The sequence below is a fragment of the Mesorhizobium sp. M1D.F.Ca.ET.043.01.1.1 genome (genome assembly GCF_003952385.1).
In the GTDB taxonomy this organism is placed as follows: Bacteria; Pseudomonadota; Alphaproteobacteria; order Rhizobiales; family Rhizobiaceae; genus Mesorhizobium.
On the sequence record NZ_CP034444.1, the window covers coordinates 6,745,870 to 6,969,464 of the forward strand.

At 63.2% G+C, this 223,595-nt stretch carries 214 protein-coding genes, 2 tRNA genes and 6 pseudogenes (2 of these 222 only partly in view); 106 read left to right on the forward strand and 116 right to left on the reverse strand.

Annotated elements, in window-relative coordinates:
* Positions 1–1,166 carry the 5' portion of a D-alanyl-D-alanine carboxypeptidase gene (locus tag EJ067_RS32540; RefSeq protein WP_126089165.1) on the reverse strand. 265 nt of this gene lie to the left of the window's left edge, so 1,166 of the gene's 1,431 nt are visible here — the first part of the coding sequence; the start codon lies at positions 1,164–1,166; its stop codon lies off the left edge, out of view.
* Between the two features lie 286 nt (positions 1,167–1,452).
* Between EJ067_RS32540 and EJ067_RS32545 the strand changes: the two genes are divergently transcribed.
* The 4 genes from EJ067_RS32545 (at position 1,453) to EJ067_RS32560 (ending at position 5,578) form a co-directional block, all read left to right on the forward strand.
* A complete protein-coding gene (locus EJ067_RS32545; protein ID WP_059185707.1) occupies positions 1,453–1,782 on the forward strand; it encodes a phasin family protein in 330 nt (109 codons plus the stop codon).
* 276 nt (positions 1,783–2,058) lie between these two features.
* Positions 2,059–2,385, forward strand: a complete 327-nt coding sequence (gene clpS / locus EJ067_RS32550) for an ATP-dependent Clp protease adapter ClpS (RefSeq protein ID WP_168247384.1) — start codon at positions 2,059–2,061, stop codon at positions 2,383–2,385.
* 6 nt (positions 2,386–2,391) lie between these two features.
* Entirely contained in the window at positions 2,392–4,857 is a 2,466-nt protein-coding gene (gene clpA / locus EJ067_RS32555; protein WP_126089166.1) for an ATP-dependent Clp protease ATP-binding subunit ClpA, read from the forward strand.
* Positions 4,858–4,954: 97 nt separating this feature from the next.
* The gene (locus EJ067_RS32560) at positions 4,955–5,578 is read left to right on the forward strand and encodes a chloramphenicol phosphotransferase (protein WP_126089167.1); all 624 of its coding nucleotides are present in this window, start codon (positions 4,955–4,957) and stop codon (positions 5,576–5,578) included.
* Between the two features lie 17 nt (positions 5,579–5,595).
* Here EJ067_RS32560 and EJ067_RS32565 read toward each other — a convergent pair whose 3' ends face one another.
* The 5 genes from EJ067_RS32565 to EJ067_RS32585 all read right to left on the reverse strand — a co-directional run bounded on the left by EJ067_RS32565 (position 5,596) and on the right by EJ067_RS32585 (position 10,141).
* Positions 5,596–6,690 carry a phosphatase PAP2 family protein gene (locus EJ067_RS32565; RefSeq protein ID WP_245468099.1) on the reverse strand — a complete coding sequence of 365 codons (1,095 nt, stop codon included), beginning with the start codon at positions 6,688–6,690 and terminating at the stop codon, positions 5,596–5,598.
* 318 nt (positions 6,691–7,008) lie between these two features.
* On the reverse strand, positions 7,009–7,434 hold the full coding sequence (locus EJ067_RS32570; protein ID WP_126089168.1) for an HIT family protein: 426 nt from the start codon (positions 7,432–7,434) through the stop codon (positions 7,009–7,011).
* A gap of 120 nt (positions 7,435–7,554) precedes the next feature.
* Positions 7,555–8,769: a GNAT family N-acetyltransferase gene (locus EJ067_RS32575; protein WP_126089169.1), complete on the reverse strand. Its 1,215-nt coding sequence runs from the start codon at positions 8,767–8,769 to the stop codon at positions 7,555–7,557.
* A 169-nt stretch (positions 8,770–8,938) separates the two neighbouring features.
* Positions 8,939–9,667 (reverse strand): glycerophosphodiester phosphodiesterase, encoded by a 729-nt coding sequence (locus tag EJ067_RS32580; protein ID WP_126089170.1) that lies wholly within the window; start codon positions 9,665–9,667, stop codon positions 8,939–8,941.
* A 12-nt stretch (positions 9,668–9,679) separates the two neighbouring features.
* Positions 9,680–10,141, reverse strand: a complete 462-nt coding sequence (locus EJ067_RS32585) for a RidA family protein (protein WP_126089171.1) — start codon at positions 10,139–10,141, stop codon at positions 9,680–9,682.
* A 138-nt stretch (positions 10,142–10,279) separates the two neighbouring features.
* On the opposite strand from EJ067_RS32585, the gene EJ067_RS32590 reads away from it, so the two are divergent.
* The 6 genes from EJ067_RS32590 (at position 10,280) to tsf (ending at position 15,449) form a co-directional block, all read left to right on the forward strand.
* On the forward strand, positions 10,280–11,110 hold the full coding sequence (locus EJ067_RS32590) for a cell envelope integrity EipB family protein (protein WP_126089172.1): 831 nt from the start codon (positions 10,280–10,282) through the stop codon (positions 11,108–11,110).
* 97 nt (positions 11,111–11,207) lie between these two features.
* Positions 11,208–12,503 carry a hypothetical protein gene (locus EJ067_RS32595; RefSeq protein WP_126089173.1) on the forward strand — a complete coding sequence of 432 codons (1,296 nt, stop codon included), beginning with the start codon at positions 11,208–11,210 and terminating at the stop codon, positions 12,501–12,503.
* A gap of 63 nt (positions 12,504–12,566) precedes the next feature.
* Positions 12,567–12,845 (forward strand): DUF4031 domain-containing protein, encoded by a 279-nt coding sequence (locus tag EJ067_RS32600; RefSeq protein WP_126089174.1) that lies wholly within the window; start codon positions 12,567–12,569, stop codon positions 12,843–12,845.
* On the forward strand, positions 12,842–13,453 hold the full coding sequence (locus EJ067_RS32605; protein ID WP_126089175.1) for a LysE family translocator: 612 nt from the start codon (positions 12,842–12,844) through the stop codon (positions 13,451–13,453). The genes EJ067_RS32600 and EJ067_RS32605 overlap by 4 nt, the downstream gene beginning before the upstream one ends.
* 176 nt (positions 13,454–13,629) lie before the next feature.
* The gene (rpsB, locus tag EJ067_RS32610; protein WP_126089176.1) at positions 13,630–14,409 is read left to right on the forward strand and encodes a 30S ribosomal protein S2; all 780 of its coding nucleotides are present in this window, start codon (positions 13,630–13,632) and stop codon (positions 14,407–14,409) included.
* Positions 14,410–14,528: 119 nt separating this feature from the next.
* Positions 14,529–15,449 (forward strand): translation elongation factor Ts, encoded by a 921-nt coding sequence (tsf, locus tag EJ067_RS32615; RefSeq protein WP_126089177.1) that lies wholly within the window; start codon positions 14,529–14,531, stop codon positions 15,447–15,449.
* A gap of 27 nt (positions 15,450–15,476) precedes the next feature.
* On the opposite strand, the gene EJ067_RS32620 is transcribed toward tsf, so the two are convergent.
* Entirely contained in the window at positions 15,477–16,403 is a 927-nt protein-coding gene (locus EJ067_RS32620; protein WP_126089178.1) for a LysR family transcriptional regulator, read from the reverse strand.
* A gap of 114 nt (positions 16,404–16,517) precedes the next feature.
* Between EJ067_RS32620 and EJ067_RS32625 the strand changes: the two genes are divergently transcribed.
* The 13 genes from EJ067_RS32625 (at position 16,518) to lpxB (ending at position 29,609) form a co-directional block, all read left to right on the forward strand.
* Positions 16,518–17,045 (forward strand): nuclear transport factor 2 family protein, encoded by a 528-nt coding sequence (locus tag EJ067_RS32625; protein WP_126089179.1) that lies wholly within the window; start codon positions 16,518–16,520, stop codon positions 17,043–17,045.
* Positions 17,046–17,067: 22 nt separating this feature from the next.
* Positions 17,068–18,177: an aldo/keto reductase gene (locus tag EJ067_RS32630; RefSeq protein WP_126089180.1), complete on the forward strand. Its 1,110-nt coding sequence runs from the start codon at positions 17,068–17,070 to the stop codon at positions 18,175–18,177.
* Between the two features lie 150 nt (positions 18,178–18,327).
* Entirely contained in the window at positions 18,328–19,050 is a 723-nt protein-coding gene (gene pyrH, locus EJ067_RS32635) for a UMP kinase (protein WP_059188649.1), read from the forward strand.
* Between the two features lie 89 nt (positions 19,051–19,139).
* A complete protein-coding gene (gene frr, locus EJ067_RS32640; protein WP_126089181.1) occupies positions 19,140–19,694 on the forward strand; it encodes a ribosome recycling factor in 555 nt (184 codons plus the stop codon).
* Positions 19,695–19,726: 32 nt separating this feature from the next.
* Positions 19,727–20,446 carry an isoprenyl transferase gene (locus tag EJ067_RS32645; protein ID WP_126089182.1) on the forward strand — a complete coding sequence of 240 codons (720 nt, stop codon included), beginning with the start codon at positions 19,727–19,729 and terminating at the stop codon, positions 20,444–20,446.
* Between the two features lie 9 nt (positions 20,447–20,455).
* The gene (locus EJ067_RS32650; protein ID WP_126089183.1) at positions 20,456–21,271 is read left to right on the forward strand and encodes a phosphatidate cytidylyltransferase; all 816 of its coding nucleotides are present in this window, start codon (positions 20,456–20,458) and stop codon (positions 21,269–21,271) included.
* Between the two features lie 104 nt (positions 21,272–21,375).
* Positions 21,376–22,518, forward strand: a complete 1,143-nt coding sequence (gene rseP / locus EJ067_RS32655; protein ID WP_126089184.1) for an RIP metalloprotease RseP — start codon at positions 21,376–21,378, stop codon at positions 22,516–22,518.
* A gap of 218 nt (positions 22,519–22,736) precedes the next feature.
* The gene (gene bamA, locus EJ067_RS32660; RefSeq protein ID WP_126089185.1) at positions 22,737–25,106 is read left to right on the forward strand and encodes an outer membrane protein assembly factor BamA; all 2,370 of its coding nucleotides are present in this window, start codon (positions 22,737–22,739) and stop codon (positions 25,104–25,106) included.
* A gap of 75 nt (positions 25,107–25,181) precedes the next feature.
* Positions 25,182–26,237 carry a UDP-3-O-(3-hydroxymyristoyl)glucosamine N-acyltransferase gene (gene lpxD, locus EJ067_RS32665; RefSeq protein ID WP_126089186.1) on the forward strand — a complete coding sequence of 352 codons (1,056 nt, stop codon included), beginning with the start codon at positions 25,182–25,184 and terminating at the stop codon, positions 26,235–26,237.
* On the forward strand, positions 26,230–26,691 hold the full coding sequence (gene fabZ, locus EJ067_RS32670; RefSeq protein ID WP_126089187.1) for a 3-hydroxyacyl-ACP dehydratase FabZ: 462 nt from the start codon (positions 26,230–26,232) through the stop codon (positions 26,689–26,691). The genes lpxD and fabZ overlap by 8 nt, the downstream gene beginning before the upstream one ends.
* A gap of 15 nt (positions 26,692–26,706) precedes the next feature.
* Positions 26,707–27,543, forward strand: coding sequence for an acyl-ACP--UDP-N-acetylglucosamine O-acyltransferase (lpxA, locus tag EJ067_RS32675; RefSeq protein ID WP_126089188.1), 837 nt, complete (start codon positions 26,707–26,709; stop codon positions 27,541–27,543).
* Positions 27,530–28,432: an LpxI family protein gene (locus EJ067_RS32680; RefSeq protein WP_126089836.1), complete on the forward strand. Its 903-nt coding sequence runs from the start codon at positions 27,530–27,532 to the stop codon at positions 28,430–28,432. The genes lpxA and EJ067_RS32680 overlap by 14 nt, the downstream gene beginning before the upstream one ends.
* Entirely contained in the window at positions 28,422–29,609 is a 1,188-nt protein-coding gene (gene lpxB / locus EJ067_RS32685) for a lipid-A-disaccharide synthase (RefSeq protein WP_126089189.1), read from the forward strand. Before EJ067_RS32680 ends, lpxB begins: the two co-directional genes overlap by 11 nt.
* Before the next feature lie 60 nt (positions 29,610–29,669).
* Here the strand turns inward: lpxB and gltA are convergent, their stop codons facing one another.
* Together gltA and gltX are read right to left on the reverse strand one after the other, a co-directional pair.
* Entirely contained in the window at positions 29,670–30,998 is a 1,329-nt protein-coding gene (gltA, locus tag EJ067_RS32690; RefSeq protein WP_126089190.1) for a citrate synthase, read from the reverse strand.
* Between the two features lie 182 nt (positions 30,999–31,180).
* On the reverse strand, positions 31,181–32,605 hold the full coding sequence (gene gltX, locus EJ067_RS32695; protein WP_126089191.1) for a glutamate--tRNA ligase: 1,425 nt from the start codon (positions 32,603–32,605) through the stop codon (positions 31,181–31,183).
* A 101-nt stretch (positions 32,606–32,706) separates the two neighbouring features.
* On the opposite strand from gltX, the gene EJ067_RS32700 reads away from it, so the two are divergent.
* Positions 32,707–35,172 carry a ComEC/Rec2 family competence protein gene (locus EJ067_RS32700; RefSeq protein WP_126089192.1) on the forward strand — a complete coding sequence of 822 codons (2,466 nt, stop codon included), beginning with the start codon at positions 32,707–32,709 and terminating at the stop codon, positions 35,170–35,172.
* Here the strand turns inward: EJ067_RS32700 and lexA are convergent.
* The 6 genes from lexA to EJ067_RS32730 all read right to left on the reverse strand — a co-directional run bounded on the left by lexA (position 35,156) and on the right by EJ067_RS32730 (position 41,530).
* Positions 35,156–35,890 carry a transcriptional repressor LexA gene (gene lexA / locus EJ067_RS32705; protein WP_126089193.1) on the reverse strand — a complete coding sequence of 245 codons (735 nt, stop codon included), beginning with the start codon at positions 35,888–35,890 and terminating at the stop codon, positions 35,156–35,158. The genes EJ067_RS32700 and lexA overlap by 17 nt on opposite strands.
* A gap of 116 nt (positions 35,891–36,006) precedes the next feature.
* A complete protein-coding gene (gene glp / locus EJ067_RS32710; protein ID WP_126089837.1) occupies positions 36,007–37,212 on the reverse strand; it encodes a gephyrin-like molybdotransferase Glp in 1,206 nt (401 codons plus the stop codon).
* A gap of 1 nt (position 37,213) precedes the next feature.
* Positions 37,214–37,708: a cyclic pyranopterin monophosphate synthase MoaC gene (gene moaC / locus EJ067_RS32715; RefSeq protein ID WP_126089194.1), complete on the reverse strand. Its 495-nt coding sequence runs from the start codon at positions 37,706–37,708 to the stop codon at positions 37,214–37,216.
* Positions 37,709–37,774: 66 nt separating this feature from the next.
* A complete protein-coding gene (gene trpC / locus EJ067_RS32720) occupies positions 37,775–38,626 on the reverse strand; it encodes an indole-3-glycerol phosphate synthase TrpC (protein WP_126089195.1) in 852 nt (283 codons plus the stop codon).
* A gap of 4 nt (positions 38,627–38,630) precedes the next feature.
* Positions 38,631–39,641 carry an anthranilate phosphoribosyltransferase gene (gene trpD / locus EJ067_RS32725; protein WP_126089196.1) on the reverse strand — a complete coding sequence of 337 codons (1,011 nt, stop codon included), beginning with the start codon at positions 39,639–39,641 and terminating at the stop codon, positions 38,631–38,633.
* Positions 39,638–41,530 (reverse strand): SurA N-terminal domain-containing protein, encoded by a 1,893-nt coding sequence (locus EJ067_RS32730; RefSeq protein ID WP_126089197.1) that lies wholly within the window; start codon positions 41,528–41,530, stop codon positions 39,638–39,640. Before EJ067_RS32730 ends, trpD begins: the two co-directional genes overlap by 4 nt.
* A 144-nt stretch (positions 41,531–41,674) precedes the next feature.
* On the opposite strand from EJ067_RS32730, the gene tpiA reads away from it, so the two are divergent.
* The 5 genes and pseudogenes from tpiA to EJ067_RS32755 all read left to right on the forward strand — a co-directional run bounded on the left by tpiA (position 41,675) and on the right by EJ067_RS32755 (position 46,828).
* Positions 41,675–42,442 (forward strand): triose-phosphate isomerase, encoded by a 768-nt coding sequence (gene tpiA / locus EJ067_RS32735; RefSeq protein ID WP_126089198.1) that lies wholly within the window; start codon positions 41,675–41,677, stop codon positions 42,440–42,442.
* A 169-nt stretch (positions 42,443–42,611) separates the two neighbouring features.
* A complete protein-coding gene (gene secG, locus EJ067_RS32740) occupies positions 42,612–43,088 on the forward strand; it encodes a preprotein translocase subunit SecG (protein ID WP_126089199.1) in 477 nt (158 codons plus the stop codon).
* A 212-nt stretch (positions 43,089–43,300) separates the two neighbouring features.
* A complete protein-coding gene (locus EJ067_RS32745) occupies positions 43,301–44,413 on the forward strand; it encodes a L,D-transpeptidase (protein ID WP_126089200.1) in 1,113 nt (370 codons plus the stop codon).
* A 228-nt stretch (positions 44,414–44,641) separates the two neighbouring features.
* Positions 44,642–46,279, forward strand: coding sequence for a CTP synthase (locus tag EJ067_RS32750; protein ID WP_126089201.1), 1,638 nt, complete (start codon positions 44,642–44,644; stop codon positions 46,277–46,279).
* Positions 46,279–46,828: pseudogene (locus EJ067_RS32755) on the forward strand (DUF1697 domain-containing protein). The gene EJ067_RS32750 and the pseudogene EJ067_RS32755 overlap by 1 nt, the downstream one beginning before the upstream one ends.
* 102 nt (positions 46,829–46,930) lie before the next feature.
* Here EJ067_RS32755 and EJ067_RS32760 read toward each other — a convergent pair.
* Complete coding sequence (locus EJ067_RS32760; RefSeq protein WP_126089202.1) at positions 46,931–48,388, reverse strand: NCS1 family nucleobase:cation symporter-1; 1,458 nt, start codon at positions 48,386–48,388, stop codon at positions 46,931–46,933.
* A 307-nt stretch (positions 48,389–48,695) separates the two neighbouring features.
* Between EJ067_RS32760 and EJ067_RS32765 the strand changes: the two genes are divergently transcribed.
* Entirely contained in the window at positions 48,696–48,998 is a 303-nt protein-coding gene (locus EJ067_RS32765; RefSeq protein ID WP_126089203.1) for a DUF982 domain-containing protein, read from the forward strand.
* Between the two features lie 86 nt (positions 48,999–49,084).
* Here the strand turns inward: EJ067_RS32765 and EJ067_RS32770 are convergent, their stop codons facing one another.
* The 3 genes from EJ067_RS32770 to EJ067_RS32780 form a co-directional block, all read right to left on the reverse strand.
* Complete coding sequence (locus tag EJ067_RS32770) at positions 49,085–50,611, reverse strand: HlyD family type I secretion periplasmic adaptor subunit (RefSeq protein ID WP_126089204.1); 1,527 nt, start codon at positions 50,609–50,611, stop codon at positions 49,085–49,087.
* Between the two features lie 3 nt (positions 50,612–50,614).
* The gene (locus EJ067_RS32775) at positions 50,615–52,357 is read right to left on the reverse strand and encodes a type I secretion system permease/ATPase (RefSeq protein WP_245468100.1); all 1,743 of its coding nucleotides are present in this window, start codon (positions 52,355–52,357) and stop codon (positions 50,615–50,617) included.
* Between the two features lie 110 nt (positions 52,358–52,467).
* Complete coding sequence (locus EJ067_RS32780) at positions 52,468–56,133, reverse strand: DUF5801 repeats-in-toxin domain-containing protein (protein ID WP_126089205.1); 3,666 nt, start codon at positions 56,131–56,133, stop codon at positions 52,468–52,470.
* A gap of 559 nt (positions 56,134–56,692) precedes the next feature.
* On the opposite strand from EJ067_RS32780, the gene dusA reads away from it, so the two are divergent.
* A complete protein-coding gene (dusA, locus tag EJ067_RS32785) occupies positions 56,693–57,649 on the forward strand; it encodes a tRNA dihydrouridine(20/20a) synthase DusA (RefSeq protein WP_245468101.1) in 957 nt (318 codons plus the stop codon).
* A gap of 7 nt (positions 57,650–57,656) precedes the next feature.
* Here dusA and EJ067_RS32790 read toward each other — a convergent pair whose 3' ends face one another.
* Positions 57,657–58,361 (reverse strand): TIGR02281 family clan AA aspartic protease, encoded by a 705-nt coding sequence (locus EJ067_RS32790; RefSeq protein WP_126089207.1) that lies wholly within the window; start codon positions 58,359–58,361, stop codon positions 57,657–57,659.
* A gap of 27 nt (positions 58,362–58,388) precedes the next feature.
* Positions 58,389–58,619 (reverse strand): DUF1289 domain-containing protein, encoded by a 231-nt coding sequence (locus EJ067_RS32795; protein WP_126089208.1) that lies wholly within the window; start codon positions 58,617–58,619, stop codon positions 58,389–58,391.
* Between the two features lie 164 nt (positions 58,620–58,783).
* Between EJ067_RS32795 and EJ067_RS32800 the strand changes: the two genes are divergently transcribed.
* Positions 58,784–59,779 (forward strand): nicotinate-nucleotide--dimethylbenzimidazole phosphoribosyltransferase, encoded by a 996-nt coding sequence (locus tag EJ067_RS32800; RefSeq protein WP_126089209.1) that lies wholly within the window; start codon positions 58,784–58,786, stop codon positions 59,777–59,779.
* 115 nt (positions 59,780–59,894) lie between these two features.
* On the opposite strand, the gene EJ067_RS32805 is transcribed toward EJ067_RS32800, so the two are convergent.
* The gene (locus EJ067_RS32805) at positions 59,895–61,415 is read right to left on the reverse strand and encodes a HAMP domain-containing sensor histidine kinase (RefSeq protein WP_126089210.1); all 1,521 of its coding nucleotides are present in this window, start codon (positions 61,413–61,415) and stop codon (positions 59,895–59,897) included.
* 75 nt (positions 61,416–61,490) lie between these two features.
* Here EJ067_RS32805 and EJ067_RS32810 point away from each other — a divergent pair, with 75 nt between their 5' ends.
* The 4 genes and pseudogenes from EJ067_RS32810 (at position 61,491) to EJ067_RS32825 (ending at position 64,194) form a co-directional block, all read left to right on the forward strand.
* Positions 61,491–62,114 carry a thermonuclease family protein gene (locus EJ067_RS32810; protein ID WP_126089211.1) on the forward strand — a complete coding sequence of 208 codons (624 nt, stop codon included), beginning with the start codon at positions 61,491–61,493 and terminating at the stop codon, positions 62,112–62,114.
* 221 nt (positions 62,115–62,335) lie between these two features.
* Positions 62,336–62,947: a glutathione S-transferase gene (locus tag EJ067_RS32815; protein WP_126089212.1), complete on the forward strand. Its 612-nt coding sequence runs from the start codon at positions 62,336–62,338 to the stop codon at positions 62,945–62,947.
* Positions 62,948–62,975: 28 nt separating this feature from the next.
* Positions 62,976–63,593: pseudogene (locus EJ067_RS32820) on the forward strand (uracil-DNA glycosylase family protein); the annotation flags it as partial.
* A 109-nt stretch (positions 63,594–63,702) separates the two neighbouring features.
* A complete protein-coding gene (locus tag EJ067_RS32825) occupies positions 63,703–64,194 on the forward strand; it encodes an Lrp/AsnC family transcriptional regulator (RefSeq protein ID WP_066992738.1) in 492 nt (163 codons plus the stop codon).
* A gap of 45 nt (positions 64,195–64,239) precedes the next feature.
* Here EJ067_RS32825 and EJ067_RS32830 read toward each other — a convergent pair whose 3' ends face one another.
* From EJ067_RS32830 to moaA, 13 genes are all read right to left on the reverse strand, one after another.
* Positions 64,240–64,812 (reverse strand): DUF3299 domain-containing protein, encoded by a 573-nt coding sequence (locus EJ067_RS32830; protein WP_126089214.1) that lies wholly within the window; start codon positions 64,810–64,812, stop codon positions 64,240–64,242.
* A gap of 63 nt (positions 64,813–64,875) precedes the next feature.
* Complete coding sequence (locus tag EJ067_RS32835; protein ID WP_126089215.1) at positions 64,876–65,454, reverse strand: GNAT family N-acetyltransferase; 579 nt, start codon at positions 65,452–65,454, stop codon at positions 64,876–64,878.
* Positions 65,414–66,118: a DNA alkylation repair protein gene (locus EJ067_RS32840; RefSeq protein WP_126089216.1), complete on the reverse strand. Its 705-nt coding sequence runs from the start codon at positions 66,116–66,118 to the stop codon at positions 65,414–65,416. The genes EJ067_RS32835 and EJ067_RS32840 overlap by 41 nt, the downstream gene beginning before the upstream one ends.
* A 6-nt stretch (positions 66,119–66,124) precedes the next feature.
* The gene (locus tag EJ067_RS32845) at positions 66,125–66,994 is read right to left on the reverse strand and encodes an NAD(P)-dependent oxidoreductase (RefSeq protein ID WP_126089217.1); all 870 of its coding nucleotides are present in this window, start codon (positions 66,992–66,994) and stop codon (positions 66,125–66,127) included.
* Between the two features lie 199 nt (positions 66,995–67,193).
* A complete protein-coding gene (locus EJ067_RS32850; RefSeq protein ID WP_126089218.1) occupies positions 67,194–68,018 on the reverse strand; it encodes an ABC transporter permease in 825 nt (274 codons plus the stop codon).
* Positions 68,015–68,731, reverse strand: a complete 717-nt coding sequence (locus tag EJ067_RS32855) for an ABC transporter permease (protein WP_126089219.1) — start codon at positions 68,729–68,731, stop codon at positions 68,015–68,017. The genes EJ067_RS32850 and EJ067_RS32855 overlap by 4 nt, the downstream gene beginning before the upstream one ends.
* A 78-nt stretch (positions 68,732–68,809) precedes the next feature.
* Positions 68,810–69,595 (reverse strand): ABC transporter substrate-binding protein, encoded by a 786-nt coding sequence (locus tag EJ067_RS32860; RefSeq protein WP_126089220.1) that lies wholly within the window; start codon positions 69,593–69,595, stop codon positions 68,810–68,812.
* Positions 69,596–69,746: 151 nt separating this feature from the next.
* Entirely contained in the window at positions 69,747–70,262 is a 516-nt protein-coding gene (gene mobB, locus EJ067_RS32865) for a molybdopterin-guanine dinucleotide biosynthesis protein B (protein WP_126089221.1), read from the reverse strand.
* A complete protein-coding gene (mobA, locus tag EJ067_RS32870) occupies positions 70,259–70,891 on the reverse strand; it encodes a molybdenum cofactor guanylyltransferase MobA (RefSeq protein ID WP_126089222.1) in 633 nt (210 codons plus the stop codon). The genes mobB and mobA overlap by 4 nt, the downstream gene beginning before the upstream one ends.
* Positions 70,892–70,896: 5 nt before the next feature.
* Positions 70,897–71,817 (reverse strand): DMT family transporter, encoded by a 921-nt coding sequence (locus EJ067_RS32875; RefSeq protein WP_126089223.1) that lies wholly within the window; start codon positions 71,815–71,817, stop codon positions 70,897–70,899.
* Between the two features lie 114 nt (positions 71,818–71,931).
* Positions 71,932–72,291 carry a hypothetical protein gene (locus tag EJ067_RS32880; RefSeq protein ID WP_126089224.1) on the reverse strand — a complete coding sequence of 120 codons (360 nt, stop codon included), beginning with the start codon at positions 72,289–72,291 and terminating at the stop codon, positions 71,932–71,934.
* 114 nt (positions 72,292–72,405) lie between these two features.
* Positions 72,406–72,900: a hypothetical protein gene (locus tag EJ067_RS32885; RefSeq protein ID WP_126089225.1), complete on the reverse strand. Its 495-nt coding sequence runs from the start codon at positions 72,898–72,900 to the stop codon at positions 72,406–72,408.
* Between the two features lie 55 nt (positions 72,901–72,955).
* Positions 72,956–73,951 carry a GTP 3',8-cyclase MoaA gene (gene moaA, locus EJ067_RS32890; protein WP_126089226.1) on the reverse strand — a complete coding sequence of 332 codons (996 nt, stop codon included), beginning with the start codon at positions 73,949–73,951 and terminating at the stop codon, positions 72,956–72,958.
* Between the two features lie 195 nt (positions 73,952–74,146).
* On the opposite strand from moaA, the gene EJ067_RS32895 reads away from it, so the two are divergent.
* Both EJ067_RS32895 and EJ067_RS32900 read left to right on the forward strand, forming a co-directional pair.
* Entirely contained in the window at positions 74,147–74,500 is a 354-nt protein-coding gene (locus EJ067_RS32895; protein WP_126089227.1) for a DUF971 domain-containing protein, read from the forward strand.
* Between the two features lie 96 nt (positions 74,501–74,596).
* Positions 74,597–75,208 (forward strand): pyridoxamine 5'-phosphate oxidase family protein, encoded by a 612-nt coding sequence (locus EJ067_RS32900; RefSeq protein WP_126089228.1) that lies wholly within the window; start codon positions 74,597–74,599, stop codon positions 75,206–75,208.
* 54 nt (positions 75,209–75,262) lie between these two features.
* Here EJ067_RS32900 and EJ067_RS32905 read toward each other — a convergent pair whose 3' ends face one another.
* Positions 75,263–75,715 carry a MarR family transcriptional regulator gene (locus tag EJ067_RS32905; protein ID WP_126089229.1) on the reverse strand — a complete coding sequence of 151 codons (453 nt, stop codon included), beginning with the start codon at positions 75,713–75,715 and terminating at the stop codon, positions 75,263–75,265.
* A gap of 47 nt (positions 75,716–75,762) precedes the next feature.
* Between EJ067_RS32905 and EJ067_RS32910 the strand changes: the two genes are divergently transcribed.
* On the forward strand, positions 75,763–76,671 hold the full coding sequence (locus tag EJ067_RS32910) for an alpha/beta hydrolase (protein WP_126089230.1): 909 nt from the start codon (positions 75,763–75,765) through the stop codon (positions 76,669–76,671).
* A 58-nt stretch (positions 76,672–76,729) separates the two neighbouring features.
* Here EJ067_RS32910 and EJ067_RS32915 read toward each other — a convergent pair whose 3' ends face one another.
* Positions 76,730–77,131 (reverse strand): rhodanese-like domain-containing protein, encoded by a 402-nt coding sequence (locus tag EJ067_RS32915; RefSeq protein WP_126089231.1) that lies wholly within the window; start codon positions 77,129–77,131, stop codon positions 76,730–76,732.
* A 302-nt stretch (positions 77,132–77,433) separates the two neighbouring features.
* Between EJ067_RS32915 and EJ067_RS32920 the strand changes: the two genes are divergently transcribed.
* On the forward strand, positions 77,434–79,308 hold the full coding sequence (locus EJ067_RS32920) for a murein L,D-transpeptidase (RefSeq protein WP_126089232.1): 1,875 nt from the start codon (positions 77,434–77,436) through the stop codon (positions 79,306–79,308).
* Between the two features lie 85 nt (positions 79,309–79,393).
* On the opposite strand, the gene EJ067_RS32925 is transcribed toward EJ067_RS32920, so the two are convergent.
* Both EJ067_RS32925 and EJ067_RS32930 read right to left on the reverse strand, forming a co-directional pair.
* Positions 79,394–79,879, reverse strand: coding sequence for a hypothetical protein (locus tag EJ067_RS32925; RefSeq protein WP_126089233.1), 486 nt, complete (start codon positions 79,877–79,879; stop codon positions 79,394–79,396).
* Between the two features lie 90 nt (positions 79,880–79,969).
* Positions 79,970–80,230 (reverse strand): PepSY domain-containing protein, encoded by a 261-nt coding sequence (locus tag EJ067_RS32930; RefSeq protein WP_126089234.1) that lies wholly within the window; start codon positions 80,228–80,230, stop codon positions 79,970–79,972.
* Positions 80,231–80,640: 410 nt separating this feature from the next.
* Between EJ067_RS32930 and EJ067_RS32935 the strand changes: the two genes are divergently transcribed.
* Together EJ067_RS32935 and EJ067_RS32940 are read left to right on the forward strand one after the other, a co-directional pair.
* A complete protein-coding gene (locus EJ067_RS32935; RefSeq protein WP_126089235.1) occupies positions 80,641–82,422 on the forward strand; it encodes an adenylate/guanylate cyclase domain-containing protein in 1,782 nt (593 codons plus the stop codon).
* A gap of 120 nt (positions 82,423–82,542) precedes the next feature.
* The gene (locus EJ067_RS32940) at positions 82,543–86,883 is read left to right on the forward strand and encodes a cytochrome P450 (RefSeq protein ID WP_126089236.1); all 4,341 of its coding nucleotides are present in this window, start codon (positions 82,543–82,545) and stop codon (positions 86,881–86,883) included.
* Positions 86,884–86,899: 16 nt separating this feature from the next.
* Here EJ067_RS32940 and EJ067_RS32945 read toward each other — a convergent pair whose 3' ends face one another.
* Entirely contained in the window at positions 86,900–87,586 is a 687-nt protein-coding gene (locus tag EJ067_RS32945; protein WP_126089237.1) for a Crp/Fnr family transcriptional regulator, read from the reverse strand.
* A 601-nt stretch (positions 87,587–88,187) separates the two neighbouring features.
* Here EJ067_RS32945 and EJ067_RS32950 point away from each other — a divergent pair.
* The 3 genes from EJ067_RS32950 (at position 88,188) to EJ067_RS34840 (ending at position 93,668) form a co-directional block, all read left to right on the forward strand.
* Complete coding sequence (locus EJ067_RS32950; RefSeq protein WP_126089238.1) at positions 88,188–91,847, forward strand: S8 family serine peptidase; 3,660 nt, start codon at positions 88,188–88,190, stop codon at positions 91,845–91,847.
* 58 nt (positions 91,848–91,905) lie between these two features.
* Positions 91,906–93,357: an MBL fold metallo-hydrolase gene (locus tag EJ067_RS32955; RefSeq protein ID WP_126089239.1), complete on the forward strand. Its 1,452-nt coding sequence runs from the start codon at positions 91,906–91,908 to the stop codon at positions 93,355–93,357.
* Positions 93,358–93,497: 140 nt separating this feature from the next.
* Entirely contained in the window at positions 93,498–93,668 is a 171-nt protein-coding gene (locus EJ067_RS34840; RefSeq protein WP_189510228.1) for a hypothetical protein, read from the forward strand.
* Positions 93,669–93,754: 86 nt separating this feature from the next.
* Here the strand turns inward: EJ067_RS34840 and EJ067_RS32960 are convergent.
* Together EJ067_RS32960 and EJ067_RS32965 are read right to left on the reverse strand one after the other, a co-directional pair.
* Positions 93,755–93,829 (reverse strand) — tRNA-Val (locus EJ067_RS32960).
* A gap of 127 nt (positions 93,830–93,956) precedes the next feature.
* Positions 93,957–94,637: a phosphoglycolate phosphatase gene (locus tag EJ067_RS32965; RefSeq protein WP_126089240.1), complete on the reverse strand. Its 681-nt coding sequence runs from the start codon at positions 94,635–94,637 to the stop codon at positions 93,957–93,959.
* A gap of 152 nt (positions 94,638–94,789) precedes the next feature.
* Between EJ067_RS32965 and rpiA the strand changes: the two genes are divergently transcribed.
* The 3 genes from rpiA to gor all read left to right on the forward strand — a co-directional run bounded on the left by rpiA (position 94,790) and on the right by gor (position 97,616).
* Positions 94,790–95,521, forward strand: coding sequence for a ribose-5-phosphate isomerase RpiA (rpiA, locus tag EJ067_RS32970; protein ID WP_126089241.1), 732 nt, complete (start codon positions 94,790–94,792; stop codon positions 95,519–95,521).
* Entirely contained in the window at positions 95,508–96,107 is a 600-nt protein-coding gene (locus EJ067_RS32975; RefSeq protein ID WP_126089242.1) for a DUF2059 domain-containing protein, read from the forward strand. The genes rpiA and EJ067_RS32975 overlap by 14 nt, the downstream gene beginning before the upstream one ends.
* 120 nt (positions 96,108–96,227) lie before the next feature.
* Complete coding sequence (gene gor, locus EJ067_RS32980) at positions 96,228–97,616, forward strand: glutathione-disulfide reductase (protein ID WP_126089243.1); 1,389 nt, start codon at positions 96,228–96,230, stop codon at positions 97,614–97,616.
* Between the two features lie 60 nt (positions 97,617–97,676).
* Here gor and mgtE read toward each other — a convergent pair.
* A pseudogene (gene mgtE / locus EJ067_RS32985) lies at positions 97,677–98,693 on the reverse strand (magnesium transporter); the annotation flags it as partial.
* 356 nt (positions 98,694–99,049) lie between these two features.
* Positions 99,050–100,939 carry an ABC transporter ATP-binding protein/permease gene (locus EJ067_RS32990; protein ID WP_189510230.1) on the reverse strand — a complete coding sequence of 630 codons (1,890 nt, stop codon included), beginning with the start codon at positions 100,937–100,939 and terminating at the stop codon, positions 99,050–99,052.
* A gap of 599 nt (positions 100,940–101,538) precedes the next feature.
* Between EJ067_RS32990 and EJ067_RS32995 the strand changes: the two genes are divergently transcribed.
* Entirely contained in the window at positions 101,539–101,973 is a 435-nt protein-coding gene (locus EJ067_RS32995) for a hypothetical protein (protein ID WP_245468102.1), read from the forward strand.
* A 2-nt stretch (positions 101,974–101,975) separates the two neighbouring features.
* On the opposite strand, the gene EJ067_RS33000 is transcribed toward EJ067_RS32995, so the two are convergent.
* On the reverse strand, positions 101,976–102,656 hold the full coding sequence (locus EJ067_RS33000; protein WP_126089245.1) for a DsbA family protein: 681 nt from the start codon (positions 102,654–102,656) through the stop codon (positions 101,976–101,978).
* Positions 102,657–102,695: 39 nt separating this feature from the next.
* Positions 102,696–104,516, reverse strand: coding sequence for an extracellular solute-binding protein (locus tag EJ067_RS33005; protein WP_126089246.1), 1,821 nt, complete (start codon positions 104,514–104,516; stop codon positions 102,696–102,698).
* Positions 104,517–104,803: 287 nt separating this feature from the next.
* Here EJ067_RS33005 and EJ067_RS33010 point away from each other — a divergent pair, with 287 nt between their 5' ends.
* Positions 104,804–105,433 (forward strand): invasion associated locus B family protein, encoded by a 630-nt coding sequence (locus tag EJ067_RS33010; protein WP_124997412.1) that lies wholly within the window; start codon positions 104,804–104,806, stop codon positions 105,431–105,433.
* 75 nt (positions 105,434–105,508) lie between these two features.
* Here EJ067_RS33010 and hspQ read toward each other — a convergent pair whose 3' ends face one another.
* Together hspQ and EJ067_RS33020 are read right to left on the reverse strand one after the other, a co-directional pair.
* Positions 105,509–105,832 carry a heat shock protein HspQ gene (hspQ, locus tag EJ067_RS33015; RefSeq protein WP_168247349.1) on the reverse strand — a complete coding sequence of 108 codons (324 nt, stop codon included), beginning with the start codon at positions 105,830–105,832 and terminating at the stop codon, positions 105,509–105,511.
* Positions 105,833–106,164: 332 nt separating this feature from the next.
* Positions 106,165–107,376: a UbiH/UbiF family hydroxylase gene (locus tag EJ067_RS33020; RefSeq protein ID WP_245468369.1), complete on the reverse strand. Its 1,212-nt coding sequence runs from the start codon at positions 107,374–107,376 to the stop codon at positions 106,165–106,167.
* A gap of 99 nt (positions 107,377–107,475) precedes the next feature.
* On the opposite strand from EJ067_RS33020, the gene EJ067_RS33025 reads away from it, so the two are divergent.
* From EJ067_RS33025 to EJ067_RS33065, 9 genes are all read left to right on the forward strand, one after another.
* Positions 107,476–108,366, forward strand: coding sequence for a DUF2182 domain-containing protein (locus EJ067_RS33025; RefSeq protein WP_126089248.1), 891 nt, complete (start codon positions 107,476–107,478; stop codon positions 108,364–108,366).
* 12 nt (positions 108,367–108,378) lie between these two features.
* Complete coding sequence (locus EJ067_RS33030) at positions 108,379–108,993, forward strand: DUF1326 domain-containing protein (RefSeq protein ID WP_126089249.1); 615 nt, start codon at positions 108,379–108,381, stop codon at positions 108,991–108,993.
* The gene (pcsA, locus tag EJ067_RS33035; protein WP_126089250.1) at positions 108,990–109,808 is read left to right on the forward strand and encodes a phosphatidylcholine synthase; all 819 of its coding nucleotides are present in this window, start codon (positions 108,990–108,992) and stop codon (positions 109,806–109,808) included. Before EJ067_RS33030 ends, pcsA begins: the two co-directional genes overlap by 4 nt.
* A gap of 102 nt (positions 109,809–109,910) precedes the next feature.
* Positions 109,911–110,888, forward strand: a complete 978-nt coding sequence (locus EJ067_RS33040) for a quinone oxidoreductase (RefSeq protein ID WP_126089251.1) — start codon at positions 109,911–109,913, stop codon at positions 110,886–110,888.
* 316 nt (positions 110,889–111,204) lie between these two features.
* Entirely contained in the window at positions 111,205–112,782 is a 1,578-nt protein-coding gene (locus EJ067_RS33045) for an ABC transporter ATP-binding protein (protein WP_189510234.1), read from the forward strand.
* Entirely contained in the window at positions 112,779–113,891 is a 1,113-nt protein-coding gene (locus EJ067_RS33050) for an ABC transporter permease (RefSeq protein ID WP_126089253.1), read from the forward strand. Before EJ067_RS33045 ends, EJ067_RS33050 begins: the two co-directional genes overlap by 4 nt.
* Positions 113,891–114,811 carry an ABC transporter permease gene (locus tag EJ067_RS33055; protein WP_126089254.1) on the forward strand — a complete coding sequence of 307 codons (921 nt, stop codon included), beginning with the start codon at positions 113,891–113,893 and terminating at the stop codon, positions 114,809–114,811. Before EJ067_RS33050 ends, EJ067_RS33055 begins: the two co-directional genes overlap by 1 nt.
* 51 nt (positions 114,812–114,862) lie before the next feature.
* Positions 114,863–115,930, forward strand: a complete 1,068-nt coding sequence (locus tag EJ067_RS33060; RefSeq protein WP_126089255.1) for a BMP family ABC transporter substrate-binding protein — start codon at positions 114,863–114,865, stop codon at positions 115,928–115,930.
* Between the two features lie 290 nt (positions 115,931–116,220).
* A complete protein-coding gene (locus EJ067_RS33065) occupies positions 116,221–116,658 on the forward strand; it encodes a hypothetical protein (RefSeq protein ID WP_126089256.1) in 438 nt (145 codons plus the stop codon).
* A gap of 186 nt (positions 116,659–116,844) precedes the next feature.
* On the opposite strand, the gene rimO is transcribed toward EJ067_RS33065, so the two are convergent.
* The 6 genes from rimO to EJ067_RS33095 form a co-directional block, all read right to left on the reverse strand.
* Positions 116,845–118,158, reverse strand: a complete 1,314-nt coding sequence (gene rimO / locus EJ067_RS33070) for a 30S ribosomal protein S12 methylthiotransferase RimO (RefSeq protein WP_126089257.1) — start codon at positions 118,156–118,158, stop codon at positions 116,845–116,847.
* A gap of 139 nt (positions 118,159–118,297) precedes the next feature.
* Positions 118,298–118,954: a TerC family protein gene (locus EJ067_RS33075; protein ID WP_126089258.1), complete on the reverse strand. Its 657-nt coding sequence runs from the start codon at positions 118,952–118,954 to the stop codon at positions 118,298–118,300.
* A gap of 191 nt (positions 118,955–119,145) precedes the next feature.
* Positions 119,146–119,553 (reverse strand): DUF930 domain-containing protein, encoded by a 408-nt coding sequence (locus EJ067_RS33080; RefSeq protein ID WP_189510237.1) that lies wholly within the window; start codon positions 119,551–119,553, stop codon positions 119,146–119,148.
* Between the two features lie 150 nt (positions 119,554–119,703).
* Positions 119,704–120,000: a hypothetical protein gene (locus tag EJ067_RS33085; protein WP_126089259.1), complete on the reverse strand. Its 297-nt coding sequence runs from the start codon at positions 119,998–120,000 to the stop codon at positions 119,704–119,706.
* Between the two features lie 413 nt (positions 120,001–120,413).
* A complete protein-coding gene (locus EJ067_RS33090; RefSeq protein ID WP_126089260.1) occupies positions 120,414–120,641 on the reverse strand; it encodes a hypothetical protein in 228 nt (75 codons plus the stop codon).
* 12 nt (positions 120,642–120,653) lie between these two features.
* Positions 120,654–120,863 (reverse strand): hypothetical protein, encoded by a 210-nt coding sequence (locus EJ067_RS33095; protein WP_126089261.1) that lies wholly within the window; start codon positions 120,861–120,863, stop codon positions 120,654–120,656.
* 549 nt (positions 120,864–121,412) lie between these two features.
* Here EJ067_RS33095 and EJ067_RS33100 point away from each other — a divergent pair.
* Positions 121,413–121,781: a hypothetical protein gene (locus tag EJ067_RS33100; RefSeq protein WP_126089262.1), complete on the forward strand. Its 369-nt coding sequence runs from the start codon at positions 121,413–121,415 to the stop codon at positions 121,779–121,781.
* A gap of 22 nt (positions 121,782–121,803) precedes the next feature.
* Here EJ067_RS33100 and EJ067_RS33105 read toward each other — a convergent pair.
* A tRNA-Ser gene (locus tag EJ067_RS33105) sits at positions 121,804–121,893 on the reverse strand.
* 819 nt (positions 121,894–122,712) lie between these two features.
* On the opposite strand from EJ067_RS33105, the gene EJ067_RS33110 reads away from it, so the two are divergent.
* The 8 genes from EJ067_RS33110 to EJ067_RS34845 all read left to right on the forward strand — a co-directional run bounded on the left by EJ067_RS33110 (position 122,713) and on the right by EJ067_RS34845 (position 130,752).
* Positions 122,713–123,978 (forward strand): septal ring lytic transglycosylase RlpA family protein, encoded by a 1,266-nt coding sequence (locus EJ067_RS33110; protein WP_126089263.1) that lies wholly within the window; start codon positions 122,713–122,715, stop codon positions 123,976–123,978.
* An 82-nt stretch (positions 123,979–124,060) separates the two neighbouring features.
* The gene (locus EJ067_RS33115) at positions 124,061–125,239 is read left to right on the forward strand and encodes a D-alanyl-D-alanine carboxypeptidase family protein (RefSeq protein WP_126089264.1); all 1,179 of its coding nucleotides are present in this window, start codon (positions 124,061–124,063) and stop codon (positions 125,237–125,239) included.
* 72 nt (positions 125,240–125,311) lie between these two features.
* Positions 125,312–125,986, forward strand: a complete 675-nt coding sequence (tmk, locus tag EJ067_RS33120; protein ID WP_126089265.1) for a dTMP kinase — start codon at positions 125,312–125,314, stop codon at positions 125,984–125,986.
* Entirely contained in the window at positions 125,983–127,038 is a 1,056-nt protein-coding gene (locus EJ067_RS33125) for a DNA polymerase III subunit delta' (protein WP_126089266.1), read from the forward strand. Before tmk ends, EJ067_RS33125 begins: the two co-directional genes overlap by 4 nt.
* A 130-nt stretch (positions 127,039–127,168) precedes the next feature.
* Positions 127,169–128,719, forward strand: coding sequence for a methionine--tRNA ligase (gene metG / locus EJ067_RS33130; protein WP_126089267.1), 1,551 nt, complete (start codon positions 127,169–127,171; stop codon positions 128,717–128,719).
* Positions 128,719–129,507 carry a TatD family hydrolase gene (locus tag EJ067_RS33135; protein WP_126089268.1) on the forward strand — a complete coding sequence of 263 codons (789 nt, stop codon included), beginning with the start codon at positions 128,719–128,721 and terminating at the stop codon, positions 129,505–129,507. The genes metG and EJ067_RS33135 overlap by 1 nt, the downstream gene beginning before the upstream one ends.
* Before the next feature lie 3 nt (positions 129,508–129,510).
* On the forward strand, positions 129,511–130,329 hold the full coding sequence (locus EJ067_RS33140; RefSeq protein WP_126089269.1) for an MBL fold metallo-hydrolase: 819 nt from the start codon (positions 129,511–129,513) through the stop codon (positions 130,327–130,329).
* 75 nt (positions 130,330–130,404) lie between these two features.
* Positions 130,405–130,752: a VOC family protein gene (locus EJ067_RS34845; protein ID WP_189510239.1), complete on the forward strand. Its 348-nt coding sequence runs from the start codon at positions 130,405–130,407 to the stop codon at positions 130,750–130,752.
* A 179-nt stretch (positions 130,753–130,931) separates the two neighbouring features.
* Here EJ067_RS34845 and EJ067_RS33150 read toward each other — a convergent pair whose 3' ends face one another.
* Complete coding sequence (locus EJ067_RS33150) at positions 130,932–131,132, reverse strand: DUF1127 domain-containing protein (RefSeq protein WP_126089270.1); 201 nt, start codon at positions 131,130–131,132, stop codon at positions 130,932–130,934.
* A 257-nt stretch (positions 131,133–131,389) separates the two neighbouring features.
* Here EJ067_RS33150 and EJ067_RS33155 point away from each other — a divergent pair, with 257 nt between their 5' ends.
* Entirely contained in the window at positions 131,390–132,907 is a 1,518-nt protein-coding gene (locus EJ067_RS33155) for a winged helix-turn-helix domain-containing tetratricopeptide repeat protein (protein ID WP_245468103.1), read from the forward strand.
* Positions 132,908–132,957: 50 nt separating this feature from the next.
* Here the strand turns inward: EJ067_RS33155 and EJ067_RS33160 are convergent, their stop codons facing one another.
* A complete protein-coding gene (locus tag EJ067_RS33160) occupies positions 132,958–133,350 on the reverse strand; it encodes a GFA family protein (protein WP_126089271.1) in 393 nt (130 codons plus the stop codon).
* A 128-nt stretch (positions 133,351–133,478) separates the two neighbouring features.
* On the opposite strand from EJ067_RS33160, the gene EJ067_RS33165 reads away from it, so the two are divergent.
* Positions 133,479–133,922 carry a class I SAM-dependent methyltransferase gene (locus tag EJ067_RS33165; protein WP_126089272.1) on the forward strand — a complete coding sequence of 148 codons (444 nt, stop codon included), beginning with the start codon at positions 133,479–133,481 and terminating at the stop codon, positions 133,920–133,922.
* Here EJ067_RS33165 and EJ067_RS33170 read toward each other — a convergent pair.
* From EJ067_RS33170 to EJ067_RS33190, 5 genes are all read right to left on the reverse strand, one after another.
* Positions 133,919–134,257 (reverse strand): hypothetical protein, encoded by a 339-nt coding sequence (locus tag EJ067_RS33170; protein WP_245468104.1) that lies wholly within the window; start codon positions 134,255–134,257, stop codon positions 133,919–133,921. The genes EJ067_RS33165 and EJ067_RS33170 overlap by 4 nt on opposite strands.
* 75 nt (positions 134,258–134,332) lie before the next feature.
* Positions 134,333–135,214, reverse strand: coding sequence for an aldose 1-epimerase family protein (locus tag EJ067_RS33175; protein WP_126089273.1), 882 nt, complete (start codon positions 135,212–135,214; stop codon positions 134,333–134,335).
* Between the two features lie 204 nt (positions 135,215–135,418).
* A complete protein-coding gene (locus EJ067_RS33180) occupies positions 135,419–136,135 on the reverse strand; it encodes a Bax inhibitor-1/YccA family protein (RefSeq protein WP_126089274.1) in 717 nt (238 codons plus the stop codon).
* Between the two features lie 32 nt (positions 136,136–136,167).
* Positions 136,168–136,941 (reverse strand): anti-sigma factor, encoded by a 774-nt coding sequence (locus tag EJ067_RS33185; RefSeq protein WP_126089275.1) that lies wholly within the window; start codon positions 136,939–136,941, stop codon positions 136,168–136,170.
* Complete coding sequence (locus tag EJ067_RS33190) at positions 136,938–137,459, reverse strand: sigma-70 family RNA polymerase sigma factor (protein WP_126089276.1); 522 nt, start codon at positions 137,457–137,459, stop codon at positions 136,938–136,940. The genes EJ067_RS33185 and EJ067_RS33190 overlap by 4 nt, the downstream gene beginning before the upstream one ends.
* 171 nt (positions 137,460–137,630) lie before the next feature.
* Between EJ067_RS33190 and EJ067_RS33195 the strand changes: the two genes are divergently transcribed.
* Both EJ067_RS33195 and mazG read left to right on the forward strand, forming a co-directional pair.
* Complete coding sequence (locus tag EJ067_RS33195) at positions 137,631–138,815, forward strand: amino acid aminotransferase (RefSeq protein WP_126089277.1); 1,185 nt, start codon at positions 137,631–137,633, stop codon at positions 138,813–138,815.
* Positions 138,816–138,896: 81 nt separating this feature from the next.
* Entirely contained in the window at positions 138,897–139,721 is an 825-nt protein-coding gene (gene mazG, locus EJ067_RS33200) for a nucleoside triphosphate pyrophosphohydrolase (protein WP_126089278.1), read from the forward strand.
* 8 nt (positions 139,722–139,729) lie between these two features.
* On the opposite strand, the gene hflX is transcribed toward mazG, so the two are convergent.
* From hflX to EJ067_RS33230, 6 genes are all read right to left on the reverse strand, one after another.
* Positions 139,730–141,118, reverse strand: a complete 1,389-nt coding sequence (gene hflX / locus EJ067_RS33205) for a GTPase HflX (RefSeq protein ID WP_126089279.1) — start codon at positions 141,116–141,118, stop codon at positions 139,730–139,732.
* Positions 141,119–141,364 (reverse strand): RNA chaperone Hfq, encoded by a 246-nt coding sequence (gene hfq, locus EJ067_RS33210; RefSeq protein WP_066989720.1) that lies wholly within the window; start codon positions 141,362–141,364, stop codon positions 141,119–141,121. It lies immediately after the preceding gene.
* A 143-nt stretch (positions 141,365–141,507) separates the two neighbouring features.
* The gene (locus EJ067_RS33215; protein ID WP_126089280.1) at positions 141,508–142,371 is read right to left on the reverse strand and encodes a D-amino-acid transaminase; all 864 of its coding nucleotides are present in this window, start codon (positions 142,369–142,371) and stop codon (positions 141,508–141,510) included.
* 80 nt (positions 142,372–142,451) lie between these two features.
* On the reverse strand, positions 142,452–143,813 hold the full coding sequence (locus tag EJ067_RS33220; protein WP_126089281.1) for a sigma-54 dependent transcriptional regulator: 1,362 nt from the start codon (positions 143,811–143,813) through the stop codon (positions 142,452–142,454).
* Positions 143,803–146,094, reverse strand: a complete 2,292-nt coding sequence (locus EJ067_RS33225; RefSeq protein ID WP_126089282.1) for a PAS domain-containing sensor histidine kinase — start codon at positions 146,092–146,094, stop codon at positions 143,803–143,805. Before EJ067_RS33225 ends, EJ067_RS33220 begins: the two co-directional genes overlap by 11 nt.
* A gap of 168 nt (positions 146,095–146,262) precedes the next feature.
* On the reverse strand, positions 146,263–147,084 hold the full coding sequence (locus EJ067_RS33230; protein ID WP_126089283.1) for an AraC family transcriptional regulator: 822 nt from the start codon (positions 147,082–147,084) through the stop codon (positions 146,263–146,265).
* A 118-nt stretch (positions 147,085–147,202) separates the two neighbouring features.
* Here EJ067_RS33230 and EJ067_RS33235 point away from each other — a divergent pair, with 118 nt between their 5' ends.
* A complete protein-coding gene (locus tag EJ067_RS33235) occupies positions 147,203–148,093 on the forward strand; it encodes an NAD-dependent epimerase/dehydratase family protein (protein WP_126089843.1) in 891 nt (296 codons plus the stop codon).
* Between the two features lie 201 nt (positions 148,094–148,294).
* Here EJ067_RS33235 and ntrC read toward each other — a convergent pair whose 3' ends face one another.
* From ntrC to dusB, 3 genes are read right to left on the reverse strand one after another with little or no spacing between them, the layout of a single operon-like run.
* A complete protein-coding gene (ntrC, locus tag EJ067_RS33240) occupies positions 148,295–149,755 on the reverse strand; it encodes a nitrogen regulation protein NR(I) (RefSeq protein ID WP_126089284.1) in 1,461 nt (486 codons plus the stop codon).
* Entirely contained in the window at positions 149,752–150,894 is a 1,143-nt protein-coding gene (locus tag EJ067_RS33245) for a nitrogen regulation protein NR(II) (RefSeq protein WP_126089285.1), read from the reverse strand. Before EJ067_RS33245 ends, ntrC begins: the two co-directional genes overlap by 4 nt.
* A complete protein-coding gene (gene dusB, locus EJ067_RS33250; protein ID WP_126089286.1) occupies positions 150,891–151,913 on the reverse strand; it encodes a tRNA dihydrouridine synthase DusB in 1,023 nt (340 codons plus the stop codon). The genes EJ067_RS33245 and dusB overlap by 4 nt, the downstream gene beginning before the upstream one ends.
* A 139-nt stretch (positions 151,914–152,052) precedes the next feature.
* On the opposite strand from dusB, the gene EJ067_RS33255 reads away from it, so the two are divergent.
* Both EJ067_RS33255 and EJ067_RS33260 read left to right on the forward strand, forming a co-directional pair.
* Positions 152,053–153,282, forward strand: a complete 1,230-nt coding sequence (locus tag EJ067_RS33255) for a bifunctional 2-C-methyl-D-erythritol 4-phosphate cytidylyltransferase/2-C-methyl-D-erythritol 2,4-cyclodiphosphate synthase (protein WP_126089287.1) — start codon at positions 152,053–152,055, stop codon at positions 153,280–153,282.
* The gene (locus EJ067_RS33260) at positions 153,279–153,785 is read left to right on the forward strand and encodes a CinA family protein (RefSeq protein WP_126089288.1); all 507 of its coding nucleotides are present in this window, start codon (positions 153,279–153,281) and stop codon (positions 153,783–153,785) included. The genes EJ067_RS33255 and EJ067_RS33260 overlap by 4 nt, the downstream gene beginning before the upstream one ends.
* On the opposite strand, the gene EJ067_RS33265 is transcribed toward EJ067_RS33260, so the two are convergent.
* The 11 genes from EJ067_RS33265 to EJ067_RS33315 all read right to left on the reverse strand — a co-directional run bounded on the left by EJ067_RS33265 (position 153,764) and on the right by EJ067_RS33315 (position 162,891).
* Entirely contained in the window at positions 153,764–154,219 is a 456-nt protein-coding gene (locus EJ067_RS33265; RefSeq protein ID WP_126089289.1) for a type II toxin-antitoxin system RatA family toxin, read from the reverse strand. The genes EJ067_RS33260 and EJ067_RS33265 overlap by 22 nt on opposite strands.
* An 8-nt stretch (positions 154,220–154,227) precedes the next feature.
* Positions 154,228–155,193: a lipoyl synthase gene (gene lipA / locus EJ067_RS33270; RefSeq protein ID WP_126089844.1), complete on the reverse strand. Its 966-nt coding sequence runs from the start codon at positions 155,191–155,193 to the stop codon at positions 154,228–154,230.
* Between the two features lie 130 nt (positions 155,194–155,323).
* Positions 155,324–155,581, reverse strand: a complete 258-nt coding sequence (locus EJ067_RS33275) for a GlsB/YeaQ/YmgE family stress response membrane protein (protein WP_126089290.1) — start codon at positions 155,579–155,581, stop codon at positions 155,324–155,326.
* 102 nt (positions 155,582–155,683) lie between these two features.
* A complete protein-coding gene (gene lpdA, locus EJ067_RS33280) occupies positions 155,684–157,129 on the reverse strand; it encodes a dihydrolipoyl dehydrogenase (protein WP_126089291.1) in 1,446 nt (481 codons plus the stop codon).
* 27 nt (positions 157,130–157,156) lie between these two features.
* Positions 157,157–157,795: an SGNH/GDSL hydrolase family protein gene (locus EJ067_RS33285; RefSeq protein WP_126089292.1), complete on the reverse strand. Its 639-nt coding sequence runs from the start codon at positions 157,793–157,795 to the stop codon at positions 157,157–157,159.
* Positions 157,792–158,217, reverse strand: coding sequence for a hypothetical protein (locus tag EJ067_RS33290; RefSeq protein ID WP_126089293.1), 426 nt, complete (start codon positions 158,215–158,217; stop codon positions 157,792–157,794). Before EJ067_RS33290 ends, EJ067_RS33285 begins: the two co-directional genes overlap by 4 nt.
* 14 nt (positions 158,218–158,231) lie before the next feature.
* The gene (locus EJ067_RS33295; RefSeq protein ID WP_126089294.1) at positions 158,232–159,617 is read right to left on the reverse strand and encodes a pyruvate dehydrogenase complex dihydrolipoamide acetyltransferase; all 1,386 of its coding nucleotides are present in this window, start codon (positions 159,615–159,617) and stop codon (positions 158,232–158,234) included.
* Between the two features lie 3 nt (positions 159,618–159,620).
* On the reverse strand, positions 159,621–159,908 hold the full coding sequence (locus EJ067_RS33300) for a hypothetical protein (protein ID WP_126089295.1): 288 nt from the start codon (positions 159,906–159,908) through the stop codon (positions 159,621–159,623).
* A gap of 12 nt (positions 159,909–159,920) precedes the next feature.
* Entirely contained in the window at positions 159,921–161,330 is a 1,410-nt protein-coding gene (locus EJ067_RS33305; protein WP_126089296.1) for a pyruvate dehydrogenase complex E1 component subunit beta, read from the reverse strand.
* A gap of 15 nt (positions 161,331–161,345) precedes the next feature.
* On the reverse strand, positions 161,346–162,392 hold the full coding sequence (pdhA, locus tag EJ067_RS33310; RefSeq protein WP_126089297.1) for a pyruvate dehydrogenase (acetyl-transferring) E1 component subunit alpha: 1,047 nt from the start codon (positions 162,390–162,392) through the stop codon (positions 161,346–161,348).
* Positions 162,393–162,567: 175 nt separating this feature from the next.
* A complete protein-coding gene (locus EJ067_RS33315; RefSeq protein ID WP_126089298.1) occupies positions 162,568–162,891 on the reverse strand; it encodes a septum formation initiator family protein in 324 nt (107 codons plus the stop codon).
* Positions 162,892–163,106: 215 nt separating this feature from the next.
* Here EJ067_RS33315 and EJ067_RS33320 point away from each other — a divergent pair, with 215 nt between their 5' ends.
* A complete protein-coding gene (locus EJ067_RS33320; protein WP_245468105.1) occupies positions 163,107–163,625 on the forward strand; it encodes a MarR family transcriptional regulator in 519 nt (172 codons plus the stop codon).
* On the forward strand, positions 163,622–164,218 hold the full coding sequence (locus EJ067_RS33325) for a gamma carbonic anhydrase family protein (protein ID WP_126089300.1): 597 nt from the start codon (positions 163,622–163,624) through the stop codon (positions 164,216–164,218). Before EJ067_RS33320 ends, EJ067_RS33325 begins: the two co-directional genes overlap by 4 nt.
* Before the next feature lie 164 nt (positions 164,219–164,382).
* Here EJ067_RS33325 and eno read toward each other — a convergent pair whose 3' ends face one another.
* The 10 genes and pseudogenes from eno to EJ067_RS35595 form a co-directional block, all read right to left on the reverse strand.
* Positions 164,383–165,657 carry a phosphopyruvate hydratase gene (eno, locus tag EJ067_RS33330; protein ID WP_126089301.1) on the reverse strand — a complete coding sequence of 425 codons (1,275 nt, stop codon included), beginning with the start codon at positions 165,655–165,657 and terminating at the stop codon, positions 164,383–164,385.
* Between the two features lie 380 nt (positions 165,658–166,037).
* Positions 166,038–166,403 carry a PRC-barrel domain-containing protein gene (locus EJ067_RS33335; protein ID WP_126089302.1) on the reverse strand — a complete coding sequence of 122 codons (366 nt, stop codon included), beginning with the start codon at positions 166,401–166,403 and terminating at the stop codon, positions 166,038–166,040.
* 72 nt (positions 166,404–166,475) lie between these two features.
* The gene (locus EJ067_RS33340; RefSeq protein ID WP_126089303.1) at positions 166,476–166,682 is read right to left on the reverse strand and encodes a dodecin family protein; all 207 of its coding nucleotides are present in this window, start codon (positions 166,680–166,682) and stop codon (positions 166,476–166,478) included.
* A 100-nt stretch (positions 166,683–166,782) separates the two neighbouring features.
* Positions 166,783–167,628: a 3-deoxy-8-phosphooctulonate synthase gene (gene kdsA / locus EJ067_RS33345; protein ID WP_126089304.1), complete on the reverse strand. Its 846-nt coding sequence runs from the start codon at positions 167,626–167,628 to the stop codon at positions 166,783–166,785.
* Positions 167,625–168,500, reverse strand: coding sequence for a VOC family protein (locus EJ067_RS33350; RefSeq protein WP_126089305.1), 876 nt, complete (start codon positions 168,498–168,500; stop codon positions 167,625–167,627). Before EJ067_RS33350 ends, kdsA begins: the two co-directional genes overlap by 4 nt.
* An 80-nt stretch (positions 168,501–168,580) precedes the next feature.
* Positions 168,581–168,871 carry a Dabb family protein gene (locus EJ067_RS33355; RefSeq protein ID WP_126089306.1) on the reverse strand — a complete coding sequence of 97 codons (291 nt, stop codon included), beginning with the start codon at positions 168,869–168,871 and terminating at the stop codon, positions 168,581–168,583.
* A gap of 101 nt (positions 168,872–168,972) precedes the next feature.
* Positions 168,973–169,107: a hypothetical protein gene (locus EJ067_RS35745; RefSeq protein ID WP_281058947.1), complete on the reverse strand. Its 135-nt coding sequence runs from the start codon at positions 169,105–169,107 to the stop codon at positions 168,973–168,975.
* 172 nt (positions 169,108–169,279) lie between these two features.
* Positions 169,280–171,253, reverse strand: a complete 1,974-nt coding sequence (locus EJ067_RS33360) for a bifunctional 2',3'-cyclic-nucleotide 2'-phosphodiesterase/3'-nucleotidase (protein ID WP_126089307.1) — start codon at positions 171,251–171,253, stop codon at positions 169,280–169,282.
* 130 nt (positions 171,254–171,383) lie between these two features.
* Positions 171,384–172,103 (reverse strand): annotated as a pseudogene (locus tag EJ067_RS33365) (FAD-dependent oxidoreductase); the annotation flags it as partial.
* Positions 172,104–172,278: 175 nt separating this feature from the next.
* The gene (locus tag EJ067_RS35595) at positions 172,279–172,452 is read right to left on the reverse strand and encodes a hypothetical protein (protein WP_245468106.1); all 174 of its coding nucleotides are present in this window, start codon (positions 172,450–172,452) and stop codon (positions 172,279–172,281) included.
* Here EJ067_RS35595 and traD point away from each other — a divergent pair.
* The 7 genes from traD to EJ067_RS33400 all read left to right on the forward strand — a co-directional run bounded on the left by traD (position 172,417) and on the right by EJ067_RS33400 (position 178,554).
* The gene (gene traD / locus EJ067_RS33370; protein WP_245468372.1) at positions 172,417–172,815 is read left to right on the forward strand and encodes a conjugal transfer protein TraD; all 399 of its coding nucleotides are present in this window, start codon (positions 172,417–172,419) and stop codon (positions 172,813–172,815) included. The two genes, EJ067_RS35595 and traD, sit on opposite strands and share 36 nt — an antisense overlap.
* Before the next feature lie 15 nt (positions 172,816–172,830).
* Entirely contained in the window at positions 172,831–174,885 is a 2,055-nt protein-coding gene (locus EJ067_RS33375) for a type IV secretory system conjugative DNA transfer family protein (RefSeq protein ID WP_126089309.1), read from the forward strand.
* A 6-nt stretch (positions 174,886–174,891) separates the two neighbouring features.
* Complete coding sequence (locus EJ067_RS33380) at positions 174,892–175,983, forward strand: AAA family ATPase (RefSeq protein WP_126089310.1); 1,092 nt, start codon at positions 174,892–174,894, stop codon at positions 175,981–175,983.
* Positions 175,980–176,387 (forward strand): hypothetical protein, encoded by a 408-nt coding sequence (locus EJ067_RS34850; protein WP_189510241.1) that lies wholly within the window; start codon positions 175,980–175,982, stop codon positions 176,385–176,387. The genes EJ067_RS33380 and EJ067_RS34850 overlap by 4 nt, the downstream gene beginning before the upstream one ends.
* Entirely contained in the window at positions 176,384–177,178 is a 795-nt protein-coding gene (locus EJ067_RS33390) for a hypothetical protein (protein ID WP_126089311.1), read from the forward strand. Before EJ067_RS34850 ends, EJ067_RS33390 begins: the two co-directional genes overlap by 4 nt.
* Before the next feature lie 5 nt (positions 177,179–177,183).
* Positions 177,184–177,846, forward strand: a complete 663-nt coding sequence (locus EJ067_RS33395; RefSeq protein ID WP_189510243.1) for a helix-turn-helix transcriptional regulator — start codon at positions 177,184–177,186, stop codon at positions 177,844–177,846.
* A 186-nt stretch (positions 177,847–178,032) separates the two neighbouring features.
* The gene (locus tag EJ067_RS33400; protein WP_126089312.1) at positions 178,033–178,554 is read left to right on the forward strand and encodes a helix-turn-helix transcriptional regulator; all 522 of its coding nucleotides are present in this window, start codon (positions 178,033–178,035) and stop codon (positions 178,552–178,554) included.
* Positions 178,555–179,026: 472 nt separating this feature from the next.
* On the opposite strand, the gene EJ067_RS34855 is transcribed toward EJ067_RS33400, so the two are convergent.
* From EJ067_RS34855 to EJ067_RS33415, 3 genes and pseudogenes are all read right to left on the reverse strand, one after another.
* Entirely contained in the window at positions 179,027–179,191 is a 165-nt protein-coding gene (locus EJ067_RS34855) for a hypothetical protein (RefSeq protein WP_189510245.1), read from the reverse strand.
* Positions 179,192–179,510: 319 nt separating this feature from the next.
* Complete coding sequence (locus EJ067_RS33405) at positions 179,511–179,822, reverse strand: DUF736 domain-containing protein (RefSeq protein ID WP_126089313.1); 312 nt, start codon at positions 179,820–179,822, stop codon at positions 179,511–179,513.
* Positions 179,823–180,445: 623 nt separating this feature from the next.
* Positions 180,446–180,757, reverse strand: a pseudogene (locus EJ067_RS33415) (zincin-like metallopeptidase domain-containing protein); the annotation flags it as partial.
* Between the two features lie 146 nt (positions 180,758–180,903).
* On the opposite strand from EJ067_RS33415, the gene EJ067_RS33420 reads away from it, so the two are divergent.
* From EJ067_RS33420 to EJ067_RS33435, 4 genes are read left to right on the forward strand one after another with little or no spacing between them, the layout of a single operon-like run.
* Positions 180,904–182,043 carry a site-specific integrase gene (locus EJ067_RS33420; RefSeq protein WP_126085777.1) on the forward strand — a complete coding sequence of 380 codons (1,140 nt, stop codon included), beginning with the start codon at positions 180,904–180,906 and terminating at the stop codon, positions 182,041–182,043.
* Entirely contained in the window at positions 182,043–183,821 is a 1,779-nt protein-coding gene (locus tag EJ067_RS33425; RefSeq protein WP_245467990.1) for a site-specific integrase, read from the forward strand. Before EJ067_RS33420 ends, EJ067_RS33425 begins: the two co-directional genes overlap by 1 nt.
* Positions 183,818–185,638 (forward strand): hypothetical protein, encoded by a 1,821-nt coding sequence (locus tag EJ067_RS33430; protein ID WP_126085776.1) that lies wholly within the window; start codon positions 183,818–183,820, stop codon positions 185,636–185,638. The genes EJ067_RS33425 and EJ067_RS33430 overlap by 4 nt, the downstream gene beginning before the upstream one ends.
* Positions 185,631–186,074, forward strand: a complete 444-nt coding sequence (locus EJ067_RS33435) for a hypothetical protein (protein WP_126085775.1) — start codon at positions 185,631–185,633, stop codon at positions 186,072–186,074. The genes EJ067_RS33430 and EJ067_RS33435 overlap by 8 nt, the downstream gene beginning before the upstream one ends.
* On the opposite strand, the gene EJ067_RS33440 is transcribed toward EJ067_RS33435, so the two are convergent.
* The 3 genes and pseudogenes from EJ067_RS33440 to EJ067_RS33450 all read right to left on the reverse strand — a co-directional run bounded on the left by EJ067_RS33440 (position 186,058) and on the right by EJ067_RS33450 (position 188,389).
* The gene (locus tag EJ067_RS33440; protein ID WP_126085774.1) at positions 186,058–186,954 is read right to left on the reverse strand and encodes a zincin-like metallopeptidase domain-containing protein; all 897 of its coding nucleotides are present in this window, start codon (positions 186,952–186,954) and stop codon (positions 186,058–186,060) included. The genes EJ067_RS33435 and EJ067_RS33440 overlap by 17 nt on opposite strands.
* Positions 186,955–187,010: 56 nt before the next feature.
* Positions 187,011–187,631: pseudogene (locus EJ067_RS33445) on the reverse strand (ArdC-like ssDNA-binding domain-containing protein); the annotation flags it as partial.
* A 545-nt stretch (positions 187,632–188,176) separates the two neighbouring features.
* The gene (locus tag EJ067_RS33450) at positions 188,177–188,389 is read right to left on the reverse strand and encodes a hypothetical protein (RefSeq protein ID WP_189340765.1); all 213 of its coding nucleotides are present in this window, start codon (positions 188,387–188,389) and stop codon (positions 188,177–188,179) included.
* Positions 188,390–188,613: 224 nt separating this feature from the next.
* Here EJ067_RS33450 and EJ067_RS33455 point away from each other — a divergent pair, with 224 nt between their 5' ends.
* Entirely contained in the window at positions 188,614–188,916 is a 303-nt protein-coding gene (locus EJ067_RS33455; RefSeq protein WP_126089314.1) for a type II toxin-antitoxin system Phd/YefM family antitoxin, read from the forward strand.
* Positions 188,913–189,386 (forward strand): type II toxin-antitoxin system VapC family toxin, encoded by a 474-nt coding sequence (locus tag EJ067_RS33460; RefSeq protein WP_126089315.1) that lies wholly within the window; start codon positions 188,913–188,915, stop codon positions 189,384–189,386. Before EJ067_RS33455 ends, EJ067_RS33460 begins: the two co-directional genes overlap by 4 nt.
* 83 nt (positions 189,387–189,469) lie before the next feature.
* On the opposite strand, the gene EJ067_RS33465 is transcribed toward EJ067_RS33460, so the two are convergent.
* The 5 genes from EJ067_RS33465 to EJ067_RS33485 all read right to left on the reverse strand — a co-directional run bounded on the left by EJ067_RS33465 (position 189,470) and on the right by EJ067_RS33485 (position 193,998).
* On the reverse strand, positions 189,470–190,057 hold the full coding sequence (locus tag EJ067_RS33465; RefSeq protein ID WP_126089316.1) for a hypothetical protein: 588 nt from the start codon (positions 190,055–190,057) through the stop codon (positions 189,470–189,472).
* Positions 190,058–190,535: 478 nt separating this feature from the next.
* A complete protein-coding gene (locus EJ067_RS33470) occupies positions 190,536–190,868 on the reverse strand; it encodes a hypothetical protein (protein WP_126089317.1) in 333 nt (110 codons plus the stop codon).
* On the reverse strand, positions 190,865–191,752 hold the full coding sequence (locus EJ067_RS33475; RefSeq protein ID WP_126089318.1) for a hypothetical protein: 888 nt from the start codon (positions 191,750–191,752) through the stop codon (positions 190,865–190,867). Before EJ067_RS33475 ends, EJ067_RS33470 begins: the two co-directional genes overlap by 4 nt.
* Positions 191,752–192,222, reverse strand: a complete 471-nt coding sequence (locus EJ067_RS33480; RefSeq protein WP_126089319.1) for a hypothetical protein — start codon at positions 192,220–192,222, stop codon at positions 191,752–191,754. Before EJ067_RS33480 ends, EJ067_RS33475 begins: the two co-directional genes overlap by 1 nt.
* A 90-nt stretch (positions 192,223–192,312) precedes the next feature.
* The gene (locus EJ067_RS33485) at positions 192,313–193,998 is read right to left on the reverse strand and encodes a ParB N-terminal domain-containing protein (protein WP_126089320.1); all 1,686 of its coding nucleotides are present in this window, start codon (positions 193,996–193,998) and stop codon (positions 192,313–192,315) included.
* Positions 193,999–194,487: 489 nt separating this feature from the next.
* Between EJ067_RS33485 and EJ067_RS33490 the strand changes: the two genes are divergently transcribed.
* Genes EJ067_RS33490 through arsC form a run of 3 tightly spaced genes read left to right on the forward strand, consistent with a single transcriptional unit; the run spans position 194,488 to position 195,940 of the window.
* On the forward strand, positions 194,488–194,838 hold the full coding sequence (locus EJ067_RS33490) for a metalloregulator ArsR/SmtB family transcription factor (protein ID WP_126089321.1): 351 nt from the start codon (positions 194,488–194,490) through the stop codon (positions 194,836–194,838).
* On the forward strand, positions 194,835–195,533 hold the full coding sequence (locus EJ067_RS33495; RefSeq protein ID WP_126089322.1) for an MIP/aquaporin family protein: 699 nt from the start codon (positions 194,835–194,837) through the stop codon (positions 195,531–195,533). Before EJ067_RS33490 ends, EJ067_RS33495 begins: the two co-directional genes overlap by 4 nt.
* On the forward strand, positions 195,530–195,940 hold the full coding sequence (gene arsC, locus EJ067_RS33500; protein WP_126089323.1) for an arsenate reductase (glutaredoxin): 411 nt from the start codon (positions 195,530–195,532) through the stop codon (positions 195,938–195,940). Before EJ067_RS33495 ends, arsC begins: the two co-directional genes overlap by 4 nt.
* A gap of 135 nt (positions 195,941–196,075) precedes the next feature.
* Here arsC and EJ067_RS33505 read toward each other — a convergent pair whose 3' ends face one another.
* The 6 genes from EJ067_RS33505 to EJ067_RS33530 all read right to left on the reverse strand — a co-directional run bounded on the left by EJ067_RS33505 (position 196,076) and on the right by EJ067_RS33530 (position 205,682).
* Positions 196,076–196,345, reverse strand: coding sequence for a hypothetical protein (locus EJ067_RS33505; RefSeq protein WP_245468107.1), 270 nt, complete (start codon positions 196,343–196,345; stop codon positions 196,076–196,078).
* Positions 196,346–196,426: 81 nt separating this feature from the next.
* Positions 196,427–197,542: a dienelactone hydrolase family protein gene (locus EJ067_RS33510; RefSeq protein ID WP_126089324.1), complete on the reverse strand. Its 1,116-nt coding sequence runs from the start codon at positions 197,540–197,542 to the stop codon at positions 196,427–196,429.
* A gap of 1,026 nt (positions 197,543–198,568) precedes the next feature.
* Complete coding sequence (locus EJ067_RS33515) at positions 198,569–203,665, reverse strand: lactate dehydrogenase (RefSeq protein WP_126089325.1); 5,097 nt, start codon at positions 203,663–203,665, stop codon at positions 198,569–198,571.
* Positions 203,666–203,755: 90 nt separating this feature from the next.
* Positions 203,756–204,154 (reverse strand): DUF3085 domain-containing protein, encoded by a 399-nt coding sequence (locus EJ067_RS33520; protein WP_126089326.1) that lies wholly within the window; start codon positions 204,152–204,154, stop codon positions 203,756–203,758.
* A gap of 10 nt (positions 204,155–204,164) precedes the next feature.
* The gene (locus tag EJ067_RS33525) at positions 204,165–204,767 is read right to left on the reverse strand and encodes a DUF1419 domain-containing protein (protein WP_126089327.1); all 603 of its coding nucleotides are present in this window, start codon (positions 204,765–204,767) and stop codon (positions 204,165–204,167) included.
* 144 nt (positions 204,768–204,911) lie between these two features.
* Complete coding sequence (locus EJ067_RS33530; RefSeq protein ID WP_348639507.1) at positions 204,912–205,682, reverse strand: DUF3991 and toprim domain-containing protein; 771 nt, start codon at positions 205,680–205,682, stop codon at positions 204,912–204,914.
* Between EJ067_RS33530 and EJ067_RS35870 the strand changes: the two genes are divergently transcribed.
* Entirely contained in the window at positions 205,662–206,378 is a 717-nt protein-coding gene (locus EJ067_RS35870; protein WP_348639508.1) for a hypothetical protein, read from the forward strand. The two genes, EJ067_RS33530 and EJ067_RS35870, sit on opposite strands and share 21 nt — an antisense overlap.
* A gap of 504 nt (positions 206,379–206,882) precedes the next feature.
* Here the strand turns inward: EJ067_RS35870 and EJ067_RS33540 are convergent.
* Both EJ067_RS33540 and EJ067_RS33545 read right to left on the reverse strand, forming a co-directional pair.
* Positions 206,883–207,122 carry a DUF982 domain-containing protein gene (locus tag EJ067_RS33540; RefSeq protein WP_245468108.1) on the reverse strand — a complete coding sequence of 80 codons (240 nt, stop codon included), beginning with the start codon at positions 207,120–207,122 and terminating at the stop codon, positions 206,883–206,885.
* Between the two features lie 248 nt (positions 207,123–207,370).
* On the reverse strand, positions 207,371–207,661 hold the full coding sequence (locus EJ067_RS33545; protein WP_126089330.1) for a DUF982 domain-containing protein: 291 nt from the start codon (positions 207,659–207,661) through the stop codon (positions 207,371–207,373).
* A 425-nt stretch (positions 207,662–208,086) separates the two neighbouring features.
* On the opposite strand from EJ067_RS33545, the gene EJ067_RS33550 reads away from it, so the two are divergent.
* The 7 genes from EJ067_RS33550 to EJ067_RS33580 all read left to right on the forward strand — a co-directional run bounded on the left by EJ067_RS33550 (position 208,087) and on the right by EJ067_RS33580 (position 213,723).
* Entirely contained in the window at positions 208,087–208,548 is a 462-nt protein-coding gene (locus tag EJ067_RS33550; protein ID WP_126089331.1) for a MucR family transcriptional regulator, read from the forward strand.
* A gap of 30 nt (positions 208,549–208,578) precedes the next feature.
* Positions 208,579–208,794: a hypothetical protein gene (locus tag EJ067_RS33555; RefSeq protein WP_126089332.1), complete on the forward strand. Its 216-nt coding sequence runs from the start codon at positions 208,579–208,581 to the stop codon at positions 208,792–208,794.
* A 299-nt stretch (positions 208,795–209,093) separates the two neighbouring features.
* Positions 209,094–210,683, forward strand: a complete 1,590-nt coding sequence (locus EJ067_RS33560) for an MFS transporter (RefSeq protein ID WP_245468374.1) — start codon at positions 209,094–209,096, stop codon at positions 210,681–210,683.
* Positions 210,684–211,005: 322 nt separating this feature from the next.
* Positions 211,006–211,416: a hypothetical protein gene (locus EJ067_RS34860; protein ID WP_189510247.1), complete on the forward strand. Its 411-nt coding sequence runs from the start codon at positions 211,006–211,008 to the stop codon at positions 211,414–211,416.
* A 209-nt stretch (positions 211,417–211,625) separates the two neighbouring features.
* A complete protein-coding gene (locus tag EJ067_RS33570; protein WP_126089334.1) occupies positions 211,626–212,594 on the forward strand; it encodes an NAD-dependent epimerase/dehydratase family protein in 969 nt (322 codons plus the stop codon).
* 313 nt (positions 212,595–212,907) lie between these two features.
* Entirely contained in the window at positions 212,908–213,096 is a 189-nt protein-coding gene (locus EJ067_RS34865) for a hypothetical protein (RefSeq protein WP_189510248.1), read from the forward strand.
* 225 nt (positions 213,097–213,321) lie between these two features.
* Positions 213,322–213,723, forward strand: a complete 402-nt coding sequence (locus tag EJ067_RS33580; protein ID WP_126089335.1) for a hypothetical protein — start codon at positions 213,322–213,324, stop codon at positions 213,721–213,723.
* Positions 213,724–214,221: 498 nt separating this feature from the next.
* Here the strand turns inward: EJ067_RS33580 and repC are convergent, their stop codons facing one another.
* The 3 genes from repC to repA all read right to left on the reverse strand — a co-directional run bounded on the left by repC (position 214,222) and on the right by repA (position 217,793).
* Positions 214,222–215,427 (reverse strand): plasmid replication protein RepC, encoded by a 1,206-nt coding sequence (repC, locus tag EJ067_RS33590; RefSeq protein ID WP_126089846.1) that lies wholly within the window; start codon positions 215,425–215,427, stop codon positions 214,222–214,224.
* Positions 215,428–215,583: 156 nt separating this feature from the next.
* Complete coding sequence (gene repB / locus EJ067_RS33595) at positions 215,584–216,582, reverse strand: plasmid partitioning protein RepB (protein ID WP_126089336.1); 999 nt, start codon at positions 216,580–216,582, stop codon at positions 215,584–215,586.
* Positions 216,579–217,793 (reverse strand): plasmid partitioning protein RepA, encoded by a 1,215-nt coding sequence (repA, locus tag EJ067_RS33600; protein WP_126089337.1) that lies wholly within the window; start codon positions 217,791–217,793, stop codon positions 216,579–216,581. Before repA ends, repB begins: the two co-directional genes overlap by 4 nt.
* Before the next feature lie 501 nt (positions 217,794–218,294).
* On the opposite strand from repA, the gene EJ067_RS35750 reads away from it, so the two are divergent.
* Positions 218,295–218,426, forward strand: a complete 132-nt coding sequence (locus tag EJ067_RS35750; protein WP_281033959.1) for a hypothetical protein — start codon at positions 218,295–218,297, stop codon at positions 218,424–218,426.
* A 378-nt stretch (positions 218,427–218,804) separates the two neighbouring features.
* On the opposite strand, the gene EJ067_RS33615 is transcribed toward EJ067_RS35750, so the two are convergent.
* Both EJ067_RS33615 and EJ067_RS33620 read right to left on the reverse strand, forming a co-directional pair.
* Complete coding sequence (locus EJ067_RS33615; protein WP_126089339.1) at positions 218,805–219,014, reverse strand: hypothetical protein; 210 nt, start codon at positions 219,012–219,014, stop codon at positions 218,805–218,807.
* Positions 219,015–219,301: 287 nt separating this feature from the next.
* A complete protein-coding gene (locus EJ067_RS33620) occupies positions 219,302–220,432 on the reverse strand; it encodes a site-specific integrase (RefSeq protein ID WP_126089340.1) in 1,131 nt (376 codons plus the stop codon).
* 224 nt (positions 220,433–220,656) lie between these two features.
* Between EJ067_RS33620 and EJ067_RS33625 the strand changes: the two genes are divergently transcribed.
* The 4 genes from EJ067_RS33625 to EJ067_RS33640 form a co-directional block, all read left to right on the forward strand.
* Entirely contained in the window at positions 220,657–220,935 is a 279-nt protein-coding gene (locus tag EJ067_RS33625) for a DUF1778 domain-containing protein (RefSeq protein WP_125005424.1), read from the forward strand.
* Positions 220,932–221,471 carry a GNAT family N-acetyltransferase gene (locus EJ067_RS33630; RefSeq protein WP_126089341.1) on the forward strand — a complete coding sequence of 180 codons (540 nt, stop codon included), beginning with the start codon at positions 220,932–220,934 and terminating at the stop codon, positions 221,469–221,471. The genes EJ067_RS33625 and EJ067_RS33630 overlap by 4 nt, the downstream gene beginning before the upstream one ends.
* A 396-nt stretch (positions 221,472–221,867) precedes the next feature.
* Positions 221,868–223,253, forward strand: coding sequence for a transposase family protein (locus EJ067_RS33635; protein ID WP_245468109.1), 1,386 nt, complete (start codon positions 221,868–221,870; stop codon positions 223,251–223,253).
* Positions 223,244–223,595: the start of a TniB family NTP-binding protein gene (locus tag EJ067_RS33640; RefSeq protein ID WP_126089342.1), read on the forward strand. The gene runs 572 nt beyond the window's last position; the window shows 352 of its 924 coding nt (coding positions 1–352); the start codon lies at positions 223,244–223,246; its stop codon lies off the right edge, out of view. Before EJ067_RS33635 ends, EJ067_RS33640 begins: the two co-directional genes overlap by 10 nt.

A 223,595-nucleotide genomic window follows, 5' to 3' on the forward strand; every position in this document is an offset into this window, starting at 1 on the left:
ACCGGATCGACGGTCGGCGCGGCCGCAGGCGCCGGCTCGGCATAAGCGGCGACGGTCTGGGAAGTGGTTTCGGCCTGGGACGCGTTTTCCTGGGGCGCCGGAGCCATCGCGGCCACGGCCACCGTCTTCACCTTCCTGACCTGGATGACCGGCTTGGTCTCCTCGGCGACCGGAACGTTGTCGTCGGCTGACGCGACTTCGGTGTCGTCGACGGCCGGCTTTTCGTCCGGGGTCGGCGCGTCGTGCTTCGGCAGAAGGACCTTTGCCAAAGCCTTGATCGGGTTGTCGCCGCCCGCCTTGGCGATCAGATTGCCGCCGCCGCGGGTCGAGGCACGCGGCAGGTAGGCGTTGATCAGCGAAGCCATCTGGTTGTCGCGGCTGCGGCCGGAAGCGCCCCCCATCACCACGGCGACGAGGCGGCGATCGCCATCGGCGACGGAGGAAACCAGGTTGTAGCCGGACGCGCGCGTGTAGCCGGTCTTGATCCCGTCGACGCCCTTGATGCGGCCGAGCAGGCGGTTATGGCCGTTGATGCGCTGGCGGCCGTAGAGGAACGAGCGCTGCGAGAAATAGCCGTAATATTGCGGGAAGTGCTCGCGGAGCGCGATGCCAAGCATCGCCATGTCGTGGGCCGTAGTGAATTGGCCGGGATCCGGCAGGCCGTTGGCGTTGCGGAAGACGGTGCCGTTCATGCCGAGCTGGCGGGCCTTGGCCGTCATCATGCGGGCGAAATTGTCTTCGCTGCCGCCCAACATCTCGCCCAGCGCGGTCGCCGAGTCGTTCGCCGACTTCGTCACCATCGACAGGATCGCGGTCTCGACCGGCACCGAGCCGCCGGCGCGCACGCCGAGCTTGGTCGGCGGCTCGGACGCGGCATGGGCCGAGTACGGCACCGGCGTGTTCCTGCTGATCCTGCCCTTCGCCAGCGCCTCGAAGGTGAGATAGAGCGTCATCATCTTGGTGAGCGAGGCCGGATAGCGCCGGCCGTTGGCGTCGGCTGAATAGAGCACCTTGCCGGTCTTGGCATCGACGACGATGGCCGCCGACTTGGCGGCGAGAGCCGATGCGACATCGGCGGCGACAATCGTCACCGCGAGCGCGGCGACCATGACCGCCTTGAAGGAGACTGAAGATTTGGAGACGAACCCCGACAACGCCTGACGCACCGCTACTTACCCTGAATTTTCGTTGCCCCGGAGGCGGCAGAGGGGTGCCTGCCTCGCTTCCGGCCAAGCTATCGCGGGCAGCGTTACCAATCCGTTTATGGTAACCGCCGCGTTCACCATTTTCTGGCGATTTGAGCCTCTGTTTATTCGAATTTTAGCGGTTGCTGTCACTCGCGGCCCTTGCGGTTCAAGGGAATCTTGACTTTTTGTGCAGCGCACAATATGTTCCAGTGCATTGCACAAGCGCGCCCGGGGCAAATGGGCGTTTCAACAAGGGAAGTATGAAATGACCCAGACCTATGAGGACTTCACGAAATACGGCAAGGAATTTGCCGACACCGGGCTGAAGAGCTTTGCCTCGCTCACCAAGGGCGCGCAGGCGATCGCCACCGAAGCCGGCGAATATACCAAGAAGAGCTTCGAGGCCGGCAGCGCCGCCGTCGAGAAGCTGTTCTCGGCCAAGTCGATCGAGAAGGCCATCGAGATCCAGACCGACTACGCCAAGCAGAGCTACGAGAGCTTCGTGGCCGAGGCCAGCAAGATCGGCAATCTTTATGCCGAGCTCGCCAAGGAAGCCTACAAGCCGTTCGAATCGGTCGTCGCCAAGGCGAAGTAATTTCGTCGGATCATATCCGACACGACCAGCCGGCCTGCATAAAGGACCCGGTCGCGGAAGCGCGGCCGGGTTTTTTCGTGCGCGATTGCAGCGCCCGAGCCTTGCCGCATTCACGATTGAGAAATTCGCTGAAGTTTGCCCACCTAGCCATATTGTCAGCTAAACAGAAGGGCTTAAAATCGGTCATCGAAGACCTACATGTTGAACTCGCATGAGGATTCGAAAAGGCAGGACTACGTGACGATCGGTTTGACTGCCACGGCAGGCGTGGTGCGAATGCAAGGTGACGACGACCGAAACGATCACGGCCGCGGCACTGCGGTCATCACGCGCACCAAAACCAAGACCAAGAAGCCCAGCCTCTACAGGGTCCTCATCCTCAACGACGACTACACTCCCATGGAGTTCGTGGTCCACGTCCTGGAGCGTTTTTTCCAGAAGGACCGCGAGGCCGCCACACGCATCATGCTGCATGTTCATAATCATGGAGTGGGCGAGTGCGGGGTCTACACATTCGAGGTGGCCGAGACCAAAGTGTCTCAGGTCATGGATTTCGCCCGACAGAATCAGCATCCGCTGCAATGCGTGATGGAGAAGAAGTGAGGTAACATGCCGGCTTTCTCCCAAGGCCTGGAAAAGGCGCTACATCAGGCGCTGACATTCGCCAACGAGCGGCATCATGAATATGCAACGCTCGAACATTTGCTGCTCGCGCTCATCGACGACACCGAGGCGGCCGCCGTGATGCGCGCCTGCAACGTCGATCTCGACGAGCTCAAGCACACGGTTCTCACCTATATCGACACCGAGCTCGACAACCTCGTCACCGGTTACGACGAGGATTCCAAGCCGACCGCCGGGTTCCAGCGCGTCATCCAGCGCGCCGTCATCCACGTGCAGTCGTCCGGCCGCGAGGAAGTGTCCGGCGCCAACGTGCTCGTCGCCATCTTCGCCGAGCGCGAGAGCCACGCCGCCTATTTCCTGCAGGAACAGCAGATGACCCGCTACGACGCGGTCAACTACATCTCGCATGGCATCGCCAAGCGCCCCGGCGCTTCGGAGTCGCGCACTCCGCGCGGCGCCGAGGACGAGCAGGGCGGCCAGAACGGCGCCGAGCCGCAGGAAGACAATGGCAAGAAGAAGCCGCAGGACGCGCTGACGGCCTACTGCATCAACCTCAACAACAAGGCCAAGGCCGGCAAGATCGATCCGCTGATCGGCCGCGAGAGCGAGATCAACCGCACCATCCAGGTGCTGTGCCGCCGCTCCAAGAACAACCCGCTCTATGTCGGTGACCCCGGCGTCGGCAAGACGGCGATCGCCGAGGGCCTCGCCAAGCGAATCGTCGAGGGCGACGTGCCCGAGGTGCTGCAGGACGCCACCATCTTCGCGCTCGACATGGGCACGCTGCTGGCCGGCACGCGCTATCGCGGCGACTTCGAGGAGCGGCTGAAGCAGGTCGTCAAGGAGCTCGAGGACTATCCCGGGGCGGTTCTGTTCATCGACGAGATCCACACCGTGATCGGGGCCGGCGCCACCTCCGGCGGCGCCATGGATGCGTCGAACCTGTTGAAGCCGGCGCTTTCGTCAGGTGCGATCCGCTGCATCGGCTCGACCACTTACAAGGAGTTCCGCCAGTTCTTCGAGAAGGACCGCGCGTTGGTGCGGCGCTTCCAGAAGATCGACGTCAACGAGCCGACCATCGAGGACGCCATCGAGATCATGAAGGGCCTGAAGCCCTATTTCGAGGAGTTCCACAAGGTCCGCTACACGTCTGAAGCGATCAAGGCTTCGGTCGAGCTCTCGGCGCGCTACATCAACGACCGCAAGCTGCCGGACAAGGCAATCGACGTGATCGACGAGACCGGCGCCTCGCAGATGCTGGTGCCGGAAGCCAAGCGCAAGAAGACGATCGGCATCAAGGAAATCGAGGCGACGGTCGCCACCATGGCGCGCATCCCGCCGAAGACAGTTTCGGCCGACGACGAGAAGGTGCTGCAAGGCCTCGATGTCGAGCTGAAGCGCGTCGTCTACGGCCAGGATACCGCGATCACCGCGCTGACCTCGGCGATCAAGCTGGCGCGGGCCGGCCTGCGCGAACCGGAGAAGCCGATCGGCTCCTACTTGTTCTCAGGCCCGACCGGCGTCGGCAAGACGGAAGTCGCCAAGCAGCTTGCCGCCTCGCTCGGCGTCGAGCTGATCCGCTTCGACATGTCGGAATATATGGAACGCCACACCGTCTCGCGGCTGATCGGCGCGCCTCCCGGCTATGTCGGCTTCGACCAGGGCGGTCTGCTGACCGACGGCGTCGACCAGCATCCGCATTGCGTGCTGCTGCTCGACGAGGTCGAGAAGGCGCATCCTGACCTGTTCAACATCCTGTTGCAGGTGATGGACCACGGCAAGCTGACCGACCACAACGGCAAGCAGATCGACTTCCGCAACGTCATCCTGATCATGACGACCAATGCGGGCGCGTCGGACGCTCAGCGCGCGGCGATCGGCTTCGGCTCGACCAAGCGCGAGGGCGACGACGTCGAGGCGATCAACCGGCTGTTCACGCCGGAGTTCCGCAACCGTCTCGATGCGATCATCCCGTTCGGCTCGCTGCCGGTGCCGGTGATCCACCAGGTGGTGCAGAAGTTCGTCATGCAGCTCGAGGCTCAGCTCTCCGAGCGGGGCGTCACCTTCGACCTGTCGCCGGACGCGATCGCGTGGCTGGCCGACAAGGGCTATGACGAGCGCATGGGAGCGCGTCCGCTCGGTCGCGTGATCCAGGAGCACATCAAGAAGCCGCTGGCGGACGAGGTGCTGTTCGGCAAGCTGAAGAAGGGCGGCACGGTGCGCGTCACCGTCGAGAAGAAGGAGACCGGCGAGACCGGCCTGAAGCTCGAATCGCTCGCCGACGAAGCCCCGGTGAAGCCGAAGAAGGAAGAGCCGGAGGATGCTCCGAAGCCTAGGAAGGCGGTGGCCAAGAAGTCCGTCGCCAAGAAGGCGGTGGCGCAGAAGCCGGAGCCGAAGGGCAAGGACGGCGGCAAGCGAAGCCTGGTCCCGCAACTGCCCCGCAAGAGCTGATCGGCCTAAAGCGCGTCCCTCTGAACGCTCATTAGGTGTCGCACTTTTGGGCGACAAGGATTGAAATCAAAAAGCCCCGGGGACGGGGCTTTTTTCGTTGGAGGAACCGGCATTGGCTGGACAGATCATCATTCTCAACGGTGCGCCGCGGTCGGGAAAGTCGAGCATCGCCCTGGCGATCCAGGAGACATTCGAGGGCATCTGGATCAATCTCGGCGTCGATAGCTATGCGCAGGCAACGCCGCCGCGGTTCCGTCCCGGCATAGGCCTGCGTCCCGGCGGCGAACGTCCCGATCTCGAAACCGTCGTGCCGAACCTCTACGCCGGGCTTTATGGGTCCATCGCGGCACACAGCCGGCTGGGCTTGAACGTCGTCACCGACGTTGGCCATCACGACAACTATTCGAGGCCACTCGGCATCCTTCACGAATGCGCCAGGCGTCTCGCCGGCCTGCCGGTCCTGTTTGTCGGGGTCCGCTGCCCGGTGGAAGTGATCATGCAAAGGCGTGCCGCGAGTGGAGCGGAGGGAGGGTATGTGACCGGCTCTGTCGACGACCCAGTACCGCTGCCCGTCGGTCTTTGGCAGGAAGAGGTGCATAGGCCGGGCGTTTACGATTTCGAAGTCGATACATCGCGGCAAGATCCAGCCGAGTGCGCCAGCGCAATTCGCCAACGGCTTGATGCCGGGCCGGAACCGCTGGCCTTTCGCAGGCTGGCGTAAATGCCAAACCCTGAGCCTCAAGCAACCCCTGAGGGCGCGAAGCGTGCCAGGAAATATCCGCATGCCTTCCAGATCATAATCGACAAGAGCGCACCCGCGTAGCCGTCGATGGCATAGTGCCAGCCGAGCACGACCGAGCCGACCATGATCACACCGGCGAATGCCCACATCAGGATACCGGCCAGCCGGGAGCGCCGCGTTGCGTAAAGGGAAAAAAGCACCGCCATCGCCACGTGCATGGATGGGAAAGCCGATATTCCGATACTGCCGTCGGTGGCGCCGATGTAGCCGCTCCATAGCATGTCCTGGGTGCCGAGCGCCCAGATCGGATAGATGCGATCGGCGGCGGCGAGTGCCTGCATGAGGGGGTGAAAGTCACCGCCGAGCCCCAGTCGCTCGTAATAGCACGGCCCCGCCGACGAGAGCCCCATCGCCAGGAAGAAGCCGCCAAGCGTCCATACCAGCATGAAGCTCATCAGGAACTGATGACGCAGCTTCGTATCGTTGCGTGTGATGCAGGCGGTGAAAACCGTGGCAATGAGCACTATGAACCAGAAGTTGTACGCGATATTGAACATCCTCAATGCAAATGGCGACTGGACGACAAACCATAGCCATTCGTCTGGTGCTCGACCGAAATGCAGGATCCGATCGGCGTGGGCGAGCGCCTTGTCCCATGCAAACGGGGAAAGGATTGCGATGGCTCCTTTCAGCACGCCGACGGCGGATACGAAGGCGATGCTCGCGGCAAGGCCGTTCAGGCTGTTGGCAGTGCGTTCGGCATCGCCGAAAAAGCTGCCCAGCGATTTCAGGAAGGTGCCGAGCGGTTCGGTATCCCGCTTGACCAGCGCAAGGTGGAGAAAGACCCCAAGCGCAAAGACGCAGCCGCAGATCCAGAAAGCGATGAAGAGGTATTGAAGGTATTCCTTCAGCACGCTGAAATCCGGCATGTTTCCGGTACGCATGCCGACCAGTGTTGCCAGGAGCAGGGCACAGACGGCCATGGCGTGCAGCAGCCGCTGCCGTCGAAAGGCGTCCGCCAGGGCAATCAGAAAAGCGCGACCGGCAGCCGTCCTCGCAAGGGGGGTCGACGCCGCAACCGAATTTTCCATGGTTCGAAACCCAAAAGCTCGCCACTGCCTCGGCGTTTTACAGCCAGATGGTTCGATATTTCCTAACCAAACGATTCGAGTGCAATCGGTCACGTCCGGCGCTGCACGGGACCGTCCAGAGCATGATCCTGAAACGTGGGAACCGGTTTTCGGAGAAGATCGTGCTCCGACAAAGAGTTGGATCAGGATGGCGATTCAACGAAACGTCATCCAGACCCAGTCTCGAAAAATCGCGCGCAGGTTCTCGCGGCAAGCCTCAATCGGGGGTCGTCAGTCCGGTTCTATCGGTCGGCCTTCAACACTGGCGGATCGCTAGCTTCACAGTGCCGCGCGGATCTTGCCGGCGCTCTCGGCCAGCACCTCCGGCTTTTCCATCTGCCCGGAATGCGGCTTCAGCGGCACGCCTTCGAAGCGTGGGATGACATGGACATGGAGGTGGTAGACGGTCTGCCCGGAGGCCGGCTCGTTGAACTGCAAGAGCGTCACGCCGTCCGCGTTGAAGGCCTTTTTCACAGCCACCGCCACTTTCTGCACCACGGCAAACAGCGGACCGAACGTCGCCGGATCGGCGTCGAGGATATTGCGCGATTGGGCCTTCGGCACCACCAGCGTGTGGCCGACCCCTTGCGGCATCACATCCATGAAGGCGACGACCGCGTCGTCCTCGTAGACGCGATGCGACGGGATTTCGCCGCGCAGGATCTTTGCGAAGATGTTGCCGGGATCATAGGTGGCTTCGGCCATGAAGGGCGCTCCGGATCTTGCTGTTCCGACCCATGTAGCGGGGCCGCCGTCATGCGGCAAGGCAAGTCAGGCGAGATCGACCGTGCGGGACCGGAAACCGTGCGCGCGGCGATTTCGGCCCTATTCCTTGAGATCCTTGCGGAACGGCGTGTGCTCTTCGAGATATTCGCCCATCCGCTCGACCTCGCGCCGCTCGCGGCGAAGGTAATCGGCGACCGCATTGCGCAGGCCGGGGTGGGCGATGTAGTGCGCCGAATGCATGGTCACCGGCTGGTAGCCGCGCGCCAGCTTATGCTCGCCTTGCGCGCCCGCCTCCACCACCTTCAGCTTGCGCTCGATCGCAAAGTCGATCGCCTGGTGGTAGCAAACCTCGAAATGCAGGAAGGGGTGATCCTCGATGCAGCCCCAGTTGCGGCCGTAGAGCGCGTCGGAGCCGATGAAGTTGATGGCGCCGGCGATATAGCGGCCGTTGCGCCTGGCCATCACCAGCAGAATGTCGTCGGCCATGCGCTCGCCGATCAGCGAGAAGAAATGGCGATTGAGATAGGGCCGACCCCATTTCCTGCCGCCGGTATCCATGTAGAAGGCAAAGAAATCGTCCCACGCCTTTTCGGTCAGATCCTTGCCGGTCAGCCAGTCGATCGAAATGCCGTCGGCCAGCGCCTCGCGCCGTTCCTTCTTCATCGCCTTGCGCTTGCGCGAGGCAAGCGTGGCGAGAAAGTCGTCATAGCTCGAGAAGCCTTCGTTGAAGAAATGGAACTGCTGGTCGGTGCGGTGCAGGAAGCCCGCCGCTTCCAGCGTCGCCGTGTCGGACTCGGTCGCGAAAGTGACATGCGCGGAGGACACGCCGAGCTTATCGGTCACCAGTTTCAGCCCCGCGGCGAGGCCGGCCTTTACCGCGCCTTCGTCCTCGCCTTTGCCGACCAGCAGGCGAGGGCCGGTGACAGGCGTGAAGGGCACCGAACATTGCAGCTTGGGGTAATAGCGCCCGCCGGCGCGCTCGAAGGCGTCGGACCAGCCATGGTCGAAGACATATTCGCCCTGGCTGTGTGATTTCAGATAGCAGGGCAGGGCGCCCAGCAGCTTGCCTTGCGCCGTCTCGAGCCTGAGGTGATGGCCTTGCCAGCCGGTGCGTCGCACGGCACAGCCGGAATCCTCCAGCGCGCTCAGGAAAGCGAATGAAACGAGCGGGTTGTAGCCGTTTTCCGTGTCGCCGCGGGTGGTTCCCGCCAAGCCGTCCCATTCCGCGCAGGTGAACGCGCCTATGCCCGCCGCGACGCGGATCGCATAGTCCGCATTCGCAGTCCGTCCATCGTCGTCGTCACCTTGATCCATGCGGCTTATTTAAGCGTCCTCATGGCTGCCGCAAGTCACGTTTCGGGCACTGCCTCGGAGCATGATGCCGAAAAGTGCGAAGCGGTTTTCGGACGACATCATGCTCTCTCTATTGGATTGATTGAGGCGGATCGGATTTCAGGTCGTCTCGAGCTGAAGTCATCCGGCTCTAGGCCACCGTCACCAGATCCGGCTCAAAACCCTCGAAGGTCATCTGGTCGGCATATTTGAAGGTGAGGTCGACCGCCGGCTGGTCATGCACCGTCCAGGTGATGACCGGCATTCCGAGCTTTTCGCGCACGAAGCTCACGAACGGGTTGGGCAGGTCGCCAGCGGCATAGGAGGTGAAGGCGAGGTCATGCGCCAGCATGGCGAAATGCGCCTCGATCAGATGGTTGTCCTTGCCGTAGGCGGTCAGCCCGCCGGGAATGCCCGGCGCATCCTTGGCGAAATCGCGGATCAGCCAGTGGTCGAACGACATGATCGCCACCTTGCCCCTGTAGCGCTTGAGCAGCCTGCCGACGCTCGCCACCAGCCCTTGGTCGTGGCCGGCAACGCCTTTCAGCTCGACCACCAGCGGCACTCTGCCGTCGATCAGGTCGAGCGCCTCCTGCAGCGTCGGAATGAGGTCTTTCGTGCCGCCCACCTTGAGCGCCGTCAGCTCGGCGGCGGTCCGCTGCCAGACGAAGCCGTCCTCGCCGGTCAGGCGTTTCAGGTCGCCGTCGTGGATGATTACGGGAACGCCGTCGGACGAGATATGCACGTCGCATTCGATGGCATAGCCGCGCTCGGCCGCCGCCGCGAAGGCCGACAGCGTGTTCTCCCAGCGCGTCCTGTTCATGTCGTGGAAGCCGCGATGCGCAACCGGGCGGGCGATCAGCCAGGAAAGGTCGGTCATGTCAGGCTCTTCTCACTCGACTTCGAAGATCGCTTCGATCTCGACCGCGGCATTGAGCGGCAGCGAGGCGGTGCCGACGGCGGAGCGGGCATGCTTGCCGCGCTCGCCGAGCGCGGCGACCAGGAAGTCGGAAGCGCCGTTGGCGACCAGATGCTGGTCGACGAAGTCGGGCGCCGAGGCGACGAAGACGGTGATCTTGACCAGCCGGCGGATTTTCTCGAGATCGCCAAGTGCTGCCTTGGCCTGCGCCAGGATGTTGATGGCGCAGAATTTCGCGCCCTCCTTGCCGGCGGCGGTGTCGATGTCACGGCCAAGCAGCCCGCTTACCAACTTGCCGTCCTTGAGCGGCAACTGACCCGCCGTGAAAAGCAGATCGCCGGTCCGGCAGTAGGGCACATAGTTGGCGGCGGGCGCGGCGCCGGCCGGAATGGTGACGCCAAGATCGCTTAGCCGCTTTTCGATTGTTTCGCTCATTGGTTTTCCCTATTGCTGGAAGGCGCCGCGTTGGCCGGGCCGAAATTGCTATTTTTGCCTCGCTTCCGCCACGACTTTTTTTAAGCTGGACCATCTTTCCCTGCGGCCTGCGATCGGTCGCGACGATCGGAGCACTTCATGCGCGTAACGCGCCTTTTCCTTTCCGCCGCTCTCCTGTCGGCGGCCGTCCCGATGGCTCCGGCCTTCGCGGTGCCGGCGCTGCAGGCGCACCGTGCCGTCTACGACCTCACCCTCAACAAGGCGTCCGACCGCTCGGGCATCACCGGCATCTCCGGCCGCATGGTGTATGAGTTCAACGGCTCTCCCTGCGAAGGCTATACGGTGAAGTTCCGCTTCGTCACCCAGATCGTCACCAGCGACAACACCAGGCTGACCGATCAGCAGACGACGACGTTCGAGGACGCCGAAGGCAAGACCTTCTCCTTCGTAACGAAATCCTTCGTCGACCAGAACCTCGACAAGGAGGTCAAGGGCATGGCGACCAGGGAGCCAAAGGGCCTCAAGGTCGACATCGACAAGCCCGAGAAGAACACGCTCGAGCTCGCCGCCACGCAGTTCCCGACCCAGCACCTGGTTGAACTGATCGGCAAGGCCGAGAGCGGCGAAAACTTCTATCAGACCAATCTGTTCGACGGCTCCGAAGATGCCAACAAGGTGATGACGACCACCGTCGTCGTAGGCAAGAGGACCGACGCCGACAAGTCGGACCCGGAAGCCCCGGCGCTCGCCAAGCTCGCCAGCGACAAATACTGGCCGGTCGACATCGCCTATTTTGACGAGACCGACAAAAGCGGAGAGGAAGTGCCGGAGTACCGGATCAGCTTCAAGCTGCACGAGAACGGCATCACGCGCGATCTCGTCATGGACTACGGCGACTTCTCGATGACCGGCAAGCTGGTCAACCTGTCGCTGTTCGATCAGACCAAGCCCTGTCCAGCGTCGAAATAGCAGCGGGTTAACCACCAAGCAGGCTGCCAATCGGCCCGACTTGAAGGCGCCGCAATCCGACCCCAATTTCTCCTGACGGCATTTCGGGGGAGAGAGCTTGGGCAGGATCGACGTGTTCGTGGCGCCGCGACCCAATCCGGCGCTGATCAAAGTGATGACGATCGTCAACCGCATCGTCATGCTGCGCGGGGTTCCAGGTTTTCGTGACCTGTTGCCGTTCAACCGGCTTGCCGGCCTGCGCGGCGTCTCAAACGTCCGCCACATCGACTTCCCCGCCGCCGATGAGCAAAGGCTGACGGCCTGCTGCGGCGCGGGCCAGGCGACATTCATCACGCCCAACCATCCGGAGTTCTTCACCGACTGGATGATCGACAAGGAGGTCGTCTCGCGCGTCAGCCCGCTTGCGGCGTCCTGGGCCACGCATGGCGTGGTGAACGGGCTTGGCCGGCTGATGCAGAAATTCTGGCTGGCCAACAATCTGATCGCGCAGATCCCCGGCAACAGCGAGGCGGCCAAGGCGCATTCTGTCGACTGGGCACTCAAAGGCCATGGCGTGCTGCTTCATCCAGAAGGCGGCGTCGGCTGGCATGGCAATTTTGTCGGACCGTTGCTCCCAGGCGCCGTGGAGATGGGACTCGAGGCGCTGCAGCGCGGTCGCGAAACGAACAGGGATTTCAAGGCTTGGGTCGCTCTGGTGGTGTGGAAGCTCGCCTTCACCGGCAATGTCGAGCGGGCGCTCGCCAGGGAATGCACCTATGTCGAGAAGAGCCTGAAAATCGAAGGAGCCGGAGACGGCCCGTTGCCGGAACGCGTCTGCCACATCTATTCAGCGCTGCTATCCCGGGACGAGCAGGTCTGCGGACTGACGGCGAAGGAAGGCGCTTCTTATGCCGCCCGCCAACAGAGCGTGCTGGCCGCTCTTGGCCGGCAACTGGCCGAAGGCATGGCTGCCGAGGCTGGCCTGGACTCGGCGGGGCTGCTGCGGCGCTCGCGCCGCTGGCTGCGCGAGGGCAAGGCGGACGCCGAAGACCAGAAGCGCGTGCGAAAATTGGCGGAAGCGATCCAACGCATCCAGCGCGTCGGCCCATGGGCTTTCGCCCATCAAACGATCACGCAGGAAGAGATCGCCGAGCATCTGAAGCGCATCCGCAACGATTATTGCAAAGGCACGTTGCGCGACACGATCAACCGCTTCGTCCCGCAGCCCGCGGGACCCCGCTGCGCCCACATTCGCGTGCCCGAGCCTTTGGGATTGCACGATTACTACGGGTCGGTCGACCAGGCGCTTGCCGCGCTGCGCTCGCGCATGCAGGAGGCCGTGACGAGGATCGTCACCGAGCTCGAAACCGTCGGCGGCTTCATTTCCTATCCGAATCCCTTCTATCATCGCTGACTTCACATCGGCCCGGGTGACGGTGAACGGGCCGCCCCTGTCGGTTGGAGTGCAGCAGGTTCAATGGCTGTCTATGTCGATGCGGCGATCTGGAAATGGGCCGGCCATTGCTGGTGTCACCTGATGGCCGACGACACCGACGAGTTGCATCGCTTCGCCGCCGAGCTTGGCGTGAAGCGTTCGTCCTATCAGGGACCGCCCAAGACATCGGCGCCGCACTATGACATAACCGGCTTCGAGCGCGACCGCGCGGTGCGGCTGGGCGCCATCGAGTGCAGCCGTGAGGAGATCGTCGCGATCTTCCGCCGCGTGCGGGTTCCGAACGGGAAGATACGACCATGACGTTTACGGCATTTCTAGCCTACTGCGCGGCGATCACACTTGCTGCCGCCACGCCCGGCCCATCGATGTTCGCCGTCATCACCAATGGCGTGTCGCGTGGTTTTATCAGGGCATTCATCGCCGGCGTCGGCATTGCCGCCGGTGACGCGGTGCTGGTGACCCTGGCGCTGCTCGGTCTGGTGGCGCTGGCACAGACCTTCGAATGGGTGTTTCTCGCCTTGAAGTATGCAGGCGCGGTCTATCTGGTGTTTCTCGGTATCAGGATGTGGCGGTCGGCCGCCACCCAGGCAGTTGGGCCGCAGGCAGGTCAGGCGGGACTGTCAAGGTCGTTTTTCCTAGGCGCCTCCATCGCACTCGGCAACCCCAAGGCAATCCTGTTCCACGCATCGATCATGCCGCTGATCCTTGACCTCGATACCATGACCTTCGCCGACGGACTGCTCGTCGTCGCAATCGTCATCAGCGTCAATATCGCCACGATGGGCGTCTATGCAGCACTTGCCGGGCGGGCTTCGGTCTGGTTCAGAACGCCGAGGCGCATGCGCCTGATGAACAGGTTTGCCGGCGGCGCAATGATCGGCACCGGTGCGCTGATCGCCGCACGTTGAACTGGCAGACGCGGCAGCGCTTGCGTTTGTCGCGCTTCCCCTCTATATGTGCGCTCATTCCACACACGGACTTTGGTGTCTGCCCGGGAGAAATCCGGCTGAAACCTCCGGTGGCATCAGGACGTAAAGTCCGAAATGCCTGTGTCCGTGGAGGCCAACCGGAAAGGAACTAAAGAATGGCTCTGCCTGATTTCAGCATGCGCCAGCTTTTGGAAGCTGGTGTTCACTTCGGCCACCAGACCCATCGCTGGAACCCGAAGATGGCGCCCTATATCTACGGCGCCCGCAACAACATCCACATCATCGACCTGTCGCAGACGGTGCCGCTGCTGCACCAGGCCCTGAAGCAGGTTTCCGACACTGTCGCCAAGGGCGGCCGCGTGCTGTTCGTCGGCACCAAGCGCCAGGCTTCGGACATCGTCGCCGACGCCGCGCAGCGTTCGGCCCAGTACTATGTCAACTCGCGTTGGCTGGGCGGCATGCTGACCAACTGGAAGACGATCTCGAACTCGATCCAGCGCCTGCGCAAGCTCGACGAGACGCTGGCCGGCGAGGCCCAGGGCCTCACCAAGAAGGAGCGCCTCAACCTCGACCGCGAGCGCGAGAAGCTCAACAAGGCGCTGGGCGGCATCAAGGACATGGGCTCGACGCCGGACCTGATGTTCGTCATCGACACCAACAAGGAAGCGATCGCCATCCTCGAGGCCAAGCGCCTCGGCATCCCGGTCGTCGCCATCATCGATTCGAACTGCGATCCGGACAAGATCGACTTCCCGATCCCGGGCAATGACGACGCGGCGCGCGCCATCCAGCTCTATTGCGATCTGATCGCCAAGGCTGCCATCGACGGCATCGCCCGCCAGCAGGGCGCCCTCGGCATGGATATCGGCGCGTCTGCCGAGGCTCCGGTCGAGCCGGCCCTCGACACGCCGGCCACCGAGGTTCCGGAAGCTTGAAAAGCGAAGGCCGGCTCCGGCCTTCATCTTTCCAATAAGTTGGCGCGCTAAAGCGCTTTTGCCGGGCGCATCATCGAGTACCGATGGTGCGTCGGCGCATTTGAAACAAAGAGGCGACAATGAGCATTTCGGCTGCACAGGTCAAAGAACTCCGCGACTTGACCGGCGCGGGCATGATGGACTGCAAGGCGGCGTTGAACGAAACCAACGGCAACATGGAAGAGGCCGTCGACTGGCTGCGCAAGAAGGGCATCTCCAAGGCCGACAAGAAGGCCGGCCGCACTGCGGCGGAGGGCCTGATCGGCGTCGATTCCGGCGTGCGTGAAGCCGCCGTCGTCGAGGTCAATTCCGAGACCGACTTCGTTGCCCGCAACGCCGCCTTCCAGGAAATCGTCGCCAACGTCGCCAAGGTCGCGCTCGCCTATGGCACGACCGAGGCCGTGGCTGCGGCCAAATATCCGGGCTCCGACAAGTCGGTCACCGAGACCATCAAGGACGCGGTAGGCACCATTGGCGAGAACATGGGCTTCCGCCGTTCGGCCAAGCTCACCGTCCCGCACGGCGCTGTCGCGACTTATGTGCACAATGCCGTCGTCGATGGCCTCGGCAAGCTCGGCGTGCTGGTCGCGATCGAGACCACCGGCAACGAGCATGCGGCGAACGCCTTCGGCCGTCAGGTCGCCATGCATGTCGCCGCCACCAACCCGATGGCGCTGACCACGGAAGAACTCGATCCGGCTGCGGTCGAGCGCGAGAAGGCGATCTTCGCCGACCAGGCACGCCAGACCGGCAAGCCCGAGGCGATCATCGAGAAGATGGTCGAGGGCCGCCTGCGCAAGTTCTATGAAGAGGTGGTGCTTCTGAAGCAGGCCTTCGTGCTCAATCCCGACATCACCGTCGAGAAGGCGCTGAAGGATGCCGAGAAGGAGATCGGCGCTCCGGCCAAGATCAGCGCCTACCTGCGCTTCGCGCTTGGCGAAGGCATCGAGAAGGAAACGACCGATTTCGCGGCGGAAGTCGCGGCCGCGGTCAAGAAATAGCCTGAAGATAGAGTAAGGCTACAGAGCTCAGGCAACTCGGCCGGGTGTCCGCATGGATGCCCGGCCGATCTCGTTTGCAGTGTCGATGAAGGCCCTCAGCTTCGGCGCCATCGATGCCCGGCGCGGGAAATAAAGGAAGAGGCCGGACTCCTCGATCGCCGTCTTCGCCAGGATCTGGACCAGCCGCCCGGCGGCGAGATCGGGGCGCGCCAGGGGCTCGAACACATAGGCGAGCCCGACGCCTGCAAGCGCAAGATCGATGGCGCCAAGCGAATCGGTGACGACGGCCGTGCCGCGCGTCTCGACCACGACGTCCTTGCCGTCCTCGTTCAAATCCCAGCGATAGAGCCCGCCCGAGCGAACAAGCCGGTAGCCGATGCAGTTGTGCTTGGCGAGGTCTGCCACGTCGCGCGGACGGCCGTGCTTTGCGATATAGGCGGGTGACGCGACGATCACGGCCTTGAAGGGCGGCGTCAGCCGCACAGTGACCATGTCCTGCGCGATCATCTCGCCCAGCCTGATGCCGGCATCGAAACCTTCGCCGACGATATCGACCAGGCCCTGCTCGGCGAAAACCTCGACCGTCACGTCCGGATAACGTTCGGCCATGGCCGCGACCACGGGCGTCACCGCCAATGGGATCGCGATGTTGGAGGCATTGATCCTGAGAAGGCCGGAAGGACGGCCCTTGACGCCGCGGATGCGGTCCATGCGTTCGGCGATGTCCTGCAGGGCAGGAGCCGCCGTCTCCACCAGTGCCTTGCCGGCTTCGGTCAGCGAGACGCTGCGCGTGGTGCGCGCGAACAGCGGCTGACCGACACGCTCCTCCACCAGTCGCACCGCGTGGCTGACGGCTGACGGGCTCATGCCGAGCTCGGCCGCGGCAAGCGCGAAGCCGCCGCGTCGCGCCACGGCAACGACAACAGGCAGGTGCGTGAGCAGGTCTCGATCCATTCATGAATGATATCGCATGGTCCTTGCGAACAATGCAATCTTATCGATGTCGGCGCGTTGGCCCACATTGTCCTCAACACATCGGCGTTGGGCTGATGCTCGAGGAGAAGAGACATGAATGCGTTGAGACATGCGACCTTCGCGGCAGGACTGGCGCTGGCGCCGGTCGATGCCGGCGGAGCCGAACCGGCCGGCTGGCAGGCGCTCGCCGACGAGCGCGCCGTCATCCGCATTGCCGATGCCATCGACCGCGCCGTCGACGCGCAGGACTGGAAGCTGGCGCGCAGCTATTTCGCCGACCGCGTAACCGCGGACTTCAGCAGTCTATCCGGGCAGCCTGCGGCCACCATCGCCTCCGACGACCTGATCGGCGCATGGGCGGACAATCTCAAGGGCAGCAAGACCAGCCTGCATCTGCGCACCAACCATCAGGTCGTCATCGAGGCCGATGCGGCGACCGTTCGTTCCAACGGCTATGCCTGGAACCGGATGGAGGGCAATGGCGAACCGCTGTGGGAAGTGTGGGGCACTTATGAGCACCATCTTGTCCGCTCCAGCGCCGGCTGGAAGGTCGACGGCTTCACCTTCCGCATGACGCATGAACGCGGCAATCCCTGGGTCAAGTCGACCCCCGGCCAGTAAGCGGGCAAAATCGGAGAACATCATGAGCATGACCTATTACACGCTCGGCAACAGCGGCCTGCGCGTCAGCCGGCTGGCGCTGGGCACGATGACCTTCGGCACCGAATGGGGCTGGGGCGCCGACCGGGAAACCGCCCGCGCTATGTTCGATGCCTATGTCGAGGCAGGCGGCAATTTCTTCGACACCGCCGATCTCTATACGGGCGGCACGGCCGAGACCTGGCTCGGCGAATTCGTCGCCGAGCGCGGCTTGCGCGACAAGGCGGTGATCGCCACCAAATTCACGATGAACATGGATCCCGGCAATCCGAATGCCGGCGGCAATGGCCGCAAGAACATCATGCGCGCGGTCGACGCTTCGCTGAAGCGGCTCGGGACCGACTATATCGACCTTTATCTCATGCACGTGTGGGACAGGCTGACGCCGGCCGAGGAGGTGCTGCGTACGCTGGACGACCTCGTTCGCGCGGGCAAGATACGCCATATCGGCCTTTCCGACGTGCCGGCCTGGTATGCCGGCCGGGCGCAGGCGGTCGCCGAGCTGCGCGGCTATGAGCCGATCTCGGCCCTGCAGCTCGAATATTCGCTGACCGAGCGGACGATCGAGCATGAATTCGTGCCTTTCGCCACACGTCACGGCGCCGGCATCATGGTCTGGAGCCCGCTGGCCAGCGGGCTCCTCAGCGGCAAGTACCGGCCGACGCAGACCGGGAATGCCGGACGGCTCGACGGTTTCCGCAACACCACGCATCCGGGCTTCCAGAAATTCAGCGACCGCAACTGGGCGATCGTGGCGGAGCTAGAAAGGGTGGCGGCCGAACTCGGCCGCAGCATGGCGCAGGTGGCGCTCAACTGGACGGCGACGCAGCCCGGTATCGCCACCGTCATCCTCGGCGCGACGAAGCTTGCCCAGTTGCAGGACAATCTCGCGGCGCTCGACTTTTCGATTGCCCCGGAGCTCCGCAAGCGGCTCGATTCGGCGAGCAGCATGCCGGCGCCGTTCCCGCATTCCTATTTCGGGCCGGAGATCCAGGGGAGGGTGACCGGAGGCGCCGCGACCGGCGACAAACCGTCCGGCTACTCCCTGCCGGTCCTGATCGAAGGCGAGGCGGTCAGCGTCCGCAGCAATTGATCGAAAAGGCCCGGGATTTTGCGCAAGGGCGCGGCGTGACATCGCCGCGCCCTTCGTGTATCGGGTCGAACCATCGTGCCAGCGCCGCCAGGCGAAGCGGGGCAGCTTTCGCCTCCAGATTTGCCCGCGCCGAGATTTTCGAGGAACCAGATGACGGTGAAGCCCCTCTATCGACGTGTCTTGCTGAAAGCTTCGGGTGAAGCGCTGATGGGCGAACAGCATTTCGGCATCGATGTGTCGGTCGTCGATCGCATCGCCGCCGACATCGCCGAGGCGCGCGCGCTCGGCATCGAGGTCGGCGTGGTCATCGGCGGCGGCAACATCTTCCGCGGCGTGGCCGTCGCCTCCAAGGGCGGCGACCGCGTCACCGGTGACCACATGGGAATGCTCGCCACCGTTATCAACTCGCTGGCACTGCGCACCTCGCTGAACAAGATCGGCGTCGATGCCGTCGTGCTTTCAGCCATAGCCATGCCGGAGCTCTGCGAGAGTTTTTCCCAGCGCCAGGCGACCGCCTATATGAACCAGGGCAAGGTGGTGATCTTCGCCGGCGGCACCGGCAATCCGTTCTTCACCACCGATTCGGCTGCGGCGCTTCGCGCCGCCGAGATCGGCGCCGACGCGCTGTTCAAGGGCACCCAGGTCGACGGCGTCTATTCGGCCGACCCGAAGAAGGATCCGAACGCGGTGCGATTCGACCGCATAAGTCATGCCGAAGTCATCAAACGCGGGCTTACGATCATGGATACGGCCGCGATTGCACTTGCGCGCGAAAACAACATTCCGATAATCGTCTATTCGATCCACGAAAAGGGTGGTTTCGGCGAAATTCTGAGGGGTGGCGGCCGTTGTACGATCGTCGCGGACAATTGACTGGGGCCGCGGTCGGCTAAATGATTGCCGGTTCCGGACGGGACTAGAAGACAAGCAGTGAACCCGGCGAACGGGTCGAGGAGATGATCATGAGTGGCGAGTATGACGATCTCAAGCGGCGCATGGACGGGGCTGTCGCGGCCTTCAAGCACGATCTCGCTTCGCTGCGCACCGGCCGCGCGTCCAGCAACCTGCTCGACGCGGTCCAGGTCCAGGCCTATGGCACGACGATGCCGATCAACCAGGTGGCCAATGTGACGGTGCCGGAGCCGCGCATGATTTCGGTCTCGGTCTGGGACAAGTCGATGGTCAGCGCCGTCGACCGGGCCATCCGCGAGGCCAATCTCGGTTTCAATCCGATCGTCGACGGCACCAATCTGAGGATTCCTTTGCCCGAGCTCAACGAGCAGCGCCGCAAGGAACTGGTCAAGATCTCGCATGGCTATGCCGAGAACGCCCGCGTCGCGGTGCGTCATGTGCGTCGTGATGGCATGGATTTCCTCAAAAAGTCGGAAAAGGACGGTACGATCAGCGAGGACGATCATCGCAAGCGGTCCGACCAGGTTCAGAAGCTGACCGACGAGATGATCAGCACCATCGATCACCTGCTTTCCGATAAGGAAGCTGAAATCATGCAGGTTTAGGGTCGGCTTCTCACCGGCTCGAAAGCGAGACCATGGCAACGCCCGCGCATGTCGCGATCATCATGGATGGAAATGGACGCTGGGCCAAGGCTCGCGGCCTGCCGCGGCTTGCCGGCCATCGCGCCGGCGTCGAGGCCCTGCGCAAGACGGTGCGCGCCGCACCCCAGCTCGGCATCTCCTACCTGACGGTCTACGCCTTCTCCTCGGAAAACTGGTCGCGGCCGAAATCCGAAGTCAGTGACCTGATGGGTCTCTTGAAGCTCTTCATCCGTCGCGATCTCGCCGAGCTGCACCAGAACGGCGTGCGGGTGCGGGTGATCGGCGACAGGGAAGGGTTGCAGCCGGACATCAGCGGGCTGCTGCAGGAGGCCGAATCGCTGACCGCGGCGAACGAGGCGCTGACGCTGGTCATCGCCTTCAACTATGGCGGCCGCGACGAGATCGTGCGCACCGCGCGCAAGCTTGCCGCCGCCGTGGCGCGCGGCGAGATGACAAGCGACGCGATCACGATGGAGAGCTTTGCCGATTCGCTCGACACCATAGGCATTCCCGATCCCGATCTGGTGATCCGCACGAGCGGCGAACTGCGGCTGTCGAATTTCCTCTTGTGGCAGGCTGCCTACAGCGAGCTCGTCTTCCTGCCCTGCTACTGGCCGGACTTCAGCCGGGAGCATCTCGCCGACGCGCTGCGCGATTTTGCCGGCCGGGAACGCCGCTTCGGCGGGCTCGCCGCCCGCGACGTGGCCTTGTAGCCGGCGTCCATGAGCAATCTCCAGCAGCGCGTCATCTCGGCCATCGTGATGGCGGCGGTCACGCTTGGGCTCACCTGGCTCGGCGGGCTGCCGTTCCGGCTGTTTGGCGCGGCGATCGCGGCGCTGATCTTCTACGAATGGACGCGGATGTCGCGTCATGGCGACGGCGCGACCCTTGGCTTCCTACCGGAAGCGCTGGTTCTGGTCTTCATCGGCGCGCTGATCGCCGGCCTGCCGGCGCTGTGGCTCCTGCTTCTGGTCGCAGCTCTCGCTGCAATCACCGCCGTCGCCGCTCGGCTGAAGGGCGCGGCACAATGGGAGGCATCGGGGTTGGTCTACGCGGCTTTGTCCGGCCTTTCGCTCGCCTATCTGCGCGACGACGGCCATTCCGGCCTGATCGCGATTCTTTTCCTGTTCGCCGTGGTCTGGGCGACCGACATAGCGGCTTATTTCGTCGGCCGCTCGGTCGGCGGGCCGAAGCTCGCGCCGTCGATCTCGCCCGGCAAGACGCAGAGTGGCGCGCTTGGCGGCGCTGTCGGCGGCGTTGCTGCCGGATTGCTGCTGGCAATCGCGTCCGGAGCCGGCAATCTCGTGACGCTTGGCCTTGTCGCCCTGGCACTCTCGATCGTGTCGCAGATCGGCGACCTGTTTGAATCCTGGGTCAAGCGTCGGCACGGCTGCAAGGATTCGAGCAATCTGATTCCTGGGCATGGCGGTGTCATGGATAGGGTCGACGGGCTTGTCGCGGCGGCTTTCACCCTGTACGTCATCGGTTGGATTGCGGCGGGCGCCGATCATCCGGCAATGGGGCTGTTTCCGAACTGAATGGGCGTCGCCGGTGGGCGAAAAACGACGCGTGCCACGGATTCGCCCGGATTGATGCCACAGTCGCGGCGGACGGTCGCGCTGGGCGAATTTGAGGGCATGACTTGAACGAGATTCTTCACGCGCTCTTCAGCACGCAAGGTTTTGTCCTCGGCACCCTGGTGCCGTTCCTGTTCGTGCTTACCGTCGTGGTGTTCGTCCATGAGATGGGCCATTACCTCATCGGTCGCTGGTGCGGCATCGGGGTGAAGGCTTTTGCAGTCGGCTTCGGTCCGGAACTCTTTGGTTTCAACGACCGCCACGGCACCCGCTGGAAGCTTTGCGCCATCCCGCTCGGCGGCTACGTCAAATTCGTCGGCGACATGAACGCGTCATCGAGCCAGCCGAGCGCCGAAGACCTCGAATCATTGACCGAGGCCGAGCGCGAGGTCGCCTTCCACACCCAGCCAATCTGGAAACGCGCGGCGACCGTGGTTGCCGGACCGCTGTTCAATTTCCTGCTGACGATCGCCGTGTTCGCAGTGCTGTTTTCGCTCTACGGCCGTCCGGTCATGGAGCCGATGGTGGCCGAGGTCACCGCCGGCAGCCCGGCGGCGCGGGCAGGCATCCAGCCCGGCGACCGATTCGTCAAAGTCGACGGCAGCAAGGTGGAGACCTTCGCCGACGTTCAGCGCCTGGTCTCGGGCCGCGCCGGCGACGCCATCACTTTCACCATGTTGCGCGACGGCAAGGAAATCACCGTCACGGCGACGCCGGAGCCGATCGAGCAGCAGGATGCGCTGGGCAACAAGGTCAAGGTGGCGATCATCGGTGTCGCCAACAATGCCGAACTCGGGCAGCCGCGACTGGTCTCCTATACGCCCGCGGGCGCGCTGGCGGCGGCTGTCGAGGAAACCGGGCATGTCATCGAGCGCACCGGCCAGTTCCTGAAGCGCTTTGTTGTTGGGCGCGAAGACAAATGCGCGCTGGGCGGACCGATCAAGATCGCAAAAATGTCGGGTCAGGCGGCCAAACTCGGCTTCGAGTGGCTGGTGCAGCTTGTTGCATTCCTGTCAGTCGGGATAGGAATTCTCAATCTGCTGCCGATTCCCCCTCTCGACGGAGGTCACCTCTTGTTCTACGGCGTGGAGGCCGTCATAAGGCGGCCCGTGTCGGAGCGAATGATGGAGATGGCCTACCGGGCCGGGCTCTTTCTGGTGCTCGGATTCATGGGCTTCGTTTTTTGGAATGATCTGTTTGGGTGCTGAAATCATGAAGAAATTTGGCTTCGGCCCCGGCCACATTGAGACGCCGTTTACCATGCGTGGGGATATGCGTGACACGAAAGCCACGCAACAGGGTTAAGTAAATACAAATTAACCGGGAGCCTTGCGTGTAGGGGAAATCCGGTTAATACGGTAAGGGAAAATACCGCACGTCCGGTTTTCTCGCCGTGGGGACTACGAGAAAAAGGTACAAAAGCCCGATGAAGGCAGCATCCAAGTTTCTGAGCGCCGCGTCCGCGGCGGCTTTGTCCGCCGCCCTGGTTTTGCCAGGCGCGCTCGCAGTGCAGTTCGTTGCCACATCGGTAGCAGAAGCAGCAGTGGTCAGCAGGGTCGAGGTCAGCGGCAACCAGCGTGTCGATGCCGAAACCATCCGCAATTACATTTCGATCAAGCCGGGCAAGGCGTTCTCAAGCGCCGACATCGACAGCGCCGTGAAGGCCCTGTTCGGCACCGGGCTGTTCTCGGACGTCCAGATCAACCAGGTCGGCTCGACCCTGGTCGTCAAGGTTTCCGAATACAAAGTCGTCAACCAGGTCCTGTTCCAGGGCAACAAGAAGCTCAAGGACAACGCGCTCCAGGCTGCCGTCCAGCTGAAGCCGCGCGCGACCTTCTCGCAGCAGGCGCTCGACGCCGACGTCGAGGCGGTCAAGGCTGCCTATCGGCGCATCGGTCGCGACGACGCCGCCGTGACCACCCAGATCATGGATCTCGGCGACAACCGCGTGAACGTTGTCTTCAACATCAACGAAGGCGGCCGTACCCAGATTGCCGCCATCAATTTCGTCGGCAACAGCGCGTATTCCAGCCGCCGGTTGTCGGACGTAATCAACACCAAGCGTTCGTCCTGGCTTTCGTTCGTGTTGCGCGACGACGTGTATGACGAGGACAAGCTGCGCGCCGACCAGGAGTTGCTGCGCCGTTTCTATTACAATCACGGCTATGCCGACTTCCAGGTCGTTTCCGCCGTCGGCGAGCTCGACGACACCACCAACAAATACACGGTGACGATCACCATTCAGGAAGGCGAGCGCTACACCTTTGGCGACATCAGCGTCGAGAGCACCATCCCCGAGGTCGACTCCAAGTCGCTGGAATCGGTGGTCGAGACCCACAAGGGCGATGTCTACAACGCCAAGGATGTCGAAGATTCGATTGTCGCTCTGACGGAGAAGGTCGCCGGTTCGGGCTATGCCTTTGCCCAGGTGACGCCGCGCGGCGACCGCAATTTCGAGAATCACACGATCTCGGTCGTCTACACCATCGACCAGGGCACCAAGGCCTATATCGAGCGCATCGAAATCCGCGGCAACGACCGCACGCGCGACTATGTCATCCGTCGCGAATTCGACGTCAGCGAAGGCGACGCCTTCAACCAGGTTCTCATCCAGCGTGCGAAGAAGCGGTTGGAAGCGCTGGATTACTTTGAGAAAGTCGACATCTCGACTGTTCCTGGGTCGGCTCCCGACCAGGTCGTTCTGGTGGTCGACGTGGTCGAGAAGTCGACCGGCGAGTTCTCGGTTGGCGCCGGCTATTCGACCGGCGGCGACACGCCGGGTCCATCCGTCGAAGGTTCGATCACCGAGCGCAACTTCCTGGGCCGCGGCCAGTACATCAAGTTGTCGGCCGGCGGCGGCAAACATTCGCGCGACTACGCGCTCTCCTTCACGGAGCCGTATTTCCTCGGCCGGCGTATCGCCGCGGGCTTCGACATCTACAAGTCGACCCGTGAGTACAATCACTACGACACCGACGTCACCGGCGCGACCATTCGCTTCGGTCTGCCCATCACCGACAGCATCTCGACGCAGCTGGCGTACAATATCTCGCAGGAGAAGTATTCGCTGGCTGATGGCTGCTTGACTAACGGGGTTTACGACCCGGCCAAGTGCACCATCTCCCCGGCGATACGGGACGGCGTTGCCGAAAGCCCTTGGGTCAAGTCTTCGGTCAGCCTCGGCCTGGTCTACAACACCATCGACGACATGAAGAACCCGCATGAGGGTCTCTACATCACCGGCACGACCGAAGTTGCTGGTCTCGGCGGTGACGCCAAGTGGGTGAAGCTGACCGGGCGCGCAAGCGTGTACCAGACCTTGTCCGAGCAGCTCGACCTGGTCGGCCTGGTGTCGGGTGGCGCTGGCTATATCGCGGGCTACGGCAATGGCGATCTGCGCATCTTCGACCACTTCCAGAGCAACGACCGCATGATCCGCGGCTTCGCCTATGGCGGCATTGGTCCGATTGCCAGCGACAACAGCGGCGACCATCTCGGCGGCACGACCTATTTCAATGCATCTGCGGAAGCCCAGTTCCCGCTGCCGGTCATTCCGGAAAGCTTCGGCTTGCGCGGCGCGGTGTTCGCCGACGCGGCAACGCTCTACGGCAACAAGCTTGATCCGAGCCTGGTAAAGGCTGGATCGGCGGACCTGCATTTGCGCGCTTCGGTCGGCGTCGGCCTGATGTGGGCTTCGCCGTTCGGCCCGATCCGCATCGACTATGCGATCCCGGTCGAGAAGCAGCCGGGCGACGACGTGCAGGAATTCAACTTCGGCATAGCGACCCGTTTCTAATCCGCGGGTTACAAAGCTTCCGGGCCTGACGGCCCGGAAGAGGCTGATCCGACCGAGCTGGATACTATTTGTGGAATGACCGATCCGGTGTTCTTCGCGCCTTCACGCCGGTATACGGCTGGCGAGGTCGCGAATCTGACCGGCGCCAATCTCCTCGATACCTCGCAGGCCGAGATCGCCATCGAAGCGCTGGCGCCCGCCAATGAGGGCGGTGATGGGGCGCTGGTCTTTGTCGACGGCAAGCGCAATTTCGCTTTGATGCAATCGCTCAAGGCGGCTGCCGTGCTGTGCCCTGCCGACTTTGCCAACAGAGCGCCGCAGGGAATCGCCGTGCTGGTGCATCCGCGCCCGCAGCAGGCCTTCGCCATGGTCGGACGGCTGCTCTTTCCGCAGGCTGCCACTCCGGGGCCGATGACCGGCGAAACCGGTATTTCGCCGCAGGCGCATATCGATCCGTCCGCGCATGTCGAAAGCGGAGCGATCGTGGAGGCAGGCGCCGTGATCGGTCCCGGTGCAGCCATAGGCGCCGGCACGGTCATTGCGCCGCATGCCGTCATTGGCCGCTCCTGCAAGATAGGCCGCGACGGTTACGTCGGGCCGGGCGCCAGCATCCAATATGCGCTGATCGGCAATCGCGTCATCATTCATGGCGGCGCAAGGATCGGCCAGGACGGGTTCGGCTTCGTGGGCGGTGCCAAGGGACCCGAACGCGTGCCGCAGATCGGTCGCGTCATCATCCAGGACGACGTGGAGATCGGCTCCAACTCGACCGTCGATCGCGGCGCGATGTCGGACACCGTCATCGGACAAGGCACCAAGATCGACAATCTGGTGCAGATCGCCCACAATGTTCGCATCGGCCGCAATTGCATTATAGCCGGGCTTTCGGGTATTTCCGGTTCCGTCGTCGTGGGCGACAACGTCACCATGGGTGGCGGTGTCGGCCTTGCCGACCATTTGACCATCGGTCCGGGAGCCAAGCTTGCTGCGAGAAGTGGATTCATGAGCAACGTGCCGGCAGGCGAGGTCTGGGGAGGCTATCCGGCGCAGCCGATGGCGGAAGCCATGCGCGAGATCGCGATGCTGCGGAGGCTGGCCAGGACGCGCAAGCAGGGCGACGGAAATGGCTGACATGGTGGCGACGACACTCGAGGCGGTCGACATAATGGGGCTCATGAAGCTCCTGCCGCACCGTTATCCGTTCCTGCTGATCGACCGCATCGTCGACATCGACGGCAACGACTCCGCCGTGGGCATCAAGAATGTGACGATCAACGAACCGCACTTCCACGGCCATTTCCCGGAGCAGCCGGTGATGCCGGGCGTGCTCATCATCGAGGCCATGGCGCAGACGGCCGGCGCGATCTGCATCCGCAGCCTCAACACGGAAAAGCCGTCGCTGGTCTATTTCCTGACCATCGACAACGCGAAATTCCGCAAACCGGTCGTTCCAGGCGACCAGCTGAAGATCCACGTCAAGAAAATAAAGATGCGCGGCAACCTGCTCAAATTCGCCTGCGAGGCCATGGTGGATGGCGCGAAGGCGGCGGAAGCCGAAATCTCGGCTATGATGGTTACCGGCTGACGGTTCGAAATGCTCATGAAAATCCAGACATCGATCCATCCTTCCTCGATCATCGAAGAAGGGGCGCAACTCGGCGAAGGCGTCCGCATCGGACCATTCTGCCATGTGAGCGCCGACGCCGTGATCGGCGACCGGGTCGAACTGGTCAGCCACGTCTCGGTGATGGGCGCGACCACCATCGGTGCCGCGACCAAGGTCTATCCGATGGCGATCCTGGGCGGCCCGCCGCAGAACACAAAGCATAAGGGCGGCCGCACCACGCTGGTCATCGGCGAGAACTGCACGATCCGCGAAGGCGTCACCATGCATCTCGGCACGGATTCCAGCCGCGGCGAGACGACCGTGGGCGACAACGGCAATTTCCTTGCCTATGCCCACATCGCCCATGATTGCGTCGTCGGCAGGGACGCCACTTTTGCCAACGGGGCAACGCTCGGCGGACATTGCGAAATCGGCGACAACGTCTATATAGGCGGCCTCAGCGCCGTTCATCAATTCGTGCGCGTCGGCGACAATGCCTTTCTCGGCGGGTGCTCGGCTTTTGTCGGCGACGTCATTCCTTACGCCATCGCCGCCGGCAACCGCGCCAGCTTGCGTGGCCTCAACATCATCGGCCTGAAGCGCTCCGGTCTGCCGCGCGCCGAAATCTATTTATTGCGCAGGGCTTACAGGATGATCTTCGACCGCTCCCGCACCGTTGCCGAGAATGTCGAAATCGCCAAGACGGAATTCGCCTCGTCGCCAACGGCCATGAAGATCATCGATTTCATCACCAGCCGCGGCAAGCGGCACTATGCCGTTCCGTCGCTCAAGGGTGGCGGCGACGATGACAATGGCGATGACGAGGGCTGATCCGGCGGGATCAGCGCTTGAACTTGCGCCGGGCTCCAGGGTCGGGATCATCGCCGGTGGCGGCAGCCTGCCGGTGGAAGTTGCCGATGGTCTCGCCGCGCACGGCTATCCGCCCTTCGTCCTGTTGATGGAGGGTGAGGCTGACTGCAAGCAACAACTCGGCCGATACGAGAACGTCACCATGGCGCTCGAGCAGATCGGCTCTCTGGTGTCCACACTGAAACACCACGGTGTGACCCATCTGGTGCTTGCCGGCGAAATCAAGCGCAGGCCAAGGCTGAGCAACATGCGTCCCAGTCTCGGGTTGTTGGCGATCGTACCGTCGGTGATCGCTGCACTGGCGCGCGGCGACGATGGGCTTTTGAAGGTTCTGACGCGGGGCCTCGAAAAGCGGGGCATCAAAGTCGTCGGCGCGCATGAGGTCGTGCCCGAACTGACGGCCGGTGAAGGCACGTTGACGGCGACCCGGCCAAGCAAATCCGACTGGCGCGATATCGAGGCGGGCCGTGCGGCCGCCAAGGCCATCGGCGCGCTCGACATCGGCCAGGCGGCGATCGCGATCGCAGGTCGGGTCATCGCGCTGGAAGGCGTCGAAGGCACCAACGGCCTGCTCGAAAGGACACGCGACTTGCGCGGGCACGGCAGGCTCGCCGGGAAGACGCGCGGCGTTCTCGTCAAATGTGCCAAGCCGGGCCAGGAATTGCGCGCCGACCTGCCTTCGATAGGGCCGCAGACGGTCGAGGCGGCACATGCCGCCGGCCTTGCCGGCATAGCCGTCGAAGCCGGCCGCTCGCTAATCCTCGAAGGCCCGACAACACTGGCGCGAGCAAATGCGCTCGGCTTGTTCATTGTCGGGCTCCCGGCAACGGGGTCGGCTGATGGCAGGTGAGAAGCCGCTCAAGATCGCAATCGTCGCCGGTGAGGAATCCGGTGATCTGCTCGGCGCTGACATCGTGCGCGCACTGGAGAGGACGACCGGCCGCAAGATCCGGCTCGTCGGCATTGGCGGCCGGCATCTGCAGGAACTGGGGCTGACACCGCTTTTCGACGGCAGCGAGATCGCGCTGATGGGCTTCAGCGCTGTCTTGCGCGATCTGCCGCGGCTGATGCGCCGGATCAGCCAGACGGCCGCCACCGTTGCGGCCGAGCGGCCGGATTGCCTGGTTACCATCGACAGTCCCGACTTTTCGTTGCGTGTCGCCAAAAAGGTCCGCGCTACGGCCCCCGCCATCCCGATCGTCCACTATGTCTGTCCGAGCGTGTGGGCATGGCGACCGGGCAGGGCGGTGGCGATGAAGCCTTATGTCGACCACATCCTCTGCATCCTGCCTTTCGAGGTGAAGGCGCTCGCTCGTCTTGGCGGGCCGCCCGGCACCTATGTCGGCCATCGGCTGACGCAGGATCCGGGCGTGCTTGGCGCCGCCAAGGCGCAGAGCTTGCCTCGCGACCTGTCGGAGGATCGCGTCAAGACCCTGCTTGTGCTGCCGGGCTCGCGCCGCGGCGAGGTGCGCCGGCTGATCGAGCCGTTCGGCAAGACGATGTCGGTTCTGCGCCAGCGTGGCCACCGGTTACGCCTGCTGCTGCCGACGGTGCCGCATGTCGCCGACTTGGTGAAAACGTCGGTCGCGACGTGGGACGAGAAACCCGAGATCATCACCGAACCGGAGCGCAAATGGCAGGCTTTCGGCAAGGCCGATGCGGCTTTGATCGCGTCCGGAACGGTTTCGCTGGAGCTGGCGCTTTCCGACGTCCCGATGGTCTCCAGCTACAAGCTCGACCCGATCGCCAGACAGTTGGCGCAGCATCTCGTGACGACGTGGTCGGCGCTGCTGCCCAACCTGATCGCCGATCGCGCTCTGGTGCCGGAGTTCTACGACCAGTATGTCAGGCCGGAGAACCTGGCGCGTCAGCTGGAAGCCCTGTTTGTCGACACCGGCATGCGCGCCTGGCAGAAAGCGGGCTTCGCCGAGATAGCCAGGCGCATGGCGACCGAGAGGCCCTCCGGCGAAATCGCCGCCGAGGTGGTGATGGGGTGTATTAGGAAGGGAGTAGTGAGTAGTGAGTAGAGAGTGCGCGGCATTCACTGTGTCAGCGCCACTACTCACTACTCCCTATTCACTACTCACTCATCTCTTTGCAATCGGCACGTAGTCCCGTTCCGTTGCGCCGGTGTAGAGCTGGCGAGGGCGGCCAATCTTCTGGTGCGGATCCTCGATCATTTCCTTCCACTGCGCGATCCAGCCGACGGTGCGGGCAACCGCGAACAGCACCGTGAACATGGTGGTGGGGAAGCCCAGCGCCTTCAGCGTGATGCCGGAATAGAAGTCGACATTGGGATAGAGCTTCTTGGCGATGAAATACTCGTCGGTCAGTGCGATCTTCTCCAGCTCCATCGCGATGTCGAGCAGCGGATCATCCTTGATGCCGAGCTCGCCCAGCACCTCATGCGCCGTCTTCTGCATGATCTTGGCGCGCGGATCGTAGTTCTTGTAGACGCGGTGGCCGAAACCCATCAGGCGGAACGGATCGTTCTTATCCTTGGCGCGGGCGATGAACTCCGGGATGTGGTCGACATGGCCGATCTCGCCCAGCATGTTGAGCGCCGCCTCGTTGGCGCCGCCATGCGCCGGACCCCACAGGCAGGCGATGCCGGCGGCGATGCAGGCGAACGGATTGGCGCCCGAAGAACCTGCAAGCCGAACGGTCGATGTCGACGCGTTCTGCTCGTGGTCGGCGTGCAGGATGAAGATGCGCTCCATGGCGCGCGCCAGCACCGGATTGATCTTGTACTCCTCGCACGGCACGGCAAAGCACATGTGCAGGAAGTTCGCCGCGAAGCCCAGATCGTTCTTCGGGTAAATGAAAGGCTGGCCGATGTGGTATTTATAGGCCATCGCCGCGATCGTCGGCATCTTGGCGATCAGGCGCATCGAGGCGACCATGCGCTGGTAGGGATCAGAGATGTCTGTCGAGTCATGATAGAAGGCCGACAGCGCGCCGACCACGCCGCACATGACGGCCATCGGATGCGCGTCGCGCCGGAAGCCGGTGAAGAAGCGCGACATCTGCTCATGCACCATGGTGTGGCGCGTCACGCGGTAGTCGAAGTCGTCCTTCTGCGCCTTGGTCGGCAATTCGCCGTAGAGCAGGAGGTAGCAGACCTCGAGGAAGTCGCCATGCTCGGCAAGCTGGTCGATCGGGTAGCCGCGATGAAGCAAGATGCCGGCGTCGCCGTCGATGAAGGTGATCGCCGACTCGCAGCTCGCCGTCGAGGTGAAGCCTGGATCGTAGGTGAACGCCCCGGTGGTGCTGTAAAGCGCGCCGATGTCGATGACGTCAGGCCCGGTCGAGCCGCTTCGCACCTTCAATTCGTGGGTCTTGCCGGCGAGTTCGAGCTTGGCGGTCGACTCATGCGCCTTGCCGCCCGATTCCAGTTTTGTCGCAGCTTCGCTCATTCTCAAACTCCTTTATGTTTCCTCATGCCGGCAAGGCAATTCCTGCAAACGACACGTCGAAATCACCGGAATGCGCGAACTTACCACCGCATTTTAGGAGGTGCGTGCCTGATTGGGCCAAGGCCTAATGTTGCACTGCGAAACACACCTTTCAATGCCAATCTTTTTGGGCCAGTTCGCTCCTAATCGATTTGATCTCCAATCCGCGCCAGGGCCTCCTCGCGTCCCAACACGGCAAGCACGTCGAAGACGCCAGGCGAGGTGCTGCGGCCGGTGAGCGCGGCTCTCAGCGGTTGCGCCACGGCGCCAAGCTTGTGTCCGCCGGCCTGGGCAAAGTCACGAATTGCGGCTTCCGCGGCCGCGGCGCTCCATTCGCCGGAAACCGCGGCGAGCGCGGCATGAGCACCGCGCAAAGTGGCGCGCGCCTCACCGCCGAGCAACCCAGCGGCCTTCTCGTCGAGCTGCAGGGGGCGTTTTGCGAACAGGAAGGCGGCTCCATCCACGAGTTCGACCAGCGTCTTCGCCCGCTCCTTGAGGCCGGGCATGGCGGCCAGCAGTTGCGCCTTGCGCCTGTCGTCGAGCTTTGCCGCGAGCGCCGGGCCTCCTTCGAGATGGGGCAAGGTGGCGACGAACACGTCGACGAGGGCCTTGTCGTCCATCTGGCGCATATGCACGCCGTTGAGCGCCTCGAGCTTGGCGAAGTCGAAACGCGCGGCGCCCTTGTTGACGTCGCCGATATCGAACCAGGAGATCATGTCCTTGATCGACATCACCTCGTCGTCGCCATGGCTCCAGCCGAGCCTCGCCAGATAGTTGAGCAGGGCCTCCGGCAGATAGCCCATCGCGCGATAGGCCTCGACGCCGAGCGCGCCGTGGCGCTTCGACAGCTTGGCGCCGTCGGCGCCGTGGATCAGCGGGATGTGCGACATCGACGGCACGGTCCAGCCCATGGCGTTGTAGATCACGGTCTGGCGCGCGGCGTTGGTCAGATGGTCGTCGCCACGGATAATGTGGGTGACGCCCATGTCATGGTCGTCGACGACCACGGCATGCATGTAGGTCGGGTTGCCGTCCGAGCGCAGGATGATGAAGTCGTCGAGATCCTTGTTCGGAAAGCGCACCTCGCCCTGCACGCGGTCATGCACGATCGTCTCGCCTTCGGTCGGCGCCTTGACGCGGATCGCCCCCTTGACGCCGGCAGGCGCCCCGGACGGATCGCGGTCGCGCCATTGGCCGTTGTAGCGCGGCGGCATGCCCTTGGCCCGCGCCGCCTCGCGCATGGCATCGAGTTCCGCCGGCGTCTCGTAGGCGTAATAGGCCTTGCGCAGGCGCACGAGCTCCTCGGCGACCTCGCGGTGGCGCGGGGCGCGCTCGAACTGGGAGACGGCGTCGCCGTCCCAGGAAAGGCCAAGCCAGGTCAGTCCTTCCAGGATGGCGGCTGTCGCAGCCTCGGTGGAGCGCTCGCGATCGGTGTCCTCGATGCGCAGCAGCATCGTGCCGCCGGTGTGCCTGGCGTAGAGCCAGTTGAACAGCGCCGTCCGCGCCCCGCCGATGTGCAGGTAGCCGGTGGGCGAGGGGGCAAAGCGGGTGACGACCTTGTCGGACATGGAACTCTCGAAGAAGCACTGAAACGGGCGTGATTGCGCGGGCTTTCGCGCAGGTGGCGTTCATGTAGCATAGGAGGTCTGGGGCGCAAGGGGCAGACCCGATGGCTGGACGTGGCCGGGGCGAGGAGGAGGGCGAAGGGACGACGGCTGGCGTCAGCGAGCGCTTGCTGTTTGCCGGCGCCGTGCCTGCCGAAGCGATGCCGGTCCTGCTCCCGGAGCGGCACCTGCCTGTGGACGTTCCATCGCCCGACGGCACCCCCGCCCGCCCGACGTCTCCGCCGGCAGCCATCGACCGGATCCGCCGACAGTTCCGCGGCGCTTCGTTTTCCGTGTTTCGCCGGAGCGTCGCCGTCGCGGCCGCTACCGAACTCGACCGCGGCGTCGGCTTCCTGCTGGTGCCGGTGTTCCTGGCCGCCGGCGTGATCCTCTATTTTTCCTTGAATGCCGAGCCGGACCTCTACAGGCCGCTGGCGGCGGCAGCGCTGATGGCTGTCTGCGTGGCGGTCTCGCGCTCTTGGCCGAAGACGCATCTCGTCTTCATGGCGGCGCTGTTTTGCGCCTTGGGCTTCGTCGCCGCGAAGGTCGAGACATGGCGCGTCGCAACACCTATGCTCGGCTCCGAAATCCAGACGCGGCTGACCGGGCGCGTCGTCGTCGCCGAGGAGATGGCCAATGGCCGGGTGCGGCTGACCATCGATCTCGTGTCGACCGCGCATCCGACGCTGCGCTACGCGCCGGACCGCGTCAGGCTCTCGGCTCGCAGGATGCCGCCGGACATGAAGGCTGGATCGCTGGTGACGGGCTATGCGCGGCTTTTGCCGCCGACAGGCCCGGTCCGCCCCGAGAGTTATGATTTTTCCTTCGACAGCTATTTTTCCGGCATCGGCGGCAGCGGCTTTTTCCTAGGCGATCCGAAAGTCCTTCCGGCAACCGCCCCGCCGGCAGAGACGAGCATCGCCTCGGCGATCGAAAACGCGCGCGAGAACATCGCCGATCACATCAGAAGCACCGTCGGCGGACCCGAAGGCGAAATCGCCGCGGCGTTGATTGTCGGCGTTCGCGCCGGCATTCCCGAAGACATCAACGAAGCGATGCGGCGCACCGGCATCTATCACATCATCTCAATCTCCGGCCTGCACATGGCGCTGGTCGCCGGCACGATCATGTTCCTGCTGCGCGGCGCCTTTGCGCTGTTTCCGGATTTCTCGTCGCGCCGGCCGGTGAAGAAATACGCCGCGGCGATCGCGCTTGCCTCGATCGCCGCTTACCTCGTCATCTCCGGCATCGTGGTGGCGGCCGAGCGGAGCTTCATCATGCTCGCCGTGATGCTGGTCGCCGTGCTCTTCGACCGCGCGGCGCTGACGATGCGCAATTTGGCGATCTCGGCCATCGCCGTCATCCTTGTCTCGCCGCACGAAGTGGTCGGTCCGAGCTTCCAGATGTCCTTCGCGGCCACCGCCGCCCTGGTCGGCGCCTATGCCGGCTTTGCCGACTATCGCGCCGGCAAAGCGACCGTGCCGCCGGCAAAGCGCTCCTTCCTCGGGTTCTTGTCGCGAAAACTGGCGATTGGCGTGGGTGGCGCCGCCGTAACCTCGCTCATCGCGGGCAGCGCGACACTACTGTTTGCGATCTGGCACTTCCAGCGCGTCTCGCCGCTCAGTCTGCTCGCCAATCTGGCGGTGATGCCGATCGTTTCGCTGATCGTCATGCCGTTCGCCGTGCTGAGCGCGTTGGCGATGCCGTTCGGTTTCGACGGTCCGTTCCTCTACGTGATGGGCAAGGGCCTGACTGCGACGATTGCCATTTCGGTATGGATTTCCGAGCGCTCGCCCGTCGATGCCGTGGGATTGATCTCGATCCAATCGGTGCTGCTGGCGACGATCGCGCTGGTCATCGCGACCATGGCCACCACCTGGCTCAGATTGGCAGCCGTGCCGTTCGCGCTTGCTGCTCTGCTCACCATTCCGCATGTCCGCACGCCGGATGTGTTGATCTCGGAGGACGCGCATCTGGTGGCAATGCCGATCGGCGGCGGCGAGCTCGCTATCAACCGCGAACGCTCCAACGAGTTCACCATCGACAACTGGAAGCGCGCGCTGAAAGCCGAGGAAATCGTGCCGCCGGAGACATTCGCCAAAGGCGCGCTGGATATCGCAGATCCCGTCGACCTGCCGCCGGGATCGCCATTCTATTGCACCGGCGATCTCTGCATCGGCCGGCATCCGTCCGGCGCGATCGTCGCGTTGGCGGAAAATCGCAACAGCGCCAGGCCGGCCTGCGGCTATGCCGACCTCATTGTCATCAACGACGCCACGGCCTACAATCCTTGCCGCGATCCACGCATTCTTGTCGTCACCAAACGCCAACTTGCTCGCCATGGAAGCGCTGCCGTCTTCTTCGATCCGCAATCGGCGACGGCGCAACCTGTCATTCAATACGCCGTCGAGAAGCCCTATCGCCCCTGGCACGAACAGCGGAGCTACTCGCGCGAGGCGAGGGGCCTGGCGCCTTACAAGCGGCCCGAAAAGCCAGAGGCAAAGCCACAGCCGCTCAGTAGCGGCGAATGAGTCCGACTAGCTTGCCCTGCACCTTGACCCTGTCCGGCCCGAAGATGCGGGTCTCATAGGCGGGATTGGCGGCCTCGAGCGCGATCGAGGCACCCTTGCGGCGGAAGCGCTTCAGCGTCGCTTCCTCGTCGTCGACGAGGGCCACCACGATTTCACCCGGGCTTGCCGTGTTGGCGTTGCGGATGATGACCGTATCGCCGTCGAAGATACCGGCCTCGATCATCGAGTCGCCTTTGACTTCCAGGGCATAATGCTCGCCGCCCGCGATCATGTCCGGCGGCACTGTGATCGAATGCGTCTGATGCTGGATGGCATCGATCGGCACACCGGCGGCGATGCGACCCATGACCGGAATGGATACGGCCGAAACGACGTCGTCATCATTGCTGGGCGTAGGCGTGCGCGAGGGCGCCGCAGGCTTGATCTGCCGGCCGAGATTGCCTTGGCCGCCCTGGATGACGCTTGGCGAGAATTTCTTCGCCGCATTGAGGCCGGGCGCGATCGAATCGGGCAGCCTCAGGACTTCCAGGGCACGCGCCCGGTTCGGCAGCCGGCGAATGAAACCGCGCTCTTCCAGCGCCGTGATCAGGCGATGGATGCCCGACTTCGAGGCAAGGTCGAGCGCTTCCTTCATCTCGTCGAAAGACGGCGGAATGCCGCTTTCCTTGAGCCGTTCATGGATGAACATCAGGAGTTCATGTTGTTTGCGCGTCAGCATGGCGGCCCCCATGGGTTCTGAAACCAGAATCAGAAAAACAAACCCAGAACAAACACTATCTGTTCCAGTTGTGTTCCGCAACCGTTTAAAGTTTAGTGAATGTGTTGACGTTTTGTTCAGCGTAACATCAGAACGCTGCATTCGGCGCCGGCTTCCGCCGCCGGGGCGAAGGGCTCGCGCACGATCAGGCCGTTGGCGTCGGCGAGCGTCCTCAGCATCGAGGAATCCTGGATGCCGAACGGTGTCGCGACCAGCCGTCCGGCCTCCTCGCGCACGACGGCGCGCACATAGTCCTGCCTGAGATCGTTGGCGCGCATCGCGGCGGCCAACCGGGCGGCGCGGATGTCCTGTCGGTAGTTGCGGCCACCCAGCCGCGCCAGAAGCGGCTTCAGGAACAATTGCGAGCAGACAAGGCTCGCCACCGGATTGCCGGGCAGGCCGATGCAGCGGATGTTGCCTAGGCGGCCAAACATCAACGGTTTGCCGGGGCGCATGGCGATCTTCCAGAAATCGAGCTGCATGCCTTCGCCGGTCAGCACGTCGTGGATGAGGTCGTGGTCGCCGACCGAGGCGCCGCCGAGGGTGACGATGATATCGGCGCCGGCTGAGACCGCTTTCCTAACCAGAGCCGCGATTGCGTCCTGCCGGTCGGCGGCGATGCCGAGGTCGAGCGCGCGCGCCCCGACCGACTGGGCCGCGGCTGCGACGCCATAGGCATTGGACGAGATGATCTGGTCCGGGCCGAGCGCGCTGCCGGGCGGCAGCAATTCGTCGCCCGTGGCGATGATGGCCACCAGCGGCTGCCGCACCACGGTGAGGCTCGGATGGTTGGCCGACGCCGCCAGCGAGAGCGCCGCAGGATCGAGCTGGCGGCCTTTTTCGAGGAGCAGGTCGCCCTGGCCAAAATCGAGCCCGCGGCGACGGACGTTGCGTGCTTCCGCCGTCGGCTCGGTCACCTCGATCCGGCCGCGGCCGAGGTCGCGGACATTCTCCTGGATGACCACGGTGTCGGCGCCTTCGGGGAGCGGCGCGCCGGTGAAGATGCGCACCGCTTCGCCATTGCCGACGGAGCCGGCAAAGCCGCGTCCTGCGGGCGCCATGCCGATCACCGAGAGGCGCGCCGGAGCCGAAGCCACGTCCGCGGCGCGGGCGGCATAGCCGTCCATGGCCGAAGCGTTGAAGGGCGGCTGGGTGCGCAGCGCCACCATGGGTTCGGCCAGAACGCGGCCGGCGGCGTCAGCCAGCGGAACGCTTTCGCCAGGCAGCGCGGTTGCGCCATCCAACAGGCGCTCGAGCGCTTCGGCGACCGGAACCAGCGCCATCTTAAGAACCTGCTCCATGTTTGGCGGCTTTGTAGTCGCCCGACTTGCCGCCGGTCTTCTCGACCAGCCTGATGCCGGAAATCACCATGGCGCGGTCCGCCGCCTTGGCCATGTCATAGATGGTGAGGCAGGCGACCGACGCCGCGGTCAGCGCCTCCATCTCCACCCCGGTCTTGCCGGTGACGCGAGCAAGCGCGGTGACCCTCAGGCCGGGCAGCGCCGGGTCGGGCTCGATATCGACCGCAACCTTGGTGAGAAGCAGCGGATGGCAGAGCGGAACAAGCTCATGCGTCTTCTTGGCGGCCATGATGCCGGCGATGCGCGCCGTGCCAAGCACGTCGCCCTTCTTGGCGTCGCCGGCCAGGATCATCTCCAGCGTTTCCGCCCGCATGGAAACAAAACCTTCGGCGATTGCCGTGCGCGTCGTCTCGGCCTTGTCGCCGACATCGACCATGTTGGCTTCGCCCTTGGCGCCGAGATGGGTAAGCGCAGGCATCCTCAAACGGCCTTAGAACGACGTGCGTCCACTTGGACGCACAAAGCACGCTCTAACACTTTGAATCTATGCATCGTGCTCTCCGAAAATCGGAGTCGATTTTCGGGCCGATGCATCGGCCGGAGCCTTGCCCGTCAGCAGAAGCGCGGTCGCGGCGGCCACGTCGGCCTGCCGCATCAGGCTCTCGCCAACGAGGAAGGTGCCGATCTTGCTCTTCTCCAGCCGGCGGCAGTCCTGATGGGTGAAGATGCCGCTTTCGCTGACCAGTAGCCGGTCGGCCGGCACCATGGCGGCAAGCCGCTCCGAAACGTCGAGGCTGGTCTCGAAGGTCCGCAAATCGCGGTTGTTGATGCCGATCAGCCGTGACGAGAGCATGAGCGCGCGCTCCATCTCCTTCTCGTCATGCACCTCGACCAGCGCGTCCATGCCGAGCTCGAAGGCCGTTGCCTCGAGCTCGCCGGCCAGAGCGTCGTCGACGCTTGCCATGATGATGAGGATCGCGTCCGCGCCCCAGGCCCGCGCCTCGTGGACCTGGTACGGGTCGAAGAGGAAATCCTTGCGCAGGGCGGGCAGGCCGACGGCGGCGCGCGCGGCTGTCAGAAAGCCCGGCGCGCCCTGGAAGGACGGGGCGTCGGTCAGCACCGAGAGGCAGGCCGCTCCGCCTTGCTGGTAGGCCCTGGCGAGCGCCGGCGGATCGAAGTCGGCGCGGATCAAACCCTTGGAGGGGCTGGCCTTCTTGATCTCGGCGATCAGCGCGAAGCCGCCGGCCTTCCGCCTGGCCTCGAGGGCCGCAAGGAAGCCGCGCGGCGGTTCTGCATCCTTCGCCTTCGCCTTGACCTCGGCAAGCGGCGCGCTGAGCTTCGCCGCGGCGATCTCTTCGCGCTTGTAGGCTTCGATCTTGCGCAGGATGTCGGACAAGGTTCTAACCGTTCGAAATCTCGATGAGCTTGTCGAGCACCGCAAGCGCCCGGCCGCTGTCGATGGCTTGCGCGGCGGCCCCAATGCCGTCGGCGAGCGTCGTCGCCTTGCCGGCCACCACCAGCCCGGCGCCGGCGTTCATCAGCACGGTGTCGCGATAGGCGCCGGCATCGCCGCGCAGCATATCGCGCAATGCCTTGGCATTGTAGGCCGCATCGCCGCCGCGCAGCTCTTCCTTGCTGTGGCGCTTCAGCCCCACCGCTTCCGGGGTGAGCGTGAAGCTGTGGATTTCACCGCCGGCAAGCTCAGCCACCTGCGTTTCGCCGGTGGTGGTGATCTCGTCATAACCGTCGCCATGCACGACCCAGGCGTGATCGGCCCCGAGTGCTTTCAGTGTCTCGGCCACCGGCATGATCCATTCCGGCAGGAAGACGCCGACCATCTGGCGGCTGACGCCGGCCGGGTTGGACAGCGGTCCAAGCAGGTTGAAGATCGTGCGGGTGCCGAGCTCGCCGCGGATCGGTCCGACATGCTTCATCGCCGGATGATGCGCCGGCGCGAACATGAAGCCGACTCCGGCCTCGTGGATGCAGCGGCCGATCGTCTCCGGCGGAATGTCGATCTTGACGCCGAGCGCCATCAGCACGTCGGCGGAGCCGGTCAGCGAGGACAGGCCGCGATTGCCGTGCTTGGCGACCGGAACGCCCGCCGCCGCGATGACGAAGGCCGAGGCGGTCGAGATGTTGACCGAGTGCGAGTTGTCGCCGCCGGTGCCGACGATGTCGATGGCGCCATGCGGAGCTTCGACGCGCAGCATCTTGGCGCGCATGGTGGCGACCGCGCCTGAAATCTCGCTCACGGCCTCGCCGCGCACGCGCAGCGCCATCAGGAAACCGCCGATCTGGCCCGGCGTCGCATCGCCCGACATGATGATGTCGAAAGCCTCGCGCGCTTCCTCGAAGGAGAGCGCGGTGCCAGTGGCGACCTTGGCTATGTGTGTCTTGAGAGCGCTCATCGTGTCTGTGCTTGCGATACGGCGGCCGGATCGATGCGAACGTCATACTGCGACTGCAGCTGCGCCACCAGCTGGTCGAGCAGGTCGTCGGATATGCCGGCGCTGAAGGATTTCTGCGCATCGTCCGGGACGGAGCTGCCATCGGCGCCGGCCGGTTCAAAGACTTCGGCGACCTTGAACAGGATCTGGCCGTCGCCGGTGGGCGAGGGGATCAGGCCCGTGCCGCCTTCGCCGACGCCGAACATGGCCGCGGCACCTTCCTTGCCGAAATCGGCATCGTCGGCTTCGCGCTTCAGGCCGCGCTTGGTCTGCTTCTCGAGCTTCAGCTCGCCTGCGATCACATCGAGCGCCGTGCCGGCCTTGAGGCGCTTTTCCAGCTCCCCGGCCTTCGCGTCGAGCCGCTTGTCGGTCTCGGCGGCGGTCCAGTCGGCCGCCACCTTCTGGCGGACTTCGTCCAGCGTGCGGTCGCGCGCTGCCGTGATCGATTGGACTTCGTAGAACACGAAGCCGTTGTCGGCGGTCGTCAGGCCTTCATTCTCCGTGTTCGGCTCGGCCTCGAAGACCGCCTTGATGAGGTCGGCCGATTGCGGCAGGTCGTTGACGACCGTGTCGTCCGGCCGCTGGCCGGTGCGGTCGATGGCGTCGACGGTGACGACCTTGAGCTTCAGCTTTTCCGCCGCCTGGGCAAGCGAGGCGCCCGAAGCGCGGGTGTCCTCGTAGCTGTCGTGGACGTCGAGCAAGATGCGGCTCGCCTCGCCGAGCGCCATGTCCTTGCGGATCTGGTCGGACACTTCGGAGAGCGACTTCACCACCTGCGGCTTGATCTCGGTGACGCGCAGCAGCACCGGGCCGAAGGCGCCCTGGACCACCGGGCTCACCTCGTTGGCGTTGAGCGAGAAGGCTGCGTCGGCGACCGCCTTGTCGGCGATCTTGTCCTTGGCCAGCGTGCCGAGCAGCGTGTCGGCCTGTGTCTTGCCCTCGGCGGTGACGATCTTGTCGAAGGTGGCGCCGGTCTTCAGGGAGTCATATGCCGCCTTGGCCGCGTCCGGCGTCTTGAACACCAGCTGTTCGATGGTGCGCATTTCGGGCGTGGTGTAGCGCGCCTTGTTCTTGTTGTAGTCGTCGGCGACCTGGCTGTCGGTCACCGCCGTCGGGTCCATGATGTCCTGCGGCTCGAGCCGGACATAGGAGAACTTGCGGTACTCGGGCGCGGCGTAATTCTTCTTGTTGGCCTCGAAATAGGTTTTCAGCGCACTGTCGGCCGGCGCCTCGATCGGCTGCACCAGCGTCTTCGGCAGGACGAGATAGTCGATCGTGCGATCCTCGCCGCGATAGAGCGCGACCGCCTTCAGGAAGGTCTGCGGCGCCTTGAGGCCGTCGGAAATCGCCTCGACGATCTGCTGGCGCACGGCCACCTGCGAGCGATTCTTGAGATAGTCCTCCGGGCGCATGCCGACCTGGCGAAGCAGATATTCGAAGGTCCTGCGGTCAAACTGGCCGCTCGGGCCTTTGAAGGCCGGATCCTCGTGCGTCAACTCGGCCAGCCGGTCCTTGGAAAGCCCAAGCCCGAGCTTACGGGCCTGCTCGTCGAGCACGGCACCAGAAACGAGTTGCGCCAGAACCTGGTTGTCGATGCCGAGCAGCTTCGCCTGCTCCCGCGTGATGCGCTGGCCGTATTGCTGCGACAGCAGATTGATCTGGCGATCGTATGCCAGGCGGTACTCGTTGATCGACACCGTCGTGCCGCCAGCGGTAATTACGGAATGATGGCCGGCCAAGGTTCCCGACAGACGCCCGGAAATACCCCAGACGGCAAAGCTCACCACCAGCAAGGATAGCAACGCCTTCGCGACCCAGGTGCCCGCCGCGCTTCTCAATAAACCAAGCATGCTTACTTCCGATTTTTGCGCATTTTCGCATGCGCCGAGTCTGAAACAAGCGCAATAGCGTCCTTCCGGTCCACTGTCGATTGCTTTGTGGCTTGATTTTGGTAGTGAGGGCGCTGCCTTATGTCGCCTGGAGAAACCGACCCCATGACCCTTGGAATCCGTCCGCTCGTTGCCGGCAACTGGAAAATGAACGGCACCAGCGCCTCGCTCAACGAGCTGAGGATGATCGGCAACGGCTTCATGAGCGGGCTCGATGCGGAGACCGAGGCATTGGTCTGCGTGCCGGCGACCCTGCTTCATCAGGCCGCCGAGATCCTTTCGCGCACGCCGGTTCGCGCCGGCGGCGAGGATTGCCATCCCAAGGAGAGCGGCGCCCATACGGGTGAGATTTCGGCCGAGATGCTGAAGGATGCCGGCGCCAGCCATGTCATCGTCGGCCATTCCGAGCGCCGCGAGCAGTGCGGCGACGACGACGCGATAGTCCACGCCAAGGCGTCGGCGGCCTGGCGGGCAGGGCTGGTGGCGATCATCTGCATCGGCGAGACACGCGCCGAACGCGAAGCCGGCGCGACGCTCGATGTCCTGTCGCGCCAACTCGACGGTTCCGTGCCTCCAAGCGCCACCGCCGCCAACACCATCATCGCCTACGAGCCCGTCTGGGCGATCGGCACCGGCCTGACGCCGACCGCCGCCGATGTTGCGGACGCGCATGCGCATATTCGCGGCAAGCTCATCGCGCTGCTCGGCGATGCCGCGGCCAGGATGCGCATTCTCTACGGCGGTTCGGTCAAGCCATCCAATGCGGCGGAACTGCTTGGCGTCGAGAATGTCGACGGCGCGCTGGTCGGCGGCGCAAGCCTGAAGGCCGCCGACTTCCTCGCCATTGCGGAAGCCTATATGAACATGGCGTAGCCGCAGAGGCCTTCCCACGCGGCAGAGGCAGGCTGAAATCGTTGCAATGGCCGCATTGCTCCCCATATTCCCGGCCACGGGCTTGGAAATGCCACCAAAGCATTGTAAGGAGCCGCCTCCAAATCACCGGCCGTATGCGCGGCCGCGCACGGCCTCGCCAGGATAAATTATGGAAACCGTACTGATCGTCGTTCACCTCATGGTCGTACTCGCCCTTGTCGGCGTGGTGCTGCTGCAGCGTTCCGAAGGCGGCGGTCTCGGCATCGGCGGCGGTTCCGGTTTCATGACGGCGCGGGGCGCCGCCAACGCGCTGACCCGCGCCACCGCGATCCTGGCGGCGGCTTTCTTCGTTACCTCGCTCGCGCTATCCATCCTCGCCCGCTACGGCGAGAAGCCGACCGACATTCTCGATCGGGTCCCCAGCAAGGGCGTGCTCAACCAGCTGCCGGGCGCCAATGGCCCGGTGGGCAGCTCGCAGCCGGCAGCGCCGTCGGGCGGCACGACGACCACGACGCCGCTGTCGAATGGCGGCACCACCACGGCTCCGCCCACCGTTCCCACCACGCCGGCGCCCGCGAATCCGACCACGCCGCCGGCCACGAACGGCGTTACCTTGCCGGTCACTCCGCAGGTTCCGAACCAGTAGCCAGGCAAGCATCGCCGCCGCGACCTGTTGTTCTTTGAACACAGTCGCGGCAAATGCCGCTTCATCACGAAGATTCAACCAAGCGTAGCGCGTCACTCAGCTTGAGGGCGCGCTGGCAAATCGATTATAGATTGCGCGCGGCACTTTTCGGCGTCCTTGGGGGGCGCCGGGCGACGCCGTGGGCAACTCGCATAGAAAATCGGATCTTCGCCATGCAGCTTCGCAGCTTCATCCTTTTGGGATTCTGTGCCGTATTCGGCATGGGATCCCCGGCCTTTGCCTCGCCGGCAAACCTGGCCACTTCGCCGTCGGTAGAGAAGACCGACGCAATTCCCGTCGCCGCCAAGAGCGACGCATCACAGCTGAGGCTTCTCAAGAAGAAGAAAAACCCGACCTCGGACGACCTCGCGGAGATCAAGAAGCTCGAGGCCAAGATCGCCGCCGACAGGGATGCGGCCAAGGAAAAGGCGCTCGAAGCCCGCAAGCTGGCGATGCGCGAGGCGGCCAAGGCCAAGGCCGACGCGGCCCGCCAGGAATGGCTAGTCAAGAAGGGGTCAGCTGCGTCAGCGGAAGTGGCCGATGCCAGGCCGCTCAAGAAGATCACCAGGATCATCGCGCCCCTCGAGCCAGTTTCGCCGATCCAGACCGACGAGCCCATGACAGCGGACGCCATGAACATTGCGGCCTCCGGCAACAACGGTGAGCTGCGCAGCGAACAGCCGGGGCAGAAGCGGAGCAGCGGTGGGCTGTTCGCGGGCCTGTTCGGCGGTCAGTCGGTGACCTCGATCAACTATCTGCCCGAGACCCGCGCGCTCGATTCGGCGCTCGCCAAGAAGGACGCCAAGAGGCCATTCAAGGTGAAGCCGGAATTCGTGCCGCAGGACGTCACGTTCACTGGGTACGAGCCGGGCACCATAGTCATCGACACCAGCGCCCGCCGCCTCTATCTCGTCGAGTCGTTTTCCACGGCGCGCCGCTATGCCATCGCGGTCGGCCGCGAAGGCTTGCAGTTCAAGGGTACCGTCGCCGTTGGCGACAAGCAGGAATGGCCGCGCTGGATCCCGACCCTCGACATGCAGAAGCGCGAGCCGAAGCACTATGGCCAATACAAGGACGGCATGCCCGGCGGCGGCGAGAATCCGCTCGGCGCGCGCGCCATCTACCTCTATGACGGCAAGAAGGACACGCATCTGCGCATCCACGGCACGATCGCGCCGCAGTCGATCGGAACCAGCGCTTCCAACGGCTGCTTCCGCATGATCAACGAGCACGTCATGGACCTCTACAGCCGCGTCAAGATCGGCACCAAGGTTGTTATTATATAACAACTCAGTCGTTATTATCTGACGCGTTCGCGCAAACTGCCGAAAGGGCCGGCACCGCCGGCCCTTTTGTTTTGAGTTCTTGTTTTGACGCATGTCGTTCTGCCAAAACCGCTTGGCGCTTTTGGCGACATGCTTCGCAAACGCCCACAGCGGGCACCGTCGCCATTTTGGGAAAAAGCCTTCGCGGCGGTTTTTTCTCTGGCGGAATCAATCAGGCCACGTTAAGCGATGACTCCCATGGCGCGATATGTATTCATCACTGGCGGCGTGGTTTCCTCACTCGGAAAAGGCATAGCTGCAGCAGCTCTTGGGGCTCTCTTGCAGGCGCGAGGCTATCGCGCGCGGATCAAAAAGCTCGATCCCTACCTCAATGTCGACCCTGGAACAATGTCGCCCTACCAGCACGGCGAGGTGTTCGTCACCGACGACGGCGCCGAGACCGATCTCGATCTCGGCCATTACGAGCGCTTCACCGGCCGCTCGGCCAATCAGCAGGACAACATCACCACCGGCCGCATCTACAAGAACATCATCGAGCGCGAGCGGCGCGGTGACTATCTTGGCGCTACCGTGCAGGTGATCCCGCACGTCACCGACGAGATCAAGCATTTCGTCCTCGACGGCAATGACGATTACGACTTCGTGCTCTGCGAGATCGGCGGCACCGTCGGCGACATCGAGGCGATGCCGTTCCTCGAAGCGATCCGCCAGTTGGGCAACGACCTGCCGCGCAACAACGCCGTCTATGTGCATCTGACGCTGATGCCCTACATTCCGACCGCAGGCGAGCTGAAGACCAAGCCGACGCAGCATTCGGTCAAGGAATTGCGCGGCATCGGCATCGCGCCCGATATTCTTCTGGTGCGCGCCGACCGGCCGATCCCCAAGGAAGAGCGCCGAAAGCTCTCGCTGTTCTGCAACGTGCGCGAAAGCGCCGTCATCCAGGCACTCGACGTGCCGCACATCTACGACGTGCCAATGGCCTACCACAAGGAGGGGCTGGATTCGGAAGTGCTCGCCGCCTTCGGCATCGACCCGGCGCCGAAGCCGCGCATGGAGCCCTGGCAGGCGCTCTCCAGCCGTATCCACAACCCGGAAGGCGAGGTGACGATTGCCGTCGTGGGCAAATATACCGGCCTCAAGGATGCCTATAAATCGCTGATCGAGGCGCTCTCGCATGGCGGCCTCGCCAACCGCGTCAAGGTCAAGCTCGACTGGATCGAGAGCGAGATCTTCGAGAAGGAAGACCCCGCACCCTGGCTGGAAAAGGTGCATGGCATCCTCGTTCCCGGAGGTTTCGGCGAGCGCGGTTCGGAAGGCAAGATCCTGGCGGCAAAATTCGCGCGCGAGCGCAAGGTGCCTTATTTCGGCATCTGCTTCGGCATGCAGATGGCCTGCATCGAGGCGGCGCGGTCGCTCGCCGGCGTCGAGCATGCGTCGTCGACCGAGTTCGGCCCGACCGAGGAGCCCGTCGTCGGCCTGATGACCGAGTGGCTGAAGGGCAACATGCTGGAAAAGCGCAGGGCCACCGGCGATCTCGGCGGTACGATGCGGCTCGGCGCCTACCAAGCCGATCTCGCCAAGGGTTCGAAGATCGCCGAGATCTACGGCGACACGCAGATCTCCGAGCGCCACCGGCACCGCTACGAGGTGAATGTCGACTACAAGCAGCGGCTCGAGGATTGCGGCCTGGTGTTTGCCGGCATGTCGCCGGACGGCGTGCTGCCGGAGACGGTCGAATATCCCGATCATCCCTGGTTCATCGGCGTGCAGTACCACCCGGAACTGAAGAGCCGGCCGCTCGAACCGCATCCGCTGTTCGCCAGCTTCATCTCGGCCGCGGTGGAACAGTCGCGCCTCGTTTGATGCGGACATACATCGCGCTGCTCTACAGCATCCTCCTCGGCGAGGGACGGCGGGTCGTCATGGCCGACCTCAAGGCGATGGCCGAAGGCGTCGGCCTGAAGAACGTCCGCACGCTGGTGGCGACGGGCAATCTGGTCTTCGAGGCGCGGACGGCCAAGATTTCCGGTCTCGAGCATCGGCTGGAGAAGGCCTTCGAAGAGACCTTCGGCCGTCATGTCGACATTATCGTGCGCGGCGCCGAGGACTGGCTGAAGCTCGCGGCCAGCAATCCGTTTCCGGCCGAGTCAGCCGATACCCGGTGATCAGGTCGCGGTGCGCGTGATGCGCAGCCCGGCGCCGGCCGAGGCCGTTGCGGCGCTGCATTCCTATGCTGCCGAGCATGAAAAGGTGGCTTCGGTCGACGGCGATATCTGGCTTGTGTTTTCGCGCGAGCGGCCGAGTTCGCGGCTGCTTGCAGCGGCAAACCACAAGCGCATGGGCGTCGGCACTTCCCGCAACTGGAATACGGTGCGCAGGCTGGCGGAGATGGTGAAGGGAATAGGGGAATAGGGGAATAGGGGAATAGGGGAATAGGGGAATAGGGGAATAGGGGAATAGGGGAATAGGGCTCGCCTGCTCCCCTACTTACCTGCTCCCTTACTCCCCCAATTCTCAGGCCTTCGCCGTCCGGGCGCCTGCGCCCAGCGCCACGGTGCGCAGCACGTAGTAGACGGCGCCCGCGATCGCCACGCCGAAGAACCAGCCATAGACGCCCCACCAGGACGGCAGCCAGTTGGTGAAGTTGGGCAGGATCGAGGAGAAGATCGCGCCGATGCCGGCGGCGATGAAGGCGTTGACGTGCCAGCCGCCCTGGAAGCGGAACTCGCCGTCCTCCCGGTAGAGCGCGTTGACGTCGACCTCGCCCTTACGGATCAGATAGTAGTCGACCATCATCACGCCGAAGATCGGCCCCATCGTCGCGCCGATGATGTTGACGAAGGAGGCTGCGCTGCCTTCCCACGGCGCGAAGGGATAGAGCACAAGCGCAATCAACGCAGCGATATAGCCGCCCTTCTTGAAGTCGATCTGGCGCGGGAAGACGTTGGAGAAGTCGAAGGCCGGCGAGACGAAGTTCGCCACGACGTTGATGCCGAGGGTCGCCACCGCGAAGGTCAGCGCTGCGAGAGCCGCCAGGAACCAGCTGTCGAACTTTGCCGAGATCTGGTCGGGATGCAGCAGCACCTCGTGGTATACGTCGTAGGCGGCGATCGTGGTGACGCCGGCGACCAGCGAGAACAGGATCAGGTTGACGGGCAGGCCCCAGATGTTGCCCTTGCGCAGCGCCGCATTGTCCGGCGCGTAGCGGGCGAAATCGCAGAAGTTGAGATAGAGAGCCGAGAAATAGGTCACCCAGATCGCCGCCACCGCGAACAGCGCGGTCCACGATCCCGGTTCTCCCGGCACGCCGGCATCCTTGGTCTTGTCGAGCAGCACGTCCATCGGGATGTCGCTGGTGAAGGCGAAGGTGCCCGACTTCACGCACAGATAGATCGCCAGGATCAGCATCATCACCCACACGGCGGGGCCGGCCCAATCCTGGAAGCGGCGCACCGTTTCCATGCCCTTCTGGATGATCAGGAGCTGCAGCGCCCAGATGACGACGAAGCAGATCACCTCCAGCGTGGAATGGCCGAGCAGATGCGAGGTCTGGTTGAATTCATTGAACCACTGCAGCCGGGTCAGCAGCGCGACGATCGCGCCCGATGCGGCGGCTGTCTGCGCGCCGTACCAGAAGCAGGCGACGACGGCGCGCACCAGCGCCGGGATGTTGGCGCCCCAGATGCCGAAGGAGGCGCGCGCGAGCACGGGGTAGGGCACCCCGGTCTTCACGCCGGCATAGCCGACCAGGTTCATCAGCGCGTAGATGATCAGCGAGCCGATGCCGATGGCGATGATGAAGTTGACGAAGCCGCCGCAGAACAGGAACAGACTGGCGGCGAGATAGTAGCCCCAGAGACTGTGGACGTCGGAGGTCCAGACGTTGAAGATCGAAAACGGCCCCCAGTTCCTGACCGTTGCCGGAGCCAGATCCTCGTTGTAGAGGCCGGGCGATGCGCCTTGTATGGTCATTGCAAGTGTTCCCCTTTTTGCAAAACGCGCCCTGACGCGTTAACTGTCGAGGTTAAGCCTGACGTCGGGGAACCGACAAGCAACCCATTTGCCGGCTTTGGCCTTAAAGTCATTCAATGAGAATCGCGCTTCTCGTTGCGCCAAAAGAGGAATCGCCTTTATTGAGTCGGCTGCCGAACAGCCCGCTGAGTCGCGTTCTATCCAGTTCCGAACTTTTTCGGCCGGCAACCAAATTTGTTTGGAACCAAACCGCCGGACGTGCGTTTAATGCGGTTCGGCCGCGATGCGGTCGGCCGGGAGGATAATGATGGATCGCTTGCATTTCTTTACCCCAGTGCGGATTGCGCGTGGGCAGGGATACCCCTTGGAGGAAGTCGACAGCGTCTCCGAAGCAATGGTGTTCCTGCGGAAGTGGCCAACGGGAAGACGCGGCCCCGTTTATCAATGCGCCGTGAATTGCTGCTCGGCGGCTGTGGCTGGCAAGATGTCGGCCGAGGAGGCGAGGAAGGCCTTCGTCGGCTTTGCCCGCATCACCCGGATACTCGACGACGACATGGCGCTGCCTCTGGGCGGCGCGTCCATGGACAACGTCTACGCTCTGAGGCGATAGCACCGTCCCAATCCTCCGGCAGCCTCGGCTGCCGGCTGGATTGACGAGACGCCGGCCCGAGGCCGACGGTCGATGTTGTTTTGTCTTCAATTCTCCCTGAAGGAGCGTGTCAGCGAGGCCTCGACCGGGGCCACCATGTAGTCGAGCAAAGTGTGCTCTCCGGTCAGGATCATGACTTCGGCCGGCATGCCGGGGGACACGCGGATATCATGCAGCTCCGCGAGATCGGCCGCGTCGACCTTGACCTTGGCAAGGAAATACGGCTCGCCGGTCCTCTCGTCCGTCAGCCGGTCGGCCGACACCGAGGTGAGCAGGCCATGAATCTGCGGCAAATGCCTGCTCGGATAGGCCGTCAGCACCACGCGGGCCGGCATGTCCGGATGCACCACGTCGATGTCCGTAGGCCTGATGCGGGAATCGATCACCAGATTGGGCTCGTTGGGAACGATATCGAGAAGCGGCTGGCCGCTGGAGATCACGCCCGATTCCGTTGTTACCCGCAGGTTCATCACCGTTCCGGCGATCGGCGCGACGATATCCGTTCTTGCCAGCACGTCCTGGCGTGAGGGCAATTGGCTGCGCAGTTCGGCGAGGTCCGTGCGCGCCTTGGCAAGGTCCTCGGCGGCGGTCTCGCTGTCCTGCTGGCGCAGGTTGAGCAACTGGAACTCGGTCTCACCGATCTGCTGATCGTTCTTTGCCACTTGCGCCCGGTTCGATGCCTGGTTGGCGCGGATGTCGGCCTGCGAGCGCTGCAGCGCCAATATCCGCGGCAGGCGCTCCAGCCCTTTCTTGTACATCTCCTGCGCGGAGGCGATCTCCTGGTCGATCAGGCTGAGCTGCTCGGCCTCGGCCGCCATGACGTCCCTTGCCCCGGTGCTCTGCTCCTGGATCTGGGCGATGCGCTTGTTGAGGATCTGCGTGCGGCCCGCACGGGTAGCCAGGCGGCTGTCGAGCAGCGCCTGCTCCTCGACCACGACTTTTCGCGCCATGTCGCTGTCGATCGACGTCAGTTCCTTGGGAAAGGGGATCCGGTCCTGGCCGGCGAGCTCCGCGACCAGGCGCGCCTCGGTCGCCAGCAGTCGGATATAGCGTCCCTCCACCTCGTCGTAGCGCCCTTGCGCGTCGGTCGTCTTGAGGCTGATCAGCACCTGGCCGGCGCTGACCTTGTCGCCTTCCTTCACATGGATGATCCCGATGATGCCGCCCTCAAGATGCTGCACGGTCTTGCGATAGCCTTCCGGGCTGACCACGCCATTGGCGACGACCGCACTTGCCAGAAGCGCGACGCTCGCCCATGCGGCAATGCCGCCGACGAAGACGATAGCCGAAACGTAGCCCAGCATGCGCGCCGGCCTGGTCCGTTGATTGAGGTCGCGCTTGCTGGCTTCGAGGGCGGGCGAGCGCCGGCGAAACAGCCGCGAGATCAGCAACAGTACAAGCGCGCCGGCAGCCGCCATCATGGCGAGACGCGTCGGCTGGTTCAGCCCGTCGAACCAGGTCGATGCCGCGGCGGTCAGAACGCCGGCGGAAACGGCCAACCTGTCGCCCAGCTCGCGCAGGCTGTCCACCAGTCCGGCCAGCATCGTTGAGAAATCGCCAAATCGCTCGTTCATGGCTCACTCCACCGCCTTCAGGTTCGCGGCCGCATTGGCGGCAATCTTGTCCCGTATTGCCGACGGCACCGGAATGCGCCTGGGCTGGCCTGCCAGCGCGCCGAGCACTTCGTCGCGCGGGCCGAACATCGCGACGGATCCATCGCGGAGGAAGACGACATGATCGGCCGTGCGCAGAAGGTTGGTCTGATGGCTGACGACAACGACCGTGCGGCCGCGCTCCTTCAACTGCTGAAGCACGTTGAACAGCGCCACCTCGCCTTCGCCGTCGAGGCCGGTGTTCGGCTCGTCGAGAACGACCAGCGGCGGGTCGCCGAACAGCGCCCGGGCCAGCGCGATGCGCTGGCGCTGGCCGCGCGAGATCCGGGCCCCATGCGGTCCGACCTCGGTCCGATATCCGTTCGGCAGCCGCAGGATCATCTCGTGGATGCCCGCGAGCTGCGCCGCGGCGATGACGGCCTCGCTGTCGACATCGCGAAGGCGCGCGATGTTCTCGGCGATCGTTCCCGGGAACAATTCGACCTGTTGCGGCAGGTAGCCGATATGCTGGCCGAGCTCGTCCGAGGGCCAGTTCCACACCTCCGCGCCATCCAGCCTGACATGGCCGAGCGAAGGCCGCATCGTGCCGACGATGAGACGGCACAGCGTAGTCTTGCCGGAGCCGGACGAGCCGATCACACCGCAGGTCTGGCCGGGCTCGACACCGAAGCTTATCGCGTTCAGCAGGGCCTGTGAGTTTCCCGGCACGTAGTAGTGCAGGCCTTCGAGTTTCAGCCGGCCCTGCGGGCGCGGCAAGGTGACGCCGGCCTTCCGCGTCGCCTCGCTGTCGAAAAGGCTGATCAGGTTGCGGCGCGCGGTTCGCGCGCTGAGCAGGCTGCGCCAGGCGCCGATCGAGCGCTCGATTGGCGCCAGCGCACGACTGAGCAGGATGGAAGCCGCGATCATCGACCCGCCCGTCAGTTCGCGGCGCAGGACGAAATAGGCGCCGAGCCCCAGCACGGCCACCTGGAGGGCGAGACGCAGCGAGCGCGACAGGCTGCCAATGACGGTGGTGCGATGGAAAATCCGGGACTGGAGATGCGTCAGCGACTGCTGGTTCTGCTCCCAGCGCAGCAGCGCCGGCTCGGACATGCCGAGCGAGCGCAGGGTTTCCGCGCCATCGATGAATTGACCCACGGCGGCCTGGCTGCGGCGCAGCCCCGCGGCCGCCTCCTGGCCCTTGCGGCGGGTGAGGAAGTCGTTGGCTAAAGCGCAGCAGAACAGGAGCACGGCGCCGGCGACGCCGAGCATGCCCAATGCCGGATGCAGGAACCACATGAACGCCAAAAAGACGGGTGTCCATGGCGCGTCGAGAAAGGTCAGTATGCCGTCGCCGGCAATGAAGCTGCGCAGATCCCCAACGTCCTTCAGCCCCGCCTCGAGGTTGCTGCCGGCCAGCCGCGCCTCCATGGCGCGTTCGATCACGGGCACGCTGAGCTGGTCGTCCAGCCACTGGCTTATATGCCCGAGCATCATCCGGCGGGCGTGTTCCAGCAGGCCATAGACGGCGATGGCGCCGATGACGGCCAGAGTTAGCCACAGCAGCGTGTCCATCGAGCCGCTCGAAAGCACCCTGTCGTAGATCTGCAGCATGTAGACGGTGCTGGCGAGCAGGAGGATGTTGGTAAGCAGGCTGAAAAGGAGGAGGGCGGGCGCCTGACGGCGCGCCAGACGCATCACATCCTGGAATTGCGGTCTTGGTTGCATCGCGGAACCCCCCCGTTTCGAAGCTTTTGCGAGTGACCGGCCGGGCGCTCGACCGCGCCTGGCCGGAGACGGTACGGGGGCAGCCTTAGCTGCCCCCCGCTGGTCGAGTGTCAGGCGATGTCGACGAAGATGTGCTGGACGGTGGTCATATCGCCGTCCGCGTCCGCCACCTGGACGCCAAAGTCGAGATGCGCGTCCGGTGTCGAAGTCTGCGTCGTGGTGAAGCCGATATCCGTGATCTTCAGCACGTCATTGTCGACGGCGTCGAAGCTGACCAGCCCGCCGGTTGCATTGCTGCCGCCGCCGGCGCCAGTCGCCCCGTTCAGGGCGATCGCCGCGTGGAGAGGGTCTTGGCCAGTGATGCCGTTGCCCGACTGCATGATCTGGACACCCTGCAGCACGTAGTCTTCGCCGGCCGCGTTGTAATCGTTCCGCTCGATGATCAGGAGGCCGTCATTGTTGTCGAGCGTGAACTCGCTGCTGTACGGGGCCGGCACTTGGCCTGTCTTGAAGATGTCGGCGTTCTCCGCGTAGATAGCCCGCGTGATCGAGGTATCGTCCGCGGTGCCGACGATGTTGTCGGCACCATCGTTGACCAGGTTGAGGATGAGCATCAGATCCTCGCTGTTGCCGATGCCGTCGAATTTGATGGCCATGTCGCCGGCGCCCGCCGTCGGGGCGATTGCCTCGGTCGCAATACCGACATCGCTACTGAAGAACCGCAACGTCAGCAGTTCACCTTTCTGGATCGTGTCGCCAGCGACACCGTTGGTGCTCTGTGTCGCAGATACCCAGGTTTCGTTGGCGTTGCTCACCATCTGGTGGAGATCGGGAGTGAAGGTGGAGTCGAAGGGGTTGGATTTCCCCTGGCCATTGTCCGTCAACCCAAACGGGTTGGTTTTGTTGACCAAGTTACCCGTGAACTGCACGAAAAAGCCGTCGTGAGCTTGGGTGTTGGGATCATCCGCCAGCAATGTTTCCAACACGATCTTGGGGTGGCCCGTGTTGCTGGTGGGCTGCTTGGACACGAGCTCGGCGGTGTGGAGAACGTCGAAGCTGAAGCCTTCGAGCGTGTTGGTCAGGGTGATGGTGTAGCTGTCGTTGTCCTTGTCGAAGACGAGGGTGCCTGCTGCCGTGCCCGGCTGATTGCCAGCCGTGTTCGGGTCGCTGTCGTACGAGATTTGCCAGTTGAATGTTGCCTCGGTCGCGCTTTCCGACTGGAGCGTGGCGGACGAGCTAATGAACGAGGTCGTGCCTGGTGCCGGCACAAGGCCGGTGAGGTTACCCCCAAGGCTGATCTGGATGCCGGGCGTCACGGTGTCCTGGTCGACAAAGTCCGAATGCGTGGCATCGTAGAACGTGGCCAGGCGAGCATCGGCGCCGACGTCGTAGCCGAAGGCTCCGCTGGCCTCCGCGCCAGTCGTGTTGGCCAGAGTCTCGTGAGTACCATCGCTACCACCACCTGATGCATCACCGTCGAACGGCACCGTGATCGTGGGGCCGTCGTCCTCGAAGGTGAAGGCGGTGCCGATATTGGCGGTTGCGTCGGCGGTGTCGCCGTCACCGTCGGTGATGGTCGCCTTCAACGTCACCAGGTCGGCAGCGGCAAGTGTCGCCGCCGAAGTGCCGCTTTCCACCGGATCGAGCGGATCGTCATGGATGATCGCGCGGTCCTGGGTCAGTGTCACCTCGCCGGTGTTCGCATCGACGCTGATCACGAAGGCAACAGTGCTCGTGTCGTTCTCAAGATAGCCTTCGACCTGGCCATTAACGAGGCGCAGCAGAATGTTGTCGCCGCTGAGCGTGTCGTCGAGACCGCTGTCGACAGTGGCGCCGCTTTTGACGCCTAACTCATAGGTGATGGCGTCGCCGTCGGTACCGGGATCGGTGGTGAAGACGGATGCGAAGCTTGTCGATGTGGTATCGGAAAGATCCGAATCGTCGGTGGTCAGCGTCGGAACGGTGCCGTCCGCCGTGATGCTCGGCCCATCGTCCCTGATCTGCACCTTGTCGCCGATGGCGATGCTGGTCTCGTCGCTGTCGCCGTCGCCATCGTCGGCGGTGACCACGGCCAGCAGCACGCCGTCGTTCATCGTCTGCACGTCGTCGGGATCACCGGTGTCGCCGTGCGCAATAGCGATGTATTGGGCGATGCTGAGGATGCCGTTGTCGTCGATCGAGACGGCAATAGCCACCGCGTCGTTTGAGTCGACGCTGTTATCGTCATTGGCATCGACGCGGCCGACGACGAGGCCGCCCTCGAGATTGAGCAGGATGTTATGGCCGTCGAGCGAATCGAAACCGGAATCGGCATTCGCCGCGCTGACGTCGAGCGACAGCGTCTCCGTGCCTCCGTCGGCGCCGAGGCTTGAGTTGGGTGTGACCACGGCGGAGGCGCTGGCTGCCCAGCCGATGGCCGTACCAAGCCCCGAGAAGGCGCCGGGCAAGGAGGCGAGGGGCTGGTCGTCCGAACTGGCGTCGACGCCGGCCGTTTCGTCATGCAGCACCTTGGCGTCTTCTTCGGTCAAACCCGCCGTCGGCCCGTCGTCATCGAAGTTGATGAACGAGCCCACCTCCTCGGTGTGGGCGTTGGTGGTCGTCGCCTTGAAATGGAACTCGGTGATGTCGCACCCCTCGTTCGCATCGACACCCGCGACCGTCATCCGATCCATCGGGGTGGCGGTGGTGATATCGACAGTCGTGACGTTGTCCAGGCCGGTGATGGTGACGGCGTTGCCTGTGCCCTCGAGCCCAGACACGTGGATGGTGCCGCTTCCCGTGACATAGTCGCCATTTAAGGTGATCGTGCCGACATACCCCGACGTGCCCGCCAACTTGATGCTGGTGATGTCAACGGGGTTGGTCGTGGTGCCATCAAAGAAATCCGAGCCTTGCTGGTTGGCCGTATTGTTGTAGGCCGTGATTGTGATATCCACCCGCTTAGCCGGCTGGGAAGGCGTGATCTGGTTGATCGTGAAGCCGGCCTCCGTGATCGTCTCGATATGGCTGTCATACTGGATTTGTGAAGCGGAGCCTGCGTTCAGGTCGCCGCCGGTCACAAAATCGACCTGCAGCGTTTCGCCCGGATTGATGCTCTGATTGTTGATGCCGAAGCCCTGTGTACTGACGTTGGCAGTGCCGCCGTTCAGACCAATCACCAGAAGCTGCTTGGAAGCGTCATCGGGCGAATTGATCAGATAGAAATCATGATTGCCGGGAGCGGCGTTCGCGCCCGAGAAACCGATCTGAGCGGTTCCCGTGATCGATGCGAACACGTGGTCGGTCAGATCGATGCGGTCGTCCGGATCGCCCGTGTCCGGATTCAGCAACGCCACATACTGAACCAGGTAGAGGTCCGCATTGGTGTTGCTGGTGGGATCGAGCCCAAACGAGAAGGCGAGATCGCCGCCCTCATCGGGCTCGGCGGTCGGGTCGGAGGTGCCAATGACGCCGATCACGACATCTGGATTGGTCGAGTCCTGGAACAGCCAGACATAATTGCCATCGACCGTCTGGATGTCGGTGAGTACGCCGTCGGTGGTGGAAAACGCCGTTCCCGACAAGTCCTGGGTGAGGACGACTGAGGTGATGGTTTCTCCGGGGTCCCCCGAAGCCACCACGAAGTCGGCCTGGTAGGCGGTTTCCAGTGGAGTGCCGAGGCCCAGGAGATGTAACAATGTGAGGTTGGTATTGCCGGTCGGGTCAATATCACTGGGCTGCTGGAGACCGGTGGTTTCGTCGATGATGATGTCTTGGGCTGTGATGTCGAGTGCCATTGCAAATTCTCCCTGGTTTCAATGCGACAGGCGCGGTATCAGCCCCAACGCTGGCGACCGGTCGCATGGGCGCGCATCCGCTGGCTGAGGCCAGCGCTGCGCGTCATCGTTAAAAGGAAACTGGAGTTTGTTTGACGCTCGGGGTAGAGGGTGTTGAGGGGGCCGCCGCGCCCCCGCTCCATGCCCCGTCAGGCAATTCTGGGCGGATGCGTCCTACGCGCATCGGTGACCCACCAACGGCGGGCACCAAGGATCAACAATGAGGGCATACTCAACCCCGCCCCTCTTCAACAGGCATTGACTGCCTGTACGCCTCCCGCTCAGAACTTGAGCACGAAAAGTTTACTCTTATTTGTGGAAAGTTAAAATCGGACCGTTGCTTTTTTACAAAAAGTGTGACGCCAAAAATAGTCCAATCGATCTTGGGACCTTTGTCCCTGTTCATTCGAACTATATGAAACTAAAAGAAAATTTCGCGACCCGCATCTACCAAATATGGATGATGATGCAGCAGAAAGAACTCAAAAAGGCGATGCAACCACTGCTTGCTATAGCACCAATGATGGATTGGACGGACCGGCACTGCCGGTTCTTCCACCGCCGGCTGACGCGCCGGGCGCTGCTCTACACCGAGATGGTCGTGGCCGACGCCGTCATCCATGGCGCACGCGAGCGGCTGCTTGGATTCGACGATGCCGAGCATCCGGTTGCGCTGCAGCTTGGCGGCTCGGATCCGCGAAAGCTTGCCGAAGCGGCGGTGATCGGCGAGGCGTTCGGCTACGACGAGATCAACCTCAATGTCGGCTGCCCGTCCGACCGCGTCCAGTCGGGCACGTTCGGCGCCTGCCTGATGAAGACGCCGGCGCTGGTGGCGGACTGCGTCGCGGCGATGAAGGCGGCGGTGAGGATTCCGGTCACAGTCAAATGCCGCATCGGCGTCGACGACCAGGACCCCGAGCCTGCGCTCGACACGCTCGCCGACGGCGTGCTGGCGGCGGGCGCCGATGCGCTCTGGGTGCATGCCCGCAAGGCGTGGCTGGAGGGGCTGAGCCCCAAGGAAAATCGCGAGATCCCGCCGCTCGACTATCCGCGCGTCTACCGGCTCAAAGCCAGGAAGCCGAACCAATTCATCGGCATCAATGGCGGCATTCAAGCGCTCGATGAGGTTTCGGAGCATCTCGGCCATGTCGACGGCGCCATGCTCGGCCGCGCGGCCTATCACACGCCCGGCATCCTCACCGGGATCGATGCCGCATTCTACGGCGAGGCGCCGGTCGCTTTCGACTACGCGGCGCTCATGGATGCAATGGCCGGCTACGCCGCGCGCCATATCGAGAAGGGCGGGCGGCTCGGTCATGTCACGCGCCATATGGTCGGGCTGTTCCACGGCCTTCCCGGCGCGCGCCGCTACCGGCAGATCCTGTCCACCGACGCCAACAAACCCGGCGCCGGGCCGGAGGTGCTGAAGACGGCGTTCGCGGCAATCGATTTTGCGGCGGAGGCCGAGGCAGCCTGAGCCGGGTTCAATCCCGAAGGATCATGCGGTCGCCGCGCACGTCGAAGCCCGAGAGCGAGCTGATGAAGTTCATGCCGAGCAGGCTTTGCTCGAGCATGCCGGGCGCCGCGACCATGACCGGCATATCCTTGCGTACGATGCCGCCGATCGCGACCTCGCCGATCCTGACAGTGGCGGCACGCGCCATGCCGTTGGCGGTCGAGACGTCCACCGTGTAGCTGAGCGTGGCCGGGTTGAAGCCGGCCGCCTGGGCGTCCTCCGCCGTCAGCACCGTGCTGGTAGCGCCGGTATCGACCACGGTCCGCACCGGCGCGCCGTTGACGAGAATTCGCGCTTCGAAATGGCCATTGTCGGCCTTGTCGAGCGTCACGGTGGCGCGGCCATTGTCCACGCCGAGCGCCAGCGGGCTTCCCGGGACAAGGCCGGCCGTCACGCGGCTGGCAACGTCCTGCAGCTCGTAGCGATATTGGTAGCCGGCGATCAGCGCCAGCACGATTGCCGCCCAGACGCCGAGATTGCGTGCCATGTCGCCGAGCGGCCGGCCCGAGCGGACGAGGCTGGCGCCGATCACCGCTACCAGGACACCAACCCAGATCAACCGGCTGAAATCGTGGTTCTCGATGCCGAAGGTGCGGCCGGCGGAATCGTTCATCATCAGCAGGATCACTCCGGCGCCGATCACCAGCATGACGATCCAGAACAGGCGGTTCATGACCAACCCCTTCTCACGGCCAGCTCTTCACAGCATGTCACGCTCGCGCGCCATGCGGGCGCGCCGCGTCTCGCGCCGTGGCCGGCGTTCGACCGTCTGCAGCCGCGCCGGCAATTCGGCCATGACCGCACGCCGGACTTCCGGCGTCATTGCGATCCAGCCGGCGATCTCGTCGCGCGTGCGGCCGCACCCGAAACAGAAGCCGGTTTTCATGTCGATCGAGCAGACGAGTATGCAGGGAGACTCGATGGCGGTCATGCTGTTCTCTTGCCTTCACCCCACATGGTGCAACCGCAAAGCCAATGCAAGCCCTCCGCAATGCGCCGCCGACCGGCGCTTTCGCGGCATCGCCGGGGCGGTTGTGCCGGACGGTGAAGGCGGCTATGCCGCTGCCTGTTCCCCGCAAAGAGACAGCATCCGACATGACCGCAAAGCCTTTCGATGATTTCCGCACCCTCCTGGCGACGCTGCCGCCGGCGGATGCTGCCGCCGACGCCCGCGTCCGCGCGCTGTTTGCCAGGGCCGACAAGCCGAAAGCCTCGCTGGGCCGGATCGAGGACATCGCGGCCTGGCTCGCCGCGTGGAGCGGGCGCGCGCCGCCGGCCGTCAACCGGCCGCTGGTGGCGATCTTCGCCGGCAATCACGGCGCTGTGAGGCACGCCATCTCGCCGCGGCCGGTTTCGGCGACCGCCAATGCCGTTGAACTCTGCGCTGCCGGAGGTGCGGCGATCAACCAGATCTGCATCGCCTACGATCTCGGCCTGAAGGTCTTCGACCTGGCGCTGGACATTCCGACCGGCGACATCACGCAAGAAGCGGCGCTCGACGAGCGCGGCTGCGCCGCGACCATGGCCTTCGGCATGGAAGCGGTCGCCGGCGGCGCCGACCTTCTTTGCCTTGGCGATCTCGGTGTCGGCAATTCGACTATTGCGGCCGCGCTCAGCGCGGCGCTGTTCGGCGGCAAGGGCGCCGGCTGGGTCGGACCGGGATCGGGGGCCGATGCGGCGATGATGGCGCGCAAGGCGGAAACGGTCGATCGGGCGCTGGCCTTCCACGGCGCCGGCCTCGGTGACCCGCTCGAGGCGTTGCGCCGGGTCGGCGGCCGCGAGTTCGCGGCGATCTGCGGCGCCGTCCTCGCCGCGCGCATGCAGAAGATCCCGGTGCTTCTCGACGGCTTCGTGGCGACGGCTGCCGCCGCGGTTCTGCACAAAGCCAATCCTTCCGCCATCGACCATTGCCTGCTTGCCAGCCTGTCGCCGGAGCCCGGTCATGCCAAGGTCGCCGAACGGCTTGGGCTGGAGCCACTGCTCGATCTCGGTGTCGGTCACGGCGAAGGGGTGGGGGCCGGGCTGGCGGCCGGGCTGGTCAAGGCGGCGGCGCTCACCAGTTCGGGCATGGCGGCGGCGGTGCGGCCCTAACAGCGTCCCGGGGCTAGAGCGTTTCAGCGATTCATAGAATCGCCGAACCGCTCTAAGTATTTGTTTTTACGCAATTCCGGCCGGAAAATCGCTACAAGTTTTTCCTGGAATTGCTCTAACGCCGGCGCGCGGCGACGGCCTTGGTCGGCAGTGCGGGCAGTTCCTCCATCACCCGGCTCAGCGGGAAGATGGCGATGGCCTCGGTGCCTTCGCGCAGCTTGGAGTGAAGCTCGAACTCGCCGCCATGCATGTCGAGCAGGCCCTGCACGATCGGCAGGCCGAGGCCGGTCCCCTGTTCGGCGCTCTTGATGGCGATCGAGCCCTGGCCGAAGGCGGAAAGCACCACCGGGATTTCTTCCTCCGGAATGCCGGGCCCGTTGTCCTTGACGGAGATGTACTGGCCGCCGCCCGCCGTCCAGCCGACGCGCACGCGCACTTCTCCGCCCGACGGCGTGAACTTGATCGCGTTGGACAACAGGTTGAGCGCGATCTGCCGGATGGCCCGCTCGTCGCCAAACAGGCGCGGCAAGGTGGTCTCGAACTCCTGGCTGATGCGGATGTCCTTGTTGCGGGCTCTCAGCTCCATCATGTGGCAGCAGTCCTCGACGACCGTCACCAACGCCATCGGCTCTTCATTGAGCTGGTATCGGCCGGCCTCGATGCGCGACAGGTCGAGGATCTCGTTGATCAGGTCGAGCAGGTGCTGGCCGGATTCGTGCACGTCGTGCGCGTAGTCGCGATAGGTCGGGTTGTTCATCGGCCCGAGCACTTCATTGGCCATCACTTCGGAGAAGCCGAGGATGGCGTTGAGGGGCGTGCGGAGCTCATGGCTCATCGAGGCGAGGAAGCGCGACTTCGCCAGATTGGCGTCCTCGGCGCGCCGCCTTGCCTCGTCGGACATCGACTTCGCCGTCTCCACCTCGGCGATCAGCGCGTCCTTCTCGGAGCGGAAGGAGAGGATCATCCACGAGGCCTGGTTGAGATGACGCGCTACGTAGCCGAAGAAGGGCAGGGCGACGACGAGCAGCGCCGCCATGATCGCTTCGATCGGCATCCACAAGCGCAGGACCGCATAAGCATAGACCGCCACGGGTACGGCGAAGGTCGCGAGCAGGGCACCGCCGAGCGACGACGCCATGACCGCGGTCGTCGCCATGGCGACCAGGAGCACCACGGCCTTGACGATATGGAACTGATCCACCTGGCATGTCTCGCAGCCCAGCCATGCGAACCAGGCCCAGCCGAGGCCGCAAAGCGCATGGCCGATCAGGAAATCGCGGCGCGTCTGCACCGGGTCGAGCTCGGCCGCTTCCGTGCGCTCGACACGCCGCGCCATGAAGGCGACGATGGTGTAGCAAAGCAGCGTGAAGAGAGCCCAGACGGCGACCTGATTACCAAGGCCAGCGAAGCGGCCGATGGCTGCCACCGAAAGCGCAAGCAGAGGAATCGCCGCCGCGCTGACCACCATGGCGCGCGCATGGAGCTTGAGCAGCTCGCGGTCGAAATCAAGATTGCCGGCCTGCTGCGAGAGGCGGTCACGCGTCCTGCGCACCGCGCGCGCCACATCGCTGTTGCGATGCGGTTTCCTGCGGTCCACAATGAATTTGTCCGCTGTGTCCGAGCGTAGCAAAGGCATGCAAGTTCAATTTCCGCGCGCAGCGATTTTCAGTTCGTTAAGCTACGTTCGAATGATTAAGAGACTGTTTGCCATATGAGCCGTTCCTGGTCGCGAGGACCGCGCCGACGATATGTTGCGCGGCCTCCGCGAAGCCTTTGGCGCAGGCTGCTGGATTACGGGCTGACGGTGGTCCTGCTTGGCCTGTTCATCCTGGTGGCGGCGCGGCTCGACCGTTTCGAGACGCGCAAGGAGCAAGGCACGGCCATCGTCAATGACGGCGATTCGATCACGCTCGGTGCCGAGCGCATCCGCATGCGCGGCATCGACGCTCCGGAATACGTGCAGACATGCCGCAAGGATGAGACCGACTATCCTTGCGGCAAGCTCGCGCGGCAGTCGCTGGTGCGGCTGATCGCCGGCAGGCCGGTTTCCTGCAGCGGCTGGCAGCGCGACCGCTATGGACGGCTGCTCGGCGACTGCAGGGCGGGCGACACGGACCTCAACCGTGCGCAAGTGCAGGCGGGATGGGCCGTCGCCTTTGGCGACTTCGAAACCGAGGAGGCAGTCGCCAGAGCCGCCAAAGCGGGCATCTGGGCCGGCTCCTTCGACGAGCCGCAGGACTGGCGCGACAGCCATCACGATCAGCCGGTCGAGCGGAGGCACGGCAGGCTGGCTTGGCTCGGCGATGCGCTGCGCGAGTTCTTTCGCTTCCGATGATGCCGCTTCCGGCGATGCTCTGTTCGATGCATGTCGTCTCCCCAAAACCGCTGCGCAGTTTTGGGCGACATTCATTGAAGCGCGCCTTAAAGCAGGTCGCGTGAAAAAAGTTTCACGCGACCTGCGTTAAGCCTTTGATTTCAAGCATGTCTTTGTCCCCGAAACCGGTCCCACTTTCGGGAGACATGCTTTAAGATCGGGATGGAAGATCGGAGAATGGAATGAAGCTGTTCGATGGCGGCCGCGCGCCGAACCCTAGGCGGGTGCGGGTTTTCCTGGCGGAAAAGGGACTGACCGTTCCGCTGGTGCCCGTCGACATGGGAGCGCTGGAGCATCGCGAGCAGCCCGTGGCATCGCGCAATCCGCTGCGGCGGCTGCCGGTGCTGGAGATCGATGACGGCACCATCATCACCGAATCCATAGCCATCTGCCGCTACTTCGAGGAACTGCATCCGGAACCCGCCTTGTTCGGGAGGGGAGCGCTAGGCAAGGCCAAGGTCGAGATGTGGCAAAGGCGCATGGAGCTCAATCTCATGAGCAGCGTCGCCGCCGCCTTCCGTCACATCCATCCGGCGATGAAGGACTGGGAAGTGCCGCAGATTCCAGAATGGGGCGAGGCCAACAAGCCCAAGGCCATCGAGTTCCTGCATATTCTCGATCGCGAGCTGGCAGACAGGGAATTCGCTGCCGGCGATGCCTATTCGGTCGCCGACATCACCGGGATGATCGCCATCGATTTCATGAAGCCGGCGCGCATCAAGGTGCCCGAGGAGTGCACGAACGTGCTGCGCTGGCACGCGGCGCTCTCCAGCCGGCCGAGCGCTACCGCCTGAGGCCTGGCTGTTGGACAACCCGGCGGACATCAGCGAAGCGCTGGAGAGCCTGACGGCGAGAGTGCGAGCCTGCCGCATCTGCGTCGAGCACCCGCGCGGCCGGCCCTTGCCGCATGAGCCGCGCCCGGTGCTGAGGCCCTCTTCGAAAGCCCGGATCCTGCTCGCCAGCCAGGCGCCGGGCACCAAGGTCCACATATCGGGCATGCCGTTCACCGATGCTTCAGGGGATCGCCTGCGGAACTGGCTCGGCGTCAGCAGCGAGGAGTTCTACGACACAAAAAAATTCGCCATCGTGCCGATGGGCTTCTGCTTTCCGGGCCAGGACGCCAAGGGCGCCGACCTGCCGCCGCGCCGCGAATGCGCGCCGGCCTGGCGCGCTGATCTCATGGCGCTGATGCCCCAGATCGACCTGGTGCTGACCATCGGCGGTTACGCGCAGACCTGGCACATGGGCATGGCGCGCGGGCCTTCGCTGACGGAAACGGTCAAGAACTGGCGCACGATCTGGGATGCGGCGGCCAGCATAAAAGTACTGCCGCTGCCGCATCCGTCGTGGCGAAACACAGGGTGGCTGAGGAAGAATCCGTGGTTTGAAATGGATTTGCTGCCTTTCCTGCGGTCGGAAATCCGCTATCGCATCGGCTAAGCATTCGGCAAGATATCGCTCGCTTTTGCCGCCATTGGCAGAATTTCTTTCTTGTGAATGGCCCCCATAAAAGGGATTATAGCGAAACTATTCCCCTGGAGTTCTCCCGATGGACCGCCTTGACCGAAAAATTCTCCGCCTCCTGCAGGAGGACGCGACGCTTGCGGTCGCCGATGTCGCCAAGAAAGTCGGCCTGTCGACCACGCCGTGCTGGCGGCGCATCCAGAAGCTGGAGGAAGAGGGCGTCATCAAGCGGCGCGTAGCCATTCTCGACCACGAGAAGGTCAATGTGCGCGTCACCGTCTTCGTGTCGATCCGCACCAATTCGCACAGCCATGAATGGCTGCGGCGCTTCTCCGAGGTCATCCAGGAGTTTCCGGAAGTGGTCGAGTTCTACCGCATGAGCGGCGACGTCGACTATCTGCTGCGCGTCGTGGTGCCCGACATTGCCGCTTACGACGCCTTCTACAAGCGGCTGATCGCCAAGATCGAGATCCGCGACGTGTCGTCGTCCTTCGCCATGGAGCAGATCAAGTACACGACCGAAATTCCGCTCGACTACATGATCCTCGACAAGGAGTCGGGCGCCAACGCAGCGTGAGCATCTGGCGTGCGTCGCTTCCCGCTATGCGCGAAGCGGCGAGACTTAATTCTTCTTTTTGTTGAGGAAATTCCACGGCGAGTTGACCGGGAGCGTGACCGTATCGGGCACCGAGTCGACGTTCGCCACCTCGGCCTTGCGCACGGTGTAGCCGGACTGGACGATCAGGACACCGTCGAGGATGAAGAGCTGGCTTTTCTCCATGCCCGGCTTCAGCACGCCGGTCACCGAAACCGGCTCATAGGCCTCAGACATCTTGTAGGGGTGCGCGGGCGTCACCAGAACGATCTGGTTGGGCGGCGGCGTCGGCATGTGGCTGCAGGCGCCCGTCCACGGCACCAGCAGGAATTGATAGACAAGGTCTCCGTCGCGATCGACCGGCAATGCATAGCCGGCTAATTGGATCGTCTTGTCCTGCAGGCTGAGCGACAAGGTCTCGCCGTGATCGGGCAATTTTGCCGCGATCATCGGCAGGTTTGCGTTCTCGGCTGTCGCCTGCGCAGCGGGCCGCAGATCTTTCCAGAAGATATGCGCCACGTCGGCCGCAGCATCGGCACCCGCGGGGGTGAGCGCAAGCACGGCCGCCAGCGTCACGAGTGATTTGAAACGTCTGCTCATGGTCGCTCCATCCTCCGCCAGTCCATTTTCGGAATCGAGTAAAAGCGTCGTGACTGTTCCAGTTCAACGTTCCAGCCGCATCACATGCCGGCGCGTGCCGGCTGTGCCAATCTCCCGAAAACCCCGCGCGACGAACATGTCGCGAAAACCCATGAAGCGGTAGCTCGGTGCAGCCTCGTCGACCGGATAGGCCTCGATCACGCGCGCGCCCTTGGCGAAGGTATGCTTGACGGCTGCGTCCAGCAAGGCCGAAGCCAAGCCGCCGCCGCGCAGAGCCCTTGGGACATAGAAGCAGACGATCGACCAGACGCCCATTTCGCTGTCGTCCTGCTGCTTGGAAAGCTTGCGATAGGTCTCGCGCGGCGCGACCGAGCACCAGCCGACTGTTCTGCCGTCGATCTCCGCGACGATGCCGACCGGCGTGCCTCGATCGATCAGCGCCATCATCATGCGCTTCTTCTCGTCGTTTTGAATGTGCTCGCGGCTAGAGTGGCGCCAGGCCATGCACCAGCAATATTTCGGAGCGCCCGGCTGCTCGAACAAGTCCTCGAAACGGCCGCGCGTTTCCCGCGTCACCTCGATGAAGCGGATACGGCCGGGATCAAGCCTCTCCGGCGGCGAGTCGCTCGAGCTGTTTGGCATCCGTCAGTTCCTTGACAGCGTCCTTGCCGATCCAACGCGCCGTCTTGTCTGACGACGCGGCTAGTTTTTCCGCAAGCGCAAGGGCAGGGGCGTGCAGCGCCATCGACCGCTTGCCGATCTGCCGCAGCGCCCAGTTCACCGCCTTGCGAACGAAGTTGCGCGGGTCGCCGGCATGCTTCTCGACCAGCGGCAGATAGGCACGGAAAGTCGCGTCGGGCTCCTTTTTCAGATGCACCGCGCTCCAGGCCAGTATGGCGAAGGCGGTGCGGCGGACGAACTCACGCTCGTCCTCGGCGAATTCCTCGATCAGTTCACGCCGGAATGGCGTCTCGGCGAACAGGTCGGCAACGGTGTCGACGATTTCCCAGCTGTCGAAATCGGCGGCCCAGCGCCGGCATTGGCCGATATCGAGCTTTTTCGGCTCGCCGGTAAAGGCCGCCATCAGGCGCGCCTCGCGGATGCCGGTGTCCCACAGGAGCAACGACCGCTCGTGGTTCTTCTTAAGCTTGCGCGCCAACGGCCGCAGGTCGGAATTGCCGACGCCGAGCGCGGTTCTCGTGTTGATGCCGAACCGAACCATGCCGGCGCGGTTTTCCTCCGTTCCGATCAAGCGCAGGTAGGCGACGATGTCATCGACGCTCCAGCTCGGATCGGGCACGGTCATCGCCGTCTATTTTTCCAGACGCGCGAGCAGCGACGACGTGTCCCAGCGCCGGCCGCCCATGTCCTGCACGTCCTTGTAGAACTGGTCGACCAGCGCCGTCACCGGCAGCCTAGCGCCATTGCGGTTGGCCTCGGCGAGGCAGATGCCGAGATCCTTGCGCATCCAGTCGACGGCAAAGCCGAAATCATACTTTCCGGCGTTCATCGTCTTGTGGCGGTTTTCCATCTGCCAGGAACCGGCGGCGCCCTTGGAAATCACCTCGATGACCTTCTCGATGTCGAGCCCGGCCTTCTTGCCGAAATGGATGCCTTCGGCCAGACCCTGGACGAGGCCGGCAATGGCAATCTGGTTGATCATCTTGGTGAGCTGGCCGGCGCCGGCCGGACCCATCAGCCCGACCATGCGGGCAAAGGCGTCGATGACCGGCCTGGCCCGGTCGAAGGCAGCCTGCTCGCCGCCGACCATCACCGTCAGCACGCCGTTTTCGGCGCCGGCCTGACCGCCGGAAACCGGCGCGTCGAGGAAGGAAAAGCCGGCCTTCTCGGCGGCTTCGGCGAGTTCACGCGCGACCTCGGCCGAGGCCGTGGTGTTGTCGATGAAGACGGCGCCCTTCTTCATGGCGGCGAAGGCGCCCCTGGCGCCGATGGTCACCGAGCGCAGGTCGTCGTCGTTGCCGACGCAGGAGAAGACGAAATCCTTGCCTTCGGCCGCCTCGGCCGGCGTCGGCGCCAGCTTGCCGCCGTGCTTGGCGACCCATTGCTCGGCTCTTGCCGCGGTGCGGTTGTAGACGGTGACGTCGTGGCCGCCCTTGTTCCTGAGGTGCCCGGCCATCGGATAGCCCATGACGCCAAGACCGAGAAATGCAACCGATGCCATAAGCCTGCCTTCCAACACGAGAGAGATTTCAGTGCCGGAAGGTCTAGGCCATGCGAAAAATTCGTCAAGGCACGCAGAGCCGCATCGACTGGTGCAGGCCGATGCCCGTGGGGTTCGGTAAGAGAGCCGCTCTGCTTTTATTTTCCGCATTTCCGGACGGAAAACCGCTGCGCCCTTTTCCTGGAATTGCTCAAACGCTCTATCGTTTGAGGTGGATGGTGATCCGCCGCTCGATCCATTCGACGCCGTGGCGCAGGATCTCGACCAGCACCAGATAGACGATCGCCACCCAGATATAGGCCTGGATGTCGAAGGACTTGGCGTAGGCGAGCTTCGCATTGCCCATCAGATCATAGACGGTGATGATGGCGACGATTGCCGAAGCCTTGATCATCAGGATGAGTTCGTTGCCGTAAGGCCGCAGCGCCACGATGATCGCCTGCGGCATGATGACCTTGCGCAGCGTCTGCAGCTTGTGCAGGCCGAGCGAGGCCGCACCCTCCCATTGGCCTCGCGGAACGCTTTCGATGGCGCCGCGCAGGATTTCAGCCTGGTAGGCAGCGGTGTTGAGGGAGAAGGCAAAGACGCCGCAGTAGAACGCCTCGCGGAAGAACCACCACAGCCCGACCGTCTGCAATTCCGGCCGGAAGGAGCCGACGCCGTAATAGACCAGATAGGTCTGCACAAGCAGCGGTGTGCCGCGGAAGAAATAGACGTAGCAATAGGCGAGCCCGGACAGGATCCTGTTCTTCGACATGCGTCCGTAGGCGACGGGCAGCGACAGGATCGCGCCGGTCACCATCGAAATGGCCACCAGCGACAGGGTGGTTCCAAGTCCTTGCAGATAGGCGGGCGCGTATCTGGCGAAGAACTCGGCATTCCAGGCGTGGACAAGATAGGCCACGATGCCAAGGCCGAAGAGCACCCACAGCCCGACCAGCGCGTAGCCGACGATGCGCGCGCGCGGCCAGCCGCGTGCCTGCGGCGGCGGTTTGTCGATGGCGATAGCCTGGCTGACGCTCATCGCGCTTCCCTCCGCCCGAGCGAGCGCAGGATATAGGCGGTGGCGATCGACGACAGGACGGCCAGCACAAGGAAGACCAGCGCCGCGACGCTGTAGAAGAGGAAGGAATGCTTGGTGACACGGGCCGCGACGCCGGCATTGCGCAGGGTCTCGGCGAGGTTGACGACCGAGACCAGCGAGGTGTCCTTGAGCAGGCTAAGCCAGCAATTCTCCAAGCCGGGGAAGGCGATACGCAAAAGTTGCGGCAGGATCACCAGGCGCATCGTCTGCCATTTCGAAAGGCCGATGGCGTAGCCGCCCTCATACTGGCCCTTGGGGATGGCGCGGAAGGCCGAAAGAAAGACCTCGCTGGCGTAGGACGAGAAGATCAGCGACAGCACGATCATGCCGGCAATGAAGCTGTTCACGTCGACCGTCGCCTCAGGTTCGAACAGGCGCACGACATATTGCAGCAGCAGCGGCATGCCGAAGAAGAACAGGAACAGCGTCACCAGTTCGGGCAGGCCGCGAAAGACCGTTGTGTAGATGTTAGCCGCGACCCGCAGCGACGGTTCCTGCGACTGTTTGGCGAAGGCGACAAAAAAACCGATCGTCAGGCCGATCGGGAGCGTGGCGAGCGCCAGCGCAATCGTGACCAGCACGCCGGAGGCGATATCGTCACTCCAGCCATCAGGGCCCCAACTGAGAAGTGTCCAGATGCTTTGGGCCGGCATTGGCGGGGCGTGTCTCCGTGGCGATCCCGGAATGAAGGAAGGGCGGTGAGGTGGTCCTCACCGCCCCGAGCGTTATGATCAGGACTCGGCGCCGTAGACGTCGAACTTGAAGTACTTGTCGTTGATTTCCTTGTACTTTCCGTTTTTGCGGATGGCGTCGATCGCGTTGTTTAGCTTGTTGACCAGGTCGGTTTCGCCCTTGCGCACGGCAATGCCGGCGCCCGGTCCGAAGATCTCGACCGGCTGCGGCGAGGGCTGGCCGAGGATCTTGCAGCAGGCGCCGTCGGTCGAATCCAGCCACTGCTGCAGCACGACGATGTCGTCCTCGATGGCGTCGAGGCGGCCATTGGCAAGGTCAGCCTGTTCCTCGGGGCTGCTCGGATAGCCCTTGATCGTGCTGTCGGTATAGGTCTTCGAAGCATAGTTGAAATGCGTCGTCGTGGTGGCGACGCCGATCGACTTGCCGGCGAGGTCTTCCTTGGTCACGCCCTTGAGCGGCGAATCCTTGGGCACGGCGATCGCGGAGGGGGTGTTGTAGTATTTGTGGGTGAAGTCCACCTTTTCCTGCCGCTCGGGCGTGATCGACATCGAGGCGACGATGGCGTCGAACTTGCCGGCCTGGAGCGCTGGAATGATGCCGTCCCAGTCCTGCGCGACGAAGGTGCACTTCACCTTCATCTCGTCGCACAGCGCCTTGGCGATATCGATGTCGAAACCGACGAGTTGGCCGTCCGAGGTCAGGTTGTTGAAGGGCGGGTACGCGCCTTCGGTGCCGATCCTCAGGGTCTTCTCCTGAGCCTGGGCGACGCCAAGTGTCAGCAGCGCGGCCGAAGCGGCGAGCGCGATACGCAGTGCAATACGCATGATAATCCTCTCATATTGTCATGGCCGCTGTCCCGTGCGGCTCTTGTGGGCGGGGCTTCTTGACCGCCCGCTGCGCGGGATACTCCCACTCTTTCGAAGAAAAAAGCAACTGCAAAACAACAGCAAACGACATCCGCCGTGTGCCGCTGCGTTACTTGGTTGGAGCGTTCAGGCCGGTCGCGCGCTCGACAAAGTCGGCTATCGATTTGGTATCGTCGAGATCGAAAACGGGGAGGGTTTCGCCTTCGACTTTGAAATCCGCCGCGATGGCGACGATGTTTGGGTCGTTGATCGAAAGCGGCGTCCGGTCCTTGGCCTCCAGCCGCCTTGCCTCGATCTTCTTGTGCGCCTCGCGCTTGTAGCCCTCGACGAGCACGATGTCGGAGGGCGCCAGGCGCGACAGGATGTCGTCCAGCGACGGCTCGTCCTCGTTGCGCAGTTCGTGCATCAGCGCCCAGCGCCGGCCGGAGACGATCGCGACCTCCATGGCACCAGCCTGGCGGTGACGGAAGGAGTCCGTGTCAGGCTTGTCGATGTCGAAGTCATGATGGGCATGCTTGACGGTCGAGACCGTCCAGCCGCGCCGGACCAGTTCGGCGACCAGCTTTTCGGTCAGGGTCGTCTTGCCGGAATTCTTCCAGCCGGTGATGCCGAATACGCGTCTCATGGCTGCAGGCTTTGCAACAGACGCTCGGCCTCCGCAAGATCGTCCGGCGTGTTGATGTTGAAGAACGGGTCGATCCGCTCGCCGTCGGCCTCGATCATCGGAAACTCAACCTCGACGAAACCGTGCCGCTCGATGAAGGCCGAAACCCGGCGATTGTCCTCGTCGACCAGGAAACGGCGCAGATCGTCGCGCAGGCCCTGCGGCCAGAGCGCGAAGGTCGGGTGCCATCTGCCGTCGGCACGGGCGACCGCGATCGCGCCTGGTCTTTCGTTGGCGGCTGCGGCCAACCGTTCGACGAGATCGCTGGGGAAGAATGGCGTGTCGCCGGCCGCGCTGACAAGCGACCGGCAGGCCGTGTTGTCCGCCGTCCATTCGAGGCCGGCGAGGATTCCGGCCAACGGGCCGGCATAGCCTGGCACCGTGTCGGCGATCACCGGAATGCCGAGGCCGGCAAACCGTGCGAGGTCGCCATTGGCATTGAGCGCAAGCATGCCGACCTGCGCTTTGAGACGCGCGACGACGTGGTCAATCAGCCTGCCTTTGCCCAGCGGCAACAGGGGCTTGTCGCCGCCGCCCATCCGGCGCGACTGGCCTCCCGCCAGGATGATGCCCGCAACGCTTTGATACATCGCGCCTATATGCCGTCCGGCGCCATGTCGGGTCCAGCGCTTTCGGCGGCAGGCTGCCGCCGGCCGACGATGCGTTCACGATACAGCGCATAGAGGCCGGAACCGATGATGATCGAGGCGCCGACGATCATCGGCAGGTCGGGGACGTCGCCGAAGATGACGAGTCCGAGCAGGATCGACCACAGCAGCGCCGTATAGCGGAAGGGCGCGATGAAGGAGATGTCGCCCGAGCGCATCGCCATGATGATGAACTGATAGCCGATGAGGACCAGCACTGCCGCCAGCGCCAGCAGCGCGGTCGCTCGTGCGCTCATCGGCGTCCAGCCGCCCATCGGCGACAAGAGCAGCGCGCCCAACACCGTCATGGCGAGAGCTGTCGCTGTCGATACCAGCATGGTCGGGATCGCCTGCGGAATGCGCCTGGTGGCGAGGTCGCGTACCGCACAGCAGACAACGCTCGCCAGCGCCAGCAGCGAATAGACGCTAAAACCCTCGAAGCCCGGCCGTACGATGATCAGCACGCCGGCAAAACCAAGGGCAATTGCGAGCCAGCGCCGCCAGCCGACGCCTTCGCCGAAGAAAAGTGCGGCGCCCATCGTCACGGCGAGCGGCAACGCCTGCAGAACGGCGGAGACGTTGGCGATCGGAAGATGCGCCAGAGCGACGAGGAAGGAGACCGTGGCGCCGGCTTCGCCGGCGACGCGCACCGCGACCATGGGCTGCAGCATGGCGCGAGGATCGGCAAGCGCGCCGCGCTGCCAGGCGAGCAGGCCGACGAAGAGCGATGCGAAGGCGCCGCGCACCAGCATGACCTGCGCCATGTTCATCGATTCGGAAGAGAATTTGGTGATCGCGTCGTTCAGCGTGAAGCCGATCATGGCCACCACCATGAACAGCGCGCCGCGAAGATTGGGCGAGAGAGGCAAGGGCGTTTCCAATTATCCTTGGATCAGCCTCTAGCAGGCGAAGGGGAAACAGCAACGTCAAAGAAATGGGCCAGGGCATCCGCCGTGGCCCGGCTTGCCGGAAAACAGTTGGCCTTATTTCTTGGGCGTCAGCGTCTCGGTACCGTTGCCATCCTTGCCCGCGATCGTCCAGAGCCCGTGCAGCGAGCCGTCGTCTTCCACCTTGTAGACGACGAGGCCGATTTCCTTGCCCATCACATAGCCTGCGGAAAAGGCATTGTCGTTGCGCATGCAGATGCCGTCCGAGGACGAGCCGCCCGTTTCCCAATGGATCGTGCAGGTCGTCTCGCTGGTGAGCGTGATGGTTGCCTCGCCGCCGTAAGACGAGCCGTCGAAGTTGGTGCCGGAAACCGTGTAGGTGCCGCCGATCGACTGGGCCGCGGCCGGCATGGAAGCAATCCCAAGCATTGCAAGTGAAGCCAAGAATTTGCGCATGTGCACTTCCCCCTTGAGCGAAAATCGCTCGTGAAGGCTAGGCTGGAACGGAGCGGCGGTAAATCGGCCGGAGGTCAGCGCGACAGGTTTATTTTGCAGCGCGCCGCGCTTGCCTCAGGGGCCGCGCAGGCTGGCGGCGATGGCGCCGCTCAGCGGATCGTATTTCGGCTTGAGCGACGAAGGATATTCGATCCAGACGCTGCGAATGACGCCGTCCTTTCCGAACAGGCGCCGCTCGTAGAAGACCTTGTCGCCCTTGATGCCGGACAGCACCGCCCAGTTCTTGCCGGTCTTGCTGTAGGTGATCTTGTAGCCTGGTCCAGTGTTTGCCTTCTCGGCGGCGACGAAGCCCTTCGGCGTATCGTTGTCGATGTTGTAGATGCCGGAGCAGGTCAGGCTGGCGCCGTCGACCGCGCTCCATTGCTGCCCATCGCCATTCTCCGGTTCCGCTTCGGTGATGCTGAATACCTCGTCGGGGAACGTGCAGGAGGTGCCGAAGCGCGCATTGACGTAGGTGAATGGCTTCGCGATCGCCGTCGTCGCTGCGGTCGTCAGCAACGATAAGGCGACCGCCACAGGCGCGCCCTGGATGAGATGAAAACGCGTCATGGTGCCCCCAAAGGTCAGCGACCAAAGGTGATCTTGCACCAATCCTTGGGAAAAATCAGCCGCCGGTGACGCTCATATGGCGCGACACGGAGGGACGGCTGGTGCGGCGATCGATGATGAAATCGTGGCCCTTGGGCTTGCGCCCGATCGCCTCGTCTATCGCTTCGCTGACCAGTTCGTTGCCTTCGGACGCACGCAACGGCGCCCTGAGGTCGGCGGCGTCCTCCTGGCCGAGGCACATGTAGAGCGTGCCTGTGCAGGTCAGCCGAACACGGTTGCAGCTTTCGCAGAAGTTATGCGTCATCGGCGTGATGAAGCCGAGCCTGCCGCCTGTCTCGGAAACATGGACATAGCGGGCAGGGCCGCCGGTCTTGTAGGGGATATCGGTCAGCGTGAACTGGCGCTCCAGCGAGGCGCGCAGCAGCGACAGCGGCAGGTATTGGTCTGTGCGATCGGCGTCGATCTCGCCCATCGGCATGGTTTCTATGACGGTCAGATCCATGCCGCGGCGATGCGCCCAGCGCAGCATCTCGGGGATTTCGGCATCGTTAAATTCGCGCAGCGCCACGGCGTTGAGCTTGACCTTCAGGCCCGCGGCCTGCGCGGCGTCGATGCCTTCCATGACCTTGCCGAGATTGCCCCAGCGGGTGATCTGGCGGAATTTGTCGGCGTCGAGCGTGTCGAGCGAGACGTTGATGCGCTTCACCCCGCAGTCGGCAAGCTCAGCGGCAAAGCGCGACAGCTGCGAGCCGTTGGTGGTGAGCGTCAGCTCCTCCAGCGCGCCGCTCTCAAGATGCCGCGACAGCTGGCGCACCAGATGCATGATGTTCTTGCGCACCAGCGGCTCGCCGCCGGTAAGCCTCAGCTTGCGGACGCCCTTTTCGATGAAGACGGTGCAGAGCCGGTCGAGTTCCTCGAGCGACAACAGATCCTTCTTCGGCAGGAAGGTCATGTCCTCGGCCATGCAATAGGTGCAGCGGAAGTCGCAGCGGTCGGTGACCGACACGCGAAGGTAGGTGATCGTGCGACCGAATGGGTCGATCATATTCATGCTCAAACGCTTCCGTGGCCGTGAACGGGTTCGTTATATACGGCTATGTGATACGATCCAGCCCGACATTCAAGATAGAAGGTCTTGATCTTTGGCAACATTCCCTGACCGACATGGTATGTCGGCTGCCTCGTATGGCCTTCCCGCGTCGCGCGAAGCGGCGTAGGGAAGGGGCCATTTCACGCAGGACCAAGCATGACGGCGCCGAAGGAACTGAGGGTCTCCAAAGACCGCAAGCTGCTCACCGTGACCTTCCCGGATCACCAGCCGTTCGAGCTGCCGGCGGAATTGTTGCGCGTTGCCTCGCCCTCGGCGGAGGTGCAGGGCCATTCGCCGGAACAGCGGGTGACCGTGCCCGGCAAGCGCAACGTGGCGATCCTCAAGATCGAGCCGGTCGGCAACTACGCCGTGCGCATCACCTTTGACGATTTCCACGACACCGGCATTTTCACCTGGAACTATCTTCATACGCTCGGCCACGAGAAGGAGGAACGCTGGAACGCCTATCTCGCCGAGCTTGCCAAGAAGGGTCTCAGCCGGGATCGCTAGCCCGGCAGGGTGGAAATCGAATTTCGGGTGACCGGCTGTCGTCAAGGCGTCATGGACGTGGCGTAGCGCCGGCAAAAGGTCAGGAGGCGAAAAAAGATGTCGCTCATCACTTCGGTCGAACAGCTCGAGGCCCTTTACGGCCTGCCCGGCGAGGCCTCGATCGTCAAGGAACTCGACCATGTGATTCCCGAATATGCCGCCTTCATCGAGGCCTCGCCCTTCGTGGCGCTCGCGACCAGCGGACCGGAAGGGCTGGACTGCTCGCCGCGCGGCGATCTCGCCGGCTTCGTGCGCCTCGTCGATGAAAAGACGCTGATGATGCCCGACAGGCGCGGCAACAACCGCGCCGATTCGCTGAAGAACATCATTCGCGATCCCCGCGTCGGGCTGCTGTTCCTGGTGCCCGGCTCCGGCACGACGCTACGTGTCAACGGCCGTGCTCACATCACCACCGATGCCGAGCTTTGCGCCTCCTTCACGGTCGAAGGCAAGCCGGCGCGGTCGGTCACCGTCGTCGCCGTCGACACGGTTTATTTCCAGTGCGCCCGCGCCATCGTGCGCTCGGAGCTCTGGAACCCGGCGAAGCAGGTCGATCCGAAGTCGCTGCCGACGCCTGGCCGGATCCTCGAGATCACCAGCCGCAAGAATATCGACGGCGAGACCTACGATCGGCAATGGCCTGAGCGGGCGAAAAAGACGATGTGGTAGACGTGTTGATTTCGGGTGAGGCCTGAAATCTCAACACGCCTGGACAGGGGTCGGTCAGGCTTCCTTGAGCACATCGGCGATCTTGCGCATCTGCTCGCCGATCATGTCGCACTGTTCCGGCGTCGACTGGCTCATCGCCTTCTCGATCAGCGCCATGTGCACCTTCAGTGCCCGCATCAGCAGGGCCTCGCCGGCTTCGGTGAGGTTCAGCCGCAGCACGCGCTTGTCCTTCTCGTCGCCTTCGCGACGCAGCAGGCCGCGGGCTTCCAGCTGCGGCAGGAGCATGGTGATGTTGGAGCGGCCGACAAGCAGCTTGCGTGCCAGGTCGTGCTGCGACATGCCGGGATGGCGATAGAGGTTCATCAGCACGTCGAGTTGCGCCGGCTTCAAGTCGAGCGGCGCCAGCTTCGTCGCCAGCGTGCGCTCCAGCACATGGCAGGCGCGCGCCACGGCAACCCAGTTGCGAAAGCGCGGATTGTCCCAGGGCAGCTCTTGCTTAATGTTCATGTTTGAACTATTATGTTCATGCTTGAACGAATGGATGGACCGCCACTATGGCATCATTTGGATTGAAGGTCATCCGGGGCGTCTTCGGCGCGGCCGAGCATGTCGCTCCGCGTCTCAGCGGCCGCGCCGCGTTCGAATTGTTCTGCCGCACGCCAAACGTCAAGGCCTTGAGCAATGGCGAGCGCCGCGCCGTCGAGCGCGCTGCCGCTTTCATGGCCGAGGCCCGCCATCACCGTTTGAAAACCAGGACGGATTGCGTTGCGGTGCATGAGTTCCGGCCCGAGCCGGGCAGGGACTCTCGCGGCACAGTGCTCGTCATCCACGGCTGGCGCTCTCGCACCGAATACATGCGCACGCTCATCGAGGGATTTCGCGGCGCCGGCTACAAGGTCGTCTCGCTCGACCTGCCAGGGCATGGCCATTCGCTCGGCCGGCATCTCAACATGGTGACCGCGGTCGACGCGGCACGGGTCGCCGGAGAGTGGTTCGGCCCGTTTGTTGCTGCCGTCGGCCATTCCTTTGGCGGCGCGATCGCCGCTAACGCCGTCGCTGCCTCCGTAAAAGGCATGCCGCCATTGGCGGCGCAAAAACTGGTGCTGATCGCCGCGCCCAGTTCCATGCCCGCGATATTCGATGACTTCAGCCGCATGCTCAATGTCGGGCCGCGCTCCCAGGTCGCCATGGCGGATCGGGTGAAACATCTGTCGGGGCGGCCCCTCAGCGAATTCACCGGCGACCGCCAGCTTGCCGAGGTGCCGGTGCCGACGCTGATCATCCATGCGCCGGACGATCGCGAAGTCCATGCCGATCATGCCAAGCGCTATGCGGGCGCCGGCGAACATGTCAGCCTGCATTGGGCCGACGGGCTTGGCCATCGCCGCATCCTCGCCGACAAGGATGTCGTGGCGCGCGCCGTGGGCTTCGTCACGGGGGAACGCCAGTCGGCGCTGCATTGAAAAATAGTTGCAGGGCAAGCCTCCTGCGATCCTCCGTCCGGAACCGCGAAAAGCCGGGTCAGTCGGGTTTCTTCTTCTGACCCGGCTTGACCGGCAGGCCGGCGGCCTTCCAGGCGGTGTAGCCGCCAAGGATGTGCTTGACCGGCGTGAGGCCCATGTCCTGCGCCGTCTTGGTTGCCAGCGCCGAGCGCCAGCCGCCGGCGCAGAAGAAGACGAAGGTCTTGCCCGAGGCGAAGAACGGCTTGTGGTAGGGGCTTTCGGGGTCGATCCAGAATTCGAGCATGCCGCGCGTGACATGCTTGGAGCCTGGGATCTTGCCGTCGCGCTCGACCTCGCCAGGATCGCGCAGATCGACGAAGATCGTGCCATCGTCCTCCAGCAGCCCGGCCGCTTCCTCAGGCGACACCACCTCGATCTCGGCATTCGCCTCATCGAGAAGTTCGCGATATCCCTTCTTCACTGCATATCCTCCGGGCCTCGCATGGGCCATCCAGATTTCGAGCACAATCCTCGCGGCTTGTCACGCCATCGCCAGTTCCGCCACGGTGTGGCGCAGCACCGCAAGCATGGCGGGTACCGGGTGGGGGGCGCAGCGGCCGTCACGATGATGTGAAACCGTTCTGCAACAGACCCGTCGAAATTTATGGAAGCTTAACGAAATCGGTATGAATCAGTATAGTTGCGCCTTACATCCGCCATGCGGTGGGCGAGATCGTTTTAGCGGCGCGGAACGGAACCGGTGACAACCGGAGCGGGTGATTCATGAAATTCCTCGGAAAAAGACAAGCCGTGCTGCCAGTCGCGATCGCTGTAACGCTTGCTATCGGCATGCCGCAGGCCAGCGCCCAGGGGCTGTTCGACATGCTGTTCGGCGGCGGCATCCGGCATAATCCCCCAGGAGATTTTCCGCCGCCGCCGAAGCCGCGAAAGATGCAGCCCGGCACCGGCGGAGGCAGCGTCAGGATCAGCAGCCCGACCTACAACACCTACAGGGCCGACAAGCTCGCGCGTGTCGACTTCAAGTCGCTGCTGCCGGCTCCGCCGCCCGCGACCGCGCAGGACGCAGCCTTTGTGCCGTCCGTGACCGGAAGCGCGTTTCGCGACGCGCTGGCAGGCCTGAGCGACTATGAACTGTTTGCCGAACCGGACATCGCCAAGGCGCTCATCGCCTACTATTCGGCCAATCCTGATTTCATCTGGGTGACGGGGGATGCACCCAACACTCGGGCTCAGGATGCCGTCCGGGTGCTTGGCGAGGCGGCGAGCTACGGCCTGACGCCGGCCGACTATTCAGTCGATGTTCCGGCGACCGCGACTGCCGCGACACCGGAAGAGCGGACCAAGGAACTGGTCCGCTTCGAGATGGCGCTGTCGGCGCGCGTGCTGCGCTATGCCCATGACGCCCAGAGCGGCCGCGTCGACCCGAACCGCATGACCGGCTATTACGATTTCCCGGCCAAGCCGCTCGATCTCGAGGGTGTGCTGAAGACGCTGGCGCACACGCAGGAGGTGCGGACCTACCTCGAATCGCGGCACCCGCAGAACCCGGAATACCAGGCGCTGCGCGTCGAACTGGAATCGCTTGAGGCGAGCGAGGAGAACGAGATCGTCGTCGATCCGAAGCTGCTGCTCAAGCCCGGCGAAAGCAGCCCCGAGCTACCCAAGCTTTTGACGCTGATTGCCCGCAATCTCGATGACGAGATGGGCAGCGACTACGGCGAGGTCCTTGCCAGGCTTGGCAAGAGCGAGGTTTACGACCCCGAACTGGTGCCGGTGATCAAGGCGGTGCAGAAGCAGGCCGGGATGAAGGGCGACGGCGTCATCGGCCCGCGCACGGTCGCCTCGCTTGCCGGAACCTCCAAGGCCGACAAGATCGAGAAGGTCCGGGTCGCGCTCGAAGAGCTGCGCTGGCTTCCCTCCGACCTTGGCAGCCCGCGCGTATTCATCAACCAGCCGGCCTTCACCGCGAGCTACATCGACAATGGCGAGGAGAAGCTGAAGACCCGCGTGGTCATCGGCAAGGTCACCAACCAGACCGCCTTCTTCTACAACCAGATCAAGCAGGTCGATTATCATCCCTACTGGGGCGTGCCGCAGTCGATCATCGTCAACGAGATGCTGCCGCGGCTTCGCAGCGATCCGGGCTATCTCGATCGCGCCGGCTACGAGGTGACGGATTCGCGAGGCAATCAAATCCCGTCGGCCGCGGTTGACTGGGGTGCCTATGGCTCCAAAATTCCCTTCAGCGTGCGTCAGCAGCCAAGCGAGGCCAACGCGCTCGGAGAGCTGAAGATACTCTTCCCCAACAAGCACGCCATCTACATGCACGACACGCCGCAGAAATCTTTCTTCGAGCGCGACATGCGCGCGCTGAGCCACGGCTGCATCCGCCTGCAGGATCCGCGCGGCATGGCGGCCGCAGTGCTCGGCACCTCGGTCGACTATGTCGCCGAGAAGCTGAAGCACGGCCATTCGACCGAAAATGTCACGCGCGTCATGCCGGTCTATGTCGCCTATTTCACCGCTTGGCCCGACATGTCCGGCAAGGTCGAATATTTCGACGACGTCTACGATCGCGATTCGAAGCTGATGCAGGCACTGGATGCGACCGAAGCGGTGCGTGCGCCGTCAAGCTAAAGCATGCCTCCCGAAAGCGGGGCCCGGTTTCGGGACAAGACATGCTTGAAATCAAGGACTTAAAAAAGATCGTGTGACTCTTTTTTCAAGCGACATGCCTTAAGCGTTCGACGAGCGGACGTCTGAAACCGGCGTCGCGTCCGGCAATCAGCCAATAGACGAAACCAGCCACCAGCCCGGCCGCGGCAATGATACTGAGGTCGGCCCAGCGTTCCGGATCGTCCGGCGCATCCGGCCAGAGCAGCATGAAGCCGGCAGCCGCGGCCGCGCCGCCGAACAGCATGTGCAGCCAGAAGCTCCGCAGCGAGAAGAACTCGGCGATCAGGGCAAAGACCAATGTCTGGATGCCGGTGACCACGATCGTCAGGAAATAGACGAACATGCCGAGAGGCGGCACGACCAGCACCGCGACGGGCGTGAACTGAATCAGCTCGAAATAGGCTGGAGCGTTGGGCAGGGCGCTCAGCGCCACGTAGATCACGACCAGCGCGATCAACCCGACGAGCACCGCGACCAGATAGCCGGCGAGCACCATCAGGATGCGCTTCAGGACGTAGCCAACCATTGCCATGCACCCCCGTGCCCGCAATCATGGCGCGCAGTCAGCCATCAAACGCGCGTCGACGCAAGTTCCGACACGGCGTGCGATCTGCTGGGATGCTTACTTCGGTTCGCCGGTCACCGGGTCATAGGTGATTTCGACCTTGGCCCGGTCGGTCGTGTAATAGGTGACGGTATAGCCGTCGCTGCTCCAGTCGACCTCCTTCACATATTGGAAGTCGTTCCGCTTCTCGACCTGGGCGACGATTTCCGAGAGCTTCTTGGCATTTTGCGGCGGCATCGCCTGCCCGTCGGCCGCGAAAGCCGATCCGCCGATAACGAAGAACGCAATGCCACTTGCCAAAACAACTACAGCGCGCATGACTGCCCCTCAATCTCGTGTTGGCATGAACGCCCTGAAAACTCGAATCCCCGCCCGTTGGTTCCGCCACGGGCAGGCAGCGGCTTGCTCCACGGCTGATCCGCGACCCGTCGGCGACGCCTTCATTCGCGAAAGCTGAAATAAATAAAACTTCGAGATTCCAACAGGTAAAGAGGTTTCCGCGACATGGGGCTTCAGGTAACGAAGGGCTAACCATGGGTTGGGCGGAAACCGCGTTCCATTAGCTGTTCGTGGTAGAGCTTTTTGCCAGACCCTGTTAGAGTTCGAACCAACAGGGTGGCAACGGCGCGCCGAGCCTGCCGGGGAACCTTTCCGTCGGCAAACGGCGAAGTGTTTTGAGAGCGGAAGTCGCCTGTTCTGGACCGAAAACAGGGACCGGGGGCTCGACCATGGCTGAACGGAACTATACCCGTCAGCTTGCGACAATCATTTCTATCGACGCCGTAGGCTTTTCTCGGCTGATGGGCATCGACGACGAACGCGCCGTCGCGGCCTTCGAGGAGCGGCGCGATATCATCACCGACAGCTGCGGCGCCTTTGGCGGCCGCACGTTCGGTGTTGCCGGCGACAGCATCATGGCCGAATTCGGCAATCCGATCGAAGCCTTGCGCGCGGCGTTCGACTTCCAGGACCGGATCATGGCGCTCAACTCCTCGTCCGCCGAGGAGATGCGCATGCCGTTCCGCGCCGGGATCAACACCGGCGACGTCATCGTCCGCGAGGGCCGTCTCTATGGCGACGACGTCAACATCGCCGCCCGTCTCCAGGAATTCGCTCCGCATGACGGCCTCGCCATTTCGGAGACGACCTGGCACCACGTGAAGGACAAGACGGCGGCAGTTTTCACCGACCTCGGCGAGTTCATGCTCAAGAACATCGCCCTGCCGGTGCGCGTCCTGATAGCCGGGCGCGGCGGCAACGGGGCGACAATGGCTGCTCCCCTGGCTGCCTTCCCCTCCGCATCCGGCCCTTACAAACCCGTCCCCAAGGGACCGCCGGCAATCGCGGTGCTGCCGTTTCAGGGCAGCGGCAGCGAGCCCGATATCGGCTACATGGCCGATGGCGTAGCGGAAGACATCATCTACGGCTTGTCCAATACCCGCTGGCTTTCGGTGATCGCCAAGGGCTCCAGCTTCCAGTTCCGCGACGACGGCCTTGGAACCAGGCTCATCGGCAACGCGCTTGGCGCGCGCTACATCGTCAGCGGCACGCTGACGGGTTTGGGCGGGCAAATCCGCCTCAACGCCTCGCTCACCGATACGTCGAACGGGCGCCTCGTCTGGTCGCAGCGCTTCGACCGCGACCTGGTCGACATCTTCAGCCTGCGCGACCAGATCGGCAGCGAGATCGTCTCGATCCTCGACAAGGAGGTCGACCGGGCCGAGCAGGTGCGGACCTTCCAGGTGCCGTGGGAAAGCCTCGAGACCTGGCAGCTGGTGCGGCGGGGCCGCTGGCACATGAACAGGCGCACGCGCAAAGACACCGAGATCGCACTTGAATTCTTCGACAAGGCCTTTCAGGAAGATCCGAATTCCAGCGCCGTGCTGAACGAGCTGGCATGGTGGTACTTCTGGCGGGCATGGCTCCGCTTCGGCGACAGCGACGACCTGGACAAGGTCGAGGCGTTCGCGCGCAAGGCGCTTCTGATGGACAGCCTCGACGCACGCCCGCACGCCTATCTCGGCGCGGCCGACATCATGCGCGGCCTGCCGGCGTCGGCCGCAGAGCATCTCATCGAAGCGATCCACATCAATCCGAGCTTTGCCTTCGCCCGCTCGGCGATGGGCAGCGCGCGCCTGCTGCTCGGCGACGCCGAAGGCGCGATCCCGTTTTTCCAGGATACCGAGCGGCTGAGCCCGTTCGACCTCTACCGCTTCCACAATCTCGGGGAACTGGCCGCCGCATACTGCTTCGTCGAGGACTGGCCGGCGGCCATTGCCATCGCCGCACGTTCGCTCAACCTTTCGCCGGGCTACTTCTACGCCAGGTTCCTCAAAATCGGCGCCTTGATGCGGAGCGGCCGCCACGACGAGGCCGAGCGGGAGCTCGCCATTTTCGCGACCAGGCATCCGGATTTTTCCGAGCAGAGGATTCGCTGGATACCGTTCGTCGATGCCGCGAAGAACAACTTCCTGATCGCCAATTTCGATCTAGCCAAGTCGATCGCATGACCGCCAGCGCCGAAGGACAGACGATTGTGAAAAAATTCACATACGCCGGAACGAAGCAAACCTAGGCCAAGGGATGGCCGGCATCGCAGTGACGTTGACAGCCGGGGGGCTCGAACGCGCATGATCAGGTGGAAGTACTTCAAGGGCATATGCGAGGCCCAGAAAAAACAGGGTCCGGTGTCGGCAATGCCGCCATTCGACCTCGGCAGGCTGCGCACGAAGGGCGTGTTGTCGCGCATCGTCGAATTCTTTCTTCGGGATCATCCCCTCTGGGGACTGACCTTGCTGCGGCGCTTCCACCCGAACCTCGCCATAGGCCGCAGATTTCTCCTCGTCACCAAGGGAGTGGATGTCCGCGACATACTGGAGCGCGGCGACGAGTTCGAGACGCCTTACGGGCCGGAGATGACCGAGCTGGCGAGGGGATCGAACTTCATTCTCGGCATGCAGGACAGCGCCGCCTACCGGCAGATGAAGTCGGCCGTGCTCAGCGCCTTTCCGCCGTCGGAAGTCGAAGCCGCCGTGAGGCCGATCGCCGAGCGCCATTCGCATGACATCATGACCCGTGCCAGTCCCGGTTTCGATGCCGTTGCCGGATTGATGAAGATCGTGCCGGTGCGCATCTGCCGCGATTATTTCGGCCTCGAGATCGACGACGAGACCGAATTCGCCGACTGGTCGATCGCGCTCAGCGCACTGTTCTTTTCCGATCCGATGGCCAATGCTACGACGCGCCAGCTCGCGATGGTCGGCGGCGACCGCCTGATCAAGGTCATCGATCGATCGATCGCCGCGATCAGGAACCGGCAGGAGAGAGACGACCGGCCGCTGGCGCGGCTTGTCGCCCAGCTCGATCAGAAGCGTCTGTCGCTGCCCGACATCCGTTCCATCATGCTCGGCATGATCGCCGGCTTCGTACCGACCAACGTGCTTGCCGGAGGCAATTGCCTGGACGTGATCCTGTCGCGCGCCGACGCACGGCAGGCGGTCGATGCGGCGCTTGCGGAGAACAGCATCGACAAGCTCGACCGGGCGGTGCTCGAAGCCATGCGCTTCAAGCCGATCTGGATCGGGCCCTGGCGCTACACCAGGCGCGACGCGGTGATCGGCCAGGGCACGCGCCGTGAGCGACTGGTCAAGGCCGGGACCGTCGTGATGCCGGCGACGCTGTCAGCCATGTTCGATCCGGAAATCGTGCAGCGGCCAAACGAGTTCGACACCTCGCGGCCGTATCGCGACTATATGGTTTTCGGCCACGGCATTCATCTTTGCATCGGCGCCGAGATCGCGCGCATCCAGATCGGCGAATGCGTTCGCGCGCTGTTCAGCAAGCCAAAGCTCAATCGCGTCCGGGGCAGGGCCGGCAAATTAGGCTTTGTCGGCGCCTATCCGGCGAACCTCAAGGTCGATTTCGAGCGCTCGCCGCTTTGTCGCACGGTCGACCAGTCGATGGTGACGGTGGTCTGCCCGATCAACCACGCCGTGCCGCTGGACGCCGTGCGCTACAAGGTCGAGGCGCTCGGCAATCCAGCCATCGACGAGCTCAAGGACGCGCTCAACGGGGTCGGCACGATTCATTTCGCCAGCTTGGCAGTCGCCGCCACCGGCAAGGGCGAGAAATCGAGCCTGGAGACCGGGGCGCTCGTATTCGAAATCTCCGGCGACGGCAGCACCGATGACGTCATTGGCGCCATCACGCAAGCCATTGGCCACCGGCTGCGGCCGATCTTCAGGGAGGCGTGCGGGTTGCGGGACGGCGCCTCGCTCGAGGGATTCCTAAAGAAGCATCACATCGCAATATCGCCCTCTTTCGGCAGCGCGGCAGGGCTGGTCTTTGCCGGAACTCCGGGGCATTCGGTCCGGCGCATCAAGGCTGAACAGGAGCTGTTCGAAGCAGTGCGGGGCGTCGTCGAGCGACCGCGCAGTGGCATAGGCGATGCTCCCGCGGTGCTTGCCGAGGCGCGCCAGCGTCTGCGGTTGCTGGAAACATTCCCCTGGGCATTCGAACCGGCCGAAAGTCTGCTCGAGAAACCGCCAGGCAGCTGGCGTCGGGCATTTGGCGCGACGTTCCTTGCGCCGCCGGTGTTTGCAGGCGTTATCGCGCTCTGGCTCGGCTGCGCTTGGCTGACCTATGCGCAAGTGTTCGAAAATCCAGTCGGGTTCGACCTGCGCAGCATCTTCATCGCCGGCATCTCGCTGTTGCTGAGCGCGCTTGGAATACTGGCATCCGCCGCGCTCCTGCTTGCGCTCTGCTTCTGGGCGCTGCGATACCTGGAGGACAAGGATCGGCCGGAGACCACATCGATCGACATATCTTCCCTGAAAGAGATCCTCGCCAAGGAGGACCATGCGGCGCAAAACAATCTGACCGCGATTTCGACGATGAAGGCCGGCGCCTTGAGACGCCTGGCGCTCAGGCTTTCCTTTTACCTGATCTCGATAGGGGCGCAGAAAGCGTTCAGGCCGGGCTTTCTCAACACCATCAACACCATCCATTTCGCCCGTTGGATATTGCTGCCCGGCACCGACAAGCTGATGTTCTTCTCCAACTACGGCGGCAGCTGGGAAAGCTATCTCGAGGACTTCATAGCCAAGGCGGCGGCTGGCTTGACAGGCGTCTGGAGCAACACCAAGGGCTATCCGCGCACGCGCTGGCTGTTTCTCGACGGCGCGCGCGACGGCGACCGCTTCAAGCGCTGGGCGCGGCGCCAGCAGGTGCCGACGCTGTTCTGGTACTCGGCCTATCCAGACCTCAACACTGGGCGTATCCGCATCAACTCCCGGATACGGCGTGGCATTGCATCGGCCATCGGCAACGAGGCTCGCGACTGGCTGAGCCTGTTCGGTTCGCTGCAGCGGCCGGCGGCCGAGAAAACCACGGTCGAAAAGACCACCTCGCTGCTGGCCAACTTCAATTCCGCCTTCCCGACGCCTCTCGAACAGCAACTGGAAACCGGAGAGATCCAGACCATCTTCTTCGGCCCATTGGGCGCGCTTGCCATAGGCCATATGCTGGCGATCCAGGTGCCGGACAACCTGCAGTCGGGAGCCCGCAAGGCATGGCTGGATTTCGTGCTCAAGCGGACAACCTTCGGCGACGGCGTACCCGCCGATCGGGCCATGATCGTGGCTTTCGGCCCTTGCGGGCTCAGACACCTCGGCCTGCAGGGCAATGTCGACGACGATCCGCTCGATACCTTCCCGATTGCCTTCCGGCACGGCATGGGCAACCCGGAGCGCAGCCGCATCCTCGATGATACCGGTGGCGATGGTCCGGAAAAATGGGAATGGGGTTCGGCCGACAGGCGTATAGACGCGGTCATCGTGTGCTACGCCAGGCTGCAAGAAACACTGGAGACGGATGTAGCCGCGGTGAAGCGAGAGACGGCGGGCGCGGGAATGACGATCGTCGCCGAACTGCCGCTCATCGTCAATCGCGAGCCGAAGAAGGATCCCGCATCCTCCCGTGCCGCCAAGAAGGACGGCGAGGCCGCCAAAGACGCCACCAAAAATGACGGCAAGCCGCAGCGCGAGCGCGCCTATGAGCACTTCGGCTTTGTCGACGGCGTTTCCCAGCCGGTCATCCGGGGCACGTCACGCGCCAACAAAGGTGTCGCACCGATGCATCTTGTCGCGCCGGGCGAGTTTCTGTTCGGCTACCGCGACGAGCACGGCTTTTATCCGTCCTCTCCTTCCGTCTCGGCCGCACAGGACCAGACTGGAATCCTGTCGCAGGTGCGCCGCAGCCGTCAAATTCCAGGTCTGCCTCCGCCGCCGCGCGACTTCGGCCGCAACGGCTCCTTCCTCGTCGTGCGGCAATTCGAGCAGCATGTCGATCGCTTCGACGCTTATTGCGTCAAGGCCGCCGCGACCGCTGCGGGCGAGACGAAAAACCCGGCCATCACGCAAGACTGGGTTGCCGCCAAGATGCTCGGCCGCTGGCAGAACGGCAGTTCGATGGCGCGCAATCCTGACCGCCCGGGCCGTGCCATAGACAATGACTTCGCGCTCGGTGCCGAGGATCCGCAAGGACATCATTGTCCTCTGGGTTCCCATGTACGCCGCTCCAACCCGCGCGATTCGCTGGGGGAGGATCGCGAGACCCAGATTCAGATCGGCAAGCGCCATCGCATTCTGCGCGTCGGTCGCACCTACGAGAAAAAGAAGAGGGGCGGAAAGGTCGAAAAAGGTCTGCTCTTCATGTGCCTCAACGCCGACATCGAGCGCCAGTACGAGTTCATCCAGCAGACCTGGGTTTCGTCCGCCTCGTTCCAGGGGCTGGTCGCCGAGAAGGACCCGATGATCGGGACGCAAGAAGGCAGCCACGGCCGGTTCTCGATCCCGTCATGGGAAAAGGTCACGGTGCTTGAGAACATGCCGCAATTCGTCACCACGAAGGGCGGCGGCTACTTCTTCATGCCGAGCCGGTCCGCGCTGCGCTACCTGATTTCGCGGCTCTGATTCGGGTCGATAGCCTTCAGTCGTCGTCCTGCGAATCGGCGATGTGGTTCAGCGCGGCGGCATTGATGATGCGCAGCCCGCCACGTTTGATGGCGATCATGTGCCGGTTGCGCCAGTCGTTGAGCGTCTTGTTGACGGATTCACGCGTCGCGCCGAGGAACTCGCCGAGCTCCGATTGCGAGATCGGAACCCAGCCGGCGGAGTCGGCCATGACGCCGCTGAGGAACACCAGCCGCTTCGCCAGCCGGGCCTCGATGCCGAAGAAGGCCTGGTCGCCGAGCTCTCCGCTGATCCAGCGCAGCCGCGTGCACAGGAGTTCGATCATGGCGCGCGCCAGCGGTGGATTTTTTTCAATTCGATCAAAGAGTTGCGTCCGGCTGAGCGAAACCAGCTCGCATGCGGTGAGGCAGATGGCGGTCGCCGTGCGCGGGCGTCCGTCCAAGGCGCCGATCTCGCCGACGAGGCTGCGCGACAGCTCGATGTTGGCCACCAGCTTCTGTCCGCCCGGTGAATAGAGCGAAATTTCGACCGTGCCGCTCATCACGCCGTAGATGCGGTCGGACGTGTCCTCCTGGACGAACAGGTGCTGACCGGCGGCATAGCGTTCGACCTTGCAGCCGCTGAATAGCAGATCGAACTGACGCGGATCGATCCGCGCCAGACGCGGCAGGCCGCTCCTGTCGTCTGCGCCGGCTGTGGACATGGTGCGATTCCGCCTCTCGTTGAGCGGAAATTGTATGACAAGTGCGTGCTCGATCAAGGCCTGGTCTCCTTTCGTGGCGATTACGGCAACACACGACGGCCTTGGAGATCGAGCGCCAGACGTGCGCTGCCGGCATGGAATTTAGCCGGCAACTTCCCTTGCAACGGGAATCGGAGCGCGCTGGCGGACGCGAACCGATCTGCGAAACGCCGTCCGCGCGCGTGGCGGGAGGTGACCGACGCGCGCGAACAGCAAATCTGAAAATGGCTAGGTGATCGAAATTCCCTGCCGAGGACCGACCCATTTCCAGGTCCGGAAGCCATACGAGCCCGTGCATTTGAAGCAGAAGCCAGTGCCACCCGGTGCGATATCTGTGCGTGAAGTGCGCCCGGCGTATGTGAAGGCGATCACAGAAGCGCTTGTCGGCCGGCGCGATTGTCATTTGGCGAATGTATGTTTCAGGCAACAAGAAGATGATGCCGAAACACAACCGACATGATTGCCTAGTTGGCAAATAGATCGATCGAATCATGGTTTGAAAACTTGGCTTGACTGGAATTGACAGCCGACGCCATGGTTCCATTTGCGGGGAGGGGGTGCGATGGCGGCAAAGGGGCTCCTGGTCAAGGTTCGCGGCGATGGCGCCGGGCTTTCGGCGCAAGGCCGGTCGCTGGGCATCGGGGGCATCCAGGCCGAACCGATCCTGACTCTGCCGCCTGACTACGGAGCAAACCTCGGCGCTGCGGAGGGGCGTGGAGCGACCTGGCTACGTGTTTCCACCACGGCGACAAGCTCGGACAATCCCTGGGACGATGCTCATAAATTCGTGTCCCGCGGCGGAGGTCTCGCAGCGGCTGGCGCTGAAGTGCTGGCGGTTGAGCCCGATATCGATCAGCCATGGCCCTACAAGAACGGCAGCGGCGACCGTGGCATGGCGGCGAGCGCCAGCCCTGCCTGCACCTTCGACGATCAGGACTCTCGCGGCGGCCAGGCGGTTGTCGGGGACGGCGTCGCCTGGAACGCCGGGCCGAATTTCAGCCAATTCGCGGCCGCCCGCGCCAGAGTAGGCGCCAAGCAGACCAACATCACCATCGCTCATCTCGATACCGGCTTCGATCCTGGCCACTGCACCTTGCCGGTCGGACTTCTCGCGACCAAGCAGCGTAATTTCGTCGACGACGGCACCGGGCCGAACAATGCGACCGATCATGCGCCCGCGGGTACCCTCACCAGCAATCGCGGCCACGGCACCGGCACGCTCAGCCTGCTTGCCGGCAACAAGCTCGACGGCACGTCGCCGAATTGGCCGGGCTTCACCGATTTCGTCGGCGGATCTCCGCTGGCAAAGATCCTGCCGGTGCGCATCGCCAACTGGGTGGTGCGCCTGACCACTGGTACCATGGTGCAAGGCATCGACTATGCGCGCCAACAGGGTGCACAGGTGCTGTCGATGAGCATGGGCGGCCTCACCTCGCAAGCGCTGGTGGATGCCGTCAACCTCGCTTATGACCAAGGCCTGGTCATGGTGACCGCAGCCGGCAACAACGTTACCGTCACGCCGCGCAGCATCGTCTATCCCGCTCGGTATAACCGCGTGCTGGCCGCATGCGGCGTGATGGGCGACGGCCGCGCCTATTCCGGCCTCGACCTCGGCACCATGCAGGGCAATTACGGGCCACCGTCGAAGATGAAAACGGCGCTCGGCGCCTACACGCCCAACGTGCCCTGGGCGGAGATCCACTGCGCCAAGGTTGTCGACATGGATGGCAACGGCACGTCGGCTGCAACGCCGCAAATCGCGGCAGCCGCTGCGCTTTGGCTGGCCGAGCACTGGGACGTCGTGAAGACGTATTCGCAGCCCTGGATGCGCATCGAAGCCGTGCGCTTCGCACTGTTTTCAGCGGCGCTGAAGTCGACCGCGGCGATGGGCAAGGCCGAGACGGCCGAAAAGATCGGCCAGGGCGTGCTAAGGGCGGATGCGGCGCTCGCCGTCATGCCGCGACCGGAGAACAAGCTCACGAAATTGCCGCCGGCAAAATATTCGTGGGACTGGCTCGATTTCATCACAGGAAGCAATTCGCTGGCGCCGGTGGCGCCCCAGCAACGCAAGATGCTGGCGCTCGAACTGACCCAGATGGCGCAGCTCTATCCATCGGTCGACCTGGCGATCGCCGACCCGGACGCAGATCCGAAGGCGATCTCGGCTGCAGCGCGCAATCGCTATCTGGAAGCCGCACTGGACGAGGGCAATCCGTCGAAGCCGCTCAGATCCTTTCTCGAGGGCGTCCTGGCGAGGCTTGGTGCCAAAGCTGCAGCCGCGGCCACGCCGCCAAAGGCGACGGCGGTGCCCATCAAGCGCAAGCCGCCGCATCCGCTGCCGCCGCCAAACCGGCAGTTGCGCATCTACGCGCTGGATCCCTCCATCGCCAAGCAGCTCGATTCGGTATCCGTGTTTCAGGCGACCATTTCGGTGCCTTGGGACGATGATCCCTCAAGCGGTCGTGCGTTGCTGCCCGGCCCGATAGGCGAGTATCTGGAAGTCGTCGACATCGATCCTGCGTCCAACCGGGTCTATGACCCGGTCGATCTCAATGACAAGACCTTGCTCGCCCAGGACGGATTGCCACCTTCGGAAGGCAATCCGAAATTCCACCAACAGATGGTCTACGCCGTCGCGATGACCACCATTGGCCATTTCGAGCGCGCCTTGGGGCGTCGCGCGCTTTGGGCCCCGCACTATGCCGGCGGCGACGGCCGCAGTCGCGGGATGGAGGTGAAGGCGCTCGAGGTGCCACGGCTGCGCATCTATCCTCATGCGCTGCGCGCCGGCAACGCCTACTACAGTCCAGACAAGAAGGCTTTGCTGTTCGGCTATTTCCCGGCCGAGAGCAAGGACGGCGATGTCACCACACCGGGCACGACCGTCTTCTCATGCCTGTCGAGCGACATCATCGCCCATGAGATGTCGCATGCGCTGCTCGACGGGCTGCACCGGCATTTCGAGGAAGCCTCCAACCCGGACGTGCCGGCGTTTCATGAGGCCTTCGCCGACATCGTGGCCCTGTTTCAGCACTTCACCCTCAGGGAACTGGTCAGTTTCGGGATCGCCAGAGGAGGGGGCAAGATTTCAGCCGAGACGCTGCTGTCCGGCATCGCGGCGCAGTTCGGTGAAGGCAGCGGCCGCGCTGGCCCGCTGCGCGATTACGTCAAAGACCCCTTCGACTATGCCAAGACCTTCGAGCCGCACGATCGGGGCTCGATCCTCGTCTTTGCCGTCTATCAGGCGTTTCTGGCGATCGTCGACCGCCGCACGAGCGACCTGATAAAGCTGGCTACCGGCGGAACAGGCGTGCTGCCGGCGAGCAGCCTGCATCCCAGCCTGGTCGAACGCCTCACGGACGAGGTTGCCAAGATCGCCGAGCAGATGCTGGGAATGTGTATTCGCGCTCTCGACTATTGCCCAGCGGTCGACATCACCTTCGGCGAATATCTGCGGGCCCTGATCACGGCCGATATCGACGCCTTTCCCGACGATCCGCTCCACTATCGCCTGGCGTTCATGGAATCCTTCCGCAAGCGCAAGCTTCTGCCGCGCGATGTGCGCACGGTGTCGGAAGAGACGCTTGCCTGGAACGCGCCGGAGGAAGCCAAGCCGAGCTGGCTGCGCGCCGCCATATCCAAGATAGACCTTGGCTGGAACCAGAAACTCAAGCGCTCGGATATCTTTACCCTCAACGAAAAGAACCGCCGCGCGCTGTGGCGGGATATGCACCGCGCCTTTGCGGCAAATCCCGACGATTACAAACAGTTCGGGCTGCTGCCCGATCTGCCACGCTACAACAAGAACGGCGGCGTGCAGCACAGGGTGGCCAAGGGCGAGACGACTTTCGACATCCCCAGCGTGCGGCCGACCCGCCGGATCGAGCAGGACGGCTCGTTCCGCACCGAGATCATCGCTGTCATACAGCAGCGTGTTCCGATTGGTCTTGACGGGACGCCGAAGCTGGATGGCGTGAAGCCTGGCGAAGACTTTGTCTGGTTCCGCGGCGGCGCGACGATCATCATCGATCCCCGCCAGGGTCAGGAAGAGATCCGTTATTCGATCATCAAGAACAGCGGCAGCCGAGAAAGGCAAAAGCGCCAAGCCGAAACAGCGACCGCGAACTACTTGTCGCCGCTGCGGGCGCTCTATTTCGGCAAGGGCGTTTCAGAGCCTTTCGCCATGCTGCATGCCAGCGAGGGGGACGACGACCATGCCTAGGAAGCCGGCGCGTCGCGCAACGTCGAGGACAGCGGCCAACTCCGCGGCGGGTCGCGCCATGACTGTGCGGCATTATTGCCAGGGCATCGGCGATTGCCATCTGCTGACCGTGCCAAAGCCGGACGGTTCACTTTTCCGCATCCTCATCGATTGCGGTATCCATGTGTCCATCAAGGGCGGCTCGAAGCTGATCGCTGACATTGTCGCCGATATCAGAACCGAGACGAAGGGCGAGATCGACGTTCTCGTCGTCACCCACGAGCATTGGGACCACGTATCGGGCTTCCTGACCTCCAACGATCTGTTCAAGGGCTTCAGGATCAAGGAAGTCTGGATGGCATGGACCGAGAACGGCGCCGATCCGGAAGCCGCCGAGATCGACAAGTTCAAGGCCAGCGCGCTGACCGCATTGCAGAGCGCAAGCCGGAAGCTGGACGCAGAGCGCGCGCTCACTCCCCATGTGGCAACCGTTCGTTACGGTCTGCAGTCCGTCCTCAGTTTCCAGTTCGGCGCCGCCGGCGAAAGAGTGCGCGCCGCGCGCGATGCGGCGGCCAAGCTTTCAACCAGGCAGCCCTGCTACTTCGAACCGGGCGGACCGCTGCCCCAGGTTCCCGATTTGCCCAATCTCAAAATCTACGTGCTCGGTCCGCCGCGCGACAAGGCGGCGCTTCGGCTCGAGGAAAAGGCCGGCGAAATGTATCCGCTCTCCTCAGGAGGGCCAAGCGCGCGCGCGCTCGCCGCCGGGCTTGCGGTGAACGAGAGCCCTGATGGAACCTATGTGGACGAGCTCAGCCCATTCGAGCGCAATATCGGCACCGAGCTTTCGGCGGCGTTGAACGGCTACAAGGGAGACGACGGGGCGTTCGACATCGGCGCCTTTGTCCGCGATCATTACGCCGGGCCTGTTGCCAACGCCACGCCCACGGAGGGCCTCGACCAGTCCTGGCGCCGCATCGACGCCGACTGGATGGGAATTGCTGCCGACCTCGCGCTGCAGCTCGATCGTGGCGTCAACAACACCAGCCTGGTGCTCGCCTTTGAATTCATTGACACCGGCCACGTCATCCTGTTCCCCGGCGACGCCCAGATCGGCAATTGGCTGAGCTGGAAGGATCTGAAATTCCAGGTGGGTGAAAAGACCGTCACGGCAGCGGACTTGATGGCGCGCACGGTGTACCTGAAGGTTGCCCATCACGGCAGCCAGAACGCCACACCGCAAAAACAGGGCTTGGAGCTGATGACCAGCACCGACCTTTCGGCCTTCATTCCCACCAGCAGGATCGACGCTCAAAACGTTCATTGGGGCGCCATGCCTTACGATCCGATCCTGAGCGCGCTCATGGCGAAGACCAGCGGTCGCGTCATCCGCGCTGACGATCCCTGGCTGGCGAAAGCGAATGGGAAGCCAGCCTTCGCTTCGCCATCGGGCTCGATCCTGGCGGTGCGCAGCGCGCCGCGCGATCCTGCCCGGGGGCCGGGTGGGCTGTGGGTCGAGGTGGATCTGGTTTAGAAACGCCGGGCCTCGCTGCGCACCAAAAACCGTGTTGTTTGGTATGTGCTTCAGGGCCGATTGCGAAAAATCGAAAACCGCTCTATGGAGCGAGGGGCTGAATGAGGGCGGCCATTCAACACATTGCACAAGGTCGCTCCATGCCCGACGAATTCTCGCGCATCATCGCTTTCCTTGCCGTGGTCATGGCCCTGCTGTTCGCAGGGATTCATTTCCATCACGGCAACATCCTGGCCACGCTCTATTTCATGACCGGCGCCATCCTGGTGACTACGGTGACGCATTTGAGCGTGCGCAGAGGGCTGATCTGAGCACCACGTCTGGTGCCACCCGCCTGTTGGCAAAGATCTTCAAGGGATTTCGTCGCGGCCAGATCATCCAACTTCAGAAGGTTGGATGGTGGGCGATGCAGGGATTGAACCTGCGACCCCACCCGTGTGAAGGGTGTGCTCTCCCGCTGAGCTAATCGCCCGCCTGTGGCCCGAAGGCCGTAGCGAGCCGCGATATAAGGGAGGCGGGTGCGCTAAGTCAAGGCGATGTGCTGACGATCTGCCGCGGTTTGTTTTGTGATTTCCTGCGGGCTCGATCCGGCCCGCAGTTCAGCGCGCCGCCGCGATCAATCGTTCTGCCAGTTCCGGCGTCAGCGCATCGAAATGAGAGATCACCAGCGTCGGCTCGAACTCGCGCACATGGCGGTCGGTATAACCGAAATCGACGGCAACCACCGGGATGCCGGCGGCCTTCGCCGTGTCGATGTCGGTTTGCGAATCGCCGACCATCACGGCGCTGTGCGGGTCGCCGCCGGCCAGCCTGATCGTCTCGGTCAGATGGCGCGGGTCGGGCTTGCGGAAGGCGAAGGTGTCCTGGCCGCAGATCGCCGCGAAGTATTTATCCAGGCCGAGCGCGCCGATCAGCGCCACCGAATTCGCTTCGTATTTGTTGGTGCAGACCGCCATCAGGTAGCCGGCGGCCTGGAAGCGGTCGAGCGCCGCGACGACGCCGGGATAGGGGCTCGACTTGCCCGGAATGTTGATCGTGTAATGGTCGAGGAAGAGTTTCAGCAGCCGGTCATGCTCTTCCGCCATCAGCGCCTTGTTCTGCGCCGCATGCGCGCGTTCGATCATGACGCGGCCGCCATGGCCGACGAAGCGCCTGAAGCCGGCTTCGTCGACCGCGGCAAGTTCGCCGGCCGCCAGGCTGTGATTGAGGCTGTCGAGCAGGTCCGGCGCGGTGTCGATGAGCGTCCCGTCGAGGTCGAACACGATGATCGGTCGAGTCATGGCAGTCCTGCAGCGATTGAAGTGCCGCAGCCGATACAAGCTGCGCGGCGGTCAAGCAAGCAGCCTCTATCGGTCCACAGGCAGAGCCTTTGACGGGGCAGGCAAAAATGCTAGGAGGCGCGCGAAACCAGCGAAATCGGAACAACATCGGCATGGATGCAAGACAGTTGAAGGTCGAGGCCGCGCGTGCGGCGCTCGGCCATGTCAGCAGCGGCATGCGGCTCGGCATCGGCACAGGCACCACCGCCGACGAGTTCGTCCGGCTGCTGGCCGAGAAAGTCGCGACCGGGCTTGCCGTCATCGGCGTGCCCACATCCGAGCGCACCGCGGCACTCTGCCGCGAGCTTGGCGTGCCGCTGTCGACGCTTGAAGAAACGCCCGAGCTCGACCTCACCATCGACGGCGCCGACGAGATCGACCCGGCGCTGACGTTGATCAAGGGCGGCGGCGGCGCGCTCCTGCGCGAAAAGATCGTCGCCGCGGCTTCCCAGCGCATGATCGTCATTGCCGACCAGTCCAAGATGGTCGAGACCCTCGGCCGTTTCCCGCTGCCGATCGAGGTCAACAGGTTCGGCCTGCGCGCCACCGAGATCGCGGTCGGGGCGGCTGCGGCAAGCCTTGGCCTGGCCGGCCCGGTGACATTGAGGATGACGGGGGGCCAGCCATTTGTTACAGACGGCGGCCACTTTATCCTCGATGCATCTTTTGGCCGCATTCCGGATACAAGAGCGCTTTCGAATGCTCTCTTCGCCATTCCCGGCGTTGTCGAGCACGGTCTATTCATCGGGCTGGCGTCAACGGCCATCATCGCCGGCGGCGACGGCATCCAAACCGTCCATGCCGCCCGAAAACCAGGGAGTTCTATCGACCATGATGTTGCATAAACGGATTCGCCGCCTTTCGACGCTTCTGGCGGCCTCAGCCGTCCTTGCGCTGTCCTCGCCGGCGTTTTCGCAGGATATCAGCGAATCGCATCTCAAGGCCGCGCGGGCCGCAGTCGCGGCTATTCATGCCACGGACCCGTTCGACAACATCCTGCCGCAGGCCGCGGCCGCGCTCGAGAACCAGCTGATCCAGAAGAACCCCGACATGCAGGAGCTGATCGGCAAGACCGTCACCGAGAAGGCGCTCGGCCTCGCGTCGCGGCGCGCCGATCTCGAGAAGGAGGCGGCGCTGGCCTACGCCAAGGTGTTTTCCGAGAAGGACCTCAACGATATCGCCACCTTCTACAACTCCGATGCCGGCAAGAAGCTGCTCGACAGCGGCCCGACGGTCACGCGCGACCTGGTGAAGGCAGCCGACATCTGGCAGAACGGCGTCGCCCGTGATCTCGCCCAGCAGGTCGGCGAGACACTCGCCGCCGCCGCCAAGGCCGCAGCTCCGGCCAAGCCCGCGCAGGATGCCACAGCGCCCGCCGACGGTTCCGCACCGGCCGATGGCTCGGCACCGGCGGATAATTCGCAGAACTGATCGCCAGTCTGCGCGGCGCAGCGCCGCTGGACCATAAAGCCCGGGTTTCCCCGGGCTTTTCTTTTGACCCCTGGCAGCCTACCTCTGACGCGTCCCTCTCATCTTGCAGGAGCCTATCCGATGGCCGGTTACGATTATGACCTTTTCGTCATCGGCGGCGGCTCCGGCGGGGTGAGGGCGGCCCGCGTTGCTGCCTCGCTCGGCAAGCGCGTCGCCATCGCCGAGGAATATCGCTACGGCGGCACCTGCGTCATCCGCGGCTGCGTGCCGAAGAAGCTCTATGTCTATGCCTCGCAGTTCCCCGAGCATTTTGCGGACGCGGCCGGCTATGGCTGGACGGTGCCCGAGGCGAGCTTCGACTGGCCGACACTGGTTGCCAACAAGGACAAGGAGATCGCCAGGCTGGAGGCGATCTATAAGAGGAATGTGGATGGCGCGGGCGGCGAGACTTTCCATTCGCGCGCGGTGCTCGTGGACCAGCATGCCGTCTATCTGGCCGCCGAGGACCGCACCGTCACCGCGGACCAGATCCTGATCGCCACGGGCGGCAGGCCGGCCCCTCATCCGGCACTTTCCGGCCACGAATATTGCATCTTCTCCAATGAGGCCTTCGATCTCAAGGAGCTGCCGAAGGCGATCATGATCGAGGGCGGCGGCTACATCGCGGTCGAATTCGCCAACATCTTTCACGGGCTCGGCGTGGAGACCACGCTTGTCTACCGTGGCCAGGAGATCCTCAGCCGCTTCGACATGGACCTTCGCCGCTCGCTGCATGAGACGATGGAGAAGAAGGGGATCAGGATCCTCTGCCACGCGGTGTCCGAATGGGTGCGCAAGAACCCGGAAGGCAGGCTGGACGTGCTGCTTTCCAGCGGCCAGGCGCTGACGGTCGACCAGGTCATGCTGGCGATCGGCCGCATCCCGAATACTGAGAACATGGGGCTCGAGGGCGTCGGTGTGGAACTCGGCAAGACCGGCGCGATCGTCGTCGATGAATATTCCCGCACCAATATCGACAACATCTGGGCGATCGGCGACGTCACCCATCGGGTGCAGCTGACGCCGGTGGCGATTCACGAAGCGATGTGCTTCATCGAGACCGCCTTCAAGGGCAATCCGACATCAGCTGACCACGACACCATCCCGACGGCCGTGTTCTCGCAGCCGGAGATCGGCACGGTCGGCCTGTCAGAGGATGAAGCGGTCAAGCGCTTCGCGGATATCGAGGTCTATCGCGCTTCCTTCCGTCCGATGCGGCACACGCTGTCGGGCCGCGACGAGAAGATGCTGATGAAGCTGGTGGTCGACGGCGCTACGAGAAAGGTGCTCGGCGCCCATATTCTCGGTCCCGACGCCGGCGAGATGGCGCAGCTTCTCGGCATTCCGCTGAAGGCGGGGCTCACCAAGGACGATTTCGACCGCACCATGGCCGTCCATCCGACCGCGGCAGAGGAACTCGTCACCATGTACAAGCCGACCTACCGCGTGAAGAACGGCGAGCGCGTCTGAACACGGCGTTGCGGAGCGGAACCGCCGCCGGCAAAGGCCGGCGACGGTGAGGCCAGGGTTTTAAAGCAAGGTGCCGCGCAGGATCACCAGCGCCACCGAGAAGTAGATGACCAGCCCGGTGACGTCGACCAGCGTGGCGACAAACGGCGCCGAGGCGCTGGCCGGGTCGAAGCCGATGCGCTTCAGCGCGAAAGGCAGCATCGAACCCGACAGCGAGCCGAAGGTGACGATACCGATCAGCGCCGCTCCCACGGTCGCCGCGATCAGCACCCAGTGCGGGCCATAGTCGTAGAAGCCGAAATACTGCCAGAGCGCGATGCGGGAGATGCCGACCATGCCGAGGATCGAGCCGAGCACCAAACCTGTCGGCAGCTCGCGCAAGGCGACACGCCACCAGTCGCGAAGGCCGATCTCGCGCAGCGCCAGCGCGCGGATCACCAGCGAGGTCGCCTGCGAGCCGGAATTGCCGCCCGAGCTCATGATCAGCGGGATGAAGAGGGTGAGCACGATCGCCTTCTCCAACTCGCCTTCATAGCTCTGCATTGCGTTCGCCGTCAGCATCTCGCTGAGGAACAATGCGCAGAGCCAGCCGGCCCGCTTCTGGATCATGGCGAGGAAGCCCATCTTCATATAGGGCTCGTCCAGCGCTTCCATGCCGCCGAAACGATGCACGTCTTCGGTCGTTTCCTCGACCATCGTGTCGATGATGTCGTCGATGCTCACGATGCCGAGGATCTTGCCCTGATCCACAACCGGCACCGCGAGCAGGTCGTATTTGGAGATCGTCTGCGCCAGCGTTTCGCGATCGGTCAGCGGCGTGACCGTCACCGGCACGCGGTCCGGCGCCACCGACAGGATCGAGTCCTCCGGCTCGCCGGTAATCAGCCTGCGCAGGCCCGTCGCCCGCAGCAGAAGCTGCGTCTCCGGATCGGTGATGTAGATCGCATAGACGGTCTCGCGGGTGCGCTCGACCTTGCGGATGTAGTCGAGCGTGCGGCCGACGGTCCAGTCCGAAGGCACGCTGACGAACTCCGTCGTCATGATCGAGGCGGCGCTCTCTTCAGGATAGCCGAGAATCGGCGACGTGATCGTTGGCAAGAACACGGGCGACGGCGACCGCTTCGTCGTCCAATACGGGTGCGAATTCGTTCATGGCTCACTCCTTGCCGTCCGGCAGGACGTGAGCCGTCAGGTCACGTCAAGGCGGACGGCGGTTGCGTTCGACTGTGACTGTCGCCAGGCATGGCGGGTTGACCTTTCTGCTCGCGGTTTCGAGAACTGAATTCTGCGAGCGGGCGCAACATAGGAGCGCGTTTTGCCGAGTCAATCGCGGAGAGTGCGGAAAATGAGCGAAGGGACGCCGGCTCGCGAGACTGTGATCGAGGGCCGCCATCGCGACATCGTGGCGGCCGATCAAAGGCTTGGTATGACTGCTATTTCTGCTTCAGCCGCCGGAAGCGCAGCCACTTATCCTCGGCCGGCCGGGGCTGCGCGAGGATGGTCGTGAGCTCGCGCGGCAGGGCGGGGGCCAGCGGCTTCTTGGTTGCGACGCCATCGGCGATCGCGACGACGCTGTGGTAGAATTCTTCACCGGAGAGCGACCGCGGCGGCACGGCCTCGTGCATCACGCTGATTACCGTGACATCGGGACAATTGGCCTTGATCGCTTCGTGGAAGGCGATCTTGCCGTCGGGATCGAGCGCGCCGGTCGCCTCGTCGAGGAACAATAGTCCGGGCTGCTGCAGGATGATGCGGGCGACCACCAGCTTCTGCTTCTGGCCGCCGGACAGGACCTGATCCCAAATCTTGCCCTCGCGGCTCTCATCGGTCAGATGCCCGATGAATTCGCCGAGGCCGGCTTTGTGGAGCGCCGCCGCCACATGCATGTCGGCGTGATCGTTCTCCGAGCCCGGCAGGCAGACCAATTGCTTCAGCGACACCTGCTGCAGCTTGACCTCCTGGGCGGCGTAGAAGCTCGTTACCCCTTCCGGGAAGACGATTGTGCCGCGGCCATAGGGCCACAGGCCGTTGATCGCCTTGATCAGCGAGGTCTTGCCGCAGCCGGACTCGCCTTTGAGAAATGTCCATTCGCCGCGACGGAAGCGCAGGTTGGCGGCGCTGAGGAAGGGCGTCGCGTCCTCGCCCTGATGCGCCAGCTCCAGCTTCTGGATGGTCAGGCCGAAGACAGGATTTTGCGCGGCGTAGCTGAAGTCCGAGCGACCGGTCTGGCGATAGAATTCCTGCGGCTGCTGGACGTTCTCGATGGCGTTGGCGAGCTCGGTCACGCGCTGGCTGTTGGCCCGGAGCGTCGCGATCGCCGGCATGACATGGATGAACCACGAACACTGGCTGATCAGCTGGGCGACCATTTCGGAGCCGGTGATGTAACCTTTGAGGTCGAAGCCGTTGTGGATGAACGGCACGAGACCGGGTCCATAGGCGACGATACGGGCACCGATGAAGTTATAGATCAGCTCGAATGAAGTGTAGCTTGTGTTGACGACGTTCAGCCTTCCCCAGGTCTTGTCGATGTCGACATAAAGCTTGTCGTGCATCGACTTCTGCACATCCTCGCCATGCGAAGCGGCGACGTGGAAGCTGCGGCGCAGGAAGGTGATCAATTCGCCGCGATAGCTGCCCTCGGCCTGCTGCATGCGTATGTTCAGACGTTCAAGCAGCCCGCCGAGCTTGACCGCGATCCAGGTATTGAGCGGCACATAGGTGGCGACCGCCAGGAAGGCCAGTACGGCGCTGCCATAGCTGCCAAGAAACTCCAGCCCTTTGACCTCCACCGAGGCTCCGATGAGGTTTTCGCCGACGAAATAGAGCGAGGTCGCCACACCCAGAACGCCCATGGCGAGACCGATCGCGCCGCCGGTCATGTCCTTGATCGATTCCTGGATGCGCTGGTCGATGTTGTCAGGGGCGACGATGCCGCCGGCCACCGAGCCATGCTGGGCATGGAAATGGGTATGGTTGCCGTCGAGCAGCGCCCGGTTGAACTGGCTGTTCAGCCAGCCGCGCCATTTGCGGTGCAACGTCGTCGAAACAAGGTTGCGCACGCCGGTGAAGCCGGCGTCCTTGAGCACCACCAGCAGCACCAATATGCCGGCATCAGTCAGCAGCGACTGCAACGGATTGGTGTTGGCGGCATCGTGGAAGAAGGCGATCGAGTTGACCAGTTCGCCCGATGCCATGGCAAACCACACGCCGGCCTTGCTGGAGAGCGCCGTCAGCAGCGCGATGACGAGGGTGAGGGTCCAGGCTTCCTTCCAGCGGTCGGAGAACCAGTAGGCCCGCATCAGCCCCCAGAAAGTACGCATCGACGATACCGGCGTCAGGGGCGAGGACTTTGCCGCCTCGCCGAATGTTTGCTCCGGTACTGTACGTCGCGGTCTGCCGACCCGAATCACGATCCCGCCCAAACCTTTCTTGTTTTGTTACACATGGTAACACCAATTGATCATTTTCCATTAATTTTCTGCCACCGAATGTGAACACGGTTACCCGGCGTGGCGCGAGGGCAACAGAACCGCCTCGCCGGTCGGGGGCTCGTGGCGCGGATTCTATTTTTTATTTCAGTTGGTTGGGGCAGGGACCCGGAGTCCGGTGCGGCTTTCCCCTGGGGAAAGCAAAAACACGGGTTTGTGAATGGAAATGACATGCCGGTCCGCCGTTTTAGCGACCGGAGGGGAATGCACGGACCCAAAAGCAGCCCGCTCCCAGTCTCGTTCGGGCACCCCTGAATCACCTCTTCCAGCGCTGCGAAATTTCCGGAAATAGCTTTGGTGGCGAATCGTGTTTGTCGATTGCCGCGCTGCCGCTGAAGCGGACGGGCCCGACCGGGGCGATGGGCTGGCGTTGACAATTTTGTCCCCCAGAGGTCGAATCTGCGCGGCTTCGCATAGAGGGGGGATCAACGATGTCTATACGGATGTTTTCGGCCGCGATGCTCGCAGTGTTCGCCTGGCTGCCGCAGGCACATGCCGGCAATCAGACCATTCCAGCCGACGCGGAAGGCCAGATCGAATTCAACACGCCGTCCGGCAATATCGGCTGCATCTACACGCCGAAGGGCGGCACCAGCACCTACCAGCCGCAGGACGGCGGACCGGAGCTTTCCTGTTCCCGTGTCGAGCCGAGCTACGTGACGGTGATCCTGGGGCCGAAAGGGCCGGCGACGCTTATCAAGAACCCCGGCGAGCAGGGCTGCTGCGGCGATGTGACCAAGCTTGGCTACGGCAACAGCTGGAGCAAGGGGTCATTCACTTGCCTGTCGTCGAAGAAGGGATTGACCTGCACGAGCAGCAGCGGCCACGGCTTCTTCGTCAGCAAGGCGAAGGTGACGGTGAAATAGTCTTAACCCGCGATTTCGAGCTCGCCGCGCGCCTTGGCCTGGGCGACCTGGCGGATAGCGTCGGCAAGCGTGTCAGCGTCCTGCGCGCCCATCACGGCGTATTTGCCTTCGAGCAGGAAGCAGGGCACGCCGGTGATGCCCATGCGCGAGGCGGTGGCGATCTCGTTGCGCACGGCCTCGACATCGGCGTCGGTCGGCAGCAGCGTCTCGACCACCGAAGCGTCCATGCCGGCCTCGCTGGCCGCCTCGACCAACACGGCATGGTCGCCGAGATTGGCGCCTTCCTCGAAATTCAGCTGGAAGAGCCGGCGCACCAGGCGGTTCTGCACGTCCTCGCCGGCGGCGCCCGCCCAGCGGATGACGCGGTGCGCGTCCAGCGTGTTAGGCGCGACCTTGATGGCGCCGAAGGCGAAATGGATGCCTTCCGCTTCGCCGAGCGGTTCGATGCGCGCATGGATCTGGCGGATGCGCTCCTCGCTGCCGAATTTGCCCAGCATGTATTCGCGGCGATCCATGCCGCCTTGCGGAATGGTTGGATCGAGCTGAAACGGCCGCCAGCGCACATGCACGTCGATATCGCCGGCAGCTGCGATCGCCATGTCCAGCCGCTTCTGGCCGATGAAGCACCAGGGGCAGACCACATCGGACACCACATCGACAGTGATGGAGTTCTCGGCACTCATGCTCGTCTCCTGCTTGATCCGTGTCAGGGTGGGGTTTCGTCAGTTGGGCTTTCGCCACCATGTCGGCAGCTGATAGCCAAATATGGGGGTCTTTTGCGGATGTTCCAGATAGCCCCAGTAAGCGAGCCACTGCTGCGTGTTGTATTGCATCGGCACGATGTAGTTGCCGGAGATGAGCAGCCGGTCGAGAACGCGCACTGCGGCGACATAGTCTTCCTTGACGCGGGCATTCAGCATCGCGTTGATCGCCGCGTCGATCGCGGGATCGGCCACGCCCGCCAGGTTGAATGAACCCTCCTGCTTGGCCGCGACAGATCCCCAACGCCCGACCTGCTCGCTGCCGGGCGACAGCGAATTGTTGAAGCCGCTCGTGCCGATGAGGACCTCGAAGTCGAACCGCTGCTTGCGCGACTGGATCTGATCTCCGTCGAGGCCGCGGATGGTGACGTCGATGCCGATCTTCTCCAGCGTGCGCTGATAAAGGGCTGCAAGCCGCTCCTCGTCCTGCGACGACGTCAGGATTTCGAAGCCGAAGGGATTGCCTTGAGGATCGAGCATTCTGCCGTCCTCCACTCGATAGCCGGCGCCTTTCAGGAGTTCGAAGGCTGCTCGCAACACCTTGCGGTCCTGGCCGGACCCGTCGGTGACCGGCGGCCGCCAGGTGCCGTCCATCACCTCGACCGGCACGCGGCCGGGGTAGGGGGCAAGGAGCGCCTTCTCGCGATCGTCGGCAGGATGGCCGAGCGCGGAGAGATCGGAGTTCTGCCAGAAGCTCATGGTGCGGTTGAACTTGCCGGCGAACAGGTTCTTGTTCGCCCACTCGAAGTCGTAGAGCATGCCGAGCGCGCGCCGCACGAGCGGATTGGAAAACTTCGGCAGCCTGGTGTTGAACAGGAATCCCGTCACCACGGGCGGAATGCCCGTGTCGAAATATTCCTGCTTCACATCGCCCTTGCGGAAGGCCGGGAAGTCGATATCGCGGTCGCGCTTGACCGGATCGGTCTCGTCGTCGAGGGCGCAGATGCCTTTCTTGAAGGCTTCCGTCTTGGCGTTGGCGTTGAGGAAATACTCGATGGTGATCCGGTCGAAATTGTCGAAGCCGCGCTTCGAGGGGATGTCCTTGCCCCAGTAATCGGGATTGCGCTTGAAGACGATGCGCTGGCCGGGTTGCACCTTGTCTACCGTGTAGGGGCCGCTGCCGATCAGCGGTTTCAACGTGGTCTTGTCGAAAGTGTCCTTGTCGAAGGCGTGCTCGGGGATGATCGGCGTCAGCGCGATGATCAGCGGAAATTCGCGATTGGCCTTGTCGTTGAAGGTGAATTTCACGCTGTGGTCGCCGGTCTTCTCCAGCTTGGCGATCATGCTCATGCGGTCGCTGTAGGGAGGGCGGCCGCTGTCGGTGAAGACATCGTAGGTGAACAGCACGTCCTCCGGCGTCACCGGCTGGCCATCCGACCATTTGGCATTCGGATTGAGATGAAACTCGATGCTCTTGCGTTCCGGATCCATGTCGGCGCTGTCGGCGAGCAGGCCATAGAGGCTGAACGGCTCGTTGTAATTGCGCTGCATCAGCGGCTCGAAGACGAGGTTGCCGTAGACCGTGTCGATCATGCCGCGCGCGGTGGTGCGCAAGCTCTTCAGGATGAAAGGATTGAGATTGTCGAAACTGCCGACGACGCAATAGGTGACGTTGCCGCCCTTCGGCGCATCTGGATTGACGTAGTCGAAATGCTGATAGTCCGCAGGCAGCGCCGGTTCGCCCTGCATGGCGATGCCGTGCCTCGGTTCCGACAAAGCCGGAAGCAGCGAGAGGGCCAGAAACGAGGTCGCGGCGATGAGCCGAACGAGAACGCGGTCCATGACCGTCTCCTTGCCGGGCAGCTTGGTGATTCGACACGCACCCTAGAGCATTTCGCCCCCCGATTGAATCGGCGCGCGCCGGTGGAAACCGGGTTCAGCCGGTGCATCGCAAATCGAGCTTCGTTCAGCGAGGAGAAACCTGGAAGAAATCCCGGAAACCGGGCTGGATTCGGCGTCGCTGGCAGTGTAACACGCGCTCCGAAGTCATGCTGTTGCCTCATTTGGGCAACAGGTAGCGGGACCACACGGCAGCAAGAAGCCGGTCCCCGGGATCATTTGAGAGGAAAGTGCACCATATGACGAGCAACGCGTATCGCCTTTCGGTGCTGGCCGCAGGCGTGGTCGGTGTCCTGGGCGCCGGGCTTTTCACCGCTTCGGCACAGCAGCAGCCGCAGATTCCGCAGGGCTGGTTCAAGGCCTGCACCAAGCAGGAAGACGTCGACATCTGCAACGTGCAGAACATCGTCACCGCCGGCAATGGCCAGCTCGTCACCGGCGTCAGCCTGATCGAGCTCAAGGGCAAGGTGAACCGCAAGGTGTTCCAGGTCACGGTCCCGACCGGCCGCCTCGTTCCTCCGGGCATCGGCCTGCAGATCGATGCCGGCAAGGCGCAGAAGCTCGACTATGTGATCTGCTTCCCGGATCGCTGCGTGGCCGAAGTGCCGCTGACCGACCAGCTTGTCGCGTCCTTCAAGAAGGGCCAGCAGATCACGCTCACCTCGGTCAATTTCCAGAACCAGCCGAACCCGATCAAGGTTGCGCTGACCGGCTTCAGCGGCGCCTATGACGGCCCGCCGCTGCAGCAGTCGGACATCGAGGACCGGCAGAAGAAGCTGCAGGACTTCGTCGCCAAGAACAATCAGGACTTCGCCAAGAAGCTCAAGGAAGAGCAGGACAAGGCGAAGACCGCCAACTGATCGCCGGAGCGGTTTCTCCAGCATGAAAGAAGCGGGGCGATTGCCCCGCTTTTTTGTTGCCTGCTGTTCAGCCTTTCAGTGCTTCGAGTGGCGCTTCGGCTCGTAACGCCCGTCGGGCAGCTTGTCGAACATCTCGCCGATCTGCGGATGCCGCACCGGCTCGCCCGACCGGTCCTCAAGCAGGTTCTGCTCGGACACGTAGGCGATGTACTCGGTCTCGGAATTCTCGGCGAGGAGGTGATAGAAAGGCTGGTCCTTGCGCGGACGCATTTCCGCGGGAATGGCTTCGTACCATTCCTCGGTGTTGGCGAATTGCGGATCGACGTCGAAGATCACGCCACGGAAGGGAAACAGCCGGTGGCGAACCACCTGTCCGATCGCGAATTTGGCCGTTTTCATCGCACTCACCATCTACAGCGCCGCGCGTCCTTTTTGACGCGCAAAGGACGCTGTAGCGCTTTGCTTTTGCACATGATCCTTTTCGAAAATCGATTCCGATTTTCGCGGTCATGCACTCGACCCGAGGCGCCGTCAGCGGCTTGCGCGCACGGCGCCTAAGGTCTTGAATTTACACGTCACGCAGCCAAAAATCGACCCCGACTTTCGACTTGGTACCATTGGCGCAGACGTTGCCCCAATTCAAATGCCGCAACGCCGCCTTATGGCCAAACTACGGACCGGCGAATGCAATGGTTTCGCGACCGGAAAGCGCGAAGTCCACATTTGTCGCCTTAGCGCGCGGCCTGTTTCCTGAAGCCACCGGCGAGCGCCCGAAAACCGCTGCCGGGCCGCAGGCCTTCTCGCATGAAGAAGGCGCGCAGCGGCGCGAAGCTGCCCAGCACGTTGAGGCCGGCGCTGCGCGCCAGCTGCGCCGGCAACATGTCGGACAGCAGCGACATGTTGAGCAGGTTCACCGCACTGCTGCGCGCCAGGATATCGGGACGGCGCCTTGTGTCATAGGCTGCGAGGCACAGCCTTGAGCCCGGATCGTCGCGGTTTTCGCTGGCGATTCCAATCAGATCGTCGATGTCCCTGATACCAAGGTTGAGGCCCTGCGCGCCGATCGGCGGGAAGACGTGGGCGGCTTCGCCGACGAGCGCCACACGGTTTTGCGCGAAACGGCCGGGCGAGGCGGCCGACAGCGGATAGACCTGGCGGCCGGGCTCGACCGAAACGCGGCCGAGCATCGATTGCATCTGCTCCTCGACCCTGACGGACAAGGTGGCATCGTCGAGTGCTGCGAGTTCCTTTGCCGTCTCCGGCTTTACCACCCAGACCAGGCTGGAGCGCTTGCCCGGCAGCGGCACCTGGGTGAACGGCCCGGTCTCGGTGTGGAATTCGGTCGAGATGAAGCCGTGTTCGCTGCGATGGCTGAAATTGAGAACGAGCGCCGACTGAGGGTAGGGCCGCGCGGAGGCCTTGATGCCGGCGGCTTCGCGCGCCGGCGACAGGCGTCCGTCGGCGGCGACAGCCAGCGACGCGGAGGCCTCGCTGCCGTCAGCCAGTATGGCGTGCGCCTGGTCGGCCTCGAGCCGCCACGTCTCGACCATCGACTTTCGCCACTCGATGCCGGCGTGCGCGGCAACGGCCTTGGCCAACGCCGGGATCAGGATATTGTTCGGCAGATTGAGGCCGAACTGCTCCTCGCCGATCTCGCTGGCGCGGAAGGTGACGGTCGGGCTGCGGATCAGCCGGCGCGTCGCATCGACAATGCGCATCACCTTCAACGGCGCCGCATGCGGCCTGAGCCCATCCAGCACGCCGAGCCGCTCGAGGACTTTCAGCGAAGGATTCATGAGGGCAGTGGTGCGGCCGTCGCTGGTCGTGACCTCAGGACCTGCCAGCGTCACGGCAAAACCCGCCTCGGCGAAGCCGAGCGCCGCGATCAGGCCGGCCGGACCGCTGCCGGCAACCAATATGCGGGCTTTGTCGTTCTGCTGCACGCCGGGCTTCCACGTTGATGGGGCGGCCATCGGCCTCCATGCGATATAGGGCAGATCGGCGGGCTTGATCAACGCGGCGATTCGGCCCATTCGATTGCCATGACCGGCCAGGAGCACGATTTCAGCCATCTCGACCGCGCCGGCCGCGTCGCGGCGGGGCTCGCGCGGAGCCCGCGCCTTGCCGTGACGCTCACCATCGGCGCAGGCATCGTGCTGGCCTGGTTCATCCTTGCCGCCATGGCCATCCGCGGCGCCGAAAGCCGCCTCGCCGGCGGCGCCCCTGGCGATACGCTGCTGAAGGATCTGCCGCGACTGCCGCTGCCGGATTTTTTCGATCGCCTTTTCGCTTTGTGCCTTGCGCCGGCTCCGCTTGCGGGCTCGGCCGGCGCGCAGATGTGGGCGTTCGTCCTGATGTGGTTCCTGATGGCGGTGGCGGCGATGCTGCCTTCGGCGGTGCCGATGATCCGCACCTATTGCGAGATTGCGGACACCGCCCGGATCAAGGGCGAGCCCGTTGTCCACCCTCTTGTTTTGGTGGCGGGATATCTCGCGACCTGGCTGGGTGCGTCTGTAGCGTTCGCCGCGCTGACGCTCGGGGTTCATGGCTTTGCGTCGGGGCAGGTGCTCGATCCGGTCGTCGGGCTTGCCGGGGCAGCCGCGCTTACGATGGCCGGTCTCTATCAATTCAGCGGCTTGAAGCAGGCGTGCCTGAAGAAATGCCGAAACCCGTTTTCGATCCTGTTCGCCAACTGGAGCGCGAAACCGGGGCGCATCCTTCGCCTGGGGATGGAGCAGGGCGTCTGGTGCCTCGGCTGCTGCTGGGCGCTGATGCTGGTGATGTTCGCCGTCGGCGCGATGAATGTCTTCTGGATGGCGCTGATCGGGCTGTTCACCCTGATCGAAAAACAGACCGCCGGCAGGGTGGCCAGCCGGGTTGCCGGTGCGATACTGCTTGTGTGGGCCGGCGCCCTGCTATTAGTTTCGGCGTAAGGGGAGAATTCGATGACGGATCAAAGCTGGGCGATGAAGGGAGAGCTGGTGCTCTCCTGCAATTGCACGGTTTTCTGCCCCTGCGTTCTGTCGCTCGGCAGCCACCCGCCGACCGAGGGTTATTGCCAGACCTGGGCCGGATTCCGCATCGACGCCGGCCATTTCGGCGAGGTCGACCTCTCCGGTCTCAATCTCGGGCTGATCATGGAAATCCCTGGCTATATGAGCCGCGGCAACTGGACCGCCGGCCTGTTCATCGACAAGCGCGCTTCGGTCTATGCGGTGAAGGCGCTGACCAAGATCTTCACCGGCAAGGCCGGCGGCACGACGTCGCTGCTGTCGATCCTGGTCGGCAAATTCCTCGGCGTCGAGCAGGTGCCGATAAGCTATGAGACGCGTGACAGAACGCGAGTCTTCCAGATACCGAAGATCATCGACGGCGCGGTGACGCCGATACCCGGCAAGGACCGCGAGAAGGATACGGTGATCACCAATTCCGAATACTGGATCGCGCCGGAAATCATCGTGGCGAAGTCCGACAAGAGCAAGATGCGCGCCTTCGGCCGCAACTGGAATTTCGCCGGCCGCTCGGCCGAGATCTGCAAGCTGGATTGGCGGGGCCCGTGAGCAAGAACACAGCGGCCCGGAAAGCGGCCAAGAAAATCGCCGAGCGGATTCCGCTGCCGAAGAAGAAAGTGACATGGCCGCAGGCGCGCGCCTTTTCGGTGCACCTGCTCACCGCGTCCGGTTCGTTCCTCGCCTTCCTGTCCCTGGTCGCGGCCAGCGAGGAGCGCTGGACGGCGATGTTCTGGTGGCTGGGGCTGGCGCTTTTCGTCGACGGCATCGACGGCCCGATCGCGCGAAAACTGGAGGTCAAGGAAATCCTGCCGACATGGTCTGGCGAATTGCTCGACAACATCATCGACTATGTGACCTATGTGCTCATCCCGGCCTTCGCGCTCTACCAGCGCGGTTTGATGGGCGAGCGGCTGTCGTTCCTGTCGGCGGCCATCATCGTGGTGTCGAGCGCGATCTATTATGCCGACACCGGCATGAAGACGAAGGAGAACTTCTTCAAGGGGTTCCCGGTCGTCTGGAACATGGTGGTGTTCACGCTCTTTGTCATCGAGCCGGGGCAGTGGGTTTCGTTCGCCGTGGTGGTGGTCGCCGGCGTCCTTACCTTCGTGCCTATCAACTTCATCCATCCCGTGCGCGTGGTCCGGCTCAGGCCGATCAATCTCGGCATGACGCTTTTGTGGTGCGCCTTCGGCGCGCTTGCGCTGGCGCAGGCGGCGCTTGCCGCCTTTTACGACAAGATCGGAGTTCTGAGCGAGCAGGTCAGCATCTTCACCAAGGCCGGTATCACGGTCACTGGCCTCTATCTCGCCTGCATCGGGGGTATCATGCAGATGTTCCCCAATCTTGGCGGCAAGAAATCCTGACCTAACTTTTTGTTGGTGCATGATCTTTTCCGAAATCCGGTTCTCACCTTTCAGGATCATGCTCCAGATCCTGCTTCTGCCCTTTCCCGAGAGAGTTGAGCGATGTCCAAGGCAATCCGCATTCACGCCCATGGCGGCCCCGAAGTCCTGGCCTATGAAGATGCCGATCCCGGCCAGCCGGGCGCCGGGCAGATCCTGATCAGGCACACTGCGATCGGCCTCAACTTCATCGACGTCTATCACCGCTCGGGTCTCTATCCGCCACCCGGCGGGTTCCCGCTGATCCCGGGCGGCGAGGCGGCCGGCGTGGTGCTGGCCGTCGGCGCCGAAGTCGACTGGCTGAAGCCCGGCGACCGCATCGCCTACGCCGTCAATGTCGGCGCATATTCCGAGGAACGTGTGATTGCCGCCGACCGCGTGGTGAAGGTGCCTGACGGCATCAGCGACGAGCAGGCGGCGGCGATGATGCTGAAAGGCATGACGGCGGAATATCTGCTGCGCCGGACGTACAAGGTGAAGGCTGGCGACACGATCCTTTATCACGCCGCGGCCGGCGGCGTCGGCCTGATCCTCGGCCAGTGGGCAAAGCACCTCGGCGCGACCGTGATCGGCACGGCGAGTTCCGCCGACAAGATCGAGCTCGCCAAGGCGCACGGTTTCGACCATGTCATCAACTACACGGAGCAGGATTTCGTCGCCGGCGTCGCGGCCATCACCGGCGGCAAGAAGTGCGACGTCGTCTACGATTCCGTCGGCAACGACACTTTTCCCGCTTCGCTCGACTGCCTGAGGCCACTTGGTATGTTCGTCAGCTTCGGCCAGTCGTCGGGGCCGATCCCGCCTTTCTCGATGTCGCTCCTGGCGCAGAAGGGCTCGCTCTACGCAACCCGCCCGACGCTCTTCGTCTACAACGCCAGGCGCGAGGATCTGGTGGCATCGGCTGAGGCGCTCTTCGATGTGGTGCTGAGCGGCGCCGTCGAGATCAAGATCAACCAGCGCTATGGGCTGAAGGATGCGGCAAAGGCGCAGTCCGATCTCGAGGGCCGCAAGACGACCGGCACAACCGTCCTCATTCCCTAAGCGCGTCGCGACCTTTCAGGTTCGCTCCATGCGCTTTGATCTTGATTTCAAGCATGTCTTCGTCCCGAAACCGGTTCCCACTTTCGGGAGACATGCTTTGAGCCGGCTACCTTGTTTTTCAATCCCTTGCCGTGCGCACAGGCAGGGGCTTGGCCGAAAAGCCAAACAGTCTTTTCTGCACTCTCAATAGGTCTATCTTAGGTCTTGAGTTTCCGCTGGAATTCTTGAAGCTCTTTCAAGTTGGGTGCCGCTTTCCGGCGGGAGCCGGCCGCGCATACCATGCTTGCGGGAACACAGAACATATCCGGGTGACTGGATGGGAGGCACTGTGAGTGCAAATCATGACAGGGCGAACCTGCTCGAGGTTCGTGGCCTTACGAAGATCTTCGGCACGCTGACGGCGTGCGATCACATCGATCTCAACATCGCGAGGGGCGAGATCCACGCGCTACTTGGCGAGAACGGCGCCGGCAAGTCGACACTGGTCAAGATGCTGTTCGGCTCGCTGGAACCGAACTCGGGCGAGATCTTCTGGGACGGCAAGGCTGTCAGCATCACCAGCCCCGGTGTCGCCAAGAAGCTCGGCATCGGCATGGTCTTCCAGCATTTCTCGCTGTTCGAAGCGTTGACAGCGGCCGAGAACATCGCGCTTTCGCTGAACGACGGCTCGCCGATCAGCACCATCGCCGCGAAGGCGCGGGCGCTCTCCTACAGCTACGGCCTGCCGCTCGATCCGGAATCGCTGGTCGGCGATCTTTCCGTCGGCGAGCGCCAGCGCATCGAGATCATCCGCTGTCTGTTGCAGACGCCGCAACTCATCATCCTCGACGAGCCGACCTCGGTGCTGACGCCGCAGGAAGCCGACAAGCTGTTCGAGACGCTGGAGCGGCTGCGCGCGGAAGGCAAGTCGATCCTCTACATCTCGCATCGGCTGGAAGAGGTCAAACGCATCTGCGACCGCGCCACCGTGCTGCGCCACGGCAAGGTTGTGGGCCACTGCAATCCGCGGCAGGAGACGGCCGCATCGCTCGCCCGCATGATGGTCGGCAACGAGGTCAAGGCGGTGGTGCGCGCGCCGGCCGAAGGCATCGAGACCGCGCCGGCGCTGCTCGAAATCCGCGGCCTTACCCGCAAGCCCGCGACGCCCTTCGCCATCCCGCTCAGGAACGTCAATCTTTCCGTGCGCGCCGGTGAGGTGATCGGCATCGCCGGTGTCGCCGGCAACGGCCAGGGCGAGTTCTTCGAAGCCGTCTCCGGCGAGGTGCTGCAGCAGGATTCCGGTTCGGTGCGCATCCGCGGCAAGGATGCCGGCGGGCTCTCGATCACGGGCCGTCGGCTGATGGGCGCCGCCTTCGTGCCGGAGGAACGCCTCGGCCATGGCGCGGCGCCGCGCATGAAGCTCTCTGAGAACCTGCTGCTCTCGCGCCATGCCACCGACGGCAGGTCCTTCGTCGGCTCCGGCGGCATGGTCAAGAACGGTTCGGTCTACAGCGCCGCCCAGCGCATCATCGCCGCGATGGACGTGCGCAAGAGCGCGCCCGATCCTGAGGCGGCGGCGCTCTCCGGCGGCAACCTGCAGAAATTCATCGTCGGCCGCGAGCTCGACCGCAAGCCGAGCGTGATGGTCGTCAACCAGCCGACCTGGGGCGTCGATGCCGGTGCCGCCGCCCATATCCGTCAGGCGCTGATCGAGCTTGCCCGCAGCGGCTCGGCGGTTCTGGTCATCAGCCAGGACCTCGACGAATTGTTCGAACTCTCGGACGCGATCGCGGTCATGCACAACGGCGAACTGTCGGCGCCACTGCCCATCGCCGAGGCCACTTTCGAGAAGATCGGCCTGTTGATGGGCGGCGCCGAGCCCGGCCACGCCGAACACACCATGGAGACGGCATGATGCGCCTCGAACTGGTCAAACGCCCGCAGCGCTCGGCGCTGTTTTCGGTGCTCTCACCCTTCATCGCCTTCGCGCTGACGATGATTGCCGGCGGCATCATGTTCGCCTTGCTCGGCGTCAATCCGCTCGATGCCTTCAACATCTACTTCATCCAGCCGGTGAGCGAGGTCTGGCAGCTGCATGAGCTGGCCATCAAGGCGGCGCCGCTCATCCTGATCGCGGTCGGCCTGTCGGTCTGCTACAAGGCCAACATCTGGAATATCGGCGCCGAGGGGCAGTTCATCCTGGGCGGCATCTTCGGCTCGATCATCCCGGTACTGTTCCCACAATTCGAGGGCCCGCTGGTGCTGCCGCTGATGCTGTTGCTCGGCATGGTCGGCGGCGCGCTTTATGCGGCGATCCCGGCGCTGTTAAAGACCCGTTTCAGCACCAACGAGATCCTGACCAGCCTGATGCTGGTCTATGTCGCGCAGCTCTTCCTCGACTGGCTGGTGCGCGGACCCTGGCGGGACCCGCAGGGCCACGGCTTCCCGCAGACCATCCAGTTCGGCGACTCGGCTGTCCTGCCGGAGCTGATGCCGGATGCCGGCCGCGCCAACTGGGGCTTCGTCTTCGCGCTCGTCGCGGCGATAGCGATCTGGCTGATGATGAGCCGCATGCTGAAGGGTTTTGAGGTCCGCGTGCTGGGCTCGAGCCCGAGGGCAGGGCGCTTCGCCGGCTTCGGCTTCAACAAGATGGTGTTCTTCACCTTCCTGCTGTCCGGCGCATTGGCCGGCCTTGCCGGCATCTCGGAGGTGTCCGGCGCCATCGGCCAGCTGCAGCCGGTGATCTCGCCCGGCTACGGCTTCACCGCCATCATTGTCGCCTTCCTCGGCCGACTCAATCCGCTGGGCATCGTCGCCGCGGGCCTGGTGCTGGCGCTGACCTATCTGGGCGGCGAGGCGGTGCAGAGCGCGCTCGGCATCTCCGACAAGGTGGCGCGCGTGTTCCAGGGCATGCTTTTGTTCTTCGTGCTCGGCTGCGACACGCTCATCCACTACCGCATTCGTCTGATCGGCTTTGCCGCGCCGAAACTCGAGGCGGCGCCCAAGCTGGAGGAGGCACGCTGATGGACATCACCGTCAACATCCTTTTGACCATCGCGACGGCGGCGACGCCGCTCTTGATCGCGGCGATCGGCGAGCTCGTGGTCGAGCGCTCCGGCGTGCTTAACCTCGGCGTCGAGGGCATGATGATCATGGGCGCGGTCGGCGGCTTCGGCGCCGGCTATCTCACCGGTTCGCCCTGGATCGGCCTGCTTGCCGCGATCATCGTCGGTGCGCTGTTTTCGCTGCTCTTCGCCGTCATGACGCTGTCCTTGGCCACCAACCAGGTGGCCACCGGCCTGTCGCTCACGCTGCTTGGTCTTGGTCTCTCCGGCATGATCGGCACCAGCTTCGTCGGCCAGCCGGGCGTCAGGCTGCCGAACCTCGACATCCCGGGCCTGAGCTCGATCCCGGTCGTCGGCAGGCTGATCTTCGGCCAGGATCCCCTGTTCTACATCTCGATCGCGCTTACCGCCGCGGTGATGTGGTTCCTGTTCAGGACGCGGACCGGCCTGACGCTGCGCTCGATCGGCGACAGCCACTCTTCGGCGCATGCGCTGGGCATCAAGGTCATCCGCTACCGCTACCTTGCGGTGATCTTCGGCGGCGCCTGCGCCGGTCTTGCCGGCGGGCATCTGTCGCTGGTCTACACGCCGCAATGGGTCGAGAACATGAGCGCGGGCCGCGGCTGGATCGCGCTGGCGCTGGTGGTGTTCGCGTCCTGGCGTCCGTGGCGGGTGCTGGCCGGCGCCTACATCTTCGGCGCGGTGTGGATCGGCCAGCTTCATGCACAGGCTTTTGGCATTCCTGTGCCTTCGCAGTTTCTTTCTTCGCTGCCCTATCTGGCAACCATCGTGGTTCTCGTTCTAATCTCGCGCAACAAGCGTCTGACGATGATGAACACGCCGGCTTCGTTGGGGCAGCCGTTCGTTCCGGATCGTTGACGACAACAAAAAGACGGGAAGCTCCAAGGCTTAATTCAGAGAGGTAACACGATGAAAAAACTGCTTATTGCCCTTATGACCACGGCTGCGGCCCTGTCGCTGGCGGCGACCGCCGAGGCGGCAGGCAAGCTGAAGGCCTGCTGGGTCTATACCGGCCCGATCGGGGACTTCGGCTACTCCTACCAGCACGACCAGGGCCGCCTCGAGGTGGAAAAGGCGCTCGGCGACAAGGTCGAGACCGCTTATCTCGAGAACGTCTCGGAAGGCCCCGACGCCGACCGCGCCTTCGAGCGCCTGGCGCGCGAGAAGTGCAAGATCATCTTCGGCACCTCCTTCGGCTTCATGGACGCCGAGGTGAAGGTCGCCAAGAAGTTTCCCAAGGTGATGTTCGAGCATGCCACCGGCTACAAGACCGGCGACAATCTCGGCATCTACAACGCGCGTTTCTATGAAGGGCGCTATGTGCTCGGCCAGATCGCGGCCAAGGAATCGAAGAAGGGCCTTGCCGGCTACATAGTCTCCTTCCCGATCCCCGAAGTGGTGATGGGCATCAACTCCTTCATCCTCGGCGCGCAGTCGGTCAATCCCGACTTCAAGGTCAAGATCGTGTGGGTGAACTCCTGGTTCGACCCGGGCAAGGAAGCCGATGCCGCCAAGGCGCTGTTCGATCAGGGCGCCGACATCATCGTCCAGCACACCGACTCGACCGCCGCGCTGCAGGTCGCCGAGGAGCGCAAGCTGCACGGCTTCGGCCAGTCGTCCGACATGATCAAGTTCGCGCCGAATGCGGCCTTGACCTCGCTGACGGACGAATGGGGCCCGTACTACATCAGCCGCGTTCAGGCGGCGCTCGACGGCACCTGGAAGCCGGACAATGTCTGGCTTGGCATCAAGGACGGCGCGGTGAAGCTTGCGCCCTTCACCAACATGCCCGACGACGTCAAGGCCATGGCCGAGGCGACCACGAAGAAGATCGCCGACGGCTGGAACCCCTTCACCGGCCCGGTGTCCAAGCAGGACGGCTCGCCCTGGCTGAAGGACGGCGAGGTTGCCGACGACGGCACGCTGCTCGGCATGAACTTCTATGTCAAAGGCATCGACGACAAGCTGCCGCAATAGGCAGCGAAAACTTTCGAACACGGAGGGCGCCTTGCGGCGCCCTTCGACTTTTTGACTCGGCCAGGAGCGCGTCCCGCTTTGCTCGGTTGGCGAGAGATCATGGGCGCGCCAAGTATTTGACGCCTGCCTCACTTCATTTTTGCAGAATTCCATATCCTCATGCTGCCGGTACAATATCTGTGGCCGGTTCGTGATAATTTTCACATACGTCAACGACCTCTACTTCCATGTTGCTCGGGCAGATCGAACGAAAGCGGCGGGCGTGACAAGCGCCTGCAGAAGGAGGTCTTATGCAATTGAATAAAAAGCTTTTGGCAATCATCGGGAAGCGCATTCCGGCCATTTACGATGTCATTCCGCACGGACCGCAGGGCGGGTTTGCGCGCGTCGCCCTCAATCCACAGCCGCTGCCGCCGCATGAACTTGGCGCCGCGGTTGCCGACGAGTTTGTCCGCTCCGCTTGGGTGGCCGAGCGAGGCGGGCTCGATATGAAGGCGGTGTTGAGCGACCTTGACGACTGGTGCCCCACGCGGCCGAAGATACCGAAGCTTCCGCCGTGGTGGGGCCCATTTCCGCCGGAGCCGGAGCCGCGCCCCGAGTGGTTCGTCGACTACCATCTGGGATTTGCCGCTCGGCTGTCGGCGATCGCAACGGGCACGCGCCTCGACAAGACTCTCGATCAGGTGATCGACCGTTCCCTGGCAGCGATCGAGGCGACGAGACTCTGACGAGCTGCTGAGGCCGAGAGCCGTTAGAGCAATTCCAGGAAAAGCGTGAGCGGTTTTCCGTCCGGAATTGCGTAAAAACAAGGAGATAGGGCGTTTCGCCGTTTCCGTGAAACGGTGAAACGCACTAGTCCAAGGGCGCCAGAAGGCGCCCTTTTTCATGGGAGGATGCCTGCTCTCGCGCGGCCATCAGACCGCCGAGCCGTAGAGGTCATAGGCGTCGGCGCGGTCGATCTTGACCGTGACGATCTCGCCGGCACGTAGCGGGCGCCGCGACTGGATGTGCACGGAGCCGTCGATTTCCGGCGCGTCATATCTGGTGCGGCCCTTGGCCGAGGTGCCGTGCGCTTCGTCGATCAGCACCGGCAGGCGCTTGCCGACCTTCCTGGTCAGCTGCGTTGCCGAGATCTTCTGCTGGCGCTGCATGAAGCGGCGCCAGCGCGCTTCCTTGATCTCCTGGGGCACTTGCTCGAGGCCGAGATCGTTGGAGCGCGCGCCCTTGACCGGTTCGTATTTGAAGCAGCCGGCGCGGTCGATCTTTGCCTCGTCCAGCCAGTCGAGCAACATCTGGAAATCGTCTTCGGTTTCGCCCGGAAAACCGACAATGAAGGTCGAACGGATGGCGAGATCCGGGCAGACCTCGCGCCAGCCGCGGATGCGCTCCAGCGTCTTTTCGCCATGGGCGGGGCGGCGCATGTTCTTCAGCACCTGCGGCGAGGCATGTTGGAAGGGGATATCGAGATAGGGAAGAATTTTCCCCTCCGCCATCAGCGGGATGACGTCGGCGACATGCGGGTAGGGGTACACATAATGCATGCGGATCCAGATGCCGAGCTTGCCAAGCTCCTCGGCGAGGTCGAGGAATTTTGCCCGCACTTCGCGATCGCCGAACAGGCTCGTCTGGTATTTGATGTCGATGCCGTAGGCGCTGGTGTCCTGCGAGATGACGAGGATCTCCTTGACGCCGGCCCTGGCGAGCTTTTCGGCCTCGCGCAGCACATCGGCCGCCGGCCGCGAGACGAGGTCGCCGCGCAGCGCCGGGATGATGCAGAAGGTGCAGCGGTTGTTGCAGCCTTCGGAAATCTTCAGATAGGCGTAATGGCGCGGCGTGAGCTTCACGCCTTGCGGCGGCAGGAGATCGACATAGGGATCATGGCTGGGGGGCGCGGCCTCATGCACCGCCGCCATCACGCTCTCATAGGCCTGCGGACCGGTGATCGCCAGCACATTGGGGTGCTTCTCGCGGATGACCTCCGGCTCGGCGCCGAGGCAGCCGGTGACGATGACGCGGCCGTTTTCCGAAAGGGCGGAGCCGATCGCGTTGAGCGACTCGTCGCGCGCGGAATCGAGGAAACCGCAGGTGTTGACGACGACAAGATCCGCCCCGTCATGCTTGCGGGCGATCTCGTAACCTTCGGCGCGCAGCCGCGTGATGATGCGCTCGGAATCGACGAGCGCCTTCGGGCATCCAAGGCTGACGAAACTGACACGAGGGGCAGACATAAGATTTTCCAGGCTTTCGGGATCGGCGGCGCAATATCACACTAATTGCGGCATTGGTATGGGCTGGTCCCTGCTGCGGCAATACGCAATGCGAAGCGCCGGCTCACCGGCCGGCCGAAGCCTGCGCCAGGAGGCGGCGTCAGCTCACTGCGTTGTTGACGTGCGGCCAGACTTCCATCGCGCCGCGGTAGACCATGTCGAGCGCGACATAGAGGATGATCAGCAGGCCGACATAGGCGATCCAGCGGTAACGGTGCAGCAGCCGGGCAATGAAGCTCGCGGCAAGGCCCATCAAGCCGATCGAAAGCACGAGCCCGATGACCAGCACCCAGAAATGATCCCGCGCCGCGCCGGCGACGGCCAGCACGTTGTCCAGCGACATCGACACGTCCGCGATAACGATCTGCAGCGCCGCCTGGCCAAGTGTCTTGCGCGGGCCCTTGGCGATCGACTTGTCGCTGTCGAGATCGGAATTGGCCAGCGCCTCCGTCGCTTCCTGCTCGTCGGCGTGCGAGGTTCGCAGCTCGCGATACATCTTCCAGCATACCCACAACAACAGGATGCCGCCGGCGAGCAACAGACCGACAATGGCCAGCAGCTTGACCGTGACCGCTGCGAACAGGATGCGCAGCACCGTGGCCGCCAATACGCCGATCAGGATCGCCTTCTTGCGCTGCTCAGAGGGCAGGCCGGCGGCCGCCAGCCCGATGACGATGGCATTGTCGCCCGCAAGCACCAGATCGATCGCGATGACCTGAAGAAGGGCGCTCAGGCTTGCGGCGCTGAAAATATCCATCGTCTGGAAGCCCTTTGCTGTTCGCCGAGTGCCGGTCGTCGAATATCCCGACGCCCTAACGTGTATGGCTCCCGCGCGTCAAGAGAACCAGCGGGAGCAAGCGCTTGCGCATCGCCTTGTTCCACCGGAATTCATATGGATTTTGCAGCCGGGAAGGCTTGGTTCGGGTCCGGCCGATCGTGGCCGACCGGTCAATCATAAAGATTGTATTTTGCCCAGTCGGTTTCCGGGATCTCGTCGCCGATCTTGTAGCGGAATTGCAGCACCTGCATGTGGTCGGGCGCCGTCTGGCACTTGAACTTCAGCCGGTACCACTGACCCTTGCTGCGAAAAGCGGCGCCGGGGCTCCTGATCGCGTCGGCGCTCATCTGCGGGGTGGCGAAGGCATAGGCCACCACGCGGTCGGCCTTGAATTTGTGATCGTCGTGGCTGATCCGGTCGAGCACCTCGGCGTCGCAACGCTGCTCGAGACGAGTCTCCGGATCGAGTTTCAGCAGGCCGGCGCGAAGTGCGTTGTCCATCGCCTTGGCCGGCCAGGCCAGCGCCAGCGAGGCGAGGACCATCAGGCAGAGCTTTTTCATGGGCGCGACAAGCAGCACATCTTGTCTGAGAAATCAACCAAACGCACGCGCTTGTGAGACCGCTGCCGGCCACGGCAAAGCTCGTCCTTGTTTCTTCGTCATCAAGGCGCGGCGGCTGCTGAGGACGTCGGCAATGCCGACTGGAAGATGCCGCTTCGGCTTCCGGTGCTACCCGAGAGCAGGATCATGATCCGTTGCCGTCGTTTCACCGGTTCCTGCATCCGGCGCCTGGCCATCGCCGGAACCGGTCGTGGGAAGCACCGTTACGTCCATTCGAGCGATCCGGGAAGCCGCTCGCCCTTGCGCATTCGGCTCGGTGTCTCCCGTCTCCAAAACGGAGGCCTTGGCAAGATGGCCAACGCTTTCGGCGCTCTTGCCGGGAAAAGTTCCTTCGGATGGTGACTGCGGCCTGAGATTACGCTGCACGGCGCCAGCATTGTGCTGATTTCCAACGGGAGAGGTCATGGCTGCGCTCCAAGGTGGATGATCGCTGCCATTAGCACGGCTGGCTGGCGCCAACCTTGCGGGTTTCAGCAATTGCTAATGCAGCAATGTGCCGGCAGACCGAGCCTGTAATGAGTGCCCGGCTACATGTTGCTGCAGGGACGGATTGGCGGTCTCGGCTTGTACGGAAGTGTTTGGCGCCTGAGGGGAACGTCGGCGAGCGACGTTCGGATCGGCTTGACAATAGCGGTGGTGGATTGAGCGGCGGCCACACGCCTGGCGAGCAGCGCCGCCGACATTTTGGCGATCTTCGATGCTATACTCAAGGACTCCTCCCGAGAGACCTACTCCAGCAGTGCGTTTCTACCACAACCGCCGACGCGCCCGCATTAAACTTTAACGGGTGGGGAGGAATATATCGATTAACCCGACCATCAGACTGTGTCCGGTTGGAATTTCGGCAGCGGCCGGCACGACATGTCGACGTTGGCGGGCTCATGCGTTGCCTCCACCAAAACGGCTGCGGCATGCTCGACGTTGTCGGCCAGGTGATCAACCCTATCCATGCGCTTCACAACCCGGTCGTGCAGCATCGCCAACCGTGCAGCATGGTACTGCGCACTTCGCTTTTCGCCGTCCGAGTTGAGCGGTTCAAACAACATGCCGCCAGCTCCTTAATGCATGCTTGGTGGCACCAACTTCAACAACCGGCGCCGGGCTGCTTTCGCACGCGCTTGCCCGGCTCGGATCCGGCTGCAAAGCGCCAGGCTGATCGCAAGCCCGCGATTCTCACCAAGCATTGCCTTCGCTTGCTTCAGGGAGAGTTCCGCCCGCTTCGCGCGTTGCCTCGCCGCCGCCATTTCCAAAACGACCAGTTCGACCATTGTTCGGCACCTTTCGGTTTGCCGTCCCTTCGAGAAATCAACCGGCGCTGACAGCTTTTGTTCCTGCGGCGCAGGCGCACAGGGGCGGGCATGAAGGCGACCCATCCCAAGCCAACCGGACCGGCCCCGCGGCTTTTTGCGCCCGTCCGCAATTCAAATGTTGAGGGTGCGGGGGCGGAGAAGGCAGCCAGGCTCATCGGGCTAGACCGCTTGCGGACCAAAAAATGCGCAAAAAGCCAGATTGATTGGCTCAGCCGCCGTCAATGTGGTTTGGCCCATTTTCGAGGGTTTCGCAGCGTTGGCCAAAAAACTCAGGATTTCGCGGAAACTCGCGTTGCGCTGCTCGAGCGGTCTTTGGTCCAATCGATCCTGGCATCGATCCTCCCCCCGCCGGAGGGCAAGCGATGACCGGCACAAGCGAACCGAACAGTATTGCCGAACGACCGCTTGATAGCTGACGCATTGCGCCGACGCGCAAATCTCATCGGAGAGCGGACCCCGCCAGGGGGCAAGATCGATCAGATCGAAACCGCGTGCCGGAACCGTGGCTTGAAACCACATGCGGAGCAGTTGGAGCGCGACGAGGAGTTTCGGGCGGCGGAAAAGCAGGTGGATGCTGCTTTTCTCGACCTGGAGCGATGTCTTCAAGGCGCCGTTGTCCATCTAGTGGCAGAAAAGTCACGCGGCTTTAATATGCGGGGCTTCAACCAGGGCGCGCTTATTATCGATCTCAGCGAGGCATACCGTCCTGCCGGCGAGGGGCCACTGGAGCGCTCGCTGCGGCAACGCAGCGGGCGCTTCCGAATCGGGCGATGGCAATCCCCGCCACGCGGGCTGTCAGGCTTCGGCTTCCGGGCCTTTTTCGTTTTTTCAGGCGGGCTGGCAACCGTTATGGCAAGCCTACGAACTGGCACCTAACTGATTGATTCTTATATACTTGTGGCGGAGGGAGTGGGATTCGAACCCACGGTGAACTTGCGCCCACGCCGGTTTTCAAGACCGGTGCCTTAAACCGCTCGGCCATCCCTCCATCGTGGCATTTCAACCACTTAGGATCATCGCTATCGGTCGATCGACGCCAAATTGGCGCCGGAGGCGTGTCCGACCGGTTCGCGCTTCTCCTCTAGTGCGGTGATCGGGGCCGCGTCAACCACCGCGGCGATGCCTTCCCGCTGTCAGGCATAAGATGCGCATGCCGGGCTGCTCAGTCGGCCGGGGGCCCGTTGTCTGTGGCGGAAAAGTCACGCGGCTTGAATATGCGGCGCTGCAACCGGCGCGCGCTTATTATCCAGCCAGGCGAGGCGTACCGTCGTCGACGGGCAAAGGGGACGCACCTGACCGCAGGCGTCTCAATTCCTCCCGAACTGGCGCCCGCTACGGAAAACGTGGTGGGCGTTTTCTTACCCACGCGAAGGCCAGCCGGCCGCGAAACGCCTCCAGCAAGGACCGAAAGCGTCTCCAACTCTCGCGGCCAAGATCCTCAAGCGATAGCTAGAATAGATGAAGCGAGTCATCCGTTCGGTCTAGAAACCCCTTGAGGATGCCCATGCTAGACTCTTGGTTGGCGCAGGGAGCTCCAGCGCTGTGAGCGCCGGTTGGAAAATGGAAGTCCCCCTCCAAAAAGCTGCCCCTCCATCCGGCGCTCATCTATTCAAGGCTCGCCCTTCCTGGGAAGGCTCGCCATTGTTGGCAGTCTCGCCATAATCTCGCCCGGTTCCGGCCATAATCGATTAACATCGTGATAAGCAATTCCTGTGCACAAAGGGATTGGGGATCAAGGTGTTGCTGGCATTCGCGGGCGCTTTGGCTCCGACTGGTGGCGGCGAGACTGTAGGGGACAATCGAAATCATGCAGACCTCGGCGCGCCCGCGTCTTCGTCGCGCTCCTGCCTTTGCGCTGTGCGCCCTTTCTGCGGTGCTGCTTGCCGCCTGCACCTCCACGCCGCAGCCGAAGTCGATGGTCGACAAGCGTCCGCGCTCCAAGGAGTATTTCGCCGAGTCCGAATATGGCGTGAAGGCGAGCCCGCGCGTTGCCTTCATGCGGCGCGGCGGCGGTCGCGACCAGCTCGGCAAGCCCTACCAGGTCCGCGGCAAGTGGTACTATCCCAAGGAAGACAAGAAGTATGCCAAGGTAGGATTGGCGTCCTGGTACGGCGATGCCTTCCACGGCCGGCTCACCGCCAATGGCGAAGTCTATGACACGGCCCAGCTCACGGCAGCGCATCCGACCATGCCGCTGCCGAGCTATGCCCGTGTCACCAACCTCGATACCGGCACCTCGATCATCGTGCGCGTCAACGACCGCGGCCCATACCATGAAGGCCGCATCATCGACGTCTCGGAGCGCGCCGCACAGATGCTCGACTATGGCAAAGTCGGCACCGCCAAGGTGAAGGTCGAATATGTCGGCCGGGCGCCGCTCGACTGCAATGACGACCAGTATCTGATGGCCTCCTATCGTCCCGGCAACAGACGCCCGGATCCGTCCGACGGCCTGCCGACCGGCGTGATGGTGGCCATGAACGGCCCGTCGCCCAGCGTTCAGACGGACGCGCCTCCGCCCGCCGTGCCGTTCCCTGGACAGCTTACCAATTCGGGAGGGGCCTTCGCCGCGCAGCCTGGCCTGTCGGAGCAGCCGGCGGCGCAACCAGCGATGTCGGCGCAGGCGCCGGGCCCGAGCGACGTCGTGCTACCCGATTTCGGGCCGATCGTGCCGGAGCGGCCGGAGTACCGGCTGCCGCCGAACTCGCCTTTCGCGATGGCATCGTTGTCCTACGCGGATGAGCGCGTCAATCGCGCCGACGTCTTTGCCGCCCTCGACGGCAGCGGCATGTCGCCGGCCGACATCTTGCAATCGTGGAAGAAATCCAATCCGCAAGGGCAGGCGCCGGCTTCGGATTATGTCGCCGCCGGATCCTTCGACGATGCCGCCGAAGCAAAGCGCGTGGCAGCGGCTCTCGAGCAGTTCGGCAGGACCGAAATCCAGCGCACCGAGCTCGACGGCAATGATTGGTACGCGGTCAACGTCTATCCGGACGGCCATGGCAGCATCGACGATATGCTGCAGGCGGCCTGGTCGCACGGGGCGCCGGACGCATTGGTTGTGCGAAACTGATCAATTTCGCGAGCGCCGTTGATCCGGCGGAACGAACGCTGATAGCTTGGCCGGGCCAGTCCGGCTAATGGGTCGACACTTCATGCAGTTCCGCATTTTTCCGCCTTTCGCCGGATTCCTGGGATTGGTGCTGGTTCTGCTTTGCATCGTCCCGGCGCGCGCGCAGCTTTTCGAGACCAAGGCGGCCCAGGCCTTCATGATCGACGCCGATACCGGCACGGTGCTGTTTGCCAGGGATGCCGACAAACCGTTTCCGCCGGCCTCCATGGCCAAGCTGATGACGATGGAGGTGGTGTTCAACGCCGTCAAATCGAAGCGGATCACGCTCGACGATACTTTCGTGGTCAGCGAAAACGCCTGGCGCACCGGCGGCGCCCCGTCCGGAACCTCGACCATGTTCGCCAAGCTCAAATCGGCGGTCCGCGTCGAGGATCTGATCCAGGGCGTGACCGTGCAGGCTGCCAATGACGGCTGCATCGTGCTCGCCGAGGGCATGGCGGGCTCGGAGGCGAATTTCGCCGCGCAGATGACGGAGCGCGCCCGCGAGATCGGCCTCTCGAAATCGACCTTCGTCAATTCGACCGGGCTGCCGGCAGATGGCCAGCAGACGACGGCGCGGGAACTCACGATGCTGGCGCTCCACATCTGGCGCGACTATCCGGAATTCTTCCACTATTACGGCCAGCCGGATTTCACCTGGAACAAGATCTCCCAGAGGAACCGCAATCCGCTCTTGGCCATGGGCATCGATGCCGACGGCTTCGTGGCCGGGGCAAGCGAGTCCGCAGGCTTCGGCATTGTCGGCACGGTCAGCCACAACGGTATCCGCGTGATCGCGGCCTTGAGCGGGCTGGCGAGCGACCGGGAACGCTCCGAGGAGGCGCGCAAGCTGCTCGACTGGGGCTCGCGCTCCTTCCAGAAGACGGAGATCTTCGCCAAGGACGAGGTTGTCGGCGAAGCACAGGTTTTTGGCGGCGCCAAATCCGGCGTGGCCTTGAAAGCCAAGGGGCCGGTGGACATCTTTCTGCCGATAGCCAACCGCGACAAGCTGACCGCCAGGATCGTCTATGACGGCCCGGTGGCGGCGCCGGTGGAGGAGGGGCAACCGGTCGGGGAGTTGCGCGTTTGGATAGGCGACACGCTCAGCCAGCGAACGCCGCTTTTCGCCGCCGAGCCGGTGAAAGTCGGCACGCTGCCGCAGCGTGCGCTGGACGCCGCCAAGGAACTGGCTGTCGGCTGGCTGCGTCAGAAGCATTTGTGATCGGGCCGGCTCGTGGACCTTTTGTCGGACGGGAGCTATGACAGCGGCCAGCACGGGCGAAGGCATTCTCGATTGGCGAGCGGATTTTTCATCACCTTCGAAGGCGGCGAAGGAGCCGGCAAGTCGACGCAGATCGAGCGGCTGGCGCGACGCATGCGCGCCAAGAAGTACGAGGTTCTGGTGACGCGCGAGCCGGGCGGCTCGCCGGGCGCCGAGGCGGTGAGGCATGTGCTTCTGTCCGGCGCTGCCGAACCCTTCGGCCCGAAGATGGAGGCGATCCTCTTCGCCGCCGCGCGCTCCGATCATGTCGAGCAGGTGATCAGGCCGGCGGTCGAACGCGGCACGATCGTGCTCTGCGATCGCTTCATCGATTCCTCGCGCGTCTATCAGGGCGTCACCGGCGGGCTCGATCCCGATTTCATGGAGGCGCTGGAGGCGGTCGCCATCAACGGCATGGTTCCCGACATGACGCTGATCTTCGATATCGATCCGGCCGAAGGCCTGAAACGCGCCGCGGCGCGCCGCAGCGCCGGCGACAGCGCCGACCGCTTCGAGAAGGAGACTTTAGCCATCCACCAGCGCCGGCGCGAGGCTTTCCTGGCGATTGCCGAGGCGGAGCCGGATCGCTGCATCGTCATCGATGCGTCGGCCGATCCCGAGACGGTGGAAAACGTCGTCACCGCCGCGGTGTTTACGGTGCTGGAAAAGCGGGTGCCGGCGCAAAGGAAGCAGACGGCGCCGGCATGATCTTCGAACGCATCGCCCCCGAACAGCACGACACGCTGGACGGCGTCCCCGAACCGTCGGAGACACCGCGGCTTATCGGCCATGCGCAGGCAGCCGGCATGCTCACCGCAGCCTATCGGGCCGGCAAGCTGCCGCATGCGCTGATCCTGGCCGGGCCGCACGGCATCGGCAAGGCGACGCTTGCCTTCCACCTGGCGCATCACCTCCTCAAACATCCGGATTTTGCGGCCGCGCCCGAAGCGCTCGCAATTCCCGATCCGGCATCGTCGCTGTTTCGGCAGATCGCCACCGGCGCGCATCCTTCGGTGCTGCATCTGACGCGTCCAGCCAACGACAAGACCAAGAGCTTCAAGACGGTGCTCACCGTCGACGAGATCCGCAAGGTCAGCCGCTTCCTGTCGATGACCTCGCACGACGGCAGCTACCGCGTCGTCATCGTCGACCCGGCCGACGACATGAACACCAATGCCGCCAATGCCTTGCTCAAGAATCTCGAGGAACCGCCGGCGCGCACCCTGTTCATCCTCATCGTGCATGCGCCAGGCAGCCTGTTGCCGACCATCCGCTCGCGTTGCCAGATGGTGCGGCTGACGCCTCTTGCGCCGGACGAACTGATGGAGGTCCTGGAAGGCATCGAGCCGCCGCCGCCAGAGGATCCAGCGGCGCGCGCGGCACTGGCCGAGCGGGCAGGGGGCAGCGCCCGCAACGCGATCCTGCTTACCCAATATGGCGGGCTGGAAATCGCCGGCGCGCTCGATACCCTGGTGGCGGCGCAGAAGCCCGACATTGCCGGCGCGCACCGCCTTGCCGAGGCGGTCGCCGGACGCGACCAGGCGATCCAGTTCGAAATCTTCAACCGCCGCGCGCTCGATCTTCTGTCGGCGGCGGCCAGTGAGGCGGCTTTAGCCGGTGATCTCGCCAGGGCCAAAACGCTGTCCGAGGCTTGGCACGAGGCGCTGAACACGATATCTGAGGCCGAGACCTACAATCTCGACAAGAAGCAGCACGCCCTGACCATGATCGACCGCCTGAATTCTGCGATGCGAATGTGACGGCTTCTCTGGTGCATGCCGTTGGCCCAAAACCGGGGCCACTGGGCGGCATGCAGCGGGATGGCAATCGCCATGCCGATAGTTTATCCACCGCCACAACTCACATTCAGACATTCATGACGGTTCATTCATGTCACGCGACACATTCTACATCACGACCGCGATCTCATACCCGAACGGCAGACCGCATATCGGCCATGCCTACGAGCTGATCGCCACCGATGCGCTCGCCCGGTTCCAGCGGCTCGACGGGAAGGACGTCTATTTCCTGACGGGCACCGACGAGCACGGCATCAAGATGCTGCAGACGGCCCGCAAGGAAGGCATTTCGCCGCGCGAGCTCGCCGATCGCAACGCGGCCGAGTTCAAGCGCATGGCGAGCGCGCTCAACGCGTCCAACGACGATTTCATCCGCACCACGGAGGAGCGGCACTACGCGTCCTCGCAGGCGATCTGGAAGGCGATGGCCGCCAATGGCGACATCTACAGGGGCGGCTATGCCGGCTGGTATTCGGTTCGCGACGAAGCCTATTACGGCGAGGAGGAGACCGAGGTCCGGGCCGACGATATCCGCTACGGACCGCAGGGAACGCCGGTCGAGTGGGTCGAGGAAGAGAGCTATTTCTTCCGGCTTTCGGCCTATCAGGACAAGCTTATCGCGCTTTACGAAAGCCAGCCGGATTTCGTCGGCCCAGCCGAGCGCCGCAACGAGGTGATGAGGTTCGTCAAGTCCGGGCTGAAGGACCTGTCGATTTCGCGCACCACCTTCGACTGGGGCGTGCCGGTGCCAGGCGACGAGAAGCATGTGATGTATGTATGGGTCGACGCCTTGACCAATTACATCACCGGTATCGGCTATCCCGATGAAAGCGCTGAGAAATGGCGTTTCTGGCCAGCCGATGCGCATATCATCGGCAAGGACATCGTGCGCTTCCACGCCATCTACTGGCCTGCCTTCCTGATGTCGGCGGGGATCCCGCTGCCCAAGCGCGTCTTCGGCCACGGATTCCTGTTCAACCGTGGCGAGAAGATGTCGAAGTCGGTCGGCAACGTCATCGACCCGTTCACCATGGTCGAGCATTACGGCGTCGACCAGGTGCGCTATTTCTTCCTGCGCGAGGTCCCTTTCGGCCAGGACGGCAACTACAGCCATGAAGCGATCGTCAACCGGACCAACGCCGATCTCGCCAACGGCCTCGGCAATCTGGCGCAGCGCTCGCTGTCGATGATCGCCAAGAACTGCGGCGGCGCGGTGCCGAAGCGCGGCGAACTGGCCGAAGCCGACCGGGTGATCCTCGATCAGGCGGTGGAGGCGCTTGTCGTCGCGCGCAAGACGATGGCGGAGCAGGGCATCCATCTGGCGCTGGCGGCGATCTTTGGCGTGGTGGCCGAAGCCGACCGCTACTTCGCCTCCCAGGAGCCGTGGGCGCTGCGCAAGACCGATCCCGAGCGCATGGAAACGGTGCTGTGGACGACGGCCGAGGTCGTGCGGCGGGTGACGGTGCTCAGCCAGCCCTTCATTCCGGGGTCGGCCGCGAAGCTGCTCGACCTTTTGGCCGTGCCTGCGGACAAGCGCAATTTCGAGCACGTCCACGCGGAACATGCGCTCGTGCCCGGTACCGCCTTGCCGGTGCCTGAGGGCGTGTTTCCGCGTTATGTCGAGCAGGATGCAAAAGCCTGATGCTTGTCGACAGTCACTGCCATCTCGATTTTCCGGACTTCGCCGAGGAGCGGGGGACAATTGTCGCCCGCGCCCTGGCCGCCGGAATCGGCCGCATGGTGACGATCTCGACGCGTGTGAGGCGCTTTCAGCAAATCCTTGAAATCGTTGAAACTTTCAATGAGGTATATTGTTCGGTCGGCACCCATCCGCACAATGCGGCGGAAGAGCTCGACGTGACCGTCGACGAGTTGGTGCGGCTTTCCGCGCACCCCAAAGTGGTGGCGATCGGCGAGGCCGGGCTCGACTATTTCTACGATCGCGCCCCGCGCGAGGCGCAGGCTGAAGGCTTCCGCACCCACATCGCCGCCGCGCGCCAGACCGGCCTGCCGCTGGTCATCCATTCGCGCGCCGCCGACGACGACATGGCGGCGATCCTCGAGGAAGAGACAGGGAAGGGCGCCTTCCCCTTTATTTTGCACTGCTTTTCGTCCGGGCGCCGGCTGGCCGAAGTTGGCGTGGCGCTGGGCGGCTATGTCTCTTTCTCCGGCATCCTGACCTTCAAGAACTCGACCGAACTGCGCGCCATCGCCGCCGACATCCCACGCGATCGATTGCTGGTCGAGACCGACGCGCCTTACCTCGCGCCGATCCCGTTTCGCGGCAAGCGCAACGAGCCAGCCTATGTCGTGAACACGGCAAGGGTGCTGGCCGAAACGATCGGCGTCAGCGAGGCGGAGATCGCCGAGATCACCAGCGAGAACGTCTTCCGGCTGTTCACCAAGATGCCGCGACCGGCGGCAGGCTGAGACATGAGCGACCGGCTGCGCCTCACCATTCTCGGCTGCGGCTCGTCGCCGGGCACGCCGCGCATCACCGGCGACTGGGGCAATTGCGATCCGGCCAATCCCAAGAACCGCCGTATGCGCACGGCGGCCCTTGTCGAGCGGATCGCCGCCAACGGCGGTCGCACCACAGTCGTCATCGACACCGGGCCGGATTTCCGCGAGCAGATGTTGCTTGCCGCGGTCAAACGCATCGATGCGGTCGTCTACACGCATCCGCATGCCGACCACATCCACGGTATCGACGACCTGCGCGGCTATGTGCACGAACAGCGCCACCGCATCGACATCCATGCCGACGAGCCGACGATGCAGCGGCTGCGCCTGGCGTTCGGCTATTGCTTCGAAACGCCGCTCGGCAGCTCCTATCCGCCGATCGTCAGGCCGCATCCGATCGACCATGCCAGACCGGTGGTGGTCGAAGGAGAGGGGGGTCCCCTCACCCTTGAGCCGCTGCCGCAGATCCATGGCGACATCGTCTCGCTCGGATTCCGCATCGGCGGGCTCGCCTATTGCCCCGATGTCAGCGACTTTCCGGCCGCTACGGCGGAGCGGTTGCGCGGCCTGGACACGCTGGTCATCGATGCGCTGCAGTACAACACCCATCCCAGCCATCTGTCGCTCGGCGAGGCCCTGGGCTGGATCGAGAAGCTTGCGCCGAAAAACGCGGTGCTGACGCATATGCACGTGCCGCTGGATTATGCCGCCGTGATGGTCGAGACGCCGGATCACGTGGTGCCGGCCTATGATGGGATGGCGATCGAAATCGCTGTTGAATCAGAATGATGGGGCAAATTCCCAACATCTGCGGTAAACTGATGGCGATCATTGCCGCGCACGCCTAGTCAAGGATCAGGACGGATGATCAGCTTCGTGACGTTCTTTGCCCGCGACATCGAACGTACGGCTGACGTATACCGTCTGCTTGGATTCGAGTTCGTCCAGGAACAGCATGGCTCCGGACCGAAGCACCTGGCTGCCATCAACGAAGGAATGGCTCTCGAGATCTATCCCGGCGATGATACCGTCTCACCGGGCACAATGCTGGGCGTTGACGTCGCCGATCTCGAAGACATTCGAGCGAGGCTACTTGCGGCCAAGGTCCCCGTCTCGCGAGATATCGGTTCTGGGCCGGGCGTGCGCCGCATCATCGTGATTGATCCTGAAAAGCGCCAGATCTTCGTTCGTGAGCGCGCCCGGAACAACTGATCAGCCATGCTTCGCATCGCCGTTGCCGGCCAGAAACCCTGATTTCCGGTACTTCGCCTCGCTCTTACAGTTCCATAATCTATCTTATGCGACTTCTGCAAAGCTGGAATATCGCCCCGGACGGAGAGCTCGAGCCGCAAGTTGGGCACCTCTTCGCTCGGGTCACGGATAGCGGCCACTCAGCGTTGCCAGAAAGGCAGCTTGGCGATCTCTTCCTCTGCATGCCGCTTCGTCAGGCCGATATCTTCGATCAGATGCGGATTGGCCTCCAAGATTCGCTTGAGATCCCAGCGGAAGCGGTTCTGCTCACGCCACGCCGAGATCATGCTGTGCAGGGTCGCCAGGCCGTAGCGCCGACGCGATGCCTGCCCGACCAGCATTTGCGACCGCGCTGCCCGATGCCGGACTGATGCAAGTGTATCGTTCATGGCAACCTCCTATGGCTTGAGGCCCCCACGGCTTAGGAGTTGGAGGCCTTCGACCTGAATGAGGTTGGATTCTGCAGGATGCGGGCAGCGCCGTAATTAAGCCCGTCCAAATAGTTCTCAAAACTTCCAAATGGGCTTGAGCGGTTCATCGTCTCACGGACACGACGGCCCCTCTACCGTCTCACACTTTTCCCGGAATTGCTCTATAGATGCGCCGCATGCAGGGATCGCGCTTTGCCTTTGGTCCGTACGTGCTTGATTCGGCTGCGGGAACGCTGCTTCGAAACGATGTCCCCGTCGCTGCTGGCTATCGCGGGCTGAAGCTGCTTGCGGCGCTCGTCGAACGTCCTGGCGAAATCCTGGCCAAGGCCGAGCTGATGGACGCGGCATGGCCGGGCACGGCCGTCGAGGAAGGCAACCTCACCGTTCAGATCGCGCAGCTCAGGAAGCTGCTAGGATCGGCTGGCGACGGCAGTGAATGGATCGCCACGGTGCCACGCGTCGGCTACCGCTTCACAGGCGCCATCGAACAGCTCGGCGACGCGAAGCGAAAACCCTTGCCGCTGCCCGGCAAGCCGTCGATAGCCGTGCTGCCCTTCGTCAATTTCAGCAATGATCCCGAGCAGGACTCCTTCGCGGACGGGTTGACCGAGGACCTGATTACCGACCTATCCAGGAATGACGGCCTGTTCGTCATCGCGCGCAACTCGGTCTTCGCCTACAAGGGCAAGGCGATGGACGTGCGCGCGATCGCCGAGGATCTCGGCGTGCGCTACCTGCTCGAAGGGAGCGCAAGGCGCGCCGCCGGACGCGTGCGCATCAACGCGCAGCTGGTCGATGCGATGAGCGGCGAGCATCTTTGGGCGGAACGCTTCGATCGCAGCCTGGAAGATATCTTTGCCGTCCAGGACGAGGTGACCGCCAAGATCGTCGAGGCGCTGCTCGGCAGGCTGCGCGCATCGCCGCCACGCAACCGGCCCAAGAATCTAGAGGCCTACGACCTGTGCGTGCGGGCGCGCAAGCTGATCGACGATTCGCCGCAGACGGCGCGCGAAGCGCATCTGATGCTGACGCGCGCGGTCTCGCTCGATCCGGAATATGCCGAGGCCTATCGGTGGCTTGCCATGAACCACTGGATGGGATGGGTGCATTGGGGCGAACCGATCGAGCCCAACCGCGGCGTTGCCCTGGAATTGGCGCGCAAGGCCGTGGCGATCGATCCCAACGACGCCGGCTGCCGCTGGGTGCTGGCCAACCTGCTTGCCTATGAACGCCGGTTCGACGAGGCCGACGTTGAATTCGCCAAGGCGTTCGAGCTCGACCCGAACGAGGCCGACGCCTGGGCGACGTTGTCTGATATCTCGGTCCTGGCCGGGCATGTCGAGGAAGGCCTCGAGCAGGTTCGCAAGGCGTTCCGGCTGAACCCGTTTCCACCGAGCTGGTATTACCTGACGCTCGGCGCGGCGCAATATGCGGCAGGCGCCTATGAGGCCGCCGTCGAGACGCTGCGCCGGGACGAGACCTATCGGACTAGCTCACGCCGCTTCCTGGCGGCCAGCCTTGCCCAACTCGGCCGGCTCGACGAGGCGCACGCCGAGGTCGAGATGTTCCTCATCGCCAACCCGCATTTCACGACCCGCCACTGGGTCTGGACCGAGCCGTTCCGCGACGACGCGACGCTCGTGCATTTTGTCGACGGCTTTCGCAAGGCCGGTCTTCCGGAGTAGCGCACCGCCGCGACGTTCCAAATTGCCCGGCCCTACCCCTCGGAAAGGCCCTACCCCTCGGAGCGGCCCTTGGCCCCACGGTCGCGCTCGTATCGTCTCGCGAGTGGAAATGGCGGCAGCCAGGACTCGCGACGAACGGTCCAGAGTTCGTAGGTTGGCATCAGTTGGTCAGGTGCATCCAGGGAGCCAAGGTGCACTTCGATTTCGTCCGCGGTGCGCGCAAAAACGGAGGAGCCGCAACGCGGACAGAAGAACCGCCCGGCATAGTCGCGAGTCTCGCCATCGATCGTCACCGCCTCCTGAGGGAATATGGCGGCAGCATAGAAAAGCGCGCCATGATGCTTGCGGCAGTCGAGGCAGTGACAGATGCCGACCCGGTATGGTCGGCCCGACGCCACAAGTCGGACATTGCCGCAAAGGCAGCTGCCCGTGAACCGGTCCATGCTGTGTCTCCTTCCAAATCAAGCGGTCGAGGTGTTTACAACGAACAGCGGGAGAAAGCCTCGATCGCGCATGCACACCCTTCCCTTCGGCTTGCGTTGCCCACAAACCGAATTGCATGATCTATCCCATGGCTGTCGGAATCTCCGAGCGGATCTCCGCTTTCGTCGAAGCGCTTCCATTGAAGCCGGGACTTCGCGTTCTGGAGATCGGCTGCGGCCCCGGCGTTGCCGCCCGTGCTGTCGCTCGCCGTGTCGGCCACGGCTTCGTCCTGGCCATCGACCGGTCGGAAAAGGCAATCCGGTTGGCGCGGGCGGGATCGGCCGGTGAGATGGCTTTGGGCAGCCTGGATTTTCGACATATAGCAATCGAGGACTTCGCATTGAGGCCTGATGATGCGCTCTTCGATATCGCCTTTGCCATGCGGGTCGGCGCGCTCGACGGACGTCACCCCGAGGCTGGCCGGGCGGCCTTGGCGCGTATCAAGGCGGCATTGAAGCCACAGGGCAGGCTCTTCATCGATGGAGGCGATCCATTGAGGGAGATTGATGTGGGCCGTGGCTGGCCGTCCTAGAAAAAACCGTTGAGAAACCCTGCCGCCTCGCCAGAGATGCCGACGATCTTGTCCGTCGCCTGGCGATAGAATTTGAAGTTGAGCTCGGTCTCGGGCCGGCCATCGGTCCAGTCGTTGAACGGCTTGAGTTCGTTCCTGCCCATCCTCTTGGCCGCAGTCGCAGTGCGGTGGATGGAGATGCTGACGCGCGGCGTCTGCCGTTCGAGGCCGGGCGTTCTGGGGATGGCCTCGGAAGACGTGACCACGCCACGCGCGACAAGCCCCTGCCCGCCTTCGTTCTCGCTGGCGAATACGAAGATCGTGTCGCCTTCGGCGATATGCTTGCCGCCATACATGGTCTTCTGCGCGGCGAACGAGAACGTCTCCGCCTACGGATCCTTGACCTCGGCCTTGATCGCAAAGGCCATGGCCTACGGCTCCCGGCCGATGGCGATCCGGTAGGTCAGCGTGCGCTTCGCGCCCGGCTCGATCGGCATCACGCCCGGCTTGTCGGTAAATTCGCCGTCGAAATCGACCGGGCTTGCGACGCCGCGCCAGGGCTCGATGCACAGGAACGGCGCGCCGCCCGGCTTGGACCAGATGCCCAGCTCGTTGAACCCGTGCCAGGACATCTCTATCGATGGGCTTCGCTCGGCGGCATAGCGCACGCTGGTGCTGGCCGGCCGGTCCAGAATGACGGCGTCGTCGTCGAAGAGCCGCTCGGAGAGCGCGAGCGTCTTGCCTTCAATGGGCGTGGGTTGCGGTGTCGGCACCATCAGCCCGTCCTTCAGGCGGCGGATCGGCGCGGGCTCATTGTCGGCAAAGGTCAGCCGATAGGCTTCCTTGGGCAGTTCCTGCAGCAGCGGCCAGTTGAAGGCCGGGTGAGCGCCGATCGAGGCCGGCAGCATCTCGTCGCCAGTGTTGGCGACTTCGAAGGTCACGCCAAGTTGGCGAGATGCCAGGCTGTAGCTTACCGCCAGCCGGAAGGCGAACGGGTAATGGATGCGGCTTTCGGCATCGTCGGTCAGGACCAGCGTGCAGGACGAAGGCGTCCGCTGCACCCAGGCAAAGCGCCTGTCGCGGGCAAAACCGTGCTGCGTCATCGGATAGTTTTGCCCACGGTGGCGCAGTTGATCGCCCCTCAGCCGGCCGACGATCGGAAACAGAACCGGAGAATGGCGACGCCAGGCCGGGCCCGCCTGCCACAGAAGCTCTGTTCCGTCGGCATCGCGCAAGGAGACCAGTTCAGCCCCCTGCCCGACGACGGTTGCCGAGATGCCGTCACCGTGGAGTGTCAGGCTGTCCTGTTCCATGCGTCCTCGCGGCTGGCTGGTGTGCCCCGCAGGCTAGCAAAGGCCCGCGCGTGAACTCAAGGGCAGCGGATCGGGGCGGCGGACAGGGCCGCGCTTCACGCCTTCAAGACGAACGATCCATGAGCTCCGCCCTGCCCAAAAAAGTGGCCGGAGGTTGCCCTCCAGCCACGCCAAGGTCAGCAGTGTTGCCTGCTACGGCCCGGACTATTCGCGCTCGCCGGTGAAATTCAGCAGCAGCTGGAAGATGTTGATGAAGTTCAGATAGAGCGAGAAGGCGCCGAAGACGGCGAGCTTCTGCTGCGATTCCGCGTCGAAATTCTCGGCATATTGTTCCTTGATCGTCTGCGTGTCCCAGGCGGTCAGGCCGATGAAGACGGCGATGCCGATCACCGAGATGGCGAACTGCAGCGCGGTCGAGCCGAGGAACAGGTTGACGAGGCTCGCGATCACCACGCCGATCAGGCCCATGACGAGGAAGGACGAGAACTGCGTCAGGTCGCGCCTGGTCGTATAGCCGTAGAGGCTGGTGGCGCCGAACATGGTGGCGGCGATGAAGAAGGTGCGCGCGATGCTGGTGCCGGTGAAGACCAGGAACACGGAAGCGAGCGACAGGCCCATGACGGCGCAGAAGGCCCAGAACATCGTCTGAGCGCTCGCCGCCGACATCGTCTGCATCTTGAAGGAGAAGAGCATGACGAAGGCAAGCGGCGCCAGCATCACCACCCATTTCAACGGGCTGGAGAAGATCGGCACATAAAGCGCCGGCGTCGAGGCCACGGCAAGTGCGACGAGGCCGGTGACCACCAGGCCAAGGCCCATATAGTTGTAGACGCGCAGCATGTGCCGGCGCAGGCCCTCGTCATAGACCGCTCCGGCCTGGGCGCCGGCGCCCATTCGGTATCCCAGGTTGGGGCTGTTCATTCGGGTTCTCCTTGGTTGGATCGGTTGTGAGTTCAGTAAAGCGTCCGGGCCAGCTTTTCGGCGGCACGGTCGAGATCGCCGGCATCGCTTCGTCCAACGACGGCGTAAGCCACCTCGCCAATCTGGAAATAGGCGGATGAGATGTCGCGCGAGGGCACGACCGTGGGCTTCACCACGTCGAAGGTGCCCGGCCTGATGGCAAACAGCGACACCAGGCCGAAATCCTTCGTTTCGACCGCCATCTCGACGCTCGGCCCGAACCGCGACGGATAGATCTGGACGTCGCGGATCCGCCAGTCGTCGGGCAATGACGGCATAACGATCGCGGTCGCGGCGCGGATTTCATCGGCATTGTAGCCGGGCGCTTCCCGCTGCGACGGCATCGTCTCGCGCACCAGGGTCGTGCGGTGCGCGCTCACCGCTTCCTCGACATAAGCGGGCGGGTGCGTCGAGGCGACCACCTTGGTGACGGCGATCGGCCCGAAGACGCTGTTTGCCAGCCAGCCTGCAGCCACCAGCACGGCCGCTGCAGCAGCCCGCTGCAGCACGGAAAAGACGCGATCCCTGGCGAGCGCCCGCTCCAGCCGCCGCGCCACCTCTGTCGTTGCCGGGCCCGCCATGCCGACGGGGCCGGCCAGCGCCACGCGCAGCTCGTCGCGCGTTCTGAGGTCGGACATCACCCGCGCAGCCACTTCCGGGCGCGTGGAAAGAAAAGCCTCGACCTCGATGCGGCGGGCGACGTCGAGCTGATCGTCGACATAGGCGTCGAGATCGGCATCGGTCACGGGATCGACGATAGCGGTCATGATTCACCTCCCACGATCCTCAAGTGGTTTTTGCCGCGCGCCGGAGCGCGCTCCTCCATCTCGCGCAGTGCCGCACGCGCGCGGCCGATGCGCGACATCAGGGTTCCGAGCGGCACGCCGCTCGCTTCGGCGGCCTGCTGATAGGAAAGCCCTTCGATGGCGACGAGGTGCAGGGCGGAGCGCTGCTCTTCCGGAAGCGAGAGAAAAGCTTCCCGCACCTGTGAAAGGCGCACCGAATGGTCCTGAGATGCCGCCACGCTTTGATCGGCGAGACGGCCGGCCCGCTCGATGCGCGTCGCCTCGGACCGGCGCGAGCGCATGCGGTCGATGAAGATGTTGTGCACGATCGCGAGCAGCCAGGCGCGCAGGTTGCCGCCCGAGCGAAAGGTGCCGCGCCGCTCATAGGCGCGCACCAGCGCATCGTGGACCAGATCCTCGGCATCGGCGCTGTCGCGCGTCAGCGAGCGCGCATAGCGCCGCAGCGACCCCAACTGCCCGACGATATCAAAGCGTGCCATCGACCGTTTTCATGCCCTCTATACGGAGCATGTGGGGATTTTAATCCTTGCTCGCCGTTTCTTTGCGATCTGACAGACGTCGTGTCGCATTCGCGAGCGGGCATCCGGAGGAAACCGCTGGCGAAGCGCGGCCGATTTGCGTATCACTCCGCCGCTATTGGAGGACTGTCGATGTTCGAAACCCTGCAGCCCGCGCCCGCCGACAAGATCCTTGCCTTGATCGGCCTCTATCGCGCCGACACCCGCTCCGGCAAGGTCGACCTCGGCGTCGGCGTCTATAAGGACCGCGACGGCAGGACGCCGGTGATGCGCGCCGTGCGCGAGGCCGAGAAGCGGCTGCTCGCCAGCCAGGATACCAAGACCTATCTCGGCCTTGCCGGAGACACCGGCTTCAACGCCGCGATGATCAAGCTTGCCTTCGGCGAGGGTGCCGACCCGTCGCGCATCCGCGCAGCGCAAGCGCCGGGCGGATCGGGCGCGCTGAGGCTGGTGGCCGAGCTTCTGCAGCGCACGCGTCCCGGCGCAACGGTCTGGCTGTCCGACCCGACCTGGCCGAACCATCTGCCGGTGATGCGCGCCGCTGGGCTGCAGGTGCGCGACTATCCTTATTTCGACGCCGCTTCCGGCGCCGTTCGTTTCGACGACATGCTGGCGGCGCTCAAGACCGCCAATAGCGGCGATGTCGCGCTGCTGCACGGCTGCTGCCATAATCCGACCGGCGCCAACCTCGATGCCGCCCAGTGGGCCGAGGTCGCCGACGTCCTGCTGGATCGCGGCCTTCTGCCCTTCGTCGACATCGCTTATCAGGGCTTTGGCGAAGGCCTCGATGCCGATGCCGCCGGCCTGCGGCTGCTTGCCGGCAAGGTTCCGGAGATGGTGGTCGCCTCGAGCTGCTCGAAGAATTTTGCCGTCTATCGCGACCGCGTCGGCGCGGCGATGATCGTGGCCAAGGACGGCGCACAGGCGGATGTGGCGATGAGCCAGATGCTGGCCGCGGCGCGCGCGCTCTACTCGATGCCACCGGACCATGGCGCGGCCGCTGTGCGCATGGTGCTCGAAGACGCCGCCCTGAAGAAGGATTGGGAGACGGAACTCGAGGAAATGCGGCTGCGCATGCTCAGGCTGCGCGTCGCCTTCGCAGACGCGTTGCGCCGGCAGTCCAATTCCGACCGCTTCGATTTCGTCGCCAGCCACCGCGGCATGTTTTCCCGTCTCGGGTTGACGGAAGCGCAGGTCGAGCGCCTGCGCACCGAGCACGCCGTCTACATGGTTGGGGACAGCCGCATCAACGTGGCCGGCTTGCCCGAGGACGGATTGGACGACCTTGCCAAGGCTATCGTCTCGGTTCTCGACTGAGCGACCGCGCAACTGTGGACAATAGGCTTTGCCGGCCGGCGGGATTGGTCGCCCGCCGCTGCGCGCGCTAGGGTTTGCGGCATGAAACCCTCGAAGGACATTTCCCGACTGATCGAGATCATGGCGGCGCTGCGGGCGCCGAAGACCGGCTGCCCGTGGGACATCGAGCAGAATTTTTCGACCATCGCGCCCTACACGATCGAGGAAGCCTATGAGGTGGCGGACGCTATCGCGCGCGGCGATCTCGACGATCTGCGCGAGGAACTGGGCGACCTTCTGCTGCAGGTCGTCTACCACGCGCAGATGGCCGAGGAAGCCGGCGAGTTCGCATTCGGCGACGTCGTCGAAGCCATCACCAGCAAGATGATCCGCCGCCACCCGCATGTCTTCGGTGATGAGAAGGCGCGCAGCGCCGGCATGGCCAAGGGCATGTGGGAGAAGATCAAGGCGGCGGAGAAGGCCGACAAACGCAACGCCCGCATCGCCCGCGGCCTCGATCCGGAAGATCATGGCAAGGGCTATCTCGACAGTGTGCCGGTCGCGCTCCCTGCGCTCACCCGCGCGCTGAAGCTGCAGGAGAAGGCTGCCCGCGTCGGCTTCGACTGGAGCGAGGCAGCACCGATCCTCGACAAGATAGAGGAAGAGATCGGCGAATTGCGCGAGGCGCTCGCAGGAGGCGACGCGGCACCGATCAAGGACGAGTTCGGCGACATGCTGTTTGCCGTCGTCAATCTCGGCCGCCATCTCAAGCTCGACGCGGAAGCCGCGCTCAGCGGTACCAACGAGAAATTCCGTTCCCGATTCCACTATGTCGAGCGAGCGCTCGAGGCCAAGGACAGTTCGCTGGAAGAAGCGACGCTGGACGAGATGCAAGCGCTCTGGCAGCAGGCAAAAAGCGCAAAATAGGCAACGGGCTATTCGCCGTTCCTGCGCTGCAGCCGGTTCTCGATCTCCTGGCGGGCGCTGTGCGTCGCTGTCAGCGAGAGGGTGACGCTGCCGTCTTCATTGTCGGTTCGCGAAACGACATCACCGTTGCGGTATAGCCAGTCCACCTGGCCGAGCTCCGCGGGCCTCAGCGTCACCGTCATAGTTTCCAGTTCGCCCGACACCCTGGTCTCGATAAGCGCCTTCAGCGCGTCGATCCCCTCGCCGGTCGCCGCCGATATCGCGATCGGCGCCGCCTTGCCGCCGGCGCTGCCGGCAAGCAGGCGCTCGCGATTGCCTTCGTCGAGCAGGTCGATCTTGTTCCACACCTCGATGACGCGGCTGGTGTCCGCGGCATCGACGCCGAGATCGCCGAGGATGCGCTCGACATCTTCCGCCTGCGCTGCCGTGTCGGGATCGGAAATGTCGCGCAGATGCAGCACGAGATCGGCCTCGACGACCTCTTCCAGCGTCGCCCGGAAGGCCGCGACCAGATGCGTCGGCAGGTCGGAGATGAAGCCGACAGTGTCCGACAGGATGATCGGCGTGCCGTGCGGCAGCCGCACGCGGCGCAATGTCGGGTCGAGCGTGGCGAACAGCATGTCCTCGGCCAGCACCCCTGCCCCGGTCATCCGGTTGAACAGCGTCGACTTTCCGGCATTGGTGTAGCCAACGATCGCCGCAACCGGGAATGGCACCTTCTTGCGCTTGGCACGATGCAGGTCGCGGGTGCGGCGAACCGTTTCCAGCTCATGCTTCAGCTTGGTGATCTTGTCCTGCAGGATGCGCCGGTCCGACTCGATCTGCGTTTCGCCGGGGCCGCCGAGGAAACCGGCGCCGCCGCGCTGGCGTTCGAGGTGGGTCCAGCTCCGCACCAAGCGGCCCTTCTGGTAGTTGAGATGCGCCAGCTCGACCTGGAGCGTGCCTTCCTTGGTCCTAGCGCGCTCGCCGAAGATCTCGAGGATCAGCCCGGTGCGATCGAGCACCTTGGCGTTCAGTTCCTTTTCCAGGTTGCGCTGCTGCACGGGCGTCAGCGGATGGTCGACGATGACCAGTTCCGCCTTGCGCTCCCTCACGATGTCGGCGAACTCCGCCACCTTGCCGCTGCCGAGCAGCGTTGCCGGGCGCGGATCGGCGACCGTCACCACCGCCGTGTGGACCGGGTTGAGATCGATGGCGCTGGCAAGCCCCACCGCCTCGTCGTGGCGGGCATCCGCCGAGCGGTTCAGGCGTGGGCGGCTCGAATCATCGTCGCCGCGCGGCTGGCGCGCAAGCACCGGCACAATGACGACAGCCCGGGTCGGATCCTTGGATTCCGGCCCGAGTTGGTGTCCTTGCTTCCCGCGAACGCCGCGATCCGCGTCTTTCTCACGTGCCAATCAGGCGCCCTGGCCTTCTTCACCATCGAACATCTGAACCGGCTGGCTCGGCATGATCGTGGAAATGGCGTGCTTATAGACGAGCTGGGAATGCCCGTCGCGCCGCAACAACACACAAAAATTGTCGAACGAAGTGACGACGCCGGTTAGCTTCACGCCGTTGATGAGGAAGATGGTAAGTGGATTTTTGCTCTTGCGAACTGAATTCAGGAACAGGTCCTGAAGGTTTTGCGATCGTTCCGCCATTGTTTTTGTCTTTCGCCGATCCCCTTCGGTCTGCAGGCCAATGCGCCAAATTACGTGGCACCTGTCAAGCGCGCAAACCCCCTCTTGCCGTCTAAACGGCAAGCAGAACGAGATAGTTGAGGTTCATTCCACCTTTGCGGTTATCAGGCTGGACTTTTTTCCGCAATGTCAAAAAATGCCTGTCGCAACGAAAGTGTCATGGAGCCAGGGTGGCCATTTGCGATCGGCGCGCCGTCGATTTCGACCACAGGCATGGCGATCGTGGTTGCGGAGCTGATGAAAGCCTCGCGCGCCGCCTTGGCCTCGGCAACCGAAAATCCACGCTCCTCGATCTTCAAGCCGAGCTTGGCGGCGACATCGAACAAGGTCGTGCGCGTGATGCCGCGCAGGATGCCGTGCTCGGCCGGCCGCGTCACCAGCACGCCGTCCTTGGTGATGATCCAGGCGTTGGACGAACCGCCTTCCTTGACTGTGCCGTCGGCGTCGACGAACCAGGCCTCCTGGGCGCCGGACTCCTTGGCCTTCTGCTTGGCGAGCACATTGGGCAAGAGGCCGGTGCTCTTGATGTCGACGCGGTCCCAGCGATTCTCCGGGACGGTGATGACCTTGATGCCGGTCTCGACCCGCTTGGCGGCCGCAGCGGGGTCGGCCTTTCTGGCTGTTATCACCAGCGACGACTTGGTGTCGGCCGATGGGAAAGAGAATTCACGGCTGGCGACGCCGCGCGTCACCTGGACATAGACCAGGCCGTTGACGACATGGTTGCGGCGCACGACCTCGCGCAGAAGCATCGGCAGCACGCCTTCGGAGACGGGCCCGGCGATCGACAATTCCTTCAGCGAGCGCTTGAGCCGAGCCAGATGGCGCGGCATGTCGACGATAAAGCCGCGCGCCACTTCGCAGACCTCATAGACACCGTCGGCGAACTGGTAGCCGCGATCCTCGATATGGACGCGGGCTTCAGCATGGGCGACGTAGCGCCCGTTGACATAGGCAATGCGCGGCATGGAGCACCTCAGGGAAATGTCCGGCTTTCTTAGGCGATTCCACCGTTGCCGTAATGGACAATCGCGTGGGCCAACAGTCGCTACACGCCAAGCGACTTCAGCTTGCGGTGCAAGGCCGAGCGCTCCATGCCGATGAACTCGGCCGTCTTCGAGATGTTGCCGCCGAAGCGGTTGATCTGGGCGATCAGATAGTCCTTCTCGAACTGCTCGCGCGCCTCGCGCAGCGGCAGCGCCATGATGTGCTGGTCCGACTGGTTCGGCGTGCGCGGCATGACGTCGCCGATCTCGGAGGGCAGAAGGTCGGCAGTGATCGGCGCTTCGACGTCGCCGCCGCGCGCCAGGATCATCAGCCGCTCGACATTGTTGCGCAGCTGGCGGACGTTCCCCGGCCAGTTGTGCGCCTGCAGCACGGCCAAAGCGTCGTCGCCGATGCGGCGCGGCTTGATTCCGACCTGGCGCGCGATCTGCTTCATGAAATTGTCGACGAGATAGGGGATATCCTCGCGCCGCTCGGCGAGACCCGGCACCATGACGGGAACCACCGCCAGGCGATGATAGAGATCCTCGCGGAAGCGGCCGTCGGCAATCATCGCCTCCAGGTTTTGCGCCGTCGAGGAGATGATGCGGACGTCGACCTTGACGCGCTTGGTGCCCCCTACCCGCTCGAACTGCTGCTCGACCAGCACGCGCAGGATCTTGTTTTGCGTCTCGCGCGGCATGTCGGCCACCTCATCGATGTAGAGGATGCCGCGATGGGCCTCCTCCAGCGCGCCGACCTTGCGCTCGGTACCGTTCGATTCGGTGCCGAACAGCTCGATCTCCATGCGTTCCGGCGTGATGGTGGCGGCGCTCAGCGTCACGAACGGTCCCGTCTTGCGCGCCGACAGGGCGTGGATGGCGCGCGCCGTCAGTTCCTTGCCGGAGCCGGACGGGCCGATGATCATGATGCGGCTGTTGGTCGGCGCGACGCGCTCGATGGTCTGCCGCAGCTGGCTCATGGCCGACGACATGCCGATCAGGTCGAAGGTCTCGCCGCTGCGCAGCTTGAGGTCGGAGACCTCGCGCCGCAATTTGGACGTTTCCAAAGCGCGTTCGGCGACCAGGATGAGCCGGTCGGCCTTGAACGGCTTTTCGATGAAATCATAGGCGCCGCGACGAATGGCCGAGACCGCCGTTTCGATGTTGCCGTGGCCGGAGATCATCACCACCGGCATGTTCGGATGCATCGTCTTGATCTCGTCGAGCAGCGCCAGGCCGTCGAGGCGCGAGCCCTGCAGCCAGATATCGAGGAAAATCAGCCGCGGCGCGCGATCGGCGATCGCCGCCAGCGCGCTGTCGGCGTCGTGCGCCGTGCGGGTTTCGTGACCTTCGTCGCTCAGGATACCGGCGACGAGTTCGCGGATGTCTTCCTCGTCATCGACGATGAGAATGTCAGACGCCATTACCGACCTTTTCAGTTTCTCGTTCGTGTTCATTGCGGCCTTCGCCGCGTGGCGGCGCGGCGACGACCGCCGCCGGCGGCAGGATGATCGAGATCATCGCGCCCCGGCCGTCGTGGAAATCCGGCGGCGCGTCGTGCAATTCGAGCCGGCCGCCATGGTCCTCCACGATCTTCTTGACGATAGCGAGGCCAAGGCCGGTGCCTTTTTCCCGCGTCGTCATGTAGGGCTCGAGCAGCCTCTGCCGATTCTCGCGCGGCAACCCTTTGCCGTTGTCGATAACGTCGATTCTTATGGCGCCATCTTGGCGCCCGGCTTGAATCCGGATTGTGCCGTCGGAACGGTCTTGCGCATCAAGTCCGTCGATGGCCTCGGCGGCGTTCTTGATGACGTTGCCGAAGGCCTGCGCCATCAGGCGGCTGTCGAACGTGCCCTTGAGCGGCTCGTTGCCGAAATCGCGCTGGAAAGCAATGTCGGAACGGCTGACCTCCACAAGGAAAGAGGCTTCGCGAAGCGATTCGCGCAGGTCTATGACCTTCATCTCCGGCTTCGGCATGCGGGCGAAGGCCGAGAATTCGTCGACCATGCGGCCGATGTCCTCGACCTGGCGGATGATGGTGTCGGTGCACTGGTCGAAGACCTCGCGATCCTCGGTGATGACCTTGCCGTAACGACGCCTGATGCGCTCGGCCGAGAGCTGGATCGGCGTCAGCGGATTCTTGATCTCGTGGGCGATGCGCCGCGCCACGTCCGCCCAGGCCGAAGAGCGCTGCGCCTGCACCAGATCGGTGATGTCGTCGATGGTGACGACATAGGATTTTTCTTCCGAGCCGTCGTCGCCGGCCTCGACGGTGATCTGGACATTGAAAGTCCGTTCCATGCCGGTGCGGAAGAAAGTCACCTGCTCGCGATAGACCGGTCTGCCGGATTGGCGGCCGATCTCGAAGACGCGGCCGACATGCGGCAGGATGGCCGACAGGTTCTGTCCGAGCGCAGCGCTTGCCGAGATCGCCAGCATCGTTTCGGCCGAGCGATTGGCGATGGTGATGACGCCGAAGGGATCGACACCGATGACGCCCGCGGTCACGCCGGCCAGCACCGCCTCCGAAAAGCGCCGCCGCTCGTCGATCAGGTCCTTGGCCGACAACAGCTCGTTGCGCTGCGATTTGAGCTCGAGGATCATGTTGTTGAAGGTGTCGCCGAGCGACGCGACATCGCCGTCGGAGTGGCGCACGGGGACGGCGACGTCGAGATTGCCCGTCGCCACCTCGTCGGCCGCGCCGATCAGCTGGCGGATCGGCCGGACCAGCCGGTCGGCGACCGCAATGCCGGTCCAGATCGCGGAAAGGATGACAATAAGGGTCAGTGACAGATAGGGCAGAGCGAAAGCGACCTGCGAGGTGCGACGGTTCTCTTCCAGTCCGCGATATTCGTCGGTGTTCGACCGAACGATCTGCCGCGCCTTGATGACGTCGGGGTCCACGAGCCGGATCGTGTAAAGATAAAGCCCTTCGATCTCGCGCAGCTTGACGATGGCGCCCATGATGTTGCGGGTGCGCGGTTCGATCAGCACCGGCTTGCCGTCCGCTGCCGAGTTGACCGCTCCGGGAGGCGGCTCCGGCATAGCGAAGTCGGCGACGGTCTTGGCGCTCATGACAAAGGAGCCGTCAGGCTTGATCAGCGCCGCATGCGCCAGTCCGCGGCCAACGGCCTCCTTGTTCATCAGATCGAGGAAGCCGGTCCGGTCGAGCCCATAGAGCGTGCGCGAGGCATCGAGGTCGTAGGCCATCGACAGGGTCGTGCCCTGCAGGTTGCGGGCATTTTCCTGGACATAGGCATCGGCGATCGACAGCGACGAATTGACGATCGTTTTGGTGCGGATCTCGAACCAGCGGTCGAGGCCGATATCGAGCGTGATCGAGGCGATGATCGCGACCATGATGGCGGGAATTGCAGCGACCAGCGCGAACATGGCGACGATGCGCACATGCAGCCGCGAGGCCGCACGGCCATGCTTGCGCGCCATGACGATGCGGCGGATCTCGCGGCCGATCAGGGCAATCAGGAACAGGACGAAGACGGCATTGAGCGCAATCAGCGCCCAAGTGGCGTTGGCATTCGGTGCGATCGGGGTCGCGCCGACAAGGATTGCGAACGAGATCGCAGCCGTGATCATCGCGCCGACGATCGCGACCACGCCGGGCAGCGCCAGCAGCCGGCGACCGTCGCGAGCGCCGGCCCGGCTGAAAAGCGGTTGGTTCAGTGTCGGAGCCTCAGCAGCCATGTCGCCGTCTAGAGTCGGTCATTGCGTCGGATGTATGCAACGCATTGTGGCGATTATGCAACAAGTGTGGCCAGGACGGAAATCTTTCCCCGGCTCATTCACGCAAAAGGACCATGCCGGCGATCCAATGTCGCCGGACGAGACGGCTCGGCGATGCGTTGACCTGCGTCACTTCCCCGGTCGCGACCGTCGCAAGCTGCGCGGCGTCTGCCCGATCTCGCGGCGCATCCAATGCGCCAGATGCGACTGATGCGCGAAGCCTGTCAGATGGGCCACCTCGCTGGTGCCGAGATCGCTTCCCAGAATCAGGGAGCGGGCACGCTCAACCCGGCGTCGCAGCACATAGCGGTGAAGCGTCATGCCGGTCGCCGCCTTGAACCATGTCCTAAGATGCGAGCTGCTGGCATTGGCGATGCGCCGCAGCGTGTCGATCGTGAGCGGTTCGGAAAGATGGGTGTCGACATAGTCCAGGACACGCTTGAGCTGCGCATCCGACAGCCGAACCGTTCGATCTGTCTCCAGATCGTCAAGACCAACCAGCCGTACCGCAAGCGCGATACCGACACTTTCGGCAAACAGGGCCCCACCCGGCGAGCCTGCGTTCTGGTCGGTCTCAAGCGCTCGGACGAGGTATTCGATGCGTTCGTCCCGAAGCAAATGCCGCATGTCGAAATGGCGCGCCCTTGCGCTGCCCCCAATCTCCGATGCCACACCGTCGAGCATGGCAGGCGACAGGCGAACCTCCCTCGTCTCGAATGAGGTTTCGGCCTCGAACCCGCCCTCCTGTCCCGCGGGTACGAAATCGATGTCGCCGGCGCGCCGCAAGAAATATCGCCCGGAATCATTGCAGTATGAGCGCGTCGCCGCGCTGGCATGAACCATGATGCGGTGATGATCCGTGCGCGCCAGCCGGTGGGTGCCTGCTTCGATATGCCGAGAAGCGATCGATATGCCAGCCGAGGCGGGCGCCGGGGCGAACTGCGGATGCATGCGGAACAAGCCTCAAAAATCGTGGCAGAACCTGCCCAACATTTGGCGGTTCCTGCGCGATTTTCAATGCCGAAGCCCTTTAGACCTGCGCCTCGTTTGCCAACGCAAAGAGGTTCCTATGGGTTACTATGTTGTTGTCGGAGCAGGCCCGGTCGGGCGCGAGACGGCTCGCCTGCTTGGGGAGCAAGGACATGACGTCGTCCTCACTAGCCGGAGCGTCGGCGACATCGATCTGCCCGGCGTGCGCGCGATGCAGGCGGACGCCACCGATGCCGCCGGACTTTCACGCATCAGCCGGGGCGCCGATGCCATCTTCATGTGTGCCATGGCGCCTTACGACCGGTGGCCGATCGACTTCTTCCCGATCGTCGACGGCACAGTGCGCGCGGCGGAAACCGTTGATGCGAAGATCATCCTGCTCGGAAACCTCTATGGCTATGGCGGAAACGCCGACGGCCCCCTCCGTCCAGACACGCCTCTCGACCCGACATCGAGGAAGGGCACTGTCCGGGCGACCATGTGGCAACGTGCGTTTCGCGCCAACGTGCCGGCCATCGAGGTGCGTTCCAGCGATTATCTGGGATATGGCGCGGTCACCTACTTCTCGCTTCTGGCGCTGCCGTCCATCGTCGAAGAAGTGCCTGTCGCTTTCCTGGGAGACCTCGACGCCGATCATGCTTGGGCTTTCATCAAGGACGTCGCCCGGACGCTCGTCGCGTCGGCTTCCTACACGGGCAAATGGGGGCGAGCCTTCCATGTCCCGTCGCAATACGCCTCGCCCCGCGACCTTGTCCGCAGGACCGCGGCGATGCTCGGAAGGGAGGTTGCGCCAATGCGCTGCTATTCCGTCGCCGAGATGGAAGCCCTGGGCCTGCATGAACTCGTGGAAATGCAATATCTGTTCGATCGCCGGCTGCTGGTCGATTCTTCCGACACCGAGCATCTCCTCGGCGTGAAGGCCACGAGCCTTGACGTCATGATCGCGGACACCGTCAGAGACTATCTCTGAGCCAGCTGGATGGAGCGGCAATGAAGCGTTCCGCCCGTCGACCGTCGGGCGGAACGCAAGAGGCGGGCCGGCCAATCGCCCCGGCCGGCATCGAAGGCCGAAAGCGCATCGCGATCTTTCAGGCCCGCTCCATGCGCTTTAGGCCTTTGATTTTGCGCATGTCTTGTCGCCGAACCGGTTCCCACTTTCAGAAGACACGCTTTAGATCTGTCTCGAGGCCTTGTAGACGTTGACGCCGAGCTCGCGGATCTTCTTGCGCAGCGTGTTGCGGTTCAGGCCCAGAAGCTCGGCCGCCTTGATCTGGTTGCCGCGCGTTGCCGTCATCGATGCCAGCACCAGCGGATATTCGACCTCCGCGAGGATGCGCTGGTAGAGTCCGGAGGGCGGCAGGTCGCCGGCAAAGGACGCGAAATAGCGCTGCAGGAAATGCTCGACCGCCTGGCCGATCGACAGATCGTCGGGCATCAGCGCGCCGCCATCCGGCACGACGGGCCTCTCGCCGGTCTTGAGCTCCGCCTCGATGATCTCGGCCGAAATCTCGTCCTGCGAATAGAGCGCGGCCAGCCTGCGCACCAGATTCTCCAGCTCGCGCACGTTGCCGGGCCAGGGATAGCGTTTCATCAGTTCGATGCCGCCCGCGGAAATTCGCTTGGTCTGCAGGCCTTCGCTGGCGCCCTGCTTGAAAAAGTGCCTGACCAGGTCCGGAACATCCTCGGAGCGCTCGCGCAGCGCCGGGAGCCTCAGCGGCACAACATTCAAGCGGTAGAACAGATCCTCGCGGAACAGACCCTGGTTGATCAGCGTCCGCAGATCCTTGTTGGTGGCGGCGACAATGCGCACGTCGGTCTTGATCGGCGTGCGGCCGCCGACGGTCGTGTATTCGCCCTGCTGCAGGACGCGCAGGAGGCGCGTCTGCGCCTCCATCGGCATGTCGCCGATCTCGTCGAGGAACAGCGTGCCGCCCTCGGCCTGCTCGAAGCGGCCGGTGGAGCGGTTCTGGGCACCGGTGAAAGCGCCCTTCTCGTGGCCGAAAAGCTCCGATTCGATCAGGTCGCGCGGGATCGCCGCCATGTTGATAGCCACGAACGGCCCGCCGCGGCGGCGGCCGTATTCGTGCAAGGCGCGCGCCACCAGTTCCTTGCCGGTGCCGGATTCGCCGCTGATCATCACCGTGAGGTCGGTTTGCATCATGCGCGCCAGCATGCGGTAGATGTCCTGCATGGCGGCCGACCGGCCGACCAGCGGCATCGTTTCCGGCTGCTCGTCGGCGCGCGAATCGAGCTTCGGCCGCTTCGGCTCGGCCAGTGCCCGGTTGACGATGTTGAGCAGCTCGGTGAGGTCGAACGGCTTCGGCAGATATTCGTAGGCGCCGGTCTCGGACGCGCGGATCGCGGTCATGAAGGTGTTCTGCGCACTCATGACGATGACCGGCAGTTCCGGCCGCGCCTTCTTGATGCGCGGCAGCATGTCGAAAGCGTTCTCGTCCGGCATCACCACGTCGGTGATGACGAGATCGCCCTCGCCCGCCGCCACCCAGCGCCACAGCGTCGAGGCGTTCGACGTCACGCGCACTTCATGGCCGACGCGCGACAGCGCCTGGTTCAGCACGGTACGGATGGCCGCATCGTCGTCGGCGACGAGAATATTGCCGCGAACGGTCATTTGCGGTCTCCTTCAGCTTCTTCGCCGACGCCGGGCGAAGTCTCCTTCCATGCCGGCATCAGGACGCGGAACGTGGTTCCGCGCGGCGTCGAGTCGCATTCGATGATGCCGCCGTGCTCGCCGACGATCTTCGCGACCAGCGCCAGCCCAAGGCCCGAACCGTTCGGCTTGGTGGTGATGAATGGATCGAACAGGATCGGCAGGATGTCCTCGGAAACGCCGGGGCCGTTGTCATGCACGCAGAATTCGAGCGGCAGCGAGACGCGATCCTGCGTTCCCGGCACGGAAACGCGGATGCCCGGCCGGAACGCCGTCGACAGCACGACCTCGCCCTGCGGGTCGGCGCCGATCGCCTCGGCGGCGTTCTTGACCAGATTGAGGAATACCTGGATTAGCTGGTCGCGGTTGGCAAAGACCGGAGGAAGCGATGGATCATACTCCTCCAAGATCTTGATTTTTTTCGCAAAGCCATTCTTCGCGATCGCCTTCACATGGTCGAGCACGACGTGGATGTTGACGGGAAAGCGCTCGATCGGCCGTTCGTCGGAAAACACTTCCATGCGGTCGACCAGCGAGACGATGCGGTCGGTCTCGTCGGTGATCAGGCGGGTGAGCGCGCGGTCCTCGTCGGAGGCCGAAAGTTCGAGCAGTTGCGCGGCGCCGCGAATGCCGGAAAGCGGGTTCTTGATTTCGTGCGCCAGCATGGCGGCGAGGCCGGTGACCGAGCGAGCGGCGCCGCGATGCGTCATCTGGCGGTCGATCTTGTCGGCCATCGACCGTTCCTGGAACATCACCACGACCGAGCCCGGAAACTCGGGCACTGGCGCGACATATAGGTCGACCATCTTCTCGATGCCGAGGCGCGGCGAGGAGATATCGACGCGGTATTCGTTGACCGGCGCGCGGCGTTCGCGCACCTGATCGACCAGCGTCAGCAGCGGGCTGCCGAACGGCACCAGCTTGGAAAGCGTGTTGCGGGCCAGCATGGTCGCGCTGGAGCGGAAGAAATCCTCGGCGTCCGCATTGGCGAAGGTGATGAAGCCGTCAGGGTCGACCATGATCACCGGGCGGCGGATGGTGTTCAGCACGATGTTGGCAGCATCCGCCATGTCGGCTGCCTGGGGGACGCTCGCCGTCATGCCGCGCTCCGCAATTCAGGCGCGCTTTCTGTGAACGCTTGGCGCAGCCCGGTGATGACTTCAGCCGGCTCGAACGAGGTGAGGATGTGCTTGCGCTGCTCCGCCGACGCCGCGGCACCGTGCCGGTCGAGATACCAGCCGAGATGCTTGCGCGCCTGGCGCAGTCCGCTTTCGACGCCGTAGAGCGAGAGCATGTCCTCGTAATGGGAAACGACGTAGTCGGCGAGAGCTTGCGGCGTTTGGGGAATGTCGTGCGCCGATGCACCGGCGGCCACCGCCGCGATGCTGCCGGCAATCCACGGCGCGCCGTAGTGGGCACGGCCGATCATCACTGCGTCGGCGCCCGACTGATCGAGGATAGTCGCCGCTTCTTCCGGCGAGCCGACGTCGCCATTGGCCACCACCGGGATCGAGACCGCCTGCTTGACGCGCGCAATGGCGCGCCAGTCGGCCTTGCCCTGGTAGAACTGGCAGCGCGTACGGCCATGCACGGTCACCATCGTCACGCCGGCCTGCTCGGCGCGGCGCGCCAGCATCGGGGCGTTGAGCGCGCTTTCGTCCCAGCCGAGCCGCATTTTTACCGTCACCGGCACCGCGACCGCACCGACGACGGCTTCGATCAACGACAGCGCGTGATCGAGATCGCGCATCAGCGCCGAGCCGGCATAGCCGCCCGTCACCTTCTTGGCCGGACAGCCCATGTTGATGTCGATGACGTCAGCGCCCTCGCCGGCCGCGATTCGTGCGCCTTCGGCCATGTGCGCGGCCTCGCGGCCGGCAAGCTGCACCATATGGACAGGCAGGCCCGAATGGCGGATACGCAGGTCGCAGCCCGCCCTGCCCCTGGCCAGTTCGCCGCTCGCCACCATTTCCGACACGACCAGCCCGGCGCCATGCGCATGGGCGCGTTGCCGGAACGGCTCGTCGGTGATGCCCGACATCGGCGCAAGGAAGACGCGATTGCGAATCCTCACGCCGCCGACATCGAGCGGCGAAGCCAATGTGGTCAATTCAGGCATGCACAAAAACCAAGCATGTTCGATTGCTGCACATTCTCTAGCCAGATACAAGCCGTTGTGCAACGCGCAATGACGTCACATTAAGGCGCATTTTGGAAAATGCTGGCCTTCCCTTCGTGCCGCGACTAAGCCTCTCGCCATGACTGACGCAAGTGAAAATCGGGCTTCGGACGCGGGCGGCAAGGTCGGCGTGGTCATCGTCGCCGCCGGGCGCGGCGCGCGTGCCGGGCAAGCGGACGGGCCGAAGCAATATCAGCGCATCGGCGACCGCGCGGTGATCGCGCATACGCTGGAAAAGTTCCTCTCGCACCCGAGTGTCGGACCGGTGATCGTGGCGATTCACGCCGACGACCGCGAACTTTTCGACCGTGCAGCCGGAGCCGATGCCGAGCGCGTCCGTGCCGTCACCGGCGGCCTGTCCCGTCAGGCTTCCGTCCGGCTAGGACTTCTGGCGCTCAGGGAGCAGGCGCCGGCAAAAGTGCTTGTGCACGACGCGGTGCGCCCGTTCGTCGATGCAGGGCTTATCGACCGCACCATCGAGGCCATCGGCGAGCGCCAGGGCGCGCTGCCGGCGCTTCCCGTCGCCGACACGCTCAAACGGGAATCCGCGACGGGCATGATCGAGGCGACGGTGTCGCGGACAGGCCTGCACGCGGCGCAGACGCCGCAAGGCTTTCCGTTCTGGCCGCTGCTTGCCGCGCATGAAAAGGCGCATCTCCTCGGCAAGACCGATTTCACCGACGATGCAGCCATTGCCGAATGGGCGCATATTCCGGTCAAGATCGTCACCGGCTCGCCGGACAACGTCAAACTCACCTGGGCAAGGGATATCGCGATGGCCGACCAGCGGCTTTCCAGCGCGCTGCCGCGCTTTCCGGACATCCGCACCGGCAATGGCTATGATGTGCACGCTTTCGAGCCTGGCGACCACGTCACGCTGTGCGGCGTCGCCATCCCGTATGACCGAAAACTTTCCGGTCATTCGGACGCCGATGTCGGGCTCCATGCCCTTACCGACGCGCTGCTCGCCACCTGCGGCGCGGGCGACATCGGCACGCATTTCCCGCCATCGGACCCGCAGTGGAAGGGTGTGGCCTCGAAGATATTCGTCGAGCACGCCGCGAAACTGGTGCGCGAGCGCGGCGGCCGCATCGCCAATGCCGACATCACGCTGATCTGCGAGGCGCCGCGCGTCGGGCCGCATCGCGCGGCGATGACGGCAGCGCTGGCTGCGATGCTCGGCATTGCGCCGGAGCGCATTTCGATCAAGGCGACGACCAATGAGAAGCTCGGCTTCGTCGGGCGCGGCGAAGGCATAGCGGCGATCGCCACCGCCAGCGTCGCCTATCCGGGAGACGTGCCTGCATGAGCAACGCCGAACTCGCCATCGCCCTGCTCCAGGCCTGCCAGCAACGCGGCGTCATGCTCGCCACCGCGGAAAGCTGCACCGGCGGCATGATCATTGCGGCGCTCACCGACATTGCCGGCTCTTCCGCCGTCGTCGACCGCGGCTTCATCACCTATTCCAACGAAGCCAAGATGGAGATGCTCGGGGTCTCCGCCGCGACGCTGGAGGCGCATGGCGCCGTCTCGCGCGAGACGGTGCTCGAAATGGCGGCCGGCGCGCTGGCGCATTCTCGCGCGAGCCTATCCCTTGCCGTCACCGGCATTGCCGGCCCGAGCGGCGGCTCGCCGGAAAAGCCGGTCGGGCTCGTCTGGTTCGGGATAGCGCTTGCCGGCCAGCCTGTCGTCGCGGAGCGCCAGCTTTTCGGTCATAAGGGTCGTGAATTCATCCGCCACGAGACGGTTAGGCATGCATTGCAGCTAGCGCTGCGCACTCTTGGGGAAAGTCAGGCCGGCTTTGCGCCGTAGATCACGTCGGCGCGCTTCTCGAAGGCCTCCGAGAACATGCGGAAGGCGCGGTCGAACATCGTGCCCATCAGCACGCCGAGGATGCGGCTTTTGAACTCGTAGTCGATGAAGAAGTGGACCTCGCAGCCGCCTTCGGCCGGGTCGAAGCGCCAGATATTGCTCAGATATTTGAACGGGCCGTCGATGTATTTGACGTCGATGGCGTTCTCGTCGGGCTTCAAGAGCACCTGGGTGGTAAAAGTCTCGCGGATTGCCTTGTAGCCGATGCTCATGTCGGCGACCAGGATGGTGCGGCCGTCGCGCTCCTTGCGCGAGCGCACCGTCAGCGCCTCGCAAAGCGGCAGGAATTGCGGATAGGCCTCGATGTCAGCCACCAGCGCGAACATCTTCTCCGGCGGATGAGCGACGCGGCGGGTGGCTTCGAATTTCGGCATTTAGGCGGTCAGCTGGCTTTCTTGAGCTGCGCCTCGCGCGCCGCGCGCAGCCTGGCGAAATCCTCGCCCGCATGATGCGAGGAGCGGGTCAGCGGGCTCGACGCCACCAGCAGGAAGCCCTTGGTCTTGCCGATCGTCTCATAGGACTTGAACTCGTCCGGCGTGATGAAGCGGATCACCGGATGGTGCTTCTTCGAAGGCTGCAGATACTGGCCGATGGTCATGAAGTCGACATTGGCCGAACGCAGGTCGTCCATGAGCTGGAGCACCTCGTTCCGTTCCTCGCCGAGCCCGACCATGATGCCGGACTTGGTGAAGATCGACGGATCGAGTTCTTTCACGCGCTGCAGCAGCCGGATCGAATGGAAATAGCGAGCGCCCGGCCGGACCGTCAGATAGTTCGACGGCACGGTTTCCAGGTTGTGGTTGAAGACGTCGGGCTTGGCCGCCACGACGATCTCCAGCGCGCCGTCCTTGCGCAGGAAATCGGGCGTCAGGATCTCGATCGTCGTCGAAGGCGCGGCCTCGCGAATGGCATGGATGACGTCGGCGAAATGCTGCGCGCCGCCATCGGCGAGGTCGTCGCGGTCGACCGAGGTGATGACGACATGGCTGAGACCCATCTGCCTGACGGCATGGGCGACACGCGCCGGCTCGTCGTGATCGAGCGCGGTCGGGATGCCGGTTGCGACATTGCAGAAGGCACAGGCGCGCGTGCAGATCTCGCCCATGATCATGAAGGTGGCGTGCTTCTTGTCCCAGCACTCACCGATGTTGGGGCAGCCGGCCTCCTCGCATACCGTCACCAGCTTGTGCGACTTGACGATCTCGCGCGTCTCGGCATAGCCCTTCGAAACCGGCGCCTTGACGCGGATCCAGTCCGGCTTGCGCAGCACTTCCTGATCCGGCCTGTGCGCCTTCTCGGGATGCCGCGGACGCGGCGCGTTGGCGGTAGTGTCGAGAACAGTGACCATTTCAAACCCTTCGCGGCCGCCGGCGTCGCGGCCGCCTGTCTGCGTCATCTAGGACTTTTCGGAGCAAAGAAAAAGGCCGCGCCGGCGCATGCCGCCACGGCCATTTTCGCATAATGATGCTCGCTGGGGCTCAGCGTCGTACCAGCCGGCCGACAAAGATCAGCAGGCAGGCGCCGATGAAACCGGTGATCAGGTAAGCGAACCAGCCGACGCCGAAGGCCTCGATGTCGAGGGCGCGCAGGATTGCGTTCAGCACTACCGCGCCGGCGATGCCCAGGATGATGTTCATGAAGATACCGGTGTTGCTCTTCATGACCATCTCGGCAAGCCATCCGGCCAAGCCGCCGATGATAATGGCTGCAATCCAGCCCACGCCATTCACGTCCATATGCCAATTCCTCCTCGATAAGGTGAAAATGCATCCGGATACGAACCGCCTTGACCTCGGAGTCTTCCGGCTGCCGCGTCTGAGTCTCGCCCGCCCAATCTATCATGCGTTCAAAGCGCGGCCATAGGCGTCGAGCACGCTTTCCTTCATCATCTCCGACAGCGTCGGATGCGGGAAGATGGTGTGCATCAGCTCTTCTTCGGTGGTTTCCAGGTTCATCGCGACCACGAAGCCCTGGATGAGCTCGGTCACCTCGGCGCCGATCATATGCGCGCCGAGAAGCTGGCCCGTCTTCTTGTCGAAGATGGTCTTGATGAAGCCCTGGTCCTCGCCGAGCGCGATGGCCTTGCCGTTGGCGCCGAACTGGAAACGGCCGACGCGGATGTCCTTGCCCTCGGCCTTGGCCCTGGCTTCGGTGAGGCCGACCGAGGCGACCTGCGGGCTGCAATAAGTGCAGCCGGGGATCTTCAGCTTGTCGGTGGCGTGCACGCCCGGGAAATTGGCGATCTTCTCGATGCAGACGACGCCCTCGTGCTCGGCCTTGTGGGCGAGCATCGGCGGCCCGGCCACGTCGCCGATGGCGTAGATGCCGGGCACATTCGTCTTGCCGTAGCCGTCGACGACGACGCAGCCGCGATCCGTCTTCACGCCGAGCGCCTCGAGGCCGAGGCCCTCGATGTTGCCCTGCACGCCGACGGCCGAGATCATGCGGTCGGCGGTGATCTTCTCGACCTTGCCGTCCTTCATCTCGACATGCGCCGTGACCGAGTTGGCGCCTTTCTCGACCTTCGTCACCTTGGCCTCGAGCAGGATCTTCATTCCCTGCTTCTCGAACTGTTTTTGCGCGAATTTCGAGACCTCGGCGTCCTCGACCGGCATCACCGCCGGCAGCAGCTCGACCACCGTCACGTCGGCGCCCATGGTGCGGTAGAAGGAGGCGAATTCGATGCCGATGGCGCCGGAGCCCATCACCAGCAGCGACTTCGGCATCTCCTTCGGCACCATCGCCTCGAAATAGGTCCAGATCAGCTTGCCGTCCGGCTCGATGCCGGGCAGCGCCCGCGGCCTGGCGCCGGTCGCAAGGATGATGTGCTTGGCCGTATAGGTACCCTCGCCCTTGACGCCCTTCGGCACGGGCGGCTGCGGCTCCATCGGCTTCTTGGCGGTCTTGGAGACGATGATCTCACCGGGCTTGGTTAGCTTGGCCTCGCCCCAGATGACGTCGACCTTGTTCTTCTTCATCAGGAAGGCGACGCCGCCGTTCAGCCTGAGCGAAACCTTGCGCGAGCGGTCGACAACCGCCGCCGTGTCGGGGCTGACCTTGCCGTCGAGCTTCAGGCCGTAATCCTTGAGGTGGTCCGAATAATGCATGATCTCGGCCGAGCGCAGCAGCGCCTTGGTCGGGATGCAGCCCCAGTTCAGACAGATGCCGCCGAGATGCTCGCGCTCGACGATCGCCGTCTTGAAGCCGAGCTGAGCGGAACGCACCGCGGTCACATAGCCGCCGGGGCCGGAGCCGATGATGATGACGTCGTAGGATTCAGCCACGGGTTTTCTCCCTGATCTTTCTGAGGGTTAGAGTGAAAGCATCACACGCACGAGCGGGGCCAGCGCCTGGCCGATGCGCCGCGTGTTTTCCGCATCGAGATGGACGCCGTCGAGCGGCGTGGTCGTCGCCACGGAGCCGGCATCGAAGAAGCCGCAGCCGGCCTCGTCGGCGAGCGCGGAATATTGCGGCGCCAGACGCTTGGAGGCATCGTCGCCGCCGGCGAACATCTCCTTGAATTCGGCATTGTCGGTGCGCGTCACGGCGGGTGGCGCGACGACGAGAATCTGCGGCGCCGGCCAGCCGAACGGATAATCGTGACCGCGCACGATGTCGATCAGGCGCTGGACGCCCTGCTTGGCGGCGACCGGATTGCCGTGGATCCACGGCTTCATGTCGTTGGCGCCGAGCATGAAAATGACCAGGTCGAGCGGCGCGTGCGTCGTGAGGATCGTCGGCAGCGTTCTCGCGCCGTTGCGGTCGGCACCGGCCAGGTAATCATCGAAGGCGGTGGTGCGGCCGTTCAGGCCCTCGGCGACGACCTCGATGCCGTCGCCCAGCGCCTCTTCGAGCACGCTCGGCCAGCGGTCCTCGATCGCATGGCGGCCGAGGCCGGCGGCGTCGTAGCCCCAGGTCAGCGAGTCGCCATAGCAGAGGATTGTCTTCATGTGCTTGCCCCACCCCTGCCGAACCCCGCCGACGAGCGCTTCAGTCGCCAGCGCACGAACCGCCATTGCACGATGATCGCCACGACGCCGGGCAGGATCAGCCCGGCAACGATCGAAAGGTCGCTGGCGGTCGCCCGGTTCTCGGCCGGCACCGATAACGTCCAGCCGGCGAGCGCGATCAGCAGGATCCCGAAGATCGCAAGCAGCCACCACAGCATGCGGTCGACCGCCCGCACCGGCTCGGCCCGGAACTGGACCAGAAAGAAGGCGATCGTCACCACGATGATGATCATCACCGTCGCCGCGAAGACCAGTATGTATTCCTCGGTCGCGCCGGTGAGCACGGCCAGCTCTTGAACAACCAGCGCGCCGGCCAGACCGGAAAGGATGAAGGCGAAAAGGCTGGTGAAGAATTTCCGCACCGCCTTTTTCCTTCCTACACCAGCATGCCCATCGGATTTTCGATGATGCGCTTGAAGGCGCCGAGCAGCTCCGCGCCAAGCGCGCCATCGACGGCGCGGTGGTCGGTGGACAGCGTCACCGACATCACAGTGGCTATTTTGATCTCGCCTTTCTTCACCACCGCGCGTTCTTCACCCGCGCCGACCGCAAGGATCGTCGCGTGCGGCGGGTTGATGACGGCGGCGAAGTCCTTGACGCCGAACATGCCGAGATTGGAGACGGCTGTCGTGCCGCCTTGATATTCCTCGGGCTTCAACTTGCGGCTGCGGGCGCGGCTGGCGAGGTCCTTCATCTCGTTGGAGATGGTGGACAACGTCTTTTCGTCGGCGCGGCGGATGATGGGCGTGATCAGGCCGCCGGGGATCGAGACGGCAACGCCGACATCGGCATGCTTGTGCTTGACCATGGCATTGTCGGTCCAGGAGGCGTTGGCGTCCGGCACCGCCATCAGCGCCATGGCCATCGCCTTGATCACCATGTCGTTGACCGAGAGCTTGTAGCCGGGAACCTCGCCCTTCTCGGACTTCTTCATCGGCGCGGCGGCGTTGAGCTGCGTGCGCAGCGCCAAGAGCGCGTCGAGCTCGCAGTCGAGCGTCAGGTAGAAATGCGGAATGGTGCTCTTGGCCTCGACCAGGCGGCGCGCGATGGTCTTGCGCATATTGTCGTGCGGGACGAGATCGTAGGAGCCTTCGGCGAACAGCTTCAGCACCTGATCGTCCGACATCGGCTTCGGCGCAGGCCCCGGAGCGGCCGGCGCGCCCGCGGGAGCCTTGGCGGCAGGCGCCGCCTTGGCGCCGCCGGAAGCGATCGCCGCCTCGACGTCTACCTTCACCACGCGGCCATGCGGGCCGGAGCCGGTCAGCGCCGCCACGTCGACGCCGGCATCCTTGGCGATGCGGCGGGCGAGCGGCGAGGCGAACACGCGCTCGCCGCCGGCGTGGCCGTTGGCGACCGGAGCGGGCTCGGCCTTCGCCGGCGCAGGCGCTGCGGCTGCCGGCTTCGGCGCTTCCTTGGGCGCGTCGGCCTTCGGCGCATCGGCTTTCGGAGCTTTCGCCTTGGGGGCCTCAGCCTTGGGCGCGGCGCCGCCATCGCTCTTCGCGGCAGCGCCGGCATCCTCGCCTTCGCCGGCCAGGATGGCGATCACCGCATTGACCTTGACGCCTTCGGTGCCGGCCGGAACGACCAGCTTGGCGACCGTGCCTTCATCGACGGCTTCGACTTCCATCGTCGCCTTGTCGGTCTCGATCTCGGCGATCACGTCGCCGGGCGAAACCTTGTCGCCTTCCTTGACCAGCCACTTCGCGAGATTGCCTTCTTCCATCGTTGGCGAGAGCGCCGGCATAGTGATGTTAATGGGCATCGCTCACTCCTGAATGAATTTGAACAGGCCGCGCATGACGGTCAGCGTGGCGACGATGAACACTGGTGGCAAGACTCCGAAATGAAAGCTGCTTTTGCTCATTTCGAGGCTCATCATGCCACCGGTTTGATCAACCTGTGCGGAACCAGTTGCGACAATTGCCAGGACAAGCGAGGCGACACCGCTGAGCATCAGCAAGACCGCGTCGAACTTTCCTGTCATCGAGCGCACAAAAAAGGCCACGGCAATGGTGGGGACAATGACGGCGGCCAGGACCCAGAGAGACGGCATCCGCGTTGTTTCCTAGCGATAGGTAACAGCTTTGACCGCCTCGACGACCTCGCCGACATTGGGCAATGCCAGCTTCTCGAGATTCGCCGCGTAAGGCATCGGCACGTCCTTGCCGGCGATGGTGATGACCGGCGCATCGAGGAAGTCGAAGGCGCGCTGCGACACCTGGCTGGCGATGTGGTCGCCGACCGAGCTCTGCGGGAAGCCTTCTTCCACCACCACGAGGCGGTTGGTCTTCTTTACCGAGGCGATGACCGTGTCGAAGTCGAGCGGACGGATGGTTCTCAAGTCGATGATCTCGGCATCGATGCCCATGCCGCGCAGTTCGGCTTCCGCCTTGATGGCATAGGTCATGCCGATGCCGAAGGAGACGATGGTGACGTCCTTGCCCTGCTTGTGGATGCGCGCCTTGCCGATCGGCAGCACGAAATCGTCGAGCTTCGGCACGTCGAAGGAGTGGCCGTAGAGGATTTCGTTCTCGAGAAAGATGACCGGGTTCGGGTCGCGGATCGCCGCCTTGAGCAGGCCCTTGGCGTCGGCCGCCGTATACGGCATCACCACTTTCAGGCCCGGGATATGGCTGTACCAGGCGGCATAGCACTGCGAGTGCTGCGCGGCGACACGGGCGGCTGCGCCGTTCGGCCCACGGAAGACGATCGGCGCGCCCATCTGGCCGCCGGACATATAGAGCGTCTTGGCGGCCGAGTTGATGATCTGGTCGATCGCCTGCATGGCGAAGTTGAAGGTCATGAACTCGACGATCGGCTTCAGCCCGGCCATGGCCGCGCCGACGCCGACGCCGGCAAAGCCATGCTCGGTGATCGGCGTGTCGACGACGCGGCGCGGGCCGAATTCCTGCAGCAGCCCTTGCGTGATCTTGTAGGCGCCCTGGTACTCAGCAACCTCCTCGCCCATGACGAAGACGTCGCCGTCGCGGCGCATTTCTTCAGCCATCGCATCGCGAAGCGCCTCGCGCACGGTGGTCGAAACCATCTCGGTGCCGGCGGGAATGTCAGGATCGGCCGCGACTTCCGCTTTCGGTGCGGTCGCGACAGGTGCCGCAGCTTCGTTCTTGGCCGCACCCGGCGCCGGCGCTGCCGCGGCTGTTTCAGGCTTGGCTGTTTCAGGTTTGGCAGGCTCTTCTTCGCCGATGCCTTCGCCGGCCTTGTCGACGTCTTCGCCGTCCACCGCAAGCACGGCTATCACCGCGTTGACCTTGACGCCCTCGGTACCGGCGGGAACCACGATCTTGGCGAGCGTGCCTTCGTCGACGGCCTCGACTTCCATCGTCGCCTTGTCGGTTTCGATCTCGGCGATGACGTCGCCGGCGACAACCTTGTCGCCTTCGCTCTTAAGCCATTTGGAAAGATTGCCCTCTTCCATCGTCGGGGAAAGCGCGGGCATGAGAATCTCGATCGGCATGTCCTTGCCCTCCCTTTAAAGTACGATGTCGGTCCAGAGCTCGGACGGATCCGGCTCGGCGTCGTTCTGGGCGAATTCAGCGGCATCGGCGACGACGTCGCGAACCTCCTTGTCGATTGCTTTGAGCTCGTCCTCGCTCGCCCACTTCTTGTCCATCAGCCGCGCCCGGACCTGCTCGATCGGGTCGTGCTCGGAGCGCATCTTCTGCACTTCCTCCTTGGAGCGGTATTTCGCCGGATCGGACATCGAGTGGCCGCGATAGCGATAGGTCTGCATCTCGAGGATCAGCGGGCCGTTGCCGGCGCGGCACCATTCGGCAGCGACCTCGCCGGCAGCCTTGACCGCGCGCACATCCATGCCGTCGACCTGAATGCCGGGGATCTTGAAGGAAGCGCCGCGGTTGGAGAAGTCGGTCTCGGCGGACGAGCGCGACACCGACGTCCCCATGGCGTAGCGGTTGTTCTCGATGATGTAGATCACCGGCAGCTTCCAGAGCGAAGCCATGTTGAAGCTCTCGTAGACCTGGCCCTGATTGGCGGCGCCGTCGCCGAAATAGGTCAGCGAGACATTCTTGTTGTCACGATAGCGGTTGGCGAAGGCGAGACCGGTGCCGAGCGACACCTGCGCGCCGACGATGCCGTGGCCGCCATAGAAATGCTTCTCCTTGGAGAACATGTGCATGGAGCCGCCCTTGCCTTTCGACAGGCCACCGCGACGCCCTGTGAGCTCGGCCATGACGCCGCGCGGCGACAGCTCCATCGCCAGCATATGGCCGTGGTCGCGATAGGCGGTGATCATCTGGTCGCCCTCGATCAGCGCCATCTTCATGCCGGTGACGACGGCCTCCTGGCCGATATAGAGGTGGCAGAAGCCGCCGATGAAGCCCATGCCGTAGAGCTGGCCGGCCTTCTCCTCGAAGCGGCGGATGAGCAGCATGTGCCGGTAGGCGGCTAGCTCTTCGTCCTTGGTGAATTCGGCTGGCTTGGGGGTGGAAAGGCTCGACGATTTGCCGTCAGATCTGGATTTGGACTTGGCAGGCGCTTTTCTGGCGGCGGTGGCCATGCATCACTCCCTGTTGGCGTCTCTTCGCGGACATTCAGGGAGAGCGAGCGTCTCCCAAACGATTTGAGAGAGGCTAACACGCAAGGATGCATTGCGCCATGCTGAAAAATGCATGGCTGGCATGCATCTAAGCGGTTAGAATCATTGCGAATAAGTGAGATTAACCAAAATGCGGTTATTTCGTAGGGGCGGGCAGCATTATGGTGATTTCGTCCGGCTGGGACAGATTGAGCGCCTTTCGGGCCTGCTCGTCAAGCATATCCTTCTCCAGCGTGCCTTCATGCATGAGCTGGACACGGCGTTCGAAGTCGACCCGGCGCGCCTTGACGGCGTCGAACTGGGCCTGCAGTTCGGCCGCCTGGGCCTGCAGCCGATACTTGGAGTAGATTCCGAACTCGCCGTGATAGGCATGGAAGCCGAAATAGGCGAGAAACAGCACGCAGAGCGACGGAATGATCAGCCTGCCGGTGTTTCTCTGCTTGTGCTGACGTGTCCACATGACCCGAACCCTCGCGGCCGCGAACGCATGCGGCGGTCCGAATCTTTTCGCCCGATTGTGCTTAACGGACGGTTACGGGCCCATGGAATCGGCGAGCGGGAATGGCCTGGTCCGGCAGGTCGCATCCTGTCGCCTATCTGGTTGCTCAACGCGTTCGCGATCGCGGCGCGTGAGAAAGAAGTTGATCCTGATCCAAAATGATATATGCATACGCTATGCAACAATTGGACGCCAACAAGCTCGGTGCGCTCGGCGCGATGATTCGCGACAGGACGGAAGCGTCCTTGCGAGAGCTGTCACCGAGCGCGGCGGCGGTGCTGTCGATGCTGCATTTCAAGCCGGGGCTGACGACGACCGAACTCGCTGAAATTGTCGGCGTCAGTCAACCGACCGCTGTGCGCTTGATCGACGGGCTGGAACGGCAGGCGCTGATTGTGCGTGGCAAACCGAAAGGTCGTGTCACGCCGCTGACGCTGACGCAGAGCGGTCACGCCCAGGTCAGGCAGATGCAGGCTCTCCGGCTCGCCATGCTCGACGGACTGCTGTCTGCACTGCAGCCGGACGAGCGGCAGCGCTTTGTGTCCATGGTGGATAAGATCCTTGTCGGCGCGACGACTTCCCGCGCCTTCGCCAGGACAACGTGTCGCCTCTGCGAGCATGACCTTTGCGGAGCTGAGGTTTGCCCGATCGGCTGTCGCGCGGCTGAGATCGAGAAAGAGGAGAGTGTGCGATGATCATTTCTTACGGTGGGCATGAGCCGGCCATCGACGCCGATGCGTGGGTCGCCCCGGACGCTACCGTGTGTGGCGATGTCGTCATTGGCGCCGGCAGCCGGGTTATGCATGGCGCCCGCCTTGTGGCGGAGGCAGGCGGCTCGATCCGCATCGGCCGCAACTGTATCGTGTTGGAGAATGCCGTGATCCGCGCCACGCAACACCACCCTTGCACGATAGGGAACCATTGCCTCGTCGGCCCCAATTGCCACGTGGTTGGCGCAGAAGTCGCGGACGAGGTCTTCATCGCCACGGGCGCGGCGGTTTTCCATGGTGCGCACATCGAGCGTGGCTCTGAGGTTCGCATCAATGGCACCGTTCACCTGCGTACCCGCCTCGAGCCCGGCACGGTCGTGCCGATCGGGTGGATCGCGGTTGGCGATCCGGCCCGGGTCCTGCCCCCGGACCAGCACGAGGCAATCTGGTCCGAGCAGAAGCCGCTCGATTTCCCAGGCTTCGTCTACGGCGTCGACCGAAGCCTTCCCGATGTGATGCAGAAGATAACGGGGAACCTCTCGGCGGCGCTGAGCGTGCATCGCACGGAAAGCGTGTGAGCGGCGGCGGGCCTTTCACAGGATCAGTGCATGTCGCCAAAAACGCGCCGCAGCTTGGCGACGACATGCATCCAACCTCAAGGTGAGCCGCCTGAGGTGATGCGGCGCCCCCTGGCGGGCTGGACGAATGATCTGCCCGTCACGTTCCCGGAAATTGCTCAGGATCAGTCCTTGAACACCGACTTGCCGGCGTAGCGCGCCTGCTTGCCGAGCCCTTCCTCGATGCGGATGAGCTGGTTGTACTTGGCCATGCGGTCGGAGCGCGACAGCGAGCCGGTCTTGATCTGCCCGCAATTGGTGGCGACCGCGAGGTCGGCAATGGTCGAATCCTCGGTCTCTCCCGAGCGGTGCGACATGACGGCGGTGTAGCCGGCCTTGTGCGCGGTCTCGACGGCATCCAGCGTCTCGGTCAGCGAGCCGATCTGGTTGACCTTGACCAGGATCGAGTTCGCAACGCCCATGCGGATACCGTCGCGCAGGCGTGCCGTGTTGGTGACAAACAGATCGTCGCCGACGAGCTGGGTCTTCTTGCCGATCAGGTCGGTCAGGATCTTCCAGCCCTCCCAGTCGTCCTCGGCAAGGCCGTCCTCGATGGTGACGATCGGATAGTCGGAAGCGAGCTTGGCAAGGTATTTCGCCTGCGCCTTCGGATCGCGCGTCTTCTTCTCGCCCTCATAAACGTAGTTGCCGTCCTTGAAGAACTCGGTCGCCGCGCAGTCGAGGCCGAGCGCCACGTCCTCGCCGGGCTTGAAGCCGGCCTTCTCGATCGATTCCATGATGAAATCGAGCGCGGCCGGCGCGCTCTTCAGGTTGGGGGCGAAGCCGCCCTCGTCGCCGACATTGGTATTGTGGCCGGCGTCCTTCAGCTTCTTCCTCAGCGTGTGGAAGATCTCCGAGCCCCAGCGCACGCCGTCGCGCAGCGTCGGCGCGCCGACCGGCAGGATCATGAACTCCTGGAAGTCGATCGGATTGTCGGCATGGGCGCCGCCATTGATGATGTTCATCATCGGCACCGGCAGGACATGCGCCTTGGCGCCGCCGACATAGCGGTAGAGCGGCAGGCCGGTGGCGTCGGCGGCGGCCTTGGCCACCGCCAGCGAAACGCCGAGAATGGCGTTGGCGCCGAGACGGCTCTTGTTCGGCGTGCCGTCGAGCTCGATCATCGTCTGGTCGATATGGATCTGGTTCTCTGCTTCCATGCCGCCGATCGCCTCGAACAGTTCGCCGTTCACGGCCTCGACCGCGCGCTGGACGCCCTTGCCGAGATAGCGCGGCCCGCCGTCGCGCAGCTCCACCGCCTCATGCGCGCCTGTCGAAGCGCCCGATGGCACCGCGGCGCGGCCCATCGAACCGTCTTCCAGCACCACGTCGACCTCGACGGTCGGATTTCCACGGCTGTCCAGGATTTCACGCCCGACAATGTCGATGATGGCGGTCATTTGCGATGTCCCCGATTGATCGATTGAAGCGTCGCGCCCCTCTTAGCCAAAGCACCGCAAAAGGCAATCGGGCCGCCCGCAATTATTGCCGGCGGCAGGATTCACGAAGCGCAAATTTCTGTCATCATAAGTCATGCCGTCCACGGGCGCCTTCTGGGTTATGATTCGTGCTGCGCGGGGCGAAACAGGAGGAGTTTCGCCATGTCCCAGTTGAGCGGTATCGTGAGTTTGTTTCTGATCGCGGCGGCGTTCCTGACTTCATGCGACAGTCAGAAACCCCAGCAGAGCTCGGTGGAGCTCTTTCACGCGGCAGAATAGTCCAACGCCAAGGCCCCGGTTTTGCCGGGGCCTTTTCTATTCCAGCCAGCCGCTTGCGCTGGTCAATGCCAGTAAGGCTTTACGTGATAGTACTGGAAGGACGCATCGCGGGCCGCCTCGCCGTCGCCGCCGGTCAATTCCTTGATTGAGTAGGCCGGCGCCGCCTTGAGCTGGTCCTTGGTGAACGGCACGACGTAGCCGCCCTTGTCCGCGTCATAGTCGAGGCTCGCCCACGGTATTGCGTGATATTTCTCGCCCATGCCGAGGAAACCGCCGAAGCCGATGACCGCGAACATGATGCCATTCGACATTTTGTCCAGCATGACATCCTCAATGCTGCCAATGCTGTTGCCTTCGGTATTGTAGACCGAGGTGCCGATGACGCGCGAGGCGGCAATGGCTTCGGTATGCCCAGACGGGGTAGTCATGGTGGTGCTCCTCTCGATTCAATGTCTGCTTGGACAATGAGAGGATCAGGCGAAGGTTCCAGACTTTGTTGCTTAGCTGTCGGTCAGGATGAAGGTCACCTTCATGTTGACGCGATAGGCGGCAATCTTGCCGTCCTGGACGACGATCTTCTGGTCCTGGATCCAGGCACCCTCGACGTTCTTCAGGGTCTTTGCGGCGCGTGCGATGCCCTTCTCGATCGCGTCCTGAAAGCTTTTCTTGGACGACGACGTGATCTCGGTGACGCGGGCGACAGACATTGGCTTCCTCCTGCCAAGACGCTCAGTTGCGCAAACGAGGCTACAGCCTGCTTACTGCAACCACAAGCCGACCAAGGATTCGCCGGGACACCTGCAAATGTCAGTGCCCCTTGGCGACGCGGTCGAACGCCATCAGCTTTTCCAGCAAAGCCGGCATGTCCTTGAGCGGCACCATGTTGGGGCCGTCGGAAGAGGTCGAGTTGTCCGGATCATGGTGGGTTTCGATGAAGACCCCGGCAACGCCGACGGCGACGGCCGCGCAAGCCAGCGTTGCGACGAAGCGCCGTTCACCGCCGGAGGAGCCGCCCTGCCCGCCCGGCTGCTGCACGGAATGGGTGGCGTCGAAAATCACTGGAGCACCGATCTCGGCCATGATCGGCAACGCGCGCATGTCCGACACAAGCGTGTTGTAGCCGAACGAAGCGCCACGTTCGGTGGTCAGCACGTTCAGGTTACCGGAGCCGGTGATCTTGGCGACTACATTCTTCATGTCCCACGGTGCCAGGAACTGGCCCTTCTTCACATTGACAACCTTGCCCGTCCGTGCAGCCGCGACAAGCATGTCGGTCTGGCGCGACAGAAAGGCCGGAATCTGCAGCACGTCGACATGCGGCGCTACGATCGCGCATTGCTCCTCGGTGTGGACGTCCGTCAGCACGGGGACGGAAAACGTCTTGCGCAAATCGTCGAAAATGGGCATCGCCGTCTCGAGGCCGGCGCCGCGCGTGGCCGAGAGCGAGGTGCGGTTGGCCTTGTCGTAGCTGGTCTTGTAGACGAGGCCGATGCCCAGCCGCTCGGTCAGTTCCTTCAGCGCGCCGGCCATGTCGAAGGCGTGCTGGCGCGATTCGAGCTGACAGGGGCCGGCGATCAGCGACAGCGGCGCATTATTGGCGAAGACGACCTTGCCGACGGTTACCGATGCATTGGGCGCCAGGGGCTCACTCATGGGATCTCCCGAAATATGAAGGCAGCGCCCTGACCGGGCGCCGGCGGCACGATGATATCGCTGCCGCTCATGTTGTATTCGATTGCGTTGGCTACAAGCAGATCCACGGCATCGGCCGTGCTGCGGGTCGACAAAACGATGGCTGCAAAACGCAGGTCAGAAGCGCGCCCTGCCGGAATGCCGAGGCGGGAAGCAAATGCATCAGGCCTCAGGATGGAGACGGTCGCGTTGGGCAACTCAACCTTGTCACCGTCCTTCGCGACCTTGCCGGCTGCGGTCGACACCAGCCCGGCCCGGCTCGAAGGCTCGTCGCTGACAGCAATGATCTCGACAATGCCGGTTACCCCATTGGCATGCGCCTGCAGGGCGGTGCGGTCGATCTTCGGCGCGTTGATGCGCTGACAGGCGAACAGGAACGCGTCCGTTGCTTTTCTATCGGCCACGAACGCCAGTTTGAACGATGCCGTGTCGCTTTTGCCCGTGGTGTCGGTGAAGACGCGCGAAAAGCTAAGCATATCGCCGGCCGACAGGCCTGCTTCGACATAGCGCACCTGGTCGGCATCGGCATCCGCGGTCCCGAACACGATCGCAGAAAAGCCCTCGTCGCCAAGCTTGTGGCGGTAAAGGCGGTCTCGCGCGACGAAGACATTACCTTCGTCGATCGCCTTTCCGGCCGCTTTCTGGTCGCCGACGGCCACCGGCTCCAGATAGGTGCCGTCAGCGAAAAAGACGCATGCGTTCTCGGTCCCGAAAGGATGGACGCCGGTCGGCGCGACGACAAAGCCGAGCGACGAGAGACGCTGCCTTGCGATATCGAGGCTCAGCGTCGGCAGAACCAGGTGGTCGAGCGGATGGGTCGAAGTTTCGATCATACCGGCGCGGTGTGCCCCATTCCGGAGAGCGGTTCAAGGTCCGGCGTTCAAAGCATTGACGGAGGCGCGGACTGCCCGGCTCAGGCGGCGGCCACGACGTCGGCTGAATAGCGCAGCTCGCGCAAGGGCTTCACCTTGCTGGTCGTCTCCGCATAGATCGGATGCGCCTTATAGGCGGCGAGAGCGGCCTCGTCCTCGAACTCGGCATAGACAACCACATCGATCGCGTTGGAGAACAGATCGACCTTGGTGTTGAGCGTGACCTCGAAGTGTTTCGAATGCGGGATATTGCCCAGCGCCTGCAGCCCTGACCGCACGGCCTCCACATCCTCTTTGCGCCGCACGCTGAAGAAAACGATGTGCCGGATCAATCCAGCCTCCTTGATCGACCGATGAGCGCGTTTTTGTGGGAGCAGGGCCGTCGCGTCAACCGGCAACGATGTCGCGCCTGCCGTCCAAGCGGCGTCGGACCTCAGGCCGCGCCGGTGACAAAGCGTACGATGCGCGACATCTCCCTGACGGTCGCATCGAGATAGTAGCCATGGTTGTAGAGGCCATCCCAGATCAGGAAGAAGGTGATGGCGACGATGACGATCACATAACGCATGGCTAAAACTAACGCATGTCTCCAGCCGTAACCAGAGCGCCCCGGCGGCAATTCTCCGGGGTCACCGCTTTTTGCGCCTTCATGCGGTCCCAGCAGTTTGGTGCGTCGGCCGCGGCAGGGGTGCCGACGGAATCGAGCCTTCGCCCTTGTCGCCCTGGCCGCAAACGGAAACTCAAAGGGTGATGCGGTATTTGGCAAATCCCGCCTCGCCCTCGCCCGCCGGCTCAATTTTCGGGGATTTCACCTGATCGACAAAATCCTTCGCCCTGGGGCCGGTCTCGAAGACGACGCTGGCGCCGGCCAGCGGCGCAAACGACCAGTTGCCGTCCGCCGACGGATTGATCGTGCCCTCGTCGATGACGTAGCGCACGATCACGTCGCGGTTGGTGTCCGGCGCCTCGTAGATGATCTTCGAGGCGTTGATGTCGGGGAAATTGCCGCCGCCGCCGGCGCGGTAGTTGTTGGTGGCGACCACGAAATTGGCTGCCGGATCAATCGGTTTGCCGTCGAACCTCAGGTCGGCGATACGGCTGGAGCCGGCGTTCGCCACGCCGCCCTTGGAATCGTATTTCGGCGGCTGCGACAGGTCGATCCTGTACGTGACGCCGTCGATGACGTCGAAATTATAGGACGGGAAGTCGGTGTTGATCAGCGGCTGATCGGCCTTGCCCGGCTCGATCCTGTTGAAGATGCCGGCCGACATTTCCAGCCATTCCTTGACCTCGGCGCCAGTGATTTCAACGGCCCGTACCGTGTTCGGGTAGAGGTAGAGGTCGGCGACGTTCTTGATGGCGACGTCGCCGACCGGAACCTCGGTATAATAGTCGGCGCCGTTGCGGCCGCCGGCCTTGAAGGGTGCAGCCGCTGAAAGCAGCGGCACGTCCTTCCACTGCGTGCTCTTCAATATGTCCTTCAGATACCAGCTCTGCGCCTGGTTGACGATCTGCACCGACGGATCGTCGGCGACCAAGGCGAAATAGGAATAGAGCGGCGCGGACGTCCTGCCGACGGGGCGGCGGACATAGGCGAGCGTCGCCTCATGATCCTGCTCCAGCGCCGCGATGATGCGCTTGTCGTCGGGCACGGTCGCCTTGTTCTTGTTGTCGACGCGCTCGTAGATCGGCCGCGCTTCGGAGGTCGCCGAGACGACCCGCCATTTCGAGCCGTCGCGCTCCAGCAAAAGGTCGATCAGGCCCATATGCGAGCCCCAGAAGCCGCCCATCACCGCCGGCTTGCCCTGCAGCGTGCCCTTCTCGGTATCGACGCCTTCGAGCGACTGGAAATCCTTCTTGCCGGGGAAAACGAGATGCTGGTGGCCGGTGAAGACGGCGTCGATGCCCTCGACGCCAGCGACGAAGAAGGAGGCGTTTTCCATCTTGTCGCCCTGCTTGATGTCGATGCCCGAATGCGAGAGCGCAATCACGATGTCGGCCCCCTCTTCCCTGATCTGCGGTACCCAGGCCTTGGCCGCTTCGACGATGTCGCGCGTCTGGACGTTGCCTTCGAGGTTCTTCAGATCCCAGACCATGATCTGCGGCGGTACGAAGCCGACGACGCCGATTTTGATCGGCTGCTCGGCGCCCGAGCCGTCCTTGATCTTCTTGTCGAGGATGACATAGGGCTTGAGGTAGAGCTTGTCGTCGCGCGGGTTGGCGGCAAGCGTGGTGCCGCGGATCAGGTTCGCGCACACGAATGGGAAATTGGCGCCGGCCAGCACCTTGTCCAGGAAGGACAGGCCGTAGTTGAATTCGTGGTTGCCGAGCGTCGAGCATTCATAGCCGAGCAGGTTCATGCCCTTCATGACCGGATGCAGATCGCCGTCCTTCATGCCCTTCTCATAGGCTACGTAGTCGCCCATCGGGTTGCCCTGCAGCAGGTCGCCATTGTCGATCAGCATCGCATTGGTGGCTTCCTTGCGCACCGCGTCGATCAAGGAAGCCGTGCGCGACAGGCCCATCGTGTCGTTTGCTTTGTCGGCGTAGTAATCATAGGGGAGCAGGTTCACATGGATGTCGGTGGTTTCCATGATCCTGAGATGCGCCTGATTGGCCGCGGCGCGGGCTGAGAACGGATGCAGCATGATCAGCGCTCCGGTGGCGGCGGCTCCGGCCAGCAGCGAACGGCGGGTGACGAGCGGTTGTGACATTGCTTTCCTCCTCTTCGACAACGTGACAACCCCTGCCCCCGGATACGGAGCATGGCTCTGAAGGCACTTTGAGTCCACGTCTGCTGATCGCCTGTTGATCACGACAAGGTGACGCGTCGATGAAGGCAAATCAGCCTTTGTCGTCGTCGCCCTGGGTGATCAGCCGGGCGCTGCGGTGTCCGGTGAAATATATCCATAGCCAGCTAAGCGAAACCGCGAGCCGGTTGCGGAAGTCGATCAGGAAATAGATGTGGGCGATGCCCCAGAGCCACCAGGCAAGCCAGCCGGTGAGCTTGATCCAGCCGAAGTCGATCGCCGCGGCGCGCTTGCCGATCGTCGCCAGGTCGCCGTCATGCCGGTAGCGAAACGGACGCTGCACCGTATCGCCGCCGAGCCGCGCCCTGATGGTCGCGGCGACATGCTTGCCCTGCTGCTTGGCCGCGGGTGCAACGCCCGGCACCGGTTTCCCATCCGGCCGTAACAGATGCGCGGTGTCGCCGATGACGAAGATGTCCGGACTGCCCGGGACGGTGAGACCGGGCTCGACCAGCACCCTGCCCGCCCGGTCGGCCGATGCTCCCAGCCAATCCGCCGCCGGCGAAGCGGCAACGCCTGCCGCCCACAGGATGGTCTTTGCCGGCAGATGCGTATCGCCGAAGACGACGCCCTCGGCATCCAGTTGCGTGACGGCGCGGCCAAGCTCGACCGTCACGCCAAGCCGCTCCAGCGCTTTCTGGGCGTAGGCCGAGAGTTCCGGCGCGAAATTGGCGAGGATCCGCTCGCCGGCCTCGATCAGCACCACCCGCGCCTGCCGGGTGTCGATGTTGCGGAATTCGCCGCGCAGCGAATTCCGCAACATCGACACCCGGCAGGGCGGTCACCCTCTCGACCAGCCGGCCCGCTCGTGGTATCCATGTCTCGGGTAAGTTGCGCCGCATTTTAGGGGGACGTCATAAGGTTGTACTGGAACCGCAAGCTTGGCATTGTCACCGGGGGCTTGGGGAAAGAACGCACGGAGGTTTTAATCACCATGCCCAAAACTTCGCTCGCCGAACGCATGTCACGCCTCGAACAGCAAAGGCGCGGCTCGCCGACAGGAAGCCAAGATCAAGACCGACGAGCGCAAGCAGCACACCAGGCGCCTGATCGAGGCCGGTACGCTCATCGACAAGGCGGGACTGCTGGATCTCGAGCAGCAAGCGCTTTACGGCGCCCTGCTCTCCTTGGCGAAGGACGTCCACGACGAAAAGCAGATCACCGCATGGGCGGCGGCCGGCAAGAAAACGCTCGATCGCGAGGCAAAGGCTGCTGCCGCCACCAGGCAACTGCTGACCGTCACCTTTGCCGCGGCGTTGCCGACCGAGTTCTCGACGCGCCTGCGCGGCGCGCGCCTGCGCTGGAACAAGTTTCTGCAGCACTGGGAAGGCATGGCCGATTACGAAGCGGTCGCAGCGCTCGCCGCCGAGCATGATGGCGAGTTGCGTCGCATCGCGCCGCAAGCCGGCTCGGACGGTGAGGATGTGCCGGACCGGGTGCGCGGCCCAAAGCCTGGCCGGTCATAACGGACGGACCAGAAGATGTTCGGGCGCATCTCCTATGACCTTGCCAAGGCCGGCGTAAAGGCGCTCGTCGCCATCCTGCCGCTCGTCATCTGGTACCCGGCCTGGCGCTATGCCCACGGCCTTTGGCAACAGCTTATGCTCGACTGGTATTCTAGCGGCCCCGCCCCCTCGTCGGCAGTCTATCGTCTCGCCTATGCCGCTTGGCCTTCGATCGCGTTGGTGGGTCCCGGCCTCACGATGGGCGTGGCACTTTTGCTGCGACGGGCCGGGATGGTTCTGCCGCTGACTGCCGTTGCCGCCGTCTTCGGAATGGCCGTGGCGACCGCGATGACGGTCTGGCCGGAAGCCTCGCGACTAATAGAATACCGCTCGCTCTATCCATGGTCGGAGGTTCTGCGCGTTGCCGACATGTCGATCTTCTACGCCGGCGCCCTCGGCTTCCTCGCCACAAGGGCCGGCTTGCGCTCGCTGGTCGGCAAGCCGCTGCGCGCGCCAGGCATAACAAACCCGGTCGAGCGCGCCTCGTCCGACACGTTTGGCCATGCCGACTGGATGGACATCGCCGAAGCGCAAAACCTGTTCGGCGCCGGTGGGCGTTCACAAGCAGCGCCGAACAATCTTGGCGGCGTGGTGATCGGCGAGGCCTACCGCGTCGATCAGGACGCGCCGGCTCGACGCGGCCAGCAATTCGACCCCGGCGATCGAAAAAGCTGGGGCAAGGGCGGCAAGGCGCCGCTATTGACCTTCGACCTCTCATGGGGCGGCACCCACGGTCTCGTCTTTGCCGGATCCGGCTCCTATAAGACGGTGTCCGTCTGTGTGCCCACCTTGCTCAGCTATCGTGGTCCGATCATCACGCTCGATCCGTCCGCGGAGATGGCGCCGATGCTGACAGCCGCGCGCACCGCCATGGGTCGGCGTGTCATCGCCATCGATCCCATGAAGCGCACCGGCGGCTTCAATGCGCTCGACTGGCTGGCGAAGGATTCGCCGCTGATCGATGGCGACATCCGTTCGGTCGTCGACTGGATCTGCGGCGAAAGAAGCTCCGCCACGCGCGATGCGCCGGCGAGCGCCTCGGGCAAAGCCTTCTTCGAGGGCCGCGGCAAGGCGATCGTCGAGGCGCTTTTGTCCGACATCGTGTTCGACACCACGCTCGGCAACGCCAGGCGCAACCTCGTCACCCTCGCCGAACGGCTGGCGCAGCCTGAGAAGAAGATGCGCGCGGAACTGGCGCGCATCCATGAAGACTCCTTGTCGCCGCGTGGGCGTCATCTGGCCGGGCAATTGATGGATCTGGTTGCCGAGACGTTTTCCGGCGTCTACGGCAACATGAGCGAGCAGACCGAATGGCTCGCCAATCCCGCTTACGCAAGACTGGTCTCGGGCGACAGTTTCCGCACCGCCGATCTCGTCGCCGGCAGGCTCGACCTCTTTGTCAACATTCCGATGAAGGTGCTGGAATCAACGCCCGCCCTTGCCCGGGTCGTCATCGGATCGCTGCTCAACGCCGTCTACGAGGCCGACGGCGTCCTGCCGGGCGGCCGCGTCGTCTTCCTTCTCGATGAGGTGGCCCGGCTCGGTTTCATGAATTCCCTGGCGCGGGCCCGCGACGCCGGCCGCAAATACGGCATCTCACTGGTCATGCTCTACCAATCGGAAGGCCAGTTGCGTGAGCAATGGGGCGAAAGCGGCAAAGCATCCTGGTTCGAGAGCGCTTCCTGGCGTTCCTATGCCGCGATCGGCTCGCTCGAACAGGCGCGCGCCGTCTCCGAGGCGCTCGGCGAACACGGCGTCGTTCTCAACACCGAAACCAAAAACCGCGGCAAGAGCGCCAGGCCGCTCGAGATCGGCACCGCCTCGACCGGGGCTTCGGAACAAAAATCCGAGCGCGCCCGCCGGCTGGCGACCGTCTCCGAAATTCTTGCCGATACCCGTGCCGACGAGCAGTTCGTCTTCATCCAAGGTCGAAAGCCGCTGCGCTGCGGCCGCGCGATCTATTTCCGCAGAACGGAAATGGTCGCCAAAGTCGCCGCCAATCGTTTTGCGCCACGCATCGCGACCGGCTGAGGGGGCATGAAAGAAGTGCCATTTGCTCTTTCCCCCGTCCTGGTTGGTCTCGTGGTTCTGGTCGCCATCGTGGCGATCGCCGAACGACATGCCGGCATCATCCTGGTCGTTGCCCTGGCGGTCATGGCGTGGCGGCTGGTGCGTGCCGACAAATACGGCCTGCCTTCACGGCATCCTCGCGGCGGGCAACGACAGTCCACCGGCCGCGAACAATCGCACCTGTCGGTGCGCAGGTCCGAGCGCCGGCCCCTCGCCGCCATCCTGGCCGAGCTCGACGCCATGACCGGCTGGCGATCGGTCAAGGCCGAGGTTCACAAGCTCGTAGCCGTCCTGCGCGCCGAAGAGCACCGCCGCCGGCGGGGCGTAAAATCCAAAAACCCTCCCAGCCTGCATCTGGTGTTCCTCGGCAATCCCGGCACCGGCAAGACGACCGCCGCTCGTCTGATGGGCGAAATCTTTCATGCGCTCGGCCTGCTCAGCTCGGGCCATGTCGTCGAGGTCGACCGCTCCCGCTTGGTCGCCGGCTTTATCGGCCAGACTGCGATCCAGACGCGCGAAGCGGTCGAGGCCGCACTCGACGGGGTCCTGTTCATAGACGAGGCCTACGCGCTCGCGCCGGACGGGCACCAAAACGATTTCGGACGAGAGGCGGTCGACACCCTGCTCAAGCTGATGGAGGACAATCGCGATCGGCTCGCGGTGGTCGTTGCCGGCTATACCGGCGAGATGCGTCGCTTCCTCGACGTAAATCCGGGCCTGCGCTCCCGCTTCACCAGGACAATCCTGTTTGAGGATTACGCCGCGCAGGAACTTTCAGCGATCTTTCGCGATCTCATCGAACGGGAGGGTTTTGGCCTTGACGTTGCAGCCGAAGAGGCCATCGACCTCGCTTGCGTGCGCCTGGAAGCGGAACGCGGCGAGACCTTCGGCAACGCTCGCGACATGCGCACGCTCTGGGAACGCACCCGCGAGGCGCAGGCGCTGCGGTTGGCGGGTGATCCCGTCGGCACTCCCGGCCGTCACGCCATCATGACGATCGAGGCACAGGATATCGAGATGGCCATGGCTGTCCGCGAGCGGCAGGGGATCGGGGCATGATGGCATTGCTTTCATCCGGCCGCGCCACGCTTCTGCGCTGGTCCAAGCTTGTTCCGGGCCTGTTCAGGCAAGATCCGCTGTTTCGCTATGCCACGATCGCCGTTGTTCTGGCTTTGATCCTAATGGCTGTCAGCATCGGTCAGGACGTGAGCGCGCGCCGCCCCCTCCCCGGGACAAGAGACGCGGGCGTGACTGCGCCGGATCCAAGCGGAGAGGCCAGTACTCCAGCCGGGAATCTGGATGCGGCAAAGCCACCGGCTCCCGCATCGCCAGACCTGTCACCGGCGCAGCAAAACGAGCAAGACCCCGCGATAGCGCCCAGCCGATCGCTGCAAGGCCTCGATCTCGCGCCGGCGCCACGCGACAATTTTGGAACCGTTCCGCAAGGAGGCAAACCACAATGATAAGATCCTTGATCGTGCCGGGCTGCTTCGCCGCCCTGATCGGTGCAACCGGCACGGCGTTTGCCGAAAATTCGCCAACCGATACCACCGATCAAAGGCTGGAACGCATCGAGCGCAAGCTCGACGCGCTCCTGCGCCGTCTCGATGCTCCCGCTACTGTCGGCGCGGACCAGACGACCGCGCCAGCTCTCGCTGCGCCCGACAGGAGTGCCGCGCCGCAGAAGCCCAGTACCCTGCCCGCGGCTGCCGGGACCGACGGCACTTCCTATGAGCCGGGTGCTGTCGCCATTGCCCGCATCGCGCCGGCAAAGACCGATGCGCTGTCCGACGTTCCGGCCGACAGCGTCGGCAGCTATGTCTATCAAGGCGGCGACATTGCGCTGAACGAGCTTTCCCGAAACGGCGTCCGCTACACCGGCCTCGCCGCGGTCGAGCTCCAGGGCTGGCTTAAAATCGCCGAGGCCGGGAGGACGCAGCTCGCCGTCGAATATCGCGCCACCACCGGCTCCAACGTCTTCGTCAATGCGACCTGCATCGCCTCCGTCTGGCTGGAAGATCGCTCGATCGGCTCCAGGCGTGGCGAGATCCCGATGCCGGCGCGTGAGGAAAAAACTGTCTCCCTGGTTTACGGCGCCGACCTTCAGCCGGGCCTGTACAAGCTCCGCGCCTGGCTCGCCTGCACGCCGCCGCGCGACCTGCGCAGGCTCAATGCCGCGGTGCTGATCAAGAGCCCCAGCGACATGAACCTACGCCTGATCAAGGACACCGAACTCTTGCATCAGGAGCAGTAGCCGTCATGGCAAGAGCAAACAAAGGTCCGGACGGGTACGTCGTCGCCGAAGGACTGGTCGAAACGCGGCAAGCAGGCTTCGGCAGGCCGGTGTTCCGGCGGCCGGGCTTCGATGGCGTCGTCAGCTTTGACAGAATGGAAGAGGTTTTGAGCGCGCAGACCCGCGCATGCCGCGAGAGGCGCGGCCTGACGCGCGAAAATCTCGCATTGATGCTCGGGCTGTCGACCCAGGTGTTCCGGCGCTACGAGGTGGCCTTCTCCAAGATGCATGTCACGCGCCTGATCCACCTTTGCGAAATTCTCGGCGCCTCGCCAATCGCCATGCTTGCCGAGACAGCGCCGCATCTTTTCGGCAAGACCCGCGTAGAGGCAGAAACGCGTGCACAAGCCATCGCAGCCTTGGAGCAACTCCCCGAAGCTGTGGTGGCGCTGCTGCTGCCGCTGCTGCAGACCCTGCAAAATCAGCCGGGGTATTCCTCCAAGGATGCTGAGATCCCGGCGGCGAATTTATCGGCCGGGCTGGCCGACTTTGAGCGGATGTCAGGAAGGAGGTCCAGTCCAGTGCCGAAGAAGGACGCGGCCAGTGGCAATGCCTCCGCTTCCAAATCAGCTCAGAGAAAAAGGCACGCCTCGAAAAACAAACACGCCGCTGTCGCCAGAAAGAGTTAGAGGCAAATCCCGATCTTGTCCCTCGGGCGAGCTGATGCGTCTTGCCGAAGCCCTGGCTCGCGATGCCTTGAATGGTGCGCCCATAACGAGAGTTTTCAGCACGGTCGGGACGACTGATACTTTATTATGGGTTTAGTCCAGGAAAAGGGCGTACCGAAAGGCGAGTTCGTGCGAATACATAGATTCATGCTGCCAAATGAAGCAGGCGAGGTGAACAACCCCCTTCGGGACAATATCGCGTGGTTCCTCGAAGCCGAGCGCCGTAGGCGAAAGCTTCGCCATCAACACATGGCTGAACTGTTCAAAACGTCGCCTGGTCAAGGACTCGCATACCGCACCTACATTCGCACCATGAGAAAGCGAAACAACGTGACGCTGCGCACGGTCGAACAGATGGCTCAGGCGCTGCAGGTGTCGATCGCGACACTTCTGGTCGGCGGTGCTGAATTGGAACCCTGGGCCCACAAGCTCACCGAAAAATCGATCCGCGGGCGCCTTGCCGGCATCATCAACAGCGAGCGTGAGCGCCGCAATCTGCTCCGCTATCAAATGGCGGAGCTCCTGGGTGTGTCGGAGATCACTCTCAACAAGCTGGCGGACGCGGATGGTAATGTCAGTGTCGATACAATCGCCGCTATCGGCGAAGCGCTCGGTCGCGATCCGGCGACCTTTTTGTTTGAGGACTCCGACAGCCAGCAACCGGCCTGATTTGGCACGGCCTATCGTCACCCTTCAACAGCCTCTCGCGGATGTCTACAGTCTTTGTTTAGCGACGTCGGCCGTTAGCCTGTCGACGTCTCATAGATGCTGAACGGCTTCAAGCAGCCGAAGCCCCGTCGGATCGGCCGCTGAACGGTCGGCCAGCATCTTTATTGCGGTAGCAGTGGAGGAGGACCTACCGGCGACTGAATTTTGATCGGCGAGGAGACGCGAAAGCGGCGGGGAAATTCTGGCGCTGTCAGGTTGCGTCGTGACGAACGGGCTGCAACATCCCCGTCGAAAGGAAAAATGCGACTGGGCGCTGTCGCGCAGTGTCTCCAGCCTGTCGATGGTGTGGTCAGTCTTGCGGCCATATGCGCTGCCCGCGAGCTGCCAAGCTGAGTGTCGAGGGATAAGCCCTCTCGGCCGGGACAATGGCCGGTCCGGCGTACCGGCTCGTATGATGCGGCGAGAAGCCGCCTCAGAAAGGCGGCTCTGCTCCGATCGCTCCGTTCTGCTCGGCGAGCTTGACGGCGAGCTCGGCCTCAGCGAGTTGCAACTCCGCCTCGATCTGCCGGCGCTCAATGACATCACACGCATTCTTCAGTTCGGCGCGCAATTCGTCGATGTGTTGTTCGATGGTCATCGTCTCATCTCCTTGAGTTCGTGAAAGACGACGACGCGGGCTGTGCCGGAGCGGCGGGGTCAGGGATCGCGGAACGCGACCGCCAGCGGCGGCGAGTGGTGGAGCCGATTTTGTTGCAGCAGAGGGAACCGGAGCGGAAGCAAAATTGGGGGACCCTCGTCCTTGATGCCGCCGGTCGGGCACGGCACAATGGGATGATCTGAGCAGATCCTTACGGTCCGTATGGCACCAGAAAAGCCGGAAACGGGCTCGATGCCTGTTTCCGGCTTCAGAAGAAAAGGGTATTGGCCCCGCCTTCACAGGCGGGGCCGGCCGCACCTCAGTCCCGGTTCGGGCGGGACCAGATCAGCTGGTAACCGTCCTCGCCCTCGACCTCGGTCAGCGTCGCGTAGATCGGCGCCGGGAAGCTCGGATCGTCGAGCTTGACCGAGAGATAGTCGCGGTCGCTCTCGGTGGAGCGCTTCTGCCAGGCCGCACCTAGCTCGACATTGCCTGCGTAGATGCGGAAGTGCGGGCCCTTGCCGGAGGGATTTTCGACGCGGGCGATGCGCGCCTTGACGTTGAGGGCGAGAGTGCGGATCGAGCCGTTGAAGCCGGTTTCGGTGGAGGTGAAGGTGCCGATGGTTGCCATTGCCGTGTTCCTTTTGCTGTTTCGGGCCGCGCCCATCGCGGCCTCGATGGCAGTCACAAAGACCGGTGACGATCGGACCGCACCCATGGGCCGGAATGCAATGGAGGGCGGCCGGGAGCAGCTTTGTTGATCAGCGAGGAATGAGCGCTTTGCGCTCAGGGGAAGAAAGTTGCGAAGGCCGTTGCGGGAGAACGATCGAGGCGAAGCCGTTCTCCGGTCAGACATGCCTCATCGAGCCCGCATATGGAGCGCCGGTGACGCAGAGAAACGGAGTTGGCAATGGCGATGGCGCCCGATCGCTCCCGTCACCAAAACGGACGCGCGGTGAGCCCACGAGCCCGTGACGTTGCTGACCTGATGCGTCGTTTCCCGGCGCTGAGCCGGTTGCCTCGGTGGCGGCTATCGTTGCGCCGCGCTTCGCCTGGGGGATTTATGCGCAAGCAGACAAAGCCGTTCATCGTTGAGATCAAGCCGCCACGCAAGCCGAACACCGGCCTAAAGAAGACGTCGATCTGGGGGAAGGTAGACCTGAGGACTGGCACCCCAGCCGTTACGCCCTGCACGGGAAGGTGAACCAGCCGCCCTCGATGAGAGCGGCCGGCCCTGATTGATCCGAGCGGCTCTCAAGCCGCCTCTCGTGCCCGACCGTCTGCCGGCTGAAGTTCGTGCAGATAGTTGACGGCACGCTGCGCATGCGCGGCCGCGGCGAAGATGAACCGCTTCTCGTTCTTGAGAATCTCGAGCCAACTCGCAAGGTAACTGGCGTGATCGGGCCGCGGTTCGAGTTCGGGGACGATACCGAGATCGGCCGCCAAAAAGCATCCGCCGAGATCCGCAATCAGCTCTTCGTGGGCGCGCGAAGCGCGATCCTTGTGATAGCGGGAAAGATCACGAGCAAGCCGTTTTTCCGAGCCTGACCAATGGGTTAGCTCATGTTAGGACCCGTCTCCAGCGCGTCCTTTCTGTCATCTTCCTGAACTAGAATCAGGACAGTTTTGGTTGCGTGGGACGCCCGCCGCTTTGCCGGGCGGGCCCGAGGGCCTGCCCGGCAAAGCGGCGGGCGGCGCGAATTGGGGAACCCATGGCCGAACTGTTATTCACCACCGAAGAGTTTGCGCCGCACGGCATATCACGCCCGGGCGTCCCCATGCTTCTCGATAACGAGATGCGACTTGTCGAACCAGCTTGCGCGTGGCTGCTGCACATCGCTCTGGTGCGGGGACGCACGCGCAGTCGGCAGACATGGCGCACCTATGGAGAGACTCTCTACGATTGGTGGCAGACGCTTGAGGCCAATGAATGGGTGTGGGACGCGATCGGAGTAGCGGAGATCGCAGCTTACCGAGATCGAATGCTCTTTCGTCCAAGCGATCATACCAGGCGCGCTTACGCGCGCGGTACGATCAATGGTCGCATCAGAACGTTGGCCCTGTTCTACCGATGGTGCGTTGGTGCGGGCCTTGCTCACCACTTGCCATTTACCGCGGACGAGTTGGCACTATCGCGAAGCCGACCGCAGGGTTTCCTGGCGCACGTCGACGCCACTGGTGGACGCCAGACTGTCAATGAGCTGACGGTCCGACAAACATCGACATTGCCGAGACCTCTGTCACCCGCAACAATGCGCCAGGTGATGAGCGGGCTGGACTCGCGAAATCGATTGATTGTGGAGTGGGCTGTCACCACCGGTATGCGCCGGATGGAAGTTGCCGGATTGCGGCTGCGCGTGCTTCCGCGGGAAAGCTCGGATGCCCTTACCGCAATAAAGATCGAGACCACCAAGGGCGGGAAAGCGCGGACCGTTTATCCGCCACAGCCTTTGGTCGACCGTACGCTTGCCTATGTACGTGAGGAGCGCGCCGCCATTATACGGCGCGCGAAATCCCGAAACCCGAACTATGCGGAACCAAATACGGTCTTTCTGACGGAAGCTGGACGGGCGGTGAGTGCTCGGCGCGTAGGCGCGATGTTCGCCGCTGCTGCCACGGCAGCCGGTGTGACTGCTAGCTTCCACGCGCTGAGACATACTTTTGCGACCTCGATGCTCCGGTTCCTGCAACGGCGGACACAACAGGAGCCGGAGCTCAATCCGCTCCTCACTCTGCAAGTTCTCCTGGGACATGCCGATCTGACCACTACGGCGATCTATTTGCGCGTTGTGGCGACAGACCTGACGCTTGCGGAGGCATCGGTCGAAAACCTTTATGAGGCTTTGTTATAATGGCACAGCGACGCAAGGATTATCGGCTCGATCCATCACCAGTGGGTCTTGTGGGCGTGCCTGGCTCTCTAGTGGTCAACTTCCTTGATCCCAACGGTCGACCGGAAAGCAGCTTCGACTTCACCGTCTATCGAACTGCGCCGAGGATTGCAGCCGAAATTGCGCTTGCCTTCCGTCACCATCATGCCGGCCACAGCCCGGCTACTCGCGAAGGCGCGTTCAACACACTTTCTCGCTGGTTTGCCTTCCTGAACGATCATACTTCCGAGATCACGTCGATGGGGGATGTCGATACGGCGGTGCTGCACGCCTTTATAGCCTGGCTCAATGCTAAGCCATGGACCAAGAGTTCTCGTCATGGCAGCTGGTCGGTGCTCAAGCAGATGATCGGCTGGCTCAAGCACAACCGACCCGACCTCGTTGCTTGCGATCTTGAAATCCCGTTCAATGCCTTTCCTCGTAAGAATGCGGAGACGCGCCCGCGAGAGGCGCTAAGCCGATCAGAGATGGAAGCTGTTCTGGCGGCGGCCCGGAAAGACATCGAGGCGAGCTGGGCGACCTTCCAAAGGGGAAAGGCACTTCTCTCACAGGTTGACCGAGAAGCGATCGCAAGGGAACGTGACCTCAGCCGGCTAAACCTCGACGACCTCGGCGTGATGCTTGCAGTTATTGTCGAGCATTACGGCGGACTGATGCCTCCGCAGAACGTTACGCTGAAGCGAGGTTCCGGGCGCTGGCGGCTTCACTTCGCCTCGGTTCGACACGGCGGAAACCAAAAGCTTTCCAGCTATCTTCATGCCCTGCCCGAAACGCTGATCCCATACATGATCGCCATAGGCGCGCAGAGCTATGCCAACCCCGAAGCCCTGCGCGACCTGCGGCGCGACTGCATGAGCGATCATCTGCTTCTTGAGGGGCGAGAGGTGATGACATGGTCGAAGGGCCGTTCGAGCCGACTCCAACGTCGAAGCTTCCTGCGCGACAAGAGCCTGTCGGTACCAAACCTCGTCGACAGAGTTCTGGAAATGACGGCGGGGTTGCTGCCGCACGTTCCCGCTGACGACCGCGATCGGTTGTTCCTTGTTGCGAGCATAAACGGTTCACGCGCAACACAGCTGATCCCCAACTATCTGGCCAGCAAGCATGTTCGGCTCTTTGTGCAGCGCCACGATCTCGTTGACGAGAAAGGAGACCCGCTTGCTTTGACCTTGGCGGCCCTGCGCACAACGGGACTTACCCTCGCACACGAGGCACTCGGCCACGACATTCTGAAAACCCAGGTTCTCGCCAACCATGTCACCCCCGACACAACGCAACGGTATATCGATCGGCCGATCGTCCGACGAGCCCAAGAACGCATCGTCGGCGACCTGCAGGCACGCTTCGTCGATATTGTTCGTGGTACTGACGCTCCTGAGCGGAGGGACGAAATATCGGCAACCGACGCCGCGTATGCCACGGCTGCCGGCTTCACTTGCAAGGATCCCCTCGCCGGCGTCGGGGAAGGTCAGAAAGTTGGCCGGCTGTGTACGGCGTGGCTTGGCTGCTTCACCTGCCCGAACGCCGTCATCCCGCTCGATCCGGATGTTCTGGCGCGGCTGATATCCACGCGCGATGCGCTTGTCGCGGCGCGTCAGGAACTGGCGCCAGATCGCTGGCGTCTTCTTTACGCCCCGAAACTGGAAATCCTCGAGAACGACATCTTGCCGCGCTTCTCATCCGAGCTTCACCTGGCTGCGTCTATGAAAGAGGCGCCAGCCTTGCCGGTGATCGAATGAAAACGCTGCTCGCCGAAAATCCCGTTGTGGCCGGATGGGCTGAAGCGCCGGTCTCGCCATGGAGTCGCTTCGGCGACGATGAATGGCTGCTCGATATCCGCACTGCCGGCCGGCGCGCTGACCAGAATAAGATAAACTGGACGCCAGAGTTGCCGGAGGGAGCTGTCATCAGCGAAACGGCATGGCGCAGTCTCCATAGGGCGGCAAAGCAGTTCCTATGGTCGATGACTGTGAACCCTCCGACCGGGCGCAAACGTCTGTCGCCAGCGTCGGTGCATAGCAAAGCCGTGACACTAAAAACCATGATTGGGTGGATGGCGCTTGACGGACTGGAGACGTTCAGCAGCATTGATGCCGGGGCCGTGGAGCGCCTGCGGACTTGGCTGCCGACGCGTCCAGGATTGAAGGCGAAGTCAATCACCGCCAACACCATCGTCAACTACATGTTGGTGCTGAAGGATCTCTATCGACAGCGAGCCAAGCTCAATGATGCCCCGTTGGTCGATCCCTTGCCACAAGAAACCACCTATGAAGCGGCAGGATTGACCCCAGCTACGCGCGGTGCGATCCCGTTCATCCCCGACCCCATTGCGATCTCATTGCTGAATACCGCGCTTCAGTGGGTGGAAATTTATGGCCCGACCATCGTGAGAGCCGAGACTGTCCGCCGCCAGGCCCATGAAACTGGGCTGACACAAGGGACCAGAAGGCAGGCCTCGGATCATGTTCGAAAGGCATTGCGCAGCATAAACCTGACAGGCCCTGCCGGTGAAGCACTGCTCGGCGCCCATGCGGTCCGCCACGCCGCCACTCGTCTCGTGGAGGCGTGCTACATCGTCATCGCCGGCTTTGTCGGCATGCGCGTGAGCGAGATTCTGTCGATCGAAATTGGCGCCATAGAGTCCCACCCGATTGCAGAAACCGGTGTCGAACAAGCTTACCTGGTGGCGAGGTTGTTCAAGACGGTTGACCAGCATGGCGGTCGAATGGAACGCTGGATTGCCCCAGAGCCGGTTGTGAAGGCAGTGGAACTGCTTGAACAGTTGAGCGCGCCGCTGCGCAAAGCATCCGGAAGGCGTGAGCTCTTCCTCGTCAAGAACACGCAGTATGGCGAGGTCGTACCGGTGACCCATATGCATATCGGCTGGCGGATCAACGATTTTGCGCGCCACGTCGGGGTGCCGCTGCACGAGGGAGAGCCCTGGTCGTTCAGCACACACCAGTTCCGCAAGACCTTTGCACGATTCATTGCCCGAAAGGACAGGTCGCAGCTTCTTGGCCTTGCCGAACACTTCAAGCATGCATCGGTCGCCATGACCGCGCGGGGGTACGTCGGCAACGACTTCGATCTCCGCCAACTGATCGAACACGAAAACCGGGCTGAAACGGCGACGGCGTTGGAAAGGATGCTGCTGAGTGATCGACTTGCCGGTCGCATGGGCGAGCGAATCGCAGCGAACAACGCGTGTTTCCGGGGACGAGCGGGTGAGCAGGTACGCCGGGATTACATCGAGTTCGTTCTCACCGATACCGATCTGCGCATCCATGCCTGCGACTATGGTTGGTGCGTGTTCCAGCGGGAGACCAGTCGTTGCGGCGGCGAGGTCGGTCCGAGCGAGGCTGGCCGGAGCCCGGCCGTCTGCCTGGGTTGCGCGAACATGGTGATTGAACTGCGCCATGCGCCTTACTGGCGCGATCGTCGAAGCCGGAATTTAGATCTACTCCCGCGGGCCAACGCCATGACGGCCGCCGTTCTGACAGAGGTGATCGAACAGTGCGACACTGTCCTGACCAGGATCGGAGAAAAGGATGAGTGAACCACGCTCGCCTTCCGCTACGTCGGCGGCTCGAGCCTACCGCGCCGCCTTGGCCCGGCTGGTACGCGGCGAGGGCCGCCATCCGGATCATCAGGGGCGGATCGTCCGGATCAGCCCTGCTTCAGTTGCACGTGAGGCGGGAAAAAGCCGAAACCCGCTCTACACGACACATCGGGACATCCTCGATGAAATCGAGGCCGCCGCTGAGGGACCCGGGCCTTCGAAGGACTTAGCCGAAAAGGTTCGCGAGCTGGAGGCCGAAATTGCCCTCTTGCGCGCCGATGCCAAGCGGCATGCGGAAGAAAAGCGTAGCCTGGCAAGCCAAAACCTCGCCCTGCTTCACAGAGCAAGGACGGTGGAGGGGCAATTAGCGTCGGTACAGCGGCGAGCCGCATTGGGGCCCGCCGCTGAACCGTCGGCTACGCGGCGGCGCTGAGTTCGCTAGAAGGTTGCTGCGCATGCATCCAATCAACGGCCTTCTGAGCCCTGCTCGCAGCCGCAAAGATGGCGGAAGAATCATTGCGAAGGACCTTCAACCAACTGGCAACGTAAGCCGCGTGATCGGGCCTCGGGCGAGCCGAGATCGACAAGTCAGCGAGAACCATTGCGGCTCCAAGCTCTGCCACAACCTCCTCCATCGCATAGGCCTCCGAGCCAAAACGACCCGAGAGGTCCCGGTCCAGCCGGTGCTTGGCTGCTGTCGCATGAAGGCCTTCATGAAAAAGAACGCTATAATGCGACGCACTGTCCTTGAAGTCAGCGAGAGCCGGGACATGCACCCTGTCGGCAGAGGGGAGGTAATATGCCTCACTGCCGCCGAAGACGGTGTTGATCCCGAGGTTAGCGTAAAATGTATCGGCTTCGCTGATGCGGTCGTTGTTTGAACGAGGAGCCACTGGCTCAGGCTCAAATCCGTCAACTTGAGCACAGTTGAACACCGAATAGCCACGCGCAAACAGCATGGTGCGCTCTGAACCATCAGCGTCGGCCTCGCCCTCGTCGGATTTGCCCCGGACCGGGCCCCAGAAGACGATCGTCGTGGATCGCTCGCCTCCGCGGACTTGGGCGCCCAGGGCTTGCCATTGGCGATAAGTTCCCCACACGCCCTTGGGATAGCCGGCGCTCTGCGCCGCGGCCCAAAGCGTGAGAGTGTTCACGCCGCGGTAAGGCTTTCCGGAAGATATGTTTGTGGGCCGTGATGTCGCCGTTCCATCATGATGCCACGGCATAACGAAGTCACCTGCACCGGCTTCGATTGCCGCGATGATCGCCTCGGTAACCTGAGCGTAGACGCCTGCGCGCTTCTGAGAGGTCATGATTAAGCCCTCCCTGCATGCGCTGCAGCGGGAAGGACACTTGCGATGAAACCTAATTCATGCCCAAGGGTGGCGTAGTAGCTCGCAGCATCGCGAAAACTTTCGAACGGCGGCATCTGTACGATATCGAGAGACGGATTGAAATAGGCCTGGTTACCACCGTGGCGGATCACCGCGCCGGTTTTGGCAAAAAAGGCATCGGCATGGGCGATCCGCTCCACCGGATCGGTGGCGGGTGCCGGATTGAGGTAATACTGCTCGGGAAGGCCTTCGATCTGATCGGCGCAGAACACCGTATAGGCCTTTAGGAACGGAATTCCGCGTTCCACTTCCTCGCCGCGGTCATCGGTCTCCATGCGGGTGAAGCGGCTGGCATAGACAACGGTTGCGCCGGTCTCGCCCTTGCGGACATGTCCGCCCAGCTCGATACTCTGCTTGAAGGTCATCCAGATTGGCGAGACGAAGCCTTTCGAGACGGCTTCCGACCAGAGAAGCAGGGTATTGATGCCCTGATATGCAAGACCATTGTGGCGCAAAGGTCGCGTGATGCGACCTGTGGCATTTGCCGCGCTCCAGGGCTTGATCCAGGGGCGAACACCCTTTTCGAGCTCCGCGACGATACGGTCGGTGATTTTCGCGTAAATGTCGGCGCGGGCCTTGTTTTCTTTGCTGCTCATTTCCTGACCTCCATTTGAGGCCGCGCCCATCGCGGCCCGTCACGCGGGGTCCGCAGCCGGGGCAACAGGCAAACGAGCGCACCGAAGGCCGCAACGTCAGTGGAGGACGGCAAAGCCGTTGCGGCTCGATTGCGACCCCGGCAGGACCGACAACCGCGACGGGCTCTCTGGGCGCCTCCCTTCTCCTTCTTTCCCTTGCTTGGGTAAGACGCGATTGTATTTTGACGTCCGGATGCAAATTAGCAGGAACTGATTAGCCTGCTGCGGGGTTATATGCTCCGAGCGGCCCGTCCCCCGCCGCTCCCCGAGCAAAGCCCGTCGTTCTCTTCCCGAGACGGCGGGCTTTCCTTTCCTGCAGGTATCGGACTTCAATCGGACCGAATTGGTTGCCGGAGAACCCACCGGTTACAGACAGCTAGCCCGCAAGCAGCGGGCGACTTCGTCAAGCACATGCTAGTGTAACATCCCGCCATTCATCTGCTTCGGTGCGCGGCGCGGTTACCTGCCGAGGGGTCACCGGGCCGTTGGGTGCAACCGACTGCGATTCATGCTCTCCGCCTCGTCGAAATGGCCCGTAGCAGATCCGCTTCGTCCGTGATCCCATCATCGAAAGCCTGGAAAACTTCCCTGGCCAGGTATTCCCGCTGTTCCCTGTCTTTCTTGGCGAGACGGCGCTCGTTGCACAGCCGATCAAATACCTGCTGGAGCATGTCCAGCTCAGCGGGCCAGTAGATACCGCGGTAGCGCGACAATGACATTGCTGCCACCCCAAACGCCGGCTGGGAATTATAACAGGGCAGGCATCATTTCGAACCAACTATCTCATCGTGTCTGGGACGTTGGATGCAGTCTGCAGTTCCGATAGCCCGGGCAGCGGACGTGCTGGCGGCCTCGGTGTCATCTGCCTCCGTTGCGACCGAATACGCTGGCACGAGCGCGTTGCGCGCGTTATATATCTGACCAGCTGACTAGGTATGAGATTATGGGCAAGCGGACAGAACTGACGAAAGCGAAGCGGGCAGCGCCCCGCGCGGCGACAGGACGATGGAAACTCGAGGACGCTAAGGCGCGCTTCAGCGAGGTGGTGCGGCACGCCCGCGAGGAGGGGCCGCAGCGGGTGAGCGTGCGCGGCCTTGATGCGGTCGTGGTGATGAGCGTCGAAGAGTTCGAGCGCTTGGCGCCTGAGAAACCCCGTCCGCCGTTCGTGCAGTTCATGGAGAGCCTGCATCTCGGCGGGCTCGATCTCGAGCGCGAGCTGGATCACGGGCGAGATGTGGAGCTGTGAGGGGCTGGCTGCTCGACACCAATGTCGTGGCCGCCCTCATCAATCCGCAGGGCGCGCCGTCTGTGAAGCGCTGGGCCGAGGGACAGGACGAGGAGACCTTCCACATCAGCGTGCTGACGCTTGCCGAATACGACAAGGGCATCCACAACCTTGCCGCCGATCACGCCGAGCGGCCGCGCTATATAGCGGCCCGCGATGCGCTGGCGGAGCGCTTCGGCAGGCGCGTCCTGTCGCTCGGGGACACGATCGTCCGGCGCTGGGGCCGGATTTCCGGCGAGGTCAAGCGCGTAAGCGGACATGCGCCGCCGGTCATCGATACAATGCTCGCTGCGAGCGCGCTCGAACACGATCTTTATCTGGTCACGCGCAACGTGAAGGACGCGCGGTCTTCCGGCGCAATCGTCTTCGATCCGTGGAATGACGACGCGCAAATGTTCCCACTCAGCCCGCTGAGTGGCAGGGAGGGATAGCGGCGGAACAAAAGACGGTCCCATCAGGAACCGGCCCCAGCTTGCGGGATGGTGGGCGAGGCCTCAGCCTCGCCCTGGCGGGCTCAGCCGAGCGCCGCCAGCTGGAGCTCGGCGGCCTTGCGGTCGACGCTCTGGCCGGGGTTTTCGATGGCACGCTCGAAGGGCTTCCAGCGCTCGCCGACGACCTGCTCGTAGGCGGCGACCGCGCCCTCTGCCGCCATGCGCAGCGCGTGGGACTGGACGCCCATGTAGGCTGCGAACTCGCGCTTGCGCTGGGCGGCGCTGTCGAAACCGACCGGACCGTCGAGGTCCTCGTCGCGGGTGTCGTTGGCGGCCTTGGCGGTTGCGTCTCGGGCCTCGGTCACCGCGCGGCTGTAGAACTGGCCGGCGCCGTGCGCCGAGCCGACGAAGGCGCCGACGATCCGCTGCAGGTGGATCTGCATCGCCCTCTCGCCCAGGCCCTCATTGAGGGCCTCGGCTGTGTCGATGATGAGCCTTTCGTGAAGATCGCGGATGCCGTCGCTGTCGAGAATGGGCAGGCCGAAGCTTTCGGCAATCAGGCTGGCCTGGCTTGCGTCCGGACAACAGAGCCGGACCATTTCGAGGGTGGTGCCCTTGCGCAGCGGCACGACGCGGGCGGACTGACGGGAAGTGCGAGCGGTCTTGGTCATGGGATTTCCTTTGCTTCGGTTCCGCCGAAGGTTGTCGCCGGCTCCTTGGCCGGCCCTCCCTTCGAGCGCGGTCCAGACAAAACCGGCGGAAAGACGGGCGCTTCAGGGTCCGGGAGGGCCAGATCGAGCATGGTGGGTTTGCGTCCAAGCAGGGCTCACTAGCCCTCGCGCGGGACGCGGGCCCGCCATGTCGAGAGCGGCTCTCCCGGCCGCCCCGCGGCGCGGAACGCGGCCTTGAAGCGCACGGCCGCCGGTTTAGGACCGCACACCGAACGAAGGGAGCGCCGGCCAAGGAGCCTGACCCTCGACATGAGAACAGAAGCACAGCTTGCCGTGACACCACCGCCTCCGCTGCAGTCTGATTGGGAATTGTGCCGGTCGCGTCACCACAAGATGAGCCGGCTTGTGCCCCGACAATTCGGCCGAGGCCGCTGCCGAACAAGGCACCTACCTCCCCTCGCGGCAGACAGGCTGATTCTCACGCCGCGCGACCATCGAGACAACCGCCATGCCGCTCGAGGAAACGGGCGATCGCAAGATCCTGTCGCGCGAGCTTTCGGGACAGCGCATCGATCTCCGGCTGGCGCTCCGCCGTGAGGGCGGCAAGATGCGACCGGTAGCGCTCGAGAAAGGCGCTCCCATCCCGATCCTTCCCTCGACGATAGCTCGACTCGCGCGACCGCAGTTTCGGCATCAGTGCCGTCATGCGTCGATTGATCTGCCGGTCGATGAGGTCGAGCTGCCGCTGGACCTGTCGGCGGGCTTCCTGCATGCGCAAGAGCTCGGCGCGGCGGTGGGACGGCAATCTCATGATCTTCGCCTGCCCTGCCAGCCGGCAAAGCTCGACGGGCCGCCATAGACGACGTGGCGGTCAGGATCGATGACGAAGCCGAACCGGCCGATCACATACTCGTCGGCGGGGACGAGGAAGCGGCGTTCCTCGCTGCCGACGCCACGCCCGCCACCCGGCGTGGCGATGACCTCGACGAAGCTCTTTTTGTAATCCGCCCTGATTGCGGAGACCACGATCCAGTCGGCGGCGTGTTCCGCCTCGAAGGCGCGTCGATCTTTCTCGCGGGATTGGCCGGCCGCAAGCACGTTGCCGGTGATCTCTTCCCACGCATTCGGAAAGCTGTCCTTGATGATGCGTTCCGCACTTCGACGCTCAAAGCTGGTGAAGAGATCGGGGAAGGTGAAGGCGACGATCGCCCAACACTCGTCTTCTTCATAGAAACCATCCGCCGCGCGCAGCCGGGCGTCGACCTTGCAATTGCGTTCGGGCGAGAGATGGAACCCCCCATGGCTCGCGGTCGAATGACAGGTAACGCCGTCGGCGAAGACGGTGGCGCCCTGCGATGGCCCCCACGGCGTTTGCGCTGTGGACCTGACCTCCTGTCGTGCAAGCGCACGCTTCTCTCGGGCGTGCTCCACCTGCTCCAGAACCTTTGCCCGGAACGCCGCCTCGTCAGCGAGCTGGCCGCAATGACCGTAGAAATCCGAGCGCGTCCACTCGGCGAGCGGACGGCGGATACGCCAGCCGGTCGCCAGATAGTGCCACCCGTTACTCGCGGGCAGCATGGCAAACGCCGTATCGCCTGCGCGAGCGACGAAGAAGCCGCCAGCGCTGCGGCCGAACTCCACCTCCGGAAAGCCGGAGATGGAGTTTTCGTTCGAACTTCGAAGAGAATGGGTCATCACGCGGCCCTCCCCTCGACATGGTCCGCCGCGATCTCATCCGCCGTGATCTGATCGAGCACCGCGTTCGGATAAAAGTGCCGCGTCAGCCATTCTTCGGCATCGGCGCGATTTGGGGCGAGATGGACCAGCTCGGCGTCCTCGCCGGGCCGGTCGAGCACGCGGACCGCGCCCATGGCCGGCCGTTCGAGAAGCGTGAAGCGTAACCGGCTGTCCAGCGAAAACGTACGAAGCACGCGCACGGCGACGACACCGCCCGAACCGTAATCGGCCTCGTGCAGCGTGAAGCTCGCCGGCAGGCTGATAGTGCCAAGGACTGCTTCACCCTGCTTGCGGATCAGACGACCCCTGCTGTTGTTGGTCTGCCATTGCGACAGCTTCTTGCGGTGCCGTTCCCGCGGCCGCGGCGTGGCGTCGGACCAGGCGATGAGCGAGCCGATTGGGGCCCGGAAGATGCGATGCGCGGACATGCGTGTCCTCCATGTGCTGATTGTCAAAACAGGACCGCCGCCGGCGTTTGCCGGCGGCGGGATGGCGATCGGAACGAAGATGTCGGACCGCTATTCGGCCGCTTCGCGGAAAGCGTCCTCGCGCTCAGCGCCGCCAGCATCCTCAGCCATCTGCGGATCCTCGCCCTGAGCGTCGGGATCGTCTTCCTCGCTGGCCGCCTTGCTGGTCAGCCAGGACGAAAGTTTTGCCTTGTCCGGCGCGAACAGGGCCGCCGGATGGATGAGGCGCCCCTCCCTGAAATGCTCGACGAGTGCTGCGCGGGTGTCCTTGACCTTCTGGCGCGGCAGGACCGGCGTGTCCTTGCAGGATGCTTCGAGCGCCGAACGCGATAGGCAGGAGAGGAATTCCTCGCTGCCCATGTTCGGTAGAAAATCGTCCGCGCCGATCGCATCGCCCGCCACGCACGCGACAATGCCGCTGTTCGACCTGTTCTCGCGGCAGGAGAGCACGTCGATCAGCAGCGACCGCACCGCCGCGCGCAGCGTGTCCATGTCGAACTCGAACACGCCCTCCGGATTCAACAAGCGCGCCGCGTGTTCCCCAAGGCTTGCGGCTCCAAAATAGGAGATGTCGCGGGCCCCGGATGCGACGCTGATATTCTGGCCGGCGAAAGCCAGAACAAGCAGCGCCATCAGCGTATCATCCTCGATCGGGGCGCGGGCAAGCGCCTCATGCAGCGCGTCGGTGCGCAAATCGCCGATCATCTCGATGCCCTTGCGGGTGACATCCGGCCGCGACGCCGAGGCGATACCGGCGTCGTCCGCACCATCGGTGCCGGCGCCACTATCTTTGCCTTTGGCCTTCTTCGCCTCTGGCACGCGGTAGTGCACCGACTGCACCTTGCCGTCGCGGTCGAGATACATCGCCGTGCAATCCGACTTCGTGGGCTTACCGTAGACCCGTTCTGCCTTCTTCGGCAGTTCCGGCTGACCCCAACCGTTGACTTCAACCAGCACGCTTTTCTTGGGCAGATTGTTCGTCATCCATTCCTGCTGGGCGCCGAGGAAAGCCTCGACGTCGGTGGTATAGCGGCTGTCCTCATCGGCTGGCGCGAACAGGTCCTCGACCCAGGCGATGCCGTAGGCCTGCGCCAGGTCGTCGCCGAAGCTGGCATCGCGCGCATACATGCGGGTCTTTGTGAGGCCTTGAGCCACACTCCACCAGGACACCTGCGGATCGGCCTTTGACGGCTTGTGCTTTTTCCAGACTTGCTTCTGCTCTTCGAGCGAAGCGGAAGCGATCGTGCGCAGCTGGCCCTCGTTGGGCATGTCGCCCCTGGCCATGTGGTCGAGCATGGCGGGAAGGACATTCGCAAGCAGGCGCAGCTTTCTGATCTGGCGCAGCGGCTGTGCAAGCGCGATGCCGATCGCCTCTTCGGTCCAGCCGAGCGCGACCAGGCGTTCGATCGCCCGCCATTGGTCGACGGAACTGAGGGGCGAGAAAGCCACGTTTTCGATCATCGAGCGCATGGCACCATTGTCGCTTGCGGCTTCCCCGACCAGGACTTCGATTTCCTCGAGGCCCGCGGCAATCGCCTGCTTCACCCGGCGATGGCCGGCATTGATGATATAGCCATTGCCGCCGCCGGTCTCGGCGGTGACGAGGGGCGGCTGCACGATCCCGACTGCCTTGATGGTGGCCAGGAGCAGCGCGTCGGCCTGCGGTGACGATTTTGTCTGGCGCGTACGGTCGGGATTTTCCTTCAGCGCGCGCGGATCGACTTTGATGAGATGCATGGGGATATTCCTTTCGAGATTGAGGCGGCAGATGAAGCCGTCTTTTCTGGTCTTCTTCCTGAAGACACCCCAGGCACCGCTGAGCGGGCAGGCCGGCGCAACTGCGGCCGAGCATCCCTGCCTGGCTGGACCAGCGGGGCTTTCAGCCCTGCGCAGGACGACGGGCCGGGATCGCGAGCGGCGCGGTTGAGCGTAAGCGACGGCGGCCAGCCCGATCAGCGAGCAGCCTTCTCTTCCCTTTTTCGTTTCTCCTTCCCCGGTACTGGCCTGGAACCGTCCCCCCCGACGTGCGCTCGCCATCCAGGGCCGCGCCGCCACCTCGTCCTTTGGGGGAGCTATACGCCTCGAGCGTTGTGGGGTGGCCAGCGCGTCGGGAAGTCGCCGATAGTTGGACCCGACGGGCCCTCTCAGAGCAGGGGCGATTTTTCGGTTGTCGGGAGAGAGCATCTTGGCTATTTCTCGCTTCTATATTTCAAGGATTATTGAAACGTGGATGAACATCGAGCCCTGATCGTCTTTGGCGCTCTGTCGCAGGAGACGCGCCTGCGCGTTCTGCGACTGTTGGTGGTTGCCGGGCCTGATGGCATTGCCGCCGGTGCGCTCGCCGATCAGGTCGAGGTCTCACCGTCCAACGTCAGCTTCCATCTCAAGGAGCTGGAGCGCGCCGGCCTGGTCACGCAGCGGCGCGACGCGCGCTCGATCCTCTACAGCGCCGAATACGACGCTCTGTCCGGCCTGATCCGCTTCCTGATGGAGGATTGCTGCTCGGGCCGTCCGGAAATCTGCGCGCCGGCGCTTGCAGCACCATGCTGCCGGCCGGGCGAGGCAACGTGTAAATGACAGCCTTCGATCTTCCGCGCCGGTTCGCCGCCGAGGCCCTGGGCACCGGCCTCCTGGTTGCAACCGTGGTCGGCTCCGGCATCATGGCCGACACGTTGACGCATGACGCGGCGCTGGCGCTGCTGGGCAACACGCTTGCGACCGGCACCATGCTTGTGGTGTTGATTACCATCCTCGGGGCGGTCTCAGGAGCGCATTTCAATCCGGTCGTCTCGCTGGTGTTCTGCTTGAACCGCACGCTGCCAGCCCGCGATCTTCCCGCCTATCTGGTCGCGCAATTCATGGGCGGCATTGCCGGTGCGATCACGGCGCATCTCATGTTCGCACTTCCGGTGCTGGAGATCGCGACGAAGCCGCGTGCCGGACCGGCGCAATGGTTCTCCGAAATGGTGGCCACATTCGGCCTCGTCGCGGTCATTCTCTCCGGAGCCCGGTTCAAGCAGCGAGCCGTGCCATGGCTGGTCGGGCTCTACATCACCGCCGCCTACTGGTTCACCGCCTCTACATCCTTCGCCAATCCGGCCGTGGCGTTGGCGCGTTCGCTGACCAATACGTTCTCCGGCATCAGACCTATCGATCTGCCGGGCTTCATCGTCGCCGAATTGCTTGGCGCATTGATCGCTTTGGCGCTGATGGGCTGGCTGCTGCGGCCGGAGATCATTCCGCAATCCCAGCCGCAGAAGGCACAGTCATGACGGTCACGATCTATCACAATCCCGCCTGCGGCACCTCGCGCAACACGCTCGCCATGATCCGCGCCAGCGGCGAAGATCCGGTGGTGATCGAATATCTCAAGACGCCGCCGACCCCCGAGCGGCTGGTCGAGCTAATCCCGGCGCTGGGCCTCACGCCGCGCGAGTTGCTGCGGGAGAAGGGGACGCCTTATGCCGAGCTTGGCCTCGCCGACCCGAAATGGAGCGACGACGAGCTGATCGATCTCATGCTCGCACACCCGGTCCTCATCAACCGGCCGATCGTCGAGACGCCAAGGGGCGCAAGGCTTTGCCGGCCTTCCGAGGCGGTGCTGCCGCTTCTCGAGCATCCGGTGCGCGAGTTCGTGAAGGAAGACGGCGAGAAAGTCGCGTACACGCCGCCGGCCTAGACCGGTAGCTGCTTCAATGAAGGCCTTTTGGCTGGCCGAGCGAGTCGATATGCTACCGACTTCCCGCCACCTCGTGCGTCGATACAAGAAAGGGCCTGACGCGGCTTCAGCAGGCCGTCATGACGACGACGTACATTACCGATGACGATCTGCGTTGATCCGATCGGCTCCTAAGAAAGACCTCCTGCCTGACGGGGCATTTTTAGCTTCAACAAGCGCCAGCCTCGAGCGGATAGCGCCAATCGCATTGACTATGGCATCGGCGGCGTGAAGGTCGAGCGCGATATCCAAAAGGCCTTCGGTCGTATGGATCGATAGGATGCCGAGAGCGCCCTTGTCGTCCTTCACCGTGCCGACGTGGATTTCGGTTGGCACAAAAGGTGACGCCTTGTCCCTGCGGTTCATCGTTCACCTGCGATAACGGGGCGGGCGACAATCGCGCCTTCTGGTCATGCATTCAGCGTGGTGAAAAGCCGCCGGCTCACATCATATTCGGGGAGGCCTTGACCTGCCCCGTTTGGTGAGCATTTGGGTTTCGCTAAAGTCATAGCGAAACCCGCGAGTCTCCCAGATCTCCGCTAAGGTCGGAGACTCTTTCAAAAATCGCAGCACCTTCCTGGCTGCGATCATGTTGTAGGGGAAAATCCCAACAGACGAATGTCCGCAATTGAGACGCAGGACCTCTGGCGAACGATTGCATTTCGTCAACACCTCTATCACCCGATCCGAAGCTTCTGGACGCGCGATCGTGTCGTCCTTGCCAAGCACGAACATCAAATCCAGGCCAGGACGTGTGAGACTCCACGTATGCATCTCTAGGTTGATCAGCCCCCAAGCGGTTCTCAAATCTTCGAGTGACATGGCCGGTTCAATCCGACCACGTAACGACTTCATGGTCTCCCCAGTCCAAACAAGATCAGCAGGGCTCCCTGGCGATACCATGAGAACCGCTTTATCGACCATTTCTTCCTGGGCAGCGATCAGACCAGCAACCGTGCCACCTAGGCACATGCCTACAACGGAGATTTTTCGATACCTCTGACTATGAAGCCAACGAACAATCTTACGACCATCCAATACCGCCTGTCTCATCGACCGGACGGTACGTCCCAAATTCGCGTTGAAAAATTTTTCCTCGGAATGGTCGTCGGAACCACGACTAAAATGATATGGGAGGGTAGCCTCAATAACTGTTATGCCCCTTGCGGCAAAGAACTTGGCGAATGTTGGGAAACGGTTCCGCGCGTACCAATGATGAAACACAACAAGTGCATGATCTTTCGATCCGCTATCGGTAACCACACATTCAAATGTATTGTTGTCTTCATCCACGGTTGTGATATCAGACTGAAAAATAACAATATTTTCTTCTTCTTTTAATGGCTCCGGGGGCAAAACCGGGGAGAAAAACTGTTCCCCTTCGGAAAGCGTCCTGAACGCCAGTTCACGGCCACTAGCTTTTTTGTCCTCGGCCTCGTTAACCGTGAATGCCAAGGAGGTATCATAACCAAAGCCAATGGACCTGTGATCGGTACGCTTCTGGCGTTGTAAGGTTCTCAAGATGTGCTTGCGATCATGACGACGCGCCAGATAGCGAAACATACCTCTCTCCTATTTCTTGAAGATCAAAGACAGTTTGTTCGGCCGCCACTCGATATCTGTGGAGTTTTGCGAGGTAAGACGGCTCATCAAATATCCCCGTTTTCACAGCCCTTCTTCTTATGTTGAATTGCCCACAGCCTGAAATGTCGCGGTCGCATCTTCATAACTGGCTCGGGATTGGTTGCTGGCCACGGGCTTGCCGTCGACGTCTGTGAGAGCGCGGGCGTTGCAGAACTCGGCAAGGGGTCGTGGCGATGATCTTGCGGTGCGGACCCTCAAGGCTTTCGCTCGGCAGATCGGGGCGGGCGCCCTGCAACAGCTCGGCCGGCGATGTTCGGGCAGTGGTCGCCCTCGCCGCTCGACTCGTGACCGACCGTCGCCGAAGCCGCTCGATTGGGTCTTCGAACAATTCAATGTCTTGTCCCGTCGGGGAAGATGATGGCTAACTCCTCGTCTGCTGCCTGAAACACACTGTAGGTGCCGTTGACCACGGCGTCGATGATCTGAATATTTTTCCTGTACAGCTTTTTGACACTCGCCAGCGCTTGCCGCAACCCCAGATTGGCGTGATACGCAAGGCTGGATTGAAACTGTTTTTGGAGGCAGTTTTGAGCAGGGCGATCTCACTGAAGCGGAATGGCGCGTACGATTGCGCCGAAGCCGGGCAAGCGCTGCCCCTACAAAGGTGCCTGAGTGTTCTTGTTCCACTGCTATCTCTCATGGGTCCGATTTACTTCGCCTCCGGGCTCCCCCCTTGAATTCGTCTAGCATAGGCCGCCGTCTGGAACGGCGTCGGAGAGCAGCGAAAGGTCTTATCAGAGCCGCCATTCCAGTTGAGAGCCTCCGATGCCAGACCTTGCAGCCCCCGACTGGGATCGCCGGCCTGGGGGCGCTTCGGCGCATATTGGTGCGACAAGGACGCCTAGGCGGACTACAAGGTGTTTGCCGACTATTTCGAGCACCGGATGGACCGGGCAGCCAAACGAAACGGTATTCGCACCAATACGCCGTGGGCCACGCGATAGGTCAGGCGGCGACGGCATCCGCGATGTCCTCGACATCCGCGGCCAGTGCCCTTTCGACCTCGGCGAGCTGCCGGCGCTTTTCGGCCAGTTCGCCGGCAAAGGCGAATTCGCCGCCGTCACGGGCCTGGTAGGAGGCGAGACGGCGCCGGGCTTCGGCGAGACGCTGCCGATAGCGTTCCCGGTCTTGGTCGAAATTCGACAACGCATGTTCGAGACGGGCGACCGCGCCGAGCGGCGTCACCGTCACCGGAAGCTCGATCTCGTGATCCGCTCCGGTGAGCAGGAGCATAGTGGTGTGGCGGTAGTCATCTTGCCCAAAGCGCTCGCCGCAGAATTGGAGGTCGAACCCGCCGATCAAGGCGATGACGGCCTCGCCGTCATGCCGTAGCTGGATCAGGGTGAGAATCTCCTTCATCAGTGCCCGGCCGGCTTCCTTGCGCTCGCTATAGACAAAATTGGCCACGCTCATGACGAAGGCCTCACCGGCGGTCGGCACGCGGCGCTCTACGTCCTTGCCGATTTCCGCGATACGGCGCGTCGGATGCTCGATGTCGCGCTCGGCGTCGCGGATCTGCCGGCGCACGGCATGCTGGTCGTCGATGTGGGCGGCGCGCAGGCGCTCAAGCCGTGCGATGTCGGCCTCGAGACCGGCCTTCTGCATCAGACGCCGGTCCCCCGATGCAATCGCTTTCGCTATGGCGAACTGATTGGCTTGCCCCTCGCCCAGATCTTCCAACCGCCGGATGGAAGTGTCGCCGGACAGTGCCGCCGCGATGAACCGGGCCTTGCGCTCGTTGTTCTGCCACATGGTGGCGTCGAGCGAGCCCTCCGTCGCGTAGGCGAAGATCTCGACCTCGTCATGCTGGTTGCCCTGTCGGACGATGCGGCCCTCGCGCTGCTCGATCTGCGAGGGCAGCCAGGGCACATCCAGGTGATGCAGCGCCTTCAAACGAAGCTGCGCGTTGACGCCGGTGCCCATCGTCTCCGAGGAGCCGATGAGGAAGCGCACCTTGCCGGCTCTCACGTCGCCGAACAGCCGCTGCTTGGCTTCCGATTTCTTGAAGTCCTGCATGAAGGCGATCTCGCAGGCGGGAACCCCCAGGCGGACAAGCTCGTCGCGAATCCAGCGATAGGCGGAAAATCCCCGCGTCTTTTCGACATTGATCGTGCCGAGATCGGAAAAGATCATCTGCGCGGCGCCGGACAGCTCGTAGGGCTTGCCGTCGGGGCGGACATAGGCGTTCTCCGCCGTTTCAAGCCAGATTCGGAAGGCATTCGAGACAAGAAGATTGAGCTTGTTGTCGGGCTCGTCGTCGTTGTCGGGATCGACCATCCGCAGATCGATCGCGGCATGGCGCCCGTCGGTGATGACCGAGAGAAGAATATCGTCGCCGGGCTCTGGCGGCCGCTCGCGCATCTCGATCGCCTTGATGCGCTCGGCGAGTACCAGCTGGTAGCGCTTGAAGGCCGGCGTGGGCTTGGCCGTCAGGATCTGGCGGCGGCCGGTCGAGATCGCGGGCAGCTTGACATGGTCGCGCAGGTCCTGCGGCATCACGACATCGGCAAAGGAGCGGAACATCGCGATCAGCTCGGGGACGTTGACGAAGCTGGCGAAGCGCGTCACCGGCTTGTATTTCCCGGAGGGCTGAAGCTCGAGTTCGGTGGTGACGTCGCCAAAGGTCGAGGCCCAGGCATCGAACTCGTGCAGGCCGCGCTCAGCGAGCGCGCCATGGCCGAGATAGCGCTGCACGGAAAACATCTCGCCAAGCGTGTTGGTTAGTGGAGTACCCGAAGCGAGCACGAGCGCCCTGCCCGGGTTCTTGGTCTCGATAAGCCGGGACTTCACGTAGAGATCCCAGGCGCGCTGCGAGCCGTTCGGATCGACACCCTTGAGCGTCGACATGTTTGTCGGGAAGGAAAGCTTGCGGAATTCCTGCGCCTCGTCGACGACGATCTGGTCGATGCCGATCTCGGAGATGGTGAGAAGATCGTCCTTGCGCGTGGCGAGACTTTCGAGCCGCTCCTTCAGGCCCTCCTTCAGCCTTTCGAGCCGCTTGCGCGAGACGCGATCGTCGCTCTCGACCTTGGTAAGCAGGCTCTCATAGAGCTCGAGCTCGTCCTGGATCATCTGCTGCTCGAAGGCGGACGGGATGCCGATGAAGCGGAATGCCGAATGGGTGATGATGATGGCGTCCCAGTTGGCGGTCGCGGCGCGGGAGAGGAAGCGGTGCCGCTTGGCCAAGGAAAAATTCGTCTCGTCGGCAACGAGAATGCGGGCATTGGGATAAAGCGCGAGGAATTCTCTCGCCGCCTGCGCCAGGCAGTGGCCGGGAACGACCAGCATCGCCTTGGCGATCAGGCCCAGGCGCTTCTGCTCCATGATCGCGGCGGCAATCGTCATCGTCTTGCCGCCGCCGACGGCGTGGGCGAGATAGGTCGAGCCGGCCGAGACGATGCGCCAGATGCCGCGCTTCTGGTGCCCATAAAGAGAAAAGGCGCCAGAGGCGCCCGGAAGTCGCAGATGGTCGCCGTTAAATCTTCGCGGCACGATGTTGTTGAAACGGTCATTGTAGACACGCGCCAAACGGTCGGTGCGATCGGGATCGGACCAGACCCAGTTCTGGAAGGCGGTCTTGATCTTTTGCAACTTCTCCTTCGCCGCCTCGGTGTCGACGACGTTGAGGACACGGCGCTCGGTCCGGCCGTCCCGGATGGTGTCGAATATCTGGGGGACGCGGCTGTTCAGCGCATCGGCGAGCAGTTCGCCGGCGTGGCGGCGATCTGTGCCCCATTCCGAGGTCCCGGCGGCAGTCCATCCAAGCTGACGGGCCTCGACGGTCCATGAGGCGAGCTCGGGCATATGATGGATCTTTATCTCCGCGCCCATGGTCTCCTTGACGAAGGCGACGACATCGGTGGCCGCAATCCACGGCGCCCCGAGACGCGCTGTAATGTCGGAGGGGCTGAGATCGGCGGGCTGCACCTCCGTGAGCGCCGCGACATTGCGTTCATAGCCGGGATCGAGTGCTGCCACGGCCTCGGCGGTCTTCAGCTTGTCGCGGACCGCGCCTGCCAGATAGGCATCCGCCGTCTGCCAGGCACCGTCGGCCGGATCGCGAAAAATGGCGCTGCCGAGTTCGGCGACGACAGTGTCGGTGTCGGAATGCAAAAGCTCGCCGATGTGGTCGAGGTCGACGCAGCCGCGTTCGTTGAGAACCACGGCGAGCGCATCCGCGGCCGAGCTTATGACCGGCGGCAATGGCGGCGCGATCACGCGCTCGGTGAAGATCGGCCCGGGCTTCGCCGTGTCGGATTGGAGGTCGTAGTCCTCGATCGAGGCGACGAGCCAGCAATCCGGGTCGTCCAGGAACGGCTGCAGGTTCGGCCGGCGATGCGTCTCGCGCACCTCGTGGGTTTCCTCATCCTCGGTGGTCGAGACGACGGTGGTGTTGATCGGCCCGAAATCCCTGACAAAGCTCGACCAGGCGACACGCAGGGTGACCTGCGCTTGCCGCCACGGCCGATCGAGCTCTTGGCACCTCAGCACCGCGCGCACCGCATCGCGGATGGGGACCAGTTTCTGGATGATCCGGACATGCTTTTGCGGGATGCCGTCGCCGGCGCGGCCCTTGCGAATGCTGACCGGGACCGGCTCGCCGTCGACGACCTGCATCAGCCCACGCCGGTGGTCGACGACGAAGCTGCCTTCGCGGACGTGGCTGTCGGAACGCTCGCCGCCGGCGGGCGCGTGGTTGTCCTCGCCGTTGCGGTCGATCGCCTCCGGCGCGCCATCGTAAAGCGATTGCGGAAGCAGCGAGATCGCCGCCGTCAGTGCTTCGTCGAGATCGCCGCCGGGCCGCGGCAGGCAGGTATAGGTCTCGTCCGGACCGTAGATGCCGCGCCGCAGCGCGTGGGCGCCGAGCACGAAGTCCGGATGGCGCGCGAACCAGCGGTTGACGCGGATGGCGCCCTCGTCTTGCGTCGCCGGCCGGACTTTCTCAAGATCGAGCCAAGTGAGGTCGCCTTCGGGCTCGCCCGCCTTGCGCTTGCGGAAGAACAGTATGTCGACGACGAGCTCCGTGCCGGCATCGGCGCGAAAGCTGCCCTCGGGCAGACGCAAGGCGGCGATCAGATCGGCCGACTTCGCGATCTGCTCCCGGCACGTGCCGTCGGCCTTGTCCAAAGTGCCGTGGCTGGTCGCGAAGGCGGCGAGGCCGCCAGGCTTGAGCAATCCAAGCGCCTTGACGATGAAATAGTCGTGGAGCCGCAGGCCGAGCGATCGGTAGGCAGGGTCGGAGCGCACGGGGCGTGCCGAAAAGGGGGGGTTGCCGATGGCAAGGTCGAACGAAGCAGGGAGTTCGGTGCGGGCGAAGTCTGCGTTGACGATGCGCGCCCCCGGCTGCAGCAGCCGGGCGATGCGCGCCGTGACCGGATCGAGCTCGACTCCGGTGACATGGGAACGATCGTGCAGCTCGGGCGGCATCAAGGCCGCAAAGAGTCCCGTGCCAAAGCCGGGCTCGAGAATGCGGCCGCCGCGCCAGCCGAGCCGCAGCAGGCCCGCCCAGATCGCGCGGACGATGAACGCAGGTGTGAAATGCGCATATTGCGTGCAGCGGGCGAGCGAGGCGTAGTCAGCCTCGCCGACGGTATCTTCCAGCTGGGTGCCGATCTCCTGCCAGCCGTCGCGAAACTCGATCTCGCCGGGGCGGCGAAAGACGCCATTGGCGAGCTCGGTTGCGCCGAAGCCGGTGAAGCGGATCAGCCTTTGCTGTTCCTCGCGCGTGGCCGGCCTCTGCGCGGCCTCGATCTCGGCCGAAAGCCTGATCGCCGCGATGTTGTCGCGGGCCCGCTCCTTCCAGCCGCGCGCAAGATCACGCTCGCCAATGAGGTGAAAGTTAGCACCCGGTTCCCGCCGGTCCCGGGCCGGCGCGCGGGCAGCGATTGCAACCGGCAGAGACGGCGCCGGCGCGGATGGCGAGCGAACGTCGTCGTGCTGCCGATCGATGTCGGTTCCGGACGAGAAGGCGGTCACGCCGAGGCCGAGGCCGGATGAGGTGTTGCCGAAGAGGTCGATGGTGAACGGATCGTCATGCGCCATTGGAAATGCTCCTGTACTCGAAGGCGCGCGCGAAACGTCCGGCCGAACAGGGTGGGCCGGGCGAAACGCGGCGCCGGTTTTTTGGGAAAGTCAGCGAGTGATCAGCGAGAGCGCGATTTCGGCCTCGGTGAGCTCGACGGTGAGATGTGTTGCGCGCCGATGGCGGTCAAAGAGCGGGACAAGCCGCTCGGCCTCGATGAACTCGATGCCGTCATCGGCCCCGAAATGCCGGCGCTTGTAGTCCCACCAGTCGGGATGGCCGTCCGGGTGGCATTGCTCGCAATAGACGACGAGGGGACGCGCCCCCTCGGCGAGCTTGCCGTTGGAGCATAGATAGACACCCTGGTCGCCGACCAGCCAGACGCCGGGCTTCTCGCCCTCGCCGGGCCTTGTGCCGTAATAGGGGTTGCGAAACCCGCCATTGGCCGCCGCATCGGCAATGCCCTGATCGATCACCTTGCGGACCGCCACAATCGGAAATGTAAACATCGCCCGCACCTCACGCCGCGACGTCGGTGGGCAAGTGCCTGAGATGCACGGGCAGCTTGGCGGCAATCTCCTGGTCGCTCAGATCCTCGAGAGGCTTGAGCACGGTGCGCCCGCGGACATAGACGAGCAGGGTGCGCTTGCCGCGCAACTCGGGCAGCCAGTCCTCGCCCGCATAACCGCGATAGTCGTCATGCGTGCTCGACCAGATATGCTCGAGGCGTTCTTCATGCGTGATCGCCTTCACTGGCCACGACTCGCGCTCCACGATCGCGGCCCGCATGCGCTCTGGCGAACCCTTGTCGCTGAGATCGCAATAGCCATGGAAGTAGCGGACGCGACCGTCGATGCTGAGCCGGAAAAACACGCTGGTGACGCTGCCGGTGAGAAATTCGCTGAGCGCGAACATGTCGGCGCGCATCCAGAGCGGCGGCAGGATCTCGAGCATGTGGTCGTGCCCGGACTGGTCAAGCTCGAACCATTCGTTCCCGTAAAGAGCGCCGGCGTCATCCGCGAAGCGGTTGGGCCGTTGCGCATGGCGGTCGAAGAGACGGAACATCTGCCGGCGGTCGGCGATGCCCTGGTAGATCTTGCGGATGGGAGAGGTGGCGTTCATTGAGGGGCTCCTTCTTAGCCTCGTCGGGCCGGAGCGCGGCTCATCATCTCGATTGCGCCATCGTCTTCAGCCCTTCCTGACCCCTCCCCCGCGGCCGCCTCTCCGTCCGGGCGGGTCAAGGGCCGGCGTCAGCCGGGCGAAGCTTCACCCTTGACGCGGCCGGCGGGCATGCGGCAGCCGGGTTTTTTTGTCCCCTCCTTCTTCCTTCTTCTGGAGTTTTGGCGCACGCAGGTCCTCGTTCCAATCATCGGCGACGGGACGCAGCCGCTCGAAACCGCACCCCGCCTCCGCCGCGATCGCTTCGAGCCGGCCGGCATAGACGTCGCCCTGGGTGTTGTTGTCGGTTGCGGCGACAAGAAGCGCGCCGTTGCGCGCGGCAAGCCCGCGGATCGCCGCCACGGTCGCCGGCGCCCAGCCGCCGCCGGTGCTCAGATAAAGGCTGCCGGGCCGCAGCTCCTCGATCGCGGCAAGGCTCATGGCATCGATGGCCGCTTCGGTGACGCAGAAGCGGATTGCCTCGACAGCGCCAAGACGAAACAGCAGCTTGGCGCCTCCGCTCGCAAACCCCCGCCATTCAGGACCGCGCTCCTCCCAGCCGGTGAGCAGGCCGGCCTCATCGATGTGCGCCGCCCACATGCTGCCGCGCGGGCCTTCGCGGAGCCGGTCCTGGCGGATCGCCGCGCGGATGACGGCCCCGGAGAGACAGCGCTCGTCGTGCAGGTAACGCCAGGTCACGGAGCCTTGCCACGGCCTGCGGCGGCTTTGCCAACGCTCGGAAATGGAACGGTCCGGAGGATGTTTGTGAGGAACTCTCGTCCAGACGGGCTCTCGAGGAACGAACCCGATCAGATCCGCCACATGATCTAGCGCCTCCACGAAGCGGACGCCCTCGAGGTGCTCGACCAGGCGGAACACGTCTCCCTTGGCCTCCGACAGCGGATCAAACCAGCCTTTGCCGGCGTGGATGACGATGATGATCTCGGCGCTGCGCCTGAATTTTACGGCGCGTCTGGTGCTCTCCTTCTGATCGACCGCGAAGCCCGCCCGCTCCAGCACGGCAGTACACAGAACGCCACTTCTGAGTTCCTCGACATCGCTCATCTCCATTCCTATCCCGGCGCCCATGAGGTTCCGTCCCTTCGTGTTTCGGTTTCATTTTCCCGCGAACCCGCGGGACCAGACCCCAAGGCCGCGAAGAGCGAAGGAGGCAAGGGCGCGGCCGGGCAACTGAAGACGCGCGCAGGGCAATGCGATTTTCCGGCCGCGGCGCAGCCTCCCTTGCCGCCGCTCGCTCGCAAGCGGCACCCAATCGCTGCGCATCGGCCCGCCGATTGGCAGGCCGTTGGATCGCGGTCGTGCAATTTGGGCTTTGTGACGGGGCGGACCGCCAAGCTCCGGGCCGGCTCAACGAGCCGGCCTGATCTGGAATGGGTCGTATTCCTGAAGGATTTCGAGATCATCGCCAGGCTCGATCTCATCACTGCGGAGCACGCCGATCGCGTCGCCGGATCTGAAGAGGATGACGGGGACCATCAGGGTGCGGGCGAGGTCCAGGGCGTGGTGTTGAGCCAGGGCAAGATCGTGCGACATCTGAGGGCCTTCCATCTTTGAGCGAGGCCAATCCCCGCTCGATGGCTCCCGTCAGTGTCGTGGGCCGGTCGCGATCACCGCGCGGGCTTTAGCCAAGCGGCCGCAGCTTGCTAGCGGACCCCTTGAGGGTTGATCGTGGAAGATCCGGAACAGGACCAGGAAAGCCATCTCAGAAGAGCGGGGTTGGGTTGCTCCTCATGGACAGCGCCAGTGCATGCCGATCTTGCGAACTGGATGAACGCCAAGGCTCTGTGCCGCTGGCTGGTTGTTAAGGTGAGCTTCCGCCGCCGGCCCACGAACCCGTGCGATCCTCAGAGGTCGCACCACGACATGGCCCGAAACCGCTGAATTAGCGGCGCCTGCTCAGCCACGCTCCCCAATGCAGCGCCTTCGAACCAGAACCGCGCTCGCCGCCGGCGCTACGATGCAGCTCGCTGGGCAGCCGCTCGACACACGCCAGGCGCGATCATGGCGCTGGCGGATCGCAATGGAGAGAGGAAGCGACGCAATGCGCGTCGTAAATTTTCAATCGCTACGCAGGATCTTTGCTTCGAGCGCCGCTGCGACGAAAGCTCTGCGGGCGGCCGGTGGATGGCTCTCACCGCGCAATACGCGCAGACACGCGTCCATCGCTGCCTTGCGCTTTTTCGTTTCACGAGTGAGATCCCGCAGCAAGATCGTGGCCGCGTCATTGACATCGAACACGACACGCTCCGCGGCGTGACGGCTCAGCTGGATAACGACCGGCCGCTCAAATCTGCTCAACTCAGATCTCCCGTTCCCCTCAAGTCGTGCGGCAAGGTCCGCTCGCCCCAGCTCTATGCCTCACCCGAGGTGACGGAGAGAGGCGAACCCGAAGCCCAACTCGATCCCTCGGCGGCTAGCCGATCGCCATAAGCGCTGTCATCCCGGTTTCCGGAATTACCAGCGATGATGGAGATCTTCCGCCCTTGTCCGCGCTCAGTGAAAATCTGGACGGAATACCCCCAAGCTTGGCTACAATCCACCCGTCCCTACGCGCGCCGCTTCTTGCAGGCGGCGATCCACTGCATGGCAGAGATTGAATCTTCGAGGATGGCGACCTGCCTGGCGAAATCGATAAAAGCATGGTGCGCGGCGGTCACGGGCTTATGCCTATCCTCTGCGTCACAGCAAGCCCGAAGAGCGGTCTGGTGGGTCAGATCTCTTTGATCCTCAGGCCAGTCGTTGAGGAAATCGATGGCGTCCGCGAGGCTCGCAATCTCTTGGACGATGTAGGTCGCACGCTTCACGAAAATGGGGCTGCCGAACTCCTCCGCATCCATGCGCTCCTCCCAATTAACGAATCTAGCATTGCACGGCATCCCGCCCCGCAACCACCGCAAATGTGCTGTCCGGACCGAGAGGGTTCAAGGGGCTGGATTGAAGATTTCTCCTTGGCGCAGGTGCCCCGGGGGACGGTGGCAGGATCAGGGCATCAAACGTGCGTAGCAGAGGTTGAGTTTCGCGGGCGTCAAAGGCGCCGATACGAAACCAATTCTGCTCGAAAGCTGTTTCATGAATCCCTGGACCCCTTGGCGGGTCCGATCGATTTTCTGCCGGAAGCTGTCCTTCAGGGTAGAATCATCGTGTGCCTCAGGCCCGCAAATTTGGGAACCAGTGCTACGGGAGCCCTGACTTTGATTGCATTCTGTGGCTGCCTTCATTAATAAAACCGATCCGCCGCCGTTTATCAAAGCAGGAGCATTGCGTGACAGAAGAAGCCGAAAACAATACTGACGCCCTCATCGAGCTTACCGCCGAAGTCGTGTCGGCCTATGTGTCGAACAATCCACTCCCGGTAGGTGAGCTTCCGGCTCTAATCGGCCAGGTGCATGCTGCGTTGAAGGGCACGATGGGCGGCCCGGTGGCGAAGCCTGAGGACCTCAAGCCTGCCGTTCCCATCAGGAAGTCGGTCACGCCCGACTACATCATCAGCCTGGAGGATGGAAAGAAGTTCAAGTCGCTGAAGCGTCATCTGGCGACCCACTATGGTCTGACGCCCGAAGAATACCGGGCGAAATGGGGACTATCGGCAGACTATCCGATGGTTGCCCCGAACTATGCCGCCGCGCGCTCAGCTTTGGCGAAGACCATGGGCCTCGGCAGAAAACCCAATGAGGCCCAACAGACCGCACCGGCAAAGAGGACCCGCAAAAAGCCGGCTTCCTGATCGTCCGCTTGCTTGTTGGCCATGTGCCGTTTGAAAGGCGGGATCTCCGGCTTCGCCTTCGAGCAGAACGAGACCGGCATCTCTGCGATCCCCAGCGAACTCGCCTACGTCCCGCAGCGTTCTGCCACGATCGTGGAGAAGGCCTTCTGTGTCTGCTGGGCCTTGGGACGGCTCGTGCCAGGCCTCAAAGTGAAAGCTCAGCATGCCTGCAGGGGCCACCGGACCATGACGATGCTGCCCGGCTGATCCGACAGGGGAAAGCCGAAGGGTCCTCAAGGTGCATAGTGTAGATTTTCTGTGCCAGCGTGCTTTGGTGATGTCTTCGAAGGCAAGGTGACCCGGCTCGGGTCTGGGTCTCGTCTGCAAAACACCTATGGCCGCATTCGTCGGAGGCAAAAGAGTTTCTCTCAATTTTGCCAGCCGCCACGGTTCAGTCGAGATTACATGCGAGACGGCCGATAACGGAAAGCAAAGGCTCGCAAAAAATGAGTAGAGTGGCTGGATCAGTTGAAGATTTGGCTGCGCCGACGACGTTTGCGCCCCTCATGCAGCCAACCTTTCGTTCGATCTGGCTCGCCACCCAGGTTTCGAGTCTCGGCTGGTTGATGCAGACAGTCGCCATTAGCTGGCTGATGGCGACAATCTCGACTTCCGATCTGATGGTGGCGCTGGTGCAGGCTTCGTCCAACCTGCCCGCGTTCATCTTGTCCGTGTTCGCCGGGGCTCTGGCCGATAATTTCAGCCGTCGCCGGGTCATGTTCGCCGGCCGCTGCCTGATGGTGATAGCCTCTGCGATGCTCACTGCGTCCGTCGCGCTGGGCTTTGTCAGTCCGTGGATGATCCTCGGCTTCAGCTTTCTCATCGCATGCGGCGGCGCTCTCAACGATCCCGCGTGGCAGGCTTCGGTTGGCGATATCGTTGATCGACGCGATGTCCCCGCTGCCGTGACCCTGCTCTCCGTCGGCTTCAACACCGTCCGGACAGTGGGCCCGGCACTCGGCGGCATCGTGGTTGCATCGTTTGGGCTTTTGGCAGCTTTCACCGTGACCACCCTCACCTATCTGGTCCCTCTTGCCACCATATGGCGCTGCAAGTGGAAGGTTCGCTCCTCCCCGCTTCCACGCGAGTCGATGAGGACGGCGATCTATGACGGGCTGCGCTTCACGGCGATGTCATCGGAAATCAAGGCGGCGATCGCTCGCGGGACCCTGTTTGGGCTGGCGAGCATCGCCATTCTCGCGCTGCTGCCGCTGGTTGTCCGTGACCAGCTGGGCGCAGGACCACTCGCCTATGGCACGCTGATGGCCGGCTTCGGCACAGGCGCCGTCTTCGCCGGCATCTCCAACAGCACATTCAGACGGAGCTTGTCGCAAGAACGGCTGATGAGGCTCTCCTGCATCGCCTGCGCGGCATGCTCTCTTTCCCTTGCCCTGACCTCTTCGATTGCCGTAGCCGCAATTGCGCTCGCCTTGGGCGGCGCGGGCTGGGTCACCGCCTGGTCCGGAGTTGGCGTGAGCGTGCAGCTGGCGAGCCCGCGCTGGGTCGTGGGGCGCACGATTTCAATCTACTACGCCTTGATAGACGGCGGCATCGCGGCCGGCAGTTGGGTGTGGGGCACTGTCGCCGAGACCCATTCATTGACCTGGGCGCTTGAGGGTTCTGCCGGTGCGCTTTTGCTCGTCGCTGTAGCCGGCGTTCTGTTTCCCCTGCGCGAACGCCACGATTCCGAACCCGATCCCTTGGAGGCATTCGACGCTCCCGCTGTTGCTCTCAATTTGAAGCCGAGAAGCGGCCCGATCGTGGTCAAGGTCGAATATCTGATAACCGAGAAAAATGTCGAGGCCTTCCTCGACCTCATGCGGCAGCGCAGGCATGTCCACAGCCGCGTCGGTGCACGCAACTGGACGCTCCAGCGTAACCTTCAGAAGCCTATGCAATGGACGGAGACATTCCGCACGCCGACCTGGACGGACTACCTTCGCCTCAACCATCGTCTCACGGAAGTAGACAAGGAACTGGACGAGCGTGTCCTTCAGTTGCACGCAGGAGAGGCAGCTCCTCAAATGACGCTTTCGATTGAGCGGCCGACAAGCTCACCCCGCAAACGCGCAATCCTCCCACTTCCCCGTCATTGAAGCCTGACCGGCACATCAGGGCACCAGCGATTTTAATATTGGCGCTCAAATGGTGTGGGGCGACGCGGAAGAACCACCGGGATCCGATGGTCAGCGGCGCAGATCTACAACAGGCGGTCTCGGACGCGTGGTTCCCAATATCCTGTGTCGGCCACAGAAAGCGAAGACCAGTTCCATCCGGCAGGATCTGGTTTCTACAGCGTGCCGGAAGCGGGCACCATGTGCGTGCGTGCTGGATGTGGAAAAATGCGTGGGGCGGGTGGACGAAGGCACGCGATGGGCTTAGACGACGTTCGCAATCCCCCAGGTCCGCCGAGAGCACATGAAGCAGCAGCGACCCTTTGTCGTCGAGATCAAACAAAAGCGTGGCCTCCTGAAGCGACCGGAGTCGATATGGGCGGGCATCGACCTGGCCGCCATCGCGAACGATGTCGCTAAAGCCAACACGAAAGCTGCGGTCGCTGAGGCAGCGCCGCAGCCGATTGATCCTGGCGAAGATGTCTCTCAGCCCGTGTTCACCACCGCTGAAGTAGCATCCGACGCCAACAACATGATCATGCCCGACATATCGCTTCCTGAGCCCGCAACGCTTGAGGAAGCATCGGTTCCGGATGCATCGCACGCACCGCCTCGCCGCAGGAAGCGGTGGCAGAAAGATGTTCCTCTGCCGCGCGGTGAACGATGGAAGCGGCGCCTCCCGCGGGTGCTGCGCCAGACCCGGGCTGTGCGGTAGGTCGACTGCGCCACGATTGAAGCTGCAGTGCCGAACTGTCCCATGACAAACGAAGGAAAAACGCTGAGCCTGGAATAGACCAGCACGGAACTATCGCCGCGTGCTAATTTTTGAATTTGAAGTTCCTTAGCCCGCCTCGCTGATCGGCCTATTCTCAATCGAAGCGACGCAGCTGCGGGTCCACAATCAACGCCATCGAGAGACCTTTGATGACAAAGCGGGCTTTGGTGATTGGAGGCTCTGGTTTTGTCGGGGGCCATTTGGTTCCCGCACTGCTCCACGACCAATTTCACGTCAGCGTGCTCAACCGTGGGCATAAAGTCACGGGAGGCGCGGAGCAATTGACGGCGGACCGTACCGATGGTGATCAGCTCTTTCAGATCGCTCAACAGGTGCCCGGGTTTGACGTCGTCTTCGATACGTCTTCTTATAATTTCCAAAGCACAAAAACCGCCTGGGATGCCTTTTCTGGCGTGACACAGCGCTGGATTCACCTTAGCAGCGCGGCTGTCTACAAAGAGACACCAGGTAGATGCCCTGCCGAGGGCGATCCTATCGGTGGAGCAGCAATATGGGCGGACTATGGTTTCGAAAAGGCCGCCGCTGACGCATTTCTCACAGACCAGGCAGAACGGCTCCCGGTTACAATTTTTCGTCCCCCTTATCTGTATGGGCCAGGCAATGACAACGACCGGGAATCGTTCATATGGGCGCGCTGCCTACAGGGGCGGCCAGTCATAATCCCCAAAAACGGTGAAACGCGGATCCAGTTTCTACATGCCGAGGATCTCGCTGACATTATGGTCCACGCTTCGACGTCAGAAGCGCGCGGCGCGCAAGTATTCAATGTCGCAAGTGAGGAGCGCATGAGTTTGAGGGAGTGGGTCAACTTAGTCGCAACTGCCGCCGGCTTCGCTGATCCCGGTATTCTCGCCGGAGATCAAGCTGATGACTATATGCCGCGTCAGTATTTTCCATTCCGGGATTATCCCTGCTGCGTCGATGTCCAATTCCTGATGAAGAGCTTCGAATGGCGGCCGCGTCTTGGCCTATTCGACGGATTTCGTCAGACATTCGAAACACAAGACATCCAACATTTGGCGAGTAAGCCTCTCGACAGCGAGACAGAGCAGACGATTCTCGCGCGGATACAGAGCTGCGATCTAACCCACCTTTGACGCTGGAGTTATGGCTTGACAGCGCAACCTTCCAAATAGGGGTTGGCGGAGGTACCTGGGCATCGGATCACCAGTGATTTGCTTGCCAAGGTGGGTTTCAATCTGAGCCGCGGGGGAATTTGGCGGCCAGGTAGGAGCAAGCGCTGAACCGGCTAGAGCCGGCCGAAATGACCTGAGCTACGGAGCTTCGCCAGCAGGATGCTGGCCGTTCCGCGGCAGTCAACCCTCGCTGCTCACTCAGCGGAGACGCATTCCAGGCAGCCAATTCTGCCACCAAAGGAGTGGTGTCTCCGTTTATCGACGCGCATCTGAGTTGTCCGTTCCTCCCCATCACGATTATTGCTGTGCCGGTCACGCCATATCCGATCGCAGCCATCCGCTCAACGCAGGTATCGCCGTCGATGCGAACATCGAACAGAACCGACCCTGCGGTTTTTTCCGCGGCGTCAGCTACACGATCACCGAACGGTCGATTGAGGCCGCCCTCGATGTTGCCGAGTGACTGCTCAAACAACGCCAATTCAACATGCTCCGCCACCATGGCTGCGAGAGTGCGCGCCGGCCGGCGCAATCGGCAAGACGCCAGCGCTGATTATCCACACGCCAGGCATTCATGCGGCAAGGGAGGCCGCCGTTCTGGCTAGGCACATTTTTCGCGCGTCGGAGAGACCTTGTAAGATTAGCTCCGACTAATATGCTATAGGCAAAATGGTGAGGGGCCAGTTCCATGAAGCAGTTGCTAAGACACATCGCATTGGCGTGGCTTGTGCTGCCTGGCGATGCAGACGCCCATGATTGGTATACGGGCAAGACTGATCCCGTTCTTCACTATGACTGCTGCGGAAACAAGGATTGCCACCCGATCGATTCCAACGACGTCAGGATGACTAAGGACGGCTATTTCGTCAGGCTGCCGCGCCCCGCCTACTTGAACGAACCCCAGGAAGCGGAGTGGTTTATCCCCAGAGAACGTGTCCAGACCTCGCCTGATGATCGATACCATATCTGGGAGCGTCTGATGACGTTTTATCGAACGATCACTCCCCATATGCAGTTCGAGGCCTATCACAGATTCAGGTGGACGTGCTTCTTCGCGCCGATGGGCACTGGCTCGATCCGATCGGAATGAGATCTGCTTCCAGCTTATGATCCACTACCAATCGCTCGGATGCGGATCTACCGTCCGCTGCCCTCGGGCGCGTGCAGGCGCGGCTGCAGCGCAAAAAGCACCCGTCGTACGCCTCTTTCTGAGTCGCGTCAGCCTCCGTTCCTGCGTGTCAGCCCAAACTGATTTCGAACGCGAGCAAGCATCGGTCGGAATGCCGCCTGCGTTGCGGCGGCCGAACCCATGGACATACTGAATTGCGAATTCGAACCATTCCAGAATTGGAGAAGACGATGAGATTTTCGAGAAGGAGGTTTGGCGCCCTCGTGGCCGCTTTTGCGGTGTCCTTGGTTGCTTCTTCCGCCCCTTTCGGGGCCAAGGCGCGCAGTCCGGACGCGGGTAAGCTGCCGTCCAAAATTCCGGAAGGCACTGTGCTTCGCATCGGCGATCCCACCAACGATCGACAAGGCCGCATTGGCTTTGAGCTAGACGCAAAGCGACAAGCTGCGGGATTGGCGATCCTCATCCCGTCATCCTCGCCGTCGCCCCGTTCGCTTTGAGCGCCGCCATCAGCATCGGCCCGACAGAGAACTGCCCTGCCGTCGCCTTTTCGGTCAGTACCCGCAAATAGCCGCCGGCCGAGTTGATGTGCTGCGCCCTTTGCAGGATGCAGGCAATCACGATCGCCGCGATCTCCTGGCCCATCACATGGCAAGCCTCCTCATACGCTGACGGCGAAACGCCCAGATATCCCCTCACCTGGGAGGCGGTTATCATGAGATCGCGCCAATTGCTGATCCCATCGACGGCGTAGTCTGCAATTTCGGGGCAGGCCTTCAACACAAGCCCCAGCGGATACGTTTTTTGGGGCTCTGCGGTTCTCGTCCTGGGCTCGGCCGTTGCCCCGCTTTTCTCTAAAGCAGGTTCAAATTCAAAAATAGAGTCGGTATTTGAATCAGATTGCTGCCGCTCGTTTTGAGAGTCATTGCCGCTCGGATTCGTGGATTTCATATGGGTTTCCAGCAGCTTATCAACATCATCGCGCAAGGCGGCCAGATCGGCAACGATAGGCTCTAGCTCGGCAATGCCAGCTCGGCGCGGAATTGCCTCCACGACGACGCGGAACCGCTTCCATAGGCCTCGCCAGTCGCCCGGGACACCTTCGTCAAGGGCCGCGTCTATGAGCTTGTGGATGTCACGGCGGTGCAAGGTGATCCGCTCGCGCATAAGCCTGAGCGCCCGGTTGTCGGCACGAACACGCTCAGCGGCCGCCTCGAACTCGTAAGCACGGGCCAGCAGCGGCGCCAGGGAGAAGCCGAAGGCTTCCTCGATCTCCCCTCCCCGGCCCTTGCGGGCGTAACGCTTGCCGTTCGGGCTATCCCGACGGATGATCAGCCCGCAGTCACCAAGAGCCGCTAGGTGTCGTCTGACGGTGGGCTCCGGCATTCCGTGCGCCCTGAGCGACAACTGTGCGTTCGAGGGAAAGACGATGAGGTCGTTCTCCTCACTCAATTCACTGTCAGGGTAGAAAGACAGCAACGCATTCAGGACGGCCAGAGCACGATCGCCGATGCCGACGATGCTCTTGCCTTCGCAGAGGTTGCGGTAGATCTGCCACTTGTCGACGACCCTGCCTTTGGGGATCTCACGTGACTCGTTTTGCGCCGCCAGCATGGCAAGCGACATCGGCCGCCGCCCAAAGGGCGTCGTTGCAATACCCGTCTCCATTTCTTCCTTCACCTTCAATTAGGCAAAAGAAATTCGTCCGCCGAACCGGCGCTTAAAACGCTTGACACTGATTCGCGGAAATGAGATTCTCGAATTGTCTAGAGACGAGAAGGGCTTCCGCTACGGTGACGTTCGGGGGCCTTTTTCTTTTGCGGTTTACTCCTGCTTCGGTTTCCTGTTTGCCTGCCAGTCGGCATAGAGGTCGTCCAGCCGTTCTGTCAGATATGCGCCGAAGCCCTCATCGGCTTCGGCAGTCCTGAGAGAGAGCGTATATGCCCTCCCGGTGTCCTTGATCTTTGCCGCGACCTTGCCGCCGTTCGGTCTCCACTCCCTGATTATCTGTTCTCGCTGCGGCTTCTTCGAAACCTCAGCCAAAACTATCATGAAGCGTTCGTCCGAGCCCAAGGCCTCGAATTCGGGTCTGTGGGTGGCATTTCTTGCGGCTTCCAGCGCTTTGGAATCAGTGATCTTTTCGGCAATATCCATCCACCTACGGCGGCCCATAGAGGGTGCGGCACCGATGGCTTTGACCAGGCTGCCCGGAATGCCCCTGGCGACGGACAACAGTTTCGACAGTTCCGTCTTGTCAGTGCTTAACGCCTGCATGATCAGATCGCGGCCGAACCCGTGTGTTTCGAGGCTTAAGGCGAAGACCGCTCTCTCGATGTAAGAGAGATCCTTTCTCGCAGTGTTTTCGATGCCTTGTGCGACGACGAGTTCATTGTCCGATAATGGCCTGACAACCGCCCTTACCTTCCGCCTCAGGAGCCGGACAGCGCGAAGCCTCCTATGGCCATAGGCAACCTGATATCGTCCTTCGAGATCGGGGTGCTGCCTGACGAGGATGGGCACTTCCTGGCCGTTTTCCTCGATCGACCTCACAATATCGTCCGTAGCGCTTACCTCGCCGTCGAGGCGATCACGCACGAATGAGCCGTCAATGAGTTCGGGATCGAGTTCGACAACCCTCTCGCCGGACTTCAAAGCTTCTCGAAGTTCTCTGGCTTCCTGGTCCATGCGGTCGAGGGCAAGTCCCATCGTCCTTACGGGCCCCGCCAGAACACGACCGCCATTCGTCTCTTTGGAAAAGTTGGCCGCGGCCAACTCTCGCGTCGTATCGGCAAATATTCCGTTTAGAACGTCTCGCCTGCTCATGGCCGCCCCCATGCCTTTTCGATGCCGGCGAGGATTTCCCCGTTGACTGCATCAAGGGATTCGATTGCCCTGTCGAATGTTGAGCGGCGGACTTGTCCTCGTTCGATTTCATAGAGTGTCTGTTTCGTAAGCCCGGCATCGGCGATCGCCGTCGATTTCAGGACTGTCGCCGCCAAAACCTCGTCCCCGAAGAGACTTCTCAGCAGGGCAACGATCTGGGCTTGCGGACCATCGTGCGGCTCATGGCGCGTTATAACATACCGAATGAAATCGTGGTTCAGATCGCCGCCTGCATTCCGGACGACCGACAGAAGGTCGGAAGTCATGAGCAGAAACTGCGACATTGACGCCACGTCGACCATCTGAGGATGGACGGTGATCAGAAGCGATGTCGCTGCGCAAACCGCACCAAGTGTCAGGTACCCGAGTTGCGGCGGGCAATCGATCACCACAACGTCATAATTGGCTTCGGCTTCGGCCAGGGCCATGCCGACGCGCCGAAAGAAAATTTCGCTATTGCTTGTTTTCCGCTGCTCCATCAGCGCAGTCGGAGTTTCGTGCTCGAACTCCATCAGTTCCAAATTTCCGGGAACGAGGTCGAGGCCAGCGAAGTACGTTTTTCTGATTATTTCCTTCAGCGGCCGCCGTTTCTCGTCGTAACGGATCGCACCATAGAGGGTATCGCCTTCCGCAAGATCAAACTCCGGCTGAACACCGAGCATCGACGACAACGAAGCCTGCGGGTCGAGATCAACCGCGAGAACGCGATATCCCTGCAGGGCAAGATACTGTGCGAGGTAGATGGATGTCGTTGTCTTTGCACTGCCGCCCTTGAAGTTGGCGACGGCAATCGTCTGGAGCTTGTCGCCTCTCTGCCGCCACGGAAGGTAAGTGAGGGCATCCTTCGGCTTGATAGAAGCCATGTACTGACGCAACTCATGAATTTGGGCGAGTGAGTACGAACGTCGCCCCGTCTGGGACACCTCCGGCGAAGGGCCTTTGCCATCTATTGAAAGCTGCCGTAGATAGCCGTCTGATACTCCGACGAGCTGAGCGGCCTCGCCGGAGGTGAAAGTCTTCAACAGCTTCTGGGAGGACGGTGGGAATAGGCGCTCTCGCAATAACTGCAGCTGCATAGACAGCTGGCGCGCATGATGAGCAATTCGCGCGTCGGAAGAAATGGCCGTCGATACGTTTTGAGTCTGCAACATCGATTTCCCCTTTCGATGCGTTTTTTAGCGGCGAATTGCTAAAAAACCGTATCGAAGATTGCACGATTCGGTAACCATGCCAAGAACACTTATGATTCAACGGTTTCCGGCGAGCCACGGTCAAAAGTTGGCCGCGGCCAACTGCTTCTTTCGTGCGAATCGTTTGACGCCAATAGTGCCTACTGTCGCGGTCGAACTGCAAAGTTGGCCGCGGCCAACTCTCCGTTCTAACTTCGCTTGAAACGAAACCCCGACTCAAACTGCTGGAGCCGACACCGCTGCACTCTCTGCACGAACGCAGCCTCCCACAAGTTTGCTCCAGTGTGCTGGTCGCCACCTGCGCTGGGCCACTATCCGGGGCGATCGAGCCACCACTGCAGCGCAGTCACCAGCCAGCCGGCGAGCAGCACGAAAACGTCTGTGTCGTCTTGGTGCGGCCTTATCGACGGACGGGGCAGTATTTCGCTCTCAGGTGCCTTGGGATCGCGCCGGCTCGGGCTCTTGCTCGACCAGCTGTTCGACGCGGAGAGCGGCAATCACGCTGCGACGACGGCCGCCAGACGCGAAATCCATCAGCAAAACGGCACAGTCGCGGACGTCGAGATGAGCCAGATCAAACGGCGGCGCGAGTGAACCGGTCCGTTTTATAGAAGACCCCACATAGAAGCGCTTGATAGGCGCCAGCGGGTGCCAAGATGTAGACCGCCCATCCCCGTTCTGCAGAACGGTACAAGCTAATGACAGAGCTGCTCGATTGGATTGTTAAGAGCCCGTCTAGCGGCCAAATATAGTTCCGGTTCCCTGAGCCGTCGCGGTCGGCGTCGGAATCGAGTCGAGATAGATTGAAGGTCGCCGTTCGGCTATTTCGAGCGCGAGCGAGGTCTTGCCAACCTGGCGTGGTCCAAGCAGCGCGACGGCGGGCATACTGTCCAAATGCGCCGCTCGATCTGTGAGCCCGCGTGCCGCCGTCGTTTCCGTTGGCGCAGCTAGTCGTGCCGGCCAAGCGGTGGCTCATTCATCGCCTGCGAGACCGTCGAACGCCTCGATCAGCGCATCGACGATCGCCTGGCCGAGCGCCTGTGCTGTCTCGGCGATCTGGGCTTCGTTTCCATTGCGGGCCGCGGTGGCGAGTTCCGAACCCTGATCCGTCAGGATCGCATTGGACCTGTCGATCGCCCATTGCGCAAAATCGTCCCGGCCGTCAATTATCCTGGTTTCCATGGATGCCCACTCCCGCGTTTAGGTTTGTTTAGCCCATTTGGGCTACGACGAAGGTGCGCGATGGGTATTGCGTTCGCGCCAAAACACTCCTCGCTGCTTGCCGCATCAGGCTCGCTGGGCAATCCTTTGCGCCTGACGTAGATTTCGCTGCTGACTCGCGACATCGGCCGATATGGGACCTATTTCCGTCGTTGAGACTGATCATGCCAGGCCCTTGACGGAAAAGAACTCGTTTTCGATCCAAAAGGGCAAGGGGAGGGCCTTCTCTATCTCCTAAGCCACATCTCCTACAGCCCACTCGCCTTGGTGAGGTTGACGCGGAACCTGTCTCTGCGGCGCTGATAGCGGCGGGTCATCTCGGCGCTGGTATGGCCGAGTTGCTTCTGTACATAGCGCTCATCGACTTCGGCCGAGGAGGCGAGGCCAGCCCGCAGCGAATGGCCGGCAAAGACCTTTGCTCGTTCGCCTTCCGACAGATCGCCGCGTACGCCGGCCGCCAGCGCAGTGCGCTTGACCAGGCGGGCAACCTCTTGGTCGTTGAGCCGATCGGCGCCGACTGCCTTGCCTTGGCCGGTCACGCGCCGGAACAGCGGTCCGTGTGCGATACGGGCGAGCTTGAGCCAGGTCTGCACCGCGACAACCGGGCAGGTCGTGTCGGACGAACCGCGACCTACTTCGACCTCCCTCCAGCCGGTCTTGCCGCGAAGGGAAACGAGCATGCCCTTGTCGAGGATCTCGATCCAGCCGCGGCCATCCTCGGTCTGGTCGCGGCCGACATCCAGCGCCACGATCTCAGAGCGACGCAGGCCGCCGGCAAAGCCGATAAGCAGCATGGCGCGGTCGCGCAGGCCGCGTAGGCTTCCGCGGTCGAGGGTTTCAAGCATCGCGATCAGATCCTCCGGCAGGATCGCCTCCTTCTGCCGGGGCGGGGCGGCGTGTCTGTTGCGAATGCCGGCCATCACCGTGGCGATATGACGGTCTTTTCTATCGAGAGCCTGGCCGCGCTGGGCGTAATTCCAGGTCAGTGAGGAGAGCCGACGTTCGATCGACGACACTGAGCTCGGCTTCTTGTCGCCGGTCGCGGTGCCTGACGCTTGAGCCGTGATGTAGAGGCCGACCGCCTGTGGATCTGGCGGAAACGTCTCGATGCCTTGCCGGTGGCACCAACTGGAAAAATGCTTCCAATCGGATGCATAGGCCCGCCGCGTGTTGGCCGAGCTCGCTGCCTCGACATAGTCGCGGACGCGATCAGCCAACCCTTCAAGGTGACTCGGAAGCCGACTCTTCTCCCTGGTCGGCGCTGGCAGGGGAGGGAAGGGGAGAGCCTTATCATCCTCTGTGCCGCGCCCCATTTCCATCACTATATCCACGATGTCCGGGAGATCGTTCTGGGCCTGCTTTTCGGAGCTGTTGGTCATGTCGGGATTCTAACGTGATTTGGCTGGCAGTGGCGAGAGGCGATGGCGACATCCGTGCGGCTGGATTGAATGCCTTCTGACGGTCCTTCCGTTTGGAGCGCCATTTGTTAAAGTGGGAACCTGTACGCCTTTAAGACGTATATACTTGACACATAGGGCGCAATCCAGCTACGCTGCAACCCGTCAACTCAAATGAAGATAACAGGAGTGAAGAAGGGTTTGTTATGCCTCGGGCAGCGATTGAAGCGAATGAACGGATGAACCTGCGGGTGGCGGCGCAACAGAAGGCGACGCTGATGCGGGCAGCCGCGCTGGTGCATGCGGATTTGACGGAGTTCGTCACCCGTGCGGCCCTGCGCGAGGCCGAAGCGGTAATCAAGAGCGCCGAGAGGATAGAGGTCTCGGAACGGGATTTCCTGCGCATTCTGGAGCTTTTGGACAACCCGCCGCCGCCTAACGAAAAACTGCGCGCCGCGATCGCCGCCTTGCCGCGTGATCGATGAACCTTCCGGCCTGGCACGAGGAGCCGATCTCGAAGGCGCATGATCGGAGCGACTTCGATTGCGGTGACGCCGACATGAACGACTTCCTGGCCCGTTTTGCGCGCCAGGGCCATGAACAGAACGCCACCAAGACGTATTGCGCGATAGAAACCGCGCGGCCCGGTCGGATCCTTGGATTCTATTCGATCGCGCCGTCGGCAGTCGATCATGCAGCCGTGCCAGCGCGCATGACCAAGGGGCTCGCGCGTCACGATGTCCCGGGCTTTCTGTTGGCGCGGATCGCCACCGACAGATCGATCGCAGGGCAGGGGCTGGGCGGTCAGCTGCTGGCTGCCGCCGCTAGGCGGTGTCTGCGGCTGGTGACGGAGGGCGGCGGCATCCTTTTGATCATCGACGCCAAGAACCAACGCGCGGCTGATTGGTACGCCTCCTTCGGCGCCGAGGCCCTGCAGGGCCACCGCCAAGCTCAGCCGCTTCGACTGGTGATCCATCTGGCAACATTCGCGGCGGATTTGCGGGCCGCTGGCCATCTCTGAGAGCCGTTGTCACTCTTCCTAGATGAGTGGACTGTATGGCATTGTTTTGTAACATTCTTCGCTCATCCTAGTTCGGTGGATTCGTCCAGAATAGGTGGATTCATACCCTGATTTGGTGGACGAAGGCGAGGGCGACGGAATAGGTCGTAACCCCGACAGCTCGCGGCCGACGATGCCGACTGGGGCAGGGCGGTAGAGCGCGAGGCTATCATTCGCCCTCTGGCGTCTAAGGGTCGCTTGTCCCCTGCCGATATAGGCCTTGCGTGCCGTCAGCTTGGTGTAAGGCGGGCATGTCTTTATGAGCTTCTCGGACGATACCGGGCCGCTCCTGTGACGAGTTCGCTGCTTGGCCACAATCCCGGTCCGGCGAAAGGACGCCGGCGCCTGTCGGAAGACATGGAGGCGCTCATCGAGACCGCTATGCAGGACACCTACCGCAAGCGGGAGAAGCCTTCGGTCACCGCCCTGCATGACCGTGTTCGAGAATTGTGTCGCAGCCGCGGGGAGGTCGCGCCCTCCTGGAAGTCGGTAAGAGCCCGCGTGAAGCTTGCCGATCCGCGGCTACTGATGCGTGATCGGGAAGGGGCAAAAGCCGCGCGCGAACGGTTTGATCCCGTAGTGCACGAATATCGCGCCGATCATGCACTTCACATCGTCCAGATCGATCACACATTGGTGGATCTGTTTGTGGTTGATGCCGTGCATCGCCGGCCCCTTCAGCGGCCCTGGCTGACGCTGGCCATCGACGTTGCAAGCCGCATGGTGGCGGGGTCCTATCTCACGCTAGAAAATCCGTCATCGGTTTCTGTCGCGCTTTGCATCCAGCATATGGTGATGCCGAAGGAGCCTTGGCTCGAGGCTCGGAATGTTCAGGCGGCGTGGCCGGTTTTCGGCCTGCCTGACGTGATCCACGTCGACAACGGCAAGGAATTTCATGGAAGGGCGCTGGCCAGAGGGACGGTGGAGCATGGCATTGCCCTTGAGTACCGGCCCGTCTTGCGGCCGCACTATGGGGGCCATATCGAGCGACTGATCGGCACGATGATGGGTGCGGTCCGCCTGCTTCCCGGCACGACGTCGAGTGACGTCGCCGCCCGCGGCTCCTACGATCCGCAAAAACATGCCGCAATGACGCTCGACGAACTGGAAGAGTGGCTCGCGCTTCAGATTGTCGGTCGCTACCATGCCGAGATTCACAGCAGCCTGCAGCTGCCGCCCATCAGTGCGTGGGACGACACCGTAGCGGCGCGTCGGCATCCCCTGCGACTGCCCCATGATCGCGAGCGGTTTCTTCAGGATTTCCTGCCCTTCGAGGAGCGCAGCATCCGACGCGACGGCGTGCATCTGTTCGGTCTCCACTATTGGGACGATGTGTTAAGTCCCTGGGCAGGCCGGTCTGCTCGCAAGATGCGCGTCAGATATGATCCGCGCGACCTGTCGTGCGTGTTTGTGGAAGGCCCCGATGGCACGAACTGGCCGGTCCGGTTTGCCGATCTCAGGCGACCGCGCATTACGCTCGGCGAACACCGCATTGCGCGCGCGGCATTGAAAGAACGCGGCGTCACGGCGGTGGACGAACAGCTGATTTTCGAGACCATCGAAAAACAGCGGCAACTCGTGGACGCAGCCGGACATAAGACCAGGAGGGCGCGCCGGCATGCCGAGCGTCGTGACCGATCGTTGATGGCGACCGCAGACAGGGAGTTTGCCGTGCCGGAAATGGCCCACGACGAAGAATGCGAAACCGATCTACCGTCGTTGGTCGTGGAAGAATGGTCTTGAGCGACTATCCGCATCTGCTGCCCGCTTATCGGTCGCATGCCGCCGTTGACGACGCCGAACGGATTGCCTGGATCCGGGCGGACCGCTGGCTGGAAACCGCGCGGGCGCGCGCGGCGCTGGCGAGGCTGGAGGATCTGCTGTCCTATCCTGCGCGCGACCGCATGCCCTGCTTGCTGCTCTATGGCGACACCCGCTTGGGCAAGACCAAGATCATCCGCAAATTCCTGCGCGATCATCCGGCCTGTTTCGATCAGGGCACCGGCATCACCAGCATGCCCGTCGTGGCCATGCAGATGACGGCCGAACCGCTGGAGCGGGACGTCTATGGCGAATTGCTTAGCG

What these genes read in the sequence shown, in the direction of transcription:
- EJ067_RS32840 (WP_126089216.1), bottom strand. Translation starts at nt 66,118, where the DNA reads ATGACCGTGCCCGATCCGAGCTGGAGCGTCGATGACATCGTCGCCTAC.
- EJ067_RS32765 (WP_126089203.1), top strand. Translation starts at nt 48,696, where the DNA reads ATGGATCGCTTGCATTTCTTTACCCCAGTGCGGATTGCGCGTGGGCAG.
- EJ067_RS33235 (WP_126089843.1), top strand. Translation starts at nt 147,203, where the DNA reads ATGGGTTACTATGTTGTTGTCGGAGCAGGCCCGGTCGGGCGCGAGACG.
- EJ067_RS32795 (WP_126089208.1), bottom strand. Translation starts at nt 58,619, where the DNA reads ATGACCGCCATCGAGTCTCCCTGCATACTCGTCTGCTCGATCGACATG.
- EJ067_RS32805 (WP_126089210.1), bottom strand. Translation starts at nt 61,415, where the DNA reads ATGCCTTTGCTACGCTCGGACACAGCGGACAAATTCATTGTGGACCGC.
- EJ067_RS32995 (WP_245468102.1), top strand. Translation starts at nt 101,539, where the DNA reads ATGTCTATACGGATGTTTTCGGCCGCGATGCTCGCAGTGTTCGCCTGG.
- EJ067_RS32940 (WP_126089236.1), top strand. Translation starts at nt 82,543, where the DNA reads ATGATCAGGTGGAAGTACTTCAAGGGCATATGCGAGGCCCAGAAAAAA.
- tsf (WP_126089177.1), top strand. Translation starts at nt 14,529, where the DNA reads ATGAGCATTTCGGCTGCACAGGTCAAAGAACTCCGCGACTTGACCGGC.
- EJ067_RS32925 (WP_126089233.1), bottom strand. Translation starts at nt 79,879, where the DNA reads ATGGCAATGGTTGGCTACGTCCTGAAGCGCATCCTGATGGTGCTCGCC.
- EJ067_RS32590 (WP_126089172.1), top strand. Translation starts at nt 10,280, where the DNA reads ATGCGCGTAACGCGCCTTTTCCTTTCCGCCGCTCTCCTGTCGGCGGCC.
- EJ067_RS32880 (WP_126089224.1), bottom strand. Translation starts at nt 72,291, where the DNA reads ATGCGCAAATTCTTGGCTTCACTTGCAATGCTTGGGATTGCTTCCATG.
- EJ067_RS32545 (WP_059185707.1), top strand. Translation starts at nt 1,453, where the DNA reads ATGACCCAGACCTATGAGGACTTCACGAAATACGGCAAGGAATTTGCC.
- EJ067_RS33300 (WP_126089295.1), bottom strand. Translation starts at nt 159,908, where the DNA reads ATGCCGTCTCTCTGGGTCCTGGCCGCCGTCATTGTCCCCACCATTGCC.
- EJ067_RS33115 (WP_126089264.1), top strand. Translation starts at nt 124,061, where the DNA reads ATGCAGTTCCGCATTTTTCCGCCTTTCGCCGGATTCCTGGGATTGGTG.
- repB (WP_126089336.1), bottom strand. Translation starts at nt 216,582, where the DNA reads ATGAGCAGGCGAGACGTTCTAAACGGAATATTTGCCGATACGACGCGA.
- EJ067_RS33485 (WP_126089320.1), bottom strand. Translation starts at nt 193,998, where the DNA reads ATGCATCTCATCAAAGTCGATCCGCGCGCGCTGAAGGAAAATCCCGAC.
- EJ067_RS32800 (WP_126089209.1), top strand. Translation starts at nt 58,784, where the DNA reads ATGACCGCAAAGCCTTTCGATGATTTCCGCACCCTCCTGGCGACGCTG.
- EJ067_RS32745 (WP_126089200.1), top strand. Translation starts at nt 43,301, where the DNA reads ATGCAGCTTCGCAGCTTCATCCTTTTGGGATTCTGTGCCGTATTCGGC.
- metG (WP_126089267.1), top strand. Translation starts at nt 127,169, where the DNA reads ATGTCACGCGACACATTCTACATCACGACCGCGATCTCATACCCGAAC.
- EJ067_RS32815 (WP_126089212.1), top strand. Translation starts at nt 62,336, where the DNA reads ATGAAGCTGTTCGATGGCGGCCGCGCGCCGAACCCTAGGCGGGTGCGG.
- EJ067_RS33375 (WP_126089309.1), top strand. Translation starts at nt 172,831, where the DNA reads ATGTTCGGGCGCATCTCCTATGACCTTGCCAAGGCCGGCGTAAAGGCG.
- EJ067_RS34840 (WP_189510228.1), top strand. Translation starts at nt 93,498, where the DNA reads ATGCCCGACGAATTCTCGCGCATCATCGCTTTCCTTGCCGTGGTCATG.
- EJ067_RS34845 (WP_189510239.1), top strand. Translation starts at nt 130,405, where the DNA reads ATGATCAGCTTCGTGACGTTCTTTGCCCGCGACATCGAACGTACGGCT.
- EJ067_RS33065 (WP_126089256.1), top strand. Translation starts at nt 116,221, where the DNA reads ATGCAATTGAATAAAAAGCTTTTGGCAATCATCGGGAAGCGCATTCCG.
- EJ067_RS32885 (WP_126089225.1), bottom strand. Translation starts at nt 72,900, where the DNA reads ATGACGCGTTTTCATCTCATCCAGGGCGCGCCTGTGGCGGTCGCCTTA.
- EJ067_RS33325 (WP_126089300.1), top strand. Translation starts at nt 163,622, where the DNA reads ATGATCATTTCTTACGGTGGGCATGAGCCGGCCATCGACGCCGATGCG.
- EJ067_RS33520 (WP_126089326.1), bottom strand. Translation starts at nt 204,154, where the DNA reads ATGTTTACATTTCCGATTGTGGCGGTCCGCAAGGTGATCGATCAGGGC.
- EJ067_RS32920 (WP_126089232.1), top strand. Translation starts at nt 77,434, where the DNA reads ATGAAATTCCTCGGAAAAAGACAAGCCGTGCTGCCAGTCGCGATCGCT.
- EJ067_RS35745 (WP_281058947.1), bottom strand. Translation starts at nt 169,107, where the DNA reads ATGCGTTATGTGATCGTCATCGTCGCCATCACCTTCTTCCTGATCTGG.
- EJ067_RS32760 (WP_126089202.1), bottom strand. Translation starts at nt 48,388, where the DNA reads ATGACCATACAAGGCGCATCGCCCGGCCTCTACAACGAGGATCTGGCT.
- trpD (WP_126089196.1), bottom strand. Translation starts at nt 39,641, where the DNA reads ATGAGCGCTCTCAAGACACACATAGCCAAGGTCGCCACTGGCACCGCG.
- EJ067_RS32775 (WP_245468100.1), bottom strand. Translation starts at nt 52,357, where the DNA reads ATGCAACCAAGACCGCAATTCCAGGATGTGATGCGTCTGGCGCGCCGT.
- EJ067_RS33090 (WP_126089260.1), bottom strand. Translation starts at nt 120,641, where the DNA reads ATGTTGTTTGAACCGCTCAACTCGGACGGCGAAAAGCGAAGTGCGCAG.
- EJ067_RS33560 (WP_245468374.1), top strand. Translation starts at nt 209,094, where the DNA reads ATGCAGCCAACCTTTCGTTCGATCTGGCTCGCCACCCAGGTTTCGAGT.
- EJ067_RS32945 (WP_126089237.1), bottom strand. Translation starts at nt 87,586, where the DNA reads ATGTCCACAGCCGGCGCAGACGACAGGAGCGGCCTGCCGCGTCTGGCG.
- EJ067_RS32645 (WP_126089182.1), top strand. Translation starts at nt 19,727, where the DNA reads ATGGCAACGCCCGCGCATGTCGCGATCATCATGGATGGAAATGGACGC.
- EJ067_RS33220 (WP_126089281.1), bottom strand. Translation starts at nt 143,813, where the DNA reads ATGGCGTCTGACATTCTCATCGTCGATGACGAGGAAGACATCCGCGAA.
- EJ067_RS32570 (WP_126089168.1), bottom strand. Translation starts at nt 7,434, where the DNA reads ATGGCCGAAGCCACCTATGATCCCGGCAACATCTTCGCAAAGATCCTG.
- EJ067_RS33395 (WP_189510243.1), top strand. Translation starts at nt 177,184, where the DNA reads ATGGCAAGAGCAAACAAAGGTCCGGACGGGTACGTCGTCGCCGAAGGA.
- EJ067_RS33545 (WP_126089330.1), bottom strand. Translation starts at nt 207,661, where the DNA reads ATGGATGCGGAGGAGTTCGGCAGCCCCATTTTCGTGAAGCGTGCGACC.
- EJ067_RS33635 (WP_245468109.1), top strand. Translation starts at nt 221,868, where the DNA reads ATGGAGGCGCTCATCGAGACCGCTATGCAGGACACCTACCGCAAGCGG.
- EJ067_RS32700 (WP_126089192.1), top strand. Translation starts at nt 32,707, where the DNA reads ATGGCTGGACGTGGCCGGGGCGAGGAGGAGGGCGAAGGGACGACGGCT.
- EJ067_RS32935 (WP_126089235.1), top strand. Translation starts at nt 80,641, where the DNA reads ATGGCTGAACGGAACTATACCCGTCAGCTTGCGACAATCATTTCTATC.
- EJ067_RS33045 (WP_189510234.1), top strand. Translation starts at nt 111,205, where the DNA reads ATGGGAGGCACTGTGAGTGCAAATCATGACAGGGCGAACCTGCTCGAG.
- EJ067_RS33625 (WP_125005424.1), top strand. Translation starts at nt 220,657, where the DNA reads ATGCCTCGGGCAGCGATTGAAGCGAATGAACGGATGAACCTGCGGGTG.
- EJ067_RS34860 (WP_189510247.1), top strand. Translation starts at nt 211,006, where the DNA reads ATGAAGCAGCAGCGACCCTTTGTCGTCGAGATCAAACAAAAGCGTGGC.
- EJ067_RS32650 (WP_126089183.1), top strand. Translation starts at nt 20,456, where the DNA reads ATGAGCAATCTCCAGCAGCGCGTCATCTCGGCCATCGTGATGGCGGCG.
- EJ067_RS33305 (WP_126089296.1), bottom strand. Translation starts at nt 161,330, where the DNA reads ATGCCGATCGAGATTCTCATGCCCGCGCTTTCCCCGACGATGGAAGAG.
- fabZ (WP_126089187.1), top strand. Translation starts at nt 26,230, where the DNA reads ATGGCTGACATGGTGGCGACGACACTCGAGGCGGTCGACATAATGGGG.
- EJ067_RS33190 (WP_126089276.1), bottom strand. Translation starts at nt 137,459, where the DNA reads ATGGCACGCTTTGATATCGTCGGGCAGTTGGGGTCGCTGCGGCGCTAT.
- gltA (WP_126089190.1), bottom strand. Translation starts at nt 30,998, where the DNA reads ATGAGCGAAGCTGCGACAAAACTGGAATCGGGCGGCAAGGCGCATGAG.
- EJ067_RS33340 (WP_126089303.1), bottom strand. Translation starts at nt 166,682, where the DNA reads ATGTCTGTCGCCCGCGTCACCGAGATCACGTCGTCGTCCAAGAAAAGC.
- repC (WP_126089846.1), bottom strand. Translation starts at nt 215,427, where the DNA reads ATGGAGACGGGTATTGCAACGACGCCCTTTGGGCGGCGGCCGATGTCG.
- EJ067_RS32585 (WP_126089171.1), bottom strand. Translation starts at nt 10,141, where the DNA reads ATGAGCGAAACAATCGAAAAGCGGCTAAGCGATCTTGGCGTCACCATT.
- EJ067_RS33570 (WP_126089334.1), top strand. Translation starts at nt 211,626, where the DNA reads ATGACAAAGCGGGCTTTGGTGATTGGAGGCTCTGGTTTTGTCGGGGGC.
- EJ067_RS33265 (WP_126089289.1), bottom strand. Translation starts at nt 154,219, where the DNA reads ATGCCGAAATTCGAAGCCACCCGCCGCGTCGCTCATCCGCCGGAGAAG.
- EJ067_RS33515 (WP_126089325.1), bottom strand. Translation starts at nt 203,665, where the DNA reads ATGGCGCATGACGATCCGTTCACCATCGACCTCTTCGGCAACACCTCA.
- EJ067_RS33175 (WP_126089273.1), bottom strand. Translation starts at nt 135,214, where the DNA reads ATGGAACAGGACAGCCTGACACTCCACGGTGACGGCATCTCGGCAACC.
- EJ067_RS33025 (WP_126089248.1), top strand. Translation starts at nt 107,476, where the DNA reads ATGACCGGCCAGGAGCACGATTTCAGCCATCTCGACCGCGCCGGCCGC.
- EJ067_RS32810 (WP_126089211.1), top strand. Translation starts at nt 61,491, where the DNA reads ATGAGCCGTTCCTGGTCGCGAGGACCGCGCCGACGATATGTTGCGCGG.
- EJ067_RS32975 (WP_126089242.1), top strand. Translation starts at nt 95,508, where the DNA reads ATGATGTTGCATAAACGGATTCGCCGCCTTTCGACGCTTCTGGCGGCC.
- lipA (WP_126089844.1), bottom strand. Translation starts at nt 155,193, where the DNA reads ATGGTCACTGTTCTCGACACTACCGCCAACGCGCCGCGTCCGCGGCAT.
- gltX (WP_126089191.1), bottom strand. Translation starts at nt 32,605, where the DNA reads ATGTCCGACAAGGTCGTCACCCGCTTTGCCCCCTCGCCCACCGGCTAC.
- lexA (WP_126089193.1), bottom strand. Translation starts at nt 35,890, where the DNA reads ATGCTGACGCGCAAACAACATGAACTCCTGATGTTCATCCATGAACGG.
- bamA (WP_126089185.1), top strand. Translation starts at nt 22,737, where the DNA reads ATGAAGGCAGCATCCAAGTTTCTGAGCGCCGCGTCCGCGGCGGCTTTG.
- moaC (WP_126089194.1), bottom strand. Translation starts at nt 37,708, where the DNA reads ATGCCTGCGCTTACCCATCTCGGCGCCAAGGGCGAAGCCAACATGGTC.
- EJ067_RS33450 (WP_189340765.1), bottom strand. Translation starts at nt 188,389, where the DNA reads ATGTCATTGTCGCGCTACCGCGGTATCTACTGGCCCGCTGAGCTGGAC.
- EJ067_RS33260 (WP_126089288.1), top strand. Translation starts at nt 153,279, where the DNA reads ATGAGCAACGCCGAACTCGCCATCGCCCTGCTCCAGGCCTGCCAGCAA.
- frr (WP_126089181.1), top strand. Translation starts at nt 19,140, where the DNA reads ATGAGTGGCGAGTATGACGATCTCAAGCGGCGCATGGACGGGGCTGTC.
- EJ067_RS33140 (WP_126089269.1), top strand. Translation starts at nt 129,511, where the DNA reads ATGAGCGACCGGCTGCGCCTCACCATTCTCGGCTGCGGCTCGTCGCCG.
- EJ067_RS32990 (WP_189510230.1), bottom strand. Translation starts at nt 100,939, where the DNA reads ATGCGTACTTTCTGGGGGCTGATGCGGGCCTACTGGTTCTCCGACCGC.
- EJ067_RS32575 (WP_126089169.1), bottom strand. Translation starts at nt 8,769, where the DNA reads ATGGATCAAGGTGACGACGACGATGGACGGACTGCGAATGCGGACTAT.
- EJ067_RS32565 (WP_245468099.1), bottom strand. Translation starts at nt 6,690, where the DNA reads ATGGAAAATTCGGTTGCGGCGTCGACCCCCCTTGCGAGGACGGCTGCC.
- EJ067_RS33180 (WP_126089274.1), bottom strand. Translation starts at nt 136,135, where the DNA reads ATGAACAGCCCCAACCTGGGATACCGAATGGGCGCCGGCGCCCAGGCC.
- rpiA (WP_126089241.1), top strand. Translation starts at nt 94,790, where the DNA reads ATGGATGCAAGACAGTTGAAGGTCGAGGCCGCGCGTGCGGCGCTCGGC.
- EJ067_RS33230 (WP_126089283.1), bottom strand. Translation starts at nt 147,084, where the DNA reads ATGCATCCGCAGTTCGCCCCGGCGCCCGCCTCGGCTGGCATATCGATC.
- EJ067_RS32825 (WP_066992738.1), top strand. Translation starts at nt 63,703, where the DNA reads ATGGACCGCCTTGACCGAAAAATTCTCCGCCTCCTGCAGGAGGACGCG.
- EJ067_RS33615 (WP_126089339.1), bottom strand. Translation starts at nt 219,014, where the DNA reads ATGGAAACCAGGATAATTGACGGCCGGGACGATTTTGCGCAATGGGCG.
- EJ067_RS32620 (WP_126089178.1), bottom strand. Translation starts at nt 16,403, where the DNA reads ATGGATCGAGACCTGCTCACGCACCTGCCTGTTGTCGTTGCCGTGGCG.
- EJ067_RS32860 (WP_126089220.1), bottom strand. Translation starts at nt 69,595, where the DNA reads ATGCGTATTGCACTGCGTATCGCGCTCGCCGCTTCGGCCGCGCTGCTG.
- rimO (WP_126089257.1), bottom strand. Translation starts at nt 118,158, where the DNA reads ATGTCTGCCCCTCGTGTCAGTTTCGTCAGCCTTGGATGCCCGAAGGCG.
- pyrH (WP_059188649.1), top strand. Translation starts at nt 18,328, where the DNA reads ATGACGGTGAAGCCCCTCTATCGACGTGTCTTGCTGAAAGCTTCGGGT.
- EJ067_RS32730 (WP_126089197.1), bottom strand. Translation starts at nt 41,530, where the DNA reads ATGCTTGGTTTATTGAGAAGCGCGGCGGGCACCTGGGTCGCGAAGGCG.
- EJ067_RS33315 (WP_126089298.1), bottom strand. Translation starts at nt 162,891, where the DNA reads ATGTGGACACGTCAGCACAAGCAGAGAAACACCGGCAGGCTGATCATT.
- EJ067_RS32955 (WP_126089239.1), top strand. Translation starts at nt 91,906, where the DNA reads ATGACTGTGCGGCATTATTGCCAGGGCATCGGCGATTGCCATCTGCTG.
- glp (WP_126089837.1), bottom strand. Translation starts at nt 37,212, where the DNA reads ATGGCGCTGGTTCCGGTCGCCGAAGCGCTCGAGCGCCTGTTGGATGGC.
- EJ067_RS33000 (WP_126089245.1), bottom strand. Translation starts at nt 102,656, where the DNA reads ATGAGTGCCGAGAACTCCATCACTGTCGATGTGGTGTCCGATGTGGTC.
- EJ067_RS33295 (WP_126089294.1), bottom strand. Translation starts at nt 159,617, where the DNA reads ATGCCCATTAACATCACTATGCCGGCGCTCTCGCCAACGATGGAAGAA.
- EJ067_RS33285 (WP_126089292.1), bottom strand. Translation starts at nt 157,795, where the DNA reads ATGAAGACAATCCTCTGCTATGGCGACTCGCTGACCTGGGGCTACGAC.
- repA (WP_126089337.1), bottom strand. Translation starts at nt 217,793, where the DNA reads ATGTTGCAGACTCAAAACGTATCGACGGCCATTTCTTCCGACGCGCGA.
- hspQ (WP_168247349.1), bottom strand. Translation starts at nt 105,832, where the DNA reads ATGAAAACGGCCAAATTCGCGATCGGACAGGTGGTTCGCCACCGGCTG.
- EJ067_RS33620 (WP_126089340.1), bottom strand. Translation starts at nt 220,432, where the DNA reads ATGACCAACAGCTCCGAAAAGCAGGCCCAGAACGATCTCCCGGACATC.
- EJ067_RS32605 (WP_126089175.1), top strand. Translation starts at nt 12,842, where the DNA reads ATGACGTTTACGGCATTTCTAGCCTACTGCGCGGCGATCACACTTGCT.
- EJ067_RS33030 (WP_126089249.1), top strand. Translation starts at nt 108,379, where the DNA reads ATGACGGATCAAAGCTGGGCGATGAAGGGAGAGCTGGTGCTCTCCTGC.
- EJ067_RS33465 (WP_126089316.1), bottom strand. Translation starts at nt 190,057, where the DNA reads ATGACCAAGACCGCTCGCACTTCCCGTCAGTCCGCCCGCGTCGTGCCG.
- EJ067_RS32680 (WP_126089836.1), top strand. Translation starts at nt 27,530, where the DNA reads ATGACGAGGGCTGATCCGGCGGGATCAGCGCTTGAACTTGCGCCGGGC.
- EJ067_RS33495 (WP_126089322.1), top strand. Translation starts at nt 194,835, where the DNA reads ATGACAGCCTTCGATCTTCCGCGCCGGTTCGCCGCCGAGGCCCTGGGC.
- lpxD (WP_126089186.1), top strand. Translation starts at nt 25,182, where the DNA reads ATGACCGATCCGGTGTTCTTCGCGCCTTCACGCCGGTATACGGCTGGC.
- EJ067_RS33390 (WP_126089311.1), top strand. Translation starts at nt 176,384, where the DNA reads ATGATAAGATCCTTGATCGTGCCGGGCTGCTTCGCCGCCCTGATCGGT.
- lpxA (WP_126089188.1), top strand. Translation starts at nt 26,707, where the DNA reads ATGAAAATCCAGACATCGATCCATCCTTCCTCGATCATCGAAGAAGGG.
- EJ067_RS32930 (WP_126089234.1), bottom strand. Translation starts at nt 80,230, where the DNA reads ATGCGCGCTGTAGTTGTTTTGGCAAGTGGCATTGCGTTCTTCGTTATC.
- EJ067_RS33580 (WP_126089335.1), top strand. Translation starts at nt 213,322, where the DNA reads ATGAAGCAGTTGCTAAGACACATCGCATTGGCGTGGCTTGTGCTGCCT.
- EJ067_RS33440 (WP_126085774.1), bottom strand. Translation starts at nt 186,954, where the DNA reads ATGACCTCTCAGAAGCGCGCAGGCGTCTACGCTCAGGTTACCGAGGCG.
- EJ067_RS32910 (WP_126089230.1), top strand. Translation starts at nt 75,763, where the DNA reads ATGGCATCATTTGGATTGAAGGTCATCCGGGGCGTCTTCGGCGCGGCC.
- EJ067_RS32750 (WP_126089201.1), top strand. Translation starts at nt 44,642, where the DNA reads ATGACTCCCATGGCGCGATATGTATTCATCACTGGCGGCGTGGTTTCC.
- mobA (WP_126089222.1), bottom strand. Translation starts at nt 70,891, where the DNA reads ATGTATCAAAGCGTTGCGGGCATCATCCTGGCGGGAGGCCAGTCGCGC.
- EJ067_RS33165 (WP_126089272.1), top strand. Translation starts at nt 133,479, where the DNA reads ATGGCTGTCGGAATCTCCGAGCGGATCTCCGCTTTCGTCGAAGCGCTT.
- EJ067_RS33510 (WP_126089324.1), bottom strand. Translation starts at nt 197,542, where the DNA reads ATGTTTCGCTATCTGGCGCGTCGTCATGATCGCAAGCACATCTTGAGA.
- EJ067_RS33215 (WP_126089280.1), bottom strand. Translation starts at nt 142,371, where the DNA reads ATGCCGCGCATTGCCTATGTCAACGGGCGCTACGTCGCCCATGCTGAA.
- EJ067_RS32855 (WP_126089219.1), bottom strand. Translation starts at nt 68,731, where the DNA reads ATGCCGGCCCAAAGCATCTGGACACTTCTCAGTTGGGGCCCTGATGGC.
- EJ067_RS33225 (WP_126089282.1), bottom strand. Translation starts at nt 146,094, where the DNA reads ATGGCTGCTGAGGCTCCGACACTGAACCAACCGCTTTTCAGCCGGGCC.
- gor (WP_126089243.1), top strand. Translation starts at nt 96,228, where the DNA reads ATGGCCGGTTACGATTATGACCTTTTCGTCATCGGCGGCGGCTCCGGC.
- mazG (WP_126089278.1), top strand. Translation starts at nt 138,897, where the DNA reads ATGAAACCCTCGAAGGACATTTCCCGACTGATCGAGATCATGGCGGCG.
- clpS (WP_168247384.1), top strand. Translation starts at nt 2,059, where the DNA reads ATGCAAGGTGACGACGACCGAAACGATCACGGCCGCGGCACTGCGGTC.
- EJ067_RS32850 (WP_126089218.1), bottom strand. Translation starts at nt 68,018, where the DNA reads ATGAGCGTCAGCCAGGCTATCGCCATCGACAAACCGCCGCCGCAGGCA.
- EJ067_RS33050 (WP_126089253.1), top strand. Translation starts at nt 112,779, where the DNA reads ATGATGCGCCTCGAACTGGTCAAACGCCCGCAGCGCTCGGCGCTGTTT.
- mobB (WP_126089221.1), bottom strand. Translation starts at nt 70,262, where the DNA reads ATGAGACGCGTATTCGGCATCACCGGCTGGAAGAATTCCGGCAAGACG.
- EJ067_RS33005 (WP_126089246.1), bottom strand. Translation starts at nt 104,516, where the DNA reads ATGGACCGCGTTCTCGTTCGGCTCATCGCCGCGACCTCGTTTCTGGCC.
- dusA (WP_245468101.1), top strand. Translation starts at nt 56,693, where the DNA reads ATGATGGATTGGACGGACCGGCACTGCCGGTTCTTCCACCGCCGGCTG.
- EJ067_RS32965 (WP_126089240.1), bottom strand. Translation starts at nt 94,637, where the DNA reads ATGACTCGACCGATCATCGTGTTCGACCTCGACGGGACGCTCATCGAC.
- EJ067_RS33245 (WP_126089285.1), bottom strand. Translation starts at nt 150,894, where the DNA reads ATGACGGCGAGCGTCCCCCAGGCAGCCGACATGGCGGATGCTGCCAAC.
- EJ067_RS33085 (WP_126089259.1), bottom strand. Translation starts at nt 120,000, where the DNA reads ATGACCTCTCCCGTTGGAAATCAGCACAATGCTGGCGCCGTGCAGCGT.
- EJ067_RS33075 (WP_126089258.1), bottom strand. Translation starts at nt 118,954, where the DNA reads ATGGATATTTTCAGCGCCGCAAGCCTGAGCGCCCTTCTTCAGGTCATC.
- EJ067_RS33040 (WP_126089251.1), top strand. Translation starts at nt 109,911, where the DNA reads ATGTCCAAGGCAATCCGCATTCACGCCCATGGCGGCCCCGAAGTCCTG.
- EJ067_RS33470 (WP_126089317.1), bottom strand. Translation starts at nt 190,868, where the DNA reads ATGAGATTGCCGTCCCACCGCCGCGCCGAGCTCTTGCGCATGCAGGAA.
- EJ067_RS33475 (WP_126089318.1), bottom strand. Translation starts at nt 191,752, where the DNA reads ATGACCCATTCTCTTCGAAGTTCGAACGAAAACTCCATCTCCGGCTTT.
- EJ067_RS33335 (WP_126089302.1), bottom strand. Translation starts at nt 166,403, where the DNA reads ATGACTACCCCGTCTGGGCATACCGAAGCCATTGCCGCCTCGCGCGTC.
- EJ067_RS33435 (WP_126085775.1), top strand. Translation starts at nt 185,631, where the DNA reads ATGAGTGAACCACGCTCGCCTTCCGCTACGTCGGCGGCTCGAGCCTAC.
- EJ067_RS33110 (WP_126089263.1), top strand. Translation starts at nt 122,713, where the DNA reads ATGCAGACCTCGGCGCGCCCGCGTCTTCGTCGCGCTCCTGCCTTTGCG.
- EJ067_RS33255 (WP_126089287.1), top strand. Translation starts at nt 152,053, where the DNA reads ATGACTGACGCAAGTGAAAATCGGGCTTCGGACGCGGGCGGCAAGGTC.
- EJ067_RS33170 (WP_245468104.1), bottom strand. Translation starts at nt 134,257, where the DNA reads ATGTATGGCGGCAAGCATATCGCCGAAGGCGACACGATCTTCGTATTC.
- EJ067_RS32770 (WP_126089204.1), bottom strand. Translation starts at nt 50,611, where the DNA reads ATGAACGAGCGATTTGGCGATTTCTCAACGATGCTGGCCGGACTGGTG.
- EJ067_RS32630 (WP_126089180.1), top strand. Translation starts at nt 17,068, where the DNA reads ATGAGCATGACCTATTACACGCTCGGCAACAGCGGCCTGCGCGTCAGC.
- lpxB (WP_126089189.1), top strand. Translation starts at nt 28,422, where the DNA reads ATGGCAGGTGAGAAGCCGCTCAAGATCGCAATCGTCGCCGGTGAGGAA.
- dusB (WP_126089286.1), bottom strand. Translation starts at nt 151,913, where the DNA reads ATGCCTGAATTGACCACATTGGCTTCGCCGCTCGATGTCGGCGGCGTG.
- ntrC (WP_126089284.1), bottom strand. Translation starts at nt 149,755, where the DNA reads ATGACCGTTCGCGGCAATATTCTCGTCGCCGACGACGATGCGGCCATC.
- hfq (WP_066989720.1), bottom strand. Translation starts at nt 141,364, where the DNA reads ATGGCGGAACGATCGCAAAACCTTCAGGACCTGTTCCTGAATTCAGTT.
- EJ067_RS32950 (WP_126089238.1), top strand. Translation starts at nt 88,188, where the DNA reads ATGGCGGCAAAGGGGCTCCTGGTCAAGGTTCGCGGCGATGGCGCCGGG.
- EJ067_RS33150 (WP_126089270.1), bottom strand. Translation starts at nt 131,132, where the DNA reads ATGCTGGTCGGGCAGGCATCGCGTCGGCGCTACGGCCTGGCGACCCTG.
- EJ067_RS33350 (WP_126089305.1), bottom strand. Translation starts at nt 168,500, where the DNA reads ATGATCGAAACTTCGACCCATCCGCTCGACCACCTGGTTCTGCCGACG.
- EJ067_RS32835 (WP_126089215.1), bottom strand. Translation starts at nt 65,454, where the DNA reads ATGCCAAACAGCTCGAGCGACTCGCCGCCGGAGAGGCTTGATCCCGGC.
- EJ067_RS34855 (WP_189510245.1), bottom strand. Translation starts at nt 179,191, where the DNA reads ATGACCATCGAACAACACATCGACGAATTGCGCGCCGAACTGAAGAAT.
- EJ067_RS32845 (WP_126089217.1), bottom strand. Translation starts at nt 66,994, where the DNA reads ATGGCATCGGTTGCATTTCTCGGTCTTGGCGTCATGGGCTATCCGATG.
- EJ067_RS33155 (WP_245468103.1), top strand. Translation starts at nt 131,390, where the DNA reads ATGCGCCGCATGCAGGGATCGCGCTTTGCCTTTGGTCCGTACGTGCTT.
- EJ067_RS34850 (WP_189510241.1), top strand. Translation starts at nt 175,980, where the DNA reads ATGATGGCATTGCTTTCATCCGGCCGCGCCACGCTTCTGCGCTGGTCC.
- EJ067_RS33405 (WP_126089313.1), bottom strand. Translation starts at nt 179,822, where the DNA reads ATGGCAACCATCGGCACCTTCACCTCCACCGAAACCGGCTTCAACGGC.
- EJ067_RS33195 (WP_126089277.1), top strand. Translation starts at nt 137,631, where the DNA reads ATGTTCGAAACCCTGCAGCCCGCGCCCGCCGACAAGATCCTTGCCTTG.
- EJ067_RS33525 (WP_126089327.1), bottom strand. Translation starts at nt 204,767, where the DNA reads ATGAACGCCACCTCTCCCATCCGCAAGATCTACCAGGGCATCGCCGAC.
- EJ067_RS33505 (WP_245468107.1), bottom strand. Translation starts at nt 196,345, where the DNA reads ATGAACCGCAGGGACAAGGCGTCACCTTTTGTGCCAACCGAAATCCAC.
- EJ067_RS33360 (WP_126089307.1), bottom strand. Translation starts at nt 171,253, where the DNA reads ATGTCACAACCGCTCGTCACCCGCCGTTCGCTGCTGGCCGGAGCCGCC.
- EJ067_RS33095 (WP_126089261.1), bottom strand. Translation starts at nt 120,863, where the DNA reads ATGGTCGAACTGGTCGTTTTGGAAATGGCGGCGGCGAGGCAACGCGCG.
- EJ067_RS33275 (WP_126089290.1), bottom strand. Translation starts at nt 155,581, where the DNA reads ATGGACGTGAATGGCGTGGGCTGGATTGCAGCCATTATCATCGGCGGC.
- kdsA (WP_126089304.1), bottom strand. Translation starts at nt 167,628, where the DNA reads ATGAGTGAGCCCCTGGCGCCCAATGCATCGGTAACCGTCGGCAAGGTC.
- eno (WP_126089301.1), bottom strand. Translation starts at nt 165,657, where the DNA reads ATGACCGCCATCATCGACATTGTCGGGCGTGAAATCCTGGACAGCCGT.
- rpsB (WP_126089176.1), top strand. Translation starts at nt 13,630, where the DNA reads ATGGCTCTGCCTGATTTCAGCATGCGCCAGCTTTTGGAAGCTGGTGTT.
- EJ067_RS33630 (WP_126089341.1), top strand. Translation starts at nt 220,932, where the DNA reads ATGAACCTTCCGGCCTGGCACGAGGAGCCGATCTCGAAGGCGCATGAT.
- EJ067_RS33400 (WP_126089312.1), top strand. Translation starts at nt 178,033, where the DNA reads ATGCTGCCAAATGAAGCAGGCGAGGTGAACAACCCCCTTCGGGACAAT.
- EJ067_RS32830 (WP_126089214.1), bottom strand. Translation starts at nt 64,812, where the DNA reads ATGAGCAGACGTTTCAAATCACTCGTGACGCTGGCGGCCGTGCTTGCG.
- clpA (WP_126089166.1), top strand. Translation starts at nt 2,392, where the DNA reads ATGCCGGCTTTCTCCCAAGGCCTGGAAAAGGCGCTACATCAGGCGCTG.
- EJ067_RS32905 (WP_126089229.1), bottom strand. Translation starts at nt 75,715, where the DNA reads ATGAACATTAAGCAAGAGCTGCCCTGGGACAATCCGCGCTTTCGCAAC.
- EJ067_RS33430 (WP_126085776.1), top strand. Translation starts at nt 183,818, where the DNA reads ATGAAAACGCTGCTCGCCGAAAATCCCGTTGTGGCCGGATGGGCTGAA.
- EJ067_RS33125 (WP_126089266.1), top strand. Translation starts at nt 125,983, where the DNA reads ATGATCTTCGAACGCATCGCCCCCGAACAGCACGACACGCTGGACGGC.
- EJ067_RS32625 (WP_126089179.1), top strand. Translation starts at nt 16,518, where the DNA reads ATGAATGCGTTGAGACATGCGACCTTCGCGGCAGGACTGGCGCTGGCG.
- EJ067_RS33135 (WP_126089268.1), top strand. Translation starts at nt 128,719, where the DNA reads ATGCTTGTCGACAGTCACTGCCATCTCGATTTTCCGGACTTCGCCGAG.
- EJ067_RS32790 (WP_126089207.1), bottom strand. Translation starts at nt 58,361, where the DNA reads ATGAACCGCCTGTTCTGGATCGTCATGCTGGTGATCGGCGCCGGAGTG.
- arsC (WP_126089323.1), top strand. Translation starts at nt 195,530, where the DNA reads ATGACGGTCACGATCTATCACAATCCCGCCTGCGGCACCTCGCGCAAC.
- EJ067_RS33420 (WP_126085777.1), top strand. Translation starts at nt 180,904, where the DNA reads ATGGCCGAACTGTTATTCACCACCGAAGAGTTTGCGCCGCACGGCATA.
- EJ067_RS32580 (WP_126089170.1), bottom strand. Translation starts at nt 9,667, where the DNA reads ATGACCGACCTTTCCTGGCTGATCGCCCGCCCGGTTGCGCATCGCGGC.
- EJ067_RS33455 (WP_126089314.1), top strand. Translation starts at nt 188,614, where the DNA reads ATGGGCAAGCGGACAGAACTGACGAAAGCGAAGCGGGCAGCGCCCCGC.
- EJ067_RS33185 (WP_126089275.1), bottom strand. Translation starts at nt 136,941, where the DNA reads ATGACCGCTATCGTCGATCCCGTGACCGATGCCGATCTCGACGCCTAT.
- EJ067_RS33060 (WP_126089255.1), top strand. Translation starts at nt 114,863, where the DNA reads ATGAAAAAACTGCTTATTGCCCTTATGACCACGGCTGCGGCCCTGTCG.
- secG (WP_126089199.1), top strand. Translation starts at nt 42,612, where the DNA reads ATGGAAACCGTACTGATCGTCGTTCACCTCATGGTCGTACTCGCCCTT.
- pdhA (WP_126089297.1), bottom strand. Translation starts at nt 162,392, where the DNA reads ATGGCCACCGCCGCCAGAAAAGCGCCTGCCAAGTCCAAATCCAGATCT.
- EJ067_RS32895 (WP_126089227.1), top strand. Translation starts at nt 74,147, where the DNA reads ATGACGGCGCCGAAGGAACTGAGGGTCTCCAAAGACCGCAAGCTGCTC.
- moaA (WP_126089226.1), bottom strand. Translation starts at nt 73,951, where the DNA reads ATGAATATGATCGACCCATTCGGTCGCACGATCACCTACCTTCGCGTG.
- EJ067_RS33055 (WP_126089254.1), top strand. Translation starts at nt 113,891, where the DNA reads ATGGACATCACCGTCAACATCCTTTTGACCATCGCGACGGCGGCGACG.
- EJ067_RS33380 (WP_126089310.1), top strand. Translation starts at nt 174,892, where the DNA reads ATGAAAGAAGTGCCATTTGCTCTTTCCCCCGTCCTGGTTGGTCTCGTG.
- EJ067_RS33480 (WP_126089319.1), bottom strand. Translation starts at nt 192,222, where the DNA reads ATGTCCGCGCATCGCATCTTCCGGGCCCCAATCGGCTCGCTCATCGCC.
- EJ067_RS33160 (WP_126089271.1), bottom strand. Translation starts at nt 133,350, where the DNA reads ATGGACCGGTTCACGGGCAGCTGCCTTTGCGGCAATGTCCGACTTGTG.
- EJ067_RS33425 (WP_245467990.1), top strand. Translation starts at nt 182,043, where the DNA reads ATGGCACAGCGACGCAAGGATTATCGGCTCGATCCATCACCAGTGGGT.
- EJ067_RS32900 (WP_126089228.1), top strand. Translation starts at nt 74,597, where the DNA reads ATGTCGCTCATCACTTCGGTCGAACAGCTCGAGGCCCTTTACGGCCTG.
- tpiA (WP_126089198.1), top strand. Translation starts at nt 41,675, where the DNA reads ATGACCCTTGGAATCCGTCCGCTCGTTGCCGGCAACTGGAAAATGAAC.
- EJ067_RS32600 (WP_126089174.1), top strand. Translation starts at nt 12,567, where the DNA reads ATGGCTGTCTATGTCGATGCGGCGATCTGGAAATGGGCCGGCCATTGC.
- EJ067_RS33320 (WP_245468105.1), top strand. Translation starts at nt 163,107, where the DNA reads ATGCAACAATTGGACGCCAACAAGCTCGGTGCGCTCGGCGCGATGATT.
- EJ067_RS32780 (WP_126089205.1), bottom strand. Translation starts at nt 56,133, where the DNA reads ATGGCACTCGACATCACAGCCCAAGACATCATCATCGACGAAACCACC.